General features: G+C 56.5%; 212 protein-coding genes, 6 pseudogenes and 1 riboswitch (1 of these 219 only partly in view). Of the genes and pseudogenes, 112 read left to right on the top strand and 106 right to left on the bottom strand.

The features are described 5' to 3' along the window. The first annotated feature begins 233 nt into the window (after window positions 1-233). From GOW93_RS10395 to GOW93_RS10405, 3 genes are all read left to right on the top strand, one after another. Window positions 234-1,388, top strand: a complete 1,155-nt coding sequence (locus tag GOW93_RS10395) for a phosphoserine transaminase (protein ID WP_170383819.1) — start codon at window positions 234-236, stop codon at window positions 1,386-1,388. A 57-nt stretch (window positions 1,389-1,445) separates the two neighbouring features. Continuing rightward, complete coding sequence (gene serA / locus GOW93_RS10400; protein ID WP_170383821.1) at window positions 1,446-3,041, top strand: phosphoglycerate dehydrogenase; 1,596 nt, start codon at window positions 1,446-1,448, stop codon at window positions 3,039-3,041. Between the two features lie 117 nt (window positions 3,042-3,158). Then, entirely contained in the window at window positions 3,159-3,896 is a 738-nt protein-coding gene (locus GOW93_RS10405; protein ID WP_170383823.1) for a metallophosphoesterase family protein, read from the top strand. Here GOW93_RS10405 and GOW93_RS10410 read toward each other — a convergent pair. Further along, complete coding sequence (locus tag GOW93_RS10410; RefSeq protein WP_170383825.1) at window positions 3,883-5,400, bottom strand: malonate--CoA ligase; 1,518 nt, start codon at window positions 5,398-5,400, stop codon at window positions 3,883-3,885. The two genes, GOW93_RS10405 and GOW93_RS10410, sit on opposite strands and share 14 nt — an antisense overlap. A 363-nt stretch (window positions 5,401-5,763) precedes the next feature. Here GOW93_RS10410 and serB point away from each other — a divergent pair, with 363 nt between their 5' ends. The 4 genes from serB to GOW93_RS10430 are packed head-to-tail and all read left to right on the top strand — an operon-like array spanning window position 5,764 to window position 7,775. Then, the gene (gene serB / locus GOW93_RS10415) at window positions 5,764-6,642 is read left to right on the top strand and encodes a phosphoserine phosphatase SerB (protein ID WP_170383827.1); all 879 of its coding nucleotides are present in this window, start codon (window positions 5,764-5,766) and stop codon (window positions 6,640-6,642) included. Window positions 6,643-6,687: 45 nt separating this feature from the next. Beyond that, window positions 6,688-7,017, top strand: coding sequence for an ArsR/SmtB family transcription factor (locus GOW93_RS10420; RefSeq protein WP_170383829.1), 330 nt, complete (start codon window positions 6,688-6,690; stop codon window positions 7,015-7,017). Next, window positions 7,005-7,430 (top strand): SRPBCC family protein, encoded by a 426-nt coding sequence (locus GOW93_RS10425; RefSeq protein WP_170383830.1) that lies wholly within the window; start codon window positions 7,005-7,007, stop codon window positions 7,428-7,430. The genes GOW93_RS10420 and GOW93_RS10425 overlap by 13 nt, the downstream gene beginning before the upstream one ends. A gap of 24 nt (window positions 7,431-7,454) precedes the next feature. Next, window positions 7,455-7,775 carry a YciI family protein gene (locus tag GOW93_RS10430; protein WP_170383832.1) on the top strand — a complete coding sequence of 107 codons (321 nt, stop codon included), beginning with the start codon at window positions 7,455-7,457 and terminating at the stop codon, window positions 7,773-7,775. 3 nt (window positions 7,776-7,778) lie between these two features. Here GOW93_RS10430 and GOW93_RS10435 read toward each other — a convergent pair whose 3' ends face one another. Then, window positions 7,779-8,777: an asparaginase gene (locus GOW93_RS10435; RefSeq protein WP_170383833.1), complete on the bottom strand. Its 999-nt coding sequence runs from the start codon at window positions 8,775-8,777 to the stop codon at window positions 7,779-7,781. Between the two features lie 177 nt (window positions 8,778-8,954). Here GOW93_RS10435 and GOW93_RS10440 point away from each other — a divergent pair, with 177 nt between their 5' ends. From GOW93_RS10440 to GOW93_RS10460, 5 genes are all read left to right on the top strand, one after another. Further along, window positions 8,955-9,488 carry an invasion associated locus B family protein gene (locus GOW93_RS10440; protein WP_170383834.1) on the top strand — a complete coding sequence of 178 codons (534 nt, stop codon included), beginning with the start codon at window positions 8,955-8,957 and terminating at the stop codon, window positions 9,486-9,488. Between the two features lie 164 nt (window positions 9,489-9,652). Further along, window positions 9,653-9,820: a hypothetical protein gene (locus GOW93_RS10445; RefSeq protein ID WP_170383835.1), complete on the top strand. Its 168-nt coding sequence runs from the start codon at window positions 9,653-9,655 to the stop codon at window positions 9,818-9,820. 129 nt (window positions 9,821-9,949) lie between these two features. After that, entirely contained in the window at window positions 9,950-10,327 is a 378-nt protein-coding gene (locus tag GOW93_RS10450; protein ID WP_170383836.1) for a lysozyme inhibitor LprI family protein, read from the top strand. 93 nt (window positions 10,328-10,420) lie between these two features. Continuing rightward, complete coding sequence (gene rlmN, locus GOW93_RS10455; RefSeq protein ID WP_170383837.1) at window positions 10,421-11,608, top strand: 23S rRNA (adenine(2503)-C(2))-methyltransferase RlmN; 1,188 nt, start codon at window positions 10,421-10,423, stop codon at window positions 11,606-11,608. Window positions 11,609-11,843: 235 nt separating this feature from the next. Further along, window positions 11,844-12,470 carry a cytochrome P460 family protein gene (locus GOW93_RS10460; RefSeq protein WP_170383838.1) on the top strand — a complete coding sequence of 209 codons (627 nt, stop codon included), beginning with the start codon at window positions 11,844-11,846 and terminating at the stop codon, window positions 12,468-12,470. A 3-nt stretch (window positions 12,471-12,473) separates the two neighbouring features. Here the strand turns inward: GOW93_RS10460 and GOW93_RS10465 are convergent, their stop codons facing one another. From GOW93_RS10465 to GOW93_RS10475, 3 genes are all read right to left on the bottom strand, one after another. Then, the gene (locus GOW93_RS10465; RefSeq protein ID WP_170383839.1) at window positions 12,474-14,132 is read right to left on the bottom strand and encodes a U32 family peptidase; all 1,659 of its coding nucleotides are present in this window, start codon (window positions 14,130-14,132) and stop codon (window positions 12,474-12,476) included. A 63-nt stretch (window positions 14,133-14,195) separates the two neighbouring features. Continuing rightward, the gene (locus GOW93_RS10470; RefSeq protein WP_170383840.1) at window positions 14,196-14,540 is read right to left on the bottom strand and encodes a hypothetical protein; all 345 of its coding nucleotides are present in this window, start codon (window positions 14,538-14,540) and stop codon (window positions 14,196-14,198) included. Beyond that, entirely contained in the window at window positions 14,537-15,454 is a 918-nt protein-coding gene (locus GOW93_RS10475) for a DnaJ C-terminal domain-containing protein (protein ID WP_170383842.1), read from the bottom strand. Before GOW93_RS10475 ends, GOW93_RS10470 begins: the two co-directional genes overlap by 4 nt. Window positions 15,455-15,601: 147 nt before the next feature. Here GOW93_RS10475 and GOW93_RS10480 point away from each other — a divergent pair, with 147 nt between their 5' ends. Beyond that, a complete protein-coding gene (locus tag GOW93_RS10480; RefSeq protein ID WP_170383844.1) occupies window positions 15,602-15,985 on the top strand; it encodes a hypothetical protein in 384 nt (127 codons plus the stop codon). Here the strand turns inward: GOW93_RS10480 and GOW93_RS10485 are convergent, their stop codons facing one another. Next, a complete protein-coding gene (locus tag GOW93_RS10485; RefSeq protein WP_170383846.1) occupies window positions 15,986-17,083 on the bottom strand; it encodes a cystathionine gamma-lyase in 1,098 nt (365 codons plus the stop codon). Window positions 17,084-17,086: 3 nt separating this feature from the next. Continuing rightward, a complete protein-coding gene (locus tag GOW93_RS10490) occupies window positions 17,087-17,929 on the bottom strand; it encodes an LOG family protein (protein WP_170383847.1) in 843 nt (280 codons plus the stop codon). A gap of 79 nt (window positions 17,930-18,008) precedes the next feature. On the opposite strand from GOW93_RS10490, the gene GOW93_RS10495 reads away from it, so the two are divergent. Further along, window positions 18,009-18,926, top strand: coding sequence for a threonine/serine dehydratase (locus GOW93_RS10495; protein WP_170383850.1), 918 nt, complete (start codon window positions 18,009-18,011; stop codon window positions 18,924-18,926). 107 nt (window positions 18,927-19,033) lie between these two features. Then, entirely contained in the window at window positions 19,034-19,861 is an 828-nt protein-coding gene (dapD, locus tag GOW93_RS10500) for a 2,3,4,5-tetrahydropyridine-2,6-dicarboxylate N-succinyltransferase (protein ID WP_170383852.1), read from the top strand. Window positions 19,862-19,918: 57 nt separating this feature from the next. Here the strand turns inward: dapD and GOW93_RS10505 are convergent, their stop codons facing one another. Next, entirely contained in the window at window positions 19,919-20,254 is a 336-nt protein-coding gene (locus GOW93_RS10505) for a cupin domain-containing protein (protein WP_170383854.1), read from the bottom strand. A 106-nt stretch (window positions 20,255-20,360) separates the two neighbouring features. Here GOW93_RS10505 and GOW93_RS10510 point away from each other — a divergent pair, with 106 nt between their 5' ends. Further along, complete coding sequence (locus GOW93_RS10510) at window positions 20,361-20,705, top strand: hypothetical protein (protein ID WP_170383855.1); 345 nt, start codon at window positions 20,361-20,363, stop codon at window positions 20,703-20,705. On the opposite strand, the gene GOW93_RS10515 is transcribed toward GOW93_RS10510, so the two are convergent. Then, a complete protein-coding gene (locus GOW93_RS10515) occupies window positions 20,702-21,760 on the bottom strand; it encodes a transporter substrate-binding domain-containing protein (protein WP_170383857.1) in 1,059 nt (352 codons plus the stop codon). The genes GOW93_RS10510 and GOW93_RS10515 overlap by 4 nt on opposite strands. Window positions 21,761-21,969: 209 nt before the next feature. Between GOW93_RS10515 and dapE the strand changes: the two genes are divergently transcribed. The 5 genes from dapE to GOW93_RS10540 all read left to right on the top strand — a co-directional run bounded on the left by dapE (window position 21,970) and on the right by GOW93_RS10540 (window position 28,119). Next, a complete protein-coding gene (gene dapE / locus GOW93_RS10520; RefSeq protein WP_170383859.1) occupies window positions 21,970-23,109 on the top strand; it encodes a succinyl-diaminopimelate desuccinylase in 1,140 nt (379 codons plus the stop codon). 3 nt (window positions 23,110-23,112) lie between these two features. Beyond that, window positions 23,113-23,688, top strand: a complete 576-nt coding sequence (locus GOW93_RS10525; RefSeq protein ID WP_170383861.1) for a TIGR04282 family arsenosugar biosynthesis glycosyltransferase — start codon at window positions 23,113-23,115, stop codon at window positions 23,686-23,688. 47 nt (window positions 23,689-23,735) lie between these two features. Further along, window positions 23,736-25,994 (top strand): ribonuclease R, encoded by a 2,259-nt coding sequence (gene rnr, locus GOW93_RS10530; protein ID WP_170383863.1) that lies wholly within the window; start codon window positions 23,736-23,738, stop codon window positions 25,992-25,994. 108 nt (window positions 25,995-26,102) lie between these two features. After that, window positions 26,103-27,401 carry a lytic murein transglycosylase gene (locus GOW93_RS10535; RefSeq protein WP_170383865.1) on the top strand — a complete coding sequence of 433 codons (1,299 nt, stop codon included), beginning with the start codon at window positions 26,103-26,105 and terminating at the stop codon, window positions 27,399-27,401. A gap of 148 nt (window positions 27,402-27,549) precedes the next feature. Then, entirely contained in the window at window positions 27,550-28,119 is a 570-nt protein-coding gene (locus GOW93_RS10540; RefSeq protein ID WP_170383867.1) for a carboxymuconolactone decarboxylase family protein, read from the top strand. A 108-nt stretch (window positions 28,120-28,227) separates the two neighbouring features. Here GOW93_RS10540 and GOW93_RS10545 read toward each other — a convergent pair whose 3' ends face one another. Further along, on the bottom strand, window positions 28,228-29,625 hold the full coding sequence (locus tag GOW93_RS10545; RefSeq protein WP_170383869.1) for an aspartate aminotransferase family protein: 1,398 nt from the start codon (window positions 29,623-29,625) through the stop codon (window positions 28,228-28,230). Window positions 29,626-29,700: 75 nt separating this feature from the next. After that, a complete protein-coding gene (locus GOW93_RS10550; RefSeq protein ID WP_170383871.1) occupies window positions 29,701-30,384 on the bottom strand; it encodes a GntR family transcriptional regulator in 684 nt (227 codons plus the stop codon). A gap of 141 nt (window positions 30,385-30,525) precedes the next feature. Here GOW93_RS10550 and GOW93_RS10555 point away from each other — a divergent pair, with 141 nt between their 5' ends. The 5 genes from GOW93_RS10555 to GOW93_RS10575 all read left to right on the top strand — a co-directional run bounded on the left by GOW93_RS10555 (window position 30,526) and on the right by GOW93_RS10575 (window position 35,811). After that, window positions 30,526-31,611 (top strand): polyamine ABC transporter substrate-binding protein, encoded by a 1,086-nt coding sequence (locus GOW93_RS10555; RefSeq protein ID WP_170383873.1) that lies wholly within the window; start codon window positions 30,526-30,528, stop codon window positions 31,609-31,611. A 69-nt stretch (window positions 31,612-31,680) separates the two neighbouring features. Then, window positions 31,681-32,808, top strand: a complete 1,128-nt coding sequence (locus tag GOW93_RS10560) for an ABC transporter ATP-binding protein (RefSeq protein ID WP_170383875.1) — start codon at window positions 31,681-31,683, stop codon at window positions 32,806-32,808. Then, a complete protein-coding gene (locus GOW93_RS10565) occupies window positions 32,808-33,698 on the top strand; it encodes an ABC transporter permease subunit (protein WP_170384277.1) in 891 nt (296 codons plus the stop codon). The genes GOW93_RS10560 and GOW93_RS10565 overlap by 1 nt, the downstream gene beginning before the upstream one ends. Then, entirely contained in the window at window positions 33,695-34,513 is an 819-nt protein-coding gene (locus tag GOW93_RS10570; RefSeq protein WP_170383877.1) for an ABC transporter permease, read from the top strand. Before GOW93_RS10565 ends, GOW93_RS10570 begins: the two co-directional genes overlap by 4 nt. Further along, window positions 34,510-35,811: an NAD(P)/FAD-dependent oxidoreductase gene (locus GOW93_RS10575; protein WP_170383879.1), complete on the top strand. Its 1,302-nt coding sequence runs from the start codon at window positions 34,510-34,512 to the stop codon at window positions 35,809-35,811. Before GOW93_RS10570 ends, GOW93_RS10575 begins: the two co-directional genes overlap by 4 nt. A 3-nt stretch (window positions 35,812-35,814) precedes the next feature. Here the strand turns inward: GOW93_RS10575 and GOW93_RS10580 are convergent, their stop codons facing one another. The 3 genes from GOW93_RS10580 to GOW93_RS10590 are packed head-to-tail and all read right to left on the bottom strand — an operon-like array spanning window position 35,815 to window position 38,634. After that, window positions 35,815-36,681, bottom strand: a complete 867-nt coding sequence (locus GOW93_RS10580) for a phosphotransferase family protein (protein ID WP_368039661.1) — start codon at window positions 36,679-36,681, stop codon at window positions 35,815-35,817. 55 nt (window positions 36,682-36,736) lie between these two features. After that, entirely contained in the window at window positions 36,737-37,402 is a 666-nt protein-coding gene (locus GOW93_RS10585) for a flagellar hook capping FlgD N-terminal domain-containing protein (RefSeq protein WP_170383880.1), read from the bottom strand. 2 nt (window positions 37,403-37,404) lie between these two features. Then, window positions 37,405-38,634, bottom strand: coding sequence for a flagellar hook-length control protein FliK (locus GOW93_RS10590; protein ID WP_170383882.1), 1,230 nt, complete (start codon window positions 38,632-38,634; stop codon window positions 37,405-37,407). A 111-nt stretch (window positions 38,635-38,745) separates the two neighbouring features. On the opposite strand from GOW93_RS10590, the gene GOW93_RS10595 reads away from it, so the two are divergent. The 6 genes from GOW93_RS10595 (at window position 38,746) to GOW93_RS10620 (ending at window position 42,462) form a co-directional block, all read left to right on the top strand. Continuing rightward, entirely contained in the window at window positions 38,746-39,027 is a 282-nt protein-coding gene (locus tag GOW93_RS10595) for a rod-binding protein (protein ID WP_170383884.1), read from the top strand. Further along, window positions 39,011-39,370 (top strand): flagellar export chaperone FlgN, encoded by a 360-nt coding sequence (locus tag GOW93_RS10600; RefSeq protein WP_170383886.1) that lies wholly within the window; start codon window positions 39,011-39,013, stop codon window positions 39,368-39,370. Before GOW93_RS10595 ends, GOW93_RS10600 begins: the two co-directional genes overlap by 17 nt. Window positions 39,371-39,579: 209 nt before the next feature. Continuing rightward, window positions 39,580-40,821 (top strand): flagellin, encoded by a 1,242-nt coding sequence (locus GOW93_RS10605; protein ID WP_170383888.1) that lies wholly within the window; start codon window positions 39,580-39,582, stop codon window positions 40,819-40,821. A gap of 77 nt (window positions 40,822-40,898) precedes the next feature. Next, entirely contained in the window at window positions 40,899-41,273 is a 375-nt protein-coding gene (flaF, locus tag GOW93_RS10610; RefSeq protein WP_170383890.1) for a flagellar biosynthesis regulator FlaF, read from the top strand. Next, on the top strand, window positions 41,273-41,674 hold the full coding sequence (gene flbT / locus GOW93_RS10615) for a flagellar biosynthesis repressor FlbT (protein WP_170383891.1): 402 nt from the start codon (window positions 41,273-41,275) through the stop codon (window positions 41,672-41,674). The genes flaF and flbT overlap by 1 nt, the downstream gene beginning before the upstream one ends. Next, window positions 41,671-42,462 (top strand): DUF1217 domain-containing protein, encoded by a 792-nt coding sequence (locus GOW93_RS10620; protein ID WP_170383894.1) that lies wholly within the window; start codon window positions 41,671-41,673, stop codon window positions 42,460-42,462. The genes flbT and GOW93_RS10620 overlap by 4 nt, the downstream gene beginning before the upstream one ends. A 32-nt stretch (window positions 42,463-42,494) precedes the next feature. On the opposite strand, the gene GOW93_RS10625 is transcribed toward GOW93_RS10620, so the two are convergent. The 3 genes from GOW93_RS10625 to GOW93_RS10635 all read right to left on the bottom strand — a co-directional run bounded on the left by GOW93_RS10625 (window position 42,495) and on the right by GOW93_RS10635 (window position 45,131). Then, complete coding sequence (locus GOW93_RS10625; RefSeq protein WP_170383896.1) at window positions 42,495-44,066, bottom strand: DUF427 domain-containing protein; 1,572 nt, start codon at window positions 44,064-44,066, stop codon at window positions 42,495-42,497. Between the two features lie 104 nt (window positions 44,067-44,170). Beyond that, a complete protein-coding gene (locus GOW93_RS10630) occupies window positions 44,171-44,872 on the bottom strand; it encodes a winged helix-turn-helix domain-containing protein (protein WP_170383898.1) in 702 nt (233 codons plus the stop codon). Then, window positions 44,844-45,131, bottom strand: a complete 288-nt coding sequence (locus tag GOW93_RS10635; RefSeq protein ID WP_170383900.1) for a hypothetical protein — start codon at window positions 45,129-45,131, stop codon at window positions 44,844-44,846. The genes GOW93_RS10630 and GOW93_RS10635 overlap by 29 nt, the downstream gene beginning before the upstream one ends. Window positions 45,132-45,307: 176 nt before the next feature. Between GOW93_RS10635 and GOW93_RS10640 the strand changes: the two genes are divergently transcribed. The 4 genes from GOW93_RS10640 (at window position 45,308) to GOW93_RS10655 (ending at window position 49,265) form a co-directional block, all read left to right on the top strand. Then, window positions 45,308-45,796: a hypothetical protein gene (locus GOW93_RS10640; protein WP_170383902.1), complete on the top strand. Its 489-nt coding sequence runs from the start codon at window positions 45,308-45,310 to the stop codon at window positions 45,794-45,796. 110 nt (window positions 45,797-45,906) lie between these two features. Next, window positions 45,907-46,524, top strand: coding sequence for a ribonuclease HII (locus GOW93_RS10645; RefSeq protein ID WP_170383903.1), 618 nt, complete (start codon window positions 45,907-45,909; stop codon window positions 46,522-46,524). A 107-nt stretch (window positions 46,525-46,631) separates the two neighbouring features. Continuing rightward, entirely contained in the window at window positions 46,632-47,732 is a 1,101-nt protein-coding gene (locus GOW93_RS10650; RefSeq protein ID WP_170383905.1) for a site-specific DNA-methyltransferase, read from the top strand. Window positions 47,733-47,876: 144 nt separating this feature from the next. Then, the gene (locus GOW93_RS10655; RefSeq protein WP_170383907.1) at window positions 47,877-49,265 is read left to right on the top strand and encodes an adenylate/guanylate cyclase domain-containing protein; all 1,389 of its coding nucleotides are present in this window, start codon (window positions 47,877-47,879) and stop codon (window positions 49,263-49,265) included. A 69-nt stretch (window positions 49,266-49,334) separates the two neighbouring features. Here GOW93_RS10655 and GOW93_RS10660 read toward each other — a convergent pair whose 3' ends face one another. Both GOW93_RS10660 and mutY read right to left on the bottom strand, forming a co-directional pair. Continuing rightward, window positions 49,335-50,471, bottom strand: coding sequence for an alkane 1-monooxygenase (locus GOW93_RS10660; protein ID WP_170383909.1), 1,137 nt, complete (start codon window positions 50,469-50,471; stop codon window positions 49,335-49,337). A 69-nt stretch (window positions 50,472-50,540) separates the two neighbouring features. Beyond that, window positions 50,541-51,596 (bottom strand): A/G-specific adenine glycosylase, encoded by a 1,056-nt coding sequence (mutY, locus tag GOW93_RS10665; protein WP_170383911.1) that lies wholly within the window; start codon window positions 51,594-51,596, stop codon window positions 50,541-50,543. A gap of 81 nt (window positions 51,597-51,677) precedes the next feature. On the opposite strand from mutY, the gene GOW93_RS10670 reads away from it, so the two are divergent. Together GOW93_RS10670 and GOW93_RS10675 are read left to right on the top strand one after the other, a co-directional pair. After that, window positions 51,678-52,184, top strand: coding sequence for a DUF721 domain-containing protein (locus GOW93_RS10670; RefSeq protein ID WP_170383913.1), 507 nt, complete (start codon window positions 51,678-51,680; stop codon window positions 52,182-52,184). 14 nt (window positions 52,185-52,198) lie between these two features. Continuing rightward, window positions 52,199-52,861, top strand: a complete 663-nt coding sequence (locus GOW93_RS10675) for a DsbA family protein (protein ID WP_170383915.1) — start codon at window positions 52,199-52,201, stop codon at window positions 52,859-52,861. A 38-nt stretch (window positions 52,862-52,899) separates the two neighbouring features. Here GOW93_RS10675 and lpxK read toward each other — a convergent pair whose 3' ends face one another. The 5 genes from lpxK to GOW93_RS10700 all read right to left on the bottom strand — a co-directional run bounded on the left by lpxK (window position 52,900) and on the right by GOW93_RS10700 (window position 58,984). Beyond that, on the bottom strand, window positions 52,900-53,898 hold the full coding sequence (gene lpxK / locus GOW93_RS10680) for a tetraacyldisaccharide 4'-kinase (protein ID WP_170383917.1): 999 nt from the start codon (window positions 53,896-53,898) through the stop codon (window positions 52,900-52,902). Continuing rightward, complete coding sequence (locus GOW93_RS10685; RefSeq protein ID WP_170383919.1) at window positions 53,898-55,121, bottom strand: 3-deoxy-D-manno-octulosonic acid transferase; 1,224 nt, start codon at window positions 55,119-55,121, stop codon at window positions 53,898-53,900. The genes lpxK and GOW93_RS10685 overlap by 1 nt, the downstream gene beginning before the upstream one ends. Next, complete coding sequence (locus tag GOW93_RS10690; protein WP_170383921.1) at window positions 55,118-55,918, bottom strand: inositol monophosphatase family protein; 801 nt, start codon at window positions 55,916-55,918, stop codon at window positions 55,118-55,120. The genes GOW93_RS10685 and GOW93_RS10690 overlap by 4 nt, the downstream gene beginning before the upstream one ends. After that, the gene (locus GOW93_RS10695) at window positions 55,905-57,251 is read right to left on the bottom strand and encodes a TldD/PmbA family protein (protein ID WP_170383923.1); all 1,347 of its coding nucleotides are present in this window, start codon (window positions 57,249-57,251) and stop codon (window positions 55,905-55,907) included. The genes GOW93_RS10690 and GOW93_RS10695 overlap by 14 nt, the downstream gene beginning before the upstream one ends. Before the next feature lie 209 nt (window positions 57,252-57,460). Next, window positions 57,461-58,984 carry a DUF2125 domain-containing protein gene (locus GOW93_RS10700; RefSeq protein WP_170383925.1) on the bottom strand — a complete coding sequence of 508 codons (1,524 nt, stop codon included), beginning with the start codon at window positions 58,982-58,984 and terminating at the stop codon, window positions 57,461-57,463. 139 nt (window positions 58,985-59,123) lie between these two features. Between GOW93_RS10700 and GOW93_RS10705 the strand changes: the two genes are divergently transcribed. Genes GOW93_RS10705 through GOW93_RS10715 form a run of 3 tightly spaced genes read left to right on the top strand, consistent with a single transcriptional unit; the run spans window position 59,124 to window position 61,206 of the window. Then, complete coding sequence (locus tag GOW93_RS10705) at window positions 59,124-59,867, top strand: SDR family oxidoreductase (RefSeq protein ID WP_170384281.1); 744 nt, start codon at window positions 59,124-59,126, stop codon at window positions 59,865-59,867. Next, complete coding sequence (locus GOW93_RS10710; protein ID WP_170383927.1) at window positions 59,864-60,472, top strand: enoyl-CoA hydratase/isomerase family protein; 609 nt, start codon at window positions 59,864-59,866, stop codon at window positions 60,470-60,472. The genes GOW93_RS10705 and GOW93_RS10710 overlap by 4 nt, the downstream gene beginning before the upstream one ends. Continuing rightward, a complete protein-coding gene (locus GOW93_RS10715) occupies window positions 60,469-61,206 on the top strand; it encodes a VOC family protein (RefSeq protein ID WP_170383929.1) in 738 nt (245 codons plus the stop codon). The genes GOW93_RS10710 and GOW93_RS10715 overlap by 4 nt, the downstream gene beginning before the upstream one ends. Here GOW93_RS10715 and GOW93_RS10720 read toward each other — a convergent pair whose 3' ends face one another. Continuing rightward, entirely contained in the window at window positions 61,207-61,503 is a 297-nt protein-coding gene (locus GOW93_RS10720; RefSeq protein ID WP_170383931.1) for an HNH endonuclease, read from the bottom strand. A gap of 48 nt (window positions 61,504-61,551) precedes the next feature. Between GOW93_RS10720 and GOW93_RS10725 the strand changes: the two genes are divergently transcribed. Then, a complete protein-coding gene (locus GOW93_RS10725; protein WP_170383933.1) occupies window positions 61,552-62,733 on the top strand; it encodes a TIGR03862 family flavoprotein in 1,182 nt (393 codons plus the stop codon). On the opposite strand, the gene holA is transcribed toward GOW93_RS10725, so the two are convergent. The 4 genes from holA to GOW93_RS10745 all read right to left on the bottom strand — a co-directional run bounded on the left by holA (window position 62,730) and on the right by GOW93_RS10745 (window position 67,325). Further along, a complete protein-coding gene (gene holA / locus GOW93_RS10730; RefSeq protein ID WP_170383935.1) occupies window positions 62,730-63,758 on the bottom strand; it encodes a DNA polymerase III subunit delta in 1,029 nt (342 codons plus the stop codon). The genes GOW93_RS10725 and holA overlap by 4 nt on opposite strands. Then, the gene (gene lptE, locus GOW93_RS10735; protein WP_170383937.1) at window positions 63,755-64,246 is read right to left on the bottom strand and encodes an LPS assembly lipoprotein LptE; all 492 of its coding nucleotides are present in this window, start codon (window positions 64,244-64,246) and stop codon (window positions 63,755-63,757) included. Before lptE ends, holA begins: the two co-directional genes overlap by 4 nt. Then, window positions 64,233-66,767, bottom strand: a complete 2,535-nt coding sequence (leuS, locus tag GOW93_RS10740) for a leucine--tRNA ligase (RefSeq protein ID WP_170383939.1) — start codon at window positions 66,765-66,767, stop codon at window positions 64,233-64,235. The genes lptE and leuS overlap by 14 nt, the downstream gene beginning before the upstream one ends. A gap of 72 nt (window positions 66,768-66,839) precedes the next feature. Further along, complete coding sequence (locus tag GOW93_RS10745; RefSeq protein WP_170383941.1) at window positions 66,840-67,325, bottom strand: DUF3576 domain-containing protein; 486 nt, start codon at window positions 67,323-67,325, stop codon at window positions 66,840-66,842. A 282-nt stretch (window positions 67,326-67,607) separates the two neighbouring features. On the opposite strand from GOW93_RS10745, the gene GOW93_RS10750 reads away from it, so the two are divergent. Both GOW93_RS10750 and GOW93_RS10755 read left to right on the top strand, forming a co-directional pair. Beyond that, entirely contained in the window at window positions 67,608-68,627 is a 1,020-nt protein-coding gene (locus tag GOW93_RS10750) for a porin (RefSeq protein ID WP_170383942.1), read from the top strand. Between the two features lie 103 nt (window positions 68,628-68,730). Continuing rightward, on the top strand, window positions 68,731-69,390 hold the full coding sequence (locus GOW93_RS10755) for a YggS family pyridoxal phosphate-dependent enzyme (protein ID WP_170383944.1): 660 nt from the start codon (window positions 68,731-68,733) through the stop codon (window positions 69,388-69,390). On the opposite strand, the gene GOW93_RS10760 is transcribed toward GOW93_RS10755, so the two are convergent. Together GOW93_RS10760 and ribA are read right to left on the bottom strand one after the other, a co-directional pair. After that, window positions 69,374-69,874, bottom strand: coding sequence for a L,D-transpeptidase family protein (locus GOW93_RS10760; protein WP_170383946.1), 501 nt, complete (start codon window positions 69,872-69,874; stop codon window positions 69,374-69,376). The two genes, GOW93_RS10755 and GOW93_RS10760, sit on opposite strands and share 17 nt — an antisense overlap. Then, a complete protein-coding gene (gene ribA, locus GOW93_RS10765) occupies window positions 69,871-70,965 on the bottom strand; it encodes a GTP cyclohydrolase II (RefSeq protein WP_170383948.1) in 1,095 nt (364 codons plus the stop codon). The genes GOW93_RS10760 and ribA overlap by 4 nt, the downstream gene beginning before the upstream one ends. Window positions 70,966-71,126: 161 nt before the next feature. Between ribA and GOW93_RS10770 the strand changes: the two genes are divergently transcribed. The 6 genes from GOW93_RS10770 to GOW93_RS10795 all read left to right on the top strand — a co-directional run bounded on the left by GOW93_RS10770 (window position 71,127) and on the right by GOW93_RS10795 (window position 75,311). Further along, entirely contained in the window at window positions 71,127-71,813 is a 687-nt protein-coding gene (locus GOW93_RS10770; RefSeq protein ID WP_058283107.1) for a response regulator transcription factor, read from the top strand. A 262-nt stretch (window positions 71,814-72,075) separates the two neighbouring features. Next, the gene (locus tag GOW93_RS10775; protein ID WP_170383950.1) at window positions 72,076-72,414 is read left to right on the top strand and encodes a c-type cytochrome; all 339 of its coding nucleotides are present in this window, start codon (window positions 72,076-72,078) and stop codon (window positions 72,412-72,414) included. Window positions 72,415-72,677: 263 nt separating this feature from the next. Beyond that, window positions 72,678-73,466, top strand: a complete 789-nt coding sequence (locus GOW93_RS10780; RefSeq protein ID WP_170383952.1) for an exodeoxyribonuclease III — start codon at window positions 72,678-72,680, stop codon at window positions 73,464-73,466. A gap of 76 nt (window positions 73,467-73,542) precedes the next feature. Then, window positions 73,543-74,460: a thioredoxin family protein gene (locus tag GOW93_RS10785; RefSeq protein ID WP_170383954.1), complete on the top strand. Its 918-nt coding sequence runs from the start codon at window positions 73,543-73,545 to the stop codon at window positions 74,458-74,460. A gap of 27 nt (window positions 74,461-74,487) precedes the next feature. Further along, entirely contained in the window at window positions 74,488-75,129 is a 642-nt protein-coding gene (locus GOW93_RS10790; protein WP_170383956.1) for an LON peptidase substrate-binding domain-containing protein, read from the top strand. Continuing rightward, the gene (locus GOW93_RS10795; RefSeq protein ID WP_170383957.1) at window positions 75,126-75,311 is read left to right on the top strand and encodes a Trm112 family protein; all 186 of its coding nucleotides are present in this window, start codon (window positions 75,126-75,128) and stop codon (window positions 75,309-75,311) included. The genes GOW93_RS10790 and GOW93_RS10795 overlap by 4 nt, the downstream gene beginning before the upstream one ends. On the opposite strand, the gene GOW93_RS10800 is transcribed toward GOW93_RS10795, so the two are convergent. Beyond that, entirely contained in the window at window positions 75,308-76,570 is a 1,263-nt protein-coding gene (locus GOW93_RS10800; protein WP_254443513.1) for an FAD-dependent monooxygenase, read from the bottom strand. The two genes, GOW93_RS10795 and GOW93_RS10800, sit on opposite strands and share 4 nt — an antisense overlap. A 53-nt stretch (window positions 76,571-76,623) precedes the next feature. On the opposite strand from GOW93_RS10800, the gene GOW93_RS10805 reads away from it, so the two are divergent. From GOW93_RS10805 to GOW93_RS10820, 4 genes are all read left to right on the top strand, one after another. After that, a complete protein-coding gene (locus tag GOW93_RS10805) occupies window positions 76,624-77,952 on the top strand; it encodes an amidase (RefSeq protein WP_170383959.1) in 1,329 nt (442 codons plus the stop codon). Window positions 77,953-78,061: 109 nt separating this feature from the next. Beyond that, on the top strand, window positions 78,062-79,243 hold the full coding sequence (locus GOW93_RS10810; protein WP_170383961.1) for an aminotransferase class I/II-fold pyridoxal phosphate-dependent enzyme: 1,182 nt from the start codon (window positions 78,062-78,064) through the stop codon (window positions 79,241-79,243). A gap of 14 nt (window positions 79,244-79,257) precedes the next feature. After that, window positions 79,258-82,161 (top strand): DNA translocase FtsK, encoded by a 2,904-nt coding sequence (locus GOW93_RS10815; RefSeq protein ID WP_170383963.1) that lies wholly within the window; start codon window positions 79,258-79,260, stop codon window positions 82,159-82,161. A 39-nt stretch (window positions 82,162-82,200) separates the two neighbouring features. Beyond that, entirely contained in the window at window positions 82,201-82,797 is a 597-nt protein-coding gene (locus tag GOW93_RS10820; protein WP_170383965.1) for a LolA family protein, read from the top strand. A gap of 12 nt (window positions 82,798-82,809) precedes the next feature. On the opposite strand, the gene GOW93_RS10825 is transcribed toward GOW93_RS10820, so the two are convergent. Next, window positions 82,810-83,391, bottom strand: a complete 582-nt coding sequence (locus GOW93_RS10825; RefSeq protein WP_170383967.1) for a lytic transglycosylase — start codon at window positions 83,389-83,391, stop codon at window positions 82,810-82,812. Window positions 83,392-83,451: 60 nt separating this feature from the next. After that, window positions 83,452-84,333: an AEC family transporter gene (locus GOW93_RS10830; protein ID WP_170383969.1), complete on the bottom strand. Its 882-nt coding sequence runs from the start codon at window positions 84,331-84,333 to the stop codon at window positions 83,452-83,454. An 80-nt stretch (window positions 84,334-84,413) separates the two neighbouring features. Here GOW93_RS10830 and hspQ point away from each other — a divergent pair, with 80 nt between their 5' ends. After that, complete coding sequence (gene hspQ, locus GOW93_RS10835; protein WP_170383971.1) at window positions 84,414-84,740, top strand: heat shock protein HspQ; 327 nt, start codon at window positions 84,414-84,416, stop codon at window positions 84,738-84,740. A 23-nt stretch (window positions 84,741-84,763) separates the two neighbouring features. On the opposite strand, the gene ggt is transcribed toward hspQ, so the two are convergent. The 3 genes from ggt to GOW93_RS10850 all read right to left on the bottom strand — a co-directional run bounded on the left by ggt (window position 84,764) and on the right by GOW93_RS10850 (window position 87,364). After that, window positions 84,764-86,341: a gamma-glutamyltransferase gene (ggt, locus tag GOW93_RS10840; protein ID WP_170383973.1), complete on the bottom strand. Its 1,578-nt coding sequence runs from the start codon at window positions 86,339-86,341 to the stop codon at window positions 84,764-84,766. A 211-nt stretch (window positions 86,342-86,552) separates the two neighbouring features. Further along, on the bottom strand, window positions 86,553-86,993 hold the full coding sequence (locus GOW93_RS10845; protein ID WP_254443514.1) for an ATP-binding protein: 441 nt from the start codon (window positions 86,991-86,993) through the stop codon (window positions 86,553-86,555). A gap of 32 nt (window positions 86,994-87,025) precedes the next feature. Next, window positions 87,026-87,364: an STAS domain-containing protein gene (locus tag GOW93_RS10850; RefSeq protein ID WP_170383977.1), complete on the bottom strand. Its 339-nt coding sequence runs from the start codon at window positions 87,362-87,364 to the stop codon at window positions 87,026-87,028. 101 nt (window positions 87,365-87,465) lie between these two features. Between GOW93_RS10850 and GOW93_RS10855 the strand changes: the two genes are divergently transcribed. From GOW93_RS10855 to rarD, 13 genes are all read left to right on the top strand, one after another. Further along, window positions 87,466-88,638 carry a thiolase family protein gene (locus GOW93_RS10855; protein WP_170383979.1) on the top strand — a complete coding sequence of 391 codons (1,173 nt, stop codon included), beginning with the start codon at window positions 87,466-87,468 and terminating at the stop codon, window positions 88,636-88,638. A 54-nt stretch (window positions 88,639-88,692) separates the two neighbouring features. Beyond that, window positions 88,693-89,148, top strand: coding sequence for a GAF domain-containing protein (locus GOW93_RS10860; RefSeq protein ID WP_170383981.1), 456 nt, complete (start codon window positions 88,693-88,695; stop codon window positions 89,146-89,148). A 55-nt stretch (window positions 89,149-89,203) separates the two neighbouring features. Further along, entirely contained in the window at window positions 89,204-89,941 is a 738-nt protein-coding gene (locus GOW93_RS10865) for a hypothetical protein (protein ID WP_170383982.1), read from the top strand. 175 nt (window positions 89,942-90,116) lie between these two features. Continuing rightward, the gene (locus GOW93_RS10870; RefSeq protein ID WP_170383984.1) at window positions 90,117-90,686 is read left to right on the top strand and encodes a helix-turn-helix domain-containing protein; all 570 of its coding nucleotides are present in this window, start codon (window positions 90,117-90,119) and stop codon (window positions 90,684-90,686) included. Then, window positions 90,686-91,309 (top strand): LysE family translocator, encoded by a 624-nt coding sequence (locus GOW93_RS10875; RefSeq protein WP_170383986.1) that lies wholly within the window; start codon window positions 90,686-90,688, stop codon window positions 91,307-91,309. Before GOW93_RS10870 ends, GOW93_RS10875 begins: the two co-directional genes overlap by 1 nt. A 4-nt stretch (window positions 91,310-91,313) precedes the next feature. Next, window positions 91,314-91,694, top strand: a complete 381-nt coding sequence (locus tag GOW93_RS10880) for a GFA family protein (RefSeq protein WP_170383988.1) — start codon at window positions 91,314-91,316, stop codon at window positions 91,692-91,694. 15 nt (window positions 91,695-91,709) lie between these two features. After that, entirely contained in the window at window positions 91,710-94,160 is a 2,451-nt protein-coding gene (locus GOW93_RS10885) for a GcvT family protein (RefSeq protein ID WP_170383990.1), read from the top strand. A 17-nt stretch (window positions 94,161-94,177) separates the two neighbouring features. Further along, the gene (locus tag GOW93_RS10890) at window positions 94,178-94,654 is read left to right on the top strand and encodes a cupin domain-containing protein (RefSeq protein WP_170383992.1); all 477 of its coding nucleotides are present in this window, start codon (window positions 94,178-94,180) and stop codon (window positions 94,652-94,654) included. Window positions 94,655-94,666: 12 nt separating this feature from the next. Then, complete coding sequence (locus GOW93_RS10895) at window positions 94,667-95,719, top strand: alcohol dehydrogenase catalytic domain-containing protein (RefSeq protein WP_174819081.1); 1,053 nt, start codon at window positions 94,667-94,669, stop codon at window positions 95,717-95,719. Between the two features lie 12 nt (window positions 95,720-95,731). Further along, entirely contained in the window at window positions 95,732-96,625 is an 894-nt protein-coding gene (locus GOW93_RS10900; protein ID WP_170383994.1) for a homocysteine S-methyltransferase family protein, read from the top strand. Between the two features lie 10 nt (window positions 96,626-96,635). Further along, entirely contained in the window at window positions 96,636-97,607 is a 972-nt protein-coding gene (locus GOW93_RS10905; protein WP_170383996.1) for a GlxA family transcriptional regulator, read from the top strand. A gap of 89 nt (window positions 97,608-97,696) precedes the next feature. Then, window positions 97,697-100,150, top strand: a complete 2,454-nt coding sequence (locus tag GOW93_RS10910; RefSeq protein ID WP_170383998.1) for a GcvT family protein — start codon at window positions 97,697-97,699, stop codon at window positions 100,148-100,150. A 269-nt stretch (window positions 100,151-100,419) separates the two neighbouring features. Further along, window positions 100,420-101,295, top strand: coding sequence for an EamA family transporter RarD (gene rarD / locus GOW93_RS10915; protein WP_170384287.1), 876 nt, complete (start codon window positions 100,420-100,422; stop codon window positions 101,293-101,295). Here the strand turns inward: rarD and GOW93_RS10920 are convergent. Continuing rightward, on the bottom strand, window positions 101,286-101,990 hold the full coding sequence (locus GOW93_RS10920) for an SGNH/GDSL hydrolase family protein (protein WP_254443515.1): 705 nt from the start codon (window positions 101,988-101,990) through the stop codon (window positions 101,286-101,288). The genes rarD and GOW93_RS10920 overlap by 10 nt on opposite strands. A 2-nt stretch (window positions 101,991-101,992) precedes the next feature. Further along, a complete protein-coding gene (locus tag GOW93_RS10925; protein ID WP_170383999.1) occupies window positions 101,993-102,403 on the bottom strand; it encodes a nuclear transport factor 2 family protein in 411 nt (136 codons plus the stop codon). A gap of 98 nt (window positions 102,404-102,501) precedes the next feature. Here GOW93_RS10925 and GOW93_RS10930 point away from each other — a divergent pair, with 98 nt between their 5' ends. Further along, window positions 102,502-103,149: an RluA family pseudouridine synthase gene (locus GOW93_RS10930; RefSeq protein WP_170384001.1), complete on the top strand. Its 648-nt coding sequence runs from the start codon at window positions 102,502-102,504 to the stop codon at window positions 103,147-103,149. A gap of 2 nt (window positions 103,150-103,151) precedes the next feature. On the opposite strand, the gene GOW93_RS10935 is transcribed toward GOW93_RS10930, so the two are convergent. Continuing rightward, window positions 103,152-103,337, bottom strand: coding sequence for a hypothetical protein (locus GOW93_RS10935; RefSeq protein WP_170384003.1), 186 nt, complete (start codon window positions 103,335-103,337; stop codon window positions 103,152-103,154). Between the two features lie 102 nt (window positions 103,338-103,439). Between GOW93_RS10935 and GOW93_RS10940 the strand changes: the two genes are divergently transcribed. From GOW93_RS10940 to GOW93_RS10950, 3 genes are all read left to right on the top strand, one after another. Continuing rightward, window positions 103,440-104,132, top strand: coding sequence for a helix-turn-helix transcriptional regulator (locus GOW93_RS10940; protein WP_170384005.1), 693 nt, complete (start codon window positions 103,440-103,442; stop codon window positions 104,130-104,132). Between the two features lie 118 nt (window positions 104,133-104,250). Next, entirely contained in the window at window positions 104,251-104,922 is a 672-nt protein-coding gene (locus GOW93_RS10945) for an OmpA family protein (RefSeq protein ID WP_170384007.1), read from the top strand. 116 nt (window positions 104,923-105,038) lie between these two features. Beyond that, on the top strand, window positions 105,039-105,581 hold the full coding sequence (locus GOW93_RS10950; RefSeq protein ID WP_170384009.1) for an NADPH-dependent FMN reductase: 543 nt from the start codon (window positions 105,039-105,041) through the stop codon (window positions 105,579-105,581). 147 nt (window positions 105,582-105,728) lie between these two features. Here the strand turns inward: GOW93_RS10950 and GOW93_RS10955 are convergent, their stop codons facing one another. After that, entirely contained in the window at window positions 105,729-106,769 is a 1,041-nt protein-coding gene (locus GOW93_RS10955; protein WP_170384011.1) for an NAD(P)/FAD-dependent oxidoreductase, read from the bottom strand. A gap of 49 nt (window positions 106,770-106,818) precedes the next feature. Here GOW93_RS10955 and mnmD point away from each other — a divergent pair, with 49 nt between their 5' ends. Continuing rightward, window positions 106,819-107,484: a tRNA (5-methylaminomethyl-2-thiouridine)(34)-methyltransferase MnmD gene (mnmD, locus tag GOW93_RS10960; RefSeq protein WP_170384013.1), complete on the top strand. Its 666-nt coding sequence runs from the start codon at window positions 106,819-106,821 to the stop codon at window positions 107,482-107,484. Continuing rightward, on the top strand, window positions 107,481-108,350 hold the full coding sequence (locus GOW93_RS10965; protein ID WP_170384014.1) for a DMT family transporter: 870 nt from the start codon (window positions 107,481-107,483) through the stop codon (window positions 108,348-108,350). The genes mnmD and GOW93_RS10965 overlap by 4 nt, the downstream gene beginning before the upstream one ends. Here the strand turns inward: GOW93_RS10965 and GOW93_RS10970 are convergent. Then, window positions 108,324-110,288, bottom strand: a complete 1,965-nt coding sequence (locus tag GOW93_RS10970) for a lytic transglycosylase domain-containing protein (protein ID WP_170384016.1) — start codon at window positions 110,286-110,288, stop codon at window positions 108,324-108,326. The genes GOW93_RS10965 and GOW93_RS10970 overlap by 27 nt on opposite strands. Before the next feature lie 134 nt (window positions 110,289-110,422). Between GOW93_RS10970 and dapA the strand changes: the two genes are divergently transcribed. Then, the gene (dapA, locus tag GOW93_RS10975) at window positions 110,423-111,295 is read left to right on the top strand and encodes a 4-hydroxy-tetrahydrodipicolinate synthase (protein WP_170384018.1); all 873 of its coding nucleotides are present in this window, start codon (window positions 110,423-110,425) and stop codon (window positions 111,293-111,295) included. Between the two features lie 99 nt (window positions 111,296-111,394). On the opposite strand, the gene GOW93_RS10980 is transcribed toward dapA, so the two are convergent. From GOW93_RS10980 to GOW93_RS11020, 9 genes are all read right to left on the bottom strand, one after another. Then, complete coding sequence (locus GOW93_RS10980; RefSeq protein ID WP_170384020.1) at window positions 111,395-112,282, bottom strand: dimethyl sulfoxide reductase anchor subunit family protein; 888 nt, start codon at window positions 112,280-112,282, stop codon at window positions 111,395-111,397. Then, a complete protein-coding gene (locus GOW93_RS10985) occupies window positions 112,282-113,031 on the bottom strand; it encodes a 4Fe-4S dicluster domain-containing protein (RefSeq protein ID WP_170384022.1) in 750 nt (249 codons plus the stop codon). Before GOW93_RS10985 ends, GOW93_RS10980 begins: the two co-directional genes overlap by 1 nt. Window positions 113,032-113,122: 91 nt before the next feature. After that, window positions 113,123-115,942: a molybdopterin oxidoreductase family protein gene (locus GOW93_RS10990; RefSeq protein WP_170384024.1), complete on the bottom strand. Its 2,820-nt coding sequence runs from the start codon at window positions 115,940-115,942 to the stop codon at window positions 113,123-113,125. Between the two features lie 90 nt (window positions 115,943-116,032). Then, a complete protein-coding gene (gene pta / locus GOW93_RS10995; protein WP_170384026.1) occupies window positions 116,033-117,040 on the bottom strand; it encodes a phosphate acetyltransferase in 1,008 nt (335 codons plus the stop codon). A gap of 22 nt (window positions 117,041-117,062) precedes the next feature. After that, window positions 117,063-118,838 carry a sulfoacetaldehyde acetyltransferase gene (gene xsc, locus GOW93_RS11000; protein WP_170384028.1) on the bottom strand — a complete coding sequence of 592 codons (1,776 nt, stop codon included), beginning with the start codon at window positions 118,836-118,838 and terminating at the stop codon, window positions 117,063-117,065. Window positions 118,839-118,966: 128 nt separating this feature from the next. Further along, window positions 118,967-119,461 (bottom strand): universal stress protein, encoded by a 495-nt coding sequence (locus GOW93_RS11005; protein WP_170384030.1) that lies wholly within the window; start codon window positions 119,459-119,461, stop codon window positions 118,967-118,969. Between the two features lie 18 nt (window positions 119,462-119,479). Beyond that, complete coding sequence (locus tag GOW93_RS11010; RefSeq protein WP_170384032.1) at window positions 119,480-120,820, bottom strand: TRAP transporter large permease; 1,341 nt, start codon at window positions 120,818-120,820, stop codon at window positions 119,480-119,482. A gap of 18 nt (window positions 120,821-120,838) precedes the next feature. Next, the gene (locus GOW93_RS11015) at window positions 120,839-121,375 is read right to left on the bottom strand and encodes a TRAP transporter small permease (RefSeq protein ID WP_170384034.1); all 537 of its coding nucleotides are present in this window, start codon (window positions 121,373-121,375) and stop codon (window positions 120,839-120,841) included. Window positions 121,376-121,442: 67 nt separating this feature from the next. Then, entirely contained in the window at window positions 121,443-122,459 is a 1,017-nt protein-coding gene (locus GOW93_RS11020) for a TRAP transporter substrate-binding protein (RefSeq protein ID WP_170384036.1), read from the bottom strand. A 160-nt stretch (window positions 122,460-122,619) separates the two neighbouring features. On the opposite strand from GOW93_RS11020, the gene GOW93_RS11025 reads away from it, so the two are divergent. Further along, window positions 122,620-123,573, top strand: coding sequence for a LysR family transcriptional regulator (locus GOW93_RS11025; RefSeq protein ID WP_170384037.1), 954 nt, complete (start codon window positions 122,620-122,622; stop codon window positions 123,571-123,573). A 42-nt stretch (window positions 123,574-123,615) separates the two neighbouring features. Here GOW93_RS11025 and GOW93_RS11030 read toward each other — a convergent pair whose 3' ends face one another. Then, window positions 123,616-123,831, bottom strand: a complete 216-nt coding sequence (locus GOW93_RS11030) for a hypothetical protein (RefSeq protein WP_254443516.1) — start codon at window positions 123,829-123,831, stop codon at window positions 123,616-123,618. A gap of 172 nt (window positions 123,832-124,003) precedes the next feature. Between GOW93_RS11030 and GOW93_RS11035 the strand changes: the two genes are divergently transcribed. After that, complete coding sequence (locus tag GOW93_RS11035) at window positions 124,004-125,053, top strand: NAD-dependent epimerase/dehydratase family protein (protein ID WP_170384039.1); 1,050 nt, start codon at window positions 124,004-124,006, stop codon at window positions 125,051-125,053. 75 nt (window positions 125,054-125,128) lie between these two features. Here GOW93_RS11035 and GOW93_RS11040 read toward each other — a convergent pair whose 3' ends face one another. From GOW93_RS11040 to GOW93_RS11050, 3 genes are all read right to left on the bottom strand, one after another. After that, on the bottom strand, window positions 125,129-126,187 hold the full coding sequence (locus tag GOW93_RS11040) for a sigma 54-interacting transcriptional regulator (protein ID WP_170384290.1): 1,059 nt from the start codon (window positions 126,185-126,187) through the stop codon (window positions 125,129-125,131). A 202-nt stretch (window positions 126,188-126,389) separates the two neighbouring features. Next, a complete protein-coding gene (locus tag GOW93_RS11045) occupies window positions 126,390-126,659 on the bottom strand; it encodes a spike base protein, RCAP_Rcc01079 family (protein ID WP_170384041.1) in 270 nt (89 codons plus the stop codon). 198 nt (window positions 126,660-126,857) lie between these two features. After that, entirely contained in the window at window positions 126,858-127,382 is a 525-nt protein-coding gene (locus GOW93_RS11050; protein ID WP_170384043.1) for a ferritin, read from the bottom strand. A gap of 404 nt (window positions 127,383-127,786) precedes the next feature. On the opposite strand from GOW93_RS11050, the gene GOW93_RS11055 reads away from it, so the two are divergent. Genes GOW93_RS11055 through GOW93_RS11070 form a run of 4 tightly spaced genes read left to right on the top strand, consistent with a single transcriptional unit; the run spans window position 127,787 to window position 133,336 of the window. After that, complete coding sequence (locus GOW93_RS11055) at window positions 127,787-129,883, top strand: hydantoinase/oxoprolinase family protein (protein ID WP_170384045.1); 2,097 nt, start codon at window positions 127,787-127,789, stop codon at window positions 129,881-129,883. Then, window positions 129,883-131,535, top strand: a complete 1,653-nt coding sequence (locus GOW93_RS11060) for a hydantoinase B/oxoprolinase family protein (RefSeq protein ID WP_170384047.1) — start codon at window positions 129,883-129,885, stop codon at window positions 131,533-131,535. The genes GOW93_RS11055 and GOW93_RS11060 overlap by 1 nt, the downstream gene beginning before the upstream one ends. After that, the gene (locus GOW93_RS11065; RefSeq protein ID WP_170384049.1) at window positions 131,532-132,599 is read left to right on the top strand and encodes a pyridoxal phosphate-dependent aminotransferase; all 1,068 of its coding nucleotides are present in this window, start codon (window positions 131,532-131,534) and stop codon (window positions 132,597-132,599) included. The genes GOW93_RS11060 and GOW93_RS11065 overlap by 4 nt, the downstream gene beginning before the upstream one ends. Continuing rightward, on the top strand, window positions 132,596-133,336 hold the full coding sequence (locus tag GOW93_RS11070; protein ID WP_170384051.1) for a maleate cis-trans isomerase family protein: 741 nt from the start codon (window positions 132,596-132,598) through the stop codon (window positions 133,334-133,336). The genes GOW93_RS11065 and GOW93_RS11070 overlap by 4 nt, the downstream gene beginning before the upstream one ends. Before the next feature lie 79 nt (window positions 133,337-133,415). On the opposite strand, the gene GOW93_RS11075 is transcribed toward GOW93_RS11070, so the two are convergent. The 5 genes from GOW93_RS11075 to GOW93_RS11095 all read right to left on the bottom strand — a co-directional run bounded on the left by GOW93_RS11075 (window position 133,416) and on the right by GOW93_RS11095 (window position 139,404). Next, window positions 133,416-135,860, bottom strand: a complete 2,445-nt coding sequence (locus GOW93_RS11075; protein ID WP_170384053.1) for a GcvT family protein — start codon at window positions 135,858-135,860, stop codon at window positions 133,416-133,418. 423 nt (window positions 135,861-136,283) lie between these two features. Continuing rightward, the gene (locus GOW93_RS11080; RefSeq protein WP_170384055.1) at window positions 136,284-137,300 is read right to left on the bottom strand and encodes a FecCD family ABC transporter permease; all 1,017 of its coding nucleotides are present in this window, start codon (window positions 137,298-137,300) and stop codon (window positions 136,284-136,286) included. 1 nt (window position 137,301) lies between these two features. After that, window positions 137,302-138,249, bottom strand: a complete 948-nt coding sequence (locus tag GOW93_RS11085) for an ABC transporter substrate-binding protein (RefSeq protein WP_170384056.1) — start codon at window positions 138,247-138,249, stop codon at window positions 137,302-137,304. A gap of 19 nt (window positions 138,250-138,268) precedes the next feature. Continuing rightward, window positions 138,269-139,054, bottom strand: coding sequence for an ABC transporter ATP-binding protein (locus GOW93_RS11090; protein WP_170384058.1), 786 nt, complete (start codon window positions 139,052-139,054; stop codon window positions 138,269-138,271). Then, entirely contained in the window at window positions 139,051-139,404 is a 354-nt protein-coding gene (locus tag GOW93_RS11095) for a DUF1636 family protein (protein WP_170384060.1), read from the bottom strand. Before GOW93_RS11095 ends, GOW93_RS11090 begins: the two co-directional genes overlap by 4 nt. A gap of 106 nt (window positions 139,405-139,510) precedes the next feature. Next, window positions 139,511-139,718, bottom strand: a riboswitch (cobalamin riboswitch). Between the two features lie 197 nt (window positions 139,719-139,915). Between GOW93_RS11095 and GOW93_RS11100 the strand changes: the two genes are divergently transcribed. Beyond that, window positions 139,916-141,823 carry a DEAD/DEAH box helicase gene (locus tag GOW93_RS11100; RefSeq protein WP_170384062.1) on the top strand — a complete coding sequence of 636 codons (1,908 nt, stop codon included), beginning with the start codon at window positions 139,916-139,918 and terminating at the stop codon, window positions 141,821-141,823. 151 nt (window positions 141,824-141,974) lie between these two features. Here the strand turns inward: GOW93_RS11100 and GOW93_RS11105 are convergent, their stop codons facing one another. From GOW93_RS11105 to GOW93_RS20910, 3 genes and pseudogenes are all read right to left on the bottom strand, one after another. Then, complete coding sequence (locus tag GOW93_RS11105) at window positions 141,975-142,847, bottom strand: glycosyltransferase family 2 protein (protein WP_170384064.1); 873 nt, start codon at window positions 142,845-142,847, stop codon at window positions 141,975-141,977. A gap of 112 nt (window positions 142,848-142,959) precedes the next feature. Continuing rightward, on the bottom strand, window positions 142,960-144,741 hold the full coding sequence (locus GOW93_RS11110; protein ID WP_217354787.1) for an ABC transporter ATP-binding protein: 1,782 nt from the start codon (window positions 144,739-144,741) through the stop codon (window positions 142,960-142,962). 555 nt (window positions 144,742-145,296) lie between these two features. Beyond that, window positions 145,297-145,429: pseudogene (locus GOW93_RS20910) on the bottom strand (IS5/IS1182 family transposase); the annotation flags it as partial. Between the two features lie 24 nt (window positions 145,430-145,453). Between GOW93_RS20910 and GOW93_RS11120 the strand changes: the two are divergent. Further along, window positions 145,454-146,575 (top strand): glycosyltransferase, encoded by a 1,122-nt coding sequence (locus GOW93_RS11120; protein ID WP_254443517.1) that lies wholly within the window; start codon window positions 145,454-145,456, stop codon window positions 146,573-146,575. A gap of 426 nt (window positions 146,576-147,001) precedes the next feature. Beyond that, complete coding sequence (locus tag GOW93_RS11125) at window positions 147,002-149,338, top strand: alginate lyase family protein (RefSeq protein ID WP_170384066.1); 2,337 nt, start codon at window positions 147,002-147,004, stop codon at window positions 149,336-149,338. Between the two features lie 197 nt (window positions 149,339-149,535). On the opposite strand, the gene GOW93_RS11130 is transcribed toward GOW93_RS11125, so the two are convergent. Further along, a complete protein-coding gene (locus GOW93_RS11130; protein WP_170384068.1) occupies window positions 149,536-150,504 on the bottom strand; it encodes a LysR family transcriptional regulator in 969 nt (322 codons plus the stop codon). Window positions 150,505-150,632: 128 nt separating this feature from the next. Between GOW93_RS11130 and GOW93_RS11135 the strand changes: the two genes are divergently transcribed. The 7 genes from GOW93_RS11135 to GOW93_RS11165 all read left to right on the top strand — a co-directional run bounded on the left by GOW93_RS11135 (window position 150,633) and on the right by GOW93_RS11165 (window position 158,210). After that, complete coding sequence (locus GOW93_RS11135; RefSeq protein ID WP_170384070.1) at window positions 150,633-151,640, top strand: TAXI family TRAP transporter solute-binding subunit; 1,008 nt, start codon at window positions 150,633-150,635, stop codon at window positions 151,638-151,640. Between the two features lie 80 nt (window positions 151,641-151,720). Continuing rightward, window positions 151,721-153,934, top strand: coding sequence for a TRAP transporter permease (locus GOW93_RS11140; RefSeq protein ID WP_170384072.1), 2,214 nt, complete (start codon window positions 151,721-151,723; stop codon window positions 153,932-153,934). Between the two features lie 4 nt (window positions 153,935-153,938). Then, window positions 153,939-155,177, top strand: a complete 1,239-nt coding sequence (locus GOW93_RS11145; RefSeq protein ID WP_170384074.1) for an NAD(P)/FAD-dependent oxidoreductase — start codon at window positions 153,939-153,941, stop codon at window positions 155,175-155,177. 27 nt (window positions 155,178-155,204) lie between these two features. Further along, a complete protein-coding gene (locus tag GOW93_RS11150; RefSeq protein WP_170384076.1) occupies window positions 155,205-155,945 on the top strand; it encodes an aspartate/glutamate racemase family protein in 741 nt (246 codons plus the stop codon). A 110-nt stretch (window positions 155,946-156,055) separates the two neighbouring features. After that, entirely contained in the window at window positions 156,056-156,784 is a 729-nt protein-coding gene (locus tag GOW93_RS11155) for a TSUP family transporter (RefSeq protein WP_170384078.1), read from the top strand. 16 nt (window positions 156,785-156,800) lie between these two features. Further along, window positions 156,801-157,817 (top strand): D-cysteine desulfhydrase family protein, encoded by a 1,017-nt coding sequence (locus GOW93_RS11160; RefSeq protein WP_170384080.1) that lies wholly within the window; start codon window positions 156,801-156,803, stop codon window positions 157,815-157,817. A 48-nt stretch (window positions 157,818-157,865) separates the two neighbouring features. Then, entirely contained in the window at window positions 157,866-158,210 is a 345-nt protein-coding gene (locus tag GOW93_RS11165) for a RidA family protein (protein ID WP_170384082.1), read from the top strand. A gap of 186 nt (window positions 158,211-158,396) precedes the next feature. Here the strand turns inward: GOW93_RS11165 and GOW93_RS11170 are convergent, their stop codons facing one another. The 5 genes from GOW93_RS11170 to GOW93_RS11190 are packed head-to-tail and all read right to left on the bottom strand — an operon-like array spanning window position 158,397 to window position 164,157. Next, window positions 158,397-159,407 carry an Ldh family oxidoreductase gene (locus tag GOW93_RS11170; protein WP_170384084.1) on the bottom strand — a complete coding sequence of 337 codons (1,011 nt, stop codon included), beginning with the start codon at window positions 159,405-159,407 and terminating at the stop codon, window positions 158,397-158,399. Between the two features lie 11 nt (window positions 159,408-159,418). After that, window positions 159,419-160,048, bottom strand: coding sequence for a DUF3726 domain-containing protein (locus GOW93_RS11175; RefSeq protein WP_170384085.1), 630 nt, complete (start codon window positions 160,046-160,048; stop codon window positions 159,419-159,421). Then, window positions 160,045-161,733 (bottom strand): hypothetical protein, encoded by a 1,689-nt coding sequence (locus tag GOW93_RS11180; protein ID WP_170384087.1) that lies wholly within the window; start codon window positions 161,731-161,733, stop codon window positions 160,045-160,047. The genes GOW93_RS11175 and GOW93_RS11180 overlap by 4 nt, the downstream gene beginning before the upstream one ends. 4 nt (window positions 161,734-161,737) lie before the next feature. Beyond that, window positions 161,738-162,712, bottom strand: coding sequence for a membrane dipeptidase (locus GOW93_RS11185; RefSeq protein WP_170384089.1), 975 nt, complete (start codon window positions 162,710-162,712; stop codon window positions 161,738-161,740). Next, window positions 162,712-164,157: an aldehyde dehydrogenase family protein gene (locus GOW93_RS11190; RefSeq protein WP_170384091.1), complete on the bottom strand. Its 1,446-nt coding sequence runs from the start codon at window positions 164,155-164,157 to the stop codon at window positions 162,712-162,714. Before GOW93_RS11190 ends, GOW93_RS11185 begins: the two co-directional genes overlap by 1 nt. A 99-nt stretch (window positions 164,158-164,256) precedes the next feature. On the opposite strand from GOW93_RS11190, the gene GOW93_RS11195 reads away from it, so the two are divergent. Continuing rightward, a complete protein-coding gene (locus GOW93_RS11195; protein WP_170384093.1) occupies window positions 164,257-165,129 on the top strand; it encodes a LysR family transcriptional regulator in 873 nt (290 codons plus the stop codon). 83 nt (window positions 165,130-165,212) lie between these two features. Here GOW93_RS11195 and GOW93_RS11200 read toward each other — a convergent pair whose 3' ends face one another. Both GOW93_RS11200 and GOW93_RS11205 read right to left on the bottom strand, forming a co-directional pair. Next, window positions 165,213-165,917: a GntR family transcriptional regulator gene (locus GOW93_RS11200; protein ID WP_170384095.1), complete on the bottom strand. Its 705-nt coding sequence runs from the start codon at window positions 165,915-165,917 to the stop codon at window positions 165,213-165,215. A gap of 145 nt (window positions 165,918-166,062) precedes the next feature. Beyond that, window positions 166,063-167,424 (bottom strand): formimidoylglutamate deiminase, encoded by a 1,362-nt coding sequence (locus tag GOW93_RS11205; protein WP_170384097.1) that lies wholly within the window; start codon window positions 167,422-167,424, stop codon window positions 166,063-166,065. 79 nt (window positions 167,425-167,503) lie between these two features. Between GOW93_RS11205 and hutI the strand changes: the two genes are divergently transcribed. The 6 genes and pseudogenes from hutI to GOW93_RS11235 all read left to right on the top strand — a co-directional run bounded on the left by hutI (window position 167,504) and on the right by GOW93_RS11235 (window position 174,602). After that, window positions 167,504-168,712, top strand: a complete 1,209-nt coding sequence (gene hutI / locus GOW93_RS11210) for an imidazolonepropionase (protein WP_170384098.1) — start codon at window positions 167,504-167,506, stop codon at window positions 168,710-168,712. Then, window positions 168,709-170,244, top strand: coding sequence for a histidine ammonia-lyase (hutH, locus tag GOW93_RS11215; protein ID WP_170384100.1), 1,536 nt, complete (start codon window positions 168,709-168,711; stop codon window positions 170,242-170,244). Before hutI ends, hutH begins: the two co-directional genes overlap by 4 nt. Further along, window positions 170,244-171,059, top strand: coding sequence for an N-formylglutamate deformylase (gene hutG, locus GOW93_RS11220; protein ID WP_170384102.1), 816 nt, complete (start codon window positions 170,244-170,246; stop codon window positions 171,057-171,059). Before hutH ends, hutG begins: the two co-directional genes overlap by 1 nt. Next, entirely contained in the window at window positions 171,056-172,726 is a 1,671-nt protein-coding gene (gene hutU / locus GOW93_RS11225; protein WP_170384104.1) for a urocanate hydratase, read from the top strand. Before hutG ends, hutU begins: the two co-directional genes overlap by 4 nt. Window positions 172,727-172,980: 254 nt before the next feature. Beyond that, complete coding sequence (locus GOW93_RS11230; protein ID WP_170384105.1) at window positions 172,981-173,847, top strand: carbon-nitrogen hydrolase family protein; 867 nt, start codon at window positions 172,981-172,983, stop codon at window positions 173,845-173,847. An 81-nt stretch (window positions 173,848-173,928) separates the two neighbouring features. Continuing rightward, window positions 173,929-174,602: pseudogene (locus GOW93_RS11235) on the top strand (IS6 family transposase). Window positions 174,603-175,526: 924 nt separating this feature from the next. Here GOW93_RS11235 and GOW93_RS11240 read toward each other — a convergent pair. Both GOW93_RS11240 and GOW93_RS11245 read right to left on the bottom strand, forming a co-directional pair. Next, the gene (locus tag GOW93_RS11240; protein ID WP_170384107.1) at window positions 175,527-176,633 is read right to left on the bottom strand and encodes a ParB/RepB/Spo0J family partition protein; all 1,107 of its coding nucleotides are present in this window, start codon (window positions 176,631-176,633) and stop codon (window positions 175,527-175,529) included. Continuing rightward, window positions 176,630-177,937 (bottom strand): AAA family ATPase, encoded by a 1,308-nt coding sequence (locus GOW93_RS11245; RefSeq protein WP_170384109.1) that lies wholly within the window; start codon window positions 177,935-177,937, stop codon window positions 176,630-176,632. Before GOW93_RS11245 ends, GOW93_RS11240 begins: the two co-directional genes overlap by 4 nt. 469 nt (window positions 177,938-178,406) lie before the next feature. On the opposite strand from GOW93_RS11245, the gene GOW93_RS11250 reads away from it, so the two are divergent. Beyond that, window positions 178,407-179,090, top strand: coding sequence for a DnaA N-terminal domain-containing protein (locus GOW93_RS11250; protein WP_170384110.1), 684 nt, complete (start codon window positions 178,407-178,409; stop codon window positions 179,088-179,090). Between the two features lie 526 nt (window positions 179,091-179,616). Here the strand turns inward: GOW93_RS11250 and GOW93_RS11255 are convergent. After that, window positions 179,617-180,132 (bottom strand): annotated as a pseudogene (locus GOW93_RS11255) (DDE-type integrase/transposase/recombinase). Between the two features lie 551 nt (window positions 180,133-180,683). On the opposite strand from GOW93_RS11255, the gene GOW93_RS11260 reads away from it, so the two are divergent. Then, window positions 180,684-181,952, top strand: a complete 1,269-nt coding sequence (locus GOW93_RS11260; RefSeq protein ID WP_170384112.1) for a phosphatidylserine decarboxylase family protein — start codon at window positions 180,684-180,686, stop codon at window positions 181,950-181,952. A 1-nt stretch (window position 181,953) separates the two neighbouring features. Here the strand turns inward: GOW93_RS11260 and GOW93_RS11265 are convergent, their stop codons facing one another. Next, window positions 181,954-183,471: a basic amino acid/polyamine antiporter gene (locus tag GOW93_RS11265; protein WP_170384114.1), complete on the bottom strand. Its 1,518-nt coding sequence runs from the start codon at window positions 183,469-183,471 to the stop codon at window positions 181,954-181,956. A gap of 473 nt (window positions 183,472-183,944) precedes the next feature. Beyond that, window positions 183,945-184,333, bottom strand: a pseudogene (locus GOW93_RS11270) (DDE-type integrase/transposase/recombinase); the annotation flags it as partial. Between the two features lie 124 nt (window positions 184,334-184,457). Here GOW93_RS11270 and GOW93_RS11275 point away from each other — a divergent pair. Continuing rightward, a complete protein-coding gene (locus GOW93_RS11275) occupies window positions 184,458-186,518 on the top strand; it encodes an adenylate/guanylate cyclase domain-containing protein (RefSeq protein ID WP_170384116.1) in 2,061 nt (686 codons plus the stop codon). A gap of 210 nt (window positions 186,519-186,728) precedes the next feature. Here GOW93_RS11275 and GOW93_RS11280 read toward each other — a convergent pair whose 3' ends face one another. From GOW93_RS11280 to GOW93_RS11310, 7 genes are all read right to left on the bottom strand, one after another. After that, entirely contained in the window at window positions 186,729-188,516 is a 1,788-nt protein-coding gene (locus GOW93_RS11280) for an adenylate/guanylate cyclase domain-containing protein (RefSeq protein ID WP_170384118.1), read from the bottom strand. A 533-nt stretch (window positions 188,517-189,049) separates the two neighbouring features. Beyond that, the gene (locus GOW93_RS11285) at window positions 189,050-189,730 is read right to left on the bottom strand and encodes an IS6 family transposase (RefSeq protein WP_170384120.1); all 681 of its coding nucleotides are present in this window, start codon (window positions 189,728-189,730) and stop codon (window positions 189,050-189,052) included. Between the two features lie 515 nt (window positions 189,731-190,245). After that, entirely contained in the window at window positions 190,246-190,689 is a 444-nt protein-coding gene (locus GOW93_RS11290) for a MaoC family dehydratase (RefSeq protein ID WP_170384122.1), read from the bottom strand. 10 nt (window positions 190,690-190,699) lie between these two features. Next, entirely contained in the window at window positions 190,700-191,854 is a 1,155-nt protein-coding gene (locus GOW93_RS11295) for an NAD(P)/FAD-dependent oxidoreductase (RefSeq protein ID WP_170384124.1), read from the bottom strand. Window positions 191,855-191,866: 12 nt separating this feature from the next. Further along, window positions 191,867-193,102: an NAD(P)-binding domain-containing protein gene (locus GOW93_RS11300; RefSeq protein WP_170384126.1), complete on the bottom strand. Its 1,236-nt coding sequence runs from the start codon at window positions 193,100-193,102 to the stop codon at window positions 191,867-191,869. 61 nt (window positions 193,103-193,163) lie between these two features. Continuing rightward, window positions 193,164-193,355, bottom strand: a complete 192-nt coding sequence (locus GOW93_RS11305; RefSeq protein ID WP_170384128.1) for a hypothetical protein — start codon at window positions 193,353-193,355, stop codon at window positions 193,164-193,166. Between the two features lie 36 nt (window positions 193,356-193,391). Next, on the bottom strand, window positions 193,392-193,958 hold the full coding sequence (locus tag GOW93_RS11310; protein ID WP_217354788.1) for an OsmC family protein: 567 nt from the start codon (window positions 193,956-193,958) through the stop codon (window positions 193,392-193,394). A 182-nt stretch (window positions 193,959-194,140) separates the two neighbouring features. Here GOW93_RS11310 and GOW93_RS11315 point away from each other — a divergent pair, with 182 nt between their 5' ends. The 7 genes from GOW93_RS11315 to GOW93_RS11345 all read left to right on the top strand — a co-directional run bounded on the left by GOW93_RS11315 (window position 194,141) and on the right by GOW93_RS11345 (window position 200,670). After that, window positions 194,141-195,322 carry an alpha/beta fold hydrolase gene (locus GOW93_RS11315; protein WP_170384130.1) on the top strand — a complete coding sequence of 394 codons (1,182 nt, stop codon included), beginning with the start codon at window positions 194,141-194,143 and terminating at the stop codon, window positions 195,320-195,322. Window positions 195,323-195,384: 62 nt separating this feature from the next. Then, window positions 195,385-196,575 (top strand): alpha/beta fold hydrolase, encoded by a 1,191-nt coding sequence (locus GOW93_RS11320; RefSeq protein WP_170384132.1) that lies wholly within the window; start codon window positions 195,385-195,387, stop codon window positions 196,573-196,575. 384 nt (window positions 196,576-196,959) lie between these two features. Continuing rightward, window positions 196,960-197,433: a DUF4178 domain-containing protein gene (locus tag GOW93_RS11325; protein ID WP_254443519.1), complete on the top strand. Its 474-nt coding sequence runs from the start codon at window positions 196,960-196,962 to the stop codon at window positions 197,431-197,433. Beyond that, the gene (locus tag GOW93_RS11330; RefSeq protein ID WP_170384136.1) at window positions 197,430-198,731 is read left to right on the top strand and encodes a DUF4178 domain-containing protein; all 1,302 of its coding nucleotides are present in this window, start codon (window positions 197,430-197,432) and stop codon (window positions 198,729-198,731) included. The genes GOW93_RS11325 and GOW93_RS11330 overlap by 4 nt, the downstream gene beginning before the upstream one ends. A gap of 1 nt (window position 198,732) precedes the next feature. After that, complete coding sequence (locus GOW93_RS11335; RefSeq protein ID WP_170384138.1) at window positions 198,733-198,897, top strand: hypothetical protein; 165 nt, start codon at window positions 198,733-198,735, stop codon at window positions 198,895-198,897. Window positions 198,898-198,907: 10 nt separating this feature from the next. Continuing rightward, on the top strand, window positions 198,908-199,132 hold the full coding sequence (locus GOW93_RS11340) for a DUF350 domain-containing protein (protein WP_170384140.1): 225 nt from the start codon (window positions 198,908-198,910) through the stop codon (window positions 199,130-199,132). Then, window positions 199,129-200,670, top strand: a complete 1,542-nt coding sequence (locus GOW93_RS11345) for a polyamine aminopropyltransferase (RefSeq protein ID WP_170384142.1) — start codon at window positions 199,129-199,131, stop codon at window positions 200,668-200,670. The genes GOW93_RS11340 and GOW93_RS11345 overlap by 4 nt, the downstream gene beginning before the upstream one ends. Here the strand turns inward: GOW93_RS11345 and speD are convergent. After that, a complete protein-coding gene (gene speD, locus GOW93_RS11350) occupies window positions 200,641-201,015 on the bottom strand; it encodes an adenosylmethionine decarboxylase (RefSeq protein WP_170384144.1) in 375 nt (124 codons plus the stop codon). The two genes, GOW93_RS11345 and speD, sit on opposite strands and share 30 nt — an antisense overlap. A gap of 131 nt (window positions 201,016-201,146) precedes the next feature. On the opposite strand from speD, the pseudogene GOW93_RS11355 reads away from it, so the two are divergent. Beyond that, window positions 201,147-201,670, top strand: a pseudogene (locus GOW93_RS11355) (IS6 family transposase); the annotation flags it as partial. Between the two features lie 123 nt (window positions 201,671-201,793). Here the strand turns inward: GOW93_RS11355 and GOW93_RS11360 are convergent. The 7 genes from GOW93_RS11360 to GOW93_RS11390 all read right to left on the bottom strand — a co-directional run bounded on the left by GOW93_RS11360 (window position 201,794) and on the right by GOW93_RS11390 (window position 207,850). Continuing rightward, window positions 201,794-202,138, bottom strand: coding sequence for a RidA family protein (locus GOW93_RS11360; protein ID WP_170384148.1), 345 nt, complete (start codon window positions 202,136-202,138; stop codon window positions 201,794-201,796). Window positions 202,139-202,152: 14 nt separating this feature from the next. After that, on the bottom strand, window positions 202,153-203,268 hold the full coding sequence (locus tag GOW93_RS11365; RefSeq protein ID WP_170384150.1) for an NAD(P)/FAD-dependent oxidoreductase: 1,116 nt from the start codon (window positions 203,266-203,268) through the stop codon (window positions 202,153-202,155). After that, entirely contained in the window at window positions 203,265-204,662 is a 1,398-nt protein-coding gene (locus GOW93_RS11370; RefSeq protein ID WP_170384152.1) for an NAD(P)/FAD-dependent oxidoreductase, read from the bottom strand. The genes GOW93_RS11365 and GOW93_RS11370 overlap by 4 nt, the downstream gene beginning before the upstream one ends. After that, window positions 204,649-204,960: a (2Fe-2S)-binding protein gene (locus GOW93_RS11375; RefSeq protein ID WP_170384154.1), complete on the bottom strand. Its 312-nt coding sequence runs from the start codon at window positions 204,958-204,960 to the stop codon at window positions 204,649-204,651. The genes GOW93_RS11370 and GOW93_RS11375 overlap by 14 nt, the downstream gene beginning before the upstream one ends. Window positions 204,961-205,034: 74 nt before the next feature. Continuing rightward, a complete protein-coding gene (gene dctP / locus GOW93_RS11380; protein ID WP_170384156.1) occupies window positions 205,035-206,027 on the bottom strand; it encodes a TRAP transporter substrate-binding protein DctP in 993 nt (330 codons plus the stop codon). A gap of 36 nt (window positions 206,028-206,063) precedes the next feature. Next, window positions 206,064-207,362, bottom strand: coding sequence for a TRAP transporter large permease (locus GOW93_RS11385; RefSeq protein WP_170384157.1), 1,299 nt, complete (start codon window positions 207,360-207,362; stop codon window positions 206,064-206,066). Next, entirely contained in the window at window positions 207,359-207,850 is a 492-nt protein-coding gene (locus GOW93_RS11390) for a TRAP transporter small permease (protein ID WP_170384159.1), read from the bottom strand. Before GOW93_RS11390 ends, GOW93_RS11385 begins: the two co-directional genes overlap by 4 nt. 144 nt (window positions 207,851-207,994) lie before the next feature. Here GOW93_RS11390 and GOW93_RS11395 point away from each other — a divergent pair, with 144 nt between their 5' ends. Next, complete coding sequence (locus GOW93_RS11395; protein ID WP_170384161.1) at window positions 207,995-208,909, top strand: LysR substrate-binding domain-containing protein; 915 nt, start codon at window positions 207,995-207,997, stop codon at window positions 208,907-208,909. Window positions 208,910-209,002: 93 nt separating this feature from the next. Here GOW93_RS11395 and GOW93_RS11400 read toward each other — a convergent pair. The 5 genes and pseudogenes from GOW93_RS11400 to GOW93_RS11420 all read right to left on the bottom strand — a co-directional run. Then, a pseudogene (locus GOW93_RS11400) lies at window positions 209,003-209,392 on the bottom strand (IS6 family transposase); the annotation flags it as partial. A gap of 193 nt (window positions 209,393-209,585) precedes the next feature. After that, window positions 209,586-210,551 (bottom strand): agmatinase, encoded by a 966-nt coding sequence (gene speB, locus GOW93_RS11405; protein ID WP_170384163.1) that lies wholly within the window; start codon window positions 210,549-210,551, stop codon window positions 209,586-209,588. 22 nt (window positions 210,552-210,573) lie between these two features. After that, on the bottom strand, window positions 210,574-211,854 hold the full coding sequence (locus tag GOW93_RS11410) for a TRAP transporter large permease (RefSeq protein ID WP_170384164.1): 1,281 nt from the start codon (window positions 211,852-211,854) through the stop codon (window positions 210,574-210,576). Further along, on the bottom strand, window positions 211,851-212,465 hold the full coding sequence (locus GOW93_RS11415; protein WP_170384166.1) for a TRAP transporter small permease: 615 nt from the start codon (window positions 212,463-212,465) through the stop codon (window positions 211,851-211,853). The genes GOW93_RS11410 and GOW93_RS11415 overlap by 4 nt, the downstream gene beginning before the upstream one ends. Window positions 212,466-212,532: 67 nt before the next feature. Continuing rightward, a complete protein-coding gene (locus GOW93_RS11420; RefSeq protein ID WP_368039662.1) occupies window positions 212,533-213,546 on the bottom strand; it encodes a TRAP transporter substrate-binding protein DctP in 1,014 nt (337 codons plus the stop codon). A gap of 140 nt (window positions 213,547-213,686) precedes the next feature. Between GOW93_RS11420 and GOW93_RS11425 the strand changes: the two genes are divergently transcribed. Continuing rightward, entirely contained in the window at window positions 213,687-214,580 is an 894-nt protein-coding gene (locus tag GOW93_RS11425; RefSeq protein ID WP_170384168.1) for a LysR family transcriptional regulator, read from the top strand. 430 nt (window positions 214,581-215,010) lie between these two features. Here the strand turns inward: GOW93_RS11425 and GOW93_RS11430 are convergent, their stop codons facing one another. From GOW93_RS11430 to GOW93_RS11465, 8 genes are all read right to left on the bottom strand, one after another. Further along, window positions 215,011-217,662, bottom strand: a complete 2,652-nt coding sequence (locus tag GOW93_RS11430; RefSeq protein ID WP_170384170.1) for a nitrate reductase — start codon at window positions 217,660-217,662, stop codon at window positions 215,011-215,013. Beyond that, window positions 217,662-217,994 carry a nitrite reductase small subunit NirD gene (gene nirD, locus GOW93_RS11435; protein ID WP_170384172.1) on the bottom strand — a complete coding sequence of 111 codons (333 nt, stop codon included), beginning with the start codon at window positions 217,992-217,994 and terminating at the stop codon, window positions 217,662-217,664. The genes GOW93_RS11430 and nirD overlap by 1 nt, the downstream gene beginning before the upstream one ends. Beyond that, window positions 217,991-220,426, bottom strand: a complete 2,436-nt coding sequence (gene nirB / locus GOW93_RS11440; protein ID WP_170384174.1) for a nitrite reductase large subunit NirB — start codon at window positions 220,424-220,426, stop codon at window positions 217,991-217,993. Before nirB ends, nirD begins: the two co-directional genes overlap by 4 nt. Window positions 220,427-220,430: 4 nt before the next feature. After that, on the bottom strand, window positions 220,431-222,110 hold the full coding sequence (locus tag GOW93_RS11445; RefSeq protein ID WP_170384176.1) for an ABC transporter ATP-binding protein: 1,680 nt from the start codon (window positions 222,108-222,110) through the stop codon (window positions 220,431-220,433). Between the two features lie 5 nt (window positions 222,111-222,115). After that, window positions 222,116-223,198, bottom strand: coding sequence for an ABC transporter permease (locus GOW93_RS11450; RefSeq protein ID WP_170384178.1), 1,083 nt, complete (start codon window positions 223,196-223,198; stop codon window positions 222,116-222,118). Between the two features lie 73 nt (window positions 223,199-223,271). Continuing rightward, entirely contained in the window at window positions 223,272-224,636 is a 1,365-nt protein-coding gene (locus GOW93_RS11455) for a CmpA/NrtA family ABC transporter substrate-binding protein (protein ID WP_170384180.1), read from the bottom strand. Window positions 224,637-224,906: 270 nt separating this feature from the next. Then, window positions 224,907-226,076 carry an ABC transporter substrate-binding protein gene (locus tag GOW93_RS11460; protein WP_170384182.1) on the bottom strand — a complete coding sequence of 390 codons (1,170 nt, stop codon included), beginning with the start codon at window positions 226,074-226,076 and terminating at the stop codon, window positions 224,907-224,909. Then, entirely contained in the window at window positions 226,073-226,657 is a 585-nt protein-coding gene (locus GOW93_RS11465; protein ID WP_170384184.1) for an ANTAR domain-containing response regulator, read from the bottom strand. The genes GOW93_RS11460 and GOW93_RS11465 overlap by 4 nt, the downstream gene beginning before the upstream one ends. Window positions 226,658-227,796: 1,139 nt before the next feature. On the opposite strand from GOW93_RS11465, the gene GOW93_RS20915 reads away from it, so the two are divergent. Next, window positions 227,797-228,075, top strand: a complete 279-nt coding sequence (locus tag GOW93_RS20915; RefSeq protein WP_368039663.1) for a TniB family NTP-binding protein — start codon at window positions 227,797-227,799, stop codon at window positions 228,073-228,075. Window positions 228,076-228,166: 91 nt separating this feature from the next. Here GOW93_RS20915 and GOW93_RS11475 read toward each other — a convergent pair whose 3' ends face one another. Together GOW93_RS11475 and GOW93_RS11480 are read right to left on the bottom strand one after the other, a co-directional pair. Next, window positions 228,167-228,397 carry a transposase gene (locus GOW93_RS11475; RefSeq protein WP_170384188.1) on the bottom strand — a complete coding sequence of 77 codons (231 nt, stop codon included), beginning with the start codon at window positions 228,395-228,397 and terminating at the stop codon, window positions 228,167-228,169. Window positions 228,398-228,709: 312 nt separating this feature from the next. Then, window positions 228,710-229,275: the 3' portion of a 6-hydroxymethylpterin diphosphokinase MptE-like protein gene (locus tag GOW93_RS11480; protein WP_170384189.1), read on the bottom strand. 337 nt of this gene lie beyond the right edge of the window; 566 of the gene's 903 nt are visible here — the last part of the coding sequence; its start codon lies off the right edge, out of view — the gene reads right to left on this strand; it ends in the stop codon at window positions 228,710-228,712.

The following is a 229,275-nucleotide window of genomic DNA, read 5'->3' on the forward strand; positions in this document are numbered from 1 at the left end:
CCCCAATGGACGCATACCAAGACGCCGCAGAATAAAAAAATAAAACCCCGCCAAACATATCGGCGGGGTTTTTTCGCCAATCGGAAACCTCTGTTCTAATTTGCACCCTCTCCGGATGTCGTTTTCTGGATTCAAAGCGTCTTTTATGCTTGCTGATGCTGCATGTGCATCATAGCTCTGTCCGCGGGACACCCCTCCCCAACGAGGGGCGTGTATCTGGAAGGGTAATACACATGAGTATCGAACAACCGGCAGCGCGGCCGGCCAATCCGCGTTTTTCCTCGGGCCCCTGCGCCAAACCCCCTACATTCGAGCTGAGCAAGCTGGCCGATGCTGCGCTGGGGCGGTCGCACCGTGCCGCTGTTGGCAAGGATAAGCTGAAAGCGGCTATCGAGGGCACGCGCGAAGTGCTGGGTATTCCGGCAGATTACAAGATCGGCATCGTTCCCGCCTCGGATACCGGCGCGGTCGAAATGGCCCTGTGGTCCCTGTTGGGCGAACGCAAGGTTGAGATGCTGGCGTGGGAAAGCTTCGGCTCCGGTTGGGTCACCGATGTGGTCAAGCAACTGAAGATCGACGCCGAAGTGAAGGCCGCCGAATATGGTCAGATCGTTGATCTCGCGTCTGTCGATTTCGCCAATGATGTTGTGTTTACATGGAATGGCACCACGTCGGGCGTGCGGGTTCCCAATGGCGACTGGATCGCGGATGACCGTCAGGGCCTGACGATCTGTGACGCAACCAGCGCAGCTTTTGCGATGGACCTGCCCTGGGACAAGCTGGATGTCACCACCTTCAGCTGGCAGAAGGTGCTGGGCGGTGAAGCGGCCCATGGGATGCTGATCCTGTCGCCCCGTGCAGTGGAGCGGTTGGAGAGCTATACACCTGTATGGCCGCTGCCGAAGATTTTCCGCCTGACCAAAAGGGGCAAGCTGATCGACGGTATCTTTACCGGCGCTACGATCAACACGCCTTCGATGCTGGCAGTTGAGGATTACCTGTTCGCGCTGGATTGGGCGCGCTCGGTTGGTGGTCTGCAGGGTTTGATCGCCCGAGCTGATGCCAATGCCGGTGCGGTGCATGCATTCTGTGACCAGAACGACTGGATTGCCAATCTAGCCGAGGATGCCGCGACGGAGTCGAACACTTCGGTTTGCTTGAAGTTCACCGATGACCGCATTCAAGATGGTGCTGTCTTTGCCAAGGCTGTAGCGAAACGGCTGGAGGCCGAGAACATCGCGCTGGACATCGGTGCCTATCGTGACGCGCCTGCGGGCCTGCGCATCTGGTGTGGTGGCACGGTTGAGACTTCGGATATCGAGGCGATGTTGCCTTGGCTGGCATGGGCCTTTGAGGCTGAGATCGCGGCGCAAACCGAAGCTGCCTGAAATTTTCACCGGGCCGCCAAAGGCCCGGACCTCCCATAAAATTCAAGGACCAGAGATATGGCCCCCAAAGTACTCGTATCTGACAAGCTCAGCGAAACCGCCGTGCAGATCTTCCGCGATCGCGGCATCGACGTGGATTTTATGCCCGATCTGGGCAAGGACAAAGACAAGCTGGCCGAGGTGATCGGTCAGTATGACGGCCTTGCCATCCGCTCGGCCACCAAAGTCACGCCTTCCATTCTGGAAAAAGCTGACAAGTTGAAAGTCATCGGTCGCGCCGGGATCGGCACAGACAATGTCGACAAAGAAGCGGCGTCGAAAAAAGGTGTGATCGTGATGAACACACCTTTTGGCAACATGATCACTACGGCCGAGCACGCGATTGCGATGATGTTCGCTGTGGCGCGTCAAATTCCCGAGGCCAGCACATCGACCCATGCGGGCAAGTGGGAAAAGTCCAAGTTCATGGGGATCGAGCTGACCAACAAGACGCTCGGTGTGATCGGTGCCGGTAATATCGGTGGCATCGTCTGCGAACGCGCACTTGGCCTGAAAATGAAGGTTGTCGCCTATGATCCGTATCTGGGCGAAGAGAAAGCGGCCAAGATGGGTGTGGAGAAGGTCGAGTTGGACGAGCTGCTGGCTCGCGCCGATTTCATCACCCTGCACGTGCCGTTGACCGATCAGACCCGCAACATCCTAAGTCGCGAGAACCTTGCCAAGACTAAGAAAGGCGTGCGCATCGTGAACTGTGCCCGCGGCGGTCTGGTCGACGAAGAGGCACTGGCTGAGGCGCTGCAATCGGGTCAGGTCGCGGGTGCAGCCTTTGATGTGTTCAGCGAGGAACCGGCCAAGGAAAACGCGTTGTTCAACCTGCCCAACGTGGTCTGCACGCCTCACCTTGGTGCGGCCACGACTGAAGCGCAGGAAAACGTCGCTCTGCAGGTGGCTGAGCAAATCTCGAACTACCTGCTGACCGGCGCGGTGGAAAACGCGCTGAACATGCCCAGCGTCACCGCCGAAGAGGCCAAGGTCATGGGGCCGTGGATCAAACTGGCCGGTCATCTCGGCAGCTTCATCGGCCAGATGACGGATGAACCGATCAAGGCGATCAACATCCTGTATGACGGTGTGGCGTCCGAGATGAACCTGGCCGCGCTGAATTGCTCGGTGATCGCGGGGATCATGAAGAAGTTTAACCCCGAGGTGAACATGGTCTCGGCTCCGGTTGTGGCCAAAGAGCGTGGGATTCAGATTTCTACGACCAATCAGGACAAGTCCGGGGCGTTCGAAGGCTATATCAAGGTGACTGTGGTGACTGAAAAGCGCGAGCGCTCGATCGGGGGGACTGTGTTCAGTGATGGCAAGCCGCGTTTCATCCAGATCAAGGGTATCAACATCGATGCTGAGATTGGTGCGCATATGCTTTATACGACCAACGAAGACGTTCCGGGTATTATCGGCACGCTGGGTCAGACCATGGGTGAGGCCAACGTCAACATCGCGAACTTTACCCTGGGTCGCGCCGAAGCGGGTGGTGAAGCCATTGCATTGCTTTATGTGGACGAGCCGGTGCCAGCCGAGGCGCGCGCCAAGCTGGCTGAGACAGGTCTGTTCACACAGGTCAAGCCGCTGGAATTCGATGTCGCCTAAGTGGTGTTGAATTTCCGAGACTATTTCGTACCCGCGCCACCGAGGCGCGGGTATTTTCTTTTCCCGCCCTCCAATTCGCGCCACAAGCAAGGTGTTCATTAGACCCGAGGGTTTTTTATGCCATCCCCCATATACGCCGTCGGTGACATTCACGGTCAGCTCGAGATGCTGGTAAAAGCGTTACACCTGATTGAACGGGACGGCGGGACTGATGCGCGGATTGTTTTCCTGGGCGACTACGTGGATCGCGGACCAGACAGCCGCGGAGTTCTGGACCATTTGATCGCAGGGCAGAAAGCAGGGCGAAACTGGATCTTTCTGCTGGGAAATCACGACAGGATGTTCGCCAGATTCATGCGGGACGGGTCCACGTCCGAAGCTAAGCTGCGGGTAGGTGAGCACTGGTTGCACGACCGATTGGGCGGGGCGGAAACTTTGGCCTCTTACGGGGTCGATTTCCTGCCTGATGAGCGAATTTACCGGATTCTCGACCGCTTGCGGGCCAAAGTGCCGCCAGAACATGTCGAATTTCTGAATGGTTTGCTGACACACCATCTGGCAGGCGACGTGTTGTTCGCTCACGCTGGCATCCGCCCCGGTGTGCCCTTGTCTGATCAGACTGAGGAAGACCTGATCTGGATACGGCATGAGTTTCTGGATGATCCTCGCCGGCATCCGTGGCTGGTTGTTCACGGGCACACGCCCGCGCCGCAGGCCGAGCATCTTGGAAACCGTATCAATCTGGATGGAGGCGCCGGGATGGGGCGCCCCTTGGTTCCGGCTGTCTTTGAAGGGCGGGACTGTTGGCTGCTGACCGAAAATGGCCGTGTTCCGTTGACCCCTAGTCTTTTGTGAACAGGCCTTTGTAGTCCTCGCGCAGCGCGTTTTTCTGTACCTTGCCCATCGTGTTTCGGGGCAGCTCGTCCAGAATGATCAGCTTGCGAGGATGCTTGAACCGGGCCAGCGCCTCTTGCACTTTGGCAAGGATGGCGTCGAGGTCTGGCGTTTGACCCGGTTCCGGTACCAGAATGCCCACAGGGGTCTCGCCAAAATCCGGGTGAGGTACACCGATCACCGCACTTTCCAGCACGCCGGGTTGGTCGTCCAGTATCAGCTCAATTTCTTTGGGATAGATGTTGTAACCGCCCGAGATGATCAGGTCTTTGCCGCGCCCAACGATGTGGACATAACCGTCCTCATCCACGCACCCCAGATCGCCGGTGATAAAGAAACCGTCCTGGCGCAACTCGGCGGCGGTTTTCTCGGGCATCTGCCAATAGCCTTGAAACACATTTGGGCCACGCACTTCGATCATGCCAATTTCCCCTTCGGGCAACGCCTCACCGCTTTCGGGATTGGTCACCTTCAACTCAACGCCGGGTAGGGGGAGGCCGACCGTTCCCGCGCGGCGCTCACCATCATAGGGATTGGACGTGTTCATATTTGTCTCGGTCATACCGTAGCGTTCCAGAATGCGGTGGCCGGTGCGGACCTCGAACCGCTCGTGGGATTCCGCAAGCAACGGGGCTGATCCTGAAATGAACAGCCGCATGTGCCGCGTCAGATCGCCGGTGAAACGATCATCCCCCAGCAGGCGGGTGTAGAATGTCGGAACTCCCATCATCGACGTGGCCTGTGGCATCAAGCGCAGCATGTCGTCCAGATCGAATTTAGGCAGAAAGATCATCGCCCCGCCCGAGGCGAGGATCACATTCGTGGCCACGAACAGTCCATGAGTGTGAAAGATCGGCAGCGCATGCAGCAACACATCATCGCGGGTGAACCGCCATTGCTGCACCAACATTTCCGCATTCGACAGCAGATTGGCCTGAGTCAGCATCGCCCCTTTTGATCTTCCTGTGGTGCCGGACGTATACAGAAACGCGGCCAGGTCATCCTCGGATCGTCGAACGGGTTCGAACGCGGGCAGCATTCCCATGGCCCGCCGCGTCAGGCTGCCCGTCCCATCGGCGTTCAGTGTCTCCAGCCGGGCGTTCTGGGCGGCGGCGATAGGGGCAAGACCTTGGGCTTTCGCATCGTCACAAACGACCAGCTTCGCACCGCTGTTTTCGATGAAATATTGCAGCTCGGCCGAGGTATAGCCGGTGTTCAGCGGTAAAAAGATCAATCCGGTTTGCGTGCAGGCGGCATAGAGCGCCAGCGCTTCGGGTGATTTCTCGACCTGCACGGCCACCCGTTCGCCGGGTTCCAGTTCGAACCCGGACAGGGCGTTTGCGATCTGCGCGGCCATGTCCAGAAAAGTGGCGTGGGTCAGGGTCCGACCGTCGTGCAGATGCAGAAAGGGGGTGTCCTTGCCCGCATGAATGCCAAACAGTCTGTCATAAAGCGGGTTGCCCATATTGTTCTGCCCTTTACGCCTGCTCTATCCCGGCTGAATCTGTATCGGAATAAACGGGGGGTAAAGCAGAAATTCAGGAAAGAACCGGAATTGCGGGGCCGTGCATCATCCGGTGGCGAATGACGCCTTGGCAAGAGTCAAAGGCGTGCCTTTCAGAGCGTGCCCAAGCTTGTCTGTTGGTCTGGATTAAGTGACCGTCACCGTGCCTGTGACGGAATGTGGATGCGGGCTATGACATTGTAAAAGCCTGCGCGCGTGAACATGGCTGCGTTTGCCCAGAATACTGGGCTGACCGCATCAAACTGTCACTGGCTAAAATGCTGCACCTGCGATATGCGCAGGTTATCTTGCCGGAGACTGAAGATGTACGTAGCCACACTGTTGACCAACCCGAACACGCCAAAGCTTGAGTACGCTCTGGTCGAGTCGTTGCGCAATGCGTGGGGTGGTGGCGAAGTGGTCTGGCTCAGCCCGAATGAGGCGGCAGAGTTCACCTTTGCCGACCTGCCTGACAACCAGTGGGAAGCCTGGACTGAGCTACAGCTATTGGAGGTCGACCTGATCGTGCAGCCGGTCGAAAAACGCCGCAAGCAGATGTTGTTGGCCGATATGGATAGCACCATGATCCAGCAGGAATGCATCGACGAATTAGCCGATGAGGCAGGCGTAGGCGACCGGGTCAAAGACATCACCGCGCGAGCGATGAATGGTGAGCTGGATTTCGAAGGCGCGCTGATCGAACGGGTGGGTCTGCTGAAAAATCTGGACGAGGCTGTGATTGACAAGGTGCTTGCGGAACGCATCACGCTGATGCCCGGCGGCAGGGAACTGATTGCAACCATGCGGACGAACGGCGGCTATGCAGCGCTGGTCTCGGGCGGGTTTACGGCGTTTACCGCGAAAGTGGCAAGTGAATTGGGTTTCGACGAAAACCGCGCCAATACGCTGTTGGCCGAGAATGGCAAACTTACCGGCGACGTGCAACGCCCGATTTTGGGTAAGCAGGCCAAGGTGAACGCGCTGGAGCAGATCACCAGTCGTCTCGGCCTGTCCGAAGAAGATGTCATTGCCGTTGGCGATGGCGCTAATGATCTGGGTATGCTGGGGCGGGCTGGAACCGGTGTGGCGTTGCACGCCAAACCCTCGGTCGCAGAGCAATGTAACATTCGGATCAACTATGGGGATCTGACGGCGCTGCTGTACCTTCAGGGATATGCCCGCGCGGACTTTGCGGACGTGTGACAGCAGGGGCTTCCCTTTATTTAACAAAAATGTTAAACAGTGGTCATGAATACGCTTCTGACCACATTCTCGGCCTTGTCCGATGCCACCCGATTCTCAATCGTCGAGCAACTGATGCAAGACGGAGAGCTTCCCGCCGGTGATCTGATCGAAGGGCGCGGCATGTCCGGCGCTGCGATCTCGCGCCACCTGAAGGTGCTGCGCGAAGCTGGCTTGGTGCTGCAACGGGTTCAGGGCAGCCAACGGATGTATTCCATCCAGCCCGAGGGGCTGCGGGCGATTGCCGAGTGGACCATCTCGAAACGACAGTTCTGGGAGAGCAGCCTCGACCGTTTGAACGACTTGATTGAAAGGGAGAATTCATGGCCGACCTGAAACTGGAACGTGAGTTCCCGACCGCACCGGAAAACCTGTTTGCCTGGATCAGCGATGGCGCGAAGCTGTTGCAGTGGTGGGGGCCGGAAGGAATGCACGTGCCTGAGCATGATCTGGATTTCTCGCGCCTTGGGCCGTGGTATTCGGTCATGCAGAACGCCGAGGGCCAGCAATACAAGGTCTCGGGGCAGGTCACCCATGTCGATCCGCCCAACTCGGTGGGATTCACATGGGGCTGGCATGACGATCAGGATCAGCGCGGTGCGGAAAGCCATGTAACGCTGACCGTCGAAGCGGCTGGCGAGGGCGCGCGCCTGATCCTGGATCACCGCGATCTGGGCGATGATGAGATTGCAGCGAACCACAACCAAGGCTGGACCTCGTCGCTACGCAAATTGGAAGCTCAGTTTTAAGAAATGCATCAGGGAGGAAGAGAAATGCCCCAATTTCTGTTTGTCTATCACGGCGGTCATACCCCAACCGATCCTGCCGAAATCGAAGCGACCATGGCCGCCTGGGGCGCGTGGTTCCAGAACATGGGCGACGCGCTGGACATCCCCGGCAATCCGGTGGGTCAGTCCTATACGGTCAGTTCCGGTGGCGTTGTCGACAATGGCGGGGCAAACCCGGCGTCAGGTTTCACCGTCATCAAAGCCGACAGCATCGACGCCGCCACTGAGATGGCCAAGGGCTGCCCCATGGTTGTGAGCGGAACAGGCTCGGTCGAAGTGGCCGAGGTGCATCCGATCGAGATGTGACCCTTAGCCGGGAAATCCCGGCGCGGGCCTGATTAGGCCGCATTCTATCCCGCGGCGGCTGTATTGAATGGCGTTCATGAATTTGCGGGTGGCCGGGTGTTCGGCCTCCAGCACGCCCAGATGCACCAGAATGGCCGCGATGGCGCATTCGCTGGCGCGGGTGGTGCCATCAGTGATCTTCAGCGCCACACCCATGCGTTTTTCCGGAATGATGGCAACGAAAACGGCTTCGGCCCCGGTCTTGATCGCGGCGCGGCCATCCATGGCGCGCATAAGCTCGGTGCAGGCCCGGTTCTCGCCCGCCACAAGTTCCGGGTGCTTGATCATCGCAGCGGTCAGCTGCTGCGCCGCATCGCTGGCCCTGTCTGATCGGTCAGCGGCCGAGGCAAACCATGCCATCGAGCGGGCCAGCCCCACCAGCGAAGTGGCAAAGTTCGGGGCCGAGCAGCCATCGATGCCATAGGCTGGGCTGGTCTCGCCGGTCGTTTCTTCAAGAGCCGATAGGCAGGCCTGTTGCACGTCATGATCGATCTCAAGATATTCCGGCCCGGCCCCCATATGCTGCGCCACGGTCAGGAAACCGCAATGCTTGCCCGAACAGTTGTTGTGAATTTGGCAGGGTGTATCGTCGGCCAGAATTAGCCCGTCCCGAGCCGCCATGTCTTGCGGTTCCTGCGGACCGCAACGCAGATCATGCTCGGTCAGGCCCAAATGGTCCAACCAGGCCGACACCCGATCCGTATGTATATGCGCGCCGCTGTGAGAGGCGCAGGCCAGTGCCAGATGTTCGCTGTTCAGACCGTATTTCGCGGCGGCGCCAGACGTAATCAGCGGCAGTCCCTGAATCATCTTGGCCGAGGACCGGGGATAGATCACCGCATTCGGATCGCCCCAGCTTTGCACGATCTGACCGCTGTCATCACAGATCACCGCGTGACCCAGATGCAAGCTTTCCAGCAAGGGGCCTCGCCACAGTTCTGTCATTGGTACCGGCTGCGTCATCTGGCCCCTCCGTAATATGCGCAAAATTCTGCCAATCGCCCTTTCGCCTGTGGCGAAACCTGCGTTAGTGTGTGTATGTCGGCAATCATCGGAATACGCAACTTACAGACGACCCGGCAAGGTGCGCAGGCGTTTCCGATGGGTATGAGGTTTAGGTCGAGCTAGGAGGCTGGACAGATGGGATCGAAACTCGTCCGTGTGATCGCGGGCCTGTGCGTGGCAGGGATGGCCACAACTGTAGCCGCTCAGCAGGCGACAAGCACCAACCGCGTGGCAGCAAAAACGGACTGGAGCGTTTTCGTCGAAGACGATCCCACCGAATGCTGGAGCGTGTCTGCCCCCAAGGAAACCGTCAACACGCGTGGCGGTCGGGTGGTTTCAGTTCGCCGCAGCGATATTCTTTTGTTCGTGTTCTATCGCCCTAACGCGGATGTCAAAGGACAGGTGACCTTTACCGGCGGCTATCCCTTTGCTCCGGGATCGACCGTGAATGTTGAAATCGACGGTTCAGAGTTCGAGTTCATCACCGAAGGCGAATGGGCGTGGCCTGCAACTGCAGGTGAAGACTTGAAAGTTGTTGCAGCAATGAAACGCGGTTCCGAGGCTGTGCTGACCGCTCGTTCCGAGCGTGGCACGCAGACCAAGGACACTTTCTCGCTTCTGGGCTTTACCGCAGCGATCGAAGACGCCGAGACGCGCTGCACCAACTGATCCGCATCTGTTGACACACGAAACCCCGTCATTTGGCGGAGTTTTCTTTTGTCCGAGCCACGTATCGATCTTACGTACCGTCAATCTAGGAATTTGATCCGCATCAAGGCGGGCCGCCAGATTTTCTGAACTACTCAGTTTAGAAAATCAGAAGGAGCCATCGAATGCTGAACAAATTCCTCGTCGCGTTTATGATGACGGCTGCCGTATTGTTGAGCGCATGTGAAAAAGACACGGAAACCTACCCCGTGACTGGTGAGCAGTGCGGCCCGGAAGATCCCGTGAAAACGCTGGACGCCGCAGACTGCGATATTCTGCCTGCGGGCATCTAACAGGTTTTCTGAACCTGCAGACATCAATTGTGGCCGCATTGGCATTGCCAGTGCGGCCAAGCCGTTTTTGGGGCCTTTGTTGATGCGTGCTATCGTTGCTTTTTGCGAAGCATCTGATGGGAATGGAACATGCGTTACTTGTTGCTCATACTGCTTTTTTCACCTGCGGCACTCGCAGATCCTTCGTTGGAGTGTTCTGACGCAAGCTCGCAGGTGGAAATCGGTGAATGCGTTGGTGAAATGGAAAACCGGGTCAACCAGGCGGTGGAAGCGAGTTTCAGAATCGCGCAGCAGGCCGCCACTGAACTGGACGAGGTCACTGGCCGTGTGGTCGCGCAACCGGCGCTGGAGGCGGCACAGAAAGTCTGGGTCATTTACCGGGATACCCAATGCGAGGCCGTCGGCGCATCCTATGGCGGAGGCTCTGGTACCGGCATCGCCATCACATCTTGCCGGGTTGAGCTGGGCCGGGCGCGTGTGGAAGAATTGCTAGCCTTTGCGAATTAGGCCGGACGAATTCTTTTGATCTTTGCGCTCGATCCTATATAGAGGCGCATCCCAAGCCAGAATCCTTCGAGATACGCCCCAGTAGGTACCCCAATGTCGCCCAAAGCGCCGATCACTCAAGACGTCATGACCATCCCCCGCAAATTGCCCGAGGGGAAGATTAACCTTGTCGGCCTGACCCGCGACCAGTTGCGCGAGGTGCTGATCGAAAATGGCACGCCGGAAAAACAGGCCAAGATGCGCACCGGGCAGATATGGCAGTGGATCTATCAATGGGGCGTGCGAGACTTTGCCGAGATGACAAATCTGGCCAAAGCCTATCGTGCGCAGTTGGCCGAGACTTTCGTGATCGAAATCCCCGAGGTCGTGACGCGCCAGGTGTCCGAGGACGGCACCCGAAAGTATTTGTGCCGCATCGCGGGGGGGCACGAGGTCGAGGTGGTTTATATCCCTGAAGAAGATCGCGGCACGCTGTGTATCTCGTCTCAGGTCGGGTGCACGCTGACTTGTTCGTTCTGTCATACGGGTACGCAGAAACTGGTACGCAACCTGACGGCGGCCGAAATTGTCGGGCAAGTGATGATGGCCCGCGATGATCTTGAGGAATGGCCGGTTCCCGGTGCGCCCAAGGATGAAACGCGGCTGCTGTCGAACATCGTTCTGATGGGTATGGGCGAGCCGCTTTATAACTTCGACAACGTCCGCGACGCGATGAAGATCGCCATGGACCCCGAAGGAATTTCTCTGTCGCGCCGCCGGATCACCCTGTCGACCTCGGGCGTGGTGCCCGAAATTGCGCGCACGGCAGAAGAGATTGGTTGCTTGCTGGCGATTTCCTTCCACGCAACCACCGATGAAACCCGCGACGTGCTGGTTCCAATCAACAAGCGTTGGAATATCGAGGAGTTGCTGCAGGCGCTAGCCAGCTATCCCAAAGCTTCGAATTCCGAGCGGATCACCTTTGAATATGTGATGCTGGATGGCGTCAATGACAGTGACGAGGATGCGCACCGTCTGATCGACCATATCAAGCGTCATAACATCCCGGCCAAGATCAACCTGATCCCGTTCAACGAATGGCCCGGCGCGCCCTACAAGCGCAGCTCGAACAACCGCATCCGGGCGTTTGCGAATATCATTTATCAGGCTGGTTATGCCTCTCCGATCCGCAAGACACGGGGCGAGGACATCATGGCGGCCTGTGGCCAATTGAAATCAGCCACCGAACGTGCCCGCAAGTCACGCAAGCAGATTGAGGCCGAGGCTGGGCTGCAAAGTTAAGCTTTTTCGATCGGCTCTTGGCGGTCTGCGCTAATTTATTGCGCGGATCGCTGTTTTTTGTATGCGTAATTTGGTATGTTTCCCAAGTCAGCATCGGCTCAACGCTTCACTCTTGTGCACGAAGGAGTGAAAGATGTGTTCAGGTGCTAGCGCTTTTGTTCAGGGCCGTTATCCTTTTTGCAAGTAAAACGAGCGGCGTTCAGGCGAACCTTTTGAATTCAGGTGGGCCATCCTAATGATCTTAAGATTAACACGATTGATTTCGATCTATTTGGCTGCGCTGGCATTTTCGGGTGCGTTAGCTCCTTATGCTGCTGCGCAATCAACCGACGAAGATGCACATATCGCCATTGAGAATCCTGCCGATCTCTCAAAAGAAGAGGCGTCGCGTATTTACAAATCGTTGCAGAAGCGCATGGCGCGGGGATACGACGCCGCGCAGTTGGATTTGCTTATGAATTATCAGAACTGGCCGTTGTTCAATGATGCGCCCTATATCTCGGCAACTCATGGGCAGCGTTACGTGAACAGCTATGCCAATCGTATGGCGCACAATTACGGGACCTTGCAAGAGGGCGAAAAGCTGCCCGTTGGCTCGGTCTTGGCCAAGGATAGTGTGACGGTCACGGACGAGGGCAACATTCACCCGGGCGCTTTGTTCGTGATGGAGAAACTGCCCGAAGGCACCAGTCCGGACACGGCCGACTGGCGTTACATCATGGTGCTGCCGGATGGGTCGATGTTTGGCGACACGACGGGCTTTCGTGCGTCGGCGGTTGCCTATTGCCACGACTGTCACGAGGCGGTCGCGGATAGGGATTACACGTTCTTTGTTCCCGAAGACTATATCGCTGGGAACTGATCGTCAGACGGCCTCGTTAGGCAGCTTCAGAGCCGTGGCTTCGCGGCGGCTGAGTTGTTCGCCCTGTTTGCGTTTCGACAGCACCTCGCGGGCCAGCGCGTATTTCTCGTCTTGCCAGAAGATCAGACAGCCGTTGCAGCCTTTGCCGCAACAGCCCTCGGTGCCGATGCGGTTGGTCTTGAACCGGCGCTCGTTGCCATCCTCGCCGATCTTTTCCACCAGCTCGTCGCGGCGGCGTTCATAGGCCTTTGGATTGTCACGGCCCGAGGTTTCCAGCCCCTGTACCAGCTTGTCAAAGCGGATGCGGCTCCAGTGTTCGTCGGTCAGGGCGCGTTCTTTGCGCAGGACGGAATAGACCGGGAAACGGGCACGCAGGTCGTCGATGTTTTCGTGATCGAACAGGGTGAAGGGCAGGCGGATGACGGTTTTCGTGCTGCCATGCACCACGTCCAGCCGCGCGCCGTCATGGGCGCGCTCGAAATCATAGACCCGCAGCAGAACCGTGTCGCGCGAGATGGGCGAGACAAAATCCAGCACATCGCCTGGTTCCAGCTTGTTCTTCACCTCGACCAGAAACGCGTCCTCGGTCACCTCGGTGACGATCCCGGCATATTCCCATTGGGCGATGGATGCCGTGTGCTCGTAGTCGTGGGAATAGTTGGTCAGCCGCCCTTCGTGGAAGGCAAGCGTATAGCCGCGGTTCCCGACAGTTTCGAGTTCGCGCATATAGGGCTTCGGGTCCCAGTTCTCGGGGTCCGCATGATAGTCATCAATGGCCATGCGATAGGCACGGGCGACGATGGCGGCATAATATTCCGACTTGCCGCGCCCTTCGACCTTGAGGCTGTCGACGCCGATCTTCAGGTACTCATCCAGTTTCGGCATGATGCACAGATCGCGCGAGTTCAGGATATACGAGCCACGATCATCCTCTTCGATGGGCATCAGATCACCGGGGCGGCAGCCCTCTTCCAGCAGAAACTCGAACAGATCGGCGTTTTCCTCGGTGATGCGCAATTCCTGATGTGTGCCGTCCTTGAGGCGCAGCTTCAGGCCATAGTTCCAGCGGCAGGAATTGGCACAGTTGCCCTGGTTCGCCCCACGCTCGGCCATGAAATTCGACAGCAGGCAGCGGCCCGAATAGGTCATGCACATCGCGCCGTGAACAAAGGCCTCAAGCTTGATATCGGGGCATTTCTCGCGGATCTCGACCAGTTCGGGGTACGAGACTTCACGCGCCAGAACCACCAGTTCGGCCCCCTGATCCTGCCAGAACTTCACCGACAGCCAGGAACAGATATTGGCCTGGGTCGAGATATGCAGCGGCAGCTCGGGGGCCCGTTCGCGGACATATTGGAACACGCCGGGGTCGGCGATGATCAGCCCGTCGGGCTTCACCTTGCGGACCGTGTCGATATATTCGTCCAGCTTCGGGATGTCTTTGTTGTGCGAAAACAGGTTCAACGTCAGGTAGGCGCGTCGCCCGTGCTGGTGGCAGAACTCGACTCCTTCGATCACCTCTTCCAGCGAGAACTCGGATTTTGTGCGCAGCGACATATCCGGCGTACCCAGATACACCGCATCCGCCCCGTAAAGGATGGCGAGTTTCAACTTGCGCAGATTGCCCGCAGGCATCAGCAGTTCGGATCTGGACTGGGTCATGGGTATACCGGGTTTTGGATCAAGGGGGCCTTTTACGGTAATCGCCCCGAGTCCAAAAGCCCGTTATCTGCGACGGAACCGCGCTGTACCGATGACCTCGATCAGTTGCTTGCGGACGGGGTCGGGCTGCGCTTCGACCGCGTTCAGAACTTCGCGCAGTTCGGCGCGCAACCCGTGCATCTGGTCGATCAGGGAAATCATCATCGACAGAGCATCCGGTTCCATCTCGTACTGGTCATGCAACTCGCAGGCCAGTTCCAGCCGCGCAACGTCGAGGCTGTGGTAGATCAGGCCCTGTTCCGTTTGTTCAGGGATCACGATCTCTGCGGCCAGATATTCGGTCAACCGGGTCGAGGTCAAGCGCGTGACGGTTTCGATCAGCTGCTCTTCGGTCAGGGTGCGGGTCATGACGGCATTCCTTTGCGCGGATCATAGCGGTGGTTCTCGCGCCATGTCTCCATGAAGTGCTTCAGGTCTTCGTCGATCTTGTCCGGCATCGCGACAGTCAGTTCGATCAGTTGATCGCCGCGTTCGGATGAGCCACGCTTCTTCACCCCCTTGCCGCGCAGGCGCAGGGTCTTTCCGCCGCTGGTGCCCGCCGGCACATTGACATTGACGCCGCCGTCGATGGTGGGGGCGGGCACCTTGCCACCCAGAATGGCCTCGTCAATCGTGATCGGCAGGGTGATGTGAATGTCGTCGCCCTGACGATCAAAGATGGGGTGTTTCGCAACCGTGACGGTCACCAAAGCATCACCGGGCGGTCCCTCACCAAAGCCTGGATCACCCTTGCCGCGTAGTCGGATAGTCTGGCCATCGGTGATACCCGCGGGGATTTTGACCTCGATCCGGTCGCCATCGGGCAGGGTCAGTTTTTGGCTGGCCCCGAACACCGCATCCAGAAAGCTGATCTGCAGGCTGTAGCTGCGATTGTGCCCCGGCGCGTGAAATTCATGAGTGCGCTGGCCGTAGCCGCCACGGCCCCGCATGAATTCGGCAAAGATGTCCGACATGTCGTCGGGGTCTGCCGCCCGTCCGCGATATGGGTTCCCGGCGGCCTCGGCATAGTCACGATAGTATTGCTGCTGCGGGCGCTCCTGACCCGAGGCGTCAATCTCACCACGGTCATATTGCGCTCGCTTTTCCGGGTCTTTCAGCAGATCATAGGCGGCGGCTGCAGCCTTGAACTTGGCTTCGGCCTCGGCGTCGCCGGGTTTCAGGTCGGGGTGGCATTCCTTGGCGATGCGCCGATAGGCTTTCTTAATCTCGGTGTCGCTGGCGTCTTTGGCGACGCCAAGGACGGAATAGGGATCGTCGCTCATCTCACCTCTCGCAGGTCAGTCAGAACAGGATGGTTTGATCATGCGTTTTCACAGGGCCAAAAGGAAGAGGCTTTTGAAACCGCTCGCAAATTCCCGCGAGCCTGTTAACATATGCATGTTTTTAATTATTTTCTGACGGAGACCACCATGACGCGCAGACTCAAGTCCATTCTGGCCCTGCTGGCCGGCAATGCCATCGGGTTGCTGCTTGCCGCGCTATTGTTACCGGAATTTGCGATCCGGCCGATCTCGTTCATTGTGGTGGTGATCGTCTTTACACTGGTGCAGTGGATTGCCGAGCCCGTGATTCTGAAGCTGGGCCAGAAAAGAGCACCCGCGATCAAGGGCGGTATCGCACTGATCGTGACTTTCGTGGGTCTGCTGGTGACCGATCTGATCACCAACGGGCTGACCATTGGTGGCATCTCCAACCTGCTGGCGGCGACGCTGCTGGTCTGGCTGGGCGCGCTGATCGGCAGCATCGTGTTGCCGATCTATGTGTTTACCGAATTGCGCGAGCCCAAGAAGTAATTACAGCGCGTTCAGGCTGGCCTCGATCGCTTGCCACAACTCTTCCACCGGTTCGCATCCGATCGACAGGCGGATAAAGGCGGGGTCGACATCGTCACCCCACCGCGCACGACGCTCGGCAGAACTGTGGACGCCGCCAAAGGATGTCGCAGGGCGCAGCATCGGACAGGCGTTGATGAAGGTCTCGGCTTTGGTTTCGGACTCCAACGTGATTGAAAGCAGAAAACCGAACCGCGCGGTCTGAGCCTTTGCCAGCGCGTGGGACGGATCGCCGGGCAAACCGGGATAGCGGATGTTCTTGACAGCCGAATGTTCGGCCAACCGCTCGGCCAATACCTGTGCCGAAGAACACATGCGATCAAACCGCACGTCCAGCGTCTCCAACCCGCGATGCAGAAGCCACGCCTCATGAGGGCCGGGGATTGCGCCCGAGACTTTCCGCCACTCCTCGACCCGTTCCATGATCTGCGCATTGCGGCTGGCCACGTGACCCATCAATAGGTCGGAATGCCCGCCCATGGCCTTGGTGTCCGAGGCCACAACGACGTCGATTCCCATGTCCAACGGACGCTGTCCCAGAGGCGTCATGGTTGTGTTGTCGGCAATGGTGATCCCACCCGCAGCACGCACTGCAGCAGCTATGGCCGGCAGGTCCATCAAATCCAGGCCGGGGTTTGAGGGGCTTTCGAGGAACACCACATCAAAGCCTTCGAAACCGCCCTCGAAGAATGCGGTTGTCGGGCGTTCGGTGACGGAAACTCCCAGCCCCGACAGGAACCGGTCGGCCAGTAGCCGTGTGACGTAATACCCATCTGATGGGATCAGCAGACGCGACCTGGCCTTAAGGATCGCAAACAACGCAGCCGAAATCGCCCCCATGCCTGACGGAAAGGTCAGGCAGGGCGCGTCTTCCAGATGGGACAGAACGTGCTCCAGATGCTGCCACGTTGGGTTGTCGACCCGGCCATAGGTGGGCAGACCATCCGGTGCGCCGGGCAGGTGGTACATGCTGCTTTGGGTCAGCGGCAGCGCCACCGGATCGCCCGCGTTCAATTCATTGCCGCGCAGGTGCAGCATCTCTCCGATTTTCGAGGCCATGACTCAGCGACCCGGAATTTCGTCGCGGGGCGGGGCGGGTTCCCAGTTCTCGATGATGTCGACCGCCTCCTGCGCTGTGTCGACGAACCGGAACAGGTCAAGATCTTCGTCCGAGATGGTGCCCGCGTCGGCCAGAGCTTCCCAGTTGATGACCTTTTCCCAGAATTCGCGGCCAAACAACAGGAAGGGCACGCGGTCCATGCGGCCGGTCTGGATCAGCGTCAGGGATTCGAACAGCTCATCCATCGTGCCGAACCCGCCGGGAAAGATCGTGATGGCACGGGCGCGCATCAGGAAATGCATCTTGCGGATTGCAAAATAGTGGAAATTGAAGCTGAGTTCGGGGGTCACAAAGAGGTTCGGCGCCTGTTCATGTGGCAGCACGATATTCAACCCGATAGAACAGCCACCCGCATCCTGAGCGCCACGGTTTCCGGCCTCCATAACGCCGGGGCCGCCACCGGTGACGATCACGTTTTCACGGCAGCCGGTTTGGTTCGATTTCTCGGTCATCAGCCGGGCGAATTCGCGCGCCTCGTCATAGTATTCCGACAGATTGGCGAGCGTCTCGGTCCGGGCGGTGTGCTTCTGCGACGGCTCGGGAATACGGGCACCGCCGAACATGACGATGGTCGAGGTGATCTCACGTTCGGTCATGATCATCTCGGGCTTTAGCAGTTCCAATTGCAGGCGCACCGGGCGTAGTTCATCCCGGCAGAGGAAATCGTCATCCGCAAAGGCCAGGCGATACGCGGGTGAGCGCGTTTGCGGCGTGTCCGGTACCTCGCTCGCGGTTGAGCGGTCGGTTTGTGCGTCGCGGAAGGGGCTGAGGCGGTCTTCTCTCATGGGTGATGGTTCCCTGCTTGCGTGTTCTTCAAACAGCTATAGGGTTCGCGGGCAGAGCGCCAGTCACGGAAGAACAACAATGAATTGGAAGTGCGAAATTTCAGCAGCCGCTGCGCGGATTGTCGGACATGCGCAGGTCACGCCGGTTATGGAAAGTACGGCCTTGGGGTTGGATTACCCGGTCGAGATGAAGCTGGAGCATTTGCAACATACCGGTAGCTTCAAGGCGCGCGGGGCGTTCAACACGTTGCTGAGTTCAGACGTGCCCGAGGCAGGGGTTGTGGCCGCGTCAGGCGGTAACCACGGTGCAGCCGCGGCTTACGCGGCGCGTGCGCTGGGCTACCCGGCCAAGATCTTTGTGCCTGAAATCGCGGGGCCTTCCAAGATTGCCTTGATTAAGCAGACCGGCGCTGACCTGAGCGTTGTGTCCGGCGAATACGCTAACGCGCTGACTGGGGCGCAAGAACACGAGGAGGCAACCGGCGCGATGCAAATCCACGCCTATGATGCGCCTTCCACCGTGGCCGGGCAGGGAACCTGCTTTTCCGAATGGGAGGCGCAAGGGCTTCAGGCAGACACGGTCTTGGTTGCTGTAGGTGGCGGGGGTCTGATTGCGGGTGCTCTGGCATGGTTTGATGGTACGCGCAAAATCGTAGCGGTTGAGCCTGCGACTTCCTGCGCGCTGAACGCGGCCCTGCAAGCGGGTGAAATGGTTGATGTCACCGTTTCGGGCATCGCCGCCAACGCGCTGGGCGCACGGCGGATTGGCTCAATTTGTTTTGGTCTGGCGCAGGGGATGACTTCGGTTCTGGTGACGGATGAAGCCATCGCCGAGGCACAGCAACGTCTGTGGCGCGCCCATCGCATACTGGTGGAACCAGCGGGCGCGACAGCTCTGGCCGCTCTGATTTCGGGGGCGTATCAGCCAACGCCAGGAGAGCGTGTGGCGGTGCTGATCTGCGGTGGAAATATTTCTCCCGACCCGCTGAATGGCTGAAACCGCAGCAATCAGCCGCAAAGTGCGCGTTCTGCGTCGCATTGCGGCCAGTCCCTTGCTTGCGTATAGGCAACACCAACGTGAACAGATTCAGCAGGGAGTACCCCATGTCCAACGCGCAACTGGAAGTCGCCATCGAAGCCGCCTGGGAGGCACGCGATACCATCACCCCCGCCACCACTGGCGAACAGCGTGAGGCTATCGAAGAGACTCTGAACGCGCTGGACAGCGGTTCGCTGCGAGTTGCCGAGAAGCTGGAGAGCGGCGAATGGCACGTGAACCAATGGGCCAAGAAAGCGGTTTTGCTAGGTTTCCGTATCAAGGACATGGAAATTCAGCACGGAGGCCCGCAGGCCGGTGGATGGTGGGACAAGGTGGACAGCAAGTTCGCCGGTTGGGATGAAAGCCAGTGGCAGGCTGCCGGTTTCCGCGCCGTGCCGAATTGCGTAGTCCGCAAATCGGCTTACATCGCGCCGGGCGCCGTTCTGATGCCGTCTTTCGTAAATCTGGGCGCCTATGTGGGCGAAGGCACCATGGTCGATACTTGGGCTACCGTCGGGTCGTGCGCCCAGATCGGTAAGAACGTGCACCTGTCCGGCGGCGTCGGCATCGGTGGTGTATTGGAGCCAATGCAAGCTGGCCCGACGATCATTGAAGATAACTGCTTTATCGGTGCCCGTTCCGAGGTGGTTGAGGGCTGTATCGTTCGCGAAGGCTCGGTTTTGGGCATGGGTGTGTTCATCGGCAAGTCGACCAAGATCGTCGACCGCGAAACAGGTGAGGTCACATATGGCGAAGTACCGCCGTACTCGGTGGTTGTTGCCGGTTCGATGCCGACCAAGAACAACATCAGCCTGTATTGCGCAGTGATCGTGAAGCGGGTGGATGAAAAGACCCGCTCGAAAACCGGGATCAACGAATTGCTGCGCGACTAAATCCGGGCACAGAATTCAAAGAGGGCTGCAGCATTGCTGCGGCCCTTTTTTGTTGCGTTATGCTTTGACCGGGTAGCGGTCGGGCTCTTCAAACACATCAATGACCCGCGTCCCCGCTTTAATCGTCCCGCCATGTTCGACGCCCGAGGGGATCGAATAGCTGTCTCCGGGGCGATAGGTTCTGGTGTCATCCCCGATGGTCAGTTCAATTTCGCCCTCGACTACAGTACCCCATTGCGCCTTGTGCGAATGCAGGGGCAGTTCGAAGTCTTTGAGAAAGGTGAAGAATGCGACCAGACCTGCATCGGATCGGATAACCGCGCTTTGCACCACGTCTTCGGGGAACGGCACATCAAGGCTTGGAAAGTCGGTAATGAAATCAGGGTAGGTCATGAAAACGTCCTTTGCGGTCTGTGTTCCAGTACTATGGCGGTGAAGCCGCGGTCTCGCAATTCCCGACCGCTTGACCGGGGGCAGGCACGCCGTTATGGCCCCCTGCATGGAAAAGCAAAAGAAACCCTCTCGTCAGCAAGTCTATACACTGCTTGTTCAGATCGGTCGTAAGGATGGCGACGGCTTGCCCGAAGGTGCGACCGGGGCGGCGCTGATGTGTTTCGCCAGCGGCGTGGATGAGGCCGAGGCCGTGCGCGAAACCGTGGCGATTCTGAAACAGGCCGACACCGCGCCTTTGGATGTCACCGGTTATGGCACTCTGGCCGAACGTGAGGCGCAGGGCCATGAGATTGACCCGGATGAGCGTGCGCTGATGCAGCGGGCTTTGGATGAAAACGCGGTTATTGTCGCGCAGATGACGCCGTTTTTCGGGGATGAGGAACCGGCCTAGTTCCGTACCCCGAACCATTTGCGATAAATCTCGTCATAGGTGCCGTCTTCACGCAGGGCGAGCAAAGCCTGATTGACGTCTTCCACCAGTGGCGAGCCCGTGGGGAAAGTAATCCCGTAGTTTTCACGCATGAAAACGCCGCCGGTCATGGTGGCAATCCGACGCCCTTCATGTGAGGCGTAATAAGACAGGATCGGCGCATCAAAGACCACGGCATCCACGCTCTTGTTTTCAAACGCGGTCAGCATTTCTTCGAGGCCAGAGTATCCGGTAAATTCAATCTCGCGCCGGTTCAGGAAATTGGCGGCGGTCGAGCCTGAAATTGTGCCGACCTGCTTGCCATACAGATCGTTGACCGAGTTCACGTTGCCACTGATCGCGTCCACTGTCATGACCGAAGTGATCCGCGCGGTGAAGACCGAGACGATGAACAGAGATGAAATAACCAATATCACGCCCAGCAAACGGCCAAAGGGCGTACGCGGCATGCGTTCTTCGAAGCCGCCATTCACCACCAGATTGAGCGCCCACCAGAACGAGGGAAACCACGCCTCTTTCAGTTTACGGTCGAAATAGGGTTGCGAGCGGCGCTCGAAACTCCACATCAACATGCCGCCACCCAGAAGCAGGGCAAAGGCCAGCCCGATGGCAATGAACAATTCACGTGACAGTAGCGCATTTAAAAGCGACGGTTGGCGCGCGGCCTCGGACGGGACCATGATTTGCAAACCGGATTCAAAAATCGGCTGGCTGAAATCCATCTGTGTCTCACGCGATGCGGTGATCGAGATATTGGCAATAGCCAGATCAGCTGAACCATCCTGCACCGCGCCCAGCATGTCAGCGAACCCCTCGACACGGTTGACGGAGTAGTCCCAATTCAGCGATTGCGCGAGTGCCTGAAGCAAGTCCATGGAAAACCCGGTCTGAGCTCCGTCTTCAACATAGGAAAACGGAGGGCGGGTCACCGTAGTGACAGTCAGTGTCTGCGACTGGCTTTGCTGTGCAAAAACCGTGAAAGTCAGACAGATCAGTGCGAAAAGCGCGCGTATCATTGTCAATGTACCTGTTTCGCGCGGCTCTAACGCACTTTCGAACGGCGCGGCAAGGTGGTCGCAGGGTAAATCCTCATGTTTTATTGGGGTGTCAGGTCGACACAAAAGGTAATAAGCCCGCAAATTCTGGCGCGCAGGGGTTGGCAATCGGTGCAATTCGTTGAATCTGTGCGCGAACCTTCGTGCAAATGAACCAGAAAGGCCGAACAATGACAGATCCGGTGAAATTGACAGCAGATCTGATCCGTTGCCCATCGGTCACACCCGAGGAAGGGGGGGCGCTGGTATTGTTGGAGGAACTCCTTTCCAGTGCTGGGTTCGATTGCACCCGCGTCGACCGGGGCGGCGTCAGCAACCTGTTCGCGCGTTGGGGTCAGAAAGGCCACGCGCGCAGTTTCGGCTTTAATGGACACACCGATGTTGTGCCTGTTGGGGATGAGGCGGCCTGGACCAAGCCACCTTTTGGTGCGGAAATCGACGATGGGGTGATGTTTGGACGCGGAACGACCGATATGAAATCCGGCGTGGCGGCCTTTACGGCGGCAGCAGTGGATTTTGTCCGCGACACGCCGCCCGATGGTGCTGTGATCCTGACCATCACCGGTGATGAAGAGGGCGACGCCGTGGACGGTACTACGGCGCTGCTGGATTACATGGACAGTACGGATGAGCGCATGACTGTCTGTTTGGTGGGTGAGCCGACCTGCCCCAATACGATGGGCGAGATGATGAAGATCGGCCGCCGAGGCTCGATGACGGCGTGGTTCACGGTGACAGGCGTACAGGGGCATTCGGCTTATCCACATCGGGCTAAGAATCCTCTGCCTGCGATGGCGCGTCTGATGGACAGGTTGGCAAGTCATGAACTGGACCGGGGTACGGACCATTTCGATGCCTCAACGCTGGCGGTTGTTAGTATCGACACCGGAAATACCGCGACCAACGTGATCCCGGCGCAATGCAGCGGGGCGGTAAATATCCGTTTCAACGATCTGCATACGGGCGCAAGTCTCAGCGAGTGGTTGCAGGCCGAAGCTGCAACTGTGGCCGAGGCATGTGGTGTTGAAGTTGATATCAAGATCAAAATCTCAGGGGAAAGCTTTCTGACCCCTCCTGGCCCGCTGTCTGATCTGGTGGCGCAAGCGGTAGAGGCAGAAACCGGCACCCGCCCTGAGATGTCCACCACAGGAGGCACCTCGGATGCGCGATTTGTGAAAAACCATTGCCCGGTCGTGGAATTTGGCCTTGTCGGGCGGACGATGCATCAGGTGGATGAATGTGTCGAGGTAGCGCAGATTGCCCAGCTCAAGACGATCTACACTCGGATTCTGCGGGACTATTTCGCCTGATCCATGCAGCGCACTCTGGTCATAATGGTGAAAGAGCCACGTCCGGGCCGTGTGAAAACGCGTTTGGGACGCGACATTGGTATGGTTGGCGCGGCGTGGTGGTTCCGGCACCAGACCCGGTCGCTGATCCGTCGGTTGCGCGATCCGCGCTGGCAGATCGTGCTTGCGGTTTCGCCAGATCGAGAGGGGCTGACCAGCCGTATTTGGCCGGTTGATCTGCCCCGCGCGGCGCAAGGGCATGGTGACCTGGGCGACCGGATGGGTCGGATGCTGCGTGGAATGCCAAAAGGTCCGGTCTGTCTGATCGGTGCGGATATTCCCGGCATCACCAGAGGGCACATCGCGCAGGCGTTTGGGGTACTGGGACAGGCGCAGATGGTATTTGGCCCCGCGCCAGACGGTGGATATTGGCTGGTTGGCGCCCAGCGTTACAGCGCTCTGCCGTCCAATCTGTTCAGTGATGTGCGCTGGTCGACGGAACATGCATTGACGGATACGCTGACCTCGATCCCTGATTGCCGGGTGGCGCTGTTGGACCAACTGCGCGATGTGGATACGGTTGCCGATCTGAAACCCTGATCTTTTTTAGCCATGACGCCGTCGCACCGCCGTGCTAGGCCGGAATCATGACTCGCATTCCCACCAAGCAGGAGGTCCTTGACTGGATCTCGGCGAACCCCACCCTGACTTCGAAACGCGACATCGCCAAAGCCTTTGGTATCAAGGGCGCGGACCGGATCGACCTGAAGCGTATCCTCAAAGAACTTGAGGCCGAAGGCCATCTGGAAAAGCGCAAGCGCAGCTATCGCGATCCGGATCGTTTGCCACCCGTCAGCGTGCTGCAGGTGAAGGCCCCGAACGAGGATGGCGACCTGTTCGCGCGACCTCTAGAGTGGCATGGCGAGGGAGTTGAACCGATCGTGCTGATCGTTGCCCGCGCCAGTGATCCTGCGCTGGGTGAGGGTGACCGCATTCTGGCCCGCCTGACCGTGGTGCATGAAGAGGACCACAACTACGAAGCCCGCCTGATCCGCCGCATCGGGACCAACCCGCGCAAGATTGTTGGCATCTTCCGCAAAGGGGCCGAGGGCGGGCGGATCGTTCCCATCGACAAAACAGGTCAGACTGAATGGCTGGTCCACGATGGCGCGGTGCTGGGCGCCAAGGATGGTGAATTGGTCGAGGCCGAACAGGCTGGACCCAAGAACCGCATGGGCCTGCCCCGTGCGCGTATCGTGGAACGTCTGGGCGACCCCTCGGCGCCCAAGGCTGTCTCGCTGATCGCGATCCATCAGCATGGAATTCCCGACGATTTCCCCGATAAGGTAATCGCCGAGGCGGATAAGGCCAAACCCGTCGGTCTGAAAGGGCGCGAAGACCTACGGGACATGCCGCTGCTGACCATCGACCCCTCGGACGCGCGGGATCATGACGACGCTTGTTACGCGCATGCGGATGACGACCCGAAAAATCCCGGTGGCCATGTGATCTGGGTCGCCATTGCCGACGTCGCCGCCTATGTGCAACCGGGCACGGCACTGGATCGTGAGGCGCGTAAACGGGGCAACTCCAGCTATTTCCCTGACCGTGTTGTGCCGATGTTGCCCGACCGTCTGTCGGGCGATTTGTGTTCTCTGCACGAGGGCGTCCCACGCGCCTGTATCGCTGTGCGGATGCAAATCGACGCGGATGGCAACAAGGTTGGTCACCGCTTTGTGCGGGGCCTGATGCGGTCTGCTGCGTCTTTGCACTATGCTGAGGTACAGGAAGCCGTCGACGGCAATCCCAACGACCGCACCGGACCTTTGTTGGAGCCGGTGCTGAAACCGCTTTACGCCGCTTACGCCGCGCTGAAACAGGCCCGTGCCGCGCGGCAGCCTTTGGAACTGGACCTGCCAGAACGCAAGATTGTCCTAAGCGACGCGGGCGAGGTGACCAGCGTGGCCTTCCGTGACCGGTTGGATGCGCACAAGCTGATCGAGGAATTCATGATCCTCGCCAATGTCGCTGCCGCCGAAACCCTGATCGCCAAGCGCCGCCCGCTGCTTTTCCGCGTGCATGAAGAACCCGCACCCGAGAAACTGGAAAGCTTGCGGGAAACTGCTCAGGCCGCGGGGCTGAACCTTGCCAAAGGGCAGGTGCTGCAAACCCGTCACCTAAACGCGCTACTGAACGCCGCTGCTGGAACTGAAGATGCGGAGCTGATCAACCTCACCACATTGCGGTCGATGGCGCAGGCCTATTACAACCCCGAGAATTTCGGGCATTTCGGACTGGCGCTGCGCAACTATGCGCATTTCACTTCACCCATCCGCCGCTATGCCGACCTGATCGTGCACCGGGCGCTGATCTCGGCGCATGGTTGGGGCAAGGATGGGTTGACCGAGGATGAGATCGCGCGGCTCGATGAAACCGCCACCCATATTTCGGACACCGAGCGCCGCTCGATGATGGCCGAGCGTGACACAACCGACCGCTATTTGGCCGCGTATCTGAGCGAGCGGGTAGGCAATGAATTCTCAGGTCGCATCAGCGGCATTGCTCGGTTCGGCGCCTTTGTGAAGATGGACGAAACTGGCGCGGATGGGTTAGTACCCGTGCGCTCGCTGGGACGCGAGTTCTTTCATTTCGACCGCGAGGCCGGAACGCTGATGGGCTCGGACACGGGCCTGATCATCGCCATCGGCCAGCGTGTCACCGTGCGCCTGACCGAGGCAACACCGGTAACTGGCGGGTTGGAATTGGAGCTGCTGTCAATTGATGATCAGGCCCTGCCGCGGGGGCGTGGATCAAGGGGACGGCCCACACGGCGCAAGGCGGTCAGCACCAGGCGCAAAAAGGACACGATCAAGCGCAAGGTCGAACGCAAGCGCCGCCAGAGATAGCGGCGAAACGCCGATCTGTTCGCAATTGCGTGGGATCACGGTTTAGATGCTTTGAGAATTTCCGATTATGCGCTACCCTGAGGGCGAGCAGTCATCAGGAATATCGGAATGCGTAAATGCGCAAGTGGCATCATAGCCGCTGCATTATGGGCATCCATTGTGCAGGCGGAATCCCTCAATTCAGCAGATGGGTCGCAGACCTTTCAGCTGGCTTCGGCCGATGTAATGGTATCGATCCGACCGGTTTTGCGGCCTCCAGTTAAGGAGTATCGGGTGTCAACCGAAGGAAATGCGCGTTTTCAGGCGTGGCTGGGGGCGTTTCGTAAGCGCGCGATGCAGCGGGGTATTTCACCTGCGACTCTGGATCGGGCGCTGGCCGGCCTGACCTATGACAAGAAGATCATCGAGCGTGACCGTAATCAGGCCGAGTTCTCAAAGCCGATCTGGGAGTATCTGGATTCTGCCGTCTCGGACACGCGGATATCGAACGGTCGCGCGGGACTTGAGCGCCACCACGCAACCCTGACCCGGATCGAAGCGCAATATGGCGTCGAAAAAGAGGTTGTCGCGGCAATTTGGGGGCTCGAGACTGCCTTCGGGACGTTCCGTGGCAGCGATCATACCATTCGATCTTTGGCCACATTGGCCTTTGACGCACGGCGGGCAAAGTTCTTTGAAACCCAGCTGATCGCCGCGCTGCAGATCGTTCAGGTCGGAGATGTCAGCCCCGGCGACATGATTGGCAGCTGGGCGGGCGCAATGGGCCACACGCAGTTCATGCCGACCTCGTATCTGGATCACGCGGTGGACTTCGACGGCGACGGGCGACGCGATATCTGGTCTGATGATCCGAGCGATGCGCTGGCCTCGGCTGCCGCCTACCTGGCGCGTCACGGCTGGATCAAGGGGCAACCCTGGGGGGTCGAGGTGCGCCTACCTGAAGGGTTCGACTATGCCACTGCCAAACGCGAATTCACTTTGATGCCTTCAGATTGGGCCGCGCGTGGCGTGGTCGGACGTGACGGTAAGCCGGTGTCAGACCATGGGCAGGCCGCCATTCTGTTGCCTGCCGGAGGGCAGGGTGTAGCGCTGATGGTCTTCGACAATTTTGGCGTGATCGAGAAATACAACGGCGCCGATGCTTATGTGATTGGCATCGGCCACCTGTCCGACCGATTGGCCGGGCGTGCCCCGTTTCAGGCCAGTTGGCCGCGCGGTGACCGTGTGCTGAGTTTCACTGAGAAAAAGGAACTGCAAACCCGCCTGACAGAGGCCGGGTTTGATACACAAGGCATCGACGGTCGTACCGGGCCAAATACAACCAACGCGGTAAGGGCGTATCAGCTAGCGCGGGGATTGCTGCCGGATGGCTATGCCAGTTTGAAGCTGTTGGAGCGGTTGCGATAAGATACTTGCGCGGTGATGAATTCCCCGGGGGCCGTAACGCGTAACGCACTGGTCGTTCCCATAATTGAGGAATATTGGTACACTATTCCCATTCAACAGTGACGATGATCGTGAAGATTGTTGTCACATCAAGGTGTTGCGGTGCAAAATGAAGCGGCTGTTCCCATCTCTTTCTAAGGGCGCGACACTTGGCAGCGTATTCCGTTTGTTTCCAGACAAGCTCGCTCCATGGTGTGAATATGAAAGCCTCGTGATGCGGGGCCCAAGTGACCTTTCCTTTTCTGAGCGCGAGTTGATCGCCGCCTATGTTTCGGGGCTTAACGCCTGCTCCTATTGTCACGGTGCCCACGCTGTATTCGCCCGCGCCTATGGCATTGATCCTAAATTGATCGAAGCGCTCATGCAGGACCTTCATTCAGCACCTGTCGATCAACGGTTCAAGCCCATCCTATCTTATGTCGCTAAGCTCACAGAAACACCTTCCCAATTAACCGAGGAAGACGCAAAAGCCGTTTATGGCGCAGGATGGTCAGAAAGCGCACTCTTCGATGCGATACAGGTCTGCGGCGTTTTCAATTTGGTGAATCGCCTCGTAGAGGGGACGGGAATTACCCGAGTTGGCAGTGCTTCTTCCGAACTTGACGAAGAAAAGCTTGCAGAGTTTCGCAGTGAGTCATTTTACACGGATTTCGGTCGTGCAAACGGCTTAGACGTCTAAAACTCAGTGACGCATTGGTCATTTAACGGTTCAACAAAGTGACGTTTCAACAGTAGGGCGGCCATCTTGAGCTGCCCTATTGCCTTATGATGGTTTGGTGTGCCGGCCTTATGAGGCCGCCTTCATCAACCCTTGCGCAATGATCTCAGCCTGTGCTTCGTCCAGCGACTTGTAAATCCGCACGAACATCTCGTCGATATCCGCTGGCGTCAAGATCAGTGGCGGTGAGATGATCATCCGGTCACCCACGTGGCGCATGATCAGGTTGTTGGCAAAGCAGCGGTCGCGGCAGATATAACCGATGGTGCCAGGCTCGGACGCGAATTTGGCGCGGCTGGTTTTATCCGGCGTCAGCGCGATCGAGGCCATCATGCCGACAATCTTGGCCTCACCAACCAGCGGGTGGTCGGCCAAAGCCTCCCACTTCTGTTTCAGGTAGGGTCCGGCCACGTCCCGGACGTGCTCGACGATCTTCTCCTCTTCGAGGATGCGCAGATTTTCCAGTGCCACGGCGGCGGCGACCGGGTGGCCTGAATAGGTGTAGCCGTGGTTGAACTCGGTCCCGCCGATGACTTCGGCAATCTCATCATTCACTATTGAGGCGCCAATGGGCGCGTAGCCCGAACTAAGCCCTTTGGCGATGGTCATGATATCCGGCTTGATGCCAACGGTTTCCGAACCAAACCAGTTACCGGTACGGCCAAAGCCGCAAATCACCTCGTCCGCGATCAGCAGGATATCGTACTTGTCGCAGATGCGCTGAACCTCGGGCCAGTAGGTGTCCGGCGCGACGATCACGCCACCGGCCCCCTGAACTGGTTCTGCGATAAAGGCCGCAACGCGGTCTTCGCCCAGTTCCAGAATGGCCTCTTCCAGTTCGCGTGCGCGGGCCAGGCCGAAATCCTCGGGCGTTGTATCGCCGCCCTCGGCCCACCAGTTTGGCTGGTTGATGTGGTGGATATTCGGGATCGGAATGCCGCCTTGCGCATGCATCCCGGCCATACCACCCAGCGAAGCCGAACCCACAGACGAGCCGTGATAAGCATTGTGGCGGCTGATGATGATATTCTTGTCGGGTTGGCCTTTTTCGGCCCAATAGGTGCGCACCAGGCGGATATTGGTGTCGTTCGCCTCGGACCCGCTTCCGGCGAAGAAGACGTGGTTCAGATCGCCCGGCGCAAGTTCAGCAATCTTGGCGGCCAGAGCGATCGCAGGCACGTGGGTGGTTTTGAAGAAGGTGTTGTAATAGGGCAGTTCACGCATCTGGCGGGCGGCAACCTCGGACAGCTCATCCCGGCCATAGCCGATGTTAACGCACCAAAGACCTGCCATGGCGTCCAGAATCTCTTCGCCCTCGCTATCGGTCAGGTAAACGCCGTTGGCGCGGGTGATGACGCGCGCACCTTCCTCACCCAGTGAGCCATTGGCCGAGAACGGGTGAATGTGATGGGCGGCATCCAGCGCCTGCAATTCGGCGGTGGGCATGTGATTTGTGATGGTGGACATCCGAAAATCTCCTGAAAGAGCGATTGGGACTCACAATATGATCAAATTTTTTTCTGTCAATCGAATCGATCGAACTCAGTCGTCAGTCAACGCACCGGCCATCAGTTCCATACCTTGTTCGATGTCCTGAGCCGTGGCTTTTGCAGCCCCATCGGCGTCCTGCGCGCGCAGCGCGACGATGATATCCTTATGACGGTCCGGTAGGCTCTGAGTTCCAAATCGGCCACAAACCACGCGTAAAGACGGGCCGAATCTCAGCCAAAGCCGCTCGGCCAAATCGCTTAGGATCGGAGCGCCTGCGTGGGAATACAGCGTTTCGTGGAACGTGTGGTTCAGATGCAGGTATCCGCTGACGTCCCCGTCGGCGATGGTGCGGTCCAACCGCTGGTCGATACGTTCCAGATGGTCGATATCCGAGTGGTTCATATTTGTTGTTGCACGTCTGGAAAGTTCTGATTCTATTGATAATCTGGCGAAGATCATCTGCTCGACGTCACCTGATGACAAAAGGGGCACGCTGACCCTGCGGTTGCCTTGAAATACCAGTGCCCCGTCCGAGATCAGGCGGCGAATCGCTTCTCGTACGGGGGTCATGCCAACCCCCAGCGAATCAGTCAGACCCTGTATCGTGACGGGCTGTCCGGGTACCAGATCACCAAACATGATCTGTGCTTTTAGGGTCTGGTACACCTGCTCATGTGCAGGTTTTTTTTCGGTCTCTGATTTCGAGTCGGATGCAATATTTTTGATCAAATCCAATTGATTTGCCCTGTTTCCACTGATGTTGACTTGTCAGGTTTCTGACGTCGTGGAACCATACGCCAGATCGAGGGAAAACGCAAAACTTGATCAAATCCAAAAAAACGGGAAAATACCCGTACAGTTGCAGGGAGAAGAAAAATGAAACTGAAAACGCTGACGCTGACGGCGATCATCGCATTGGGGACTTCGGCGGCCTTCGCCGAAGAGGTGCGCGTGTACAACTGGTCCGACTACATTGATGAGGACCTGCTTGCCAAATTCGAAGAGGAAACCGGCCTGACGCTGATCTATGACGTGTTCGACAGCAACGAGGTTCTGGAGACAAAACTGCTCGCAGGCGGATCGGGCTATGATGTGGTGGTGCCCACGGGCAGCTTCATGAAACGCCAGATCGAAGCCGGGGTTTATCAGGAACTGGATTCTTCGCAATTGTCCAACATCGGTAACGCGTGGGACGTGATCGCTGAGCGTGTTGCCCAATTCGACGCGGGCAACAAGCATTCAGTGAATTACATGTGGGGCACCACAGGTCTGGGCGTGAATGTTGCCAAGGTCACGGAAATTCTTGGTGAAGACGCGCCAATCGACTCGATGGAGTTGATTTTCAATCCAGTAAATATGGAGAAGTTGGCAGCGTGTGGTGTCCACTTCCTTGATGCACCTGACGAAATGGTGCCTGCTGCAATGGTGTATGCAGGTTTAGACCCCAACTCTGATGACAAGGATGAAATTGCCAAAGCTGAGGATGTCTTTGCCGCGGTACGCCCGTATGTCGCAAAGTTTCACAGCTCGGAATACATTAACGCACTGGCGAACGGCGACATTTGCGTTGCGGTAGGTTTCTCGGGTGACGTCTTGCAGGCACGAGACCGCGCGGCTGAGGCCGATAACGGGATTGAAATCGCCTATAACGCGTTCAAAGAAGGCTCGCAGATGTGGTTCGATCAACTGGCCATCCCGGCGGATGCGCCGAACCCCGAGGGCGCACACAAGTTCATCAACTTCATGCTGGAACCGCAAAATATGGCTGCGGCGTCCAACTATGTTTACTATGCAAATGGGAACAAGGCCGCACAAGAGTTCCTGGCTGAGGACGTGATCGGCGATCCGGCAATCTACCCGTCAGAGGACGCGATGAACAATACCTACGTCAAAGGGCCCTACCCGCAGAAGACTCAGCGCGTTGTGACGCGTATGTGGACCAAGATCAAGTCGGGCACCTGATACTATCTGTCTGCGCAAGGCGGTTCGTCCGCCTTGCTCCTTTTTCCAGATTGTCGAACGGGGGCCGTTTTGAACTCTGACGTCTTTGCGCCGTGGGATGACCCGCAGGCGAAACCTTTGATCCAGTTCCAGAATGTCACCAAGCGATTTGGTGCCTTCACGGCCATCGACAACCTGTCTCTGGATATCTTCGAAAAAGAATTCTTTGCCTTGCTGGGGCCGTCTGGCTGCGGCAAAACCACCATGATGCGGATGCTGGCCGGGTTCGAGACCCCGACTGAAGGACACATCATCTTGGGCGGTCAGGACATCGACCCGATCCCGCCAAACAAGCGGGCGGTGAACATGATGTTCCAATCCTACGCGTTGTTCCCTCACCTAAGCATTTGGGACAATATCGCTTTCGGCCTGCGTCGAGACAACATGGCCAAGCACGATCTTGAAAACCGTGTTGAAGAGATGTTGCGCCTGACCCGGCTCGAGCAATTCGCCCGACGCAAGCCGCATCAGATCTCAGGCGGTCAGAGGCAACGCGTGGCGCTGGCGCGGTCTTTGGCTAAGGCGCCGAAGCTGCTGCTGCTGGACGAACCCCTGGGTGCGCTGGACAAGAAACTGCGACAGGACACGCAGTTTGAACTGATGGACATTCAGGAGAAGACCGGCACCACTTTCGTAATCGTCACACACGATCAGGAAGAGGCAATGACTGTCGCCAGCCGCGTGGCTGTGATGGATCAAGGCAAGTTGATGCAGGTGTCGACACCAGATCGAATCTATGAAAATCCGAACTCGGTCTATGTTGCGGACTTCATTGGCGACGTGAACATAATCGAGGGCCGGGCTTCGGCCAATGGGGAGGAAACCTATCAGATCGACTGGGCCGAAGGACAGGCGCCGTTGACGGCAACCTCGGCCAACGGGTTTTCAAATGGTCAGTCCTGTCATCTGGCCATCCGGCCCGAGAAAGTGACGATCTCGGCAGATCGTCCGGCGGACGCGATCAACGCGGTGCAGGGCAAGGTGCATGACATCGCCTATCTGGGCAACATGTCCACCTATCACGTCGAGCTACCAAACGGCACGATCATCAAGGCGCAAACGGCCAATACGCGTCGAATCTCGCGCCGATCATTCACATGGGAAGACCCGGTCTGGCTGTCGTGGACAGCGACGGCAGCGGTCCTGCTGGCAAACTGATGCGTCGCGCTGTTCTAATCGCCGTTCCCTATGTCTGGCTGCTGGCGCTGTTTCTGGTGCCGTTTTTCATTGTTCTGAAAATCTCTTTGTCGGATACCGAGCTGTCGATCCCGCCTTACACACCGACGCTAGATTTCTCGCAGGGATGGGCGGGGATCAAGGAATTCTTCAGCCAGCTCGATTTCGAAAATTACGTCTGGCTGACCGAGGATGACTTGTATTGGAAGGCCTACCTCTCCAGCGTCAAAATTGCTGTGATTTCAACATTTCTGACGCTGCTTGTGGGCTATCCCATTGCCTATGGCATGGCGCGCGCCCCGACCGAATGGCGACCGACGCTGATGATGTTGGTAATCCTGCCGTTCTGGACCTCATTCCTGATCCGTGTCTATGCATGGATGGGTATTCTGTCGAACGAAGGTTATTTGAACCAGTTCCTGCTGTGGACGGGTATCATCTCGACCCCGCTGACTATTCTGAACACAAATACAGCGGTCTATATCGGCATCGTCTATACCTATCTACCTTTCATGATCCTGCCGATTTATTCCGCGCTCGAACGAATGGATGACTCGCTCATCGAAGCAGCCGAAGATCTGGGTTGTTCGCGTTTTCAGGCGTTTTGGCTTGTGACTATCCCACTGTCACGCCCAGGCATCATTGCGGGTTGTTTCCTTGTCATGATCCCAGTGATCGGAGAGTTTGTGATCCCCTCGCTGTTGGGCGGCTCGGGCACGCTGATGATCGGTAAGGTTTTGTGGGAAGAGTTCTTCTCAAACCGTGACTGGCCTGTGGCCAGTGCTGTAGCGGTGGTTCTGCTGCTGATCCTGGTGATCCCGATTGTGCTGTTCCAGCGCAACCAGCAGAAGCAGGCGGAGGCTGAGCAATGAACAGGATGAGCTGGTTCAACGCTGTCTCGCTGACGCTAGGGTTTGCGTTCCTTTACATTCCGATGATCATTCTGGTGATCTTCAGCTTTAACGAAAGCAAGCTTGTCACGGTTTGGGCCGGGTTTTCGACCAAGTGGTATGGCGAAGTGGTCCAGAACGAAGCCTTTCTGGATGCAGCTTGGGTGACCGTGCGGGTTGCAGTGTTTTCCTCGACGCTGGCAACGATCTTGGGCACCGCAGCGGCCTATGTGCTGGTACGCGGCAAGCGGTTTTTTGGCCGTACGCTGTTTTCCGGCATGATTTACGCGCCGCTGGTGATGCCCGAGGTGATCACCGGATTGTCGCTGCTGCTGTTGTTCATCGGTATCGGGTTGGACAGGGGTATTCTGACCATCGTTCTGGCGCATACGACCTTTTCGATGTGCTTTGTCTCGGTTGTCGTATCCTCACGCCTAGTGACTTTTGACCAGTCATTGGAAGAGGCCGCACTGGATCTGGGCTGTTCACCTGCGCAGGCGTTCCGGCTAGTGACCCTGCCGATTATTGCGCCCGCTGTGATATCGGGCTGGTTGCTGGCCTTCACCCTGTCGCTGGATGATCTGGTGATCGCCTCCTTTACCTCGGGTCCGTCTGCCACCACCTTGCCGATCAAAATTTTCTCGGCCGTGCGTCTGGGCGTCAGCCCCGAGATCAATGCACTGTCCACAATCATGATCGCGATTGTGACCGTGGGAGTCATCACTGCCTCGTTGGTCACAAAACGCGCGATGGTGCGGCAAAAGCAAGATGAATTGGCCGCTGCGCAGACCGAATGAAGCGGCTTTTCCCAGATTACACCTATGGCTCCGGTCCAAGGGCCAACTGCTGGTGGGATGAGACGATCGCCAGCCCGGACTGGCAGGTGCTGCAAGGGGATCTGAGCGTTGACGTTGCAATTGTCGGCGGTGGGTTTACCGGGGTTTCGGCTGCTCTGCATTTGATTAAGGCCAGGGTTTCGGTTGCGGTGCTTGAGGCAGAGACACCAGGTTGGGGCGCTTCGGGGCGCAATGGCGGCTTTTGCTGTCTGGGCGGGTCAAAGCTGAGTCACTCTGCGATGGTTAGGCAATTCGGAGTGGCCGGAGCGCAAGATTATGAGCGGGCTGAAAAAGATGCGGTCCTTCTTGTTGCAGACCTGCTGAAATCCCATGGCATAGATGCGGATGTGCATTCGAAGGGTGAAACCCAACTGGCCCACACCCGGCGCGCTATGGAAAAGCTGCGTCGCAATGCTGATGCATTGGGAGAGCTTCATGAGCCCGGTGACCTGCCAGCGCTGGGGTTGGGGGGCGCGTTTCATGGTGGATATTCAAATCCCGTCGGATTCGCGTTGAACCCCAGAAAATACTTGTTCGGCATCGCCCAAGCCGCCCAATCATCCGGTGCTGAGCTGTTCCAGCAAAGCGCCGTTCAAAGCATCAGTAAATCGCATTCCGGGTTCGATGTTCATACCAACGCTGGTCGGGTCAAAGCGGCGAATGTGCTGATCTGCACAAACGGTTACTCCAGCGAGGATATTCCGAACTGGATGGCCGGTCGATACATGCCAGCCCAATCCACGGTTCTGGTCACGCGCCCATTGTCTGAACAGGAACTTCAAGCACAGGGCTGGACCTCGGAGCAGATGTGCTACGATACCCGCCACCTATTGCATTATTTCCGCCTTATGCCCGATCGGAGATTCTTATTCGGGATGCGCGGCGGATTACGTTCTTCACCACGGGCTGAGGCCGCCATTCGGCGCAAGGCCATGATAGATTTCCGGCGGATGTTTCCAGAATGGGCGGCAGTCGATGTCACTCATATATGGTCCGGAATGGTCTGTCTTTCGCGGGGTTTGACGCCTTACGTTGGCCCTGTAGCGGATCAGCCGGGGCTGTTCGCCGGGTTTGCCTATCACGGCAACGGGGTGGCGATGGGTACCTATTGCGGACAGGCGTTGGCCCGGATGGTATTGGGACAGGTGGCCGGTATTCCAGAACCAATCGCAAGTCAGCCCAGGCGATTCCCGCTTGGTCGCTGGCGCCGCGCGTTGCTGCCGCCAGCCTATGCGGCGATGGTGCTTATGGATATGTAACGGCTACAAAGTCGCCAGTTCCAACTCAAACCCCGCTGCATAGTCCGGGGTTCCGTTTTCGGCACGCCACAGGCAATAAGCTGCCATCCTCCAAGCATACCAACGCCGCAACGAGTGAAAACGATCTACCGTGGCTGTATGATCGTAGGCCGACAGGAACTGATCCTCTTCCATGGTGGTCAGGGCTGCGCCCCGATAAATCTGCTGCATGGCAGGTGACAGGAACAGGGCAAGATCCTCGCACGGGTCCCCCAGCGCTGGGCATTGCCAGTCAATCAGGGTTAATCCCGATGGAGCGACAAGAATATTCCCGGCGACTGGATCACCGTGAATCAGGCATGTCTGATTGGTTGGCGGCACCTTTTCGTTGGGCTTCAGGCGTTCCAGCAAATGCCGATCTGGGGATGAGCAGCCGTTCAGGATGTTTTGTCCGTGCCGGGCCAGATCCGTGCTGCCGTTGCATCCTTGGGGCGCGGGCACTGACACCGCCAGCCCGTGTAACTTGCGCAACAGCTGCGCCACCGCATCTACCCCCTCGCGCCACGGTGCGCCCGGAGCATGGTCGTAAAATACCCATCGGCCGGATTCGTGCCGCCCGGCTGCGCGCAGGCGCGGGGCAAAACCAGCGGGTTCCAATATCGACAGGCATTGTGCCTCTAGTTCGGCGTCATTACGAAATAGCGGATTGCGCAAAGCGGCGCGGTAGAGTTTCAAAACCTTTCCGCCGTTTTCCCCAAGTACTTTCCATACATGGTTGGTGCGCCCGCCATATAGGGTCTGAAATTGCACGTCCGCTGTAATTAGGCCCTGACGGCGCAGGTCGTCGACAAGATCCAATGGGGGGCAGGTTGGGTCAGTCAGAGGGGTCACCGGTACAGTAAGCGAGTCGCAGGTTGCACAGGTGTGGCCTGTCCTGCCCAACAGATCAAGTTCCGGTTCGGACCGCTGTCACCGCTCCTGCTGGAACAACCTCGCCACTTTCCAAAGTGAGCAGGACCGTATCCTCCCCAACCTGAGCTTCGACTACCTGATTGAATGCTGCGACCGGCTGGGCCGATAGTAATTCCTCGCTGTCATAGCTCTCCAAAGTGGCTGAGTAACTGCCCGTTGGCAAAGGGCTACCGTCGCTGGCTGTTCCGGCCCAGGAAAACTCGGTCTGCGTCACCGGGACTGAAACTCGTTCCACCTCGGTGCCGGTACTGTTCCGGATCACCATTACGGCGTTATCCGCTGCTGCCGCTGCCTGCGCAGACAGCGCCACCGGCTCTCCGTCAAAATGGAAGGCAGCGGTCGTCTGGACATCCATGCCAATCCAATTGGCGAGCTCCTCCAGCTTTATTCCACCCAGTGATAGCGCCAGTTCTGATAGTAGCTCATTGGCCTGCACCTGTTGCTCAACCATCGAGAACTGGGCCAGTTGCGAGGCATATTCCGTGGAATCCATCGGCTCTAGGGGGTCCTGATTTCGCGCTTGCGTGGTCATCAACAGCAAGAACGTGTCGAAATCCGATGCGATGGAAGATGCCTGTGATGGCGCGACCCCCTGCGATTGGGAAATTGTCTGGGTCGTGGGTTGTGTCGGAGTGATCATGGTCAGAGCCTTATGTCGATCCGGCCATCCGGGCCGAGTTTCGGAATGGACGGGCCAGCCGCCGGGGCAGGCTCGGGCTGTGAATCCGATAAATTGCGGGATTCGCCCGTCTCAGAGTCGTCATGCTGTGCGTCGGAAGACGTGCCCAGATCAATGGACAGATCACCAAGTCCAAAGTTCTGGAACTCGGTCTCCAGAACCGAAAGGTGGCGGCGCATCATATCCAGCGTCTCTGGCCGCTCGGCCAAAATCGTCATGTGCAGGCCATCCTCGCGGCCGTTCAGGACAATTGAAACACGCCCCAGTTCTTCGGGGTTTAGCGCGACTTCGATGGTGCCGGGCTGTCCACGGGCAGAGACAAGTGTCGCTATTTGGTTGGCCACAGCGCGCGCCGTTTCAGTGCGCGCTGTGGCTGTTGTTACTTGGGGTGCAGGTGCCGCATCTCGTGTGGTCGACGTCGATAGGGACTCTCTGACGGACGAGGCTCCTTCCAATATGGAGTCAGTGAGAGCTTCTGTTTGCGTGTCGCTTTGCTTCGACGCCAAAAGTTGCATCTGCACGAGTGTTGACACGCGATCGGGCGTCATGGGGTTTGCGTTTTGCACGGGTGGTACGGCAGAGGTATTACGCATATCTCGTTCTGGTCGAAATACGGGCGAGAGTTCGGGAACCTCACTTGAACGCGAACTTGGAATTGCCGTTCCATTCGGGGAACTTTGGAACGCAGTCATCGTGTCCGGAGATTTTTGAAGTGGCACCGACCTGACTACAAGGGTCTGAACGGCTGGAAGTTCCGTGTGTTCAGCGGGGCTTTCTAGTGCGTACACTGCTGTGTTTTTCGTGGCATCTGGTTGTGCCTCAGCGGCCTTTTCGATGCCCGTTTGCATATTCGGGTGTGGTGGAAATGGTTTTTCGAGCGGCGTTTGCGCGATTTGCTTCTGAACCGGTTCCGGCAATACAGGGCGTAATTCAGCAAGTGGCTGATCATCCGGCACGTCAGGAGTATTCAGGGTTTCACCTTCCACACCGACCAATTCCAGTTCTGATTCTGCATCGGGCTGCTGAACCTCTAGATCCGTGGTCTCCGACTCAGCGGATTGCGGGTCGGTTTCCTGGTCCATGATATTTTGAAAAGATGCGGAGCTAATGGCGTCATGCGCGCCATGCCGGGCTGCATCAGGTTTCGCGGTGTTGCCTGGCGAAGGCATCAAGACTGAAAGTGGATTGGGCATTTTGCTCCGACTCCGATTGTGTGACCGGAAATCTGCCCGCAGGAAGTTACGTTTATTTTAACTGCTTTCCTCTTTGATCGAGAAAGTTCGATGTAAATTTCGGAGAAAGCGATGAAGATTTATGCGCCCCCTCCTGCCGTACAGGCCCCCACGACCACTGAGAAACTGCAGGCCGCCGCCGTCGAGTTGGAGTCGGCGTTTTTGGCAGAAATGCTGAAATCCTCGGGATTGGGCGAAACAAGTGAATCCTTCGGCGGTGGCGCAGGTGAGGATCAGTTCTCGTCATTTCTTGTGCAGCATCAGGCCCGTGCATTGGCCCAGTCTGGCGGTGTTGGCCTGTCCGAAATTCTGTTTCAATCCATGATGGAGAAAACGAATGCCGACCAAACCTGACACCGACTTGTTTAGATCCCTTGAAGAAGTGCTGGATCTCGAACGCTTAGCACTTGTTGACGGTGATCTGGATCGTCTGAACCACATGGTGCCGGAAAAAGAGAAGTTAATTGGTGCCATCAACGAGCTTCAGGTCTTTGAAAGCACCGAGTTGGTGCGTCTGCAGAAAAAGGTCGAGCGGAACCAGGCCTTGCTGAACAGCGCGGCCGAAGGAATTCGCGCCGTGGCCAGCCGCATGGCCGAATTGCGTCGTGTCCGACAGGAATTCAGCACTTATGGGGCAGACGGGCAGCGCAGCGGGTTTGCTGTGCGCCGCAATGCAAAGCTGGAAAAGCGGGCATAGCTGCTGGTTTGATTCAAATCCGAATTTTCTGGCTGGGACGTTTTAGCACTCCGTTAGGGATCAAAAGCCAAGGTGGGCGAGCACCTGAAACAGCAGGTGGCGCGAACAAGCCTGACGGCGGATCGCATTGATCAGAAAGACGTCAAAGCCCGCCTGTGGTGCGGGGTAAGCATGGGCGCAAAGGGCCCGAACGGAAAAGGAAGAAAGCTATGTCCAGCATTCTGACAAACAATGGCGCAATGGTGGCGCTGCAAACCCTGAAATCGGTCAACAAGAATCTGGAAATGACCCAGAACGCGATTTCGACCGGTAAGGACGTTGCGACCGCCAAGGACAATTCGGCGGTCTGGGCGATCTCCAAGGTCATGGAATCTGACGTTAAGGGCTTTAACGCGATCAAAGATAGCCTCGCCTTGGGTGAATCGACTGTGGCCGTGGCGCGCAACGCGTCGGAAACCGTGACCGACCTGCTGACTCAGATGAAGGAGAAAATCGTCGCTGCGCAGGAAGACAACGTTGATCGCGGCAAGATCAACGACGATGTGAGCGCTCTGCGTGATCAAATTGAATCGGTTGTTGGTGCGGCTCAGTTCAACGGCCTGAATCTTGTGGATGGTACAGCGGGAACGGCATCTATCTTGTCCTCGCTTGACCGTGACAACACAGGCGCTGTGACTTCTTCGTCGATTTCGGTTGCAAGCCAGAACCTGTCCACTGGTGGTTACGCCAGCAAGGCCGTTCTTGCCGGTTCTGACAATACGGCAACTGACAACGATGCAGCTGGTTTCACCATGGACAAGGACAGTGGCACCGGAACAATTGTGATCGACAGTTCGACTGACAACTTTGCCGTAGGCGACAAAATCTCAATTACTGTGGGTGATCAATCTGTCTCCTACACTGTGCAGGATTCTGATCTCGACCCATCTGGTACCTATGACGCGGCGAATACCGACGCCAATGTTGCCATTGGCCTGAAGAATCAAATCGACGCTTTGGGTGTTCATGGGTTGTCTATCGATTATGATCCAAGCGCAGAGGGAACTTTGTCGTTTGTGACCGGCACGGGTGTTGATGCTGCAGATCGGGATGTGTCCGTATCAGCGCAATTTACCAATGCAGGTGCAGGTGGTCTTGGCGCATTGAGCTCGATCGACGTTTCCACCGCTGGTGGGGCATCGGCTGCATTGGGCACTATCGAAACCCTGATCGACACGTCGATTGACGCGGCGGCGGCATTTGGTTCGGCGCAGGGTCGTATCGAAACGCAGCAGGATTTTGTTTCCAAGCTGACGGATTCGTTCAAGTCCGGCATCGGTTCGATGGTTGACGCCGACATGGAAGAAACCTCGGCCCGTCTGCAGGCCCTGCAAGTGCAGCAGCAGTTGGCCACCCAGTCGTTGTCGATCGCCAATCAGGCGCCGCAGTCGATCCTGTCGCTGTTCCGCTAATTCTCGGAACCTGGCCGGGGCGCGAAAACGCGCCCCGACCCTGACTGCCACAAGACGGCCCATTGGAAGGATTTCAAGTGACACCGCAAACTCTTGCACAACGTGCCTATGCGCAGACCGCCGCCCCGACACGCACGCCGCGCGATACCGAATACGAGGCGATTTCAAAGATCACGCATCGGCTCAAGGCAGCGGCCGCGCGGCGCAAAACCGACTTTGGGGGATTCGTTCAGGCGCTGCACGAAAATCGACGTTTGTGGACCGTTCTGGCAACTGGCGTATCGGATTCCGACAACGCCCTGCCCAGTGAACTGCGGGCGAGGATCTTTTATCTGGCAGAATTTACCGAGCAGCACAGCAGTCAGGTGTTGAGCAATAAGGCAACCGTGGAGCCTCTGCTTGAGATCAACATGGCGGTTCTTCGGGGTCTGCGGCAGATGGGTGCAACCTGATGGGGGGGCTGGTTCTGAAGCTGGCACCGAAAGAGAGGGTGCTGATCAACGGCGTCGTTGTTGAGAATGGGGACCGTCGTGGCCGGTTTTCGATCATGACGCCGGACGCCAATGTCCTCCGCCTGCGCGACGCCATTCACCCGGATGAAGTGAACACGCCCGTGCGGCGGGTGTGCTACGCCGTTCAGCTTGTCTTGTCGGGTGATATGGAGCCAGAGCACGCGCGGCAACAGCTTCTTCGACGAGTTGAAGAATTAAGCCAGGTCTTCACTGATGCAGACAGCCGCCGAGTCTTGTCCGAAGCCACCGAAGCTTTGCTTGCTGAACATTATTACAAGTGCCTTAAGTCATTGCGAGCTTTGCTGCCGCGTGAAGAACGGTTGATGGCGTATCAGCAATGACATTTCAGCCTGTCATCCCTACAGGCGGCATCGTCGGCTGGCGATTTTTGCAGCGCACCTATGATGCGCAGTTGGAGAGTTTTTCATCCTCAGCCGTCAATGAAAGAGAGGCAAAGTACTTTCTGGACAATATCGGCAAGGTACAAACCGCCGAGGATTTGGTCTCGGACCGGCGTTTATTGCAGGTGGCGTTGGGAGCCTTCGGGTTGGAGGACGACATCGACAACCGCTATTTCATTCAGAAAATACTGTCCGATGGCACAAGCGCAGATGACGCGCTGTCCAACCGGCTTGCCGACAAGCGGTATCGAGAGTTTTCCAAAGCTTTTGGTCTGGGGCCCGGAGACGTGCGGAAAACGGGTCTGAAATCCAATATGGAAGCGATTGCGCAGGACAATGTGGTGTCCCGTTTCGAAGTCGCAGTGGGTAAGTCGAATGAAACCATGCGGATTTCGCTTTATGCTCGGCACACGTTGTCGGACCTGGCCGCGCAGGATAGCGGCGCGGATACAAAGTGGTTCTATCTTATGGGGCAGCCTCCTCTGCGCAGCATGATGGAAACGGCGCTTGGCCTGCCGTCGAGTTTTTCGCAGCTGGACATAGATAAGCAGCTTGAGGTTTTCAAAGACAGGCTGTCCAAGTTAACCGGATCTGATGATCTGGCGCAATTCGCCGATGAGGCAGCGGTGGGCAAGCTGACGGATCAGTATCTTGCCCGCAGTCAGATTGCCCAACTGCAAAGCACCATTTCACCCGCCCAAACCGCGCTAATTCTGCTGGGTGCATAATCGTTGCTACCAGCCCTGCGAAAAAAAGGGCATCACGCGTTCAGCACTGTATCCGCCGACGTTCTGAGCGCATAGGACGTTACCGGCTGCGACACGTTGTGCAGCTTGATTTCGCCCAGGGGCAATGCACTGGCGCAAGCGGGTTGAATGTCGGCTGAGACAACAATCCGGTGCCCCACATTTTTCCCGTATTCCCCCAGGCGGGCGGCGATATTTGCGGCTTGCCCGATGACAGTGAAATCCAATCGCTCGCGCGATCCGACATTGCCGTAGGTGACCCGCCCATAGGCCACTCCGATGGAGCAATCACAATGGGTGTCGTCGCCGGAAACGCGCAGCTCACCCAGTTTCCCGACAATTTCGATGGCAGAGCGTTGTGCGCTCCCTCGTGCTGCGATCGAATCTTCACCCTCGGGAAAGACGGCCAACACAGCGTCGCCGATGAATTTCAATACCTCGCCACCATTGTCATGCACGATACCTGAAACGGTTTCGAAAAAATCGTTCAGCAGGCTGATATAAGCTGTACGGCCAAGCTTCTCTTCCAAACTGGTTGAATTACGCAAATCGCAAAACATGATGGCGGCGTCGATTTCATCTCCATCGCCGCGTCGAATCTCACCGCCCAGCACGCGCGCGCCAGAGCGTTTGCCCACATATGTTTCCAGCAATACCTGCGCGTTCTCGCGCTGCATGAATACCTCATAGAACCGGGCAATGACGGATGAGCATTCGAACACCAGCCCGAGGTTTTCTGTAGTGAACCCGTCCGGGTGGTCACAGGTCAGGGTCAGCACATTGGTCCTGCCATCCGAGAACGGAAGTGGCATGGCAACATAGTCGGTCGCGCCCTTGGCTCGCAAATCCTCCATGATCGGAAAGCTGTTCTGGGGGTTTTCGTCGTTTAGCCGCTGACGTACGCCGCCCAACCCGTTCGAGACATGTCGCAGGGGACTGTTGATATAGGCGGGATGATCGTGGATTTCATAGGTCGGCACATTGGTCGAAATTTCTGCCTCACCCTTCTCCCAGATATAATGTTTGCCTGCGATCAGCGGATGTAGAGACCAGGTCAGGATACTCAGGCGCTGAATGGCAATGCCATGTTCCAGCATTTTTTCGGCAAGCGCTTTGGTAAAGGCTTCGGGAGTGCCATTTTCGGATGCGCCACGCATCAGCCAATCAATCAAGGGGCCGCTAATGTTTCCGTCATCGGGTTCTCGCAGGGTGTTTTCGCCTAGATCGACATGTGTGTAGGCGCCGGGCATGAAGCCGACACATCCCTGAATAGCGATACTTTCTGGCAGCGCTTCTTCATAGGCCCAGACGGAATTGGCCAACCGCTGACCGTCCAGAATAACGTCGTGATAGGTCGCGGTCCCTTTGAATGGACAAAAGGTCTGCAGGTCGGTTTCCTCACCCAGATCAACGCAGACATCCGCACGCGGGATGTAGAGCGTGGCGGGCAGCCGCGTTTCATACATGACTTTGGCATTGGAGCTTTTGGCCAGCAGAATGTCATCTCGGTAAATCGCGATCTGGCCGGTCAGCGGCTCGACCGAGATTCCATAGCCTTTGGTTTTGGGTGTGGTATGGACGTTCATCATCAGACTCCCTGACGTGAGTCCTTATAGGATGGGCTTTTGGAATGAGTATTCCAAGGGTTTCATCGCTAATTTATCACGCAGCCCCTTTGGGTGCGCCCGGATCAGACCATCTGAATCACGTCTTTTTCGATCGATAACATGTAGCCCTTTTTGGCGATGTTCTTGACCAACAACTCACTGACCATCTGATTGCCCAAAGCATCGCGCAGCCGTTTGATCCGGGTGGCTCCTGCTGCCTCATCACAATCGGCGGCGTCTTTGCCGGAAATCATCGCCTCGATCTGTACGCCCGACAGAACCTCGTCATCCAGACGGGATTCAGCCAGCACTGACAGGGTTTCCATCGCCGCCGGGGTCAGTTTGAAATCCATGTTGTTGAGGTAAACGGTATTTTCCTCGCGACTGATCAGCAGCGAAGTCACCTGAATGCCTGTGCGTTCGATCTGTGCCATTCGGCGATTTAACAGCACGAGCATCACCAGGAACACCAGCGCCGTGACCAGCATTGCGCTGGCAAAGACCAGCAGGACAAAAATGACCATTCGGTAACTGGACAGCGTATCAGCAAAGGCGGTGCCCGATTGCGCCAGAATTTCAAGCAGGCGGATTTCTGTCTGCGAGGTTAGATCGCTTTCTACAAACAAACGTTCGACCCGCGCGTTGAAAGCGTTGGCATCTGGTAGGGTCCAGAACAAAAAAATCGCTGCCGTGACCAGAATCAACACGATCGCCGCTATGCCTGCGCCGACCAGTCTGACACCGGATCGACGGGCTTCAGTAACGGAGATAGAATTTTCCGGCATTGGCCTTCCTTTTATCCAACCCTTCTGGTCCGAATACGGACATGACGTTCAGCAAGGTCCACCCCGACCCTTTCAGGCGCTGGGCGACCTCTTTCTTGGCCTTTCCCTTACCGCAGGAGTTCACCTGCATAACGCCATAATGCAGGCGCAGCGGATTGTCCTGCTTGGCCTTGTAGTCGGCATAACAATCCGCCGCCGACGCAGTAGTTCCAAGCGTTATCAGGGCCAAAACGGCCAGAGAAGAGAGGATCTGTTTCATAGGCCGCATCCTGCGCACGGGTCGGCCTGATATTCAATAACCTAAAGGGTTTCCGGGGCCTGATATCGAATAACACCGGCCCGTTATTGCTTGTCGGAGTGGGGTGCAACCAGTGTCGGGATATCGAGCAAATGGCCCAGCACCGGGCGCATTAGGACTATTAAAGGACAAGCACCATGCACAAGAGATTTATCGCTTTGATCGTGGCGTCTGCGGTTGCCATTACAGGTATCTCGGCTTCGCAGGCGCGGGCGGCTGATGCCGAAGACATTATTGGCGGGTTGGCGGCCATCGCGCTGCTTGGCGTTGCCGTGAAGCATTTCAGCGACGAAAACAAAAAGAACACCGTGACGCATAACTATAATCACATATATAAGGCGCCCAAGAAACATGTGCGCAAGCAGCCAAAACACAGGCCGCATCACGTGCGCCCGCTGCCAAAGCGTGTTGCACGCTACAACTTGCCACAACGATGCTTGCATACGTTCGAAGGGTATTCCCCGAAGCGCCCGCTGCTGGGGACTCAGTGCCTTAACAAGCACTACAAATACAGCGATAGCCTGCCGCAACAGTGCAAGGTCGGGTTCTGGAACGGCAAAAAGGTCAAGCGGGCTTACGAACCTGCCTGCCTGCGCCAGAAAGGATACCGCGTGAGTTACAAGTGACAGATTTCGAGCAGGAGTGGCGCCACAGAAGCGCCACGCGGGAGAGGGTGGCGCAGGCCGCCCTCTCTTTTTTTCTTGCGGTACGCTGTGAAACGCGGTTTTCCGGTGGCATGACGACACCTGACTTTGAACTTGAAAAGGCGCTGTTGGCGCGCGGTTGCCTGAGGATCGCTGGCGTGGATGAGGTTGGGCGCGGGCCATTGGCTGGGCCTGTGGTCGCAGCCGCTGTTATCCTGAACCCCGACGATATTCCGGACGGGTTGAACGATTCCAAAAAGTTGACGGCAAAACGCCGCGAGGCTCTGGACGGCGCCTTGCGGGAACGGGCCGATTTCGCGGTGGCCGAAGCCTCGGTGGCCGAGATTGACGAGATCAACATTCTGCGGGCCTCTCACCTGGCGATGGCGCGGGCTATAGCGGCGTTGGATCCGGCCCCCGATTTTCTGCTGATTGATGGCAATATGATACCTAGTGGGCTGAAAATCCCGTCACAGGCAGTGATCAAGGGCGATGCCCGTTCCGTCTCAATCGCGGCCGCTTCGATCATCGCTAAAAACTGGCGCGATCAACTGATGGTGGATTTAGCGCAACAACATCCCGGCTATGGCTGGGAGACAAACGCCGGTTATCCGTCGAAACAACACAAACAAGCGCTGCAAAATCTTGGTGTAACCCCACACCATAGACGTTCGTTCAAGCCGGTACACAATATCTTGTATCAAGAGTAAATTGTAAGTTGCTGATTCAAAAAAGAAATTGACGCCGAATCGTCTTTGACTCATCCTTGTCTCAACCAAATGAGCGCAAAAGCGCCGTGGATACTTGAGGCAGTAAAATGACAACAACCACCAAAAAGGGCGCAAAAGCGCTCCCTTTAAACACGATTCTATCCGGGGACTGCATCGATGTGATGAACAGTCTGCCCGAGGCGTCGGTGGACCTTATCTTTGCAGATCCGCCCTATAACCTGCAGCTGAAAGGCCAGTTGCATCGCCCCGATAACAGCCAGGTGGATGCGGTCGACGATCACTGGGATCAGTTTTCCAGCTTTGGTGCTTATGACCAGTTCACACGCGACTGGTTAAAAGCGGCGCATCGCCTGTTGAAACCAAATGGCGCGATCTGGGTGATTGGTTCCTATCACAATATCTTCCGTGTGGGTTCGGCCCTGCAGGACGCGGGATACTGGATTCTGAACGACGTTGTGTGGCGCAAATCCAACCCGATGCCAAATTTCCGCGGTAAACGCTTCACCAATGCTCATGAGACGATGATCTGGGCGTCCAAACGCGAAGGTGCGAAATATACCTTCAACTACGAGGCGTTGAAGGCCCTGAATGAAGGCGTACAGATGCGTAGCGACTGGGTGCTGCCGATCTGCACCGGGCATGAGCGCCTGAAAGACGAAAACGGCGACAAGGCGCATCCAACGCAGAAACCAGAATCGCTGTTGCACCGCGTGCTGATCGGTTCGACCAATCCGGGCGATGTTATTCTGGACCCGTTCTTTGGCACCGGGACAACAGGCGCCGTTGCCAAGATGCTGGGGCGTGAGTTCATCGGCATCGAGCGCGAGGAAAACTATCGCAAAGTGGCCGAAAAGCGCATCGCCAAGGTTCGCAAGTTCGACCGCGAGGCGCTGGAGGTCAGCGCCAGCAAACGTGCCGAACCGCGTGTGCCTTTTGGCCAGTTGGTGGAACGCGGCATGCTTCGTCCGGGTGAGGAGCTGTATTCCATGAACCAGCGCCACAAGGCCAAGGTCCGCGCCGATGGCACGCTGGTGGGCGACAACGTCAAAGGCTCGATCCATCAGGTTGGGGCGCATCTGGAAAACGCGCCGTCTTGCAACGGCTGGACATACTGGTGCTTCAAGCGCGATGGCAAGACGGTGCCGATCGACGTGCTGCGCCAGCAGATCCGGGCCGAGATGAACTGATTTCACCAATACCGCCGGTGCCTGTGGCCTGACACAAGGCACTAAGCCTTGCCCCGCCGATCTCGGCGGGGTCTTTTGTTTTCCGAATGTCTGGTCTCGAATTCTGCCTTCTGTATTCTGCGGTGCAGTGAAGGAGCCTTAGCGATGACGGATACTACAGCCAGCCCATCCCGCCTTGACCGGCTCTCGGTGACGCGTCCGGACAGTTTCGATCTGGACAACAAATATACCGAGGCGGCACTGGAACGGCATAAACGCGAAGGGTTGGAGCTTGCCGTCCGCGCCCGGTGGATCGCTATGGGACTGACTGCGGTTCTGCTGGTTTTCCTCAACCCGCAATGGGAAGTGCTTTGGTATCACTTCATCCTGCTGCTGATCTGCGCCAATGGCTGGTTTATTCGGCGAGCAGGCCGGGTGGGGCAATCACGGGCCGAGTTGCTGCTGATATTTGTGGATCTACTGATCATGACCCTGGGCATGATTATTCCGAACCCGTTCAGCGATGATGTCAGACCGTTGGCGATGCAGTATCGGTTCGACAATTTCCAGTACTTCTTCATCATTCTGGCAGCCGGCACGTTGGCTTATTCATGGCGCACGGTTATTGCGATCGGGTCCTGGACGGCGGGCATCTGGACTGCGGGATGGATCATTGCCTGGTGGGTTGCGACGCCGATGCCCGGTTTAAGCGAACGCGTGGCCGAGGCATTGGTCGGATACCCAGATGTCGCTGAATGGCTGAAACCAAACAGCTTTATGCCTGAGCTGCGCATTCAGCAGGTCATTGTGTTCATGATGGTTGCTGTGACGCTTGGCATTTCAATGCGCCGACTCAATCGGTTGTTGATGATGAATGCAGGTTTGGAGAGGGAGCGAGCAAACCTGTCACGATATTTTTCACCCAACGTGGTGGACGAATTGAGCCAGAATGACGAGCCGCTAAAGCAGGTGCGCAAAGAGAACATCGCGGTTCTGTTCATCGATATCGTCGGATTCACCAAATATGCCGCCGGGCGCGATCCTTATGAGGTGATCGAGGTATTGCGTGGGTTCCACGCCCGGATGGAGGCGGAGGTCTTCCGCCATCACGGCACATTGGACAAATATCTGGGTGACGGGTTGATGGCGACTTTTGGAACTCCGGTTCCCACGCCGCTGGACGCCAGCAATGCGGTGGCTTGTGCCCGTGCAATGGTGGATGTGATCACGCGATGGAACGTTGAGCGTCGGCGGGCGGGCGAGCCTGAGATCAATATTGGGGTCGGGGTGCATTTTGGTTCGGTGGTTTTAGGCGACATAGGTGCCAACCGCCTGGAATTCGCGGTGATCGGGGATGCAGTGAACGTGGCCGCCAAGCTTGAGGCGATGACCCGTGAGCTTCAAGCGCGTGTGGTCATAAGCGAAGCCGTTCGGGCGCAGCTAGGGGCGGAGGGTAACAGCAGTTCCGAATTGATGGTTGGGTTCGAGAAACAAGAAAACCGTGCCATCCGTGGGGTAGAGACCCTTATGGATGTGTGGGTGATGAGGGAGTGAAGGCCCCCCACAGATCTGCCCTGCATCAGGGATGCAAGCCATATCGTTGGGCCGGGCAGCGTGCTGTTGTCAGGCCCTTGGGTTGGGGTTCAGGGACTTGTTGTAAGGCGTCCAGTCTGCGACTTCGGGGTAGTATGTGCGGCGCCATGCGCGGACACGGGGGTTCATGACGCGTCGCCAGAGTGGAGGGATCATGGCAGCGACCGTCATAACCGGATAGCCGTAGGGCAGTTGCGGGGCGGTGTCTTCAGAGTGATGTTGCAGTAGCGGAAAGCGTCGGTTGGGTTTGTAGTGGTGGTCAGAGTGGCGCTGCAGGTTAATCAGTAGCCAGTTTGATGCTTTTTGCGATGCATTCCACGAATGGCGTGGTTTGACATGTTCATACTTCCCCTCGCCCAGGTATTTGCGGGTCAGGCCGTAATGTTCAACGTAATTGACCAGTTCGAGCTGCCAGATGGCGACACCGGCCTGCAGCAGAAACAAGGCGAGGCCCGAGAAGCCTCCGATAAGGAATGCCAGCGCCAGCATGACGCCTTGCAGCGCCCAGTAGCGCCAGAATGGGTTGGCGGGATCGGTCCAGGGCCGATCCTTGCGGGCCAGCTTGTCCCGCTCGGCGCTAAAAGCAGAGATCAGGCATTGTTTCAGTACGCGCGGGTAGAAACGGTGAAAGCCCTCGTTATAGCGCGCAGTGACCGGGTCGCGCGGGGTGCCGACATAGCGGTGGTGGACCAGCAGATGTTCGGACCGGAAATGCGAATACAGCACCATGGCCAGCAGGATATCGCCCAGCCAGCGTTCGAACCGGCCTTTCTGGTGCATCAATTCATGGCTGTAGTTGATCCCGATCGTGCCCGAGATCACCCCCATGCCAAAGAACAACCCGATCTTGGCCAGTGTCGACAGGTGGTCAGTATGTGTGGCGTACCAGATCAACCCATATAGGGTTAAAAACTGCACCGGCACCCACACATTAGTCAGCAGGATGTACCAGCGCAGTACCGTATCATCGGCGTTCGGATCCGCGTTGCCAAGCTCTTGCCCGGTTAACTGGTCCAGCACGGCAAATGCCCACCAGGTCGATAGCGGGACCAGCAGCACCCACCAGCCACCTTCAAAAGCGGTGAACCAAATCAGCGGGATCAGCAGGAACGAAACCCAGAAAGGAAGGGCCGATTGCCAGCGAGACAAGGTAGCAGTTGCGATCATTCTGGGGCTCCGAGCAGCTGCGGCAAGATTAGTCCTAGTCCGATATTGTGCACAATGGGTTACCGGGGGTTACCGGTTGCGCCAAAGGTCATGGGCCTTGCGCATCACGGTGGGCAAGTCGCTCGGGCGAAAGGCGTGTTTTTCCATCACTATAAGGTCTTCGGGCGCGTAGGCAGGGGGCAAGGTAGCTGTCCAAATGCGCAGGATCAGGTGGAAATGGGTGAAAGTGTGGCGTACTTCGCCCGCCATTATCTGCCAGTCAGCCGCAAACGGAGGGGCTTCGATCGGAGCATCGGACCAATCCGATCCCGGCCACCCCAGCATCCCGCCCAGAAGCCCTTTGTCAGGGCGGCGTTCCAGCAGAAGGGCACCGTCATCGCTTTGGGCGATATAGACATGGCCATAGCGCGTGGGTTTGGGTTTTTTCGGTGTCTTGCGTGGCAATTCATTCTGGGTTCCGGCTGCACGGGCCAGACAGGGTTCGCGTAGGGGGCAGATGCCACAGGCCGGAGATTTCGGGGTGCAGATCGTTGCACCCAGATCCATTACTGCCTGCGCATAGTCTCCGGGTCGGATGTCGGGTGTTAGCGCGGCGGCTTTCTCTTTCAACAGCGGTTTTGAAGCGGGCAGGGGATCGTGAATGTCGTAGAGCCGCGCCATAACCCGTTCGACATTGCCGTCCAGCACCGTTTCGGTCTGGTCGAAGGCGATCGCCGAGATTGCGGCTGCGGTATAGGGGCCGATGCCGGGCAGCTTCAACAGGGTGTCGTAGGTGTCGGGGAAGGTGCCGCTGTGATCTTCGCTTACCACTCGGGCGCATTTCAGCAGGTTGCGGGCGCGGGCGTAATACCCCAGACCGGCCCATTCCCCCATGACCTGATCATCTGGGGCAGCGGCCAGCGCATCGACGGTAGGCCAGCGGGCGGTGAACCGCAGGAAATAATCGCGGACGGCAGCAACGGTAGTTTGCTGCAGCATCACCTCGGACAACCAGACACGATAAGGGTCAGGTAACACGCCAGCTGCCCGATCCGATGGGCCAACCCGCCAAGGCATCTGACGCGCGTGACGGTCATACCAGCCAAGCAAGGCAGCGCTCAGGTCATGTTGAATGGTGTCACGCAACTTTTATGTATCTCCCTGTCGGGTTTCGCTGGCGTCCGGTGCTACGCCCTTTACAATAGCGGCGCAGGAGTTGGAAACCAGATGCAGCGCAGACGTTCTTCGACCCGCGGGTTCAAACGCACCGCGACATTGCTGAACGGCCAGATCAGGCGCGCCGGTGAAAGCCGGGGCTTTGCCGTATCGCGCCTGTTGACCCATTGGGTCGAGATCGTGGGCCAGGACATGGCAGCCATCGCAAGGCCGGTAAACGTGGGCTATGGCAAAGGCGGGATCGGCGCGACGCTGACTGTTTTGACTACCGGCCCGCAGGCTCCGATGCTGGAGATGCAGAAGGAACAGCTGCGCAACAAGGTGAACGCGGTTTATGGCTATAACGCCATCAGCCGGGTGCGCATCACCCAGACCGCTCCGACAGGATTTGCCGAGGGGCAAGCCAGTTTCGACCACAAACCGAAATCGGCGAAACCCAAGATTGACCCAGAGATTGAGGCCGAGGCAGACCGAACCGCACGCGACGTTCACGATGGTGAACTGCGCGCGGCTCTTGAACGTCTGGGGAGAAACGTTTTATCCAAGCAAAAACGCTGAGAAAGGGCTGAGAAATGAGCCGTATTGCAACTGGAATATGCGCGGCTGTCGCCATAGCCGCAGGCGGCTATTGGCTGTCACTGTCGAATTCCTCTCCGACATATCCGCTGATCAGCAGCGCCGAGGCGCAAGAAGCCGATCTGGACACTTCGACCATTGTTGAGATGGTGCAGGGGGCCGAGGGTGCGCCTGTCGAGATCATCGAATATGCGTCTTACACCTGCCCACATTGCGCGAATTTCCACACCGGCGCCTATAAGCAGCTGAAGAAAGACTTCATTGATACCGGCAAGGTGAAATTCATCTATCGCGAGGTATATTTCGACCGCTATGGCCTGTGGGCTTCGATGGTTGCCCGTTGTGGTGGACCCGAGAAGTTCTTTGGCATTTCCGACCTGATCTATGAGGGCCAGTCCGAATGGACCAAGGCCGGAGGCCCGGCTGAGATCGTGGATGAACTGCGCAAGATCGGCCGTCTGGCAGGCATCGACAATGACCAGCTCGAAGCCTGTCTGCAGGACGGCACCCGCGCTCAGACGCTGGTGGCCTGGTATCAGGAAAACGCTGAACGTGACGGTGTTCAGTCGACCCCGTCTTTCATCGTGAACGGTAAGAAGGTCGACAACCAGTCTTATGGCGATTTCAAGAAGCTGATCGAAGACGAGTTGGGCAGCTAACTGCCTTTGCGACCGGCCTGTTCCGGGCCGGTCGCCTGTTAAGGCGACGGGGCAATCTCTAGCAGCATCTGCCGAACTTCGTCAGCGTTTTCCACTTTTAGACGTACGGGCAGAGTGACGACTTTGCTGCGAAACGCGGCTGGCAGACGCACCGCGTCTTTTTCCGTGGTTACCATCTGAGCCCCCAGCAGGCGGGCCTCGTTTTCCAACCGAGTCATCAGCGCCGGGGTCAGCGGCTGGTGATCATCCAGTGCTTCGGCTCGTAACAGGGTCGCGCCTTGCTGGCGCAGGGTAGCAAAGAATTTTTCGGGGTGGCCGATACCTGCAAAGGCCAGAACGGGCGTATCGCGCCAGTCCATGCCGGTTTGCAGGGGTTCAACAGCGCCTCTGGCGTGTGGTTTACTCAGTTTTTGGCCCCAACGGTCCGCGAACTGGGTTTGTGCCTCTGCATCACCTAAAGACAGCACCAGATCAGCGCGCTTCAGCCCAACGTCAACGGGTTCACGCAACGGACCGGCTGGCAGGCACAGTCCATTTCCGAATCCGCGTGCCGCATCTACCACGATGACCGAGAAGTCCTTTGCGACCGAGGGGTTTTGAAACCCGTCATCCAGCAAAATCACCGTTGCCCCAGCTTCGGACGCTGCGCGCGCACCGGCGGCGCGGTCCTTGGCAACCCAAACCTCGGCAAAGGCGGCGAGCAAGAGCGGCTCGTCCCCGACCTGCGCGGCCGTGTGTTTGCTGGGATCAACCCGTACCGGCCCTTCCAATGAACCGCCATGGCCACGTGTGACCACATGCGTTTCGTGCCAAGCGTCGCGCAACTGTTCGATCATCCAGATAACGGTCGGGGTTTTGCCGGTGCCACCCGCGTTCAGGTTGCCGACGCAGATTACCGGGATGCCCAGTATGACACCTGTACCTGATGCAACCCGCCGCGCCGTCGCGGCTGCATAAATGCGTCCCAGTGGTGCCAGAAGTCGTGCGCGCAGATCCAATCGGTCAGGAGCGGTGTTCCAAAAATCAGGTGCTCGCATCAGTCCGCACTCCGTTGGTCCAAGCAATCCTGCACCATGTCAATCAGTCGATCCGCCTGTGGCGCGCCCTCGGACACGATTTCCCATCCGGCCAGCGCCATATCCGCAGCCCGGTCCGGGGATAACAGCTCAACGACTGCGTCGCCCAGTTCAGTTGCACTTCTAACTGTACGCGCGGCCCCGGCTTGGTCCAACTGATCGAAAATTTGTTGATGCTGATGCACATACGGGCCGTGGATCAAAGCCGAGCCCAGAGCCACGGCAGCCAGTGGATCATGACCCCCTGCGCCGCGTTCCAGCGAGCTGCCTATGAATGTAACCGGCGACACCCGATGCCACAGGCCCAGATCTTCTGGCGTAGATGTCAAAACGACCTGCGTCGTGTCTTCGATCCGCCCAACATCATCCCAACTGGTGCAGCGCAGGTCCATCGCTTCCAGCCGCCGGTGCAAGGGTTCGGCTTCGGCTATGTCGGCTACATGCAGCACCAGCGTCAACCGCGGCAGCATCCGCAAAGCCTGGCGATGGGCGCTAAGGACCGAGATAAACTCTTTGTCCAGCACATACGCTGCCAGCCACACCGGGCGTCCTGCCAAAGCGTGGTTGGTTTCGATCAGTTCATCCTCGGGCCAGGGCCTTGGATTTGCGCTGACCTGCAAGGGCGGCGCTTCAGCAACCTTTCCCGAAGTAACACCAAGGCGGCGGATTGTCCGGACAGTTAAGGATGTTGTTGCCAAAATCGACTTAAAACAGTCGAAGGTAACGCGGGTGATATCGGGTAGCCACTTGGCTCCGCGCGCGACGTTGATGTTGATCTCGGCTTCGATCAGGATCAGTGGAATGCCGCGCTCCTCTGCTCGAGTGATCACGTTGGGCATCAGGCCGCCACCGACCCATAGGCCAATGTCAGGATGCCAGTAATCCAGAAACGCACGGGCTGCGCCGCTTTGTTCTTGGGGTAGATTGATCAGGGGATAGTCTACCTGTTCCCAACGCTGCAGATCTTCCCCCGGAGGGGCTGTCAGCAGTACGTTCAGCGTGGGGTGAGCCTGCTGCAGCCTGCGGCAGAAATCGACCACTGCGCGCTGGCGGTTCTGTGCGTTGATATGAACCCATATCAGCTCGCCTTCGGGGCGCGGGATTTGCGGTTGATTGGCCGAGCCGGACACGCCCCAGGACAGAACCCGATACGCGGCCATGCTGAGGGAACGCGGTTTGCTCATGGGCGAATACCGGCACTGTTCGGGTCAAGTTTCGCGTGCAATGCATGATGTATGAATGCCCCCGCCGCGATTACTCCATTCAGGCGCGGATGCGGGTTGTTAAAGCGCAATGGATTACCCAGCCGGTTCGAGCATCTGCCACCCGCTTCGCGGATGATCAGGTCACCTGCGGCGATATCCCATTCCCAGCTGGGGCGCAGCGTCAGCATCCCGTCAAATCGCCCCTGTCCCACAAGGGCCATGCGATAGGCTAGAGAAGGGCGATAGACCCGTTTAAACTCGGGCGCTCGGTTTTGCTGCCAATGGTGCGGGTTCAAATTGGGCTTTGCGGCCAATATCTCGGCTGATCCCAGATCTGAGGATTCAGATACCTGAATTGCGGCACCGTTCAGCGTTGCGCCTTGTCCTTTCGCAGCTGCGTAAAGCAGATCGCGCAGCGGCAGGTAAATGACAGCGGCTGTGACTTCGCCTTGCTCGGCGATGGCCAGAGAATGCGCCCATGTGCGAGAACCTTCGGCAAAGCTGCGCGTGCCGTCGATCGGGTCGATGATGAATACCCGGTCCCGTGTCAGGCGGTCATCGGAATCCTCGGTTTCCTCGCTTAGCCAGCCATAGCTCGGGCGGGCAGCTGGCAGGCGTTGCTCCAGCATTTCGTTGACGGCCAGATCGGCTTCGGTCACGGGGCCCGCGCCGTCGGGTTTATCCCAGCGCTGCGCCGTTTCACCCGAATAGCGGGTGGCGATCTTTCCGGCCTCGAGTGCGGCGTCGATCAAAAGGTGCAGGTCAGCTGCCGGCAAGTGTCATTCCTTCGATCAGCACCGACGGGACCACTCGCGACAAGTAAGGGCGCGCGTCGTTGGCAGGGATGATCCGCTTCAGCATATCACGCAGGTTACCCGCGACGGTACATTCGTTGACCGGGCGGGTTATTTCTCCGTTTTCGACCCAGAAGCCCGAGGCCCCGCGCGAGTAATCGCCGGTATTGGGGTTTATGGTCGAGCCAATCATCGACGTCACCAGCAACCCGGTACCCATGTCGCGCAGCAGGTCGTCACGGCTTTGATCACCCTGTGTAAGGCTCAGGTTCCAGTTGCTGGGCGACGGTGGCCCTGATACACCGCGCGCCGCGTTACCGGTCGAACTCATGCCCAGCTTGCGCGCGTTTGACAGGTCCAGCGTCCAGCCCGTCAGAATGCCGTTTTCGACAATCGCGCGGCGCTGTGTGGCCAGTCCTTCGGCATCAAATGGGCGCGAACCCGCAATGCGGGGGCGATGCGGGTCTTCGATCAGCGACAAGTGTTCCGGCAGCACCTGCTCGCCCAGACAGTCTTTCAGCCAGGATGCTCCGCGCGCAATCGCGGCGCCGTTGCTGGCCGCCAGGAGGTGCCCGATCAACGAGGATGAAATGCGTTCGTCAAAAAGCACTGGAAACGTTCCCGTAGCCGGCTTTTGTGCGCCAACCAGCGCCACGGCGCGTTCGCCAGCGGTACGGCCGATCTCTTCGGGGTTGCGCAGGTCAGTTTGGAAGGTGCGGCTGTCGCCGTCATAGTCACGCTCCATGCCCGTGCCTTCGCCCGAGATCGCTACGCAGGAAATCGAGCGGCTGCTGCGGGCATAGCCGCCGGAAAAGCCGTTGGTCGCTGACAGATGTATCCGGTGAGTACCGTAAGCTGCCGCCGCGTCAGACACTTGCGAAACGCCCCGAACCGCCAGTGCAGCAGCCTCGGCGGCCAGCGCGTCCTTTAACAAATCCTCTGCCGCAGGTTCCGGGGATGGATCGAACAGCTCCAGTGCAGGCAGATCCCAGTCCTTGGCCAATTGATCCGCGTCGGCTAGGCCGGTGAAGGGATCCTCGGGTGCTTCGCGGGCCATTGCAACGGCGCGTTCGGCCATCGCTGTCAGGGTTTCCGGGCGGCTGTCCGAACTGGATACGATGGCCTGCCGTTTTCCCAAAAATACCCGCAGGCCAAGGTCGGTGCCCTCGGATCGCTCGGCATGTTCCAGCGCCGCCCCACGCACTTCGACCGAAACCGAAGAGCCGTCGATGACAATAGCGTCCGCCGCGTCGGCCCCTGCCTTGCGGGCCGCGTCCAGCAGGGATTGGCTGATTTCTTCAGGTGTACGGGTCATGCGGCCTCCGGTTGTATTGCAATTGACCTAACCTTGGGCCGCCCACCCCGCAAGACCTCAGGGCAGATAGATCAAACGTCAGGCCCTGAATTTTTGGACAATTTCATACCGTATGGGCAAAAGGTTTTTAAACTTCCATAGTCTGAGAGTTAGACCTGAAGCGGGCCGCGGGCGAAGCTCTGGTTTATATGAGCTTCGCCCGGCCGCCATCACTTGATGCGCTGACCATTGGCCAGAATTTGTCCGTCCTCGGTAAACTCAATTTTTGAGTTCAGCGTGTCGGGCTCGTCGCCGGGAACCGCCATCATGCCCATCATCATACGTGCGCCGATGGCTTGATTTTCTTGCACCAGGCCCATGCTGATCAGAGTGTCGATCAATGCATTGGCTCCCACCAGCTGTAGGTTCGCAACGCCTGCTGGAGTCGGCAGGCTGCCAAGCTCGGTTGCGCCTGAATTATCGAAGGTGAAATCGCCGTTACCGGTAAGCTTGGCACCGACCAGAGACACCAGAAGCTCGTTGATTTTCAGCGAATGCAGCTCTCCCGGAGCTTCGCCCGAGGTCTCCAGCGCCTCGACAGAAGCCGGGTCGAAGAAGTCCGTTAGAATCTTGGCGGTGCCGGTGGTGTCCAACGCGATGGTTGCAGGATCACGCGGCAGGGCACCCGCAGGGTCAAAGATGCTCCAAAGAACGTCTGACATGGTGAAATTCGTCAGGTTGATCGCAAAGCCAAAGGGTTGGACTTCTTCAGACTGTTGTACGGGGAATTCCAATTTCAGCCCGGCATTGGCCATGGCAATCTCAATCGGGAAAGGCAGGTCGGCTGTGGTCACTGCCAGTTTCGCGTCGTTTTGCTCGATATCATAGGCCAGGCGCTGTTCGTCGATGCTGACGCCGAACCGTCCGCCGTCGGATTCACTGCCCATCGAGAACGCCTGCCCTTCGCTGGAACCCTCAATCGCAGTTTGGCCCGAGGCATAGGTGAACAGGCCCGAGAATGAGAAGCCACCTTGGAAGAACGTTTGCGGATCGGTGCCGTCGAAATCCGCCGGGATTACGCTGGTGCCTTCGAATGCCAGTTGGTTCAGTTTTCCGTTTATCTTGCCGTCATCCGCCCCTTCGGGATCGTTGAATGCCAGATCATAGGTCAGCCCGGCGGCAGTCATGTTCTGATCGATCGAGCGGGTTTCGCCAATTTTCATCCGCGAGCTGCCTGTCAGGTCAGTCATCGCCAGATCCATGGCCATAATGTCATCAGGCACGGTCTCGTTATCGACCTGTAGCCCGCCCAGTTTCATGCCAAGCGTGGGCGCGGAATAGTTATAGATCATGTCGTCGGGGTCGCCCGAGACAATCATCTCCAACCCGGAGTGGTAGTATTCGATGTCGACAGAGAACGCCTCGCCTTCAGCCTCGCCGGACAGAGCCATCGGGAAACTTTCGGGCAGGTCGATGCTGACAGTCCCGTCACCGTTTTCTGTCAGGGTCATTTGCGGCATGGTCATCGTGAACGACCCGTCCGTGTCTGGCGCGGATGCGACCGCAGTCATGTCGGTGATTGTCGTCACGTTGCCCGAAGTCGCCTGGTTTGCCGAAATCGTGTAGCCCATCTGGGACAAATAGGACTGCCAGTCGTCCCAGACCTGCTGTGCGGTGACATCTGCAAACGCACCTTGTGTGATAATGGCGTAAGCCAGAACTGCGCCACTGCTGCGGCGAAGGAAAACGGACATTATAGAACCCTTCTTGATCAATTTTGCGCGCATCGTCGTGCCTGCAGCGGCGGGCGTCAAGGGGCAAGGGCTGGACGCTTTCCCCGTTTGCGCGGTAGAGATTCACACAATCTCAAAACAACGGAGGTACACGGTCCGTATGCAGGGAAAAACCGTACTGATAACAGGGGCCAGCCGCGGTATCGGAGCTGAAGCAGGGCGCGTATTTGCCGCAGCCGGGGCGAATGTCGCGCTGGTGGCCCGCAGCCGTGATCAGATCGGGGCGCTGGCGGATGCGCTGGGCGGCAATGCCATCGCGCTGCAATGCGACGTCAGCGATTTCGCGCAGGTCGAGCAGGCTGTTGCCGATTGTGTCGACCGCTTTGGCGGGCTGGATGTTCTGATCGGCAACGCAGGCGTAATTGATCCGATCTTTCACTTGTCGAACGCCGACGTCACGGCGTGGAGCGCGGCGATAGACATCAACCTCAAGGGCGTGTTCTACGGCATGCGTGCGGCGCTGCCCGTCATGCGCGCTGCGGGCGGGGGCACGGTGATCACGGTGTCGTCGGGCGCGGCATCCAACCCGATTGAGGCATGGAGCCATTATTGCGCGTCAAAGGCAGGCGCAAAGATGCTGACCGAATGCCTGCATCTTGAGGAATCCATTCACGGTATCCGCGCCATGGGCTTGTCACCGGGTACTGTGGCGACCGACATGCAGCGGGTGATCAAGTCCAGCGGCATCAATGCCGTCAGCCAGCTGGATTGGAGCGATCATATCCCCGCCGACTGGCCCGCACGGGCGCTTCTGTGGATGTGCAGCGCTGACGCCGATGAGTTTTTGGGCACAGAAATATCGTTGCGGCGCGAAGATATCCGCCAAAGGGTTGGTTTGACGTGATCGAATTGACCAAGGCAGATGGGTTATGGACGGTCACGCTTAACAACCCGCAAAAGGCAAATGCGCTGACTGGGGCCATGCTGACCGAACTCTGCGAGATTGCCGAAGCGGCAACCGAGGCACGGGCCTTGATCCTGACCGGCGCTGGCAAGGTGTTCAGCGCCGGGGCCGATCTGGACGAGGCGCGGGCTGGACTTGCAACCTCGGACCTGTGGGAGCGGTTGTCGGGCGCTATCGCCGCCCTGCCGTGCCTGACAGTTGCCGCTCTGAACGGAACGCTTGCGGGAGGGGCCAACGGAATGGTTCTGGCCTGCGACATTCGGATCGCGGTGCCGCAGGCCAAGATTTTTTACCCTGTCATGAAGCTGGGTTTTCTGCCGCAACCGTCGGACCCGGTGCGCATGGCAGTGCTGATCGGACCGTCGCGCACCAAGATGATTCTTATGGCCGGGCAAAAGATCACTGCTCAAGAAGCGTATGGTTTTGGCCTGGTCGACCGCGTGGTCGAGCCCGACCAGCTGATGCAGACGGCGCATGAGCTTGTGGCCGACAGTCTGGCTGCCGATCCCCAAATTGCTGCCGGAATTGCAAGGATGTGCCGATGAGATTGTCGGCCGTGCTATTGCGGGTCGCTGACCCAGAAAGATTGGCGGCATTCTATGCGGATATCCTGGACATGACCCTGCATGTGCAGGGCCGGAACCGCCGCCTTGGCTATAAGGGGCAGGATGCCGACCTGCTGCTAATGCCGGGCGGAGGCGGGTACAAGCATGACGGCGGGCAACGATACTGGAAAATCGGGATCACCCTACCGGATGTTGATCTTGCTGCGGCGTATCTGCGCCGGAAAGGGGTCGATGTTTCGACCCCTAAACAGTTTCTCGACATCGGTTATATGTGCCACCTGAAAGACCCCGCAGGTTTCGTGATCGAGCTGCTGCAGCATGATTTTCAGGGAAACCGGCCGGAAAATGCCGCCGATCCTGCTGCGCCTTTCGCTGGGGCCTGTATTGGCCAGATCACGTTACGTACAGGTGACATTGCTGCCGAGGATGCCTTCTGGCGTGCACAAGGAATGCGGCTGTTATCGGTGCAGGATGTGGCCCAATACGGATTCGACCTGCATTTCTATGCTTTCACTGATGAGAAGCCGCCGAATGCGGATCTCTGGTCGGTTGAAAACCGCGAATGGTTGTGGAAGCGTCCCTATACCACTTTGGAATTCCAACATCTTGCGGGGGCTCAGTTTGCTCCAGCACCGGATTATCGGGGATTGGAGATTCAGGGGCTGACAGGGTCGCTCCGCGACGCTTTTGGCGATCCGCTTCGGCCGGGGTGATCATCGGCTCCGTCTCTTACCCGGCACTTTCGAGCGGAAGCCGGGCGGGCGTTTTCTCACCCAAGTCAGGAATTTTTCCAGCCGGGGATGGGCGCGCAATGCCTCGACCGTGTTGAACTCACGGGCCAGTTCGGCCTCGGTCAGAGTGGCGTGCACCTCTTTGTGGCAGATGATGTGCAACAATACCGTGGGGCCGCCCTTGCCTCCTTTGAGTTTTGGGATCAGATGGTGCAGGCTGCCGCCGCCATCCGGGATGGGGCGGTCACATAGCGGGCAGATCGGGTCGCTGTTTGGCATGACATTCACAAATTTGCGCCGGATGGCGCGGAAGGCAAGAGGACGGAAATGGCGCAGGCAGTGGTAATCGGGGCCGGACCCGCAGGCTTGATGGCGGCCGAGGAACTGGCTGCCGCAGGTCATGATGTCCTTGTGGCTGAGGCCAAGCCGTCAGTTGCGCGCAAATTTCTAATGGCGGGAAAATCGGGTCTGAATCTGACCAAGGATGAACCGCTTGAGACATTGATGCTTGCCTATGGCGAGGCTTCTGACTGGCTGCGTCCGATGATTTCCGAATTTGACGCTGACGGGGTGCAGGACTGGGCGCGGGAGTTGGGGCAAGAGCTGTTTACCGGATCGACTGGTCGAGTTTTCCCAACGGTAATGAAAGCCTCGCCGCTGTTACGGGCCTGGTTGGGGCGGCTCGAGACGGCGAAGGTGCAAATAAAAACCCGCTGGCGTTGGCTGGGCTGGGACTGTGATGCCTTATTGTTTGATACGCCGGATGGGAAGTGTCCGTTGACGCCTGATGTGACCGTTTTGGCGCTGGGCGGAGCCAGTTGGGCGCGGTTGGGGTCAGATGGCAAATGGGCGGGCACTTTGCAACAGAATGGCGTTGCGCTTGCCCCTTTCGCCCCGGCGAATTCGGCATTGTCCGTTGATTGGAGCCCCCACATGCAGTCGCATTTCGGCGCTGCGTTGAAATCTGTGCGCTGGATGGCCGGAGACACAGACAGCCGGAGCGAGGCCACGATATCAGCAACCGGGCTTGAGGGTGGTGGGCTGTACTCTCTGACCCCGGCCCTGCGTGCGGGGGCGCCGCTTTATGTTGATCTGGTACCCGATCTTGACCAAGCGGCGCTGCAATCGCGGTTGGCTGCTAAGAAATCCAAAACCACGTTGTCGCAATGGTTGAAAAAATCCCTTCGCCTGCCGCCTCAGAAAGTTGCGTTGTTTCATGAGATGGTCAAAAGCAGCGCATTGCCACGGGACCAGTGGACCAGGGCGCTCAAGAATCTGCCAATCTGCCACGCGGGTCTGCGCCCGATGGACGAAGCCATTTCCACGGCGGGTGGGGTCAAACGTGTTGCGCTGACTGAGGGGCTGATGCTGACAGCGATGCCAGGCGTTTTCTGTGCCGGAGAGATGCTGGATTGGGAGGCCCCGACTGGTGGCTACCTGTTAACCGCTTGTCTGGCGACGGGGCGATGGGCTGGGCGATCAGCCGTAGATTGGTTGCGCGACGGTTAACGTGACCGGGCCAGCATCGCCAGACGTATCATTGCACGTTCGACCAAAGCCATCGCGGGTGCGGTCTGCCCGGCTGACCGCAAGGACAAGTCCGTATCGGTGAGAACGGTCAAAGCCGTTTGCAGCTTTGGTGCGCCCCAGCCCTGCGCCTGCCGTAGAATCCGATCGCGCCTTTTTCCGTAAACCGGTGGCCGTAGCTTGCCGATCCCTTGCACAGCCCCGCCGGGATCTGACGCGCAGGCGTACAGCGTTCGGAAATGTCGTGTTGCACCAATGCAAAGGCTGACCGCATTGGTGCCCTGCGATTGCAATCGCCGGATCAACGGGCCGATCTCTCCGGCGCGGCCTTCGGCGACGACATTCAGAACATCGTCCAACGCGGCCTCGGTTGAGCGAGGGGCGCAGGCTTCAATATCCTCTATAGAAAGCTCTGAGTTGTCTCCGCGTTTATAAAGGGAAATTTTTTCAATGGTTTGCTTGAGGTCTCCGGGGCTGATTCCCATGGCGAGTTCGGTAATCGCCGACATCGAGTCGCGCGGGATGTTCTGCACCCCGGCTTCAGACAGAAGCCGCTCAATCTCACCACGTGAGGGCGGATCGTCATAGATGCCAACTGCGTAGGCCGATGGGTGGGCTTCGAAGGCTTTGCGGACTTTTGAGCTGGGTTTCAGTTGTCCGGCAGTGATGATGATCTGCGCATCGCCCGGGGCCCATTCCTCGAATGCGGCAATGATAGCTGGTGCGGCGACATCCGTTGTATCTTCGACAAAAACAGCGCGTGGCCCTGGAAAGAAGCCAACTGCCTTGATTGCATCCAGCAACAGGGCGGGATCGCTGCGCAGATCGGCTCCGGGCATACGGGTCAGCCGCATTTCCTCTTCGGCATTGGCCCCCAAAAGTGCGGCAAGAACCTGTTGGCGTTTCAGCGCCACGCGCATCGTATCTGCACCGTAGATCAGCAGCCCGACCTTGTCGGCGTCTGGACGGGCGAAATACCCTTCAGCCTCGCGCGGGCTGAGCTTCATGTGCCAAGACCCGGCGCGGCGTACAGCTCGCTTATGATCTGATCCGACAGGATCACCATCAGCCGTTGCTTGGCATCCCGTTCATCTGCCAGTGTCGAAACCGTAGATCCGGCAGCGGAATATCCAACAAAATTCTCGACCGAGCCCGAGGCGACGATCTGACCGGTTTCGTTGGACTTGAGCGTATAGTTTGCCTTGCCATCAATGGAATAGCGGTTGGTTTCGTTTGTCGTCGTGATGGCTGCGGCGCGTGTTACGGTCGAAACGCCCACATCCAACGCGTAGGCACCACCCGAGCTTGCGCTGCGTCCCAGCCGTTGTTCAAGGTTCTGGACCAGCAAATAACTTTCGGTTGTGTTAGGGGCGGATAACTTGACCTGACCGTTTAATGCCGCGCCCGAACCGCCGGGCGCGTGAACAGGTTCAAAGCCACAGGCGGCCAGTGCCAGCGGCATCATCAACAGGGTTCTGCGATCAAACAACGACATTCACGATCCGGCCCGGGACAACAATCACCTTCTTCGGCGCATTGCCATCCAGCGCCTTTTGCACAGCTTCGGTGCTGAGGGCGATATTTTCAACCTCTGCCTTGTCCATATCCTTTGGCACGCTGATTTCCGCGCGGCGCTTGCCGTTGATCTGGATCGGCAGGGTGACGGTGTCGTCGATCAGCATCGCCTCATCCGCAACGGGCCACGGCGCGGTGGCAACCAGACCTTCACCGCCCAGCAACTGCCACAGCTCCTCGGACAGGTGCGGGGTCATTGGCGACATCAGCTGTGCCAGCGTCTTGGCTGCCTCACGTTTCGCAGCAGTGCCCGCCTTGGATTTCGCAAGTGTGTTGGTGAAAGCATAAAGTTTGGCGATCGAGGCGTTGAAGCCAAAGGATTCGACACCGCCTGTTACGTCATGGATTGCCTTGTGCATCTCACGTAGCAAGGTTTCGTCTTCGGAATTGGCCGGATTGTCCGATTCGGCAATTTCCGACGCGATCCGATGAACGCGGCTGAGGTGCTTGTAGGCGGCCTCAGCCCCGGAGGCGGTCCATTCTACATCCCGTTCAGGCGGTGAATCAGACAGTACGAACCAGCGTGCGGTATCGGCACCAAAGGCCGAGATGATGCTGACCGGATCGACCACGTTCTTCTTCGACTTCGACATCTTCGCCGAGGGGATGATCTCAACCTCGGTTCCATCAGCCAGTTTACCGTCGGTCACATCCTCTGGCAGGTGATAGACAGGGCGACCGTTGGCGTCGCGGGTCTGGTAGATCTCATGCGTGACCATGCCCTGCGTGAACAGCGCGTCAAAAGGCTCGATGGCCTTTTTCGGCAGGTGGCCGGTGATCTGCATCGCCCGTGCAAAGAAGCGGGAATAGAGCAGGTGCAGAATTGCGTGCTCGATGCCGCCGATATACTGGTCGACATTCATCCAGTATTCGGCCTCAGCCAGATCGGTCGGCGTTTCGGCGCGAGGGGCGGTGAAACGGGCGAAATACCATGACGAATCGACAAACGTGTCCATTGTGTCGGTTTCACGCTTGGCGGGCGCGCCGCAGTTCGGGCAGGAACAATCACGCCAGGTCGGGTGGCGGTCCAGCGGGTTGCCCGGTTTGTCAAATGTGACATCGTCGGGCAGGCGGACCGGCAGATTCTCTTTCTTCTCGGGCACCACGCCGCAGCTGTCGCAATGGACAACGGGAATCGGGCAGCCCCAATAGCGTTGGCGGCTGAGGCCCCAGTCTCGCAGGCGGTATTTGGTAACACCTTCGCCCCAACCGGCCTTTTCGGCGAAATCGACCGTGGCATTGATCGCCTCGTCGCCCGTCGCCTCGGTCAGGCCAGCGAAATGGTTCACCCAGCGGACTTTCTCGGTCTTTGGCGGAACAAAAGCGATCTTGTCGACCGGCTTGTCATCGTCCAAAGCAAAGAAGGTATCGACCACGGGCAGGCCGTATTTGCGGCAGAAATCCAAGTCGCGTTGGTCATGCGCCGGGCAAGCAAAGATCGCACCGGTGCCATAGTCCATCAGGATGAAGTTCGCGATCCAGACCGGCAGTTCCCAGTTCGGGTCCAGTGGGTGTTTGACCCGGATGCCGGTGTCATAGCCCAACTTCTCGGCGGTCTCGATGGCCTCTTCGGTGGTGCCGCCCTTGCGGCATTCGGCAACAAACTCAGCGACTTCGGGGCTTTCGGCCTCAAGCTGCTTGGCAATCGGGTGGTCGGGCGAAATGCCCACGAAAGACGCGCCCAGCAGCGTATCGGGGCGAGTCGTATAGACGGTGATCGGCTCTGCGTTATCGGTGCGTTCAAAGCCGAATTGCAGGCCACGCGACTTACCGATCCAGTTCTCCTGCATCAGGCGCACCTTGGCAGGCCAGTTTTCCAGAGTATCCAGCGCCTCGAGCAGGTCTTCGGAATAGTCCGAGATTTTGAAGAACCATTGCGTCAGTTCGCGGCGTTCCACCAGAGCACCGGAACGCCAGCCGCGCCCGTTTTCGACCTGTTCGTTGGCCAGAACGGTCATATCGACCGGGTCCCAATTGACCACGGCGTTTTTGCGGTAAACCAGCCCGGCTTCGAGCATATCCAAAAACAGCGCTTGCTGCTGACCATAGTATTCCGGGTCACAGGTGGCGAATTCACGGGACCAGTCGATCGATAAGCCCAGCGGTTTCATCTGCCCGCGCATGTCGGCGATATTGCCATAGGTCCAGTCTTTGGGATGACCGCCAATGGCCATTGCGGCGTTTTCTGCGGGCATCCCGAAGGCATCCCAGCCCATCGGGTGCAGCACGTTATGCCCGGTCGCCAGCTTGTGACGCGCAATCACGTCGCCCATCGTGTAGTTGCGTACATGTCCCATGTGGATTCGGCCAGATGGGTAGGGAAACATCTCAAGCACGTAATACTTTGGCTTGTCCGCGGTGCGGTCGGCAGTGAAAATTCCGGCCTTGCCCCAGGCCTCTTGCCATTTTGCTTCGATTTCGTTGGCCGAGTAGCGAGACATCGTGCGGTCCTTCGTGAATAAAAACGCCGGGCGTGAACCCGGCGTGGTAATATTGTGATTTTCGGCGAGTTGCTAGAGCTTGTTGTCCGCAATGCGCAACTGACGTGCGCGGGACAGGATCGCATCCTCGACCGCGCGGGTGGTGGCTGCGCTGACCGGAGCACCGCCGCTGGTCTGCAGAGAGACCGACAAAGACCGCGCTGCCAGGGCCGGATCGCTGATATGTACCGTCGCGCGATACTGCCGTCCGCCCCCCGGAGGTGTTCCATATCCCGTCACGATCACGCCGGTGAACGGATCAACCTCTTGAACAGGGAGGAAGTTCAGAACATCCAGCGACGCGGTCCACAGGTAACGGTTCACACTCGTGATCTGTTCCGCATCGGCGCCTTTGAATAAATCCCAGATTGTCGAGCGGTTTGGGTCGTCTAATTCCTGGTCGTCAGAATCGCCGCCGGTTGCGAGCACATTTGGGTTCGGCGCGGCACCCCGATTCTGTCCGCAGGCCGACACGGCCGCAGTCATTATGATCAAACCGAAAATCGTCAGCAGGCGCATTATCGACTGGTCCTGTTCACTTTGGTCTACGTTGTCAGGACTACTCCTAGACAAGGACCAGTTCAGCAACAACCCTCTTATTGTCACATAAGGGTGGGTGCGGGGTTGGTGAGGTCACGAAAACAGACTGTGGCATCCTTGCACCAATTTGTGGCCAATGCGCCCAATTCAATGACGCCAAGCTTGCGTGTTGGGGGCAAAAAGAGCGAAACGGTTCCCGTGCTGAGACACGTGCTTGCCATGTGTCGAGTAGAAAAACTTTTTGAAACCGAGGGAAACAAGATGAAAAAAGTTCTCTTCGCATCGACCGCTCTGATCGCAACCGCAGGTGTTGCAGCGGCCGACTCCGGCGTTAACTTCAGCGGTTACGGCCGTTTTGGTATTGGCTACCTGGAAGATCGTACCGGTACTGTGACCAACATCGTCACCACTGGTACTACCACCACCGTTGGTACTGCAGTTGTTGACACCGACGACGCAATCCTGGTCTCGCGCTTCCGTCTGAGCATCGACGGCTTCACCGAAACCGATGGTGGCGTTCGCTTTGAAGGCCGTGTTCGTTTGCAAGCTGACGAAAACTCGTCCACTGGCGAAGCCAACGAAGCTGGCCTGAACGGCGCGCGCTTCTCGGTTATCTACGGTGGTCTGCGTGTTGACGCCGGCAACGTTGCCGGTTCGTTCGACAACCTGGCAAACTACTACGGTAACGAAGTTGGTCTGGAACTGTTCGCAGGTCAGTACTCGGGCGTTGACTACAGCTTCCTGTCGTACACTTCGACCGGTGCGGGCGCAAACGCTGTGTTCTTCCAGTACGCAGTTGGCGACTTCGCGTTTGGCGCGTCGTATGACACAGCCACCTTTGCCATTAACGGTGACAAAGCTGACGGTGACCGTTGGGACATCAGCGCGACTTACACCTTCAACAACATCACTGCCGCTCTGGCCTATGGTCAGACCGACGTAGACGATCTGGGTGACGATCCGAGCCTGACCGTTCTGACCCTGGGTGGTGAATGGGGCGACTTCGGCGGTACTCTGTTTGTTGCAGACGATAACACCGAAGTTGACGCAACTGACGGCACCGCATGGGGTCTGTCGGCTTCCTACAACCTGGGCGCAGCAACTACCCTGCTGTTCACCTACGGTGACGGTAACGCTGACGCCGACACGCAGCAGGTTGCAATTGGTGCCATCTACGACCTGGGCGGCGGTGCATCGCTGCGCGGTGGTATCGGTGTCAACGACTGTGACGTTTGCGACTCGCGCACCCAAGCTGACTTCGGTGCACAGTTCAACTTCTAAGTTGATCTGAAACCGCAAGGTTTTAGGGCAGGTCTTCGGACCTGCCCTTTTCTTTTACGCCGACATGGTGTTTTTCTGCGCTGAAAGCAGATTGAGGATTCCTATGTCGCTGCAAGACATCACCGCCCGCATCGTCAAAGCCGAAACCGCCGCTGGGCGGGATGCAGGGTCTGTTAAACTGATCGCTGTTTCCAAGGTGCAACCGAATGAGCGTGTCCAGGCCGTTCTGGATCAGGGGCATCGGTGCTTTGGGGAAAACCGCGTTCAGGAGGCTGCTGGCAAATGGCCGGGCTTTAGGGACCAGTTCTCGGATATAGATCTTCATCTGATCGGTCCGCTGCAAACTAACAAAGCCCGGCAAGCAATCGAGTTGTTCAGCACTATCCATTCGGTCGACCGGCCAAAACTGGCCAAAACGCTGGCGCGGCTGGCGCAGGAGGTTGGCACTTGCCCGGCCCTGTTCATTCAGGTCAACACAGGCGAAGAAGAGCAGAAGGCCGGTATCCTGCCCGCTGATGCTGATGCCTTCATCGCAGATTGCCGGAACCTAGACCTGCCAATTCAGGGTTTGATGTGTATCCCGCCGGTCGATGAAGAACCCTCGCTGCATTTCGCCCTGCTGGCCAAAATTGCAGAGCGCAACGGTCTGACAGGCCTTTCCATGGGCATGAGCGGCGACTTCGAACAAGCCATCGCGCTTGGGGCCACCCACGTGCGCGTAGGCTCGGCCATATTTGGTGAGCGGGTCAAGCCTGCGGAATAATAAGACGCGTTCCCAAAAATACTCTTTCAGCGATCCATCTTAGGTGATCGCGGCGGAAGGCGATGCAGCCTTCGGTCGGATACCCTGGCCGCCGCCATTGGTGGATGAAAATCGCCGACCCGCAGCCGGGTACTGCATTGGGCCAGTTCCAATCGGTTATTAGCACCAGATCATACAGAGGATCAGCGCGGCGCAGTTTTTCGTGGCTGAACCCGTAAGGCGCGCTGACAAGGGTGTTATAGTGGCTGTCCCGGCCATCATCCGACCACAGATCGCGTGGACCGATGGGAATTGCCCACTCGGTTGGTTTTAAGATTCGGTCCGGCCGATACAGCATCCCGACGATATGATGTGCCCCGGTCGGAGTGGCCCCATCCCCTTCGCGCTTGGTGCTGCTCAGCCCACCTTTACCGATCGTGCAGGGAAAGACGCGCCCGGCAAATCGCACTCCGCGTGGGGTCAACACCAGATCGTCAGGGGTCACAGCAGATGCCCTGACTTGGCCGCCTTGGTGGCCAGGTACCCGCGGTTATGGGCCGTTTCACCGGCTTTCAACGGCACCCGTTCGGTCACGGCGATGCCGGTCTTTTCCATCATTGCAATTTTTGCCGGGTTGTTGGTCAGCAGCCTTACCGAGCTGAAACCAAGGGATTTCAGAATGTCAGATCCCAACCGGAAATCGCGCTCATCATCCTCGAACCCCAGACGATGATTGGCTTCGACCGTGTCAAAGCCCTGATCCTGCAGGAAATAGGCCCGCATCTTGTTTGCAAGCCCGATGCCTCGGCCCTCCTGATTGAGGTACAGCAGCACACCGGCTCCTTCGGACCCCATCTGCGCCAGCGCTCCGCGCAATTGGGGGCCACAGTCGCATTTCAAGCTGCCCATCAGGTCGCCGGTGAAGCAGGCGGAATGTAGACGCGCCAGAACCGGTTTGTCCCGGTCCGGGCGGCCAATTTCCACGGCATAGTGTTCCTCGCCACCATCTTCGGGGCGAAAGACGTGCAGGCGCCCAGCTTCGGAAACCTCCATGGGCAGGCGCGCGGCAACCACCGCGTGCAGCTCGCTTCGGTCGGCCAGATGCGGTGCGGCGCGTGTGTGGTCAATGCATGTCAGGCCGTGCTGAGCAGCAAAGGTACGCCCGCCCTCGATGGGTACGACTACCGCTGCAGGCAGCAGGCGCGCGGATTTGGTAAGCGCGATTGCAATGCGGTGCAGGTTGGCATTGCCCTGACGTTCAGTCATCAGGGGGCCTTTCATCGGCGCGTTCAGGTCGTCCGAGGGGTCGGCCACAGCCTGAACCCAAGCAATATCGGTATCCGCAGGAATAATGACGCGAGCAAGATCACCGTCATAGGCCCGCGCCTTTAGCGTTTCGGCCCGGCGCACGGTGACGGCGACGACCGGCTCGCCCCCAACGCCGCGTAAGTCTGCAAGCCGCTGCGCGCTCAGCGTTTCGGTCGCAACAGCCAGCACGCTGAAACCGCTGTCATCGGTCAGAGCGACGGGAACCCCCATACGCAGGTCAGCGCGGGCGCGCGCCAGCAATTCTGATATATCCGGGATCAGACTCATCTATGTTACCCTGTAACGTTCTGGCTTTCCTCTAGCCTGATACGACGGAAATGTGAAACATTTCCTCCGCGTCAGACACGAGGGCGTGAGACTGTTGCAGTAAACCTTGTTGATTGCATCTTTCGCGCGCAAGTGGTGGAAAAGGCTTAGGAGGACCGCACATGGCTCAGCTCAAGAAAATCCTGCTGGTGGATGACGATGAAGACCTGCGCGAGGCGCTCAGTGAGCAACTTGTGATGACCGAGGATTTCGATGTGTTCGAAGCCCATGATGGCCAATCCGCGATGGAGCGGGCGCGTGAGGCGATCTACGATCTGGTCATTCTGGACGTGGGTCTGCCCGACACCGACGGGCGCGAGCTGTGTCGCCTGATGCGCAAGCAAGGTGTCAAAAGCCCAATTCTGATGCTGACCGGCCATGACAGCGACGCTGACACCATTCTGGGTTTGGACGCCGGCGCCAACGATTATGTCTCTAAGCCGTTCAAATTTCCGGTCCTGCTGGCCCGTATCCGCGCACAACTGCGCCAGCATGAACAATCCGAAGATGCGGTTTTTGTTCTTGGCCCGTATACGTTCAAGCCCGCGATGAAGATGCTGATCACCGAAGAAGATCGCAAAATCCGCTTGACCGAGAAGGAAACCAACATCCTTAAGTTCCTCTATCGCTCGACCGACGGTGTGGTTGCCCGCGATGTGCTGCTGCATGAGGTCTGGGGTTATAACGCGGGCGTCACCACCCACACGTTGGAAACCCATATCTATCGCTTGCGCCAGAAAATTGAGCCCGATCCGTCGAATGCGCGCCTTTTGGTCACAGAATCTGGTGGATATCGTTTGGTCTCTTAACTTGCTGTGGATTGACGTGGATCAAAGTGATACTCTGGATGTGTAATTAGGTTACCTTCAACCCGCGCATGTCCGGGTCATGACATGCACCTCCCTGTTGGACTGCCGGGCCTTTGGCCCGGCTTTTTTTGTGGGGTGGTTTGGCGTTGGTTTCTGAATTGCCTCCAATAATGCCTATGTTTGGTAGCCATGACATTGCACAACATTTATTCGTGTTGATTGTGTTATAATGCAATGAAGTCCCACTTGACTTGGGGGTGATATGGCTAAAATTATCCCGGCGATAATAGCGACGGCTACTTTGCTCGCTACAAATCCTGCCTTTTCAGAGGGTGATCCCGAAAACGGGCGGAATCTTGTACGCACAAACTGTGCGCATTGTCACGGCGTCGATGGAAATGCTCGATCAACATCGTTCCAGCCGGTACCCATGTTGGCTGGTCAGCCCTCTGTTTACCTGGTTCAGGAGATGCGAAACTATGCGTCGGGTGCGCGCGAAGATAATAGCAAAAACGCTGCAATGGTTTCAAAGCTGAAAGAGTTGAGCGATCAGGAATTTCAGGACATTGCCGAATTCTTTGCCACGCAGAAACGGTATTGATCCAATGTACAAGTATTTTCGTCATCGCCCGTCGTGGCGGGCCAGCTACTGCCTACTTGCTGAAGGCAATCGTTAAGAGAAATTAGATCGAATTTTCAAATTCCGTTCATACCCGACCATTTTATTCGAAATTGCAGATAATCAACACACCAGCTTGGCGGTGCAGAGCCAAACAATGGCTCTAGAAAAAGTTAACCCTTTTGTCATGGCGCCTCCTCCCGCACCACGCTAACCTCCGCTCAATCGCGACAGAGGAATCCCCAATGCCCTTTACCCTTGCCACCTGGAACATCAACTCGGTCCGCCTGCGCGAGCCTATCGTGCTGAAATTGCTGCAAGAGGAAGCCCCTGATGTGTTGTGTTTGCAGGAGTGTAAGTCTCCGGTCGAAAAGATCCCGACCGAAGGGTTCGCCGAGCTGGGGTATACCCACATGGTTGCGCGCGGTCAGAAAGGCTACAACGGCGTTGCCATCCTTTCACGGCTGCCGATGGAAGAGGTGGGAGATAAGGATTTCGCCGATCTCGGCCATGCCCGTCACATCGCCGGGCGGTTGGAGAATGGCGTGACCATCCACAATTTTTATGTTCCTGCGGGCGGCGATATTCCGGATCGCGAAAAGAACGAGAAATTCGGGCAAAAGCTCGATTACCTCGCTGACATGCGTGACTGGTTCCATGCGGAAAAGCCGGAAAAATCCATTCTGGTCGGCGATCTGAACATCGCCCCGCGTGAGGATGACGTGTGGTCGCACAAGCAACTGCTCAAGGTCGTGTCGCACACCCCGATCGAGGTTGAGGCGCTGGCTGAAACGCAGGATGCGGGCAGTTGGGTCGATATCACCCGGCAGGACATTCCCGAAGGGCAGCTGTATAGCTGGTGGTCTTACCGCGCACGCGATTGGGATGCGGCAGACAAGGGGCGGCGGCTGGATCACGTCTGGGCCACGCCCGATATCTCGAACGCGGGCCATTCCAGCCGCGTTCTGCGCGACGCGCGCGGATGGGAAAAGCCTAGCGATCACGCGCCCGTTTTTGCCAGTTTCGACCTGTGATTTCGCAACTCTGCCCTTGGTTTCCGCAGCAAGCGGTTGCATATAGGGCGCAAGTTCGAACCGGAGAGTGAAAATCATGGACCTTCTGAACGCGGCAGCCGGCCCCGAGGCCACCGATCTGATCAAGGACGGGTCCGAGGCGACCTTTATGGCCGACGTGGTCGAGGCGTCTCAGGAAACGCCTATCATCGTGGATTTCTGGGCACCCTGGTGTGGCCCGTGCAAGACCCTCATTCCCTTGTTGGAAGAGGCCGTGACCGCCGCCAAGGGCGCGGTGAAGATGGTCAAGATCAACGTGGATGAGGCGCAGATGATCGCTTCGCAAATGCGTGTCCAGTCGGTTCCGACCGTTTATGCCTTTTTCAAAGGTCAGCCCGTGGATGGATTTCAGGGCGCGCTGCCGGGGTCCGAAATTAAGGCCTTTATCGACCGCGTGATCGAAGCCGCGGGCGGCGAAAGCCCCGGTGGTCAACTGGATGATGCCGTAGAAGCCGCGGAAGAGATGCTGGCCGATGGGGCCGCTGTGGATGCGGCCCAAACCTTTGCCGCCATTCTTGGCGAAGACCCGAACCACGCCGGTGCCTATGGCGGTCTGGTTCGTGCCCATATCGCTTCGGGTGAATTGGAGCAGGCCGAGGCGATCCTGAATGGCGCTCCCGCTGAGATCTCTACATCCGCCGAGGTGGAAGCCGCGCATGCGCAGTTGGAATTGGCCAAGCAGGCCGCAGACGCGGGTCCGGTGGCCGAACTGAGCGCTGCGGTAGAGGCTGAACCCGACAACCATCAGGCCCGTTTCGATCTGGCGCAGGCCCTGCATGCAAATGGTGAGGTTGAAGAGGCCGTTGCGCAACTGTTGGAGCTGTTCCGCCGGGACCGTGAGTGGAATGATGGGGCCGCCAAGACCCAGCTGTTCACCATTTTCGATGCGCTCAAACCCAATGACCCGATTGTTCTGAACGGGCGGCGCAAACTTAGCTCGATGATATTTGCCTAATTCGGGATCAGAGCTACACTCGGGTACATGATGCATCCCGCTGACCTGCCTGAAACGGTATCCGTCTTTCCATTGCCCGGGGCGCTGTTGCTGCCCCGTTCACGCCTGCCGCTGCATATTTTTGAGCCGCGTTACCTCCAGATGCTGGACGACGCTTTGAAAACGCAAGAGCGGCTTATTGGTATGGTACAACCTAACCCATGCCAGAGCGACGACAGCAAACTGCACCAGATCGGGTGCGCTGGACGCGTGACGCAATTCTCCGAGACAGAAGATGGCCGCTACCTGATCACTCTGACGGGAATTTCGCGTTTTCGTGTCCGGTCTGAGCTGGATGCCTTTACTCCTTATCGACGCTGTTCCGTGTCTTGGGATGGTTTTGACCGTGATCTTGGCAAGGTCGAGAAGGATGATGGGTTCAATCGTCCAAGATTTCTCGGTTTGCTCGAAAGGTTTTTTGCTTCGCGTCAGCTTTCAACCGACTGGGATACCTTGAAAGACGCCGATGATGAGTTACTGGTGAACTCATTGTCCATGTTGCTGGATTTCGAGCCCGAAGAGAAGCAGGCACTGCTAGAAGCCCCCAGCCTGCGCACCCGGCGTGAGACGTTGGTGACGCTGATAGAATTCGCCATGCGTGGCGGAACGAATGAGGAAAAACTACAATGACCGACCCCGAGCACCCGTTCGATCGCCGCATGCTTGAGGCACTGATCTGCCCGCAGAGTCATACCACTCTGCATTATGATGCCGAAAAGCAAGAGCTGGTGTCAAAGGCGGCTGGCTTGGCCTTTCCGATCCGGAACGGCATTCCAGTGATGTTGATAGATGAGGCGCGCGTGCTCGACTAAATCGGGCGGCCTTGCAGCAGTTTGGGTAGGTCTCCGGTCAATCCGGCAGCTTCGCGTACGAAGCCACGGCGCAGGCCAGGCATTGATCCGACGATCCCCATCCCGATATCGCGCCCGATCCGCAGCAACGGGTTGTCGTTGGAAAACAGCTTGTTGAACGCATCGGTCGCCATTGCCAGCGAGGCGGTGTCGAAACGGCGCCACTCCTGATAGCACTCCAGTACCAGAACCGAACCAATATCTTCACCCCGCCGTCCGGCCAATGTGAGTACTTCGGCCAGAGCCCCGACATCACGCAGGCCAGCGTTCAGGCCCTGTCCGGCGATGGGGTGCATGCCGTGCGCGGCGTCTCCGACCAACGCCATGCGCTCGCCGATGAATGAGTTGGCGATGGTCAGATTCAGGGGATAGGTAAAGCGGTCGCCCTGCAGCCGAATTTCGCCCAGAAAGTCGCCGAACCGGGGACGCAGAGCCTGCAGATAGTCCGCCTCGGGCAGGGAATTGATGTGCTTTGCCGTTTCAGTCCGCTCACTCCAGACGATTGAGCTGCGATTTCCGGTCAGGGGCAGGATCGCAAGGGGGCCGGGTGGCATGAAGAACTGATGTGCAATGCCGTGATGAGGCAAGTCATGCTCGATGGCGCAGACCAGTGCGGTCTGGCCGTAATCCCAACCGGTGCGCTTGATGCCTGCACGCGTTGCGGTGCCGCTGCGGCGACCATCGCAACCGACCAGCAAGCTGCCTGTCACGGTTTTTCCGTCGTTCAACGTCAGCATTACACCATTTGCTGTGACATCCTGAGCGATGACGGTTTTGCCGTTGATCTGGGTGATGCGCTTTTCTTCGGCCATCACGTCCATAAAGGCGCGGCGCAGATGACGGTCTTCGACCATGTAACCCATCGGACCTTCTTCGATCTCGGCATGGTCGAAATGCATGAAAAACGGTGATGGCCCCGCGCCCGCATGGCCATCCGTGACCTTGATCTCAAGCATCGGTTGGGCGTGGTCCGCTACCCGATCCCAGACCCCGATCGCATCCAGCAGGCGTTGCGAGGCCAGCGCCAAAGCATAGGCGCGGCCGTCGAATGCGGCGTTCTTGCGGACCTTTTCAGCCAGAGCGTCGATCACGGTGACGGAATGTCCCGTTTGCGCCATTGCTAATGCCAAAGCCGGGCCATTCAGGCCACCGCCAATGATCAAGATATCGGAGTTCTGTTCCATGCTGTGCAATATGCGCGCCCATTCGGGATTGTCCATGTGCAGTCCTGTCGCTACCGTCCCTTGCAACAGAATTTTTCAAGGGGGCAGGGATGCAGGACTGGCTGACCATGACGGCGTGTGATTTGGGTCGGGGCATCGGCATGGGCCGGATCGACCCGGTTGAACTGACCGAGACCTATCTGTCCGCTATCGATGCCCACCCCCACCGTGACCGGATCTATGCTCGCGTCACTCATGACCGCGCGCGGTCTGAGGCTCGGGCAGCGCAAACGCGCGCCAAGCTGGGGCAGCGTCTGTCATTGTTGGACGGAGTGCCGATCAGTTGGAAAGACTTGTTCGACACGGCCGGGATTGCCACCGAGGCCGGATCGGCGTTGTTGACGGGCCGGGTGCCAGACACCGACGCAGTCGTCGTGCGCAACACCACTGCGATGGGGGCTGTGTGTCTGGGTAAAACCCATATGAGCGAATTAGCCTTTTCGGGCCTTGGATTGAATCCGATCACCGGAACCCCGCCCTGTGTCGATGATGAAGATGCGGTTTCCGGTGGCTCCTCTTCTGGCGCGGCGGCGTCGGTAGCCTGGGGTTTGGCCGCAGGTGGAATGGGATCAGACACCGGTGGATCAGTGCGTATCCCTGCGGCCTGGAACAATCTTGTGGGGCTGAAAACCACTGCCGGACGGGTCAGTCTTGAAGGGGTCGTACCTTTGTGCCTGCGCTTCGATACCGCTGGTCCGCTGGCGCGGTCGGTTGAGGATGCGGCGCATTTGTTGGCTTTGCTTGAGGGCGGCAACCCGGCTGATCTGCGCGGGGCCAGCCTGAAAGGCCGTCGTTTTGCCGACCTGCAAAACGTGGCCAAGGACGACCTGCGCGATGCGCCGCGCAAAGCCTATGACGATGCTGTGGAGCGGTTGCGCGATGCAGGGGCGGAAATCGTGCCGCTTGAGGTGCCCGAATTAAACGAGGCGATGGGGCTTTCCGGTCTTCTCTATACTACCGAAGCTTATGGCCTGTGGCGCGATGTGATCGAGGCCAACCCGGATGCGATGTATCCTGAGATTCTTGAGCGCTTTCGCACCGGTAAAAAAGTGTCCGGTGCCGATTATGTTGCGGCCTGGTCCAAGTTAAAAGCATGTCGGGCCGCCTGGGATGCGGCCGCCGCCGGGTTTGATGCCGTTCTGGCACCCTCTGCGCCCATTCTACCGCCGAAACTGGAGCGGTTGATGAGCGATCATGACTACTATGTCACTGAAAACCTGTTGGCGCTGCGCAATACGCGAATTGGCAACCTGATGGGGCTGGCGGCGCTGACATTGCCCACGGGGACCCAAGGCTGTGGGCTGATGATGATGGGGTATCCGGGTTCGGAAGAGGCGCTTTTGCGGCTTGGTTCAGCGGCCGAGGCGGTATTGGCCTGAATGCCACAATCCCCTGATTCGCCACCTCTTTGTCTGGACGAAACGGGGAGCGATCTGTAATCTGCCAAAAAAGCGGGGCGTTAATGATCCCGATATTGAGGCAGTAGTTATGAATTTCCCCGAGCGGTTTTCGAACCTACCGGAATATGCATTCCCGCGTCTGCGCACCCTGTTGGATCATCACCAGCCGGGCGGAGATGTGATTCACATGACCATCGGCGCGCCTATGCATGACTTCCCGTCGTGGGTGACGGATGTGATCATGGAAAACGCCGCAGGGTTTCAAGGTTATCCGCCGAATGAAGGTTCGCCCGAACTGCGCGGCGCGATCACTGACTGGATCAGTCGCCGCTATGGCGTAACGATGGACCCTGAGACCAGCGTGATGGCCCTGAATGGCACCCGTGAGGGGTTGTACAATGCTGCCATGGCCCTGTGCCCCGAGCAGAAGAACGGTCAGAGACCGGTCGTCCTGTGTCCGAACCCGTTTTATCAGGTCTATATGGTCGCCTCGATCTCGGTTGGGGCTGAGCCGATCTTTGTGCCTGCAACTGCTGCAACGGGCCATCTGCCTGATTACGCGGGTCTGCCCGAGGACGTGTTAAACCGCACCGCTGTGGCCTATATTTGTTCGCCCGCGAACCCGCAGGGGGCCGTTGCCTCGCGGGATTACTGGGCCGAGTTGATCCGTCTGGCCGAAAAATACGATTTCCGCATTTTTGCGGATGAATGTTATTCCGAAATTTACCGCGACGAAGCCCCGACCGGCGTTTTGACCGTTGCGCAGGAACTGGGCGCAGACCCCGAGCGGATCACCTTGTTCAACTCTCTGTCGAAACGGTCCAATCTGGCCGGGTTGCGGTCTGGCCTGATTGCGGGCGGTCCTGAAACCATCAAGCGGGTCAAGCAGTTGCGCAACTATGCGGGTGCACCGTTGCCGCTGCCGTTGCAAGCCGCTGCGGCCAAGGTCTGGGCGGACGAAGAGCATGTCGCCGAGAACCGCACGCTCTATCAGGAAAAATATGCGATTGCGGATAAGGTGTTCGCGGGCCTGCAGGGCTATATGCCGCCCGAAGCCGGATTTTTCCTGTGGCTGCCGGTCGAAAACGGCGAAGAAACCGCATTGAAGCTGTGGCAGCAGACCGGTGTTCGGGTGCTGCCGGGCGCATATCTTTCTCAAGGTGATCCGGGGCAAAACCCGGGCGAGCAATTTATTCGGGTCGCCATGGTGGCCCCAAAAACAGAGTTGCAGCAAGGGCTGATCACGCTCCGCGACTGCATCTATTCGTGAGGTACGAGGGCAAAATGGCATCTTACAACGCGCGCAACCGCGATCCATTGCTGGACAGCACGACTCAGGCCGCGATTGAACGGCGCAGCAAGGAACTGATCGGAATCGTTCTGATCCTGCTGGGTTTGGCCGCTGCTGCGATGATCTGGTCCTACACGCCGGATGATCCAAATTGGATGGTCTCAACGGACGCGCCGGTGCAGAACTGGATGGGGCGGATTGGTGCCTCGATCGCGGCACCGCTGTTCATGATCGTGGGCTGGGGCAGCTGGAGCATCGCGCTGGTGCTGATTGGCTGGGGTGTGCGGTTTGCCGGGCATTTCGGTGAAGACCGCGCGGTTGCCCGTCTTATCTTTGCGCCGATCTGGATTGCCATTGTCTCGGTCTACGCTGCGACACTGGTGCCGGGGGAGGCTTGGCGCGCGACTCACAGCTTTGGTTTGGGCGGGTTGTTTGGTGACACCGTGATGGGTGCCTTGCTGACGCTGCTGCCGATTTCTTCGCATTTCATGGTCAAACTGATGTCGCTGGCTATGGCCGCAGGGATGTTGGCCTTGGGTGTTTTCGTGCTTGGTTTCACCAAAGAAGATGTACGCAAAGGTTTCCGCGCCTTTTTGCTGGGCCTTGTAATGTCTTACGACATGATGATGACCCTGTTGGGCCGAGGCGCAGCTGCGACAGCGCAGGCTGCCCGCGACCGCCGCGCGCAGTGGGAAGAGCGTAAAGCCACGCGCAGCGAAGCCGCCGAGGCCGTGTTTGAAGATGATCTGGCTTATGCGGATCCAGTATTCGAAGCGCCGGAATTTGAAGAGCCCGAGCCCGCCAAACCCGGCCTGCTGGCCCGCATGCCCAGCCTGATCCGGCGCCCCGAACCCATGCCGGAACCCGAATTAATTGATTACGAGCCGGTTGCAGATTTCGATGAGATGCCCGGTGAGGACCGAATCCGATCCAAGATTTCCGCTGCGGTGCGCAACCGCAAGGTGGCAGCAGGAGAGATGGCACCTGAACACGACCCAAACCTGCCTTTGACCAAGGGTCGAGGCCGTGGGCCTGACCCGCTTATCCTGAATTCTGGACCGGGCGCAGATTTGCCTCCTGAACCGCCGATGACCTCGGCAGGATTGCCGCCAGAACCGATGCCGACAGCGGACCCGGCACCGGAGTGGCAACAGGAGCCCTTGCATCATGACTTTGCGCCCGAGCCAGGATTTGAAGACGAGGCCGTGTTCGAAGACGCGCCCGATCCTGAACCCGTTCCGCAGCAACGTCCGGCAATGAAAATCCCAGTGGCCGAACCGCGCAAGCCGGTGGTGGCTCAGCCCGTCCGCCGTACCCCGCCGCCCTCACGCCGCGCGCAGGCCGAGGCGCAGCCAGCCCTGTCATTCGAGGAACGGCATTCCGATTTCGAACTGCCGCCGTTGGGCCTTCTGTCTAACCCGGCCAGCATTCAGCGTCATCACCTCAGCGATGAGGCGTTGGAAGAAAACGCGCGGATGCTGGAAAACGTACTGGATGATTATGGTGTCAAAGGTGAGATCGTCAGTGTCCGCCCAGGCCCGGTTGTGACCATGTACGAACTGGAACCTGCGCCGGGTCTGAAGGCCAGCCGTGTGATCGGTCTAGCAGACGATATCGCGCGGTCGATGTCGGCGCTGTCGGCACGTGTATCGACTCTGCCGGGCCGTTCGGTGATCGGTATCGAACTGCCCAATGAAAACCGTGAGATGGTGGTGCTGCGTGAAATTTTGGCCAGCCGTGATTTCGGTGACGGTAATCATGCGCTGCCTTTGGCGCTGGGCAAGGATATCGGTGGTGAGTCCGTTGTGGCGAACCTGGCGAAAATGCCTCACCTCCTGATCGCCGGTACGACCGGTTCCGGTAAGTCGGTGGCGATCAACACGATGATCCTGTCGTTGCTGTATAAGCTGACGCCGGATGAATGCCGTCTGATCATGATCGACCCCAAGATGCTGGAACTGTCGGTCTATGATGGCATTCCGCACCTGTTATCGCCCGTTGTGACCGACCCGAAAAAGGCGGTTGTGGCCCTGAAATGGGTCGTGGGCGAGATGGAAGATCGCTATCGGAAGATGTCCAAGATGGGCGTCCGCAATATCGCCGGCTACAACGGCCGCGTGAAGGACGCTCTGGCCAAGGGCGAATTGTTCAGCCGTACGGTTCAGACCGGGTTTGACGATGAAACCGGTGAGCCAGTGTTTGAGACAGAGGAGTTCGCACCCGAGGCAATGCCCTATATCGTCGTCATCGTCGATGAGATGGCCGACCTGATGATGGTTGCGGGCAAAGAGATCGAGGCTTGTATCCAGCGTCTGGCGCAGATGGCGCGGGCCTCGGGTATTCACCTGATCATGGCCACGCAGCGCCCCTCGGTGGACGTGATCACTGGTACGATCAAGGCGAACTTCCCGACCCGGATTTCGTTCCAGGTGACTTCGAAAGTCGACAGCCGCACAATTCTGGGAGAAATGGGCGCCGAGCAACTGCTGGGGCAGGGTGATATGTTGTATATGGCGGGTGGCGCCAAAATCACTCGCTGCCACGGCCCGTTTGTTTCGGACGAGGAGGTTGAGGAAATCGTCAACCACCTGAAACAGTTCGGTCCTCCGGATTACATGAGCGGTGTTGTCGATGGACCGGCAGAGGAGAAGGCTGACAACATCGACGCTGTTCTGGGCCTCAGCACAGGCGGCAATACGAACGGAGAAGATGCCCTTTACGATCAGGCGGTCGCTATTGTGATCAAGGACCGCAAATGTTCGACCTCGTATATCCAGCGGAAACTTGCCATTGGCTATAACAAAGCTGCGCGGCTTGTTGAGCAAATGGAAGATGAAGGCGTTGTTTCGTCGGCAAATCACGTCGGTAAGCGGGAAATCCTCGTCCCCGAGCAATAGGATATTTAATAACAAGGGCAGAGCGCATATCTGTGAGCCATGAAACAGATTGCCTTTGCCCTTGCCTTGATACTTGCCGCGCCTTCTGCCTGGGCGGCGGACAAGCTGCCGCTGTCGCAGATCTCCAATTACCTGAATGGTCTTAAAGCCGTCGAGACAACGTTTACGCAGGTGAACGATGATGGCTCGTTAAGCACCGGAAAGCTGTGGATGCAGCGACCGGGTAAGATGCGGTTTGAATATGATCCGCCCAATAGTGCCGTAGTTCTGGCAAATGCGGGCACAGTGCAAATCTTTGACCCCAAGTCGAACCAGCCGCCCGAGCAATACCCGTTGAAGCGGACACCATTGTCACTGGTCCTAGCGCGTAATGTGAATCTGGGGCAGGCGAATATGGTCGTGGGCCATGATTTCGACGGCACCGCAACCGTAGTTACTGCGCAAGACCCGAAAAACCCGGATACCGGGCGTATTGAGCTGATGTTCACAGACAACCCTATCGAGCTGCGTAAATGGGTGATTCACGACAATGCGGGCAGTCAGACAACTGTTTTGTTGGGGCAACTGGACACGGGTGCTAGTCTGAGCCGTGATCTGTTCTCGAACTCGAAAAGAAGCGGGTCAGCCAATCGCTGACCCGTAGACACGTCAGAGTCGGCAACCATCCAGTTGTGCCTGATACAATCTGGCGCGGGCGTCCACGTCATTGGCGACGTTCAATAGCCAAGGCTTGCCGTAGTGGCTGCCACGGGCATAGCCGGTATGGCCCTCGTGATAGGCAAGGTACTGGTTTCGGGTGTCACCGGGGTGAATGCCGTTCCGCTCATAGCTTTTGTTCATGTACCAGCCGATGAAATCTGACGCATCGCGGATACGGTCGCGCTTGGCCCGGCGCTTGCCGGTCTCGCGCTGGTATTGATCCCAGGTGCCATCCAGCGCCTGGCTGAACCCATAGGCGCTGCTTTGTCGGCCCATCGGGATTACACCCAGAACATATTTATGCGGTGTTCGCGCGTCATGGCGATAACGGCTTTCCTGATAGATCGTCGCCATTTGTACGTGAACAGGGACGCCCCATTTACGCTCGGTACTTTTGAAGGCCTTGATATAGTCAGGCCTTTCGCGCGCAATGCTGCACGCGTCATTTAGCTTGCTGGGTGGCTGTTTCGAACCACCCCCACAGGATGCCAAAAGCAGCACCCCAAGGAGTACAAAAAGAATTCTGCTCATGTGCCTCGTGCCTTTTTTCTTTATTCTAGCGCAGATTGAGCTTTGAGGAAATCACAATCGCTACAGAACAATAGCTAGAATTAGAGGCAACGCACCGACGGAAAGAATAGTTGAGATCATGACCATTCCAGCCACTGCGTCTGAATCTGCCTTGAAGCGTTCGGCCAATAAATAAGATGTAACGGCGACCGGTGTGCACATCTGCAGGACCATGATGCCAAACCCGACAGAATCCAGGCCGAACAAAACAGCCAGACCCCATCCAAGGACAAAGCACACGACGAGCTTGATCAGGGACAACCAGATGGCCTGGCCAATTTTCTGCGTTGTCAGGCGGGCGATGGCGACACCGACTGTGATCAGCATCATCGGCACGGCCATCTGGCCCAAAAGTTCCAGCGTATTGGTCAAAAAAAGCGGGGTCTGCCAGCCACGCCACAGGAACAACGCGCCCAGCAAAGTGGCCCAAACCATGGGTTCTCCGGCCGCTTTGCCAAATCCGCCTTTCCCTGCGACCAAATAGATGCCGTATGTGAAAGACAGCAGGGCAGTAACAGCCAGAAAGATGACTGCATAACCCAAACCGGCCTGACCAAAAGCAAAGATACACAAAGGCAATCCCAGATTGCCGGTATTCCCGAAAATCAAGGGTGACAGATAGGTTCTGCGATCCAAACCCCGCAGGCGCACAAAGACTTCAAAGACAATGGCAAGCCCGACATGCCCGGTGATCGCCGCCAGTGTAAAACGGGTCAAATCTCCGGCTGGGATATCAGTTTGCATCAATGCCACAAAGATCAGACTGGGCACTGCGAGGGTTACGCCAAGGCGGGTTACGAACTCCAACCGGTACTCGAATCCAAGCTTGACCCAGGCAAAACCGATCCCCGCCAAAATGAATACTGGGGCCACGATTTCGAACACTGTTAGCAATAGGTTCACAGACTGTTTCCCTTAATTTCAGATCAATGATTGGCAATTTGACGCGGAAAGAGGTAGTAAAAGCATTGGGGGCTGAGACAATGCTAAAGACACGCGCAAAGTACGGTCTGGGCCAAGTGGTCCGGCATAAAAAACATCCCTTCCGGGGGGTGATTTTCGATGTAGACCCCGAATTTTCAAACACGGAAGAGTGGTATCAGGCCATCCCCGAAGATAGCCGTCCAATAAAAGATCAGCCGTTTTACCATCTGCTGGCCGAGAACGACCAATCCTTCTATGTTGCTTATGTTTCAGAACAAAATCTGATTGAAGACCAATCGGGCGAGCCAGTTGAGCACCCTGATATCCCAGATATGTTCGGACCGTTCGAGAACGGCTCATACCCGCTTCATTTCCATCTAAACTAAGTGAAAAAGACCAGTCCTTACTGTTAGTATCCAATGGCGCAGCCGTCTTTTCGCGGGTCGCTTGCACCGATCATAACGCCATTATCAGAGATTCGGATCGCTTGCGCACCGCCTAGGGGAGTTTCCGGGGTCTCAACATTATGTCCTAAATCCTGTAATTGTTGCGCTACCTTAGGCGAAAAGCCGCGTTCCAGTTTCAAGACACCCTTGTCGGCAAAGGCGCGTGGCGCATCGATGCTGGCCTGCAAATCCAGCCCGTGATCAATCTGGTTTGATACGAACCGGGCGTGACCAGTGGGTTGATATGCGCCGCCCATCACCCCGAATGGCATCTGAATGCGGCCATTCTGCTTTAACATTCCGGGGATAATTGTGTGCATGGGCCGTTTGCGGCCACCCAACTCATTCGGATGACCGGCTTGCAAGGTAAAGCCCGCACCACGGTTTTGCAGCAGAATGCCATATTTTTCGGATGCGATCCCCGACCCGAAGCTGTGGAAGATCGAATAGATAAGCGAAACGGCCATTCGATCCCGATCCACTACTGTGATATAGACGGTATCTTTGTGAACGGATTCAGTCAGCGGGGCGGCGGCGAGCATCGCGCGTTGCGGGTCGATTAGGGCGGCCAGCTTGTCGGCCACAGCCTGATCCGTAAACCGCTCGGCATGTGTTGTGTGATCCGGATCGGCAATGAACCGGTTGCGGGCGTCATAGGCGAGCTTGGAGGCTTCTGCCTCGATATGGATGCGCTCGACCCCAAACGGGTCCATGTTTGCGAGGTCAAAATTCTTGAGGATGTTCAGTAGCAAAATGGCTGTGGCGCCCTGGCCGTTCGGCGGATGCTCGACCAGTTCCAACCCTTTGTAATCACCGCTGACGGGTTGTGTTTCCGTGTATCGGGTGGCCTCAAAGTCCTGGGCGGTGTGGACGCCGCCCAAGTCGGTAAGTGCGGCGATCATGTCGTCGGCGATGTCACCTGAATAAAACGCGTCGCGTCCGTTCCGGCCGATTTGGCGCAGAACCTCGGCTTGACCGGGAGAACGAAAAACCTGTCCGACCTCAGGTGCCTTATCATTGATCAGATAATGAGCCCGCGCCGCGCCTTGCAGGGTGGCGGCTCCGGATTTCCAGTCAAAGGCAACTCTGGATGCCACAGGCACGCCGGCGTCGGCGTAGTGAATGGCGGGCTGCAATATGGTGTCGAGCCCCAGCTTGCCCTCGGTCTCCGCCAGGTGGCAGAACGCGTCGACCGCGCCCGGAACGGTTACGGCGTCTGCCGTGTTCAATGGCACCGCAGTCAGTCCCCGCGCTCGTAGCATTTCCGCATTTGCTGCGGCTGGAGCGCGGCCCGATCCATTCAGGGCGCGGACCTGATCTTCGCCCGGCCGGTTGAACAGCACAAAACAGTCGCCGCCCAAACCGGTCATTTGAGGTTCGCAAATCCCCAGCAATACCGCTCCGGCGATGGCGGCGTCCATTGCGTTGCCACCTTGTGCAAGAATATCTACGGCCACTTTCGCAGCCAACGGATGAGACGTGGCGCACATTCCTTCGGTCGCCAAAACTTCGGACCGGCCCGGAGTGTGAAAATCCCGCATGGTGCAATTTCCCCATTAGAACGCGCCGAAGGTATCGCGCGGTCCGGAGTTGTCCAGTCAATTCAATGGGAAGTTCCTCGGCGTCGTTCACTGGGTGGGGGCTGTGACATGCGACGCCGAGGGAAGCTATCTGAGCTACAATACTAACTTTGCCCGAGGTTTGCGGCGCGACAATGGTTTGATCTGGGCCTTAATGTGGCGTTTCTTGTTTTCACGTGGTTTCTGGAAAATCAAAGCGCAGTGAAAGCCGGTTGCTTCCGCTGTCGCGCCTATAGCGGATATCGCTGGTCAGTTCGTGGATCAGAAACCAGCCAAATCCACCTTCGGGCAGGTCATCACGGGTTGCGCCCAGCGCAGCCGGAATGCCGTCTGGTACACGGAATCCGGGCAGCGGGTTGCCTGTGTCTGAAATCAGGATCTCAAGCCAGTTTTGATGCAGGCGGCATCTCACCTGAACCTGTGCTGGTGTGATGTCGGCATAGGCATGTTCGACCACGTTATTGATCGCTTCGGCCAGTGCGATTTTGACATCCCCTGCCTTATGTGCCGGAAGCCCCTGCGCTGCCAGACCCCGGCTGAGTTGCGCAATCCCCAAGCTGGCTTCCGCTTCGGTTGCGGCAAAGCTCAGGTCCAAATACTTGCCATTACTCATGGGCATCGCGCCTATTCAGATGATCAAGCGGGTCAATCTGAAGCCGGTGACAGGGCATCATCCAACGTCGGGTAGAGCTTGAATACAGTGTCCATGCGGGTCAGTCGAAATACCTTCTCGACAAAAGGGTGCAGGCCGGCCAAATCCAACCTGCGGTCATGTCCAAGTTGCTTCATCGAGGCGACGATCGCGCCAAGTCCGCTTGAGTCAATGAATTCGACGCTGGTTAAATCCAGGATCACTCTGGCGGAACCACCTTCTGCTTCGTTCCGCATGTCTTCTTTGAACTGAATGGCCATGGCCGCATCAATTCGGTCGGACTGCACCTTGATGACCTGGGTTGTGTCGGTCGTAATGCTGGTCAGAGCCATGCTTGACGGTCCTTTATTTGAATTTCACTGGTAGAAATACGCTAGACGGGAAATCTTACCATTCGGTATCCGTCGATAAGGGAGAATGGAGGAGTATAGCGATGAAGCAGGTGGTTATCGCAGGGGCGGCGCGCACACCCATGGGGGGATTCCAAGGAATGTTCGACGGCACCGCCGCGACTGAACTGGGCGGAGCGGCCATTCGCGCAGCGTTGCAGGGTGCTGGCACTGAAACAGTGGACGAGGTTTTAATGGGCTGTGTGTTGCCTGCCGGACAAGGTCAGGCCCCGGCTCGACAGGCTGGGTTTGCGGCTGGCTTGGGCGAAGACGTGCCTGCCACGACGCTGAATAAGATGTGCGGATCGGGGATGAAAGCGGCAATGATGGCCTTTGACCAGATCGCGCTGGGCCACGCGGACACGATGATCGCGGGCGGCATGGAGAGCATGACCAACGCGCCGTATCTGTTGCCCAAAATGCGCGGCGGTGCGCGGATCGGGCATGGCCAGGTGGTAGATCACATGTTTCTGGACGGCCTTGAGGACGCCTATGACAGAGGCCGCCTGATGGGAACCTTTGCCGAGGATTGCGCCGAAGCCTTCCAATTCACTCGTGAAGCTCAGGACGAATACGCGCTGCAATCCCTGTCTAACGCGTTGTCTGCGCAGGAAAACGGGGCCTTTGACACCGAAATTACACCGGTCGTGACCCGCACCCGCAAGGGTGAGGTTACCTTTACCCATGACGAACAGCCGAAATCGGCGCGTCCCGACAAAATCCCGACGCTGAAACCGGCCTTTCGCAAGGATGGGACGGTGACGGCGGCCAATTCCTCGTCCATCTCTGATGGTGCCGCTGCGTTGGTGCTCGCGTCCGTAGATGCGGCCGAGGCGCAGGGTCTGACAGTACGTGCCCGGATCGTCGGCCATGCCAGCCATGCGCAGGCGCCGGGTCTGTTCACGACGGCTCCGGTTCCAGCAGCCCAAAAATTGCTGTCAAACATCGGCTGGTCAAAAGACGACGTGGACTTGTGGGAAGTGAACGAGGCCTTCGCTGTCGTTCCAATGGCTTTCATGCATGAGATGGGGCTGCCGCGCGACGTGGTTAACGTGAATGGCGGTGCCTGCGCGCTGGGTCACCCCATCGGTGCATCGGGTGCGCGGATCATGGTCACCTTGCTCAACGCTCTGGAAAAGCGGAACCTGAAACGCGGCGTCGCAGCCATCTGCATCGGCGGCGGAGAAGGGACGGCCATCGCCATCGAACGCGTTTGACGCTTCGTCTTTTTCCAAATACTCCAGCGCATACCTCTACCAAAGAGCACGACCATGACTGCTGACTACAACACGCTAGCCAAAACCATTGCCGCCCTGACAGACGGTGAAACCGATCAGATCGCTTTGATGGCAACAATCGCTTGCGAGGTACACCACGCCGATGATCGATTCGACTGGACCGGGTTTTATCGCGTGACTGAGCCGGGGCTGATGAAGATCGGTCCCTATCAAGGTGGTCATGGCTGTCTGGTCATCCCTTTCGAGAGGGGCGTCTGCGGGGCTGCGGCGCGCACGGGTGAGGTGCAGTTGGTGCCCGACGTGGATGCCTTTCCGGGCCACATCGCCTGTGCGTCGTCCACCCGGTCCGAGTTGGTTTTGCCGGTGCGCGGCTCATCCGGTGAAGTAATTGCCGTGTTCGATATCGACAGCAACCAACGCGATGCCTTTACCCAAAGGGATGCTGAGGCTTTGCTGGGTATTTTGAATGATAGTTTTGCACGCGCGTGAGCTTGCATTACCCAGCCGCAGCTTAACCTGCGGCTGGATCAATTGAGGGACGGTTTTGCTGGGTACAGACGGACTTTTTGTCAATCGGGTATACGACCGCCCCATTCAGCGTTTTGCCGTGGTTGGTGAGCGGTCCTCTGGGACCAATATCAGCGAATTCATCATCAGGCGGGCTCTTGGTTTGAAGCCCAGCAATGAACTCGGATGGAAGCATGGATTTGTCCAAGGGGTGGGGATTTCCAAAGACGTTCTGGTCGTGGTCTGTGTGCGTGATCCCTATGATTGGCTCGCCAGTATGTATGACAAACCCTGGCACTGTGCCGCGTCGATGAGGAATTTGGGGTTCTCAGGCTTTATCCGGGCACCATGGGATTCAGAAATCGACCGACCCAAAGGCTATTTCAAGCTGCCGCCCAATCAGTACTCGAATATTCCGATACTTCAGGATCGTGATCCATTGACGGGCTTGCGCTTTGATAACCTGATCAGGATGCGCACCACCAAATTGCGGCACTGGACAGGTCTCGCCAACGGTCTGTGCAATCTGGTTGTCTGGCGGTTTGAGGCGTTCAAGGAAAACCCAGACGCATTTCTAGGCGTGGTTGCCCAAAATTTTGGCACCAGTCTAATACCGTTTGAATGGCCAGATCAGCCGATGGGCGTCATGCCGCCTAATATGAGGCAGGGCAAGGTCGGCCAGATTAGCTCGAAAGACGTGGACTTCATAAACTCACAGCTTGATGCCGATCTGGAGCAATCGCTCGGGTATTCATTTCGATCAGCCGAAGATTGATTGATCGTCGATTGAGTCGCGCGTCATCGTTTGCACTTTTATTTGTCTGAGCGCCGCTCATCGTCGGTCAATCTAACAGCCTGTAAGCGCTCGTGAAAAAAATCTTGGTTTTTTCATAGAATCGGGGCATCGTGAAATTACAGGGAGAAATTTCACGAACATCAAGGATTGATCGGTGAACACGCAAGCCACACACAGCGCGACACTCGGTGCGGATATCCGCGCCCTGCGCAAGGCGCGCGGGTTAACGCTGACCGAGATCTCCGTGCGTCTTAACCGTTCGGTCGGGTGGCTCAGTCAAGTTGAGCGAGACATGTCAGACCCCTCGATCTCGGACCTTCGCCAGATTGCGGAATGTTTGGACGTACCCATGTCCATGCTGTTCGCCCATTCCTCGGTGCCGGTCGATGAGCAGGGCTATGTCGTGCGCGCAGGAACGCGTCGGCCAATGGGGTCCGGTGAAGAGGGGCTGATCGAAGAATTACTCTCGCCCGATCTGACCGATGATTTCGAGATGGTGCATTCCACTTTCGAGCCCCGCTCCAAAATGCAAAAGCCCGCAGACCGGCCTACGCAGGAGGTCGGCTATGTGATTTCGGGCCGTCTGGACCTGACTATAGGTTCCCGGCAGTTCTCGGTCGGGCCGGGGGACAGTTTTCGAATCAAGCATGAACCCTATCAATGGGCAAACCCCTATGATGAGCCCGCCGTGGCCATCTGGGTGATCGCTCCGCCGGTGTATTGATGAGTTTTGAGGCCTGGACCATATTCGCGCTGTTTTGGGTGGTGTTCGTAACCACCCCAGGGCCGAATGCAGTCAATTGTATCTCAAACGGGATGAGCTTGCCGTTTCCCAAGGCGATGCTGGGGGTGTTGGCAATTCTGACGCAGGCCAGCTTGTTTCTGATCATGTCAGCGCTGGGTGTTACGGCATTGATCGCGGCGTCTCCGAATGGGTTTTTCGTGGCCAAGCTGGTGGGCGCGGGCTTCTTGATCTGGATTGGTATTCGCGGCTGGATAAACGCCACGCGGCCCGCCCCGGCGTCGGAAAGACCCGCCCGGCACATTTATCTGCATGCGCTGGCCGTGGCGACGATCAATCCCAAAAGCGTGGCCGGTTACCTTGCTGCCTTTTCGCAGTTTGTCCAACCCGATGTGCCGATCTGGCAGCAGATGGGGGTGATCATGCCCACCGCTCTGGTCATCACCACGCTCAGCTATACCGGGTTCACTCTATTGGGTGCACTGATGGGCAAGGCGGCGATAGGGGCGGTGTTCAACACTTGGGTTCGCCGCGTGATGGCAACCTGTTTCATCATTTACGGCGTGTTGCTGGGGGCCAGCACCACGCCCGCAGCAAGGGGGTAGGTACATGCACACTGGTTCATGCCTATGCGGCGCGGTCGCGTTCACAATTGACGGAGAGCTGTCGCCGCCGTCGGCCTGCCATTGCGGCCAGTGCCGCAAGCAATCAGGTCATGTCTGGGCCTCAACTTCTACTCATCAGGACAATCTCAGTTTCACTGCAAGCGATAGTCTCAGTTGGTTCCGCGCCTCGGATATTGCCCGACGCGGGTTCTGCAATGCTTGCGGCTCATTCCTCTTCTGGCAGCACAACCAAGAGGACACGATCTCAATTTCCATGGGGGCGCTTAGCGAACCCACGGGACTAAAGCTCGCCCGGCATATCTTTGTGGCCGACAAGGGCGATTACTACGACATCACAGACGATCTGCCTCAAGAGGCACAGTAACAGGGATCAAGATCAATGAGTGATTTTCCGACAAAAGCCCGCGTGGTTATCATCGGTGGCGGCGTGGTGGGGGCTTCCTCGCTGTATCATCTGGCCAAGAAGGGCTGGACCGACTGCGTTCTGCTGGAAAAGAACGAGCTGACTGCCGGTTCGACCTGGCACGCGGCGGGTAACGTGCCGACCTTTTCGACCTCATGGGCGATCATGAACATGCAGCGCTATTCAACCGAGCTGTATGCGCGTCTGGGTGAAGAAGTCGACTATCCGATGAACTACCATCAGTCTGGCTCGATCCGTCTGGCACACAGCAAGGAACGGATGCAGGAGTTCGAGCGCGCGATGTCGATGGGCCTGTATCAGGGCATCCCGATGGAAATGTGGACACCGGAAGAGGCCAAGGAACGCTATCCGTTCCTGGAAACCCACGATCTAGAGGGTGTTCTGTATGACCCGACCGATGGCGACATCGACCCGGCGCAGCTGACGCAGGCGCTGGCCAAGGGTGCCCGCGACATGGGTCAAAAGATCATCCGTTTCTGCCCGGCAACCGGCGTAACACAGCATGATGACGGCACCTGGACCGTACACACTGACAAGGGCGATATCGCCTGTGATTATGTGGTCAACGCAGCCGGGTATTACGCTCAGCGCGTGGGTGAGTGGTTCAAGCCTTTTGGCGGCCGCACCGTGCCTGCGATGGTCATGAGCCACCAGTACCTGCTGACCGACGAAATCCCTGAGGTCGAAGCGTGGTCCAAGGAAAACGGCGGTAAGAAACTGCCTCTGCTGCGCGACGTGGATATCTCGTACTACCTGCGGCAGGAGAAGCACGGCTTCAACCTTGGTCCCTATGAACCCAACTGCAAGGGCCACTGGATGACCGAGGATGACCCGATGCCCGAGGATTTCTCGTTCCAGTTGTGGAACGATGATCTGGACCGGATCGAGGATATCGTCACCGACGCGATGGAACGGGTGCCGTTGATGGCAACCTCGGGTGTCGGTCGCGTGATCAACGGCCCGATCCCCTATGCGCCGGATGGTCTGCCGCTGATCGGCCCGATGCCCGGCGTGAAAAATGCGTTCGAGGCACACACATTTACCTTCGGCATCGCGCAGGGCGGCGGCGCAGGCAAAGTGCTGGCCGAATGGATCGTGGATGGTCACACCGAATGGGATATGTGGGCCGTCGATCCGCGCCGCTACACCGATTACACCGATCAGGACTACTGCAACCAGAAAGGCATGGAGGTTTATGGCAACGAATACGCCATGCACTTCCCCCAACACGAATGGCCAGCAGCACGCGATAAAAAACTGTCGCCGGTGCATGACAAGGTCAAAGCGCTGGGCGGCGTGATGGGTGCCTATAACGGCTGGGAACGCGCCAACTGGTTCGCAAAGCCGGGCGATGACACATCGCTTGAGGCGACCCATACTTGGGGCCGCTCGGGCCCTTGGGAACAGCGGATCCAAGAAGAATGCGAGGCCGTGCGAGACCACTGTGGAGTGCTGGATCTGCCAGGCTTCTCGCGCTTCATGGTCAAGGGAGAGGGCGCCGCCGAGGCGCTGCGCGGCCTCGCAACCGGCGGGTTGCCCAAAGTCGGCCGGATGAACCTCATCTATATCTCCGATGACCGTGGCCGCATTCTGACCGAGATGTCCTGTATCCGCCTGGGTGAGGATGAGTTTGTCATGATCACCGCGGCAACAGCGCAGTGGCATGACCGCGACATCCTGATGAACGCGATGCCTGCCAGCGTTTCGATTGAGGACGTCACGACGACACGAGACACCCTGATCGTGACAGGCCCGAAATCGCGGGAAATTCTGTCAGGTCTGACAGATGCCGATCTGACCACAGGGTGGTTGACCCATCAGGCGGCCACAGTTGCAGGTCAGCCCGCATATTTGATCCGCGTTTCCTTTGCCGGTGAGTTGGGCTGGGAAGTACATGCTCTGAACGAACACATGCCCGCAATCTATGACGCGATCATTGATGCGGGGGCCAAGCCGTTCGGGATGTATGCCCTGAATTCGCTGCGGATTGAAAAGGGATATCGCGCTTGGAAAGGCGACCTGTCGACCGACTATTCGCTGCTGGAAGGCGGTTTGGAACGGTTCGTCAAGCTGGATAAGCCACAGGACTTCCCCGGCAAGGCCGCGATCCAGAATGAAAAACAGCAGGGCGTAAAGAAATCCTTTGTCACGCTGACTGTGGATGCCGGCGATTGTGACGCGCCTTACATGTCCTGTATCTGGTATGGCGATCAGATCGTGGGCGAAACCACCTCGGGCGCATGGGGATACCGTGTCGGCAAGTCCATTGCGCTGGGCATGATCAAGACCGAACTGGCCAATCCCGGCACCGAGCTTGAGGTGGAAATCTACGGCGAGAGGCGCCGCGCTGTGGTAGAAAAGGATCAGCCGCTCTGGGATCCTCAAAACGAACGGCTGCGTGCCTAACCCCCGACGGAGGAGCCATGAGCAAGCGATATTCCAAATTGGGGCCCGGTGAGGGCCCCAACTATGACTGGGAAAACGACCATACGTTCGTAAAGGTCTCGGCCCAAGATACGGATGGCGCCTATACGCTCATGGAAGACAACTTGAAGGCCAGCTTCGCGCTTGGTCTTCATCGCCACGACACCCATGCCGAGACCTTCTATTTTCTGGAAGGTGCGGTGGATTTCTACGTCGATGGAGACTGGCATCGGTGCGGGGCGGGTACCACGATGCACGTTCCGGCGGGGGTGCCGCATGCCTGCCGCGTGGCCGACACTGCGCCGGCGCGAATGCTGATGATTTTTCAGCCCGCGGGGTTTGATGGGTTCCTTGCGGAGCTTTCGACAATGACCGCAACCGATTTCGCAGATGAGGTAAAGATGGCTGAGCTGAACGCCCGTTATGACATCATTCCGATGGGGCCGGTCCCACCTCATCCCGACGATCCGGCATAAAGGTAACATCTGATGGCAATACCCCAAGTCATGTCCGGCGTTTACCTGACCCAACACGGCGGACCCGAGGCGTTGGAATGGCGCGATAACATACAGGTCCCTCAGACGGGTCCGGGGCAGGTGCTTGTTCGGGTGTTGGCCGCAGGGGTCAACAACACGGATATCAACACGAGGGTCGGCTGGTATTCCTCGGGTGTGACTGGTGCAACCGATGCCGTAGATCAGGACGTCGAGGCCGGAGGTTGGGGTGGTGCGCTGCAGTTCCCGCGCATTCAGGGTGGTGATCTGTGCGGTGTCGTCGAAGCGGTGGGTTCAGGGGTGACATTCCAACCGGGTCAGCGCGTGACGTGCCCCATCAACCTGCCCCGTCCCCGACCGGGCAACCCGACGGGGTTTATCGCGTTGGGTTCGGAAATGGATGGGGCCTTTGCGCAATACTGTCTGGTTGAGGCGGCAGACCTCTATGATGTCAGCGCTTCTCCACTGTCAGATGAAGAGATCGCTGCCATTCCATGCGCTTTTGGCACTGCCGAGAACCTGCTGACCCGTGCGCGTGTGACTTCGGGGCAAAAGGTGCTGGTTACCGGCGCTTCCGGCGGGGTGGGGCTGGCGGCCGTGCAACTGGCGGCGTTACGGGGGGCAACGGTTTGGGGCGTGACAAGTGCACCCAAGGCCGAGGTGGTCAAAAGCCAGGGCGCAGTGGGCACGTTCGACCGAGGCGCAGAACTGCCTGCCGATATGTTCGACGTGGTGATTGATGTGGTGGGTGGTCCGGCATGGGCGGGCCTGATCCTGGCGCTGAAGCCGGGCGGGCATTATGCGGTGTCCGGCGCAATTGCAGGCCCGATCGTGCAAGCCGACCTGCGTGATATCTATCTGCGCGACATCACCATTCACGGCTGCACCCATCAGGCGTTCGAGGTCTTTGGTCGGCTGGTCGAATTGATCAATGCCGGGCGGGTCAGGCCATTGATCTCAAAGACTTACCCATTAAGGGACATCGCAAAGGCGCAGGCGGATTTTCAATCCAAGGCGTTTCCGGGCAAACTCGTTCTAATTCCCTGAAAAGGCTGAGATATGGCGGATATCACTCTTCTGGACGGCTCTATTGGGCAGGAACTCGTCAAGCGCAGCGGCGACAGGGCGACGCCGCTATGGTCGACGCAGGTGATGATGGATCACCCGGATCTGGTGGGTGATGTCCATGCCGCGTATTTCCAATGCGGGGCAACTATTGCCACAACGAATACCTATGCGGTGCATCGGTCACGTCTTGTCAGAGTCGGGCTGGAGGATCAGATGCCCACCCTAATCGACGTCGCGCTGTCGCAGGCCGAACGCGCCAGAGCGGGCACCGGGGGGCGCATTGCTGGCGCGCTGGGACCGCTCTTGGCCTCGTACCGGCCAGACCTGAACCCTGACCCTACCGATGCGGCGGCTAAGTTTGCTGAGCTATGTGCTCTCATGGCGGATCGTGTCGATCTGTTCCTGATCGAAACCGTGTGCTCGGTGCAGGAAGCCGAGGGCGCCCTGCGCGGTGCGTCGCAGGCGGGCAAGCCGGTTTGGATTGCGCTGTCGGTGATGGATGATGACGGCACGCGGTTGCGCTCGGGCGAGCCATTATCCGATATCGCTCCAATGGTCGAACGTTTTGCGCCCGAGGCTGTGCTGATCAATTGTTCCCGTCCCGAAGCCATTCCTGCCGCGTTGAATATCATTGAGACATTGGGCCGGCCGTATGGTGCCTATGCCAATGGCTTCACCGCGATAACCGAAGGTTTTCTGCAAGACGCACCCACGGTAGATGCACTGGAACAGCGGCGGGACCTGGGACCCGACGCCTATGCCGATCACGCGATGGAGTGGGTTGGGCTAGGGGCGACCATCGTTGGCGGATGCTGCGAGGTTGGTCCGGATCATATCAAAACGCTGGCCGACCGCTTGCTCGCTGCCGGCCACCAGATTGTCTGAGGTCCAAACGATGCCAAAACCACCTGACACTTCAACACAAAGGCCACAGCATTTCGATATTCTCGTTGCACCCGGTTATGTGCTGCTGGAATTGGCGTCTCTGGTCGATGTGCTTCGGCTGGCTAACCGGGTATGCCCGACTCCCCCGTTCACCTACTCCTACCGGTCTCTGAAAGGCGGCCCGATATCCAGCAGCAGTGACGCGGTGGTTCAGACAGAAGCAGTTCCCGCGCAGCCCAATGCGGACTATCTGTTCGTAATCGGCAATTCTGACCCAGACCATCCTGCCCTGTCGCTAGGGCGTGTCGTGTCCGACTACACCTTTCGCGGTGCCAAGGTGTTTCTGCTGGCCGAAGCTGCAAGTCGCTATATTAACGAGCACGGCACCGACGATATGGCAACCCACTGGGAAAATGCCTCATTCCTGCGTGAACGCGGGGCTAGGTTTGAGGCCAAACTATCAATCGCAACCGAACAAGGCGCGGTGGTGACCTGCGCCGGGATGGAGGCGACAACTGACATCGCGCTTGCCGTGATTGGCCGCCATATCTCTGGCCCGGCGAAAATGACAGTGGCCGACATCATGCTGCACGAAAACATTCGCGATTTTTCGTCTATGCAGCCGTTTTCCGGGGCAAAGTTGACCTCGACAGGGGATGCCAAACTGGACCAGTGCATCAAGTTGATGCAGGCCAATATCGAGGATCCTCTGCCGATTCACCAGATCGTCGAATCCCTACACCTGTCGAATCGGTCGCTTGAGCGGAAGTTCAAAACATTCTTCGGCACCACGCCAAATGGATTCTACCGTGAAATGCGGTTGTCCAAGGCCAATAATCTGCTGTTGAACACCACGATGAGCGTCCGCGAAATCGGCCTTGCTTGCGGTTTTCCAAACGGATTTTCTTCGATTTACAAGAGCTTCTTCGGCGTTACACCGTTTGTCATAAGGCGGGAAAAGCGGGCGGCATCACAAAGGTGAAAATCAGCAACGCTGTGACGGTTTTCGTGCTTTTAATGTCGATCTTTCATGGCAATTTGACCCAAACCTGACATAGCGGAGATTTCAGGATGGTTGATCTTCCCAGCAAGGCCCGAGTGGTCATCATCGGCGGCGGCGTCATCGGATGCTCGGTCGCATATCATCTGACCAAGAAGGGCTGGAAGGATGTAGTTCTGCTTGAGCGTAAGCAACTGACCAGCGGAACAACATGGCATGCCGCCGGTCTGATTGCCCAGCTGCGGGCAACCGCAAATATGACCAAGTTGGCGAAATACAGTCAGGAGCTTTATGGCTCCTTGGAAGAAGAAACCGGTGTGGCCACCGGGTTCAAGCGTTGTGGGTCTATCACCGTGGCGCTAACCGAAGAGCGCAGGGAAGAGATCTATCGCCAGGCGGCCATGGCGCGGGCTTTTGGTGTCGAGGTCGAAGAGATTTCGAACGAGCGCGTGCAGGAGCTGTATCCGCATATCAATCTCGAGGGTGTCAAAGGTGCAGTGTACCTGCCGCTGGATGGGCAGGGCGATCCGGCGAATATCGCCCTTGCGCTGGCCAAGGGCGCGCGGCAACGCGGTGGCATCGTCAAGGAGCGAGTGAAAGTCGCCGAAATCGTCAAGCAGGGCCGCAAGGTCACGGGTGTCGACTGGGTTGCCGACGATGGCAGCGCATCTGGTCATATTGAATGCAAAATGGTGGTAAACTGCGCCGGTATGTGGGGCCACGAAGTTGGACGGATGGCGGGCGTGAACGTACCGCTACATGCGTGCGAACACTTCTACATCGTGACCGAGAACATCGAAGGCATGACCCAACTGCCTGTGCTGCGGGTTCCGGATGAATATGCCTATTACAAGGAAGACGCGGGTAAGATTCTGTTGGGTGCCTTTGAGCCGGAATCAAAGCCTTGGGCGATGGAAGGTATCCCCGAGTCGTTTGAGTTTGACCAGCTGCAGGAAGATTTCGACCATTTCGAGCCGATCCTCGAAAAAGCAGTCGAGCGTGTGCCTCTGCTGGCCGAAGCCGGAATTCATACTTTCTTCAACGGCCCGGAGTCTTTCACTCCGGACGACGCTTATCATCTGGGCCTGGCGCCCGAGATGGATAATGTCTGGGTTGCCGCAGGCTTTAACTCGATCGGTATTCAGTCTGCCGGTGGTGCAGGCATGGCATTGGCCGAATGGATGGACAGCGGAGAGAAGCCGTTTGATTTGGGAGATGTGGACATCAGCCGGATGCAGCCGTTTCAGGGTAATAAAAAATACCTGTTCGAGCGATCCAAGGAAACGCTGGGCCTGCTTTATGCGGATCACTTCCCCTATCGTCAGAAGGCCACGGCACGCGGCGTGCGCCGAACCCCGTTCCACCACCACCTGCTGGAACAGGGCGCTGTGATGGGTGAGCTGGCCGGCTGGGAACGCGCCAACTGGTTTGCCAATGAAGGGCAGGAGCGCGAGTATCAGTACAGCTGGAAGCGCCAGAACTGGTTTGAAAATTCCGCCGCCGAACACCGTGCCGTGCGCGAGAATGTAGGCATGTATGACATGTCCTCGTTCGGGAAAATCCGCGTTGAAGGCCCCGATGCCGAGAAATTCATGAATTATGTCGGTGGCGGTGACTACTCGGTGCCGAACGGCAAGATCGTCTATACTCAGTTCCTCAACCGCTCGGGCGGGATCGAGGCTGATGTGACTGTCACTCGCCTGTCTGAAACCGCCTATTTGGTTGTCACGCCCGCTGCGACCCGACTGGCCGACCAGACCTGGATGATGCGTCACGTGGGTGGTTTCAACGTGGTGATCACGGACGTGACCGCTGGCGAAGGCGTTCTGGCCGTGATGGGCCCGAATGCGCGGGCGCTGCTTGAAAAAGTCTCGCCTGCTGATTTCTCGAATGCGGCCAACCCGTTTGGTACTGCGCAAGAGGTCGAGCTTGGCTTGGGGCTGGCTCGCGTGCACCGCGTTACTTACGTAGGTGAGCTTGGTTGGGAGGTTTACGTCTCGTCGGACATGGCCGGGCATGTCTTTGAGACCTTGCACGAGGCCGGGCAGGACTTGGGCCTCAAACTCTGTGGGATGCACATGATGGATAGCTGTCGGATCGAAAAAGGGTTCCGCCATTTCGGCCACGATATCACCTGTGAAGATCACGTGGTTGATGCGGGCTTGGGCTTCGCCGTCAAGGTCGACAAGGGCAGCGATTTTATCGGGCGCGAGGCAGTGATTGCGCGCAAGGAAAGCGGGCCGAAAAACCGTCTGGTGCAATTTAAACTGACCGATCCAGAACCGCTTCTGTTCCATAATGAACCGATCGTTCGCGACGGCGAGTATGTCGGTTATCTGAGTTCTGGCAACTATGGCCACACGCTGGGTGGCGCTATCGGTCTGGGCTATGTTCCTTGTGAGGGGGAAAAGGCGGCGGATGTGCTGGCCTCGACCTATGAGATCGACGTTTGCGGTGTGAAGGTCAAGGCAGAGGCGTCGCTGAAACCGATGTACGACCCGAAATCCGAACGGGTTAAAGCCTGATTTGGTTCGAAAGGTTGGGGGCTCTGCCCCCGCCGCCCGTTCGGGCGGCTCCCGCGGGATATTTTTAGCCAGATGAACAGGGGATTCTTGGTCCATCTTGCCTAAGAAGTCTCTGGGAACGTGAAACGCCACTAGGCGCGACATATCAGAATTCTTGATGACCTGCTTCACAGTTTTAACAGTTCCCAACCAAGTCTGATTTGCCGTAGAGACGTAGGGTATCAGTCGGAGACCCCACCGTGGCAGACACCCCCGTACCGCCAAACACTATGGATACGCCCAAAGGGCTGGCGCTGGCCGTCACAGCTTATGTTTTGTGGGGTTTTCTGCCGCTGTATATGAAGGCCGTGGCTCATGTGGGTGCGTCCGAAGTTGTTGCGCATCGCGTCATCTGGTCTGTTCCCGTAGCTGGGTTGCTGTTGGTGATGTTAGGGCGGACGCGGGATCTGAAGGCGGCACTGGCAAACCCGAAAATGTTGGCGATGGCCTGTCTGACTGCTGCGCTCATATCCGTAAACTGGGCAATTTATGTCTGGGCAATTGCCAGTGGGAATGCGTTGGATGCGGCGCTGGGGTATTACATCAACCCGCTATTCAGCATCGCGCTGGGTGCGGTTTTACTGCGTGAACCGTTAACGAAAATCCAACTCGTGGCGGTGGCGATTGCAGCGCTGGGCGTTCTGGTTCTTATTGTCGAGGCTGGCAGCTTGCCTTGGGCTGCGCTTGGACTGATGGTCAGCTGGGGATTTTATGCCTTTTTCAAGCGGTCACTTCCTATCGGACCCAATCAGGGCTTTCTGCTTGAGGTTCTTATCCTGCTGATCCCGGCGCTGGCCTATGTTACGTGGCTGGGTGTGCAAGGCACCGGACATTTTGGCGTGGGCGTGACAGACACCATTCTGCTTGCCAGTGCGGGAGTAGTAACGGCTGTGCCTCTGCTGGTCTATGCCAATGGGGCCAAGCTGGTGCGGCTGTCCACGATGGGCATCCTTCAATATATTGCGCCAACCATGATTTTCATCACCGCCATCACCGTGTTTGGCGAACAGATTGACCGTGGACGTATGATTGCGTTTCCGCTGATCTGGACGGCTTTGATCGTCTATTCGATCCCGATGATCCGGCAAATGCGGGCTCAGGCCTGACGCAGAAGGCGGGCGGCTTCGGCGGCCCAGATGGCATAGGCTTTCGGGCTGGGATGATAGCCGTCTGGGGCCGCCAGGGTTGGGTCGTCGGGTAAATCCAATGCCAGATGCCGCGCCTGAGGAAAGTTGGCTGCAACCTGTTGCAGACCTCGATCCAGCCGTGCGGCCTGGCAGCCAAGAACCCAGGCCAGTGGTTGTGGTAAGGCGGGAAAGCGGTGCATCTGTGGTACGGCTGTAACGACCAGTCGCCGCACACCCAAAGTATCGGTTAATAATTGGAGAAGCTCGGTCTGTCGTTCGACAAAGCGCCTGCGGGTGGTTGCGCAGGTCACGTCATTTACACCCAACGCTGTGACGGCCATGTCGAACTGGCCGTTCAGCCCTTGCAGCCGTTCGATCGTATCCTGCGTGGTGTACCCGGTCGCGGCTTCCAATCGCCATTCCACCGCATAGTGTTTGGCCAGCGCGGCCACGAGATACCCGGACAGAGCCTGCGCCTGTGTTCCCGCGCCGACCCCGGCGGCTGAGCTGTCTCCGGCAATCAGAAGACGCAATCGGGGTCCTCGTCCTTCGCGCCCTTTGCGGGGGCCAATCGGCTCGGGCAGCAGTTGGGCTTTGCGTCGCACCGACAGGCCCTGGGCCGCCAGCACTGGCAGCAACGGCACGCGTAACAGTTGATCCGGGGCAACAGGCATGGTCAGCTTAGCGCCTTCTTGAATTCAAGGAACCGCGCGTCGGTCATTATGCGAGCCATCATTGCCTCGCGCAACGCGCCAATGGTTTTGTGGGGGCGCATGACAACCTCGATATCTTGGATCAGCCCGTCGTCGTTCAAGGTGATCAGGTCGACACCCACGGCGTCCAGATCCCCGACCTTGCATTGGAATTCCAGGGCCCAATCCTTGCCGTCGCCCATTACACGGCGATAGCGAAAGTCCGAGAACACCTGACCCACATGCCCCAGTACTGCCGCCACCGGTGCGCGGCCAGTCCAGGTGCTGTAGTAGGTCGGAGGGGAGAACCGCACTTCTTCGGCCAGCAACTCGTGGATCAGGCTCTCATCGCCCTTCGCGACGATCTCTTGCATGCGTTTGATCGTAGGGTGCATCGTCTCTCCTTCCGCCTCTGCGGTGAGAGTTGCCGAACCCGCCTGTTCCGGCAAGCGCGACGTTGCGGGAGGTCGCGCGCTGCGATAGGCAGGCGCGCATGAGCGAGACCTATGATCCCCCGAAAACCCCTCTGGACGTGCTGCATGAAGATGCGCAGCTGATTGTGGTGAATAAACCCTCGGGCCTATTGTCAGTGCCAGGGCGGGGCGAGCATCTGGCCGATTGCCTGCTGACACGGGTGCAGGCGGCGTTTCCGCAGGCGCTGTTGGTGCATCGGTTGGATCGGGACACGTCCGGTGTCATGGTCTTTGCCCATACGCCTCATGCGCAGCGACATCTGAGTATGCAGTTCGAGAGCCGCCAGACCCGAAAGACCTATGTGGCGCGAGTCTGGGGACGGGTTAAGGAAAAGACGGGCACTGTCGATCTGCCGCTGATCGTGGACTGGCCCAACCGTCCCCGCCAAATGGTGTGTCATGAGACAGGTAAGCAAGCCGTCACCGATTGGCGTGTGGTCAAGCATGAGGGTGAAACAACACGCCTGCGCCTTTTCCCCAAGACTGGCCGGTCGCACCAGCTGCGGGTGCACATGCAGGCGTTGGGCCACCCGATCTTGGGTGACCCTTTCTATGCCGAAGGTCCGGCACGCGAGTTCCCCCGCCTGATGCTGCATTCGGAGGAACTGCGTCTGAAGAACCCCGAAGGTGGGGTTTCCATGAAATTCCGCGCCAAGGCAGATTTCTGATCCTAGACCGTGCTGGTCCACAGCATTTTCAGATTGCCCAGAGAAAACCGTTTGGTCCGCTTACGTGGGGTGCAGGGCTGGCGGGCGGCCATGATCTCGCGTTCAATCTCAAAGGCACGCAGACTGTGATCCTGCGCCCAGCGATCCAGTTTCAGGGTCATCATCACGTGATTGTCGAGGCTCGGCATGGGATTTCTCCTTTTGTCTGATCCCATGTTTCGCCCATCACTCCTGACACCGCGTTGTCAGGGGGGTGTGCTAGAGTGTCAGCAGATCAACCGGAGACTTTCATGCGCCGATCAACTCGCCTGTTCGAAATCATCCAGATTCTGCGCGCGGCCAAAGCGCCCGTGACGGCCGAGGCGCTTGCCGAACAGCTCGAAGTGTCCGCACGCACGGTCTATCGTGATATTGCCGCATTGCAGGCCCAGCGCACCCCAATCGAAGGCGAGGCCGGAGTTGGTTACCTGATGCGCCGCGGCTATGATCTGCCGCCATTGAATTTCGATGCCGAAGAGGTCGAGGCGTTGTGGGTTGGGTTGTCGATGCTGACGCGGACCGGTGACAGCACTTTGCAACAGGCCGCCGAGCGGGTGTGCCGAAAGATTGAGGCACTGCGCGTTCCAACTGACTGGCTGCATGTGGCCCCTTGGGGTGCGCCCTTGGACGATCCGGAAAAAGGGTGCGTGCCCGTGGTGAATTATCGTGAAGCGATTCGTAACGAACGCAAAATCCGTATCACCTATGAGGATGCCGAAGGCGAGCGGACGGATCGGATCGTTCGCCCCGTGGCCCTGATCTATCATATTGAATGCACCATGCTGGCGGGCTGGTGCGAGTTGCGGAATGGATTCCGCCATTTCCGTACAGACCGTATTTGGGCTTGTGAACTGACCGCAGATCACTTTTGCGGGCAGGGGCAAGCGTTGCGCGAGATCTGGCAGGAACAGAACCGTTTGGATGCGCCAGCGCGGGTCTCCTAAGTGGCGGGTATTCGCCTATTTCACCGGATTGTTGCTTGAGCCCCTCTGCGGGCGCAGTGATATACTGCACCAAACAATATGCGCCCGGTGAACGGGTGCCGGAGCAGAAGGTAATATCATGATGATTTCCAAATATGTTTTGTCTGCGGGGCTGTGCTCGGGCTTGTTTCTGGCTGCTTGTACGGACCCGGCTACATTGAACCTGCCCGCGGACCCCAATCAAAACACCAAACAGGGCGCACTTCTGGGCGGTCTGGTCGGGGCCGGTGTGGGGGCAATTGCAAATGATTCCGACCCGCTTCTGGGTGCGTTGGCCGGTGGTGCCATCGGTGCGGCCGGGGGTGGCTTGATTGGCAACCAGTTGGACCAGCAGGCGGCAGAACTGCGTCAGCAATTGGCCAATGATGGTATTACCGTCACCAATGCGGGCGATCGCCTGATCGTCACTGTGCCAAACGATATCTCTTTTAACACCGACAGCGCGACTGTGCGCCCGGCTCTGCGGGCAGATTTGGTGCGCGTGGGTCAAAACCTGACGCGGTACCCCAACTCTAGCGTTCAGGTTATCGGTCACACCGATAGCGATGGTGAGGCGTCTTATAATCAGGCCCTGTCCGAGCGCCGCGCCCGGTCTGTTGCGGATATTCTGCAGGCTAATGGCGTAAATGGTGCCCGGATGTCGACGATTGGTCTGGGTGAGAACCGGCCTGCCGCCTCGAACCTGACGCCAGAGGGCAAGGCCCGGAACCGCCGGGTCGATATCGAGGTTATACCCAACAGTCGCACATAGTTTGTCGGGGGCGCCTTCGGGTGCCCCTTTTTCGCACAGTGACTGCGCGTCACTTGGCCTTTGGCACGCCTGCCGCTTGGGCTAGCTATTGGGAAACACCTTAGCGGAGTTACCCGATGTCCGAACCGATCTTGCTGAGCCTTTCAGGCTCTCTGCGCCAAAGCGCGACCAACCGCAAATTGTTGCGAGAGGCAGCGCGGCTGTTCAACCCCGGCACCCATATCGAGGCCGATCTGAATCTGCCGCTCTACGATGGTGATCTGGAGAATGGTGAGGGCATCCCCGCTTCCGTGCAGACTTTATCCGATCAGATCGCGCAGGCTCATGCGGTGATCATCTCGACGCCTGAATACAACAAAGGCCCGTCTGGTGTTCTGAAGAACGCTCTGGATTGGGTCAGCCGGACTGAAGGTCGCCCATGGGCTGACAAACCTGTGGCCGTGATGTCGGCAGCTGCAGGCCGTGCGGGGGGAGAACGCGCACAGATGGTATTGCGTAGCTATATGGTGCCGTTCCAACCGCGCATTCTGCAGGGGCCGGAAATTCACTTGGCCAACAGTTCGAACGAGTTCGACGAGCAGGGAAAACTGACCAGCGACCGCTATGAAAGCAGCTTGCGGACCCTAATGCAGAAATTGCGATCCGAGGCAGGCTTCTAGCGCTTATTCCTACAGGACTGGTTGTCGTGCCCACCATGGCAGAAGCAATTCAGACCGATGAAAGGGGCCCGGCGCGCTTCTGATGTATTTTGAAACGGCAATTCTGTGCCGGAACAGCCGCGTATGTTGGCAGATGCGGTCTTGCGATCAGAGTGACGCTTCGGGTCGGAAATCGTCGGGGATTGCGTCGCGCCCCTCCAGAACCAGATCAGCCATGACCTCGGCCACTTTGGGGGCCATACCAAAGCCGATCTTGAAACCTCCGTTGGCGATGAACTGCCCTTTGTGCAAAGGATGGCCCCCCAACATCGGGGCGCGGCTCTTGCTGCGGGGGCGTACACCGGCCCAACGCTCGATAACCTCGGCCCCATGCAGCAGCGGCACCGCCCTTGTGGCGCGGTCCAGCACATCGTCCAGCGCGGCGTCGGTGCTGGTTGGATCGTCATAGTCGCGTTCCGAAGTGGACCCGACCGCCAGCGTACCGTCCGCATGGGGCACGATGTGAACCGCATCCGCAAACAGCTGTGGCACCGCGCCCGCATCAAAGCGCAGCAACGCTGCCTGCCCTTTGACACCGTTGCCGACGGTTTTTCCGAATGCGGTGCTGAGTTCCTGTAGGCCGGCCAACCCCGTGGCGTGGACGACTTGCCCTTTGTCCGGCGCATTCGCCACCACTTCAACCCCCATCACCGCAAGCGCCGACACCAATGCAGCGCAGGCGCGGCGGGGGTGCATGCGGGCGCTCAGCGTATCATGGATCACGTAACCGGTGGGACTGGGGGGGCACCACGAACCAATCGCGCCGGTCTCGACCACCCGCCATTCGGCGCGGCCTTGCCACAGCTCTGCTGCAGTGATCGCGCGGGCATGGGCAAGCTCTAGCGTGCGGGCATCGGCGATAGGTTGCAACCGGCCCAACCGGGCGTATCCGGGGGACACACCGCCAGTGGCCTCGACCTGTGCCCAGAACGGTTCGGCCATGATCAGGCTGTCGAACTGAAAGGCCTTCTTTGCGTTCCAGTTCTCGGGCACATGCGGGGCCAGCGCGCCGACCAACCCACCGCTGGAGCCCGCACCAGGTCCGAAGGGATCGACCACCTGCACTTTTGCGCCGCGCCGGGCACAGGTCCATGCGATGGACAGGCCAAAAATGCCCGCGCCACGCACCGTTACATCGACCATTGCCATTCCTCTTTTCCTTGTTCAGTGTCGCGTCGCTTAGCTACAGGATTCCCCGATGGCAGACCAGCGCGCCGAATTGACATGGACCGAGGATCAGATCCCGGTCTCGGACCGTTTCGACGATCCCTATTACTCGTTGCAAAACGGGTTGGAGGAAACGCGCCACGTATTTCTTGCGGGCAATGATCTGCCCGCACGATTCGCGCCGGGGTTTCACATCGCCGAACTGGGCTTTGGCACCGGTCTGAACATGCTGACCGCCTGGTCCGAATGGGAAAAGGCAGGCCAGACCACGCCGTTGACCTTTACCAGTTTCGAGGCTTTCCCGATGGAACCCGGCGATATGGCCCGCGCGCTTGCAGCCTTCCCCGAGCTTGCGTCTTGGAGTGGTCGTTTCCTTGACCAGTGGCAGGGTGGCCGCTGCGATCTTGGCACCTTGCATCTTGAGGTGGTCGAGGGCGATGCGCGCCAGACTTTGCCTGTGTGGAAGGCTGAGGCTGATGCGTGGTTTCTGGACGGGTTTTCTCCGGCCAAGAACCCCGAGCTGTGGGGTGCGGATCTGATGCAGCAGGTGGCCGACCATACGGCCCACGGTGGCAGCGCGGCGACTTATACGGCTGCTGGGTTCGTACGCCGCGGGCTGGAAGACGCGGGCTTTACGGTGACGCGCACCCCCGGCTACGGTCGCAAGCGTCATATGACCCGGGCGGTCCGGAAATGACGCAGCAGAACAATTCACGCGCGGGTATCGCGCTGATGATCGCGGCGACGGTCGTGTTTGCCTTGCAGGACGGTATTTCGCGCCATCTGGCCGGGACCTATAACACCTACATGGTCGTGATGATCCGCTATTGGTTCTTTGCGGCCTTTGTCATCGCGTTAGCCGCGCGCGCGCCGGGCGGATTGAAGGCTGCAACACACACAAGCCAGCTGGGGTTGCAGGTGTTTCGCGGCGTCCTACTGGCGGCTGAGATCTGTGTCGCTGTCTTCGGCTTTACGGTTCTCGGCCTAATCGACAGTATGGCCGTCTTCATCTGCTATCCTTTGTTGGTCGCTGCGCTCAGCGGGCCAGTGTTGGGTGAAAAGGTCGGGTGGCGGCGTTGGGCAGCGATTGGCGTTGGCTGCATCGGGGTTCTGATTATCCTGCAACCGGGTGTGGGCGTGTTTAATCCGTGGGCGGTCATCCCACTGATTTCTGCGCTGATGTTCGCGGTCTACGGGTTGCTGACCCGGTATGTGGCACGCGAGGATAGCGCCGCTACCAGCTTCTTCTGGACCGGGATCGCCGGGGCGGTGGCGATGACGGTGGTGGGTATGTGGTTTTGGGAACCTATGGCGCAAGGCGATTGGTTGTGGATGGCACTGCTGTGTGTCAGTGGCGTGAGCGGCCATTGGCTGCTGATCAAATGCTATGAAATGGCCGAAGCAAGTGCTGTGCAGCCCTTTGCTTATTTCCACTTGGTCTGGGCCGCCATCCTCGGCATCACGGTCTTTGGCGAGGCACTGCGCCCCGAGGTCGTTCTGGGCGCAGCTTTGGTTGTCAGCGCAGGACTGTTCACCCTATGGCGCGAAAGACGCCAGGGTTGAGCCAACCAGTTCCTGCGAGAACGGAATCGGTAGCGCAGTCTGCCCTAGGCGTGCACGATAGACTGGCAGGCTTTCAGCAACCCGCATTACATAGTTGCGGGTCTCGCTGAAGGGGATCATCTCGATCCAGTCGACCACGTCAATCTCACCGGCGCGCGGGTCACCATAGCGTTCCATCCATGAAATTGGACGGCGGGGCCCGGCGTTATAGCCCGCTGCCATCATCACCACATTGCCGTTGAAATCAGCAGAAAGCCCAGACAGGTAATTCGCGCCCAGCTTGGCGTTATATTTCCAGTCCGACGTCAGATTGACTGTCTTGTGCCCACTGAGAATGCCAAGCTCTTTCGCCACCAGTTGCGCGGTGGCTGGCATCACCTGCATCAACCCGCGCGCGCCCGCGCCGCTGATGACCACCGGGTCAAACTCACTTTCGCGACGGGCGATGGCCAGCGTCATTTCCTTGGCCATCGGAAGGCCAATATCGGCCACAGGATGCACCGGGTAATAAGCAGCGGGCAAAACGATTCCGGTTTTGGCGGCCCGTTTGGCGATCATCACGGCCAGATGCGGCTCTTTCAGTTCGATCACCAAGTCGCCCAGTTGTGTGGCCTGAACCTGATCCAAGTCTTCAACCAGATGGGTCAGAAAGCGTTCGGACAGGTTGTCTTCCCCTGCACGCAGCAGCAACAAACCGGCCTCCAACACGCTGGAATCCGCAAATTCGGCCTGTTTCCAATGCGGCGCTCGACGGGGGTTGGCCAGTTCATTGTCAAAGGGTCTCCCGATTCGTTCGGCCGCCAGCAAACCATAGAACGAGGTCTGATGATCAGCACCCATCGCGTAAGCCGCATAGGCTTTGTCAGCGTCCCCCTGCGCCGCGTAAGCTCGACCCAGCCAATATCCGGCGCGACCTTTCGAGATCGGTGATTGCACTGCATCCGAGAAATTCTGGAAATGCCGAACCGCCGTTGTCGGGTCATTCAGTTTCCGTAAGGCGAGAAATCCGGCCAGCCACTCAAGATCCGCGTAGGCATAACCCATATCGGGCGTCATATAGTGGTTCGCCGCGATCTTATAAGCCCGGTTTGCACTACCATTGCGCATCTCAAGACGCGCCAGTCGACGGCGGCCCTCGGCCCATTTGTCGGGCTCACCCAAGGCGTCAGGACCGGTCGAGCGCGCCAGCATCAGGTCAATTGCGCTGTCGTCCAGTTCTTTCTTGTCGCGCCAGACAAATCGGTCAAAGGCCAGCCCCGGTGAGTCGGCTACCGATTTCGGAACCGCAGCGACTTTACTATCCACACCGGGTTGGCGTTTTTGCAAGGCGATCCGCGCCTCGGCCAGCTTGCGCTGATCCGAGCTGACCAGCGGCAGCATCTGCCCGGCGCTGACCAAGTGGTTGTCCCACAGCATCCGGTCCAGCCGGGCTGCGTGGTGCGGTTTCAGCAGCCTGCCGAAATTCTCAAGGTAGTCCTTTTGCAGGCCCTTCCCCATCGGCATGGTGCGCCAAGCGGCCACAATATCGGCTTCGGCATCGCCCTGGCGGCCTTTTGCCTTTAACGCAACGGCATAGTTCAAAGCGCCTTCTGCTGTTTGCGGAGGATTGTCGGCATAGAATTTCAGCACCCGGTCAGGATCGGCCCCGGTAAAGGCTGGCTCACTCTTGCGCCGCAGCCAGGCCAACCCTGGCCAATCCGGGCGGCGATCCAGAAACACCAGCACATCGCCCGAGCTGCCAAAGCCCTCGCGCAACCAGTGCCAGACGATGATATCGCGGGATGCTGATCCGCGTGCGCCCGACACCTGCAGGGCTGCATTCCAGTCACCCTTGCGCATCTCGTTCATCCCGGCGCGCAGATCACCGACCGAGTCGGCCCGTGCCTGCCCGATTGACCCAAGAATCATTGCTATCAAAAGCGTCAGAACGCGTGTCATGCCTTGCATTTCCCAACCAACCAAGGATAGAGCCATTTAGGATAAACCTTGCGCCCACGGTATCAACTCACAACGCCATGATTGTGACGATCCTTGGGCACAAAAAACACAAACTGCACTCTAAGGAGCGTGTCATGTTCAAAGGCTCAATGCCAGCCCTCGTCACCCCGTTCAGCAACGGCGAGTTGGACCTGAAGACGCTCAAACACTTGGTGGAATGGCAGATTCAGGAAGGCTCGACCGGGCTGGTTCCCGTCGGCACCACCGGCGAAAGCCCGACGCTCAGCCATGAAGAGCATGAAACCGTCGTGGAAGAGGTGGTCAAAGCAGCTGCCGGCCGTGTTCCGGTTATCGCCGGGGCGGGTTCGAACAACACGGTTGAGGCGATCCGCTTTGTGCGATTCGCAGAACGAATTGGCGCGGACGCGGCGCTGGTGGTGACACCTTACTACAACAAACCAACTCAAAAAGGTTTGATCACGCATTTTCGCGCCCTGCATGACTGCGCGGATATCCCGATTGTCATCTACAATATTCCTGGTCGTTCGGTTGTCGACATGACTCCCGAAACCATGGGTGAACTGGCGCAGTTGCCTCGCATCATTGGCGTCAAGGATGCCACTGGCGATTTGGCTCGCGTCAGCCAGCAACGTGCCTCTTGCGGGCCCGATTTTTGCCAACTGTCTGGTGAGGATGCCACCGCGCTGGGCTTTAATGCGCATGGTGGTGTTGGGTGTATCTCGGTTACTGCAAACGTGGCACCGAAGCTCTGCGCTGAATTCCAGCAGGCGACGCTGGCGGGTGACTATGCCAAAGCGTTGGAATATCAGGACCGCCTTATGCCCCTGCACGAAGCGATCTTCATCGAACCGGGATTGGTCGGTGCAAAATACGCGCTCAGCAAATTGGGTCTGTGCAGCGAAGAGGTACGTTCGCCCCTGACGCTGCTGGAAGACAGCACCAAGGCTGCCATCGACGCTGCAATGGTGCATGCTGGCCTGCTTTAACCCAATTTTGTTTTTGGCCGGATCCGCATTTCATCTGGCCAAAAATATCTCGGGGGAGGAATTGGTCTGAAAGGCCAAGGAGGGGGCTGGCCCCCTCTCTCAACGTTTGCCGTAATACAGTCCGACCACGTGTTCCGCCTGCGCGAAGAATAGCCAGCGTGAAACCACGACGCCGGTCAGATGCGAAAGCACGGCCAGCAGTGCAAAGATATGTTTGATCACAACCCCGGAAACCGGGATCAGGATCAGCAGCAAGGGCAGTACAAACGCCAGGCCAAATGAGATTACCCGCAATTTCTGCGCGTGCTTGCGACCAACGATATGGACGAATTCACGCAGCAGATAGTTGGTTCCTGTATGCGGCGGTTCAAAAGCGCGGACGGTGCCTCGTCCGCCCAGCCCGGTTGCGGTGCCGAGATTGGTGCCAGATCGGGCCAAAGCGCCGTCGCTTTTAGCCCAATAAGCAAGCTGAATCCCACCGGCGATAGCCAGCAGCCACGGGGCCAGAGCTTCGGCTCCGGACAAAAGCGCCCCACCTGCCAGGCTGAACGACAGGAACATTGCTGGTGTCAGGTTCATGTTCCAGCGCGGAATGGTCTTGAGCTGGGTGTAGATCATCGAGGTGGTGAACACTGTGGCAAGGCTAAGAAGAGCGCCCATCCACCCCAGGACCGTCCAATATGTGCCCAAAAACACGGTGCCAAGTGCATAAAGCCCCATGAGGACCAGCGCAGCGACGGCACAGACCCCTTCGCGGCTAAGCCAGCTGGATTTCCATTGGCTGAATGCTTTCCACGCACGTTCAGGGTGACCCAGGTGAAAGGTTGAGGCCAGCAGACCACCCACTGCCAGCGCAAAGGCGATGAGGTAGAAAACAAACGCGACGAATCCCGTTACCGCAGGTTGGCCGAGGCCAAGGAAAAACAACAACCCAAATCCCAGGCCAGAAAAGGTCGTGAAGATGATGACAGAAGGGGCGGGGTGCATCAGAGCTTCTCCAGAGTTTTGTCGAGCCAGCTGAGGAAACCTTTGGGCTCTTCGGCGACCGGGGCCAGCAGGGGGGCCAGAATGTCGATTTGGTCTTCGATTTGATCCTTGGGCCGCGGCGGCAGGTATTTGTTGACGGGTTTGGTGCCCATTTCGGGCATCAGGTCCATGCCTTCGCGTTCGGCGACCAGTCTACTGACATCGCTGTCGGGGTCGCCGAGGTCTCCGAAATGACGCGCACCGGCGGGACAGGTTCGTACGCAAGAAGGGACGCGATCAACCTCGGGCAGGTTTTCATTATAGATACGGTCGACGCAGAGGGTGCATTTTTTCATTGCGCCCTCGGCAGCATCCAGTTCCCGCGCGCCATAGGGGCAGGACCAGGCGCACAGGCCGCATCCGATGCAGTCGCTTTCGTTGACCAGAACAATCCCGTCCTCGGCCCGCTTGTAGCTAGCTCCGGTGGGGCAGACGGTAACGCAGGGCGCATCCTCGCAGTGCAGGCAGGATTTGGGAAAGTGGATCAGCTGGGCGTGCCCTTCGGCTGGTTGCACTTCGTAGGAATGAACGCGGTTCAGGAAAGTTCCCGAAGGGTTAGCACCATAGGCATCCTGATCGGACAGAGGCGCGCCGTAGTTTTCTGTGTTCCAGCCCTTGCAGGAAATCACGCAGGCGTGGCAGCCAACACAGGTATCGAGGTCTATAACCAGACCCATTTTGCGGTCGGTGGATTGGGGGAGCTGGGTCATAACTGCCTTGCCTCCGCGTTATTGGCGAGGATAGGCTGGGGCGCTGCCCCAGACCCCGGGATATTTTGGGCCAGATGAAGAATGGATCCGGTCATTTTCCAACCTTCCATGCGATGTCCGTGGGGCCGGTACCAACGGGTGACTTGATGGGTTTGAATTCAGGCTGGCTTTCCGCACCATTCGGGGCTTCGGTCTTCTCGATTTTCACTTTCAGGTCGAACCAGGCTGCCTGACCGGTAATGGGATCGGAATTGGCCCATCGCATTCCATCGCCTTTGGGCGGTAGCAGTTCGTGGATTAGGTGGTTCAGCAGGAAGCCCTTGGTTGCTTCCGGAGCATCCTCTTGCAACGCCCAGGCGCCTTTGCGTTTGCCGATGGCGTTCCAGGTCCAGACGGTGTTTTCGTTCAACGCGGCCATCTCCATGACCGGCACGGTGATCGACCCGTGTGGAGAGCTGACCTTGGCCCAGTCGCCGTCTTTCAGCCCATGTTCGCGCATTAACTTGGTTGGAACATAGAGCGGGTTGCGCCCGTGTAGTTGGCGTAGCCAGGCGTTCTGGGTGCCCCAACTGTGATACATCGCCATCGGTCGTTGGGTTAGGGCGTTGACGGTGAAGCCCTCGTTGCCCTGCTGGTCGGTTTCGTACCAGATCGGCAGCGGGTCCATCGTGTCTTTAATCCGCTGGCGCAAATGCTCGGGCGGTTGTCGGTCACCGTGGCCTTCGGCCGCCAGTTGGAATTTGCGCATCGGTTCCGAGTAGAGCTGGAACAGGTAGGGCTGCGGGCTGTCATAGATACCCATCGCCACGGCCCAGTCCTGATAAGCGGTATTCCACGGTTTGTAGTAGTCCGCTCCCTCGGGGATATGCGCCACGTAGAAGCCGCCATTTTCGATGTAGCGGTTGAGCTGGTCGGGGTTAACCTCTCCGCGACCTTCTTTTTCGCCATTTTCACCACGGAACCCGGCCAGCGGGCCGATACCCGGCTTGCGCTGGTGGTTGACGATGTAGTCGGCGTAATCCTTCCACTTGGGCGTGCCATCTTCATTGGTGAAGCCCGGCAGGCTCATGCGGTTGGCGAGTTCGATCAGCACTGACTGGAATCCGCGTACGTCGCGGTCGGGTTCGACCACCGGCCAACGGATGGCGTCGGCGGCGGCGTCGGCCTCACAGATCGGACGGTCGAGCAGCGAGATACAGTCGTGCCGTTCCAGATAAGTGGTGTCGGGCAGGATCAGGTCGGCATAGGCAACCATTTCTGAGGAATAAGCATCCGAGTAGATGATCTTGGGGATGACGTATTTGCCGTCGGCATTCTTGGCCGTCAGCATCTCCATCACGCCCTTGGTGTTCATGGATGAGTTCCACGACATATTCGCCATGTACATGAACAGCGTGTCGATCTTGTAGGGATCGCCCGCAGCGGCGTTCGAAATCACCATATGCATCAGCCCGTGGGATGACATCGGGTTTTCCCAGGTGAAGGCTTTGTCGATACGCTGCGCTGTGCCGCAATCATCCAGTAGCAGGTCTTCAGGTCCGCGTGGGAATCCCAGATGCGGGCCTTCCAGCGGGCGACCGGGGCGGCGGTCTCCATGCGGTGTAGGATGCGCTTCTACTGGTTTGGGGTAGGGTGGTTTGAAGCGGAAGCCGCCGGGAACCTCAACCGTGCCCAGTAGGATTTGCAGCACATGCAGCGCGCGGCAGGTCTGGAAACCGTTGGCATGGGCGGAAATCCCGCGCATGGCATGGAAGCTGACGGGGCGGCCGATCATCTTGGAGTGAGTCTCACCCCGGAAGTCGGTCCATTCGTGGTCCAACTCGATGGCCTCGTCAAAGGCGACGCGGGCGATCTCGGCGGCGATGGCGCGGATGCGTTTGGCAGGAATGCCACAGCGTTCGGCCACTGCCTCGGGGGCGTGCTCATCTGACAAGTATTTTTCCGCCATCAGGTGGAAAACGGGCCGGTGTGTAACGCCGTCTTTTTCGTAAGTGGCCGACAAGTCTGGGCGAACGTCGGGTTTGTCAAAGGCCGTGGGCTCGCCTGTAGCCCGGTCGATTACCAGCGGTTTGCCATCTGTATCGCGCAGGAACAGGCCCTTTTCCGGGCCTTCGGTGGCGTTCACCAGAACCGGCGCGTTAGTATAGCGGCTGAGGTAATCGAGGTCGATCTTGCCCGCCTTCATCAGCACATGAATCAGCGACAGGATGAACAGCCCATCGGTGCCGGGCGTGATCCCGACCCAGTCATCCGCGACAGCGTTATAGCCAGAGCGGATCGGGTTCACTCCAATCACCCGCGCACCGCGCTTTTTGATCTTGCCGATGCCCATCTTGATTGGATTGCTGTCGTGGTCCTCAGCGACGCCAAACAGCATGAACAGCTTGGTATGCTCCCAATCCGGCTGGCCGAACTCCCAGAACGCGCCGCCCATGGTATAGATGCCGCCTGCTGCCATGTTGACCGAGCAGAACCCGCCATGCGCCGCATAGTTTGGCGTACCGAAATTCTGCGCCCAGAACGAAGTGAAGCTCTGGCTCTGATCACGGCCGGTGAAAAAGGCCAGCTTCTGGGGGGCGGTTTCGTGCAGCTCGTTCAGCCAGCCAACGGCCGTGCTGATGGCCTCATCCCATTCGATCTCGCGGAACTCACCGGACCCGCGAGGACCCACACGGCGCAGCGGTTTGCGCAGCCGCGAGGGGGCGTTGACCTGCATGATACCGGCTGAGCCCTTGGCGCAAAGAACGCCCTTGTTCACAGGGTGATCTCGGTTGCCTTCGATATACGCAACCTTGCCGTCTTTCATATGGACGTTGATGCCACAGCGGCAGGCGCACATGTAGCAGGTGGTCTTGCGGATCTCGTCCGAGACTTTCGGTGACGTGTCGAGGATCGGCTGCTGATGGGTCATTGGCGGGTCCTGTCGGTTATCTACGGAGGACTTTGTCACTTTCCTCTTGATTTGAGAACATCGTTCTTGCGCCGATGCTTACTTTGAGTTTTACGTTCCGTTTGGTTGTAGCGCGGTCACGGCGATCATCTGTGTTACATCCTCGGCGCTGCAGCCACGGGACAGGTCATTGGCGGGTTGCGCCAGCCCTTGTAGGACAGGGCCGATGGCGGAATAACCGCCCAGCCGTTGCGTGATCTTGTAACCGATATTGCCCGCGTCGAGATTGGGGAAGATCATCACGTTGGCCTGTCCGGCCACCGAAGATCCGGGGGATTTGCGATCCCCGACCGACGGCACAAATGCGGCATCGAATTGCAGTTCGCCATCGACCTGCAGCTCAGGTGCGCCCTGACGCAACGCTTCAGTGGCCTCAATCACCTTGTCCACATCCGGGTGCTTGGCGCTGCCCTTGGTTGAAAAGCTGAGCATCGCAATTTTCGGATCGACTTGCAGCAGCGCTCGGGCCGACGCGGCCGAGGCGGTCGCGATCTTGCTCAACTCAGTTGCGGTGGGATTGATGATCAATCCGCAATCGGAATACAGCATCGCGCGTGCGCCGGGCTGGGCGTTTTCAGGCGGATACATCAGGAAAAAGGACGATACCATTCCCGCATCGGGAGCCATGCCGATCACCTGGATGGCAGCGCGGACAATGTCGCCGGTTGTGTAAACCGCGCCGCCAACTGTGCCGGTAGCACGTCCACTGCGAACAAGCATAGCCGCGTAGACAGGCGGGGTTTCAACGGCAGCTCGCGCTTTGTCTTGATCAACGCCCTTGTGCTGGCGCAGCTCGAAAAAGGTCTGGGCAAATTCCTCGGTCAGGTCCGAGGTTGCGGGGTCATGGACCGCAACGCCTTTGGATGGAGCCGCCCCGTGATTGCTCAGGGCGGCTTCAACATCGGCTTGAGGTCCGATCAGAATAATGTCGGCCAGATCGGCTTTGTGGGCGGCTAGCGCCCCCGCGACAACGCGGGGATCACTGCCTTCGCTTAGTGAAATTACAGGTCGGATGGCCGGGGCGCTTTTGCGCAACAGCTCAATCGGTGTCAGGGTCATACGCTCCGGCCTTATCCTGAGATCACACGGCCTGCGGTTTCATATCGTCTTCTGAGACGCCTGCGACGGCGACGGGTTTTTTCATTGCGTCGCGGCGGAAGGGCTCACCGAGTTCCTGGTTGATCAGGGCCTCAATCAGGGTGGTGATGCCGTTCTTCTGGTCCTCGATCGCCTGGTTCAGCGCCGCGGTCAGTTCGTCCTGGGTGCGGGCGACCACACCTTTTAGGCCACATGCGGTTGCGATACCGGCATACGACACTTTGGTGTCCAGCTCGGTGCCGACGAAGTTGTCGTCGAACCACAGGGTCGAGTTCCGCTTCTCCGCACCCCACTGGTAGTTGCGGAAGACGATCTGGGTCACAGCGGGCCATTCCTCGCGGCCGATCGCGGTCAGTTCGTTCACCGCGATACCGAAGGCACCGTCACCGGCAAAGCCGACAACCGGAACATCGGGCTGGCCGATCTTGGCGCCAACGATGGCGGGCAGACCGTAACCGCAGGGGCCGAACAGGCCGGGGGCCAGATACTTGCGGCCTTCTTCGAACGCCGGATAGGCGTTGCCGATGGCGCAGTTGTTGCCGATGTCGGAGGAGATGATCGCCTCTTTCGGCAGGGCGGCCTGAATGGCGCGCCACGCCATGCGCGGGCTCATCCAGTCAGGCTTGGCTGCACGGGCACGCTGGTTCCAGCTGGTGCCCGGATCGTCGTCCTCGTGGGTCATCGAGGTCAGTTCCTGCGCCCAGGCGGATTTCTTCTGGGCGATGCGCTCTTTACGCTCTTTTCGGCCCTCGTCACCGGCGGTGTCGCTCAGCTGGTTCAGGATGCCATTGGCCACTTTGGCCGCGTCGCCGACGATGCCGACCGAGACGGTTTTGGTCAGGCCGATGCGGTCGGGGTTGATGTCGACCTGAATGATTTTCGCATTCGCGGGCCAGTAGTTGATGCCATAGCCCGGCAGGGTCGAGAACGGGTTCAGGCGGGTGCCCAGGCACAGAACCACGTCGGCCTCGCTGATCAGCTCCATCCCGGCTTTCGAACCGTTATAGCCCAGCGGACCAGCAAACAGCGGGTGCGAGCCGGGGAAGGCGTCGTTGTGCTGATAGCCAACGCAGACCGGGGCATCCAGACGCTCGGCCAGTGCTTTCGAAGCGTCGATGCCGCCTTCGGCCAGAACCACACCGGCGCCGTTCAGGATGACCGGGTTCTTGGCGTTCGACAGCAGCTCGGCCGCCTGTGCCACGGCGCTTTCGCCGCCCGAGGGGCGTTCGAATTCAACAACCGCGGGCAGGTCGACATCGATCACCTGGGTCCACATATCGCGCGGGATGTTCAGCTGAGCCGGGGCGCTGGCGCGTTTGGCCTGCATGATCACGCGGTTCAGAACCTCGCAAACGCGGGACGGGTCGCGGACCTCTTCCTGATAGGCGACCATGTCCTCGAACAGTTTCATCTGCTCAACTTCCTGGAAACCGCCCTGACCGATGGTCTTGTTCGCCGCCTGCGGGGTGACCAGCAGCAGCGGGGTGTGGTTCCAGTAGGCGGTCTTAACGGCGGTCACGAAGTTGGTGATGCCGGGGCCGTTCTGCGCGATCATCATCGACATCTTGCCGGTGGCGCGGGTGTAGCCATCGGCCATCATGCCGGCGCTGCCCTCATGGGCACAGTCCCAGAACATGATGCCCGCCTTCGGGAACAGATCCGAAATCGGCATCATCGCAGACCCGATAATCCCAAACGCATGTTCGATACCATGCATCTGCAGAACCTTAACAAAAGCCTCTTCCGTCGTCATCTTCATTGGTGTGTTTCCTTACTTACAGGCAGCAAAACCGCTGCTGAGTGGTTTTTGATCTCATAGAAAGTGGCCGCCAATTTCCCAGCGGTCACAGGCTTGTGCTTTCAGCGGCGCCCAGAAAATTGGGACGCTCAGGTATCGTCCGGGTTTGGCACAATCAGCGTCGGTATTCTGGACCTGCGCAGAACGCGTTTGGCGACAGTTCCCAGAAATGTGTGCGAGAATCCGTGATCATGCGCCCCCAGGACGATCAGGTCACAGTTCAGTTCGACCGAGCGGCGCAGAATAACTTCGGCTGGGTGGCCGTCGGTAACCTCGACCGAAGTAACCTGCTCTCGGATCTTTGCATCATCTCCTTCGAAACGCGCCCAGAAGTTGGCCTGCCGTTCGGCCAGTACCTTACGCACCATCTCGTGACGGCGCGCGAAAGCGGTCTTGCGGGTTTCTTCGTTCAGGATGAACATCTCCATCGTGATTTTGGCATCATCCGATAAAGGTTCATTGACGTGGAGCACGTGAATTTGCGCCCCGGTGCCCTGCGCAATGCTGGCGGCATAGCGCAGAGCATGAGGTGAATTCGCTGACAAGTCTGTTGCAAACAGGATGTTGGTGACCAGTTGTTTCATGTCGTCATCCTTTCCAGATCAGTAGCCCAGCAGCCGTGGAAGCCACAGCGACAATTCAGGGAAAAAGGCGATGATGAATATCGCGATCGTGTTGGCAGCCGCAAAAGGCAGCGCGCGCAGCGAGATCTGTTCAATCGTGATGTTCGAAATCCCCGAAGCAATGAACAGGTTTTCACCCAATGGCGGCGTCTGGAAACCGATGCCCAGCGTACAGACCATCACCACGCCAAAGTGGATCGGGTCGATACCCACCGAATAAGCCACCGGCAGCATCACCGGAACCAGGATCAGGATGGTGGCCAACGTCTCCATGAACATGCCGACAAACAGCAGGAAGAAGATGATCAGTGCCCAGATCACATAGAGGTTGTCCGTAAAGCTGAGCATCGAGTCCGCGATGATCGCCGGGATTTGGTTTTCCACCAACAGGCGGCCAAACACGGTTGCGGTGAACAGGATCAACAACACCCGCCCGGTTAACCAAGTTGTGGCCTCTAGCGACTGAAACAGCGATTGCCATGTTAGTTCGCGATAGATCACGACGCCTACAACCAGCGTATAGAAGATGGCAACGATTGCAGCCTCGGTCGGGGTGAAGAAGCCAGTGTAGATACCACCCAGGATCACAAGTGGCGCCATCAGCGACCAGAACCCGCGATACATCTCGCAACCGACGTGACGGATCGACCAGCCTTCGGCAACGCCTTTGTAACCACGCTTTTTCGACATGAAAAAGTTCAGGATCAGCAAGCTGGTGGCAATCAGGAAGGCCGGTACAAATCCCGCGATGAACAGTTTCGAGATTGAAACCGACTGGAAGGTGCCGAACTTTTCGACGGCTTCCGGCGGAGGTGCCATACCGAGCGCGGCAATGCCGAAGATCACCATCGGGATCGAGGGAGGAATAATAATCCCGAGGCCGCCTGACGACGCAGTGATCGCCGAGGCATAGCCGCGCTCATATCCGCGGTCGATCATTGCGGGGATCATCAGCATCCCCACCGCCGCGGTTGTTGCCGGGCCCGAGCCCGAAATGGCTCCGAAGAACAGACAGGCCATGACCGTTGCCGCCGAGATGCCGCCAGTAAATGGCCCGGCGAGGCTTTCGGCAACATTGATCAGGCGTTTTGATATACCGGCTGCCTCCATCAAGGCACCGGCCAGGATAAAGGCGGGCAGCGCCATCAGTGGGAAGGCCCCGACCGAGGTAAAGGCGATCTGCACGAATTTGATGGGGTTTTCATCCAGGTACAAGAATGAAAACAGCGAAGCCACACCCAGCGCCACAGTGATCGGTGCGCCGATCAGCAGCAAAAGCAGGAATGAGCCAAACAGAATTGTGACGATTTCGGATTCCATGTTGTGTCCTCCCTGCCCTTAATCTTTCTTGGCCGCTTCGGTGGCGGCTTTGATTTCGTCGAGATCGATCTGATCGGGATCGTGGATATCCTCGCCCTTGATCAGGCGGCGATAGTTCACTTGGATGATGCGGAAGGTCATCAGTGCGAAGGCCAAAGGCAGCACCATGTAGATGTACTTCATCTCAACGCCCAAGGTCTGCGATTTCCAGAACTTGTTCATCTTGTTGAAAACGAAATCCGTGGCCAAATACAGGAAATAGACATTGAAGAAGAGCCAGAAGAGATCGGCGAAGGCTTCGATGTATTTGATGTAACCGCTGGGCAGAAACTTGAACTGGAACGTCACCCGATTATGGGCACCCTTTAAGGCCGCGTAGCTGGCACCAAAGTAAACGAACCAAACAAACATGTAGACCGAGAGTTCCTCGATCCAGCTGATCGAAAACCCAAAAACTTCGCGCGCGACGATCTGCACGAACAGCAGGCAAACGAAGCCCGATAACAATACTCGGCAGATGACACTTTCTATATTGTCCAGAAATTTCCAGAACATATGGTTTCCCTCCTCCCTGAGTTGGAAAGAGCGCCGTAGCGCTCTTTCCAGTATCGCTCTGCGGCGATTATTGTTGGACCGGCTCGCGACCGATGGCTTCGAGAACTGTGTTCAGTTTCTCGACGCCGCCGATGGATTCGTAGAACTGCGGCCATACTGCACCAGTTGCCAGTTCGATGAACTCGGCCTCATCGTTCTCAGGATCGATGATTTCCATGCCTTTAGCGGTCAGTTCTTCCTTGATCGCCGCTTCTGAGTCGCGCAGGAACTGCGCTGACGCCAGAGTTGCTTCCTGACCGGCTTCCAGAATCATCTGCTGTTCTTCTGCGGACAGGTCTTGGAACACAGCCTCGGAAATGATCAACGGTTCGATCGAGAAGATGTAACGCAGGTTGGTGACGTGGTCCTGAACCTCGTAGAACTTCATTGCGTTAATGGTCAGATATGGATTGTCCTGTCCGTCGACCACTTTGGTTTGCAGACCAGTAAAGGTTTCCGACCAAGCCATCGGAGTCGGGTTGATACCCCATGCCTTATAGGTTTCGATCATGATCTCGTTCTTGGGAACGCGAATGATCAAATCTTGCAGATCGGCAACCGAGCTGACCGGTTTCTTCGAGTTGGTCAGGCGACGGAACCCTGTATAGGTCCAGCCGATGATACGCACGCCAGCATCGCGAATGGTGTTTTCGACCAGCTCTTGTCCGATCGGGCCCTGTGTCAGCTTTTCAGCGTCTTCCAGGCTGAGGATAACGTAAGGCAGGGTGAATACCCCAACCGACGGCGAAAACGGCGTGATGTTGTTGATGGCCAGCAGCGACATGTCCAGCGTGCCAATGGCCGCTTCGTTCACGGTGTCCTGTTCCGAACCCAGCTGACCGTTCAGAAACAGAGTCGCTGTATGTTCACCGCCCGATTTTTCTTCGAGCGCTTTGACGAATGCGATGCCCAGGGCTTCTTGTGCGCTGCCGGCGCTGTCGCCTACCGCGATCTTAAAGTTCTTTGCATCTGCCGCGCCTGCGACCATCAGCGCTGCCACGGAAACGGCGGCGGTGAAGGTGCCAAGCTTGTTGATAAATGACATGGATGTCCTCCCAGTTGTCGGATTTTTCGAGGTGCGCGCCAGCTTGGGGAGAGAGTAAGCCAGTCCGATTCTGCCTCGGCGAGAAGAACCTAGCTTGCACAAAGTGTTTCTTCGTTGTTAAAGTTTGCGCGATAGGTTTCACATATATCGAACTTGTAAGATGAATCATAATTCGCTCGCCACACGAATAGGGGATACCGACATCCGCCTGCTGCGGATTTTCAAGTCAGTCGTCGAATGCGGTGGTCTTTCGGCTGCCGAGGCAGAATTGAATATCGGCAAGTCCACCATCTCGAAGCATTTATCAGACTTGGAACTGCGACTTGGCTTGAAGCTGTGCAATCGCGGGCCATCAGGGTTTTCCTTGACCGATGACGGCGACAAAGTTCTCCGCGCGGCCGAAGAACTGCTCATCTCGGTGTCGCAATTCAGAACCGAGGTGAACGAGATTAAAGAGCAGTTGGTTGGTACCGTTCGAGTAGCCCTGTTCGATCAATGCGCTTCAAACCCGGAATCCCACCTTGCCCGCGCTATCCACAATTTCAATGAAGCTGCTCCTGCCGTGCAGATCGAGCTGTCTCTGGAACCGCCAAATGTGATTGAAACCATGGTCATCGGGGGGCAGCTGGATATTGGGATCATTGCATTGCATCGCCCGTCAAGCAGCCTGCAATACTCGCCGCTTTATGGTGAGAATATGTACCTCTATTGCGGCAAAAACCACCCGTTGTTTAATGCTTCGGACACCGATTTAGGACCGGCGGATATTAACCAGTTCAGCTATGCAGGGCTAAATGTGAACTCTCCCAACCTAATCGTTGGGCAGCAACTAGGGTTCAGACGAGCAGCCAAGGTTCAGAATGAACAAGCCCTGGCGATCCTGATTTTATCTGGCCGTTACTTAGCCTTCCTGCCGGATCATTTGGCGCAGAAATTTGTCGAAAGGCAAACTATGAAGCGAATTCTGCCTAACCAAATCCGTTATCGAACCAGATTTGCTGCTGCCACGCGAAAACAACCGGGGATGTCGCGCGTCGCCAAATTGTTTCTGGATGTTCTGATCCAGGAACATGTCCAGAATGTTGAAGGCATACTTACCGAGGCCAGTATTTGAACATACTACCCTCCGCCCGTGCAGGGCAGAGGGGCAGGCATTCTATTTCCGGCCTTTTTTTCGGCTCTTCCAGAACGGCGGGACATCTCCGGCCATGATGCAGCCGTAAGGGTCGATGTAGTCCTCAATCTCGGCCAGATCATAGGACTTAATCTGCTCCACAACGCTGTCCGCACTCTTGTAGCTGGATGGCAGTTCAGACGCATCGACGCCACCCGCATGGAACCGGATATCGAGACCCTCGGTTGGTGTTGTCACGTTAACACCTGACTGAGACAACGGGTTGGCCCCGTAGGTTCCGTCACATCTCTGCCGAACTCTGTTTTTGAACTATGGATGTGGTATCCATACCGTGACCTTTTGGGTTGAAAATCACAATTATCGGGCTCAACAAAGATTAATTGATTTCGATTTAGGCAGAGGCAGCAATATGCAGAGCGTTCTCGTAACCGGATCGGCCGGTTTCATCGGCTTTCACTTAAGTAAACTGCTGTTACAGCATGGCTACCGCGTGGTGGGGCTGGACGCGCTAAACGACTATTATGATGTGACACTGAAAGAGACCCGCCATGATATGCTGGCGGGTCAACCCAATGGAGAGAATTTCACACCTGTGATCGGAAAGGTCGAGGCCCCCGATCTGGTGATGAACCTGTTTCGCGAGCACGAATTCGATTTTGTCGTGCACCTCGCGGCTCAGGCTGGTGTGCGCTACTCGATCGATAACCCGCGCTCGTATTTGGAAAGCAATCTGAACGGGACATTCGAAATTCTGGAAGCCGCCCGTGCGTATCCTCCGAAACACATGCTTCTGGCGTCTACATCTTCTGCCTTCGGGGCCAATACCGAGATGCCTTACAAGGAAACTCAGCGCGCTGATCACCAATTGTCCTTCTATGCGGCCACCAAAAAAGCGACTGAGAACATGGCGCATTCTTATGCACACCTTTTCGACTTGCCGGTCACCATGTTCCGCTTTTTCACTGTTTACGGCCCTTGGGGACGGCCGGATATGGCCCTGTTCAAATTCACCAAGGCCATCCTCGAAGGCAATCCGATCGACGTTTATAACCATGGCGATATGAAGCGCGATTTTACCTACGTCGAGGATTTGGTGGAGGCTATCCGCCTTTTGATGGATGCGATACCAGTTCGGCCTATGGACGGGCAAGTGCCCGAGGGTGACAGTCTGTCACCCGTTGCTCCTCATCGGGTGGTAAACATCGGCAACAATGACTCTGTGCATTTAACCGCGTTTATCGAGGCGATTGAAAGGGCCACTGGCATCAAGGCGGAAAAGAACATGATGCCAATGCAGGCCGGAGACGTGCCCGCAACCTGGGCCGATGCTTCATTGTTGAATGACCTGACCGGATATCAACCCAAGACCTCGGTTGAGGATGGGGTTGCCGAGTTTGTGAAGTGGTATCGTGGATTTTATCGCCCCAATGCCGCTGGAGTTGACGCAAGCAAAAACTAACGGGTGTCCCTTGCCGTGAAGATAGCGCACATCAAATGTGATTAATGGGAGGGAAGAGTGCGATAGGACAGACCATCAGTCTTGACCCCCTCTGCTGCTCGTCACGGTTTCCCAATCCAACCCAAATTTCTGCAGATATTTTCGCAACCGATCCGCATCGTTCTGAGTTTTGCGCTTTTGCCGAGACATTGCAAAAAGCTCACGGCCCGCCGCACTTAGATTGGGAGTGTTCTGACAGGTGTGTATAACCCGGGTCAACTGCACAATGTCAAATGGATCAATATCTAATGCAGCGTCACCAAGCACGTGGTGTACCGAGGTAAAGTCCGTATCTGACGTGGCAGCCGCCCAACTGGAACGCAGATTTGCAACTTCTTCCTCAACCATGGTCCGCGTGATCCGACCTCGGGGTGCGAGGGTGTACAGGCGTTTGATCGAGCCGCTGAAATCCCTGAAGTTGCCGGGCCACTGCGTGGCGGGATTGGTGGCAAACTTTAGATAAGCCTCATGTGCGTCTGCGTTGAAGCCCACTTGAGTGCCCAGTGCACGCTCAGATCGGGAAAGTTCGAACTTGAGGTTAGCCTCAATATCTTCCCTACGTGAACGCAACGCGGGCAGAGTAAAACGCCACATGTTTAAGCGTGCCAGTAGATCAGGACGGAACTGTCCGGCGGCGGCCAAGGTGTGCAGGTCACGGTTCGCCCCAGCGATGATCTGAAAGCGGCAGGTTATTTCGTGGTCGGACCCCAGGGGATAAAACCGGCCAGTTTCGATCGCATGCAACAGGACCGATTGTTCATTCCAGCCCAGTTCATCAATTTCATCCAGAAACAGCACACCACCATCGGCTTCACGCAGCAAACCAGTGCGCTCGGTCCCGGCCTGACCCAGATAACTGCGCCGCTGGCCAAACAATGTGGCCAGCGCATCCGGCCCATTAAGCGTGGCGCAGTTGACATGAACTAAACGCCCTTTGACCCGCCGTCGATCAAGTTTGAGCGTATAGATCCGCTCTGCCAATTGTGTCTTGCCGGTCCCGGATTCACCAAGCAGTAGGATTGGCTCGTCCGAGTTGCTAGCGATCAGCTCGATCCGGTCGATCAGTGCGTTATATTGAGGATTGCGCGTTTCGATTCCGTTTTTAAGCTGATCGCCATATTCATTCTCGCTACGGTTTTGTCATGTTCATAGCGCCCTGAAATTTGGGATTACTGCGGCGGGACAGAGCGGCCCAACCCACGAAAACTAAAACCCTGTCGCTCGCAAGTGAACGACAGGACAAGGCATCAATCATTCTATTCTAGGATGCTTTGGTTGGCATGCCCTCAGATCATTTTCATTCCAGAACCATTGCGTGTATCCCAGACGCCGTGGTGCCAGTGGAATGCACGCGAATGACGCCCACAGGTAGGATTGAAAAATCCGCCACCTGAACGGTTCGGGTCTCACCCTGCACTGTGGTCAAGACAACCGATCCGCCTGTTTCAACGTACAGACCGATTGCTGCATCCGCCATATCCATCGTGTCAGAAAGTATGGCAGGTACGATATCACGCGCTGGACCGGACAGGCTGGAAACGCGGTTGGTGAATGGGTTCGAATTCATGGAGCAGGTCTCGCTGTCAGTGTTAACCGGCAGCACGTTAGGTAAAACCGATTAACGACCTGAAATCTTAGCGAACGTTGCGGCCCCTGCATGTATCAGGATTTGGCGACCATCTGTTTTTTTTTGCTCAACAGTATGTCGACAGCGCCTTTTCAAACACGCGCTGATAATCCAATGCCTGACGACCTACAGCCAAGTTCACGCCGTTGGAACGCCCCCGCCAGACGCCATGTTTGCAGAGATTTCTGCAACTTCCTTGTCGATATAGTAGAGCGAGTGCGGCCCGTCACCTATGAGTTTTATCCGATCTATAATGCCTTGAAACGTCTTGATTTCCTCGCGCTGTTCCATCACGAACCACTGCAAAAACTCAAATGTGCTGTGGTCATCCAAGGCTTGCGCTTCTTTCACAGCCGCGTTGATCCCATCGGTCACTTTCTTTTCGTGATCAAGGATCATCTGGAACAATCCTTGGACCGTGTCAGTTTCGACCTTTGGCTCTGGCAGAGCCTGAAAACGGATCGGCCATTCGCAGTCCACAAGATAATTGAGCATCTTCTTCATGTGCGTCAGCTCTTCATCCGCATGAGTCAGCAGCAGTTCCGAGCAGCCATTCAGGTTGCGTTCCGCACACCACGCACCTGCCTGCCAATACAGATGTGCGGCCCTAAGCTCATGGTTCATCAGATCGTTCATAGTGGTTGCGGACGAAGGTTGCGACATAGCTTTGATCCTTGAATGGATTGGGTTAATTTTGGACGTTGGCTGGATAGTTCCAGATCAACCTGTACAAGTGGCATTTAAACTTTCTGAAATCCTTTGGGCTGTCAGCATAGCCTATTATAGAGGATTGGAACCATGCCTCCTTTCTTTGAGTTAATGCACTAAACAACCGTTAAACATCGTTTGATATCCGACCACCGTAAAACTTGTCGCTTGTGGACCTGTGTGTCGCAATCTCGCTAGCAGCGGCGTGTATTACCCCCCACAGTTTGAAAATGATGAAGACTTGCATTCCAAATCCGATGGAACGCCGCGCTACCGGCTGTGATCTGGTGCCTTCAGCCTGATTGCCGGGCATTTTGCCAATTGCTTGCTCTGCAACCACGGTAACTTCGGAAGATTTCATGACAATACAGACATTGCGCCTAGCCATAGATATAGGCGGCACTTTCACCGATACAGTATTGGTTTCCGATGAAGACACGATCCTTGCCTCGACCAAAACACTGACCACTCACGGAAACCCGGCCGAAGGCGCGATGGAAGGCGCCCGGCGGGTCATGCAGCAATCCGACCGAACACTGGCCGAGGTTACCGGCTTCATCCATGGAACGACACTGGCGACAAACGCGCTGATTGAACGACGCGGCGCGGTTGTGGCAACCATCTGCACCGAAGGATTTCGGGACATCCTCGAAATCGGGTATGAGCGGCGATATTCCCAATACGACATCAACCTGGAAAAACCAGATCTGCTGGTCCCGCGCGAACGATCCCTGACCATTAGCGAACGTATGTCCGCAGAAGGTGATGTGCTGATCCCGTTGGATGAAACCCAAATCGATGCACTTCTGGCTGATATCGACGCAAGCGGGGCCGAAGCGATAGCGATCTGTCTGATGCACGCCTATGCCAACCCGACCCACGAACAGCGGCTGCGCACAATTCTGACTGAACGTCGTCCCGATCTGACGGTTTCGATCTCATCTGATGTCAGCCCCGAAGCGCGCGAGTTCGACCGGCTCTGCACCACCGTTGCGAACGCTTATATTCAGCCGCTGATGGAACACTATCTGTCCCGGTTTGTCGACCAGTTCGAGGCCGCAGGTGTTACCTGTTCAATTCTGATGATGACCGCAGGTGGCGGTATGTGCACCGTGGAAACTGCCGCCCGGTTCCCGATCCGTCTGGTCGAATCCGGCCCTGCAGGCGGGGCAATTCTGGCGGCGCGCATCGCGGCACGCTCTGGGCTGGACAAGGTCCTTTCCTTTGACGTGGGTGGCACCACGGCCAAACTCTGCCTGATCGACAAGGCCCGCCCGCAAACCTCGCGTGCATTCGAAATCGCGCGCGCTGCCCGGTTTATCAAGGGTTCGGGCATGCCGGTTCGCATTCCGGTGATCGAGATGATCGAGATCGGCGCAGGCGGCGGCTCGATTGCGGGTGTGGACCGTCTGGGTCGCCTGACTGTCGGCCCAAAATCCGCCGGGTCCGAACCCGGACCGGTGGCGTTTATGCGCGGCGGAACTGATCCTACGGTGACCGACAGTGACATCACCTTGGGTTACATCGTGCCGGACACCTTTGCCGAAGGGCATATCAGGCTTGATCCCGAAGCGTCCAAGGCCGCCCTGACCCGCACGATAGGCGACAGGTTGAACTTGGACCCGATCGGCTCGGCCGATGGAGTCAGCCGCATCGTGGATGAAAGCATGGCAAGCGCCGGAAGGATGCATGCGGTAGAGAGCGGCAAGGATCTAGGCCCACGTACAATGATCGCTTTTGGCGGCAATGGCCCGCTTCACGCCAGCCGGGTGGCACGTTCAGCCGGGGTGTCCTGCATCGTGATCCCACCCAATCCGGGCGTTGGGTCCGCAATCGGATTTCTATTCGCTCCAATCTCTTTCGAAATTGTCCGTTCACGCTATTCACTGCTTGAAAGTCTGGGCTTGGACGGGGTGAACGACCTGTTCGACACAATGATAGCCGAGGCAAAAGAGGTCGTGGGCCAAGGTGCTGGCAACGCTCCGACGGAAACCCAGCGGACCGCTTTCATGCGATATAGCGGACAGGGGCACGAGATCGAGATTACCTTGCCGGATCGCCCCCTGACTGCCGAGGATATTACCCCCCTAACCGCCGCGTTCGAAAAGGAATACCGCAAGCAGTTCTCGCGTCCGGTGCCAGGGATGGAGATCGAAATCCTGAACTGGGCCGTGCGGGTGGCAACCCCGGACCCTGCCTTACTGCCGGTGCCAGAGACACCAGAATGCACCGCGTTCAATGTTACCGAAACGCGCCAGATCACCTGTGATGTGGATGGCTCAACCAAGGATGCCGCCTTTGTGGCCCGTGCCGACCTGAAGCCCGGCAACCACGTATCGGGCCCGGCACTTATCCATGAGCCGCAGACCACCACGCTCGTATCCGCGGATTTCTCTGCGCATGTGGATTCAATTGGCAACCTTGTCCTGATCCAACACCAGAAAGGAGGCGCATGATGACCGCTGAACTTTCCCCCGCCCGCCTGCAAGTGATGTGGAACCGTCTGCTGGCGGTGGTCGAGGAACAGGGTCAGACCCTGATCCGCGCAGCCTTTTCACCCATCGTAAGGGAATGCGGTGACATCTCGGCAGGCATCTTCGACGTGAATGGTCGGATGTTGGCCCAGGCGGTGACCGGCACTCCGGGTCATATCAACACCATGGCCGAGGCCGTGTTGCATCTGCGAGGGCGATTCTGCCTGCAGGACATGAAGCCCGGCGACATCTATATGACCAATGATCCTTGGCTGGCCTCGGGGCATTTGAATGACTTCCTGCTGATGATGCCCGCATTCAAGGATGGCAAGGTGGTGGGCTTTACGTCCTGCACCTCGCATCTGGTTGATCTGGGTGGTTTGGGCATGGGGCCAGAAGGCTCAGATATCTATGACGAAGGGCTTTTGATCCCGCCCTGCAAACTGGTCGAGGCCGGAACCCCCAACGCACTTCTGATGGACATCATCCGCGCCAATTCGCGCGAGCCGATCGCCAATGAAGGCGACATCTACGCACTGATCGCCTGTTGCGAGGCTGGGGTAAAACGTCTGATCTCGATGATGGACGAGTTCGGGATCGGCGACCTGGACACTCTAGGCAGCTACATCATCGACACCTCTCGCAAAGGCGCGCTGGAGGCTATCGCCGAAGTGCCCGAAGGCGTTTACAAAAACGTGCTGCGCATGGATGGCTATGAGAATGAGCTGGAACTGCACGCGACCCTGACCGTCGCCAAGGACGGGATGCATGTGGATTTCACCGGCACTGCGGGCTGCTCGAAAAAAGGCATCAACGTGCCGCTGAACTATGCGACGGCCTATACCGTTTTTGCCCTGCGCTGTATCGTCGGGCCTGACATTCCGAACAATGCCGGTTCGCTGGAACCGTTTACGGTGGATGGACCAAAGGGCTGTATCCTGAACGCGCAGCGCCCCGTGCCGGTGGCTATGCGCCACACGCTGGGTCAAGTGACTCCTGATCTGGTATTGGGTTGCCTGCATCAGGCACTGCCAGATCAGGTTCCCGCCGAGGGTGCCTCATGCATGTTCGATCTGCCCATGCGTCACGCACCCGAAGTCGCGGCGAATGGGGGACGTGAGTTTGCCATCGAACCCGTGCACAACGGAGGCACGGGCGCGCGACCCCATGCGGATGGGTTATCCGCCACGGCTTACCCGTCCGGCGTGTTCGGATCGCAAGTTGAGATCACCGAAAGTATGGCTCCAGTTATCATGTGGCGACGCGAGCTGCTGCCGGATTCCGGCGGTGCGGGCAAATATCGTGGCGGACTGGGGCAGAGGATCGAGATGACGTCATCCAACAACGCACCATTTATCGTGTTCCTATCAGTCGAGCGGCTGAAATTTCCGGCTTTGGGGCGCATGGGCGGTCAACCCGGTGCTCTGGGGCGTATCAGGTTCCGCGACGGAGACAGCGATATTCCGGGCAAAGGAGAACTGCGGGTCGAAGGAGATGACTACCTGATCTTCGACACCCCCGGCGGAGGCGGTTTTGGAAACCCGGCTGAACGGGACCCGGCGGCCCTGGCGTTGGATCTGAAACGCGGACTTGTCACGGAAGAAGGCGCGAAAGCCTACGGGGGTGTGTCATGATCCGGGCCGTAGACCCCATCCGGCAGATGGCCCCCTATGCGTTGGCCGATCTGGGCGGACCGGACACTGTTTCTCTGGCCCAGAACGAAAGCGCATTTCCGGCCAGCCCCGCCGCCGTGGCAGCGGGGCAAGCGGCGCTGGCTGACCTTACATTGTATCCCGATCCTGATTGGCCCGAGATGCGGGCCGCGATTGCTGATGTGCACGGGCTGGACCCGGCGCGGGTGCTGTGCGGGGCCGGGTCAATGGAGCTGATCGGTTGCCTGATCCGTGCCTTTGCAGGACCCGGCGATCAAGTGCTGGGCACGCAATACGGCTATGCATTTGTGGCTTCGGCCACCGCACAGGCGCAGGCCCAATACGTCGCTGCGCCCGAGGACGACCTAACCGTCTCAGTCGATGCGATTTTGGCCACTGTCACGCCAAAGACCCGCATCGTGTTCGTCTGCAATCCGGGCAATCCAACCGGTACACTGATCCCAAATGGCGAGATCTTGCGTCTGCGCGCAGCCCTGCCCGCCGATTTACTGCTGGTGGTCGATCAAGCCTATGCCGAGTTTGCCGACAATGACAATGATCCGGCTGAGATCTTTGCACTGGCAGACCGAGGGGATACGGTGATCACGCGCACCTTCTCAAAAGCATACGGATTGGCTGGCGCACGCGCCGGATGGGGCTATTTCCCCGCTGGTATCGCGGAAGAGCTGCGCAAACTGCTAAACCCTAACAATATCTCAACTGCCTCGCAGGCGGCGGCCACGGCGGCGATGCACGATCAGGAGCATATGCGCGACGTGGTTACCCGCACAGCGACCATTCGGGACCGGTTCGCCCAAGACTGCCGCGATCTTGGACTGAGCGTGCCCGAAAGCCACACCAATTTCGTGCTGGTCCGTTTTGCCGATGCTGAAATGGCGCGAAAAGCAGACGCCGCTTTGCGCGCCCACGACCTTATGATGCGCGGAATGGGGGGCTATAGCCTAAGCGAGTGCCTGCGCGCCACGGTCTGTGAAAAGACGGTGATGGACCGCTGCCTCGCAGTCTTAAAAGAGGTGACGTCATGACCCATGAGACTCGCACGCGGGCCAAGATCGGCGTGTTGGTGCCCTTCACAAACACCAATCTCGAAGCGGATATGATGTTGATGCGCTGCCGGGATACGACCCTGCACTTTCAGCGAATGGGGGGATATGACGTGGATGAAATCCCAGGATCGGATCAGATGGCCGGTCTTGGGGCTTCGGATATCAGCCATGACCTGAGGATGATCTCGGGCGTGCGGCCCGATGTGGTGCTCTATGGCTGCACGTCGGCTACACTGACCCATGGCCCATCCTTCGACAAGCAACTGGCGCTGGACATCAAGGCCGGGTCAGGTGCGCTGTCCATTACTGCCGCCGGGGCGTTAGTGAGCGCGATCAAGACATTGGGCGTTACCAAGGTCGGGTTCTCATCGCCCTATCTGGGCGAGATCAACAGACAGGCCGTGGACTTTCTGGCGCAAAACCAGATCACAACGGTCAAATGCGCCGGTATCGGCCGTAATCTAGGCAATTACGGACAGGGCGAATTGACCCCGGATGAGGTGTTCGATCTGGCCTGTCAGGCCGACCACCCCGATGCCGAAGCCATTGTGCTCAGTTGCACCGACATGCGTGCGGTCGAGGCTATAGACCGGATCGAAGCCGCCCTTGGTAAGCCTGTTGTGACTTCCAACCAAGCGTTAATGTTCGCGCTGATGCGTGCGCTTGGCTTGCCCCGTCAAGGGAATACCCCCGGCCAGCTATTCGATCTGCTTTGAGAGCACCCTGTATGCTGACGTAAGCTTTTTATGTCTCCACGAGAATCCTGTCTGACTGGCTTATTTAAGTGCTTGCCTGTCAAACGACCCCATCCAAGGCTGGTTTGACATCACGTAGACGATGCCCTTTTGGATCAAATGGGGCTTCTGCCAGAACTGTCGCCTTGTGTGGTTTGCCCAAGATATGGACCTTAACCGTATCCCCAGGCTGGGCCACCTTCGGGTCCAAGTAACCCAGAGCCAGAGATTTCCCGACCGAATAACCGTAAGCACCCGAGGTCACGCGACCTGCGGGTCTACCGTCGATGGCAAAGATGGGCTCCCCGCCTGTGGCATCGGCATTCTCGGTGACACCAACCTCGAAGATCGAAAGCACTTCGCGCGGCGCAGTATCCTTGATGGTCAGATAGGCTTCTTTGTGCAGGAAATCCTTGTCCAACTTAATCAGGTCCGCCAACCCGACCTCTTGCGGGTAATATTCCTGCGAATACTCGCGCCCCCACGAGCCGTAGCCCTTTTCAATCCGCAGCGACCCCAGCGCACGACCGCCCACCGGGCCGCCGTCGCAATCCTTAGCCGCCTCAAGCAGTGCAGAATAAAGCCTGATCTGATCCTCTTCGGCGCAGTGCAACTCCCACCCCAGATCACCAGTAAAGCTGACGCGGATCGCCAAGCAGGTCACACCCGCGACCTCGATCGTTGCCGAGCGCATAAAGCGGAAGGCCTCGTTCGACAGGTCCGCATTGGTTAGCCGCTGCAGCAGATCACGTGATTTGGGTCCCGCGACATTGAATCCCGCGATCCGGTTTGTCGCCACCTCGAAGGTGGTGCCTTCGGGCATGTCGATCATGTTGAAGAACCGCTGATGATAGCGTTCGGCCATGCCCGAGCCGATCATCATGTACTCGTCATCTGCCACCTTTGTAATGGTGAAGTCACCCGCCACCCCACCGCGGACCGAGATCAGCGGCGTCAGGCAGGAGCGCCCCACCTCGGTCGGCACCCGGTTGGCAACCAGCTTGTCCAGCCAGTCATTTGCACCCGGACCCTTGATAACGTAGTTGGCGAAGTTCGAGATGTCGATAACGCCCACATTTTCGCGTAGCATCTTCACCTCGCGGCCTACCGGTTCGAACCAGTTCTGGCGGGTAAAGCCGTTGGTCTCTTCGGTGCCCGGCTGGTCGGCGAACCACAGCGGATGTTCCCACCCACAGTTCAGGCCAAAGACGCAGCCCATGTCCCGTTGCATCTCATAGGCCGGACGTACACGGGCCGGACGGCCGGCGCTGCGTTCCTCGTTCGGGAAGTGGATGGCGAAACGGTGGGTATAGGCGTCTTCGACCCGTGCTTTGGTGAAGGCCTTGTCCGCCCATTCGCCAAAACGGGCCACGTCCCAGGCGAACATGTCGTATTTCGGCTCACCCTCGATCATCCATTGCGCGGCCAGCAAACCCAAGCCGCCCGATTGTGAGAAGCCCGGGATCAAGCCGCCACAGATGAAATAGTTCTTTAGTTCGGGCACTGGACCCCACAGCATGTTGGCATCGGGCGACCAGATCATCGGCCCGTTGATCACCCGTTTTACCCCGGCGGTGGCCGCAACCGGCACCCGTTCGGTGGCGCGGATTACGTTCTCCATGATCCGGTCCAGATCGTCGGGGAACAAGTCATGGGCAAAATCCAGCGGAGTACCTTCTTCGGCCCAGAACTTCATGTCCTTCTCATAGGCACCGATCAGCAGACCATTGCCTTCCTGACGGAAGTAATACTCACCATCCCGGTCCGCGATCGACGGCAGACGGCGGCCCAGATTGGCAACTTCGTCTATGGACTCGGTCACGAAATACTGATGCTCGGTTGGTTGCAGCGGCAGGGTCAGGCCCGCCAGCGCGGCAACTTCCCGCCCCCAAAGCCCGGCGGCATTGACCACCCACTGCGTGCGAATATCACCCTTGGGCGTGCGGACGATCCAACTGCCGTCAGCCTGTTGCTCGGTTCCCGTGACTGGACAAAACCGCTCAATCGTAGCTCCCATCGCCCGCGCACCCGCAGCGTAGGCATGCGGCACACCAGACGGGTCCACATTGCCGCCATCGGGTTCATACATGATGCAGCGGATGTCATCGAACTGCGCTAGCGGATGCAGTTCCTTGGCCTCTTCGCGACTGACTTCGTGGAAGTTCAGCCCATAGAACCGGGCCTTGGCTTCTTGCAGGCGCAATTGGTGTTCACGCTCTTCGGTTTGTGCCAGATACAGCGAGCCGGGCTGGAACACACCGCAACTTTGACCAGTTTCCTGCTCCAGTTCTTTATACAGATTCATCGTATAATGCTGGATGCGGGTGATGTTGTTGTTGTCATGCAGCCCGTGAATATTAGCTGCCGCATGCCAGGTTGAGCCACTGGTCAGCTCGTCCCGTTCCAACAGAATGACATCCGTCCAACCCAGCTTGGCCAAGTGATACAGGATTGAACATCCCGCCAGCCCGCCACCGATTACGACTGCTTGTGCATGAGTTTTCATAGGTTATCCATCCTGTAAAAATCGCTGGAGGAGTTTGTTTTCGTTGTGTCGCGCAGCCCACATTGCAAACCGCAGTGGACTTTAAGGCATCGATCGTGGCTTTGCTCGGAGTTTCGAGCGGCAGTTGCTGGCATCTGGAACCATCCAGGCAAGGGCATCATTCCGAAAAGATATATGAGGCAGTCGCCCAAAACTCTCACAAAAAAAACGGGGGCAAAGCCCACGTGCTATTTGAGCGAAGGAAGCCGGAGCGCTTCTGTCCATACACGGCTTTCAAGATAAACCGGTTGGGGTTGACCTAATCAAATCCAGACCACGCCGCATCAAGTTAGCTGCCTTCGAACAATAAATGATTTGTCTGAAAATTCGCGACTGGCGCCTGAACCACCGGACGTTCCTGACCCAACAAAGGCGCTGAGGGCTTCACTTTCTTTGATATTTTGCAGTCCGAAACAGCAGTATAAACACAAAAACAGATCCTATTGAGGTTGTAACGATCCCAACTGGAAGTTCTTGCGGGGCTAACAAAAGTCTACTGAGAATATCCGAACCGGTCAGCAGCGCTGCACCCACCAATGCAGCCGTTGGCAACAGGCGATTATGCAAAGGACCAGCAATCCCACGGGCGATATGGGGAACCATCAAACCGACAAAGCCAATAACACCTGCAACCGAAACGAAAACCGCAGTGGCCAATGCCGCCACAAAAAACATGCTGAACCGCAGACCCTGCACTGGCACACCCAATGTCGAAGCCGTCAAGTCCCCCGTCAGAAGGGCATCAAGCCAACGGCTGCGATACAGCGCATAGGTCAGGATCAGCAACAAACCTGCGCAGACAAGCGGAAAGGTTTCCCAACGTGCCAGCCCTAGCCCACCCAGCATCCAAAAGATGACTGAATGCGCGGCACGGCTGTCGCCTGCAAAGATCAGGTAATTTGTTATGGCCGAGAACAGGAACGACACCGCCAGACCCGCAAGGATCAGCTTTTCCGGTGCACTCGTACGTAATCCGCGGACCAGCGCCAGCACAATTCCTGACGCCACTAACCCACCGCAAAAGGCAGCCAGCGGCAGGGTCCAGAAACCCAGAAGATCCCCTGTAACCGTAATGACAAACACCGCTCCGGCAGCCGCCCCCGAGGACAAGCCAAACAGGAACGGATCGGCCAGATCATTGCGTGTCGTGGTTTGTAGAACAACGCCAACAATGCCCAATCCGGCACCAATCACCGCAGCAAACAGAGCACGCGGCAAGCGCAGATCAAAGACGATCCGATGCGCGGGGGCCATTTCTCCGTCGACCAGACCAGTGCCCAAAAGGACAGCGTCGAATGCATCCACGGCAGGAATTGGAGTTGTACCGTACACGGTTGAAATCAGCAAAAGGGCGGCCAGACCGACCGCCCCAAAAATAAGTAAGAGGCCAAATCGGCCCATATCAGTTGACGCCCGGATGCATGGCCTTAGCCATTTTCGAGATCGCTTCGATATTGGCCGGCCCCGGTGTCAGCTCTTCGTAGCGCAAACCGATCCAGCGCTCGTTCTTCACGGCGTCGGTCAGGGACATAACCGGGTGTTCCTGAAGGAACTTGAAGGTATCGGCCGCCCCATTGCCGGTCTGATAGTCCAAAAGCACCAGGAACTCCGGGTTCGATGCAGCCACGGATTCCCAGGACGTACGGCCCCAGCTGGTTTCCATGTCATGAGTTACGTTTTCACCGCCAGCCGCTGTAATCATCGCGTCGGGAATAGCGAACTTACCAGCGGTGAAGGGCGCATCTGCGGGACCATCCAGCAAGAAGACACGTGGTTTCGGCAATTCCGCGGTTTGGGCCTCAATGGCTGCCAGTTCGTCTTTCCAGCCGCTCACCAATTCCTCGGCCTTGTCTTCGACATGCATCACCTTGCCCAGACGCAGAACGTCATCGAACAGCAGGTCCATACTGGCCTCGGGGCGGTCCTTATCCAGATGCACGCAGCTTTCCGTCAGGATCATGGTTTTGATACCGAAGGGCTCCAGCGTGTCCGGGGTCACGTCACCACCCGGCTTCATGCCATAATACCAACCGGCGAAAAACAAGTCTGGCGCAACCGCGACAAGGTTTTCAACCGTCGGGTATTTTGGCGCAAGCTCGGGGATGTCACCGCGAAGCGTATCAAACTCTGGACTGGTCTTGTACCAACCTGTAATGCCGGTCAGACCGACAATCTTGTCCTGCAAGCCCAGAGCAAAAGCCATATCGGTCATGTTCATGTCATGCACAACCAGACGCTCGGGCTGGGTTTCGAACACCAGCGGCTCGCCGCAATTATCGACTGTTAATTCATGCGCAGATGCGCCGCCTGCAATGGCAGTGGCAAGTGCCACGGACCAGATGTGCTTCATTTTGAGGAGGTTCCTTTGTCTAGTTTGAAACAGTTGTTTTTCGGATATCCAGCGCCGGGATAACACGGCCTTCGTGGTGAAAGCTCAGGTAGTCGACACCGAATGTCTCACGTACATGTTCGGGCGTCAGAACCTCGTCCACAGGGCCAAAACTGGTAAGCCTCGATGACTTCATCAACGCCACATGAGTAGCGAATTCGGGGATCATGACCAAATCGTGGACGATCATCACCACGGTGATCCCCAACTCGGCAACCAGAGACAGCATCCGCCCCTTGGCATCCGGGTCCAGATGGTTGGTCGGTTCGTCCAAAAACAGCAATGAGGGGTTCTGCGCCAAGGCACGCGCAATATGCGCCCGCTGACGCTCACCCCCAGACAGGACAGCCATTTTTTTATCCGCAAGAGCGCCCAGACCAGTCAGCCGCAAAATTCTCGACAATTCCGTAGCATGTTCATCGGTCGAGCGATCGGATCGAATCGGAATTTGACCAAGAGCAACGTAGTCCCGCAATGCCAACCTTCCGTCCGGGTATTCCTGCTGGCTGACGACTGCGATTTTTCGTGCGCGTTCAACTGCCGACATCTGCCGAAGACTGCGCCCTTTGACCAGAACATCCCCCAGCGCCAAATCCACTGCGCCGCACAAAAGGTTCAAAAGCGTGGTCTTTCCAGCACCGTTTGGCCCGGCGATGGCCAGAATGGCCCCCTCATCTAACTCAAAAGATGCCTGCTGCAGCAAGGTGTCACCATTGAGTGCATGGTACGCAAGATCCCGGGCAACCAAGAAGGATGAGGAATTCATCGACACTCCCCTAACTCAAGCCGCGGCAGCCGAGACAACGTCTTTTCGAACAACTGAGGCGGCCTGTCTGTTGCGCTGGTCCACCCATCTTCGCTGAGGCGAAATTGCCCGGCGAATTCCACCAAAGCTTTGATGTCCTTTTCCGTTTCAATATCACCGAACAGATATTGCGCCTTTCCTGATGCCTGAAACCCAACCGTGGTCGGGTGTGCGCAACCCGCCATGCAAGCGATTTTGCGCAGTGCAAAACCCGAAGGCAGCTTCGCGGCCAGTGCCTGGCACAATGCGTCTGCGTTGTCTTCGCCTTTGCAGGTCGAACAAATCAGCAAGAAATGATCAGGTGTAACCAACGTTTCCCACTCCACTTGTTGCCAAGCGCAAGCAGAAGGTGCCAATCATGTAAACACGCATGATACGTGCCATCAAAGCCTCCTTCCAGGACGCCCCGCCCCGGGTTGGTTAAAACACTTGATGGCAGGTCTCCTGACTTGCGGGTCGATGCTTGGCCGTCCTTCCCGACCTACTGGGTCAGTGGGTATTTGGCGTCGCTCACCGCTTACAGTTGCGGGGGCAGTCACGGACTTGGCGCCAGTCGGCCAACCTCACCGTATTCCCTTTTCACCCCGCTTTAGCATCCGCGGGGACCATCTGGGGAACGAGTGCCCGAGAACTGGAGTTGGGTCAAATGGTTTTTCCGGGCTACAAACAGTTTCTGTGCCGGTTAAACGCAATGGTCGTTCTCACGTCCCACAATCATCAACACTATACATCCGGTTCTTCTCTCAGTATGGACAGCGCTTCGACGTTGATCCGTCTGTTGGACGCTCTGAGGGTGGCCGCAGCACCCAAAAGAGCCGAACCATGAAACAGACAATTTCAGATGCCCTTTCGCGCAAAGGGTATACCACACTGACTCCGGTCCAAGAGGCCGTATCCGCCCCAGAACTTAAGGGCCGGGACTTGCTGGTCTCGGCGCAGACCGGATCAGGCAAGACTATAGGTTTCGGCCTGGCCATCGCATCCACTATTTTGGGCGAGGCAGAAGTATTTGACACCAGCGGGGCGCCCTTGGCGCTGGTTATCGCCCCAACACGCGAGCTTGCTATGCAGGTCAAGCGAGAGCTTGGTTGGCTTTACGCAGATGCAGGTGCCTTCATTACTTCCTGTGTCGGCGGCATGGATATGCGCGATGAACGCCGTGCACTGGCCCGTGGTGCGCATATCGTTGTGGCGACACCGGGGCGCCTGCGCGATCACATCATGCGCGGCTCGATCGACCTGACAGTGGTGCGTGCGGTGGTGCTGGACGAGGCCGACGAAATGCTCGACCTTGGGTTCCGTGAGGATCTGGAGTTCATCCTCGACGAAACACCGACGGACCGGCAGACCCTGCTGTTTTCAGCCACAGTCCCACGCGCCATTGCAAATCTTGCCACCCGGTACCAGCAGAATGCTGAACGTGTCAGCACCGTCAGTGAACGGACCCAGCACGCCGACATCGAATACCGAGCGTTGAAAGTGGCCTCTCGTGATGGGGAAAACGCGATCATCAATGTCTTGCGGTATTACGAGGCGCCAAACGCCATCGTGTTTTGCAACACCCGCGCCATGGTGGGTCGCTTGACGGCCCGGTTGTCAAACCGTGGGTTTTCGGTTGTAGCCCTCTCAGGAGAGCTGACGCAGAGCGAGCGTTCGAATGCCCTGCAAGCGATGCGCGACGGGCGCGCCCGTGTCTGTGTCGCAACAGATGTCGCGGCGCGAGGGATTGATCTGCCGAATTTGGATCTTGTGATCCACGCCGAGTTGCCCAACAGCCATGAAACCCTTCTGCACCGATCTGGTCGAACCGGACGTGCCGGGCGCAAAGGTGTCAGCACTCTGATCGTTGCTCCGAGTTCGGTCAAAAAAGCCGAACGGCTTTTGAAATTCGCCAGACTTACCGCCCAATGGGGTGCGGCACCGTCGGCTGACGAAGTCAACGCACAGGATTTGGCGCGGATGTTCGGTTCTGATGACTGGGAGGCAGACATTGCCGACAGCGAGCGCGCGTCGGTGGATGAACTGGTGGCGAAGTTCACGCCAGAGCAACTTGCTACCGCATATGTCCGGCAATACAAAGGCCAGCATTCCGCGCCCGAAGAGTTGAGCGACGTGGCTACAGCTGCGCCAAGGCCACAAGCAGATTTTGGACCGAGCGTGTGGTTCTCATTGTCTGAGGGGCGCAATCAAAACGCGTCTCCACGTTACCTGCTACCCATGGTGTGTAAGGCCGGGAATATCACCAAGGCCGATATTGGTGCGATCCGCATTTCAGAGGATGTGACGTACATAGAAATTCGTGAAAGCAGCGTACCCGGTTTCTTGAAGGCCATCGGGCCAGATATGAAGGTCGAGCGCACGAAAGACATCGTGAGATTGGAGACAGCACCCGACCTGTCAAAATCTGGTAAGTCGAGCACGAAGCGCAGCACAAAAGGCAAAAGAAGCCCGGCAAAAGCCGAGGGCAAACCGCCTCGCCTTGTTGAGCCGCAACCTGCCAAACCGCGACAGAAGAAAGCTGTAGCGCGGCCCGAAAAAACGGAAAAAAATGCCAAGCCTAACCGTGACGACACCAATCACACTGGACAGGCCAAGAAACCAAATCGAAAAAACGCCAGCGACCGCCCAAAAGGTCCACCACCAAAAGGCAAGCCAAATAGCAAGAAAAATCGCGCTCGTGCGGCGATGTCGAAAAAAGGTGGCAATGCAGTGCCATTGCGCAAGAAGTAAGCTTAAATCTTTGAGAGCCCGGAGCCAGCGGGTTGGCTTCACTTCGACAGAATCGCTCTGTTAGTGTCGGGTTCATCTTGCCGGGATCGGACCCTTCAAGACACTTACTCAAAAGCAATTAGGGAAGACGCGCGTCTGACGCGCGTCAAACCTACTTCCTGACATCCGACTGCTTAAACCAAAGCAGCCGAACCGTTTCAGAGATCATCACCAGCCGCAATATATACTGGACCTGCCAAACCCCCAAAGCTTGGCGGAAATTTAGGTCAGGATCCTTCCGCATCTTCGTGAAGATCCGAAACGAAGGGATCAATTTCTGAATTGGAGGAACATAGTTTAATGCTCCGCGTCGGGCATTGCGGCGAATTCTTGCGCCCTCGATGCGGCGCACTTTTGTAGCAAATTCCCGCAGACTAGCCCGGGCAGGATGTCGAACAATCGCGTCGGCGGCGAAAACTATCGGCTCGCCAGCAGCTGTCGCGCGGTCATTCCATTCCATATCGCCACCGGATAACACTTCACCATTGAACAATCCAATCCGATCAAACATGTAACGACGTGCAATAAGATTGGCCGTGACTGCACGGCCACGTTCTACCCATTTCTTTTGCGCAAGGCCGAAATGATAGTCGTACAATTCAACCGATGTCCATTCGGGGCCATTGGGTACAAGTACGACATCGCCTCCAAAACGGCCGATATCTGGGTGATCCTGTGCGATGCGCAGGCCGCTTTCCACGTATTCCGGTACAGGAAGACAATCTGAATCTGTGAAAAACAACAACTCGGCCTGCGCCGCGGCGATCCCCCTATTTCGAGCGGCATAAGAGCCTGGCTTATCTTCTGTAAGTACCTGAGCGTTTGAAGGAAGTCGAAAGTCTTCAGGCGTGGGATCCAAGGGCGCATTGTTCACAACAATGATCTCAAAGCGCTCCGCCCCAACAGTTTGAGACGCGAGGCAGTCCAGACAGGACTGCAACTTGTCCCAGCTATAGTAGGTCGGAATAATAATTGATGCGTCCATATCCGTTCCTGCAATCAAGGGTCCGCAGAGGAGATCTTTTATTGTGACAAGATGGCGTCGCCGTCGATTGTGACTCTAAAGGCGGCTGCGCATTTTCTCGATCGAAAAGCGTTCACTCAGAATGAACCGCATTGGAATACTGGTGATCGTACAAGGCACGAAATGCACCGTCATTTTCAAGCAGTTCCTTGGCGCTTCCTTTTTCGACAACCTCTCCAGCCTCAATCACCACGATCTGGTCAGCATGGAGGATTGTGGATAGACGATGCGCAACAATAATCGTCGTCCGCCCGGCAGTCAGCCTCTGGAAGGCCTCTTGCACAAGGTGTTCAGACTTGGAATCAAGTGCGCTTGTCGGCTCGTCCAGCAACAAAATAGGACTGTCACGCAACAAAGCGCGGGCAATTGCCAGCCGTTGCTTTTGCCCACCAGACAAGAATGCTCCGTTTTCACCCACGAGCGTATCAAAACCGTTTTCCAGGTTTGTGATGAAATCATAAGCGTTGGCAGCTTTTGCCGCCTCGATGACTTCCTCTCGCGACGCCCCTTCTCTGCCGAGCCGAATGTTGTCGGCAATAGATGCTGAGAACAGAAACGTTTCCTGGCCAACAAACGACGTGTTCGCGCGCAAGCTTTTAAACGAAGCATACTTAACGTCCTGGCCGTCAATTGTAACCTGTCCGCTTTGCGGATCGTATAGCCGAAGCGCAAGGTTTAGAATGGTTGATTTCCCGCCCCCGGACAAACCAACTAACGCAGTTGTTTTCCCGGCTTCAAAAGTCAACGAGAGGTCTTTGATTATGGGCTCGCTGCTACGGTATCCAAAGGTGACATTGTCAAACTTAATCTCCCTCGGACCGGAAGGCAGACTTTGCGGATTTTCCCCTTCAGCCAAGGTTTCGGGGTGGTCCAGCAGCTTGAACAACATTTTAACGCGCCGCAAACCGATCTCAAGTTTGACGCGAACGCGTGACAGTCTTTTCGCAGGCTCATAAGCCATCATCAATGCGGTCACGAAGGACATCAATTCACCCGGCGTCGAGCCGCCGGATCCAAATATATTGGCCGCACTCAATCCAATGACTGACGCAATGGCAAAGCCCGCAAGAATATCCATCAATGGGCTGGTGGCGGCCTGAAGGCGTGCAAGCTTATTTCGGCGTTTCTCGACTTTCTTGACCGAGTCGTGCATGCGATTTGCCATCCGCTCTTCCAAGCCGAACGACTTGATGACCCGGATACCCCCAGAGGTTTCCTGAATCACTTGCATAATCCCCCCAAGGGATTGCATTTCCATGTCGGCAATCTCTCGCACTTTTCGCAACAGAGTCCTGACCCCCCAGATTGCAAGAGGACCAATAACCAAAGTGAAGAGTGACAACAAAGGCTGCTGGTAGAACATGACCGCCAGCAATCCGACCAAACTCAAAGTGTCGCGAACGGCCGTGGTCACAATAACTTCGATCACCTGGCGCGCTGCCTGAGCGGATTGTGTTACCCTCATGAGTAGGTTGGAGCTTTCTGTCAGATTGAAAAAAGACACACCCTGACGCAGCAATTTATCATAGAGCTTTATCTGTTGACTCGAAACAATTCGGTTACCAGCGCGCGTCAAAGCCACAACCTGAACATAGGTTGCAACCCCTTTGACTAGAAAGATCACAAATACCGCGATGGAAACGCTCATGACCTGGGACGCATTATCCGTTTCGAACAGTGAATCGACAACATCTCTCATGATCCAGGCGACTGCGGCGGTCGTACCTGCGACCAGTACCATTGCAATGGTAGCAACGATGTAGAGAGGCATCTGAGATCTTAGATTTTCCCTCAACAGCCGCCATAAGATCGAATTATTCAGCGTCGCCGCGATTTTCAGTTTTGTTTTTTGCAAAGCAAAATTCCAACCTGTCTGAAGTACTGTATACCTGATTGAATTCAGGCTGCGATGCAACCCGGTTTACTTTCGCATGCCCTTGGCCGGACGACGCACAAAGTTCCTTCTCATTATCTGTAACCTGATTTGGCTATTCAGGTGCTCACCGCAACTTTATCGGCCATGAGACTATCTGCCAGATCCGTGGCTATTTGGGGTTCGGATGTACAGTTTCAACAGCCGCACAGCTTTTTGCTAGTCGAAGGCGCCGAGCACGATAGATAAATCGGGTCAGATCCGCCCTTTCAGAACAGCTTGGGCAATATCTGATCACCCAACGCAGGCGCTGTTAAAGCAACAGGGCTAAGCCGAATGCGTCGTTTGGGGCCAAAGCTTTAAGAAGCGGTATTTCTCAAAAGCTTCTTCTACATTTGCGGAACTGATTACGCGACCTGAGTATCGGAGCAGCCTCAACCTACGGGATCTGTTTTACACGTCTTCAATTGTACCGGCACCAGATACTACGAACGCGCAAGTGACATTGGTCACATTTAGGGAATGGCATTGAATTATGCGCATTGCGATTGATGAAAATAATCCCGCTCAGAACACGTCGACCGTCAAACCTCGGCTTGCCATGGCTGTTTGGAAAGTAAGGCTGGAGACGCTCCATCCGTTCATCAGTCAGCCAGAATAGATTGCTAATGATACACCTCTGAAACTCAGGGGCTTGAATCATGCAACCGAGATAGCGGCGACAAAATTAACGGGTCCAGAACCTAGAATTCTTCTCAAACGCCGGTATTTTGGCGGATGCCACAAAACACCGGCGCAGCCGTTTCAAAACGAGAGGTTTTTAACAATCCCTATGGATCGTCGTTCATCTCATTTAAAGGTCACAGTCGCGGTCCTGACAAGGCAGCGTCCGGACATGCTGTCGAGCTTACTAAAAAGCTGGGGCGAAATGGTTCTTCCAGAGAACTGTTCCGTCCAATGCCTTGTTGTCGAAAATGACTCGGCACCGAATAGCGAAGCAGCGGTTCGTGCATATGGAGATACCCTGCCGAATGGCGCGCCTCTTTCCTATGCGCTGGAAACAGAACCCGGCATCCCATATGGCCGAAATTGTGCCGCCCGCATAGCGATCGCTCAAGAGTCTGATCTGCTCTGCTTTATCGATGATGACGAAACCGTGGCTTCGGATTGGCTGGACCGCTTGATAGCGGGATACAGGGCCAGTTCAGCTGTTCTTCTGGGCGCGCCATTGCGGGCCGCACCGCCTTCGGGAAAAGAAACTGCACTGCAGCGGTTGATGCTTAGCAACATCAATCATCGGTATCTGACAAAAGAGAAGGCAGCTTCCAAGCGGGCCACGCTGGAAGATACTGGTGGAGTGACAATCGTTACCAACAACTGGCTGGGGGAAACTCGGCTGTTCACCGATCACGACATCTGGTTCGACGAAACGATGCGGATGACAGGTGGAACTGATGCCAAGTTTTACGCCGAAACAGTCGCCGCAGGACTAGCGACCGGTTGGGTAAACGACGCGTTTGTTTATGAATATATACCAGCCGAACGACTGTCTTTCTGGTATCAGGCAGCGCGCGGCAGAGATCAGGCCAATACTCATATGCGCAGAAAGATGGAACAGCGACCGGTCAAGGCGTTGATACATATCGCCACTGCGCCATTACGAATAATCGTATTGGCAGCCTTGGTCATTTTGCTTCCCCTCCAGCCACAGAAAAGATTGATCGAGATCGCAAGAACCGCAGGATGGCTTGTCGGTGTCCTTGGCATCCCCTTCGGCTATAAGTCATCTCTCTACAAGAAAATAAGTGGCCACTGATAGGTTCCCAAGCAGCCGACTAACTTCAACCAGAGTTACAGTCAGTAGCGACGAGTACTTTTTGGGATTAAGGAATTAAACTTCAGGAGCCAAGGATTTTGAGTTTTCCCGACGTCTCTGAACAGCAGAGGTCATTTTACATTTAGGACTAGCCTCACAGTGCTAGAAATGCTGCGCGCAGTTCATCAGGCACATCTGTCTAACAAAGTTTCTACCAGAAGTAGATTTTCGATGCACCTTGCTAGGCTGCGTCGCAAACTTACTAACCTCCGACTACTGGTATCCTGAAATTTAGCTGGAGCACTTCGGTAGTGACGGTTCAAAGTTGCCAATGGTGTGTGTAAGTGAGTACTAAGACATGTTTTGAGAGCCAGTATTGAACAGCGCTCTTGCGTCGCGTCTCAACACTAAAGGCAAGTTTAGTCTATGACCATCAACCGACGAAAAGAAAAACCCATCAGGTCTTTTGAGGAGCGGATTCGACGCAAGAGACGTCGCAATCTCATACTAATCCTTCTTTCGCCAGTGTTGATCATTTTTTCTCCGGTGTTGCTGCCAATCTACTTTGTTCACCGCAAACGGAAGAAAAATAAATCGCGCTTACTAGGCTCAAGATCCCGTATGGGCGAAATCTCCGGGTCGCTTGGGACGGTCGCGTCGGCGGTGCGAAATGAACAAGAAGAAAAACGGATCGACTCGCTTCAGGACACATTTTCACTTTGCCGCATCATTGGCAACGATTTGGTCCCTCGCCACCGTGCGGGCCAGTCTTTGGAAAACCTTAAGTTCATTCTGGAGAACGAACCAGCGCTCGAAGACTGCACCAAGCTTTGGATACTCAATCGGATCTTTGATCCCGAGAACGAAGCCAAATTAATTGAGCTTCTGAAAAAGCACAATCAGGTTTATGAGAGAATCCCATTCGACGCCAAAGAGTTTCAGGCCACGGGGTTTGATTTTGAAACCTTCGAGGAGCCCCAATTTTTCTTCAATGGCACGTTGGACGCAGTAGAAGATTCCCTCCGGGACCAAATGACAACTCAGTCTTACCGAGCCAAAAATAACTATGTCATGAATAATAATGGTGCTCGCAATGCGGCACTCGAATTGTGCTTTCGAAATTCAAAATGGGCTCTGCCCTTCGATGGAAATTGTTACTTTACCCGAAAAGCATGGGATGCTTTCCGTAGCGGTGTTTTGGCCGAAAGGGACAAACGTTACTTCACCGTACCGATGGCTCGGATGCTGGATAACGCAGACCTTTTGCAAGAAGGCTTCGAAACCGAGGCAACAGAGGAACCGCAGATAGCATTCCGGTGCGATGCTCCCCTTCGGTTCGACGAGCGTAACCCTTATGGCCGCAGGCCAAAAGTCGAGCTTTTTGTTCACCTGGGCATTCAGGGCCCTTGGCAGGATTGGCCTGTCCAATTCTTTGATATGTCGCCCCGTAGAATCAGCCCGGAAGGTCACCGAGTTGGACAAGCCGGATGGGTTGCGCGGATGTTTTCCGGGCAAGCTTACTTGGAGAAGCAAGGTGCGAATGTGATCGTAAATCGCGGTTTGGCGAGAAGTGATGCAATCCGCGCGACTTTGGACATGTTGGAGACGCGAAAACCGGCTAAGAAACTGGATGAAGGTGGCCCGTTCTTCTATAATCCGGCCCGACTTGAGGCGTTAGCGGCCAACTCAGAAGACCCAGACTGCATCGTGCTTTGTTCAACAGCTGAAGAGGCCATGACACGTGGTCCTTTCTCGGTAACGGACAAGCCGGAATCAGCGCCAAGTGGCGATCCGAATGACTATTACCACCCTGCGCCCTATTGGTGGCCCAACCCAAAGGCGAAAGACGGCTTGCCGTATATTCGTCGGGACGGCAGGCGGGTGCCTGGCACCAAGATGTATGAAGCGGACAGTGACCGCTATGACAGAACACGCCTGCAACGGCTGTTCGATGACACAACAACGCTCGTGCTTGCAGCGCGAGTAACCGGTGAAAAAAGATATTCGGAAAAGGCCGAAAGCTTGATCCAGGCATGGTTCATCAATCCTGAAACACGAATGAATCCTAACCTGAATTATGCACAGGTACGTTGGGGACACAGCGACAACAAAGGATTGGCACACGGGCTGATTGAGACTAAGGACCTATACTACTTCCTTGATGCTGTACGGATACTAGGCAACGCATCTCTGAACGAAGGGATGAAAGATTGGTGTTCTAAGTTTTTGAACTGGCTGAACACCAGTAACCAAGGTGTGAGTGAATGCCGGGCGGCAAATAACCACGGCACCTGTTTTGACCTTCAAACAGCCTCCATTGCCATATTTTTGAATGACCTACAGAGCCTGCAGAAAATCAACCTGAGGGCCCAAGCCAGATTGCTTGGCACGATCACTCCTGAAGGCGAGCAACAGCATGAGTTGGAGCGCACGCTGACTCAGCACTATTGCGCATTCAATCTGCAAAGCTGGATAAACCTTTTCAATCTGCTCGAAAATGTCGGGTTTCGCCCTTGGGACAGTGCTGCAGGCGAGCGATTGCGCTCTGCAATGCTTCGTTTTCTGTCAGAATCCGAACAAGGGTGGCGGCACACACAGATTGAACCGTTTCATACTGAGCGCCTGATTCCAATTGGCTGTGCTTTACGCAAACAGACCGGGCAAGGCGAATGGAGAGCCGAAGACGCTCCGCCGTGCTTTTTTCCACATGATGGGGTGGCGCCTTTCTGGCGTTTGGCCATTGGAAACAGCGCCGCACCGTAGTTGAATACAAATATCCTTTGATGACCTTACATAAGTGCCTTGAAAACTGAGGTGACTATTGCCCGGACTCCCATCCGCTCAATCCTCCTCGTTAGTTTCAATCCACGAACGCCTTACTAGAATGGGCATAAAACATAACCCTTCCTCGAGAATGAAGATTGCTCACCGACTCAGAATTCCTAAGCCACCTCTGGCACCTAACTTTGCTTGCCTTCAGCCTCAGCAAAATTTTTAGCACGCGGATTGGCCTTCACGCCCTCCAGCATCTTCAACACTTCGGCCTTCCAGCCCGCCTTGATCTTCAGCGCCAACTGAGACGGCGGTCGGTGATCGGGTTCGAGAAGCGCATATTCATATCTGAGTGGTTCTTTGAAGGGTACAAACGCAACCTTTCCGTTGGACAGATTCATTTCGTGTTCGGTTGCCACAGTTAGAGGATCTACAATCGAACAGCACTGACCAGAGCTTACAAATGGAATAAGCGGGAGAAAGTACTGACAGGTTACCGTAGGGTTGTAGTCAGCGCATGCATCCTGAAACTCTCGCCGAATTTTTTTTTGGAATGGATGCGTTGCATGCAATCCCCCCATTGGCACCCCGTCCAAGTCGGAAATTGTCAAGCTTGTGCAAGAGGCAAGCGGGCTTTCGCGGTCCACAGCACAAAAACAGTCTGCCCGGATCAATTCGGCTGAATACTGCGGCTCTCTTCCTACCGAGTACTCAAAATCTGCAAAACCGAAATCGATATTCTGCGTCCCTGCAAGCTCCATGATTTGAGGTGAGCTGCGCGTGGACAGCGTAATGCGAATCTCGGGGTTTTCACCGACCGATTGGCTAATAAAACGTGGGAATAAAAAGGCGGACGGTCCGGGCATTGTTGCGATGTTAAGACTGCCGGAATGACCCTTGATCAACCCCTCCATCGTGTTGGAAATCGTCGAGAGACGATCCAGTATACCTGTGGTTTCGGCCAAAAGGTAATGCGCTTCGGGAACGGGGACCAGCCGGCGCCCTTTACGCTCGAAAAGCGTGAGGCCCAAAGACTTTTCCAGGTTTTTCAATGCCAAACTGATCGCCGGTTGCGTGCGGTTCAATTTCCTTGCTGTTTGAGAAATGGAGCCTGTCTCCATCACCTCGCGAAAAACGGTAAGTTGAGTAAGGTTCATGATCTCTACATAAACTATACTTTAGTTTAGTTAAATATAACAAATTTGTATTTATGCAAATTACCACTAGGCTTGCATGATCTAAATTCGGCCAAACCGAATCTGACGATCCAACAAGGGAGACGATGATGAATTTTGTGAAATGCTTGACTGGCCTGGCATTGGCAAGCGTGCTTGCAGCGCCTGCATTGGCGCAGGACCCGACCTTTTTCCGCATCGGAACAGGCGGCGCCGGCGGCACCTACTTCCCCATTGGCGGGACCATTGCAAACGGTATTTCCGCCCCTCCGGGCTCGCGCCCTTGTGAAGAAGGTGGCCAGTGCGGCGTTCCGGGTCTGATTGCGATTGCACAATCCACCACCGCATCGGTTTTCAACAACGCCGCTGTGCAAAACGGAGAGCTTGAGGCCGGACTGGCCGCTGCCGACGTTACCCGCTCGATGTATCTGGGCGAAGGCAAGTTTGAGGGTAAACCGCACCCGAAACTGCGTATCGTGGCAAACCTGTTCCCCGAAGACCTACACCTTGTTCTGCCTGCCGACGCTACGATCAATGATCTGGGTGATCTGGAAGGCAAGCGCGTAGGCATCGCGCAAGCGGGGTCGGGCACACAAGTTGCCGTGCTGCAAATGCTGGATGCCTGGGGCGTCAACCGTGACAACATGGACGAAGCCGAACTGAACAATAGCCAAAGCGCCGAGCGCCTGGCTGACGGTCAGTTGGATGCCTATTTCTATGCCGCAGGCTGGCCGGTTGCCGCGATGGTGCAGCTGTCCTCGACCAAGGGCATGAACTTGCATTCCTTCAGCGACGAAGATCTGGCCAAGATCAACGAGATCATTCCGGCGTATATCCCGTCGGTCATTCCGGGCGGTGTCTATGAAGGCATTGACGGCGAAACCAAGACACCTGCGGTCAGCGCGATGCTGGTTGTCTCTTCGGACCTGTCGGATGATCTGGTCTATCAGTTGACCAAAGCCCTGTGGAACGACAACACCCGCAAGCTGCTGGATAACGGCCACGCTAAAGGCAAGCAAATCACGGCCGACACGGCCCTGAACGGCGTCGAAGCGCTGGGTGTTCCGCTGCATCCGGGCGCCGAGAAGTTCTACAAAGAAGCTGGTCTTCTGCAGTAATCGTATCTCACCGTAACTTATCGTCCGGTGCCCCTATTGGGGCACCGCACACTTGAACTTTGCGAAATCAGGGGGCCATCATGTCCGAGACCCAGAAACTTGATGACCACGAACTGACGGCCGAAGAACTTGCGGCCATCGAAGAACAGTTCGACGAAGGTGCCGCTGTCCGGCAGGTCACACCAACCACCGGCAAGGTTCTGCGCGTTGTCGCCCTGATCTTTGCATTCTATGAGTTCTTTACTGCCGGATTTGGCCTGCCTGCCGACCACTGGCACATGGGCATCTACCTGGCCCTGCTGTTCATTCTGGTATACGCCACCATCCCTATCATAGGCTCCAAAAGCCTTTATGCTCTCAAGGTCAGCCGGTTCCGGATCGGCAATATCCCTCTCTACGATCTGGTGTTCATGGCGCTTGGCATCATTGCTGCCTTGTATGTCGGCGTCGCCTGGCGGGGCATCCCGTTTCTGGGGATTGAGGAACAAACGTTCCGCATGGGCAACCCCAATGGCTATGACGTCTTTCTAGGCGTGATCATCATCCTTCTGGTGCTGGACATCGCGCGCCGAACACTGGGCTGGGTGCTACCGCTGATCATCTGTGTGTTTATTTCCTATGCGCTGCTGGGGCCGTATTTCCCGGGCTTGCTGCAACATCCGGGCGTGAACTTCAAAACCTTCGTGTCGTCGATGTATTTCCCGCAGGAAGGCATCTATGGCGTCACGCTCTGGGTTGTTTCCACCATCGTCTTTCATTTCGTCCTGTTCGGCGTCATCGCGCAACGCACCGGACTGGGGCAACTGTTCATCGACAACGCAACGATTTTGGCGGGGCGCTATACTGGCGGTCCGGCAAAAGTGTCGGTGGTATCCTCGGCCTTCTTCGGCACGATCTCGGGCTCATCGGTTGCCAACACCGTATCGACCGGCGCGCTGACCATTCCCAACATGAAGCGCCTAGGATACCCCGGCCATTTTGCGGGCGGCGTCGAGGCCGCGTCTTCGGCTGGTGGCCAAATCACACCGCCTATCATGGGGGCAGCAGCCTTCATCATGGCAGAGTTCCTCGAGGTGCCCTACACCACCATCGTGATTGCGGCGATTTTCCCCGCAATCCTGCACTATGTCGGCGTCTTCGCCGTGGTGCACCTGATGGCGCGCAAGCTGAACCTGAAAGGTCTGGCGAAAGAGCAACTGCCGCAACTCAAGGCCGTTTGGGCCGAAGGCTGGGCCAATATCGTGCCGCTGATCGGGCTACTGGTAGTGCTTTTCACGGGCTACACCCCATTCATGTCAGCATTCTGCGGCATTTCTCTGGCGGTGATCGCGGGCATGTCGCGCATCAAGCAACCTCCGACCCTCATCTACGCGGGTGCATTTCTAGCTTTCGTGTTGTGGAAATTTTCGGATGGCGGGTTCGACCTGACAATGACAGCGATCCTGTGCGGTCTGTCGGTCATCGCTACACTTAACCCGCAGAAGCGGATCGAAGTGCCCGAGATGTTGCAAGCGGTCGAACTGGGTGTGAAATACTCGCTGGCCGTTGGTGCCGCAGCTGCTGCAGTGGGCATCGTTGTCGGCGTGATCAACACCACCGGCATCGGCTTCCGCATCGGATTCATGGTGACGCAGGGCGCAGGTAATCTGGCATCGGATCTTTACAACATGATCTCGTTCGGCAGCTTCCAGCTGTTTGCGATGGAAGATCTGCAGCTGTTCATCTCGCTGGTCTTCATTGCCATCGTCTGCATCCTGATGGGCGCGGGCATTCCGACAACCGCACTTTACATCATGCTGGTCTCAGTGGCGCAGCCCGCGCTGGCGCAACTGGGTGTTCCGCCGATCGCAAGCCACCTGTTCGTGCTCTACTATGGTGTGGTGTCCGAGATTACGCCACCAGTCTGTACCTCGGCCTATGCTGCGGCGGCGATTGCCAACTCGAACCCGTTCCGAACCGGATTGTCGGCCTTTACACTGGGCTTGGGCAAGGTGATCGCACCGATGGCCTTTGTCTATGCGCCGGTCCTGCTATTCGTGTCGTCCACCGGGTTCAATCTGTGGGAGTTCACATATACCGCAACCAGCTGCATCGCAGGGGTTATCGCACTATCCGCCGCAGTGGTCGGATATTGGCTGAAGCCACTGAACATTGTGTCCCGCATCCTGATGGCTGTCGCAGGCATAATCTTTGTGGCGCCAAGCCTGACGGCCGATCTGATCGCGCTGGCAGTGGCCTCACCGGTTATTGTAACCCAGTTGATCGCCCGCAATCGCAGCCACTCCCCGGCCTGACAGGATGACCGAGCAAGTTACCATCATCGGCGCAGGGATCGTCGGCATCTGTTGCGCGCTGTCCCTGCAAGAGCGAGGCATCCCGGTCCGACTAGTGGACCGGGGTGAGCCAGGGCAGGAAACATCGTTCGGGAATGCAGGGGTGGTGTCACCCTGGTCAATCATTCCGCAGGCGGTTCCAGGCATTTGGAAGAAACTTCCACAAATGTTATTGGACCCCAAAAGCGCGCTTTCTGTCCGGGCGTCATTCTGGCCCAAAATGATCCCTTGGGGGCTGCGATTTTTGGGCAAGTCCGGCGAAAAGACTGTTCGCGAAGTTTCAGATGCGATGGAACTTTTGTGTCGCCCATCCATCGACCTGTACCGTCGGCATCTGCAAGGTACTGAACACGAAAACCTGATAACTGACAGCTACTATATCCACGCGTTCCGCAATCCGGAACATGCCGATCTAGACGAGCTTGGTTATCTGATTCGTCGGGAAAAGGGCGGCGAGCTGGAGCGTATTGACAGCGCTGAGTTACGGCGTCTTGAGCCGGCACTGTCGAAAGACTTTAAGGCCGCGATTGTGATCAAAGGTCAGGCAAGGGCTACCTCACCGGGGCGATTGGGTGCCGTTCTGGCCGAAAAAGTACGCGTGCAAGGGGCCGAAGTCGTTCGGACTGAAGTCACCAAGCTGACCCGCGCTGAAGATGGTGGATGGCAGATTGGAACGTCGCAAGAGACGCTGCATGCGCACCATGTCGTGCTTGCCGCCGGGGTGTGGTCCGCTGACTTGCTTAAACCGCTTGGACTGCCCGTGCCGCTTGTGGCCGAGCGTGGTTATCATGTTGAATTCCCGACCCCCTCGGCCGTGCTGAACAACTCAATCATGGATGTGGACGCTAAGGTTGTTGCAAGTTCGATGCAGGGTGGCTTGAGGGTGGCTGGCACGGCAGAATTTGGTGGCATCGACGCGCCACCTGATCCGCGCAAGGAAAGGATGCTGACGGATCAAGCCAAATCGCTGGTGCCCGACCTTGATACAGACGGAGTTCAGTTCTGGATGGGAAGGCGCCCTTCATTTCCCGACAGTTTGCCCGCAATCGGACCAGTTAGTGGCCAAGACGGGCTTTTCACGGCTTTCGGGCATTCTCATTACGGGTTGATGATGGCTCCGAAAACTGGCGAGCTTGTCGCTGATATTGTGTCCGATCGCAGACCAAACATCGATCTGGCCCCGTTTTCACTGGCTCGGTTTTGAACCTCCAACCCGAAAGGACCTGACACAATGCCGGTTTACAATGGCGGCCAAAATATCTGCGGAGCTTCGATCGGGGTATTGTGCCTTGAAAGTTATTTCCCGAAACCTCCGGGGCACATCAAGAACCCGTCCAGCCTGCCGTTTCCGGTGCTTTACGAGATGATCGACGGCGTCACCATCCCTAAGCTTTTGAACAATCCCACGCCTGAATTGCTGGCCCCATTTATCAAAGGCGCGCAGCGGCTTGAGGCTGAGGGTGTGCGCGCCATTACCGGAAGCTGCGGTTTTCTAGCCCTGTTTCAAAAGGAATTGTCGGCGGCGGTTTCTGTCCCGGTCTTCGCATCCAGCCTGATCCAGGTTCCCCTCGCCTTCCATATGACTGGCGCCAATGCTCCGGTGGGTATCCTGACCGCTAATGCTTCGGCACTAACGCCAAAACATTTCGAAGGTGTCGGAGCGGCCGGTATACCCGTCGCGGTGCAAGGATTGGAGGACACCAGTGAGTTCGCTGAGGTAATCTTGCGAAACACTCGGACCCGCATGGACACCGATTTGATCGAAGCCGAAGTTCTGGAGGCCGCGCGCCAACTAAAACACAAGGCACCGGACATTCGCTCTCTGGTGCTGGAATGCACCGATTTGCCACCATATGCCGGGCGACTTCAGGAAGAATTGCAACTCCCAATCTTTGACCTGACGACGCTGGCGCAGATGGCGCATTCCGTTGCAACGCGTAAGGCTTATGACGGAATTATGCCCTGGGCCTAAAAAGGACAGAGCGGGACAAGTTATTCAGTGTCGAATTTGCATGGACGCCAACCTGAAACTCGAAATACTGATAACCTTGCAATAGGGAACTGCGGCCATGGGGGATAGAAGTGTCCGTTGACCTTTCCATCCTGATGGTTGCCATCGGCCTCGGCGCAACGCTGCAAGTCGGCGTTGGCATAGGGTTCAGTATTATCGCCGGGCCACCGATGATGATCCTGCTTGGCACCTCGACCGCAGTTCCCGTGTTGCTTTTGTTGAACACCCTTGTTTCAGCAGTCGCGACCGACCGGCAGGTATTGAAAACAGACAGTCAGACAATACGCACCGCGATCATTGGATGCCTTGTCGGCGTGATTGCGGGCCTCGCCGTCTATCCTTTGTTGAGCGAGGCGTTTGTCCTTATGCTGACGGCTAGCCTGCTGATGATCGGTGTGATTACGACCTTACTGCCTTTGCACCGCTCAATTGGAACGGTGGGGTTTTCAACTGTTTCGGGATTGTCCGGACTGGCAACCGTTTGGGCGGCGACACCCGGCCCCCTGATGGTATTTGGGCTGATTGCGAAGGGCCGCTCGGTCAAGGACGTGGCAAAACTGGTTCAACCCATTGCCCTGGTGGCCTACGGTATCGCATTTTTGTTGCACAGCCTGTCAGAGGCGCAGGCTTTCTCATATGGTCCGCAACTATGGGTCTTCGCCGCGCTCACACTGATTGGCAGCTTCTTCGGCCGCGCCATAGGCCCCTACCTGCCTCAGTCACTCGTCAAAACAGCCATCCGCGTGGTGTCTTTGATCGCCTGCTTCGTTCTCTTTCACCGCGCATTTACGATGGCATAACCTCGAAGGTCACAAGATGGCACGAAAAGACAATTTGGACAGATTTCCACGTGCCCAACTCATGTCGGGCCCAACTCCATTGGAGAGACTGGACAGGCTGTCTGCAGAGTTGGGTATAGATCTCTGGCTGAAACGCGACGATCTCACCGGGCTTGGGTTTGGTGGGAACAAAACACGGCAGCTTGAGTTCTACCTCGGGGACGCGCTTCAGCAGGGTGCAGACACCATACTGATCACTGGCGCAGTCCAGTCCAATTTTGTTCGTTCTGCCGCTGCCGCTGCGGCCAAACTGGGAATGCAATCCGTGTTGCAACTGGAAGAGCGCGTGCCGGATATGGGCGAGGCGTATTACAGTTCCGGCAACGTATTGTTGGCAAAAATCCTTGGCGCCGAGCACATGAGCTATCCCGAGGGCGAGGACGAAACCGGCGCAGATGCCGCGTTGCACGCGCGCGCCGAGGAACTGAAATCTCAAGGACGTACGCCCTACGTCATTCACCTGGGATTAGACCACCCCCCATTGGGTGCCTTGGGCTATGTCGTCGCCGGACAAGAACTGTGCCATCAAATGTCGGATTTCGATGCGGTCATCGTCCCTTCGGGTAGTGGCGCCACACATGGAGGGTTATTGACCGGGGTAGCACTGGAAGAAAGTGACTCGTCTGTTTTTGGAGTCTGTGTGCGCCGCGATCGTGAACAGCAAACGGCCCGCATGACCACCGTTCTGCAGAAACTGGCGGATTTACTGGGCATCGACGCTGAACCCTTGCTGAACAGGATCAACGTTTTGGACAAGGCACTGCCCCCCGGATATGGCAAACTCAGTGAAATGACCCGCGCTGCTTTGGAAAAGATGGCCCGCACCGAAGGAATATTCCTTGATCCCGTCTATTCCGCAAAAACGTTCGCGGGGTTGTTGCATCTGGTAAACACAGGAGAAATCCAACCTGGGCAAAAAGTTGTAATGCTGCATACAGGTGGGTTGCCTGCACTTTTCGGGTACCAAAACGAATTGGCAAGCGACCTACCATAAAACCACCCAAAACCACCGTAATATCTACTAACAGAAAAGACTCGAAACATGACTATCACCCGTATCGAAACTGGCCAACGCATGAGCCGGATCGTCAAGCACAACGGCGTTGCCTACCTCTGCGGTCAGACATCGGATGCACCTACAGTAGCAGAACAAACAAGCGATATCCTTGCCAAGGTAGAAGATCTGCTGACCAAAGCAGGAAGCGACAAGACACGTATTTTGAAATGTGAAATCTGGCTGGCCGATATGGCAGACTTTGCCGAGATGAACGCCGTTTGGGACGCCTGGGTGCCCGAAGGCCACGCACCTGCCCGCGCCTGCGGAGAATCCAAGCTCGCCCGTGACGTTTTGAAGGTCGAAATGATCGTGACGGCCGCCTACGACTAACCAACTCTGACCACAATTGGCGCAGCCCCTCGGCCTTCGCATTCTCTACTGTTTATAGTGATTTCCGAGGGGCAAGTACGTTAAATTCTTCTCATAACCTCTGCACGACAAGTGGTCAGCACAGGCAAATGATCACCTCCTTTTGGAAGTGGCTACCTGTGAACGACATTGTGCTAGTCCCTGGCGCTACGAAACCATTGCCTCGATTCTGGTGAGAGTAGCCGTACTCACAGCGACACCTTCTGTACGGGCTCTCACTCGCTTGGCGCGACGCCCGTCACCAGGCAAATGAGCGCCTTCCTGCGCTCGGATCGCATCTACCAGACCAGAGACCCCTGCCTCAAACGCATTGGGCGCGGTTGCACCGGGATCAATCGCGATAAAAAACTGGCCGGTTTTCGGCGGCCCCCCTGCAGTTCCGGAAAATGGCGAGGCATTGATACCCAACGTGGCACCGGTCAGGGCCGCGGCCAGAAGCTCGACCAACACCGCGACGCCGACACCCTTGTATCCGCCAGATGGCGCCATTGAGCCCTTAAGGCCAACCTCTGGATCAGTGGTTGGATTGCCGTCGGCATCCAGTGCCCAGCCAACAGGGATCGGTTTGCCTTCGCGCGCATGCTTCATAACTTCGCTTTTGGCGATGGTGCTGGCACTCTGGTCGATCAGCAGAGCAGGTTCACCATCAACGCCCGGAGCGGCGATCGAAAACGGGTTGGTGCCAACGACAGGTTTTGACCCCCCGGACGGCGCGATCGAGGCGGGCGCATTGGTAAATCCCAGACCAACCAATCCGGCCTGAGCCAGCCGGTAAGTATGATAACCCAGAACGCCGCAATTATAGCTGTTCCGGATCGCCAGAACCGCCACACCCTGTTCGCGGGCTGCGGGGATCAAGGCGTCGAAACCTTTATCAATGGCAGAATGCGCAAATCCGGTTGCCGCATCCACAGCAACAACGCCTGGTTTTGGACGTAACAGAATGGGCTCTGCCAGACCATCAACCTTGCCGCACTGCACGTGTTCACAATAGATCGGAATATAGGCGAGCCCGTGGCTGGCAACACCGTCTGCCTCGGTTGCCGCCGTAGCCTGAGCCAGCGGACGCGCGTTGGCTTCGGATGTGCCAGCCGCCACCAGCGCGCGGAAGGACAGATCTTCGATTTCAGCGAGGGTCAGGTTTCGTGTGTCAGTCACTTGAATGTCTCTCAGTCATTGTCGGAAAGCCCTGCCCCTGCACCCAGCAGGCGGGATTCCTCGGTTGCGGGGGCATAGGTGCGGTGGGCGAAATGGTTCAGCACATCCCAATCTTCAGGCGCGGGATACGCGCGCGTGTGCCGCATGCGCGACCCTTCCGGCGAGGCGCTTCGTGATACGACGACCCTTTGGGCTGTATCTGGCAAAGTGTCGGGGGCCATCAGGCGATCGCCATCCGTCACTACCTGTACGCCGTCGATTTCAACCGTCAGTGCCTCTTGCAATAAGCGCGCCGCATTGGACACAAACGGCAACAATAGCGCGGGCATTGTGACGTTCTGCATCTCGATCGGATTTGTCTTCAGTAAGTGAACGCTGTCGGACAACAACGATCCTGCGGACAAGGGGCACAAATCATCCTCGGCATTCCACGGACATTCGATTTGCGAGGGACGATGAGCGGCTAGGTTCAACGTCAAACCACGCTCTAATAAGCGAGCCAGAGTCCCGGCACCATCCAAGCCTTGCATACACAGCCAGCGCGTCGCTTTTGACGCCTCTTCGGCCTGCCCCCAGGAATAGCCCGCGCCGCGGGTGGCCCGCTTGGCGGTTGCTTCCATTTCATTCAGTGAAAAACTCATACCGGAACCTGCGGATAGACCCAGAAATCAGCATTTTCAGAGGTCAGTTCTTCGGGATAGGGCGCACCGGAATACATGCAGATCCGCACCCAGCGATCCGAACGCGGATCGAAATGGGTCGCGCCAAAGAAGGACAGCTTTGCCCGTAACATGTCGATCGGCAACACCGCAGACCCAATCGTGTTGTCACGGATTTCACCATAAGGCGCATTGCGGCTCATTTGCACGCGGCGGAGGGTGTGGCGATGTTCAGGACAAAGTAACAGGAATTCGGCCACGGTCTGGGACTCGTCCCACTCACCCATCAGGGTATAGGCTGCGATTGCATCCCGTGCGGGGGCCAAAGGCTGTTCATATTCAGCAATGGGTTCTTCGAACCGCTCACCCATTCGGGGTTCAAGCTTTTCCTCGGATACATACCAGGCCCGGGCGCAGTTTTCACGGGCCTCCCAGTCCAAGTCCAGTGCCCAACCATGTGTATCCCGGATCAGTTCACGCGCTTGTCCGATCGACATCGTCCCGTCGATCACAAATGCCTGCGCTTGGCTGTCCGCCATACATGTCGCCAACCCGTCGACGAGCTCTCCGTAGGGTTCCAGTATCAGTGAGGCCAGAAATTCCTGCCCCTCCGTGCTGAGTGCGGTTTCCGACCAGGTCATCAACCGGTTCCACGGAAAGGCATCAGTCAGGGCATGTGTGTCCAGGTAGTCTGAAAGCGTGTCCAAGTCAGCCGTCAGCGCCGCCAGTTTTTCGACCTGTATGGGATGTTGAGATCGCCACCATGAAATCGACAATTGGCTGCGTTGGAATAGCTCTCGGAACTGGTCAACCTCGGATTCGCTGGCGGATTCCAATGACCTGACACGCGCTATCGCTTTTTCCCGCGCCATAATCCAGTTGTTGAACAGAATGGGGTGGTTGACGATGAATGGCGCCATACCAAGACCTGTGGAATTGCCGATCCCAAGCCAGCGGGCAATATCAGGGTCCAGTTTCACGGCCCTGCTCCCGCCTTTGGCGTCGGCCATATGCTGAACCAAATCTCGCACAAAGGTTCGGGTCAGAAAGACCGACAGCATTTCAACCTGAAAAGGTGCATACACCTCCGGACGGTCCGCGACTTTCTCGCGATCTGCCGCGCCGAACTTGCCCGAGCCATAGACTGCCGTTGTGCGCATCAGGTAGCCGACTTGATAAATCTGCTCCAAATCCGGCTGCTGCCCCGCTGCCAGTGCATCCACGACATGAGACCAAAGCCGCACAGAGCGATTTGCGCGCGACAAAGACAGCTCGCTTTCGCTGACGCGCCCCGCCTCCTGCAGCGGCACATTTTTCGAAAGACGCTCGATATCGGCCTCAGACGGGATGCCATCGAACAAGGCGAAGGTGGCGTCCCATGCATCTGCGATCACCCGATCCGAACGCTTCTCCGGTGGCAAATCATGCGCAAAAGCCACAAGCGAATAGGCCCGTTCCGGCCCATGGGCTGTGTAGACCGCGCAACCGACTCCCTTGGCATCGATGTCAAACTTGGGACGTGAGAACGCCCAGTTTTCATGGGCCATCCGACGCGTCAACTGTCGCATGAAACTAAGCCGACACTGGTGCAATGACCCCAACCGAGAAAGCCGCATTACAGTGGCTGGGTCTCGCCTTTCGATCTGTGTCTGCGCCTTTAAGTCCATTTGGCTACCCTTGAGCAACGAAGTTTTCGTCAAAGAACCTGTACCAGTTTCCACCCATGATGCCGGCAACTTCGTCATCGCTGAGGCCGGTTGCACGTAATCCCGTTTCGATATTTCCAAAGTCCCGGTTGTCCCGAAACCAGGCTGGCATCGGGGGGAAGCCTGGGTTGCTGGCCGAACCCTCGCCATAGTCAATTTCCTTGGTCCAGCGTCCGACCCGCATCCATTCGACAACGCTGTCAGGCTGATCCTGGCACAAATCGGTGCCGATCCCGAGATGTTCCACGCCGTATTTCTCGGCCGCTCGGGCGATCATCTCGCAAAAGCTGGCCAGCGTGCAGTCCGACTTGTCCTTTAAGTGATGAGGATAGACCGAAAATCCCAGCATCCCACCGTTTTCAGTCACTGCCTGAATCACCGCTTCGCGCTTGTTACGCAAGGCAGGGGACCACTCGTGCGGGTTTGCGTGCGTGATTGCGATCGGGCGTTCGGACAATTCAGCCGCTTCGATGGTGGATCGGTCTGCCGAGTGGCTCATATCAACAACAAGCCCAACACGGTTCATCTCTTTGATCACTTGCCGACCCATACGAGTAATGCCGGTGTCTTCGGATTCATAGCAGCCCGTGGCCAGCAGGGACTGATTGTTGTAGGTCAGCTGCATGAACCGCGCACCCAGCGAGTGCACGATTTCGACCAACCCGATGTCGTCCTCGATAGGCGACGGGTTCTGAAAACCAAAGAACACCGCCGTGCGTCCGGTTTCCCGCGCCTTGTCGATGTCGCTGGCCCATTGGCCCTTCATGATCAGATCCGGGTATTGCTCGAACCACCTGTTCCACTTTTCAAAGTTCAGGACGGTTTCGCGGAAATTCTCATGATAGGAAATGGTGACATGGATTGCGTCCACGCCACCTTCCCGCAACTGCCGAAAGATCTTCTCGGACCAATTGGCGTATTGCAGCCCGTCGATCCGCATCAGATCGGCTTTCCTGCACTAATATAAGCGGTTTTCACTGTCGTGTAGAACTCGGCTGCAGCTTTGCCCTGTTCACGTGGACCGTAAGAGCTGTCACCACGACCTCCAAACGGGACATGATAATCTGTGCCAGCGGTGGGCAGGTTCACGGTCACAACCCCGGTGCGCGCGTTACGGCGGAAATGCGTGGCGCGGGCCAGGCATTGCGTGGCGATACCCGAAGTCAGGCCGAAATTGGTGTCGTTGACGACGGCCAAAGCCTCATCATAGCTGCCCACTTTGATGACCGAAGTCAGAGGCGCAAACATCTCTTCGCGGTTGATGCGCATGTCGTTGGTGGTGTTCAGGAACACGCCGGGGCTCATGTAATAGCCGTCTTGGGGCATATCCAAACGCTGTCCGCCGCAAGCCAGCTCTGCGCCCTCGGACTTGCCCAGATCCACATATGCAAGGTTCTCGGCCAGTTGCTGAGCGCTGACAACGGGGCCCATCTGAGTCCCCTCCCCCAGCGCATGGCCCACTTTCATCGCCTGCGCACCGGCCACCAGTTTTTCCACGAATGCATCATGAACAGCTTCATGAACCACGAGCCGGGAAGATGCGGTGCATTTCTGACCGGTACCTCCGAAGGCACCACCAAGTGCAAGTGAGACCGCAAGATCGAGATCGGCATCGTCCATAACAGCCAGAGCATTTTTCGATCCCATCTCCATCTGCACTTTTGTCAGGTTCTGAATAGCAGCAGCGGCGATACCCTTGCCAACCGGAACCGACCCAGTAAATGAGATGGCGTTGACCTTGGGGCTTTCCACCAATCGCTGTCCGATGGAACGGCCTGACCCCATGACAAGGCTGAATAAGCCCTTGGGAATGTCTTGACGGTTGATAATTTCTGTCAGGGCCACGGCCGAAGCCGGAGTGATATTGGCAGGCTTCCAAACCACCGCGTTGCCATAGCATAGCGCTGGGGCAATCTTCCAAGAGGCGGTGGCGGTCGGAAAATTCCACGGGCTGATCACGGCGACAACGCCAACAGCCTCACGCCGTACATCAATTTCAATATCTGGGCGTACCGAATCGGCGTTCTCACCGATCTGGCGGAGACACTCGGCGGCGTAATATGTGAAGAACTGTCCGGCGCGGAAGACCTCGCCTTTACCTTCCGCCAGCGGCTTGCCCTCTTCGCGGCTGAGCAAGGTACCCAGTTCCTCGGCGCGGGCCATCAGTTCATTGCCGATATTCATCAGCACCGCCTGCTTGCGCTCTAGCCCATACGCTGCCCATTCGGCCTGCGCCACACGTGCCTGATCCAGCGTCGCCTCAAGCTGGTCCGCACTGGCCTGCGCAAAGTTGCCGATCAGGTCGCTCAGATCTGAAGGATTGCGGTTTTCAATTTCGCTTTCGCCAGCCAGCCATTCGCCGGCGATCAGGTTCAGGTTGGTCACGATAAGCCCCAGTTCAAAGAAAGTTGGGGGCAGAATGGACTTTGCAACCAATATCAGTCAAACTCAAACAACTTAACTTTACTTCAGAAAAATTGAAATATGGCTATCAAGATCGAAATGCTGCGCTGCTTTTGCGCTGTTGCACAAACGGGAAATCTGTCTGAGGCGGCTGACCGTTTGGGACGCACTCAATCAGCGGTGTCAATGACCCTAAAACAGTTCGAGAGCCAATTGGGGAAAAAGCTGTTTGTAGGAGAACGCAAGAACCATCTGTCCGCCTTGGGAGAGCAAGTATTTGAAATGGCCTTGAAACAGGTGCGTCAGTTTGATCAGACTGTGCAATCCATCGAAACGGCTGCCGATGCTTCCAATGGCCAAATCCGAATTGCATCAGTTCCTTCAGTAGCTGCGTTGATTTTTCCTTCGGTTCTCGAGCACATGACCCAGCGATTTCCCGGGCTCAAGGTCGAGCTACGGGACACGGATTCCCAACAGGTGCTGGATGCCCTTGCCGAGGGAAAGGCCGACATTGGAATCGCCTCAGGGCTTCACCCGATGAAAGGCATCAATGCAATCCCATTGTTCGAAGATCGGTTCGGACTCGTATGCGCATCCGATCATCCGCTCATAACAAGTGCCGAGCCACCGACCGTAAAGGATGTGATCGCGTCCTCATTTGTCCGAAATGCACTTTGTGATCTAATCCAGACACCCAATTTCGTGCAAGCCGTTGAAGATGCCGATGTCACTATTCACAACACGCATTCTCTCGTGACCATGGTCAGAACCGGAAAGTGGGTTACAATCCTTCCCCAAACGGTCGCACGCTTCATCCCCGAAAGCACTGCGTTTCGAGAGCTGGCGGATCTGCCCGACAAACGCCAGGTTTTTTTGTACGTCAAAGACAGATCACGATTCAAAGACCTGACAGATGCGTGCAGCAACTTTATCTTGAATAGCAAGTTGGTCTGAATATCCGGGCATACAGTTACGGGCTTCCGCTTTATTGACCATCTCAGCGCGCCAAGATCCAACAACTCTGATGGTAAATCCGATCAGAGATGCGTCGTCATGCGATATCCCGGGGCAAAAAAAAGCTTGGCATATGTAACCGGCGCGCCGCGCAGCCATGTTATGCGTTCAGCGGTAAAAATCGGGTCCCCTAATGGAGCATCCAAAAACTCGGCAATTTCACCGTTCGCTTTGGTCGCCAAAAAACTCAGCTCCAGATTGGTAAAAGGCACTTTCTTGACCAACCAGTCATTGGGTCCCGATTGCTCGAAGGACTCATCCAAAACTTCTGGCACCACATCTGTGACGATCCATCTAACTTCGAACTGAAAAGGAGCGTTGTCTGCGTAATGCATACAGCGCAGGTGCAGAACGTCTTGACCTCGTTTCAAATCCAGACGGGCGGCAAGCCAGGAAGGCGCCGCGTGCACTTGTTTATCCACCAGGGAATATCGATAGGCTGCACCGGTCGCCGCAATCTCATCCCTGACCAAGGGGATTGAAAACTGAGCCTTTCTGATCGGCGATTTCAGTACTCTTGTTCCCGCCTTGCGCTTTCTTTCAAGGTAACCTTCCTCGGCAAGCTCCCTCAATGCTCTGTTGACGGTTGTGCGCGTGCTCGAGAACTCAGTCGCCAGATCTGTCTCACTTGGCAAAATCGAGTCCGGGGACCATACGCCGGTTTGAATTCTGTCCAGAACCACCTGCTTGATGTCCCGGTAGCTCATGTTTTCATGAGTTCTTCCCATGGCGTGTCCCGATGTATTAAATTGGAATTAACAAGCTTAAATATACACATAAACTTGCATCGGCGAAACCAACTACATCATCCCTGGCCTGCGCACCGAAAAAAATACGCGGTGCGCAACTGTTTCATCGGCGTACCGCAAAGCGTCACGCAGCCTCAAGCAGCTCTGAAATCGCTGATTTGTAGCGCGTCACAATTGCATCGTGGTCCTTATGGCGCCCGCCCTGCACTACATGGCGACCCGCCGACCACGTGTCAGTTACAACATCGTCCGGAGCGACAAAACACAGCCCATCAAGTAGTTGGGCATCCTTTAAAGCGCAAAGGGCGGGGTGGTTGCGATCAATGGCGACGAGATCGGCGAATTTGCCAACTTCAATTGTGCCCGCATCGCGACCAAGCGCCTGCGCCCCACCCAAGGCCGCACCAGCATAGAGCGTTTGCCCGGTAGAGCCCTCTCCCGCCACCAGAACATTGCGCCCCATGTCACGTAGACGCTGGGAATACTCCAAGGTGCGCAATTCTTCGGTCAGAGAGATACGGACATTCGAGTCCGATCCCAATCCAAAGGCTCCGTTATGTTTCAGATAGGTCGGCCCGTTGAATGGACCATCGCCCAGATTGGCTTCGGTGATCGGGCATAGCCCTGCGATTGCACCGCTTTTAGCCATGGCAATAGTTTCAGCCTCGGTCATGTGTGTCGCGTGGATCAGACACCAGCGCGAGTCTACGTCCACATTGTCCAACAACCAAGCCACTGGGCGCTGACCAAGCTTGGCTTCGACATCGGCCACTTCCTTGAGCTGCTCTGAGATGTGGATATGAACCGGCCCTTGTGGTGCTGCCTGCAACACCTGTGCCAAGTCATCCGGAGAGGTGCCACGCAGTGAATGCGGGGCTATACCGACCTGCGCATCGTCAGGCAGGTAAGGCAGATTGGTTTTACACGCCTCCATCAATGACAGGAAACGATCCACGTCATTGGAAAACCGAAGTTGGCCACCCATCAACGGCTCCTGATTCACGCCTCCATAGGTGTAAAGAACAGGCAGATGGGTCAGGCCGATGCCAGTTTGGCGCGCGGCTGCGAAAACACGATCGCTTAACTCGGACAGTTTGGCATAGGGGCTGCCGCCCGGTTGATGGTGGACATAGTGAAACTCGCCTACCGAGGCGTATCCGGCTTCCTGCATTTCCATGAAAACCATTGCGGCGATGGCTTCAAAATGCTCCGGCGTCAGGTGATCCAGAAACCGATACATCAGTTCGCGCCAGGTCCAGAAGCTTTCTTTTCCTGCCTTCCGAAATTCAGTCATTCCAGCCATGGCCCGCTGAAAACTATGGCTGTGCAGGTTTGCAAGGGACGGCAGCAGAACATCAACGGAATAGTCAGCCGAATCTTGGGTAACACCCTCTTCGATTTTGACAATCTTGCCATCGACAGACGTAACACGGCAATTTTTCAGCCAGGTTTGCCCCGAGAACGCGTGTTTAGCGTGAATTTTCATTTCCATCTCTTTATGTGTAGACTTTTCATCTTAAAGGGTATACTAGATTTCAAAAAATGCAACTTCGGAAAAGGACCTCATGACAGGGAAAACGATTCTTTGCGGCGCGAGGATTGCGACCCAGGCGGACGAACAAACACCTTATGGGTTGATTGATGATGGCACCCTTGTGATGTCAGGCGAGCGGATTGAATGGGTCGGGTCAAAGAACGACCTTCCCGACGAGTATTCGGCAATCGACGCAGAAGATCTGGACGGCCGCCTTGTGACACCGGGTTTGATCGACTGCCATACGCATGTCATTTTTGGCGGGGATCGGGCCCAGGAATTCGAAATGCGCCTGAATGGGGCAGGATATGAGGAAATTGCCCGCGCCGGAGGAGGCATCAATTCAACAGTCCGGGCCACGCGGGATGCCAGCCTGGAACAATTGATCGAAAGTGCCATGCCTCGTGTTGACGCACTAATAGCCGAGGGTTTGACGACAATCGAAATCAAATCCGGTTATGGGCTAGAGCGGGAAACCGAGCTGAACATGCTGCGCGCCGCACGAGAGATCGGCAAGCAGCGGCCGATTACAGTTCTCACCACCTATCTTGGTGCCCATGCAACGCCGCCGGAATACAAAGATCGCGATGACGCCTATATTGAAGAAGTGGTCATTCCGACCTTGCATGCCGCCCATTCCGAAGGCTTGGTGGATGCAGTCGACGGGTTTTGCGAGGGCATCGCCTTTCAATCCAAGCAGATCGCACGGGTCTTTGACGCCGCAAAGGCGCTGAACCTACCGGTAAAACTACATGCCGAGCAGCTCTCAAATCTGGGTGGCGCCAAGCTGGCAGCGTCCTACGATGCACTGTCTGCGGATCACATCGAATATCTTGACGAAGATGGCGTAGTCGCGATGGCTCTGGCTGGCACTACAGGCGTGATCCTGCCGGGCGCCTTCTACACATTACGCGAAACGCAACAACCGCCGGTGGATCTTTTGCGCAATCATCAGGTACCGATGGCGTTGGCGACCGATTGCAATCCGGGTTCGTCACCACTGACGTCTCTTCTTTTGACCATGAATATGGGCTGCACCCTATTTCGTATGACCCCCGAAGAAACGCTTGCGGGTGTCACCCGCAATGCCGCCCGCGCGCTTGGTCTGAAAGACCGTGGTGTCATCGCCGCGGGTCAGCGGGCTGATTTGGCAATCTGGGATGTCAAACATCCTGCTGAGCTTTCTTACCGGATCGGGTTCAACCCCCTTCACAAACGCATTTTTGGAGGTCAAGCGTGACCACTCTCACATTGGTTCCCGGGCAGACCACTCTGCCGCAGCTTGAAAATATCTACTGGAATGAAGCCTCAGCAAAGCTCGATGCGTCTTGCCGCCCAGCGGTTGAAATGGCGGCAGACCGTATTGCGGCTGCCGCTGCCGGTAACGTGCCTGTTTATGGTGTGAATACCGGGTTCGGCAAACTGGCCAGCCTGAAGATCGAGGCAGAAGATACTGCCACCCTGCAACGGAATCTGATCCTGAGCCATTGCTGTGGTGTCGGCGAAGCGATGCCGCGCCAGCTGGTCCGATTGATGATGTCCCTGAAGCTTCTGAGCTTTGGCCGTGGCGCGTCGGGCGTACGCTGGGAGCTTGTCGAGCTAATGCAGGGCATGCTGGAAAAAGGGGTCACTCCCGTTGTTCCCGCCCAAGGGTCGGTTGGCGCGTCAGGCGATCTGGCACCGTTGTCACATATGACTGCGGTCGTGATCGGCGAAGGCGAGGCAGAATACAAGGGCAAGATTTTACCGGGGTCCGAAGCGCTGTCTAAGGCGGGGCTGTTTCCAATCGAATTGGGTCCCAAAGAAGGATTGGCCTTTATAAACGGCACGCAGTTTTCGACGGCCTATGCGCTTGCTGGCTTGTTTGAGGTATGGCGTTCAGCGCAAAACGCGCTGGTGATCTCGGCATTGTCGACAGACGCCATCATGGGATCTACCGCTCCGTTGCAGCCCGAAATCCATACGCTGCGCGGACACCGCGGACAGATTGAGGCAGCAAATGCGATGCGCGCAATCCTGGCCCAATCCGAGATCCGCGAAAGTCACCGCGAAGGGGATACGCGCGTTCAGGATCCCTATTGTATCCGGTGCCAACCACAAGTGACCGGCGCGGCGATGGATGTGCTGCGTCAGGCCGCCGCAACGCTGCTGACCGAAGCCAACGCGGCCACGGACAATCCGCTGGTTCTGACCGAGACGGGCATGATTGTTTCTGGTGGCAACTTCCATGCAGAGCCAGTCGGCTTTGCCGCTGATATGATTGCTTTAGCACTGTCCGAAATTGGCGCTATCTCTCAGCGGCGTATCGCACTGATGGTCGACCCAACGCTCAGCTTCGACCTGCCTCCGTTCCTGACGCCCAATCCGGGTTTGAACTCCGGGCTGATGATCGCCGAGGTCACAACCGCCGCGCTGATGAGTGAAAACAAACATCTGGCCAACCCTTGCGTAACAGACAGCACACCCACTTCGGCCAATCAGGAAGACCACGTTTCGATGGCGGCCCATGGCGCGCGGCGCCTGACCCGTATGGTTGAGAACCTGAATAACATCCTTGGCGTTGAACTTCTCTGCTCGGCGCGCGGCGTTGAATTCAGGGCTCCGCTGAAAACCAGTCCGCTCCTGCAAAAGGCCATTGCGCGTCTTCGCGAGGATGTCTCAAGCCTGCAGGAAGACCGGTATATGGCTCCTGACCTGAAGGCCGCGAAAGAGCTGGTCGCATCGGGTGCTTTGCTGGAGGCGTTGAGCGCCTCACTGCCGGAACTCGCGTAATGCAAGTTTTTAGCGTTATACAAGGTGATAGCCCCATCGTTCTGGGCCAGCCGCATGGCGGAACCCATGTACCCGACGCCATTGCCGCACGGTTCAATGTTACGGGTGGCGGTCTGGCTGACACGGACTGGCATATCACCCGGCTTTATGATGGCCTGCTACCGGGTGCCACAGTAGTGGCGTCCAACGTGCATCGCTATGTGATTGATGCCAATCGCGATCCGGCTGGTGTGTCGTTGTACCCGGGTCAGAATACCACGACGCTGGTTCCCCTGACGGATTTCGATGGGCAGGCGATCTGGACCAAGGGGCAGGAACCTTCTGTAGACGAAATCGAGGCACGTCGCGTCGCATACCACGCGCCCTACCACAATGCGCTGCAGGCCGAGCTAGAGCGGGTTCGGGCCAAACATGGGGTGGCGATCCTGTTTGATTGCCACTCAATCCGGTCAAACATCCCGTTCCTGTTCGAAGGTGAACTGCCGATTTTCAACACCGGCACAAACCAGGGCACCACCTGCGCACCCGAAATTGAGACCGCAGTGGATACAATTGCACAGTCATCTGGCATGGGCGCTGTTCTAAACGGACGCTTCAAGGGGGGGTGGACAACGCGCCACTATGGCCAACCCGATTCCGGCATTCACGCCATCCAGATGGAAATCTCGCAACGGGCTTACATGCACGAAACGCCTCCGTGGGCGTGGGATGACGCCCGAGCCGCAGTATCCCGACCGCATCTGCAAAAGATGCTTGAGACCCTCAACAACCTCGCCCTCTCGGGCGTCATTTTTCCCGAAGGGAGTAAACAATGAGCGATCCTCGAAAGAATAGCCGCGACGTGTACCCGCCGACCGGGACGGAACTGAATGCTAAAAGCTGGTTAACCGAAGCTCCTATGCGGATGCTGATGAACAACCTGCATCCGGACGTGGCCGAGAACCCGCACGAGTTGGTGGTCTATGGCGGTATTGGCCGTGCGGCGCGGACCTGGAAGGACTTCGACCTGATCGTCGACAGCCTCAAGGAGCTGGAGGAGGACGAAACGCTGGTGGTACAATCGGGAAAGCCGGTTGCCATCGTTAAGACCCACAAGGATGCGCCTCGCGTTCTGATCGCCAACTCAAATTTGGTGCCGCACTGGGCCAACTGGGATCATTTCAACGAGTTGGATAAGAAAGGCCTGGCCATGTATGGCCAGATGACTGCCGGGTCTTGGATTTATATCGGCAGCCAGGGCATCGTTCAGGGCACGTATGAAACCTTCATGGAGGCCGGTCGCCAGCACTATGGCGGTAACCTGAAAGGGCGTTGGATTCTGACTGGCGGCCTGGGTGGCATGGGCGGTGCGCAGCCTCTGGCCGCCGTGATGGCTGGTGCTTGCTGTCTGGCCGTCGAGTGTGATGAGAAAAGCGCCGACTTCCGCCTGCGCACCCGTTATGTTGACGAGAAAACTCATAGCCTGGACGAAGCGCTAGAGATGATCGACCGCTGGACCAAAGCGGGCGAAGCCAAGTCCGTGGCACTAATCGGCAACGCCGCCGACATCTTCCCGGAAATATACAAGCGCGGCATTAAGCCAGATATCGTGACCGACCAGACCTCGGCCCACGACCCTGTTAACGGATATTTGCCGCAAGGCTGGACGGTAGCCGAGTGGCGTTCCAAGGCTGAAACCGCCCCGAAAGAAGTGGAACGCGCCGCGCGCGCTTCGATGAAAGTACAGGTCGAAGCAATGGTTGCATTCCACAATGATGGCGTGCCCACCGTCGACTATGGCAACAACATTCGCCAGATGGCGCTAGAAGAAGGTCTGGAAGACGCGTTTGCCTTTCCCGGATTTGTTCCAGCCTACATCCGCCCGCTGTTCTGCCGTGGTATCGGGCCGTTCCGCTGGGCAGCACTGTCAGGTGATCCGGAAGACATCTACAAGACAGACCAGAAGGTCAAAGAACTGCTGCCGGACAACAAACACCTGCACAATTGGCTGGACATGGCGCGCGAACGTATCGAATTCCAGGGGCTGCCCGCACGTATCTGCTGGGTCGGTTTGGGTGATCGTCATCGCCTGGGTCTTGCCTTCAACGAAATGGTCAAAAATGGTGAGTTGAACGCGCCTGTCGTAATTGGGCGGGACCATCTGGATTCAGGGTCTGTCGCCTCACCCAACCGCGAAACCGAAGCCATGATGGACGGTTCGGACGCCGTTTCCGACTGGCCCCTGTTGAATGCCTTGGTAAACACCGCCTCGGGTGCCACCTGGGTATCGCTGCACCACGGCGGCGGGGTCGGTATGGGATTCTCACAGCACGCAGGCGTGGTGATCTGCGCAGATGGCACTGACGATGCGGCCAAACGCCTGGAACGCGTTCTGTGGAACGACCCCGCTTCGGGCGTCTGGCGCCATGCCGATGCGGGTTACGAAAGCGCCAAGGACTGCGCCCGCGAGCATGGTCTACGCCTTCCTGGCATTCTCGGCTGATCAAGCCAAATCTGCAAAACTGCATCATTGAAGGCCGAGACCTCATTGAGCATCTAAAACACTGTGCTAAATAACTTCGGTTGTGGCGGGAATGACGCGGGGCAAACCCCGGTGGTTCAGGCTTCTGACGATGTTTTGGCCGACCACACATTTTAGGCGCGGAGGCAGGCTCTGCTTTTCTTTGGCTCAATTGTCGGTATGACGGTGTGGGATGAATCGTTGGGCGAATACCGGAACCACAAGGAAATCTGGCAATGTCGAATAATGAAACACTGACAATTCTCGCATGTCAGATTCAAATTCCGCAAACAAACTCGGCACAGGAACGGGACGAACATCTGTCGCAGTCCACGAAATGGGTAAGCGACGAACTTGTGGCCCGGCCTGCAGACCTTGTGGTGCTGCCAGAATTGTCGAGTATCGATTATTCCCGCGAGGCGTTTTCACGCCTGGACGAAATTGCCGAACCTCTGGACGGTGCGTCATTCCAGGCGTGGCGAAGTGTGGCACAAGAATTCCGCGTTTATGTATCGTACAGCTTTGCGCGTCGAGGAGCAGGCGGCAACTACATCTCTGTTGCCGTTGTAGGACCGGACGGCAATCTTGTCGGGCATTACGACAAGCTTCATCTAGCCCAATATGGCGCTTCGATGGAAAAAGAGTATTTTGAACGCGGAACGCATCTGCTGACATATGAAGTCCGCGGGTTCAAAATCGCCCCGATCATTTGCTATGATATCCGCATTCCCGAGCTTTGCCGTACTTTGGCTGTTGAAAAGGGTGTTGATCTCATCACTCATTGCGGCGCCTACTACCGAGACGAATCCTTCCACACGTGGCACTCATTCGCGACCACAAGAGCGCTTGAGAACCAAGTATTCCTGCTATCTCTCAACCGTGCCGGGGAACAGTATGGCAATTCCCTGTTCTGCTGGCCCTGGATGGACGAAAACAAAGGTCCCGTTACCTTTCCCCAGCATGAAGAAGCTTTTAAATACATTACGTTAGATCGTGATGACTTGAATCAAGCCCGCTCAAACTATTCCTTCCTAAAAGATCGGCTAGAAGACTATAATGGTCTTCCATTTCTGGCAGGGTCGCGCTCTCTGAGCGCAAGTTGACGAAAATTCCCGTTTAAGTGCTTATGGCTGGCACAACAACAATGAGCAGGCAATATCTCGTTGAAAGGCGCATGCTTCTCAATGGAAGCATCCTGTATGCCGTGTACTTTTTCTTCGGTACACGGTGTCATATAGTGACCTTAAAAAGCTGATGGCTGAACGCGGAGTATGAGTAAACCACGCCACGCTAAACAGGAGGGTTGTGACGTATTCGCCTCTGGCGGCGGCGCGTGCGCAGTCCAAGAAGCTAACGCTGAAATCCTGACGCATGAACAAGATATATTTGCTGGTGCGCGAGGTGGAAAAATCACTATCGAGAGGGCGACAACGCGGGGAACACCCTAGAATTCATAATGTCCAAGCAGAGAAATGGTCCAGACGCGACTAAATTCTTAGCCAAGGCGCTGTCTTAAAATGCGATCCTAGACAAAGTCGTTATCGGCAACAGCAGGGCCAATGCGACAGGTATTCACGGGATAAACAAGATTTTGAAACGGTTCGCTTGTCCGGCCAAAGTGCAGAAAATTGGGTCCAATTTGTTGAGTAACATCGTGGAACACGATCACAGGTTTATCAAACGGCGGGTCCGGCAAATGTGTGGTTTCAAATCATTCGGGTCAGCGCCAGCTACCTTGGACGGCATCGAGGTCGTCAATATGATCGATAAGGAGCAGTTTGCCAGCACAACAACATCGGCGTTTCGACTTTCTGCCGGCTTCGCAGGATATATGTATCTAAGCACAGGCTTTTCCTGACTCGTCCAAAAATTTGCGACACATTCATTGCGTGACCTCAAAACTGCTCTCGTAAATGGTTTTTGTAATAACTGAAGTGTTACTTTTCAGATTGGCTCCATTGCAATCGCTAAAACAGGTCACCGATCTCAAACGATTGCAACAGAACACCTGCCTACTCCGTCTACACCGCCCTGGAAGAAATTTGCAACAGAACCTAATTTTACTGATGTAGTCGTCCCCTACTCACTTTATACGCAATAATATCCTTTTTTGCGCACTACTATTCCAGCCGTGGGGTGCTACCGTTACATCTGATAAACTCCCTGTCTCGCGCCTTGTATGTTTTCAGAGAAAAGCGCTAGAACTCAGACCTCCATCCCTTACCTACCCCACTCGGAAAATCACCACTAGACAGGCCTTCCACCAGAAATAGACCCCTCCAGCCCGTTTGAGGCGTCGCTGGTGAAACAGACCAATGCCCGCCCTTAGTCATCGAAGACTGTTCCCGACCACCTGCGAAATATTTGAGGGACCGCTTGCCATCTGCGGGAACTTCCAGCCGCCTGCCCCAAGTCACCAGATCTGATGCGCTGAGTGTGTGCTGATCAAAGAATCTGGCAAGATTGGTCTTATCTAGAGCTCGCCTCTTGAGGTCAAAAGTACCACTTAGCCCCCTGCCCGCTTTCCTGAACTTTCTCGCAGCGCAGGCTTAGATTTGTTGGATCGAGGTCAGACAGACTAATATTTAGTCTTCTATGTCCAATCGCTCCAGTCGACCAGTTTCTGCCCCGCCTGCACTGATACCTTTCCGGAATTCAGGCAGAGAAAAGTCAAGGCGATGTGGATATATCCAAAAACCCTACCGTTGTTTTAGTGAGTTAAAACAAAAAACGTCGGGCCTACGACCCGACGTTCCGCCAAGAAAAACCCGACTTTAAAGTCTTACCCGTGGGTAAGATCGTCTTCCTCCTGCAATTCGTCGATCAGGGTTGCAATCGCTTGTTCAAGCTTGGCGCGATCAACCCGCGTGAAATCCAGATCGTAACGCAGCTCGATCCGACCGCTTGACGCAGAACACTTCGCAACCCCTGCCCTGCCGGAAACCTGGAACGTCGTTTTTGCACGGCGCGTTTTTCCTCCGCTTGCCAATACCGGTTTCTTTTGCGCCGGTGTTTCCGGCTCTGTAAAACTGCGAAGAATGGCCACCTCTCGCGGCCCATCGCGGTCCGGTTCACTCATTACGGCGTTGCTGACCTGACGCAAAAGTCCTGGGTTGGCATCCAGTTTCCGTTTTAGATCCACGCCAAGATTACGCGGAATTTCATTGGGGTGCAGCAGCACCTTGTCCAGCATCATCAGCAAACTGGCAAAGGCCCGGATGTAGCTTCGCTTGGTGTAGCTCGCAGATTTGAAAAGGATAGCAACCGCCTTGTCCACTTCCGGACAATCATTCGCCGGGTTTTCTGCGTAAGACCGAGCCAGCGCCCCCATCTCGGCGAATGAGATGTCTTTGCGGATCAGGTTTTCATCCACCATTCGGCGGTAGCTGTCATTCAGATCTGCGCCATCAGAAATCCCTGCCGGGATCTTGGCATAAAGATCATCGCCGGTTTCCTCATGGAGCGCACGGTATGCAGAAAGGCGACGCATGCCCTGGATCAGCTCGAACCGCCCGTCAGCCCTCCGTTCCAGCCGAATTGGGTTCGATAGACCGATGTCGCGGATCGACTCTTTCAATTCCTCCAGCTCGGGGTCGGGACCCGGCTTGCGGTCCCGAGTCAGTTTCTCGGTCACCACATCCGAAAGCGCCACACGTTCGGTCACCAAACCTTCGGAACGCAACCGCACCAACTCATGTGCCAGCCGGTCATTTTCAGCGCGGATCGTCTCTTCGGTTGACTGCTGATCGCGCAAGGCGTTGGCGTTTTCTGAGATCGCAGCGGCCATCGGGCCTCGCCGTTTTTCCAACACTTTGTCCGGTACCTTGCCGACCGGGATGTCATCCACGGCTGGCATGTCGATGTCGAACATTCTGCGTTTGCGGCTCATGCGTCATCCTCCAGCTTATCCCAGGCCGAAAGCATCACGCCCCGGAATTCCTCATACACGTTGTCAAAGGTTGAACGCGCGCGGCGCCAGGTCTCACGCGTCATCTCGCGATAGTCCATCTCGTACACCGAACTCAGAAACCGCCCGGACTGTTCGACCGCGCGCGTCATCTCAACCGGATGCTCTGCGACATGCTCGCCAAACACCTTTTTGAAGGCATCAAACATAGCGGTGTGTAACGCGTTACCCGGCTCATAACGTGTCAACAGAAAGCGCAATTCGCAGAAGGTTTTGGGCAACCCGATCTTACCCGTGGGTAAGGTCTTATCGAAACCATAGGCCAAATCTTCCAACGCCTCGGCCAGCTGCCCAATGAACGACGTGGTCGAATCATACTCCCAATAGCCGGGGCCTGAGGGGACATAGAGCATGTCCGCAGCAAAGACCGCATTCATCGACTGATATCCAATCGCAGGTGGGCAGTCGAAAAGGATCAGGTCATAGGCATCATCCGGGATTTGATCCAGATAGCGCGAAACCGCGGCAAAGAATGACCATTCCGGATTCAGATGCCGATACTGGGCCGAAGCAAACTCGACAAAGGCCGCATTGGCACAGGAAGGGATCACATCAATGGTCGACCAAGAACTCTGCTTGATGAAATCCGCAATGCGCAGATCGCCAAGACCCATGTCCGTGATCGAAGGCGGCAATTCGCGGCGGGGCAGGGCGGTCCCGGATTCCGCGGCGGCGGGCCGGTTATTCATCCGCTCGGTCTCTCGGATCAGGTCACGGGCCATGATACCCCACACCGTGAAATCCTCGGCGACATCCGTCAGGCCCATGGAATGGCTCAGCGTCGCCTGCGGATCGAAATCCACCACAAGGACGCGGTAACCATCCAGGGCAGCGGCGTGCGCCAAGTGCAGGGCGACAGTAGATTTCCCGGCCCCCCCCTTGAAGTTCGCCACCGCTGCGCGAATGGCCCGCTTTCCCGAAGGACGGGGCGGCATCAGGGATTTGCGGTTCACCTTAAGGCGGCGGCGCAGCTCATTTACCTCTTCAAGGCTGAACCAGCGCTGGCGGCCATCGGGCTCAACCTCGCCGCCTGGCAAGGACGGATCTGCCGCCAGCTTGCCCCGAAAGGTCGACTGATTTACGCGAAAGATTAGATCGGATACCTCCCAGCTTGAAAAGCGACGGAGGGTCTTCTCCATCTCTGGGCTGAAGGTTTGCTGGCGAATCCAGCCCTGCAATTTAAGGGACTGATTGCGCAATGCGTTCAGGTCTTCGTGCGTGTACATGCCTCAAGTCTCATAGTTTCGGACGCTATTTTATATAGTTTTTCTATTTACGCTTGATTTGCGCTTTACGCAAAAGAAATTATGATGAAAGTACAAACTTACCCACGGGTAAGAAAACAAAGGGTTTCGAAGCCAAGACCGATTCGGAGGGCCACTGATTCGAAAGCCCCGAAGAAACAACCTCCCACCTCAAGATTTAGGGGGACGGAAATTAACGAACAGCCCCATATAGGGGGACAAAACACGAGGTTAGGGGGACATTCTGCGTGTCCCCCATCACCAATACTTCACCTATTTTCTTTTTTGAAATTTGAATTGAGTTAGAGATCAAACCAGCCACAAGCCACTCTCTTCTTGACAGAATCGAAGGATTGGACGCTAATCAGGGCATCATGACAAAAAGCGTTGGCAAACAGCGCTGAACTGGCGGTATCATCCGTCCGAGGCAGACAGAGCGGTGAAGTCGGGAATGCAGATTGCAAAACCGGTCGGGCGAAATGCGCCCGCCATCAAATATGATATTCTCTCGGCGTTGACCGTGCACGCATTGTCACAAGACAAGCACCGGCAGCGTATTGTTCTTCGAGTCATTACCCTGATTACGACTCGGTACAATTGGCGCAGTAATGAACTGTCTATTGGTCGCGAGGAAATAGCCCGGCTATGGTCTGTGAATGAGCGCACCGTGAAACGCGAGATGGCCAAGTTACGGGCAATGGGTTGGGTCACGGTCAAACGACCGGCAGCACGCGGACGGGTTGCGGTTTATGAATTGGACCTGAAGCAGATAATGATCGATACGTCTGAAGTCTGGCCTGTCATCGGCTCTGATTTCCAGGCGCGCATGTCAGAAGGGCCCGCGCCTGATACCAATGTTGTACCTTTCAAGATCAAACCGCCATCCCCTGAGGATACTGACGACAATGTCTGGACACAGGTGCAATCCATCTTGCACGGTCGCGATCCAGAGCTTTGGGCCAGCTGGTTTCGGCATCTGACCGAGGCAGAAAGGGCAGGGGGGGTGGTTACTCTGATGGCGCCATCCCGGTTCATGGCGGACTATATCGCCCAGAAATGGACTGGGCGTTTGCTGGCTGCCTATGCTCGTGTTGATCCGGCAGTTCGCAGTCTACGTTTTGAGGCGGCGGATTAAATCGCTCAAATTGTGTGACCTTTTGCCCAGCGACTATGAGGACAGCTAAAGTTGTCGCCTGACGACTTCAGTGGGGCGTTGTCTTGAAGACAGGATATAGGGGTCTTGCTGGCGATCAGAGGTTTTATAGGACGCACCATTTTTAATCAGGATTCAGTCGAGCTTGGTCCAAAATCTATTCGAGTCTTTGGCCGTGGCCGCAATTCTAACGACCTCGGTCCTGATTAAACCGGGAGAATCGTCGGAGTACAAAAGTACAACTTACACAGTGATCGATGGGCTTAGATATGGTCTGATTGGCGTAAAGGTGCATTGGCTCTCATGATCCGATCGGATCTCAATTAGCTGTGCCTGCAGTAATAAATGTTTTCGGGCGCAGCTAAGTAATGCGCAAAAGAGGTCCTTTTTGCGGATCATAGTTTGATACGTGCTACGCTGCTTGGCATCGAAGGAAGACAAGACGAGTCGCAAAGCGTTCTGTTGCGAGGTTTCTTGCGGGCTGAAAAAACTGCGCGGTACTTTCGAATTAAGCAGCAAGTTCCGCAAATTGACGGAACGGACAGAGTCCGGGCGCGAATTGACCTTTGCGGATCACGTTGGCGACTTCGATTGCGTCCAGCGTCGCAGCTGCTTAAGCGAATGCTCTGAACCCCAGCATCGGTCGAATGCGCCGCTCTATGAAACGGTGATCTTGCTCGACGGTATTGTTCAAGTATTGGTGCTTCAACATTTTGTTGACAGCATTGATGCCAGCTGTGTTTGCATCGCTTTTGTTGATGACTATTTTCCTCGGTAATCCATGTTGTCTCCAACACCCTGGCGAAAACCTTGTAGCTGCCGTCTTATTTCGATGCCGCACTATTTCTGCGATTGCACCAGAATTTCGTGCCACCCATCGGTGCAGTGCAGTGTGGTCAACCGAAACGTCGCGTTCGCGCATGATCTCTTCAAGATCTCGGTAAGACACGCCGTACCGACCATAAAAGAACAATGCGAAAAGGATCACATCCTTCGGATATTGTGCGCCTCTAAAAGAGATCATGAGCAAGCTTTCAAAAGCTACTACCACTAGCCATGCACGCCCTAGCCGCGCGGACGCAATTGGTCATAACTTTGCAAAAGATCCTACCAGTCATTCACCTGGCAAGACGGTGCTGCCTAATGCCCGTGCGGCAAGTGCTGACGCGACATTCTTTTGCGCCAGCGCAACAATCGCTACAACGCGGTTGGAGTCCCCAGACCGGCCATGCAAAGCCAACTGGAGACACCCAATCCATGCTCCTTCTTGCTGAGACTAGATGAAACGATTGAGACGTGGGAAAAGATACCGTTCTTTTCGCCGGGGGCAATTAAGGCATGTAAGATCAATTTGAACGTTCAAATTGAGCGAAGAATTGAATCTACAACGGGATACAATCGCAGGTTTTGGGATTGCAAGTGGGTCAGCTCACTTACGGCTTGTAGCAAGGCATTATTAGGCGCATCTTGAAAGTTGCCTGCGACCGCTAGATGCTGGCCAATCCTGCGGTACTAAGATTTGGTATACTATTTCGTGTCGAGCTCGACTGCATGGTTGCAAAAAAGGTTATTGATATGACTTCAAACGATACTTCTGTGAATGTTCACTACAAAGTCGGCAAATGGCTACCGTCGGATCAGGCCGTTCTGGACGCTTGGTCCGCAAAGATTGCTGCGAAGGCCGAAAAAGATACCAGCCCGCTCCTGCCGGCCGTGCAAAGGCTCAAGACTTTGATCGAGACTGATGCCAAGGCTTATATGTTCTTTTCGCAGATGTTTCAGGAGGTTCCTGCCAGCAAAAAGACCTCACCCTCAGGTAAGCCACAGGTCAGAGACTATGACCACATGCTGCGGCTGTTCAACACGATCATGACCCATGCGCCCGAGTTCAATGAAAGCGGTCTGGTCGGGTTCCCGTTCAATGCAATCCTGGATTGGTCGATGGCGAATGTAGGCGGTTGGGCTGGGTTTCTGGATGACAAGATCGACGCGCATCTGCGGGGTATGTTGAATGAGTGGGCTGTTTTTCTGCAATCACCGGAGAGCACTTCGGTCCTGAATGACGACCCCAGAACCGGGTGGTTCGGTGCGGATGCGAAAAAGGCGATGCCGACATTTGTGGACGAGTTCATTTGTGATCCCACGCTGCCTCACTATGGGTTCAAATCCTGGGATGATTTTTTCACGCGCCGGTTTCGTGATGGCGCACGACCCATTGCGGCGCCACAGGACAATGCGGTTGTTGTGAACGCCTGTGAATCCGCACCCTATCGTGTCGCCCGGGATGTAAAGCTGCGTGACCAGTTCTGGATCAAAGCGCAGCCTTATGCGCTGCAGTTCATGCTGGACAACGATGCGTTTGCAGACCGGTTCGACGGGGCCACCGTCTATCAGGCATTTCTGAGCGCACTCAGTTATCACCGCTGGCACGCGCCTGTTTCAGGTCGGGTCGTCAAGACCCGGCGAGTTGAGGGAACATACTACTCAGAAATTCTGCCAGAAGGATTGGACCCGGCGGGACCCAATGCCTCACAAGGTTATATTGCCGAAGTTGCAACCCGGGCTTTGATCTTTATTGAAGCCGACAATCCGGACATCGGACTTATGTGCTTTGTGGCCATCGGGATGGCCGAGGTGTCGACCTGCGACGTCACGGTTTATGAAGGCCAGCACGTCAATAAGGGCGGCGAGATTGGCATGTTCCACTTTGGTGGTTCGACACATTGTTTGGTCTTTCAGCCGGATGTCAAAATAGACTTTGACTTGCACGGTCAGGAGCCAGGGCTAGACAGCACGAACATTCTGGTTAACCAACGGATCGCGACAGTTGGACCGCGCGGGTAACTCAACCCGAAAATACCTGAGGCAGGCGTCCGTCGATTAACATCCAGACCGCAACACCTGCCAGCATCAAAAGACCGGCCGCGACTAGACCCTCGATCCCGGAAAACGCAGAGCCTTTGTCCGATGCCGTCCGGCGCGCCCGGTAAAACACAGGCAATCCGGCGGCATAGATAATGGCGCCAGCCAGCATAAACTGGATGCCAGCCGCATAAACCAGCCACAGACCGAAACCTGTCGCAAGAAGGCTGGTGAGGAGAGCCTCGTTCCGACTAACCTTGGCAGTTTCGGGATAATTGCCCGACCAGATGACTTTCCAGAGAAAGACGGCGGACCCGATATAGGCTGGCAGTATCACGACGCCGGTGATGGACAACATCAGGTTCCACGCATTGTCGGCAAAAAAGACAAGCACGATGGCCGCTTGCATGATCACCGTCGAAATGATCAGCGAATTCGATGCAATACCTGCCTGATTGGTCTTGGCAAAGAATTTCGGAAAGGTTCCATCCTTCGCGCAAACCCACGGCAACTGCGCCACGAGCAACGTCCAGACCAGCCAGGAGCTGAGCAAAGCGATTATGACGCCGACATTGATAAAGACCTCTCCCCAATACCCGACGAGCGTCATCATTATGCCTGCTGTTGAGGGCGGTGCCAGTGTCGCAAGTTCTGCTTGGGACATGACGCCAAATGGCACGACCGAGATCAATACAAAGATGACCGTCACGATGAAGTAACCCAGAATCGTCGCCCGGCTGACTGTCTTGGCGTCAGACTGGTCAGACATGACCACGGCGCATTCGATGCCGATATACATCCACAGCGTCACCAGCATCGTGCTTTTGATCTGATCCAGAAGGCTGCCCAAATGCTTGTCCGGGTGCTGCTGGCCGGCGACGTTTCCCCAAACATCCGCGGTAAGAAGACCTTTGCCAAAGGAAAAATATACAACCACCGCCAGAAAAACCAACACAGGCAAGAATTTGGCCACAGTTCCGATGTTGTTCAGAAGCGAAGCACCCTTCACGCCACGCATCACAAGAAAACAGAGCCCCCATATGATAACGGACGACCCCAGCGTCGCCTGCCAAGTATTTCCGTCTTCGAAATAGGGGGGGAAGAAATAGTTCAGAGCGTCCATCAGCAGAACTGCATAACTCACGTTCCCGAATGCGACGGACAGCCAGTACCCCCAGGCAATCAGGAACCCGGCCAGCCTGCCAAACCCGGCGCGGGCGTACATGTAGATACCCGATGTCATTTCAGGATGGATATCCGCAAGAACCTGAAAACTGCGGGCGACAAAGAATATGCCCAGACCGCTGATCAGCCAGGCGATCAGAACCGCGCCAAGTGCTGCCTGTTCCGCCATGTTTTGAGGGATATTGAACACTCCGCCCCCGAACATGGCGCTCACGACCAGCAACGTCATCGCGAACAGCCCAAGTTTCTTGGGCGCCGATGTTTGCTGAATGTCGCTTGCCGACGTGGAGGAGCTTGTGACGGTATGTTTTGCCATGATTCAAAGTTTCTTGCTGGTTCAATGGGCTTGACCTAGCGCAGGTCAAACAATGGAAGAATAATGTTTGATTCAGTCTATGGCTTTTCGGTTAGCGGCGTAAACAATCGGATTTGAAGCCGAATTCAACACAAAAACTACAGTTCCGATGTACGATCCCGCAACTCCAGTGGCGGCAAGAAACTTGCAAAGCAACGAGCTCTTTTACGAAGTTTTTTGCGTACTCAAGGCAGGAGCAGTGACAGTTGCCGGGTTTGTAGGTGCTGCACGCGCCTTGTTTTCGGTCATCTGATAAGTCGCACGCATTCTTTGACTAGTAGAAGTAACGTCTATCGCTTTTTTGGATACAGGCTTTACCCAGCTTTTTTCAGAAACAACCGCATAGCCCCTGCATTGCCGAGTTTTGAGTTTCTGCTTTTTGGTGGAAATCCGGGTACATTTAGCATGCTCAACAGAACAACGTAGTGTGCACGTCAAGAGGGTTCGCACAGCTTGAACGCGTCGGAGCGGTAGGAGAGAGTGGAAATGCGATCGCGGAGGGGACGAAAGATCGCATTGATTTGGTCGTGGGCGAAGCGGATTCCTTGCGCTTGGCGCGGTGATTTGATCCGACCCACCATCTTTTCCCGCTTTCGCGTCGGCCGAAGAAACGCTTTGCGGCTTTGGCATTACGGCGAGGCTGGATCAGACTGTAGAGTACTTCTCCATTCCCATCGATTGCACGCCACAGCCAATGTTTCACGCCGTTGATCGTGACGACCACTTCGTCCATATGCTATTTGTCGTGCGGCCGGGGCTGGCCGCGTCGGATACAAACCGCAAACTGAGACTCGAAACGGTTCACCCAGAGACGAACCGCTTCACAAGCAGGTCTCTTGTCGAATCTAACAGTTGCGTGAGTTTTCAGCATTAAAGCGAAGTAAGCTTTGCTCTTCGAACTGTCGCAACTCAATACTAAAACACATGTCGCTACTTGCGGAGTTTTAATGCGAATTAGCGTAGGCATCGCTGTATCAATTCTGGTTGCCATATCCATCGGCGTGTCGACGGTTATTGTCCATTCCCTGTGGTGGAAGACTGCGCATGACAATAGCCGCATGCTCGCAGCCGAGATCAACAGTCAAATTGCAAACACCGTCCGCATAGAGGTGGGCGTTACGCTCAGGTCAGCCGAAGCCGCCTGGGCAGCCGTACGCACGATCTTTGTCCAGAACGTTATCGCGACGCGACAAGCCGACAAGAGAGAGTTTGTGTTTTTATCTCAACTACAAGCGCAACCGAATATTTCATGGATTTTCTTCGGTTGGCCGGATGGGAACTTTTTCGCGTCACATCGCTTAGGTGACCGCGGGCTTGAGATGATTGAAATCGACAAGGATATCCGTGACAGGATGTTGCGGAAGGACCGCTATATCTTCATTCCAGGAGACATCCAGTTCGAAGAGCGAACCTTTACCGAAACGTCCTACGATCCACGCGGACATGCCTGGTACGAAAACTTTATGGGTCTCGAGTCCACAGGGTGGATCGAAGCGCGTGACCTCCCGGGCGTTGACAAAACCGTCTACGCCTTTGCTGGCCCGATAGACGTTAACCGAACTCGGCAAGGTGTCCTGGCTGTGGCGATCGAAACGGATCGACTTTCGCGCTTTTTGGCAACCCTTGCACCCGGAGAATTTGGTGCGGCGTTTGTTCTGGATGCCGGTGGAAAAGTGATTGCGGTACCCGATGCAGGAGCGGATGAGGTTACCCCCGCGCGCATGGGTGAGGGGGAGCTTTATGAGGTCGCTAAGATCGCAGGGGAAGAGCTATTGGGTGACCCCACAACGAATGCCCCAGGCGCATTGACAAAACGCGTTGTCCTAGGAGGTGTGCCCTATGCTGTAGCTCTGACGCCTTTGGGGTTTTACGGCTGGCGCGTCGCCACGGTCATTCCTGAATCCGCCTTTCTTTCGGAAATAGACAAGACGTTGATAAACCTAATCTATATACTGATCGGTGTGGTTGTAATTGCCACCGGGTTGGCGATCTGGCTGGTTCGAAAAATAGTCGCGAACCCGTTGGCGTATATCGCCGAAGACCTGAGCAAAATAGAACGCTTTGACGTTGAAAGCATTTCGCGCAGGCCCTCCAGACTCTCTGAGCTTGCAAACCTCTCTGCTGCGACCGCCAGTATGGCTGCAGGTCTATCAGCATTCCGCAAGTACGTACCTACCGACTTGGTTCGCATGCTGGTTGCCGAGGGCATCAAGACTCAGCCAGGCGGAGACATAAAGCAGATTTCCGTGTTGTTTTGCGATGTCACGGGTTTCACAGGTCTGTCTGAGAAACTTGGCCCCAGAATCGTCCAAATGATGGAACCCTTCTTCAACGCGTCCTCTGCGGCCATCGCTCGTAATGGGGGAACCATCGACAAATTCATGGGTGATGCTGTGATGGCCTTCTGGGGCGCGCCGCGCAAGGATATTAATCACGCCGAAAACGCCTGCCGTGCAGCGCTGGATCTTGTTGCCGCTGTAGATGAAGCTGGAATTGAAGACGACGCTGGCAACCCGCTGCGCGTCAGGATCGGGCTAAACAGTGGCGAGGCTCTGGTCGGCAACATAGGGTCAGAGCAGCGTTTGAATTATACTGCAATTGGCGATGTGGTGAACGTTGCCAGCCGATTAGAGGGAGCCAACAAGGATTACGATACACTGATCCTGATTGGTCCAGAAACCCGACGCCAAGCGGCTGACAAAATCTTGGTGCGCGAACTGGACACGTTAACTGTATTTGGGCGCACAAAGGAGTTGGTGGTCCACGAACTGATTGCGATGGCAGATGAGATTGACGGATCGCTTGCGTGGATTGAGGCCTACGAACAAGGCCTCGCGTATTACCGAGCAGGGCAGTTTGAAAAAGCTGTTGCTGCCTTTAAGGCCGCTGATCAAGAACGAAACGGAGATCCCGCCTCGGTCGTCATGATGTCACGCGCCCAAGTTTTGTTGGAGAATCCGCCACCGGAAGATTGGAACGCAGTTACGAACACCAATAAGAAGCAGTAGTTTCCGGGACACGTAGACGCCAAATTGTCCGTTGAAGATTGGAACAGAGAGAGTTTTTGCAGCAACAAACAATTGCAAGGTACGCTTTGCTGCTGCGTCGCGTATGAGATCCGCAAAGAGCCCAAAGTGGACCATTCCAACTCATTTCGACCGGCTTCGGATTACCAGACCGCACCCGGTTTTGAGGTTTCAGTCTGGACAATCATTTATCTAATCCAGACCGGCTTCCCTCAGATTTCTGATTAATCTATCCAAACGGTGTTGCTCCTTATACGGTTGCTTCTGTGCGTATTCCCGCAATTTGAAATTCGGATGTAACCTACGCACTTTTTCAATGGCCCAAAGTGCATCTTCCTTGCACTTCAATGCACCGTTGCATGCAGCAAGCGCTAAATAAGGTTCAACGTTGCCACTGTCGAGGTTGATAGCGCTTTGGGCCGCTTCGATGGCCTCGTGATAACGTTCGCAACCATAGAGCGCATTTGCGAGGATCGCCGGGTACATGGGAGGGTGAACTGGGGTCAGTCGCAGCGCGAATTGAGCGAATTCTATAGATTCGTTGGAACGGCCCAGAAAGTTCAGAACAGCAGCTTTGAGGGAATAGGCAGCAGGGCAGCTTGGTCGGGCTAATACCGCTGAATTGGCATGCGTTTCTGCGTCATCGAATTCACGGTTGCTCAAATGAACTTGCGCTAGAACCAAGTGTGGATAACCAGTTACGTCATCGCGTCTAATGGCTTCCTGCGCTCGTGTGACTGCGAAGTCCAGTGTTTTCGACGGTGTTTCACATTGTCCAGACAAAGCCTCGAGCCAATAGGCTAAAGAGGCCGTGGCATATCCGGTGGCAGATTCAGGCTCAAGCTCAATGGACAATTCCAGTAGCCGTTGCGCCTCATTGAGTTCGGCATTGTTTTTCGAATCCCATAAGAGTGCTTCACCGTTGTAGTAACTCTGAAGGGCCATCGGATTTCGGAATGCGCCTCGCGCCAATCGGTCGGCTTCACCATGTATCAGCTGGATTTCCAAAGCCGTCACGATTTCTTCAATAATTGCATCCTGTATTTTGAACAGCCCAGAGATATCGCCAACCTCTCGGTCAAATTGTCCTGCCCATAAGTATCGACCATTTGACACTTCCACGAGTTCAGCATTCACGCGAAGCTGACCACCCAATTTTTGCAGATTTCCTTTGAGCACATACTGAACGCCAAAAGTCTGCCCAAACTCTTCAAGAGACATCTTTTTCGAACGTTGCATCGAAGGTGTCTCATCTCCGACAAGAATAAGATGTGGGACTCTGATCAACGCGACGATCAACCCACTACTGATACTGTCAGCGATACTGCCTTGATCCTCTTCGGCGCTGAGGTTTTCAAATGGCTTTACCGCCAGAAAGGGTTTTCCGTATCCCAACTCCTGGAAGAGGTCAGAGCGTTTTCTTACTGCGCCAGTTCCAGCACTTGGATGAGGCATATCGGTCAATCTGTAAACTTCCACCGGTTTCTCGATATTCTTGAGCCTTTGCTCACCGGTAAATTCGAACCGTTTGGGCAGCTTGTTTGCGATCGCCTGATGTACGGAACCCGAGATACATACGCTCCCTGGTTCTGCCAAAGTCTCCAATCTTGCTGCGATATTTACGCCGTCGCCAAAGATGTCATCTTCATCCAGAATGACGTCGTCCAGATTGATCCCAATTCTAAGTTCAAACCGCGTGTCCGAAGAGTTGTCGGCATTTCGAACTGCCATTTCATTTTGGATTTCAATGGAACATTGCACCGCGTCGACGGCACTGTTGAACTTCACCAGTATTCCATCGCCCATCATCTTGAAAATTCTGCCGTCGTGGCTGGTAATTCTTGGTTCAATCACTTCGGCAAGGCGCTCTTTCCATGCTGCGAGCGTACCCATTTCATTCGCGCCCATAAGCTGGCTGAAACCCACAACATCCGCTGCTAGTATCGCTGCCAGCCTTCGCTTTACGCTTTCCTCTGCCATTGTACGTTCCGATGAGACACGCGTCATAATTATATCGAAAAATCGAAAAGTTGCGACTCTCAAACCATTTCCGGCCCAACCTACAGCTATGCGCTGGATGCCTGTTTACCATAGTCGTCCATTTTGTCCGCAGAATGGACTAAGGCAAGAAGCAATACAGCGCAGGACTATCACAGATAGTGGTCAAGTTGCCGTGCTGCGCAGCGATGCCGCCCGGTTGCGACCAGTCGCCTTAAAGCAATTGTTTTGACATGTGCGACGTTCCGCAAATTTTAACCGTCGAAATTCCAGATGTCGCGCTGAACCTTCCAGCCGTTGTCACCTTTGCGGAAGTAGAGAATGTACTTCCCAGCGAGTTTTTGTCCGCCCATGAAACCAGTCAATGTTCCCATAGTAATGGCAAAGTCTCCGCTGACATGTGCCTCGGTAAGATTGGCAACAACGTCACTTAAGCCGCCATCAATTGCTGCCTGCCAATACGGTTCCGTTGCAAAGATTTGGGTAAATCAAATAGTAATACGATCACTTCAGGTTCAGATTGCCAACTCGGCGAATTGACGAAACGGAAAGATTCCAGGCGTCAATTTGCCATTGCGGATCATGTGTGCCACTTCGATTCCGTCGAGCGTTGCTGCCGCTGAAGCGAAGGCCTTGAACCCCAGCATTAGCCGAGAGCGCCTCTTAATGAAACGGTGATCCTGCTCAACAATGATATTTAGGTATTTCCGCCTGACCATTTCAATCGAGATCAGGCACCCAAAGCCCTTCAGCATTTTATTGATCACCTTGATACCAGCTGTGTTGGCACCGCTCTTGCCGATAACAATCTTCCGTAGCATACCATTGACCACAAGCATCCGAGCGAAGAAGTTCGTCGCGGCAGGCTTGTTTTGACGTGCTGATAGCATGAGATCAAGCGTCTTGCCGTATTTGTCGACGGCCCGATAGAGATATGCCCACGTACCCTTCACCTTGATGTAAGTCTCATCCATTCTCCAGGAGCGATCACATGGTTTTTTCCTGCGGCGCGCTACTTCAGCAATTGCGCCTGAGTATCGTGTCACCCAACGGTTCAATGTCGTATGATCAACCGATACATCGCGTTCTGCCATGATTTCTTCCAAATCACGGTACGACATGCCGTATCGAACATAGAATAACACTGCGAAAAGGATAACGCCCTTCGGATACTGCGCGCCTTTGAAAGAAATCATGAGCTGGCTTTCGACCTAATTCTATCGACAGCCATTCACTCGCTAACTCCCTAAGCGTCAATCGCAAAAGTTTGCAACAGATCCCCATCGGCATCTGAGCCGGATTGACCAAAAGGAGTTCGCGACTGATAGAAAACATGGAACGGAACAATTACGTCCCCAGAAACTGGCGGCCCAGACGTTCACTCAAGACCTTGCGGCCAATGAGATCAAGTTGCGTGCGTAACCCCAACAAGGCACGGCCTGCGTTTCGATCAACAGGCCGGATGCATATGGGCGACTGCCGAGAACATGCGAGAAAGCATTTGCGAACAGCAGCCGCTACATGCATTGGGGCCGTATTCGCTGAACCTTACAAACGACACAGCGTTTTTTATTGTTGCATTTGAGGCTAGCGCTGAGCCCTAACTATCTGTTTTCTACCGTGCACCTAAATTCCCGGTTCGCGCAAAAACCGACGCAGCTTTTCTGCTAAACTTCGTTGATCATGTAACCTCCTTTAGAAAAACAACAAATTACCTGCCTTCGCAAATTGGGAGAGTGTACGTTACTGCGGTGCCTTCAACACAAATGTCGCCCAGTGAATCCACTACACAGGTTTTCAACGTGCAAATCGGTTTGTCATCGCGTACTTCGATGACTTCGACCCGCGCCTCTATCGTTTCTCCCACGCGCACAGCCTTTTTGAACCGCCAGTTTGTTTCAAGGAACACCGTACCTGGGCCGGGAAGATTTTCTGCGACAACTGCATTGAGCAGCCCGGTGGTCACACCGCCCTGAACGACCAATCCACCAAGAACGGTCTTTGCAGCTATTTCGCTGTCATAGTGGATTGGGTTCTTGTCGCCGGTCACCTTAGTAAACGCTTCGACATCGCGCATAGAGGTTGTTCTTTCTCTGCTGGAACGTTGCCCCCGTTGGGGCTTACCATTCATGGTGCCTTTCCACCCGTTTTCCATGGTTTTCTCCTTAAGCTGCCTGAGCTGATGGTGTTAGAGAGCGTTGCACACAAGAAAACTCCGCTTTCATCTCGTCGTTCAAACGCATGTGCAGGCCCTTCAATTGCTCCAGCGTCCAGTCGAAGGACGCAATTTCCGAAGTAATCTGAAAAAGGTTAGCCGATAGTTGGTTGCGCGTGTGCTGGTAGTCGGACAGGTCGCCAAAACCTTTAGTCATGGCAGTTTCAACCAGGAAATGCGCATCCCGCAACGCATCGGTTATTCCGTGTGCGGTCAACGGGTCTTTGAAGTATCCAGCATCTCCGACCAGTGCCCAACCTGGGCCCGCGCAGTGCCGCATGTGTCCCGCCGCGCCCAGGTAGCGTTTGGGTTTCTCGACAAACGAACGGTGATCCAAATGTTCCGCCACTTCGGTGTCCCACCGCCGTAATTGGTCGCGAAGACCGGAGCAAACGTCAGAACCAAATCTGGTTTTGAAAGCTTGGGGAGGACAGGCAGCAAACAGGCAGTGCTGATCATTGGTTGTCGGGATCAATCCGGCGGCAGCATTCACGTCATAAAACCACCGGTAGCCGCAGTTGGGGATGCCATCCACATATGCATAGGCACAGGCTGAGTGGATATTCGAGCGGATGGTTTCCCTCGCCCTCACCAGTTTCGCGACGGTTGAGTTTCTGCCGTCGGCACCAACAATCAAGTCCGCATGGATCGGATGTCTGTTGCCGTCGCGGTCCATTAGAACGACACCGATCACACGATTATCAGGCCCCCGGAGAACGTCGCAGCAGACTGTGGCCGTCTTCAACTCCACACCCGCTTTTTGTGCCGCCTCGCCCAAAACCTTGTCCAGCAGCCAGCGACGGGGGGCGTAAAGCCCCTCGTATCCAGCATCCGATTTGAGCGAGATATCGAAGACGTCGTCGCCGTAGACGAATTGAGTTGCGTTGACCGCAGGGGTTGACACCTTGACTGCCTCCAACACACCCCAATGAGCAAGCAGATGGATCGCAGGACGCATCAATGCATGGGTTGAAAGCGTGTCTTGGATCTCGGTGTCCCGATCCACCAGCAGTACACGCGCTCCGCCCCGTGCCAGCAACATTGCAGTTGTGGCCCCTGCCACGCGGGCACCGACAACAATTGCATCATATTTCTGCGTTTGCATGACATCCTCCTCTCATGCGGCCAAAGGTTGATTGAGTTGAATGCAAATCTGTCGCGCCAGCGCCTTTGCGTCCCGTGTGGCGCCGTCGATATGTACGGAACGGCTGGTCCGCAGAAAGGGCAGCCCCATCACGTACAATCCGTGTTCGACGATGCCGCCTTGGTGTTGGATACGGCCCTTGTGATCAAAAACAGGAATCTGAACAAAGCGATGATCAGGGTTGAACCCGGTTGCCCAGATCACGGTGTCGATTTCGGTCAGATCGATGGCCAGCCTGGGATCAGCCGGCACAATGGTCGGTGCAAAACGCTGAGGTGGCGCGACCATATCGTCGAATCCCCGATCCGAAATCCAGGTATCAATCCTGTCTAAAAGGCGGTTCATTTTCAGTTCCGCGGAAGAGACGGAATTAAACAATCCACCGGAGAATTGCGCCTTGCTGTCTCGGATATCCATCATGCGCCCGACGAGTTCGACGCCCCGGGCCTGTAGGATATCCAGGTTCAGATCGTTGCGCTCCGGCGTTCCAATCAACGGCAGCGACGGTGTTCGCCGGACGCGTTCCAGATCGTCCACCTTGGTGAACGGCTCATCAAAAACACGAGCCAGATGCATCCACTGCAAAATATCCGCGTCGCGATAGGTGCGCGGTAAACGCCCGTGACTTCCGACGGCCAGAGTTACCTTGCGGCCGGACCACGCGAGTTCCTGCGCGATTTGAAGCCCAGATGCCGAGGCGCCAACCACCAAGACGCTGCCTGAACGCAACTCGAGCGGACTGCGATAGGTGATCGGCGAAAACTGTTCGATACGATGGGGGAGGGCGCTGGCAAAGGCAGGAACCTTGGCGCGCGCGCAGGCGCCGGTGGCAATAACCACAGACCGGCACCGAATTGCGCCCCGGTTGGTTTCGGCAATGTATCCCTCACCAAGTCTCGACAGCGAGTTCACCGAAGTATTCGTAAAAAGCGGCGGCGCATGTCGTGTGACCCAATTGTCAAATTCGGACGCGAACCGTCGGGCTGTGGCGAATCCGTCGGGGTCCTCGGGTCCGTGCGTTTGACCGGCCAGTGTATTCATCCAGTTGGGGGTCAAAAGGCGCAGCGAGTCCCAGCGACGGCTGTGCCAGCTTTCACCGGCGCGCCCAGCATCCAGAACAAGGTGGTCAATCGAGCGTTTGCTGAGTTCAAAGCTCATGGCAAGGCCGCACTGGCCCGCCCCGATGATCAGGGTGGTTGTCGAATACATTTGGGGCCTCACAATGAAGAGGGTTATGCGAACCCCAGGGCACAGGGTTCGCCTGCGTGGTTTACAGAGGGAAACGACCGCCGCGATGACTTAGCGCCTTTGTGGCCTCGCGCAGTTCGCGGAACTGTTGTTGCCCGATATCGTTCAGCATTCGGTCACACAGCACGTTTGCGGGGCTGTAGGCCATGGGCGAGCCGGACTGGGAGCCGCTGAAGGCAGCAAGGAAAGTTTTCAATGCGGCGATCATTTTCATTTTTAGGTTCCTTTTGAGTATGTGCGTGGACACATGTCAGGTCACAGAAACGCGCACGTTTCCTGGATTTGTGATGATGTCGAAAACGGCGGATCGCTTCTGGCTTTGAGCCACAACTGCAGCGATCTCATCCTTCGTTGCGTTTGCATCGATGTCGAAGGCCACGCGGATGCCCTTGAACCCGTTACGCACGTCAGGGTCTATGCCGAGAATGCCGTAAAGGCTCATGTCGCCTTCCACGTTCGCGACTACCGAGCGCAGCTGGATACCCCTGTTCTGGGCCACGGACGCCACACCCGCGCACAGGCAGCTTGCCAGGGCAGACAGGACGATTTCGACCGGGGTTGCGCCGTTGTCTTCGGCGGCAAAACAGGTCGGGTGGTCGGCGTCAAAGGTAAAGGTCTCGGCGTGTTCGTGTTCTTCACCAAGGCCAAAGAACCCTTTTACGGTCGAGCGGCTATGGACCCCGTGCAGCCATTCGCATTCGGCACGCCATGTGAACTCTGCCGCTGCGGGCATCTCTGTCAGCGCTTCGCGTGCGCTCATCAGTGCCTCGACGTTCACGCCGTTGTTGGCGGGGGGCATTTGTGTTGTCATGTTCATCTTGTTCTCCAATCTGGTTTGGGCCTCATCGCCCTGTAACCACAGGCTTACAGACGTGCCGGTTGCAAAGCTTGGGGGGGATCTTGGGATTTCTTGGGGATTTCTTGGAGAAACCGTCGAGGTAAAGGAAATGCGGGGTTTGACGGCCTGACAGACGCGGGTCTTCGCGGTACTGTGGCCCTATGAAACATGTGTTTGACCACTTCATCGCAGACACAGCGACACGGGAATTGTCCGCCGATGGCGAGGTAGTTCCGGTCGAGCCCAAGGTCTTTGACCTGCTGTCCTACCTGATTGCAAACAATGATCGGGTTGTTTCCAAAGACGAGTTGGTGGCCGAGATTTGGGACGGTCGGATTATCTCTGACGCAGCGGTGTCGAGCGCGCTTTCTGCGGCGCGTCGCGCGCTAGGAGACGACGGGCAGGAACAAAAATTCCTGAAAACCGTACGCGGGCACGGGTTTCGATTTGTCGCTCCTGTCACGCAGGTTCCGGGTGAGGCACGAGAACGCGAGGCTATACCGCCGCAAGAAATCAGGATGTGCCGCAGCAGCGATGGTACGCGCATTGCCTATGCCGAAGCCGGAGAAGGTTCGACATTGGTCAAAGCGTCGAATTGGTTGACGCATCTTGAGCACGATTGGGACAGCCCTGTCTGGCGCCATTTCTATACAGCTCTGACGCAGAACCGTCGTCTTGTTCGCTACGATTCCCGTGGCAATGGCTTGTCTGATCGCGATGTGGTTGACCATTCCTTCGACCGGCAGGTGGAAGACCTTGAGGCGGTCGCCGAAGCGGCAGGCGGCGATCGTTTCTCACTGATCGGGCTATGTCAGGGGTGCACATCTGCCGTAGCCTTTGCCGCCAAAAATCCGGACAAAGTGGATCGGCTGATCCTGATTGGCGGTTACGTCAAAGGTTGGCGCGCGCGTGGCGATACAGAAGGCTTTGTTCTGCGCAAGTCGGCACATGAGGCTCTGCCGCTATGGTGGGGCAAGGACACCACCGCCCTGAGGGACCTTTTCACGGGTATCTACATGCCCGACGCCCCGTGGGAGAGCCAACGGTGGTTTTCGGATCTTCAACGCAAAACCGCATCGGCGGAGAGTGCCGCCGCGATGATGTTTTCTGATTGTGACGACGATATCTCAGGCTTACTGGAACGGGTTAAGGCGCCGACTTTGGTTATCCACGCAATGGGCGATCTTGCCGCGCCATATGAGCAGGGTCAGGAACTGGCGGCCGGCATAACGGGAGCGCGATTTGTGTCTCTGGACACTGCCAATCATATCCTTCCTGAAACGGACAGTGAATGGCCGCGTGCGGCACAGCTTATTGATGACTTTCTGAGTAACCGAACCTGAGTGCCCCGATTCAAAATCTCGGACCAGATGACAAAAAAGACCGATGAAGCTAGGGTTTCTGCATGAACTACAGCTTCGGAGAATTCACGCTTGATACCGCCGGGCTTGAATTGCGGGTCCGCGGCACGCCGGTATCCATAGAGCCCAAGGTTCTGGAAATCCTAATCTATCTTGTTGAAAACCGTGATCGTGTTGTTACGCGGGATGAGCTTGTTGCCCAAGTCTGGAACGGGCGCATTGTGTCGGATGCAGCGATATCCAGCGGTATCAGTTCTGCGCGTCGGGCCCTGGGAGACAATGGCAACGAGCAACGGTTTATTCGCACCTTGCACGGGCGCGGTTTTCGTTTTGCCTATAACGAAGTGTGCGAAACTACCGGTGAGACGATCACTCGGAACGAACAATCCGGCACGTGGACAAGTCAAAAAATTCAATTTTGTCACAGTTCCGACGGTACACGCATCGCGTATGCTACAGCGGGATCCGGTCCACCGCTGATTAAGGCAGCCAACTGGCTGAGTCACCTGGAATTTGATTGGGATAGCCCAATCTGGCGACACTTGTTCCAGTTGCTATCACGCGGCAGTACATTTGTCAGATATGATGCGCGCGGCAATGGACTTTCTGATTGGAATGTAAGCGATCACTCGCTTGAGAGGCAATTGGAGGACTTCGAAGCCGTTGTCGATGCGGCAAAATTCGACAAGTTTTCGCTGATTGGCTTATCTCAGGGTTCCATTCGAAGCGTCGCCTATGCAGCACGATACCCTGATCGCGTGGATAAACTGATCCTGATTGGTGGATATACTCAAGGATGGAAACTACGCGACGATCCTGGCGGCCTCGCCTACAGGCATGCGGCACTTGAAATGATTAAACACTGGTGGGACAGGGAAAATATTGCAATCCGTCAGATGTTTACGAACATGTATATACCTGACGCCTCTCCGGATCTGCAGCAATTGTTCTCGGAAATGCAGCGACGAATTATTTCCAAGGAAAACGCTGAAATCATGATGAAAGCGATGGCGGATGAAGATATCCGCCCACTTCTTCCGAAAGTTACGGCACCCACTCTGGTAATTCATGCCCGCAATGACGCAGCCGCCCCCTACAGTCAGGGTTTGGAGCTGGCTGCCGGTATTAGAGGGGCAGAATTTGTTACTTTGGAAACCGCGAACCATCACCTATTGGCCAGTGACCCCGTTTGGAAAAGATGTGAAACTCTAATCAGGGATTTCCTCGATGCATGAATGGCTCGAGACCGGTTGGTGTGGCTCTAAAGTAAAGTTTTCAACGGGACGGTATTTTTCAGCGATTGCATCGTGCTTATGCCGCCAGTTCCGCGAATTGACGAAAGCGACTGAGTGCATCCATTGCATTCGGATGGCTTTGCTGAACGGTTTGAACAGTGCGGCGGCGTAAGTTGAAAGCGGTCCACACATCCTAGGCCAATCACGGCTTGCACTTTCTCAACCATTGCGCGACTTGAAGGCATGGAACATTTAAACTGTCCGAATTGCGGGACCGAGAACACGATTTTGCTAAAGCGGGTCAGGGTCGCAACCTGCCCATCTTGCGGTACCACTTTGGTGCTCAATGACGCACAGGTTCGATCGGCAGGAGTACAAGGCGAGATGCACGAAGCGCCGTTGTTGTTTGGAATTGGCGATCACGTTCGATTGGGTCGCACATCCACGCTGATCCTCGGCCACGCGCGCTATTCCTACGGGCGCGGATTCTGGGATGAGTTCTGTGGGGTCGACGATGATGGGGCATCGTGTTGGATTTCGGTCGACGAAGGGGACGTTGTTCGGCAATCAAGGCTGCAGGGTCAGGACGTGCCGAAATCCGAACCTCCCTTCAAACCGGGTGAAACCCTGGATTTCGAGGCGACGACGTTCACGGTCACTGAAGTTGAAACCGCTGAATGCGTTGCTCTGCGCGGCCAGTTCGATGAGTTGCTACAGGTGGGTGAGAAACACAGCTTCGCCAATGCGTCGGCCGGGGATGACGCGTTGCTGTCTTGCGAGTATTGGGAGGCGAAAAGGATGTGGTTTTACGGTCGCTGGTACGACCCGTTCGATGTAAGGGTTGATCGCCGGACATGACCAGAAATCCCAAACTGTTGTCGGTCAATTGTACCAGTTGTGGCGCCGGTCTGGATGTGCTGGGCGGGGGCAGGGTGGTCGTGCAGATTTGCCCATATTGCGGCACCGAACTGGACGCGCAGGACAATTACAGGATTTTGCGCCAGTTCAATGATATGAAACGGCCACAGACACCGTTTTCGATTGGCATGACCGGCACTCTGTTCGGGGTAGAATTCACCATCATCGGTCTGATCGAAAATTCCGAACGCTGGGGCGGGCGGCTCTATACATGGGTTGATCATCAACTGTTTTCCCCAACCCACGGAAACGCCTGGCTGACGCTGGATGCCGGGCATCTGACCTTCACCCGGCGTTATCGCGGACCGGGCTGGATGTCAGAGCGATGGGTCGAGACGGCGGAAACACCACCAACCGTGAACACCGAGCACGGGCGGTTTCGGTACTATGAGACCACTACCAGTTCGATCACCTATGTCGAAGGTGAATTCACCTGGCGCCCGAAGGTCGGTGAAAAGACGACGACGATTTCGGCAATGTCCGACACCGCGATGTTGGGCTTTTCGACCACGGGGTCTGAACGTGAAACCTATCGCTCAGTCTATGTTCTCAAAGAAGAGGCGGAAGCCGCTTTTGGAACTGCGCTGGATCTTAGATCTTATCGTGTGCATCCGTTGCAGCCTTTTATCGCCGGGCCGAACTATCACTTTATACGCAATGCTGCTCTTGTGTTCACGGTGATCTGCCTGCTGATGGCGATGTTCTTCCATACGCGCACAGGGCAGGTGGTGCTGCGCGATTTTTTGATCGACCGAAAGCAGCTACCGGTCGAAATCACGATGCCCTTGGAGGCTGATAACCAACTCACGCGGATTTCTTTGTCAGGGGATGTCAGGAACAGTTGGGCGTATCTGGACCTCGGATTGCTGGACCCGGAGGGAGAGCCCGTGTTCGAAGCCGGGCGTACAATTGAGTATTATACGGGGCGGGATTCGGATGGGTCATGGAGTGAAGGTTCACAATTCGCCAGCGTGACATTTCGTCCCGAGCATACCGGTGATTACACATTGGTGGTGGACGTACCCGATCAGGGGCTTTGGAACCATGTGACAGCAGATCGTGTGCCAAATCGACCGTTCTACAAGCTAAAGGTCAATGTCCGATCCGGTCTGCCCAGCGGTCTGTGGGCCTTTGCTCTGGCCGGGGTATTCGGGCTGTTGTTCCTGTTCCAGTTCGCGCGTAAACACCTGCACCAACGCGCAAGATGGTCCGGGACGGACTGGGTGGACGAGGACTGACATGACTGTCTTCAGGATCATTTTCATCACCCTTTCAACCACGGCAGTGGCGGCCACAGGCTATGTCGCCTGGCACGGATACGGCGCGGAAAGCCGGGATCTGGATACATCAGTTCGGGTCGGCAGTGGCGGCGGCGGGTACTATCGGTCAAATCGGATAAAATAACGAGGTATCAATGGATTATCTGGCAGCAATTCAAATTGCAGAGATCATCAGCACGATTTTTTATACGCTTCTGGGTGTTACGCTTATGTGGTGCGTGTGGAAAGTTATCGACTGGATGACACCATTCTCGGTCGTGCATGAGATCGAAAAGGATCAGAACATTGCGCTGGCCATCCTGATTGGGCTGTTGTTTGTGGCGGTGTCCATCATCATCGCGGCTGTCATCCTGTCATGAAAACACCCCGCGCGGTTAAGGCACGCGCCGCGTGGCTTCTGGTTGCGACGTTTCTGGTGGCCGTCGCTGGGTTGATCTATGAGCTGATCGCCGCCACGCTCTCCAGCTATCTGCTGGGGGACTCCGTGCGGCAGTTTTCGCTGGTGATCGGGGTTTTTCTGTCAGCGATGGGGGTAGGGGCCTGGCTATCGCGGTTCGTGACGGATGCTTTCTCGGGCTTTGTCTGGGCGCAGATATTGCTGGGTATCGTCGGCGGTTTCATGGCGCCGGGGCTGTTTCTGAACTACGCGTGGATGGGGCAAGTAGCCTTGCCGCTGTATGCTGCGCTGATTTCAATTGGCATTCTGTCAGGGATGGAGATCCCTCTGATCGCTCGCGTGCTGGAGCAGATCGGCGCATTGAAGTTCCGGTTCGAAAATGTGCTGAGTGTGGACTACATCGGTGCTCTGGTCGCCTCGTTGGCCTTTCCGCTGCTGGTGATCCCGCATCTGGGGCTGATGTCCGCCAGTCTGACCTTTGGCGCGTTAAACCTTGCCGTGGCGGGTCTGTCGCTGCTGGCGTTCCGCGATTGGGCCACGCGGGGGCAGGTGGCTGTATGGGTGCTGGCGTTCACTGCGACGTTGGGGGCGTTGTGGCAATCCGAAAGGCTGGTGTCGATCACCGAAGCCGAGCTGTTCGAAGACGACATCGTTCTATCCGAGGCCACGCCGTATCAGCAGATCACCGTGACCCGGTACCGCGACCGGGTGCGCCTGTTTTTAAATCATTCCATTCAGTTCGATTCGCTGGACGAGCACCGCTATCACGAACCGCTTGTGCATCCGGCCATGGCACTGGCTCCGCGCCGAGGTAACGTTCTGATCCTGGGGGGCGGGGACGGCATGGCCGCCCGCGAGGTGCTGCGCTACGGCGACGTCCAGGCCGTGACGCTGGTGGACCTTGACCCGCGCGTGACCGAGCTGTTCCGGGATCACCCTGAGCTTTCTAGTTTGAACGACACCGCTCTGCGCGATCCGCGTGTAACGATTGTCAACGACGACGCGTGGAAATTTCTGGAACGCGACACGCGACTTTACGATGTCATCATCATTGATCTGCCGGACCCAAAGTCGATAGCGCTGTCGCGGCTCTATACACGGCAATTCTATGGGCTGCTTGCCGAACGGCTGAGCGGGCAGGGCGTCTTTGCCACGCAGGCCGGATCACCGTTCTTTGCCCGGCAGGCCTTTTGGTCGGTGGTCGAAACGCTCGAGGCCAGCCGCAACCCACAACGGCCGGGACAGGGGATGTATGCGGTGCCATATCACAGCTACGTGCCCAGCTTTGGTGAATGGGGCTTCGTGCTGGCCGGGATCGAACCGTTCCGGGATCGGCGGATCACGATGCCTGAGGGGCTGAGTTACCTTGACGATGACGTCTGGCAAGCTGCGCAAGTGTTCGGCGCTGATACAGATCGGATCGAAGCGGAGCCAAACACGCTGCAATCGCACGCCTTGATCGGTTACTACCTAGACGGTTGGGACTACTGGTTCCGTTGATCCGCGCTGAATGCGGGTGATGGTAGACCGGGCAGGGCGCAGTTGGTCTTCAAGATACGCAACCGCTTTGTCCGGGCGCGCATCGCCGCACATGAAGATGTCGATGGCGGCATAGCCTTGTTCGGGCCAGGTGTGGATTGAGATATGTGACTCGGCCAACAGCATTACCCCGGTTACACCGCCATGCCCGCCGAATTTGTGAAAACTGCCGGACAAAACGGTGGCTCCGGCGGCTATTGCTGCACCGGTCAGGGCGCCCTCAATCCGGGCGGCGTCGGTAAGCGCTTGACCCCCATAATAGTCAACCAAAATATGAATGCCCGAGGTGGCGATCTTTAAAGTCATGCCCGGCGTTTACGCGGAAACCTAGCGGTTTGAAAGGCGGGTGTCACTGTGTCCTTAATTTTGGGCACATCTACATTCCCGGACGATATTGCCAAATTGTTCTCACCCTTTCTCTGCGATAGCCGGAAGCAATGACCACACCGACTTTTATGCCGCGCCTAAGAGGCTTCCGTTTCCCGCTTGAAATCATTGCCTATGCGGTGTGGGTATATCATCGGTTTGCTCTCAGCATGCCGGATATCGCGGATCTCCTGGCGGAACGTGCGTCATCGTCAGTCGGGATGCGGATTCGTCTCTGGGTGAACCGTTTCGGGTCCCAGTTTGCGGCTTGTATCCGACGCGGTCGGCCCTGGCCGCACGACAATTGGCATAAGGACGAAGTGGCCGTCCCGATAAACGGCGTGAAACATTGGCTGCGGCGGGCAATCGATGGCAATAGAGATGTACCCGACAGTCTGATCCAGCCTCGCCGTAATGCCAAAGCCGCAAAGCGTTTCTTCGGCCGACTGGTTGCTGCCAATGGCGAACGGCCTTTCGTGATCAAAGACAAGTTGCACAGCTATACCAAGCTGATCAAGCCCATCGCGCCGGGCGCCGACCATCGGCGCACAAGGGACTCAACAATCGGACTGAAGCGTCACATCGGTCGACGCGTTCAAGCTGTGGGAAGGTTATGCTGCCGAACTATCGGCCTGATTGCGCGGGTTCGCGCTTATTCCAATCCACGTCAGATAACTTGGCAATGCCATTTCATCCGGTCAAAGTGGGCTACTCTCGATCAATCACATGATGCGGTGACAATCATTTCGACCTTGAGCACATCACGGGCCAGTTTGGCTTCACCACAGGCGCGGGCCGGGGCGTGACCTTCTGGTACCCAAGCGTCCCAAACAGTGTTCATTTCGGCAAAGTCCGCCATGTCTGCCAGCCAGATCACACATTGCAGAATGCGGGTTTTGTCGCTGCCCGCCTTATCCAGCAGATCCTCGACCTTGGACAGGATTTCGCGGGTCTGCTCTGCAATTGTTGCGGCGCCCGAGGTTTGGCCGCACAGATACGCAACGCCATTATGCTTGACGATCTTGCTCATGCGTTGGCCAGTTTCGATACGGGTGATTGTCATCTCGGATATCTCCTTTACAGAACCTTGCGGTCAAATCGGTCGATGCGGAAGGGCGATAGATTGAACTGGCATTGCCCACCCATCACCAAATCCGCCAGAATCTGCCCCACGACAGGCCCCATCTGAAATCCATGCGCAGAGAAGCCAAACGCGTGGAAGGCACGTGGCGCGTTAACGGCAGTGCCGATGACGGGGAGGTTGTCGGGCAGGTACGCCTCCAGCCCGGCCCACATCCGATTGATGCTGGCCTTGCGCATGATCGGAAAAAACTCTGCCGTGGTGCGGCAGGCTGCGGCCAGCTTGGCATAATCCAGCCGTGTGCGATTGTTGGCGCGATCAGCAAATCCCTTGGCACCACCGCCGATCAACACCGTGCCATTCTCGAACTGCTTGAAACTCAATTGTCGGCTGATCGCACCAACGACCGGCTTGGCAAAATGCGGCATCCGGGCGGTGATCATCAACATCGGAGCGGCATGGCTGAGGGGAACGTTGTCACCGATCATTAGCGCGATTTTATCCGCCCAGGCCCCGGCGCAATTGACGACGGTTTCGGCCTCGTACCTGTGCCGGGCGCCCTGCGCCAACCACGCATCGCCCACGCGGCGGAGCCCCATAACCTCTTCGCCTTCGATCACCTGAGCGCCATAGTTTTCGGCCGCAAGGCGAAATGCAGACGTCGCCTTGAAAGGGATCGCGTACCCGTCTAGCTCCGAGATCATCCCACCAACGCAATTGGGATTCACATGAGGCAATCGTTCCCTGAGTTCGACCTGATCGATGATCCGTTCATGTGTAAATCCGGCGTCATGCATCTTGGCCTCGCGGGCCTGTACGGTCGCCAGGTCCATCTCATCCACTGCGATGTTGACCAGCGTCTGACGGCGAAACCCGGTGTCATGACCCAGTTCTTCATCCAGTGTCTGCCACATTGCCATCGATGCTTTTGACAAAGGAACCTCGGCCATGTCACGCCCCAACAGCCGAACCCCACCTGCGTTGACGCCCGAGGCATGCCGTCCGGAGTAGTCTTTTTCGACCACAATCACCGATGCGCCTTTGCGCGCCAGATGGTAAGCCGTTGCGCAGCCTTGAATGCCACCGCCAATGATCAGAACATCCGCTTTCATTCCGCTGCCTCCGCCTGAACCGTGTCGTACCGGCCCAACTCATCCAAGGTCAGCAGGCGCTGAGGGCTGCGCAGCCGGTAGTACCCGACCTCTTCAGGGCTTTCCGCACGCCACTGCGCCAACAACCCGGCCACGACATGGCCGCATTGCCGGCCCTGACATGGACCCATTCCACACCGTGTCAGGGATTTCAGGGCGTTCGGGTCTCGCGCGCCTTGCTCGAACCCCTTGCGCAAGTCGCCCAATGACTGCTCTTCGCAACGGCAAACCAGAGTTTCTGCATCACGCGGCAAACGCAACGCTTCGGTCGGGCGATACAGGCAGTCGATGAACCGGCGAAACGGTTTCAAGGCCGACAAGTCGTTCAGATCGGCGCGTACCCTTTGATCCCTGTCGGCCTGTGAAATCCGGCCAAGGCGAAACAGGATATTCTGCGCGGCCACACGCCCGGCCGCACGCGCGCCATCTGCACCAATAATTCCAGCGCCATCGCCGGCAACCGAAACATGCGGAACCGAGCTTTGGCCAAACGCATCAACCGAAACCTGCCAGCACATCTGTGCGCTGTTCCAATGATGCGCCAACCCCATCGCCCGGGACATGTTCAGGTTGGGCTGGACGCCATGATGTAGAAATACAGTATTGGCCGAAACCTCGTGCTGCCGGCCCGATGCCGCAAACCGAAGCCCCGCGGCCCTGTTATCACCTATCACCTTTAAGTTCTTGGCGTATCGGAAGGTGGGAATGCCTGAAGCGCGGATTTCCCGCAACAAAGACAAACCCTTGCGTAGATTCCCAACCTGCTGCAGGGCGCGCGGCATAAGGGGTGCTGCGTCGAGATAATGCTGACGCGGGGTCGTATCGACAAGCGCGGCAACCTGTACGCCCAATCGCAGGTATTGTGCCACTATCAGGTACAGCAATGGGCCGGACCCGGCAAAGACAGCTCCGTCCGCAACAACCGCGTCCGACTTGAGCATCACTTGCGCCGCACCAGCTGTCATGACGCCGGGCAAGGTCCAGCCAGGTATTGGCATGGGTCGCTCCATGGCGCCGAGGCACAACAGCATCTCACGGCAATGCAATTCTCGGGTTTCACTCTGATAAGAGAACAGAATGCGACCATCATCCCCCAGATGCCAAACATCTGCTCCGGCAAGATATGTCGCGCCCGATTGCTCGAAGCGAGTGATCAGATCAGCACCTGCCGTATAATCCGGTCCGAGGCTTGCTACATCCGGCAGAGCGCTGTCTGCCGCAGAGCGATAGATCTGCCCCCCTGCCCGATCGGCCCGGTCCAGAACAACAACATTCGTTCCAGCCTGTGCCAATTCAATGGCGGCCGACATACCAGCAGGGCCAGCCCCAATGATCGCGCAATCAAAGGCCTTCATCAATTTCCTCGGAGTCTTCGGTAATGTCCTGTGTCGCGACACTCATGCCATTCGCCACGCGGCGCAAACAGGCTTGTTGGTTGGGGAGGCCATCGATTTCGACCATGCATTCGAAACAGACGCCCATGGCGCAATAAGCGCTTCGCTCTTCACCCGACAAGGCTGCCTTGCGGGTCACGACCTGACCTGCCACGGCCATCGCAGACCAAACCGACTGGCCTTTGCGCGCATTGACCGGTCGACCATTAACGCTCAGCGTCACCAGGTCGTGGTCATCGTCTTGCAAGGATCTGAACATGGCTGATCTCCGTGGACTGGCGGGGGCAAGGCGCGGGGAGGAGCGCGCCTTGCCCATTCGTGGGGCCTGATCGATTAATTGCCGATCTTGTCGAGGATGGACTGGCCCCAATCCTGACCCACGTCCTCGAGGACCTGCGGCCAGACTTGAGCACGCACATGGGCAGCGGTGGCGGCAAGCTCTTCGTTCGTCAGTGACACAATGGTTGCACCATTTTCAGCCAGCTTTTGCTCGAACGCGCCCTGATCGGCCTCGGCGGTGTCCCAGCGCTTGGATTCGAACGCCAGTGCCGCGCTTTCCAACGCGGCGCGATCTTCATCGCTCAGCTCGGCCAGAGTGCCCGAGTTGATGATCATGTACCAAACTTCGAAATGCGTGTTCACGGGCACGTAAGACGTGGTCACATCCCGGAACGAGGCATAGTAGCCCTCGGCACCCGAGCCGACGACACCGTCAACAACACCAGTTTGTACGGCAGTGAACGCCTCGGAGAACGGAATGGGCGACGAGATGTACCCCAGAGCATCCGCGGTCAGCTGAAAGCTCTTGATGCCCGGTACGCGAACCTTGATACCTTTTGCGGTTGTCGGATCGCCCGGGTTCACCGCGTCGGTATTCAGGGCAACGCCGCCGAAATACACCGGATAGGCTGCCAGCATGGTGATATCCTGCTTGGCATAAAGATCCTTCATGGCCGTGTGGATCGCGCCACCGGGACCGTAGATCTTTTTCGCTTCGTCCCAGTTTGCCGCAACATAGGGGAATGCCGAGATTTGCATACGGCGATCAACCGCTGTGGCGGCGGGCTGCACAGCCATGTCGATGGCACCAACCGAAATCCGTTCTTGAACCGAAGTGTAGTCACCCAAGGCGGATGCCGGGAACAGGTTCAGCTCCAGCGAGCCGTTGGTGGCAGCCTTCAACTCATCAGCAAAAGCACTCAGTTCATTGTCGATGGTCGCACCCTGAGGGCGAATATGGCTGATCTTCAGCGTGTCGGCGGCGGCGATGCCCGCAGTTGCGACAACTGCTGCAGCCAGACAGGTGGATTTCAGAAAGTTCATCATGGATAAGTCTCCTCCGTGAATGATGAAAGGGGTGGCTTAGTAGCCAAAGAAACGGGGCAGCCACATCGACAGATCCGGCCAAAAGCTGGTCAGGAAGACGACAGGCAGATATCCCAGCAGGATCAGGGTCATGGCCGGGCGGATCACCTTGGTGACCGGCACCCGACCGATGCGCGCGCCCAGATACAGGATCGAAGCGTAAGGCGGGGTGACGCCGCCCATGGCAGTATTCACACCCATGATCGCGGCAAACTGGATCGGGCTGACCCCGATGGCCTGCATCAGCGGCAACAACAGCGGAGCGATCAAGATGATGGCGGTGACGTCATTCACAACCATTCCGACCAGAAAAAGCAGGATGTTGATCAGCACCAACAGCAGGGCTTTGTTTTCGGTTACAGAAAAGATGGCCTGCACGATGGCCTGCGGCACGCTTTCCAACACGAACATCTGGCTGAGGATCATCGAGAACAGGATCATCAGCATAATTGCACCGACCGACGTGGCGGCCTCTTTGCCCGCACCAAAGAAAGTTTTGATGTCCAATCCCTTATAGATCAGGAAACCCACCGGGATCGCATAGATCACAGCCACGGCGGCGGCCTCGGTCGGTGTCATGATACCACCATAGATACCGCCCAGAATGATCACCGGCATCAACAACGCGGGCGTCGCCTTGAAACCGCGCGAGGATGCCTCGGACACAAAAGCCTGCCCTTTCAGCGGCTCGTTCAATTGCAGGGGAAATTTTCGGGCCATGCGAATATTGACGGCCGAAAAACTTGCCATGATCAGCAGGCCGGGGCCCAGAGTGGCAAGGAAGCAGGCCAGAATGGACGTGTCAGTCACCCAACCATAGACGATCATCGTCACCGAAGGCGGGATCAGCAGACCCAGCAGCGAAGCGTTGGCAATCAGCGCCGTTGCGTATTCGCGAGGATAGCCCTGTTTCTCCATCTCGGGGATTAGCAAGGGACCAATCGCGGCAACGCCGGTTAGCCCTGAACCCGAGATGGCACCAATCAGCGCACAAGAGACGGTGGCGACCACACCCAGACCGCCCCGCAGGTGGCCGATGAAGATATTGACGAAGTTCAGCAGGCTCGCAGCGATGCCCGAGACGGACATGATCGTCCCGGCCAGAACAAACAGCGGAATGGCCAGCAGCACCGGATTGCCAAGCTGCTGAAAGCCCCACAGCATGTTGCCCTTCATGACAACGTCACCGGCGAAATACATCACCATCAGCCCGGCCCCGAAACAGTAGGGCAGCGGCACGCCCAACGTCAGAAGGATGACCAGAACCAGGACGGCGAACAGCGCGATCTCGATCATTGCGCGTCTCCTTCAAGGGTAATAGCGACCGGAGCGAACAGCGCTCGTAGATGCGTCAGCAGGTGCCAGGCGGTGAAGATCATCATCAGCACCATGCCGACAAACAACGCGACATCGACATAGAAGGTCGGAAGGTACAGGGTTGGACTCTCGCGCCAAACACGTATCGAGTATTTGGTGAAATCCCAGGCCCAGGTGGTCAGCCAGAGGCCGACGATCAGGCTGATAACCTCTCCGATTACCGCAAGCACCTGATGCTGCCGTTCGGTGGAGAGAAAGATCTCAAGCACGTTTGCACGGATATGAGTGTTCTCGCGCGAGGCATTGACGGCACCCATCATGTACAGCCACAGCGTGGGATAAAGCAGGCTTTCCTCCAGCCCCATAACGGGGATTTCAAGCACGTACCGCGTGATCACCTGCACGAATTGCCCAATGGCAACCAGGCAGATCAGGACTGTTAGCAGGACACTTGCAAAGCGTGTCATTTTCCCCTCCGTCGGACCGAATGCAGGTGGTGCATTCGTGGCGGGAAAAATTGCTAGCACAGCGCATTAAGTCAAAACGATTAAATTGATTATAAGATAAAGTTACTTTATGCTATGCCGAAAAACTTAAGGTTATCAAAGACAATGAATCTCAGCTTTCGCCAATTACAGGCCTTTCGTGAGGTCATGCGGACAGGTTCAGTGTCCGAGGCTGCCCGAATCCTAGGTCGCACCCAACCGGCCGTCAGCGCGCTGATCGCGAACCTCGAAGCAGAATTGGGGATCGCCCTGTTCCGTCGGCAGCGCAACAAAATGGCCCCTACCCCAGAGGCTCGGTACTTCGTCACTGAGGCTGAGGCGATTCTGGATCGTCTGTCGCTTTCAACCCGGACGATGCGCGAGATTGGTGCACTGACTAAAGGGCGCTTGAACATAGCGTGCATGCCAGCAGCCAGCAGCCTTTTGATGCCACAGCTTCTGGGTGAGTTTTTGTTGGATAAACCAGATGTAAAAGCTTCACTGATGATGCGCGCATCTCCAGTGATCGAAGAGTGGATTGCTTCCCAACAGTACGACATCGGATTGGGTGAAACTCCGAAACCCACCGCAGCAATTGATACCATAGACTTCGACATGAAATGCGTATGTGCGATCCCAGCGGGAGATCCACTGGCCGAACATGATACAGTCCAGGCGCATCACCTGTCGGGCCGTCCTATGGCAGGATTGCAGGAGGGGCACCCGAACCTGATTGCGACCCAGAGGGCATTCGCCAACCAAAAAGCCAGTTTTGCACAACGGTTCGAACTAAGGACCTTTCACCCAGCATTAACTTTGGTGGAAAAAGGACTTTGCTACTGTATCTGCGATCCGATTACCGCAGCCGGATACGCCAATATGCAACCCGAACCGAGACCTATCGTTTTTCGGGCGTTTCATCCCCAAGTCGTTTTAAAGGTCTCGATCATGCAACCTGCACATCGTCCTCCATCTGCGTTGGCAAATGAATTTGTTTTGCAATTGAAGGCAGCTCTCGAACAGATCAACAATCAGCTTTGAGAGCATTGCCAAGTTATCTGACATGGATTGGAATAAGCGTGAGCCCGCGCAATCAGGCCGATAGTTCGGCAGCATAACCTTCCCACAGCTTGAACGCGTCGGTCGATGTGACGCTTCAGTCCGATTGTTGAGTCCCTTGTGCGCCCGATGGTCGGCGCCCGGCGCGATGGCCTTGATCAGCTTGGTATAGCTGCGCAGCTTGTCTGTGATCACGACAGGCGGTTCGCCATTGACAGCAACCAGTCGGCCGAAGAAACGCGTTGCGGCTTTGGCATTACGGCGAGGCTGGATCAGACTGTCGAGTACATCTCCATTGCCATCGATTGCACGCCACAGCCAATGTTTTACGCCGTTGATCGGGGCGATCACTTAGTCCATATGCCATTTGTCGTGCGGCCGGGGCCGGCCGCGTCGGATACAAACCGCAAACTGAGACCCGAAACGGTTCACCCAGTGATAAACCGCATCCCGACTGACGATGACGCGATCAACTGGGCAATGCCGAAGCATCTTCTAATTTCTAGACCTAGCTAGGCTCAGGACCCATTGAATTCCGTAGAGTTTGCCCAGAGCGGCATTCGTTGGTGTAACAGTGAGTGACCCCGACACGCGATATTAAAAGGTCGCATGTCGGGAGACCAGAGCATCCTAGATGAAGAACGCTTTGGGAGGGAACCTATTTTTTGTTGTGGAAGATAAACCCGATGAAGTTCAGCAAAAGCTGCGCTGCAAGGATCTGTGTGCTTTCGGCGGGATCGTAGGCGGGGGCAACCTCGACCAGATCGATGCCAACAACGTCTCCACGTTTGCTTAGTCCCTGAAGAATCTCTAAGACATCATAGTACTGGAACCCGCCGTGGCTGGGTGTGCCGGTACCCGGCGCGATCGACGGACAGAAGGCGTCGATATCGATGGTGACGTAATAGCGGCTGCCCTCAGGAATGCGATCCAGAACGCCCTGCGTCCCAAGCTTGCGGACCTGTCGTACTGACAAGATGTCCGAACCGCGCGCACGAGCATCGTCATAACCTTCTTTCGCGGTCGAGGATACGTTGCGGATGCCCAACTGGGTCATGCCCGAAACATAGTCTTTCTCGATAGCCCGGCGCATCGGGTTTCCATGGCCTTCCGTCACACCGTGGCGTTCATCGACAAAATCAAGGTGAGCGTCGATCTGGATCACATGGATCGGGCCATTTTTAGCGCAATCCTCTTCGTAGGCTCGTATGCATGGGATGTTCACCGAATGATCGCCACCGATGGTGACCGGTATGGCGCCTGCATCCAGGATTTTCTTGACCCCGTATTCGATGTTGGCGTGGCTTTCCTCGGTCTTGGTGTGGATGATATCCGCATCACCCAGATCGACGATGCGCACGTCGCTGCCCAAGTAGGTGGCATCGTCTTCGTGATCATAAGCACCTGCGTGGCCAAAGCTGAACAATGTCGATGCCTCGCGCACCGCGCGCGGGCCAAACCGCGCTCCGGAACGGAACTGACATCCGAAATCGTACGGCGCACCAAGGATTGCCACATCGGCATCGATCTCGTCCCAGTTCTCCACGTAAGGTTTCTTGCCAAAGGTCGAGATGCCGACAAAAGGCAAGTTCAGACGACCAGCTTCATAACCATGTCCTGACATGATTTCTCCGTTTCATTATTGGTTAACGATAAGCCAGTTCCGGCAGGAACAGGGCGATTTGAGGGAAGGCGACCAGCAGCCCGGTCACAATTAGCAGTATGATCAGGAACGGCGGTACGCCGCGCACAACTTCGACAAAGGGTCGGCGGAAAACTGCGATTGCTGTGAACAAGTTGCAGCCGAACGGGGGTGTTGCCGCTCCGATGGCGACCTGCAGGGTGATCAGCACACCAACCAGCACCGAATCAAGCCCGGCTGCTTTGATCATGGGGGCAAAGATTGGCACCAGGATCAGGATGACCACGATCGAATCCACGAACATACAGCCAACAAAGAACGCAATGTTGACGGCCAGCAGGGTCATCAGTGGCCCAGCCTCGGACAGTCCCAGCGATGCAATGATCTGTTGCGGCACCTGGGCAAAGCTGAGCGTCCAGCTAAATGCCGCTCCGGCTGCGATCAGGATGAAGACAACAGAGGTGATCGCACCTGTAGACAGGGCGATATCCCATAGATCGGACAGTTTAACCGAACGGAAAATCACCAGTTCCAGCACCACAGCGTAGAGCACGCAAATTGCTGCCGCCTCGGTGGGTGAGAATATTCCGCCGTAAATACCGCCAACGATGATTGCGGGAAAGCCCATCGGCCACAAGGCCCGACGCATGGCAGTAAAGCGCTTTCCCCAGTCTTCACGGGGAAGGACTGGAATGTCGTAGCGATAGGCATAGACCATGCAATAGACCGAGAACAGCACCACGATCAGGAGGCCGGGAACGATGCCCGCTATGAACAGTTGCGAGATAGAAGTGCCCGAAACCACACCATAGATGATCATGCCGATGGATGGGGGGATCAGGTAGGCCAGATCGGCCGCATTCACGATCAGTCCGATGGAAAAGCTGTCGGAATAACCCGATTTCAGCATGCGCGGACGCATGGCGCCACCAATGGCAACAACGGTTGCCTGTGTCGATCCGCAGACCGCTCCGAACAGGGCGCAGGCCGACGTGACCGAAATTGCCAGCCCGCCCTTGATATGCCCCATAAAGCTCATGACCACGTCAATCAGGCGGTTGGCCGAATGGCCGCGGGTTATGATGTCAGCAGCCAGAATGAACATCGGGACCGCAATCAACGCTGCGGGTTTAACCCCGCCAATCATTTGTTGGATCAGGATTTGCATGTTCATGTCCGGGAAATATATCAAAAACCCAAGCACCGCCGCCGAGATCAGCGGCATTTTCATCGGAAACCCCGCCAGTAGAAGCAATACCATCACTGCCAACATCAACTCGGTCATAGCTTCGCCTCCTCTGAATTTTCTGATTCCTCATGTCGGCGAATTGCCGCGGCAGTCTCGGGGTCCTCGTAGCTGTCTATTTCCAGATACGAGACATAGACCTCTTCTTCTGCAAAGTTCAAATTTCGGATCGCGGTCAGAAGATATTGGAAGGATGTCAGGGCCAAGCCGATCACCACCCAGACATATGTCAGATAAAGCGGTAATTGCAGCGCGGGAGTGATGCGGCCGCGCGATGCGACTTTCTGAACATATTCAAGCGCGTACCAGGCCAGGACGGCCATCACCAGCGACGTGGTTGCCGCGATGATTACCATCAACCCCTTGCGCGCTTTGATTGGCAGAGCATCATAGATTGCCGACATCCGGATGTGGATACCTTTGCGGGTGGCATATCCGAGCCCCATGAAAGTCACGATCACAATCAGGAATTCGTTGAGTTCTTCAGAGAAATAGATGGACTGGTTGAACACGTAACGCCCAAAGACATTGGCGATCGTATTCGCGGCCATCAGGATTATCCCCCAGCTCAGGATCCAGACCTCGACCCGTCCGATGACGGCATCAATCTTACCCAAAAAGCCGAAAGGAGTGGCAGTACCGCTTTGCATGGTGTCCCTCCCTTTTGAAAATCCTCACGCGTCGTGCGCGTGAGGACGTTTTGTGAGTGGTATGGGATCAGTTGCCCAGTTCGGTCTGAAGCGCGTCCAGCAATTCCTGGCCGCGGGCACCTACGATTTCGACATAGGCAGCCGAGGTATCCGTGCTTTGGGCGCGGAAGACATCACGCTCTTCTTCGGTCAGAACAACCAGTCCGATATCGGGCTTGGCTTCCTTGATGATGTCGAGACGCTTTTGGTTGAAGTCGGATACAACACCATCGATGAAACCGGTCATGTCGGCCATGGTATTGCGCACAAGCTGCTGGCGGTCTGGGCTGAGCGTTTCAAACCAGTCAGACCCTGCCACGACTGTAGTGACCAGTTCCTGTTCACCGGCCCAGATCAGGTGGCTGGTGACTTCGTAGAACTTCATTTCTTCAATGGTCGGAATCGGATTTACCTGACCGTCGACAGCCCCCAGCTGCAGCGCTCCAAAAACCTCGCCGAATGGCAACGGGGTCGGGCTGGCCCCCATGTTTTTGTAGGTTTCCAGCAGGATCGGAGACACCATCACGCGCATCTTGAAGTTCTCAAAATCCTCAGGTGTACGGATTTCGCGGTTGGTGGTCCAAACCTGCGGGCCTTCCGAATACATTGTCAGAACTTCCAGGCCGCGCTGGCGGAAGTCTTCGTTCAAAGGCCCGTAGATGGTTTCCGAGCTGCTAAGGATATTCGATGTCGCAGCCGGGTCGGACGGCAACAAGTAAGGCAGCAGGAAGACCTGGCTTTCAGGTACGATGGTGCCAAGGTTGCCAATCGATACGTTGGTGAACTGGATGATGCCGTCGGCCGCCTGCTCAACAGTTTCGGTGGGTGTTCCCAGAGTGCCCATCGGGTAGACGGTTACGGTCACTTCGCCATCGGTCGCCGCTTCGATGCGCGATTTGAACTCCTGCGCATAGGCATCCATGATCGAGCCCGGGATTTCTTCGATGGCAAACTTCCAGTCTTCTGCGAGAGCGCAGATTGGTGCCAGGCTGAACAGTGCTGCCGCAACTGTCATTTTGGATTTGTTAAAAGAGAAACTCACGCGAATGTCCTCCCATTTCGCTTTGCTAACCAAGGATGGATGAGGACAAAAACAGCACGGTTTATTTCATGAAAAAATACTATCTTGATTATCTTTACATAAAAGATTCTCATGTAACTAAAGTCTGAACGGACATACAATTGAAACTGCTCAGAAATACACTTCTCGAAACTTTTGTTGCCGTCGTGGATTGTGGCGGTTTTACCGATGCTCAGTTCACTTTGGGCATCACGCAATCTGCCATCAGCATTCGAATACGCGATCTGGAAACGGCACTTGGTTACAGGGTGTGCGAACGTGGGCGCGGAGGATTCCGTCTTACAGAACGGGGTGAGATTGCCTATCAAAAGGCAAGAGATATCCTACGCAGTGCACGTGATTTCGATGCGGAGCTACTGGAACTACGGGATGTTACGACCGGTGATTTGAGGATCGGCGTCGTAGATGCTGTCAACACTCTCGCCGATTTGAACTTTGGAAAGTCGCTAAAACGATTCCTGGATCGACCAAACGATGTTCGCCTGGAAATCGTCGTCGCCTCGCCCACAGAACTTACACAACAGTTGATTACTGGTGAATTGCATGTTGCGATAGCACCTTTCCGTAATCAAGTTTCCGAACTTACCTATACCAAGCTATGCGAGGAAGAGCACAGGCTCTATTGCGGCCGCGACCACCCTTTGTTCGAATTGCCAAATGACCAGATCGATCTCAACGTCATCTCGGGCTATCAGATTTGTCAAAGGTCCTACAGCATGCTGGTATCTCCCGAGCTTCAATCCACTGACCCGAAGGCAATCGTGGCGAATATGGAGGCAATGGCGACACTCATTGAAACCGGACACTTCCTTGGGCCATTGCCTGTCCACTTTGTGGAAAGCAGAGCGCAGAACGTGATGCTCCGCGAACTGGCGCCGAACAGGCTGCATTGGACCTCTACCTTCTACTTGGCAACACGATCCACAAGCCTCCTCCGGCGGTCAGTCGAACTTTTCGTTGAAGATGTGGTTCAGTCTTGTGGGGGGAACACCTAGCTACAAAAATGTCGGAGTAAAATCTGACCAGCCGATGTCGCTTACCAAAGGCTGCTTTGAGGCGTCTATCAACCATTAGATGAGCCTGCAGAAACGGTCGAGTTGGGCTCAGAGCCACCATTGGATCAATCGCAACATCTATTCGACTGCCCTACCTCACTCAGGTTTGGAACGGCTTTTGGCTGCTATTGGTCGGCCAGTATGTTCTCAGCGGTGCACGCCTTTGGAAAAGACATTCGCTGCACGCGCGAAAACAGTTACTGGCGAATTCAAAGGCTGTGTGACTAAGCCACCGTATGGCAGCACAGCTTGGGCTGTTTCATACGACCTAAATGGGTATGAAATATTAAGCGAATGGAGACCGCATTCGCTTTGAAATGCCAACCAAAGCAGACTATATTCCTGCAGAAAAAAAATGAGACCACCCGATTTATTCTTGTGGGCAATGTTTTGTTTTTTTGTGAATCAATTTCGAATGCTTAATGACCAAATCAGTCAATTCTGGTCGGCATGACCCGCAGTTCGTTCCAGCCTGAAGGGTATCCCCGATTTCGTCCACACTCATCAAATGTTTGTCGTGAATAGCACGGATGATAGTTCTTAGTCCGACATCGAAACACGAACAGACGATTGGTCCGCAATCTTCCGAAGATGCGGATGAACGACCAGACAAAATTTGCTGGGGCGCAACCTCTGGCAAAGCTGCCAAGTAATCTCGCATCAGTGTGATAGGTTCGCGGGATACGAAGAGCACCGCTAAAATACGCTGCCCTTTAGACAGCGCAATTCTGAACGTGCCACGCTTTGCATCTTCTATAGAAGTGGCCACGGCATCGGGTAACCCAAACCAGTCCCGGGCAGTGCTTTCCCAATCTTTGATGATTTGTTTTCCTGCGATTTCCATCCTGTAGCCGCTGGTCGTTTTGGCGATTGCCCAATACTCTGCTTCAGGCGAGGCGGCATCGACTGAAACAGCAAAACCATACCAAGCAGCATTCATACGTCGTATAGAAACTACTGTTGCCTTACTCTCCGGTTGCCCGGAAACCGGATCGGTCACACTCGGAACAAGCGCATTTACGCGAGCAGCAGGGGCCGTTTCGCCCGTCCAGTGAATAGGCGCGAACACTTGACCGGGTGCGATAGCTTCCGTGACACGAAGCCGAAAGATACCGCTTCCAATGGAACTGCTAATTTCGACCAAATCGGCTGTACTGAGACCCAACCGACCAACGTCCTTCGGGTTAACTTCCACATATGGCTCGGCAAGATGGGCTGATAGACGAGGCGACAATCCAGAACGGGTCATAGTGTGCCACTGATCCCGATTTCGCCCTGTGTTCAATTTGTACGGGTATTGTTCTGACGTTTCCGCCTTGGGCGGCCTGTAGGTTACGGCTACGAAACGCGCTTTCTTATCAGGATGAAAAAACTGCCCGTCACCGAAAAACCGACCATCCGCAGGGTGCGATCTTGTCGGCCAACGTGTCGGGCTAAGCGCCTCATATTCCTCATCTTCAATGTTGGAAAGTTTTGCAACGTCGAGATCCTTGCCAAATGACACGGCAAGAGAAGTCATATCTGCATATTCACGAAAAATCTGCGCCGGAGACTCATAGCAGAAAGCTTTAGTCCACCCCATTCGGCGACCCACCTCAGCCAAGATCTCCCAATCGAAACGCGCTTGACCCGGAGGCTCTAAGACGGCGCGTTGTCTGCTGATCGTGCGGTCGGAATTAGTTACTGTACCGCTTTTTTCGCCCCAACCGGCCGCCGGCAGCAACACATCTGCGATACGCGCGGTGTCTGTTTCGGCAGTCAGGTCGCTTACAACCGTGAAGGGGCAATTTTCGATAGCTGCCCCCACTCTGTCTGCGTCTGGCATCGTGGCCGCTGGGTTGGTGTGGATGATCCAAAGCGCCTTGATCTGCCCGTCCTCGATAGACTGGAACAGATCGACCGCTTTCAATCCCTGCTTTTGGGGGACTTTTGGCGAATTCCAGAAATGTTGGACCGCCCGGCGATGGTCGTCATTTTCAATATCCAGATGGCAAGCGAGCATGTTGGCCAAACCACCCACCTCTCGACCACCCATCGCGTTGGGTTGGCCGGTGACAGAAAACGGACCCATACCTTCGCGTCCGATCCGGCCGGTGGCGAGATGGCAATTCAGAATGGCATTCACCTTATCCGTCCCACTGGAGGATTGGTTGACGCCTTGACTGAAAACAGTCACCACACGCTCTGTTTTGATCCAGAGATCGCAAAATGCCTTGATGTTGCGGGGGTCCAAACCCGTGACCGCCGGATCATCATTCAGGGCAGCATTTACGGCATCAGCAAACCCGACGGTTCGACTTAAAAACGGTGTATCAAACTTCCCGTCCGCGTGAATTCTGGTCAATAGATAATTGAACAGGGCCACATCGCTGCCGGATTTGAGCGCTAGGTGTAGGTCCGCTTGATCGCAACTTGCGGTGCGACGCGGGTCTATGACGACTATCTTTGTACCTCGTGACTGTCGCGCCACCAGAATTCGCTGATAAAGAACCGGGTGACACCACGCGAGATTGGACCCTACCAGAACAACAAGATCCGCCTGGTCCAAATCCTCGTAGGTGCCAGGTACCGTGTCCGTCCCAAACGCACGTTTGTGCCCTGCCACAGTCGATGCCATGCAAAGCCGAGAGTTGGTGTCAATGTTGGCCGAACCGATGAACCCCTTCATTAGCTTATTTGCGACGTAGTAGTCCTCTGTCAGCAATTGGCCAGAGACATAGAAGGCGACGCTATCGGGGCCGTAAGCTTCAATTGTTGAGGAGAAGCGATCTGCCACCAATTGCAGCGCTTCATCCCAAGAGGCGTCCTTCCCATAAGCACGCGGGGCGAGCAGGCGGTGATCCTGTCCGACGGTTTCACCCAACGCCATGCCTTTTGAACACAAACGACCATAATTCGCTGGGTGATCCGGATCGCCACGAACAGCCAACCCTCCAGCGCCGTCCGGGCGTAGAAGAACGCCGCATCCGACACCGCAATAAGCGCAGGTCGAACGAACCTCGGGAAAGCCACTGCCGTCCATCAGGCTGCACTCCTCCGGGTTACCGCACTATCATCCAACAAGATTCGACCGCCTTCGAGGCGCACCGGATAAGTGTCGATCCTGCCACTATCGGTCCCCTGAGCTTCTCCTGAATTCAAGTCGAAGACCCAGTTGTGCAGAGGGCAGGTGACCGATTGCCCATGCACGATGCCCTCGGACAGCGGCCCGCCCTTGTGAGGACAACTGTTGGTGGCGGCGAAGACCTCGGCCTCGGCGGTGCGAAAGACAGCAATGCAGCCAAAATGTGTTTTCACGAGCCGCGCTCCGCGCAGGGGAACCTCGTCGATATGTCCAATGTCGATCCAGCTCATTCGGCGGCCTCCAGTGTGAAATCTGCAATCGGCGCATAGCTCTGCGCTTTTTCATTAACGTGTTCAGCCCACGGGTCTTTGCGGTAGATGCTTTGCGACAGTTCAAACCGGGCGACCAACGCGGCGCGGTTTTCAAGGTTGTCTACGACCTGAGCCTTGGCCCAGTCTATGCCCACTTTGCCCAGCCATTTGTAAAGCCTATCCAGGTACTTGCCGCCTTCGCGATAGGCCTGCGTGACGGCCATTACGACCTCAATCGCTTCGTCTTCGGTGGGGACCTGGCACAGCAGTTCGGTCTCTTTTACGTCCATACCTGCGGCTCCGCCGATGCTGATCTGATAACCCGAGTCTACACAAACAACGCCGATGTCCTTGCACGTCGCCTCAGCGCAGTTTCGAGGGCAACCGGACACGGCAAGCTTCAACTTATGGGGCGTCCAAGATCCCCACAGGATTTTCTCGAGCTTGATACCAAGGCCGGTGCTGTCCTGCGTTCCAAACCGGCAATGATCTGTCCCGACACAGGTTTTGACCGTACGCAGACCTTTGGAATAAGCGTGACCCGAGACCAGACCCGCTTTGTTCAGATCCGACCAAATCGCTGGCAGGTCCTCACCCTTCACGCCCAGCAGGTCGATGCGCTGACCACCGGTGACTTTCACTGTGGGCACATCATACCTGTCTGCAGCATCCGCAATCGCGCGCAGTTCTTCAGGGGTGGTGATTCCGCCCCACATGCGCGGAACGACGCTGAAGGTGCCATCCTTCTGGATGTTGGCGTGTTTGCGTTCGTTGACGAACCGGCTTTGTGGATCGTCCTGATATTCCAGTGGCCAGTCCGCCAGTAGGTAGTAGTTGATCGCCGGGCGGCAGACATGGCAGCCGTTTGGTGTGGTCCAACCGAGTTCCTGCCAGACAGCGGCCTGACTTTTTAGCTCCTGCCCTTTGATCAGACGGCGTACATCTTCATGTGTTAGATCGGTGCAACCACAGATCGGTTGCGCCGCTGGCATCTGGAAGTCATCGCCCAGAGTGACTTGCAAGACTTGCTCAACCAGCCCCGTACAGGTCCCGCAGGAAGCGCTGGCCTTGGTGCATGCACGCACCGCGCCCAGATCGCTGGCCCCTGCATTGATCGCCTCAACAATCTCGCCTTTGCATACGCCGTTGCAGCCGCAAATCTCCGCCTCAGGCGGCAATGCTGCAACGGCTGAGAGAGGGTCCGCAGTGTCGCCTCCCTGATAGGCCGGGCCAAAAATCAGCGTCTCACGCATGTCTTCGATGCAGGTGCCATCCTTGATCAGGCCAAAGAACCAGCTGCCATCGGCGGTATCGCCATACATGACAGCACCCACCAGCCGATCCTCTTCGACCACAAGGCGTTTGTAGACGCCGCGCGAGGGGTCGCGGAATACGATATCCTCTCGTCCTGGCCGGTCCGCGAAATCCCCCGCGCTGAACAGATCGCAGCCGGTCACTTTCAGCTTGGTCGAGAGCGTTTTCTGTACGAACGCAGCCTCTTCCACAAGCAACGATTGCGCTGCGACCTTGGCTTGATCGTAAAGCGGCGCAACAAGACCGAAGATTTCTCCGTCATGCTCGACGCACTCACCCACTGCGTAGACGTCCGGGTCCGAAGTCAGCATCTGGTCGTCCACATGGATACCGCGCCCTGTGGCCAGACCAGCCTCTTGCGCCAGTGTGGTGTTGGGTCTGATACCCACTGCCATGACCAACAGGTCACAGGGCAGTTCGGTTCCGTCTTCCAGCAATAGCGCGCGGACCTTTCCATTCCGGCCGAGGATTTCTTTGGAGTTCGCCTGCAGGCAAATCTTGATGCCTTTGTCTTCCAGTGATTTCTTCAGCAGGTAGCCTGCGGCTTCGTCCAACTGGCGCTCCATGAGGTGGCCCATGATGTGCACCACGGTGACATCAACGCCATGTGCTGCCATACCGGCCGCGGCCTCAAGACCCAGTAACCCGCCGCCAATGACGACCACCTTATTGTCAGGGCCCATGCCCATCATCCGCTGGGTGTCTTCCAGATCGCGATAGGCGATCACTCCCTCCAGATCGTGGCCGGGCAGAGGGATGATGAACGGGTTCGACCCGGTCGCGATCACCAGTTTATCGTAGGGCACATGTCCGTTGACGCCCTCGACCACCTTCATCTCACGGTCGATCTTGGCCACCTGTTCGCCAAAGCGGCAGGAGATACCGCGCTCGGCATACCAGGCGTCGTCATGGGTGATGATCTCTTCAAAGGTTTTCTCACCCGACAGAACCGGGCTGAGCATGATGCGGTTGTAGTTGCCGCGTGGCTCTGCGTTGAAAAGGGTGATGTCGAACGCATCTGGTGCGGCGTCGGTCAGGTGTTCCAGCATCCGGCCTGATGCCATTCCGGCACCTATGACAACAAGTCTTTGTTTCATGGGTTCACTCCGCTGCAATCGCCTTGGGGGCGGGTGTTTTTGGCTTGGCGCCATTTTCATATTCTTCAAGGAAGTCGAGGACTTCCTGCCGGTAAGCATAGTAATCCGGGTGCTCCAGCAGGGCTTTGCGCGTGCGCGGACGCGGCAGGTCGACCTTGGTGATCTTGCCGATCGTTGCCTGCGGTCCGTTGGTCATCATCACGACGCGATCGGCCAGAAGGATCGCCTCATCCACGTCATGGGTCACACAGATCGCGGTGACTTTAGTGCGTGACCAGACCTCCATCAGGACTTCCTGCAATTCCCAGCGTGTGAGGCTGTCGAGCATCCCAAATGGCTCGTCCAGCAACAGCAGCTTGGGGGACAGAGCAAAGGCGCGGGCGATGCCGACGCGTTGCTTCATACCGTTCGAGAGATCCGAGGCAGATTTGTCCATCGCGTCAGCCAGGCCGACGCGTTCCAGATAGTATTCAACAACATCCTGCCGCTCGGCCATGCTGGCCTTGGGATAGACCTTGTCGACGCCAATCGCGACGTTCTCCTTGGCGGTCAGCCATGGGAACAGGTTCGGCGATTGGAACACTACAGCGCGCTCAGGATCGGCCCCTTCGACGTGACGGCCATCCAACTTGATCGCGCCTTTCGAGATGTCGTTCAGCCCTGCCGCCATGGTCAAAACCGTGGACTTGCCGCAGCCGGAATGGCCGATCAGCGAGATGAACTCACCCTTGTTGATCTTCAGGTCAAAATCCTCGACCACAGTCAACGGACCTTTGGGCGTCGGGTAAACCTTGTGCAGTTGCGAGAAGTCGAGGAAACGGCTCTCGATCATCCCCTTTTGCGCCTCGGCCACCGCCGTTGGAACCCCGTGTATTGGAGTGACATCCGGAAGAATACGAGAGCCTTCGACCTTGGCCTCGATCCCAACATCCATCAGGTACTTGGTGACGTCCGCGCGCAGGCTCTTGAAGGTCTCATCGTTGTTCATTGCGCCCCGATCACGGGGGCGGGGGATCGAAACGTGGAATTCTTGCCCCAACGTGCCATCGGGGTTCAGGGCGATGATGCGATCTGCCAGAATGATCGCCTCGTCCACGTCATTGGTGATCAGAACGCAGGTTTTCTTGTCGGCTTGCCAGATATGTTCGATTTCGTCGGCCAGATTGGCGCGGGTGAGGGCGTCAAGCGCCGACAGAGGCTCGTCCAGCAATAATACCTCAGGGTTCATAGCCAGTGCGCGCGCGACGTTGACCCGTTGACGCATCCCACCAGACAGCTCGGCTGGGCGGCGCGTGGCAGCATGGTTGAGACCTACCATTTTGACAAAATGCGCCACTTTTTCCGCTTTCTCGGCCTTGGTGTGGCCGGGAAAGACCGTATCCACTGCCAAGCCAACGTTGCCACTAACGGTCAACCATGGCATCAGCGAATAGTTCTGGAAGATCACGCCACGCTCAGGACCCGGTCCTTTGATCGGGGCGCCTTTGAACGTGACCTCCCCGCCGGTGGGCGTATCCAGCCCAGCCATCAAGTTGATCAGCGTGGTTTTGCCGGTACCCGAAAAGCCGAGGATCACCAGAAACTCACCCTCTTGCACGTCAAGGTCTATGCCTTTCAACACATCCGTGCGCGCGGTGCCTTCACCAAAGGATTTCGAGGCGTTCTTGAAGCTCAGAATGCTCATCTCGATCACCGATTATTCGTGAAGGTAAACAGGGATTGCAGCGCGTACATCACCCGGTCCAGTAGGAAGCCGATGATGCCGATTGTGAAAACCGCAACCATGATCTTGGCGAGCGAGCTGGACGAGCCGTTCTGGAACTCATCCCAGACAAACTTGCCCAGGCCGGGGTTCTGCGCCAGCATTTCAGCCGCGATCAAGACCATCCAGCCAACACCAAGCGACAGGCGCAGACCGGTAAAGATCAACGGCAGGGCCGAAGGCAGCACCAGCTTGGTGATCTTGGTATAGGTGGTCATTTTCAGGACCTTGGAGACGTTAACTAGGTCCTTGTCGATAGAGGCTACACCCAGTGAAGTGTTGATCAGCGTTGGCCACAGCGAGCACAGGGTCACGGTGATGGCCGAGATCAGGAAGGACTTGGCAAACCACCCGTCATTGGTGACATAAACTGCCGAGACGATCATGGTAACGATCGGCAGCCATGCCAGTGGAGACACGGGTTTGAATATCTGGATCAGCGGGTTCAGCGCAGCGTTTGCTGTTGGCGACAGACCCGCCGCAATGCCAAGCGGGACGGCCACCACCGTTGCGATCAGAAACCCGAAGAACACGGTTTTGATCGAGGTCCAGATCTGCAGGTAGTAGGATGGCGCGCCCGTGTAAGCGACCTGCTTGACCTCTTCCGCGCGGCCCGCGTCGATCAGCTTTTGGTTTCGCTTCTCGACCATCGCCTCGAACTTGGCGCGCTTGGCGGCCTTGGCCTGTGCGTCTTCGTTCAGGCTGACCATCTCGCTCCAGACTTGCGCAGGTCCGGGGACCGCACCAAGTGAAGTCTGCACCTTGGGGGCCAGTGTGGCCCAGAGAAGCAGGAAGGCACAGATCGACAGCAGGGGAACGATCAACAACCGCCAAATCTCGGTCATCTGGGCGCGTGGGTTGTCGCCAGCGGCGGCCTTCAGGACTGGCGTGGCCCAGCTGAGACCCAGAACCTGGAACCATTTGTCGGCGGCATTGATGCGGGTAAAAAGGCGGGCATGACGTTCCTCTCGGGCGGCGTCTGCGTTGAATTCGGGGTCGACCGTTGTCATCTCATGTATCCTTGCGCTGGCAGGGCACTGTTGGGGTCACGCCCGACTGTTGTCGGGCGTGAAGTTTGCTGGATTATCCTTGAACGTCTGAACCGACGATTTTCTGATCGCCCTTCAGTCCGATGGACAGGCTTTCGAGATAGGCATTGGGTGTGCGGCCGTCGTAGGCGATACCATCAATGATATCTTCGGCCGGGGTAGGTGCTTTGTAGCCGTCGCTGTCCCAAGGGAAGTCAGCCTCATTTGCCAGCCCTTCATCCACCAGCAGGCGCGCGGCTTCCAGGTAGATCTCGGGCTTGTAGACCGACTTGGCCACTTCGTCGTACCAGCTGTCCGGCTTCGCATCCGCGATCTGACCCCAGCGGCGCATCTGGGTCAGATACCAAATAGCGTCCGAGTAGAACGGATAGGTTGCATTGTAGCGGAAGAACACGTTGAAATCGGGAACGTCTCGCTTGTCGCCTTTCTCATATTCAAATGTGCCGGTCATAGAGTTGGCGATGACGTCATAATCAGCGCCCACATATTCCGGGCGGCTGAGGATTTCGACTGCCTCGGGACGGTTGGCATTGTCGTTCTCGTCCAGCCACATTGCGGCGCGGATCAGCGCCTTGGTCACGGCCAGGGTGGTGTTTGGGTATTCCTCGGCGAATTCGGCGTTGATGCCAAAGACCTTCTCGGGGTTGTTCTTCCACAGCTCATAATCAGTGATGACCGGAACACCAATGCCTTTGAACACGGCCTGCTGGTTCCAAGGCTCACCCACGCAATAGCCATAGATCGTACCGGCCTCGAGCGTCGCGGGCATCTGCGGCGGCGGGGTCACGGACAGGAACACGTCCGCACCAATCTGGCCGGTCACGTTGTCAGGGCTGTAGTAGCCGGGATGCAGGCCACCTGCCGCCAGCCAGTAGCGCAGTTCGTAATTATGGGTCGATACAGGGAAAACCATGCCCATGTTGAAGGGCTTGCCCTCGGATTTGTATTTCTCGACCACCGGGGCCAATGCTTCGGCGCTGATCGGGTGCTGCGGGCGGCCATCTTCCATGACCGGGATGTTCGGCTTCATCTCTTCCCAGATTTCGTTGGACACGGTGATACCGTTACCGTTCAGATCCATTGAAAACGGAGTTACGATATGCGCCTCTGTCCCATAGCCAATTGTCGCTGCCAAAGGTTGGCCAGCCAGCATGTGCGCACCGTCCAGCTGTCCGTCGATTACGCCATCCAGAAGAACCTTCCAGTTGGCCTGGGCCTCGAGCGTCACGAACAGACCTTCGTCCAGAAAATAACCCTGTTCATAGGCGACGGCCAAAGGTGCCATATCGGTCAGTTTGATAAAGCCAAAGGTCAGTTCGTCTTTTTCAAGCTCCAGCTCGGCAATGGCCGGAGACACAAGTGCTGTCGCTGCAGCCAAGCTCAGAAGTAGCTTTTTCATTTCGATCCCTTTCGGTTCAGCCCAACCCCTTGGGCAAACAAAAAAGCCGCCGACACAAACCGCCGGGAGGAGATGGCGGTTGGTCGAGCGGCTTTGCTCTTGTGAGTTGCCCTAGATTTTGGGCGAATTCTGTCGGTGAGCGTCGTTGCCTTCCGATGGGCTCATTAAGACAGTCACGCATCGAGGCGTCATCAGTTTTCGCGAGTTCAGCGCGGAAAATTCTGCGATGCAGCGCAAATCAATGCTGCAGTGCAAAAAAAATGTGCAGACTTATCCGACCGGCTCGAAAATGCGCCGGTCGAAAAACACGTTTCGTGGTAGAATCAGACTGCCATTGGTCGAAGCGACAGCGGTTGACTCGGGCAACGCACCTTCCAGTTTCTCTGATGCACCCGGTGTTTCGACCCCCAAACTGTGCAACTCACGACGATACAGATCGCTACGAAATACCTTTGCTGCCTGACGCTCTGCAGTACTAGCGTCCAGTCCGTTTCGAATCGCGAGTTGATGCGCAACCCATTTCGCCTGACTACGCCAGGGGAAAGTGGCGGCACCATCGAAGAACTCTACAAACCCTTCCACCTGACGCTGCTCTCCGCTCGGTAAAATCGTAAATTCTCCGGTAAGAGCTCTATCGATCAACTCGGGTGAGACATTCAGGTAAGCCTTGCGCGATAGCATCTCAGACGCGGTAGTCCGACTTTCTGGGTTGGAAAGCCAACGCGCCGCATGCCAAACGGCCCGCATGAGACTGCCCAATAGGCGGGGTTCGCTTTCGGCCCAATCGTTTCTAACCGCCAAAACTTTTTCCGGTGCGCAAGTCCAAATCGCATGACCCGGCAGTAGCAAAGCCCCAACATTGTCATCAACGGCGAAAGACCCCCAAGGCTCTCCTACGCAAAACGCATCGATTTCTCCGCTCGCAAGGGCCTGAGCCATCAAAGGCGGTGGGACTGTCCGAATTTCAACTTTTTTCGAGGCAAGCTCGGTTCCTGCAACCCAATAACGGACCAATTCAACATGCATGGAAAATGGGAAAGGTACCCCGAAGACAAGTATATTATCGGCAGCTTTGGCTAAGACTGCTGCCGCTAATTCGGCATTCATGAAATCGAAGTCATACCCCAGATCGGCTAGCCGTCTCGCCAATTTAGTACCAACGCCAATCACGTTGCCATTCAGGGACAGGACGGAAACGGCGGACAGCGGAGTCGAGATGCCACCCAAACCCAATGCCATCGCCACAGGGATCGCGGAAAGCAAATGCGCCGCATCGACGTGGCCAAAGGCTAGCATATCGCGCAGTGATGACCACGAGGGAGCCGGCTGCAGGTCTAATGAGATGCCTTCAGCATGATCAAACCCCATCTCACGCGCCACGATCAATGGCGCTGCATCGACCAAAGGCATATAGGCTACGGGCAAAGTTATTGTTCTCACGACAGCAACCCAGACGCGGTTACTAAGGCTTCGGCGACATCGGCTACGCGCCGGTTCTGGTTCATCGCGGTTTTGCGCAGCAGGGCATAGGCTTCATCCTCCTGGAGACCCTTTGCCCTCATGATCAATCCCTTGGCTCGATCGATCAACTTACGCTCTTCAAGTGCGCGTCGCGTTTCCTCCAATTCCACGCGCATCTGACGCAGCACCTGAAACCGTGCGATAGCGATATCCATGACGGGTTTAATTCGATCGGCTTGAAGGCCATCTACAACATATGCGGACATGCCAGCTTCAACTGCCGCCTTCGCCAATCCACCTGCCGCTCCGGACACAAACATTGCCACGGGGCGTTCCATTGGACCCGAAGCAACGGTCAACTCTTCCAGCATATCGCGTGATGGATTGTCTATATCGATCAGAACAATGTCCGGGCTATGCGTCGCAATTTGACGTGCCAGCCCTGAAACATTACCGATTACAAAGACATCTACATCCCCGGACTCTTTTAAGGCATCCACAATTGCGAATGCGCGTTCTTGGTTCTGCTCGACTACAACGACTGTAAGGTGTTGTTTCATGGAGACCCAATTGAACTGAAGCTTTTTTGACCACAATTCGAAAGCTACCAAAGTCTTTGGCAGACAGTTTGTTCGCCCAATATATCAGCGTTTTTAAACGTATGGTGGAGTGACTGCACAATTTTTCTGCGTGCCATTAAGTCAAATCCCCTTGAGCGCCGTCTTCGTGTATTGAGCCTAGACTATTGCTCTTATCGCAGGCCTTTACATCAAGCGGCGTACGTTCACTACCATTCGCATTGATGAGGCAGAATGTCGTTTCGCGTGATGTGCCTGCAGACGTTGCAGAGTTGAGCTACACAAGCCCTGGATTTGGTCAATTTTGTAAGTTAGCTCCGGCAACTCGACTTAAATATTCCCGCAATCGCGGCAAATGAGCGCTTTCCACCCCTCTGTGCAAAAGTCGCACTGTTTTGCCGCCTCCATATACAAGAAGATGACGTTCGCTGCATAATGTGGCTGTGTAATGCTCAACCTAGTAGTTCACCCAAAAAACTGTAGAGCGCCCACCAACCTTAGACCGCTTTAATGCGTCCAGATTTCCATTGAAAGCAAATCTCTGGACGCGGTTACCGGTGAGGTACCGCTAATCTTCCAGAATGCAATACAACTGATACCCAGATCAACACGCGCAGAGCTTTGTTCGAACTACGTGCGCAGAACATGTTCCTGCCACGCGCTAAGCTGCGACCTTAATCGCAGAAGGAACCAAATTGTGGAGCGCCCCTTAGAAGGTGACCAAATAGATTACACCTTGGCTGACATCATTCTTGTCGATCAATTCGAACGTAGACCTTTGGGGCGACCTTGGTTGACTCTCGCAATCGATTTCGCGACCCGCGTTGTTCTGGGCGTACATGTGATTTTTGACACGCCGTCCGCCTTGTCCATCGGTTTGTGTCAGCACCATTGCGTGCGAACGAAGTCGATCCGCGCGCCAGAGATACTGGATGAGTTGTATTGGCCCGCTGCTGGGATTCCGCAAACTGTTCATGTTGGCAACGGGCGGGGTTTCCGCAGCGACGCCTTCCAGTCGGCCTGCGCAGATTGGGGAATTTCAGTCGGGTACAGGCCACCGGATCGGGCGCATTATGGCCGCCATATCGAATGTCTTATAAGGTCAATCATGGGCGCAGTTCATGTGCTTCCGGGAACAACGCAATCATCCCCCAAGGACAGGGGGGATGCGGGGTCTCATGGTTTACGGCAGTTCAGGGATAGGAAAGACCAAGATCGCGAAGCGTATAGAAAGCCTGTACTCAACCCAATACGTGGCAGATATCGGCTTCGCCCGAACACCGATTATATTATTGCAGGCGTCTCCAGCGCCCGATGAGAGGCTTTTTTATCAGCACATTCTGGTGTCGATCGGCGCGCCTAACCAACTGCTCTTGCCCCCCGCTATCATCCTGGATTAACACAGTGAATCCCTCGACGCTTTCGTGCAATAAAGCCCTTCCCCGCTATAATAATACCAATTGTTTACGCGATTAACTGTCGAAGTTGAGTTTACCGCGCCGCGTCAAGGTCGAGAAGCCCCGGCACCACAAGGTCTATGCCCTTGAGCTTGATAGCCGATCGCACGAAGCTCTGAGTTTGCCTGAGCGCAAGTCGAAACACGACCCGCAGCGTGAGGCAGATCTCGATTGCCAAATCAGAGTACCGCGACTGACCACCGCGTGTTTTTCGGCTTGGTGACGCCCAGTTCTGCGCTAGGTCATCAGAAACCCAGATTGTCATGTCACCTCGACGAGCATCATTGAATTTATTTGGCAACTACCGGCGCTCATGTCAGAAGAGATGCCTAAAATACCGCGACACATCGGTTTATTCAACAAGGCTGGGATTTACCTTATTACAACCTAATTCGGTGCACTAAAGAGTCCACCTTGCAACAATTCACTGTCGGCCAAGTCGCCGCTGTACCAAAACTCCATTCCGATGGGATTATTGCGTCAGATGTTTATCGGGGCAAGTTTAACGGAAAAAGGTTCCGGATTCAGCATGTTGAACATCAACGAGCCCTGCGCCAAAATTAACGGCAGAAACTGTTCAACTTGTTTTGGAAAGAGCATGCCTTAAGCCCACACGCTCAATGCAATCTAGCGAACCGGCCTTGCTCAGGTTGTAGAGTTTGATGCCTCGCTCTTGCAAGATCTTGTTTGCTCGCTCAAAGCCCAAATACATTTTTTCGGCATTTTTCTTGCTCCTCGACTCAGAGTCGCTAATTTCTCTTCGGTTTGAAGCATAAAAATGCGGGTTCTTACCGCCAAAACTAAGATCAACGCCCGCGATATTTATCGATGTAAAACCCATGTATACGGCAATCTGAATTGCTACATGCATAACCGTATGAGAGGAAAAAACAGGTTGGGTCAGGTCGAACTGAAAGGCACCCTCATGCATCTTCGGTTGCTTGTACGAATCGAATATAAAGGCTTCCTTTAGATGCACCGGATTGGTGATGTTAGCTGTTGAGTTGATGAAAGTATGATCGATCCTTGATATGTCAATTTCATGATTATAGTCGCGGTAGAAAACCGGATCAGCCACGACATAGCCACAGATATTGTCCAACTGATTACCTAGTAGGTTGAGACCACCATTCACAGTGATAA

This window comes from Ruegeria atlantica (genome assembly GCF_013032455.1).
In the GTDB taxonomy this organism is placed as follows: domain Bacteria; phylum Pseudomonadota; class Alphaproteobacteria; order Rhodobacterales; family Rhodobacteraceae; genus Ruegeria; species Ruegeria atlantica_B.

Coding starts and splice junctions, on each gene's coding strand:
- GOW93_RS10395 (WP_170383819.1), top strand. CDS start 234: ATGAGTATCGAACAACCGGCAGCGCGGCCGGCCAATCCGCGTTTTTCC.
- serA (WP_170383821.1), top strand. CDS start 1,446: ATGGCCCCCAAAGTACTCGTATCTGACAAGCTCAGCGAAACCGCCGTG.
- GOW93_RS10405 (WP_170383823.1), top strand. CDS start 3,159: ATGCCATCCCCCATATACGCCGTCGGTGACATTCACGGTCAGCTCGAG.
- GOW93_RS10410 (WP_170383825.1), bottom strand. CDS start 5,400: ATGGGCAACCCGCTTTATGACAGACTGTTTGGCATTCATGCGGGCAAG.
- serB (WP_170383827.1), top strand. CDS start 5,764: ATGTACGTAGCCACACTGTTGACCAACCCGAACACGCCAAAGCTTGAG.
- GOW93_RS10420 (WP_170383829.1), top strand. CDS start 6,688: ATGAATACGCTTCTGACCACATTCTCGGCCTTGTCCGATGCCACCCGA.
- GOW93_RS10425 (WP_170383830.1), top strand. CDS start 7,005: ATGGCCGACCTGAAACTGGAACGTGAGTTCCCGACCGCACCGGAAAAC.
- GOW93_RS10430 (WP_170383832.1), top strand. CDS start 7,455: ATGCCCCAATTTCTGTTTGTCTATCACGGCGGTCATACCCCAACCGAT.
- GOW93_RS10435 (WP_170383833.1), bottom strand. CDS start 8,777: ATGACGCAGCCGGTACCAATGACAGAACTGTGGCGAGGCCCCTTGCTG.
- GOW93_RS10440 (WP_170383834.1), top strand. CDS start 8,955: ATGGGATCGAAACTCGTCCGTGTGATCGCGGGCCTGTGCGTGGCAGGG.
- GOW93_RS10445 (WP_170383835.1), top strand. CDS start 9,653: ATGCTGAACAAATTCCTCGTCGCGTTTATGATGACGGCTGCCGTATTG.
- GOW93_RS10450 (WP_170383836.1), top strand. CDS start 9,950: ATGCGTTACTTGTTGCTCATACTGCTTTTTTCACCTGCGGCACTCGCA.
- rlmN (WP_170383837.1), top strand. CDS start 10,421: ATGTCGCCCAAAGCGCCGATCACTCAAGACGTCATGACCATCCCCCGC.
- GOW93_RS10460 (WP_170383838.1), top strand. CDS start 11,844: ATGATCTTAAGATTAACACGATTGATTTCGATCTATTTGGCTGCGCTG.
- GOW93_RS10465 (WP_170383839.1), bottom strand. CDS start 14,132: ATGACCCAGTCCAGATCCGAACTGCTGATGCCTGCGGGCAATCTGCGC.
- GOW93_RS10470 (WP_170383840.1), bottom strand. CDS start 14,540: ATGACCCGCACCCTGACCGAAGAGCAGCTGATCGAAACCGTCACGCGC.
- GOW93_RS10475 (WP_170383842.1), bottom strand. CDS start 15,454: ATGAGCGACGATCCCTATTCCGTCCTTGGCGTCGCCAAAGACGCCAGC.
- GOW93_RS10480 (WP_170383844.1), top strand. CDS start 15,602: ATGACGCGCAGACTCAAGTCCATTCTGGCCCTGCTGGCCGGCAATGCC.
- GOW93_RS10485 (WP_170383846.1), bottom strand. CDS start 17,083: ATGGCCTCGAAAATCGGAGAGATGCTGCACCTGCGCGGCAATGAATTG.
- GOW93_RS10490 (WP_170383847.1), bottom strand. CDS start 17,929: ATGAGAGAAGACCGCCTCAGCCCCTTCCGCGACGCACAAACCGACCGC.
- GOW93_RS10495 (WP_170383850.1), top strand. CDS start 18,009: ATGAATTGGAAGTGCGAAATTTCAGCAGCCGCTGCGCGGATTGTCGGA.
- dapD (WP_170383852.1), top strand. CDS start 19,034: ATGTCCAACGCGCAACTGGAAGTCGCCATCGAAGCCGCCTGGGAGGCA.
- GOW93_RS10505 (WP_170383854.1), bottom strand. CDS start 20,254: ATGACCTACCCTGATTTCATTACCGACTTTCCAAGCCTTGATGTGCCG.
- GOW93_RS10510 (WP_170383855.1), top strand. CDS start 20,361: ATGGAAAAGCAAAAGAAACCCTCTCGTCAGCAAGTCTATACACTGCTT.
- GOW93_RS10515 (WP_170383857.1), bottom strand. CDS start 21,760: ATGATACGCGCGCTTTTCGCACTGATCTGTCTGACTTTCACGGTTTTT.
- dapE (WP_170383859.1), top strand. CDS start 21,970: ATGACAGATCCGGTGAAATTGACAGCAGATCTGATCCGTTGCCCATCG.
- GOW93_RS10525 (WP_170383861.1), top strand. CDS start 23,113: ATGCAGCGCACTCTGGTCATAATGGTGAAAGAGCCACGTCCGGGCCGT.
- rnr (WP_170383863.1), top strand. CDS start 23,736: ATGACTCGCATTCCCACCAAGCAGGAGGTCCTTGACTGGATCTCGGCG.
- GOW93_RS10535 (WP_170383865.1), top strand. CDS start 26,103: ATGCGTAAATGCGCAAGTGGCATCATAGCCGCTGCATTATGGGCATCC.
- GOW93_RS10540 (WP_170383867.1), top strand. CDS start 27,550: ATGAAGCGGCTGTTCCCATCTCTTTCTAAGGGCGCGACACTTGGCAGC.
- GOW93_RS10545 (WP_170383869.1), bottom strand. CDS start 29,625: ATGTCCACCATCACAAATCACATGCCCACCGCCGAATTGCAGGCGCTG.
- GOW93_RS10555 (WP_170383873.1), top strand. CDS start 30,526: ATGAAACTGAAAACGCTGACGCTGACGGCGATCATCGCATTGGGGACT.
- GOW93_RS10565 (WP_170384277.1), top strand. CDS start 32,808: ATGCGTCGCGCTGTTCTAATCGCCGTTCCCTATGTCTGGCTGCTGGCG.
- GOW93_RS10570 (WP_170383877.1), top strand. CDS start 33,695: ATGAACAGGATGAGCTGGTTCAACGCTGTCTCGCTGACGCTAGGGTTT.
- GOW93_RS10575 (WP_170383879.1), top strand. CDS start 34,510: ATGAAGCGGCTTTTCCCAGATTACACCTATGGCTCCGGTCCAAGGGCC.
- GOW93_RS10585 (WP_170383880.1), bottom strand. CDS start 37,402: ATGATCACTCCGACACAACCCACGACCCAGACAATTTCCCAATCGCAG.
- GOW93_RS10590 (WP_170383882.1), bottom strand. CDS start 38,634: ATGCCCAATCCACTTTCAGTCTTGATGCCTTCGCCAGGCAACACCGCG.
- GOW93_RS10595 (WP_170383884.1), top strand. CDS start 38,746: ATGAAGATTTATGCGCCCCCTCCTGCCGTACAGGCCCCCACGACCACT.
- GOW93_RS10600 (WP_170383886.1), top strand. CDS start 39,011: ATGCCGACCAAACCTGACACCGACTTGTTTAGATCCCTTGAAGAAGTG.
- GOW93_RS10605 (WP_170383888.1), top strand. CDS start 39,580: ATGTCCAGCATTCTGACAAACAATGGCGCAATGGTGGCGCTGCAAACC.
- flbT (WP_170383891.1), top strand. CDS start 41,273: ATGGGGGGGCTGGTTCTGAAGCTGGCACCGAAAGAGAGGGTGCTGATC.
- GOW93_RS10620 (WP_170383894.1), top strand. CDS start 41,671: ATGACATTTCAGCCTGTCATCCCTACAGGCGGCATCGTCGGCTGGCGA.
- GOW93_RS10625 (WP_170383896.1), bottom strand. CDS start 44,066: ATGAACGTCCATACCACACCCAAAACCAAAGGCTATGGAATCTCGGTC.
- GOW93_RS10630 (WP_170383898.1), bottom strand. CDS start 44,872: ATGCCGGAAAATTCTATCTCCGTTACTGAAGCCCGTCGATCCGGTGTC.
- GOW93_RS10635 (WP_170383900.1), bottom strand. CDS start 45,131: ATGAAACAGATCCTCTCTTCTCTGGCCGTTTTGGCCCTGATAACGCTT.
- GOW93_RS10640 (WP_170383902.1), top strand. CDS start 45,308: ATGCACAAGAGATTTATCGCTTTGATCGTGGCGTCTGCGGTTGCCATT.
- GOW93_RS10645 (WP_170383903.1), top strand. CDS start 45,907: ATGACGACACCTGACTTTGAACTTGAAAAGGCGCTGTTGGCGCGCGGT.
- GOW93_RS10650 (WP_170383905.1), top strand. CDS start 46,632: ATGACAACAACCACCAAAAAGGGCGCAAAAGCGCTCCCTTTAAACACG.
- GOW93_RS10655 (WP_170383907.1), top strand. CDS start 47,877: ATGACGGATACTACAGCCAGCCCATCCCGCCTTGACCGGCTCTCGGTG.
- GOW93_RS10660 (WP_170383909.1), bottom strand. CDS start 50,471: ATGATCGCAACTGCTACCTTGTCTCGCTGGCAATCGGCCCTTCCTTTC.
- GOW93_RS10670 (WP_170383913.1), top strand. CDS start 51,678: ATGCAGCGCAGACGTTCTTCGACCCGCGGGTTCAAACGCACCGCGACA.
- GOW93_RS10675 (WP_170383915.1), top strand. CDS start 52,199: ATGAGCCGTATTGCAACTGGAATATGCGCGGCTGTCGCCATAGCCGCA.
- lpxK (WP_170383917.1), bottom strand. CDS start 53,898: ATGCGAGCACCTGATTTTTGGAACACCGCTCCTGACCGATTGGATCTG.
- GOW93_RS10685 (WP_170383919.1), bottom strand. CDS start 55,121: ATGAGCAAACCGCGTTCCCTCAGCATGGCCGCGTATCGGGTTCTGTCC.
- GOW93_RS10695 (WP_170383923.1), bottom strand. CDS start 57,251: ATGACCCGTACACCTGAAGAAATCAGCCAATCCCTGCTGGACGCGGCC.
- GOW93_RS10700 (WP_170383925.1), bottom strand. CDS start 58,984: ATGTCCGTTTTCCTTCGCCGCAGCAGTGGCGCAGTTCTGGCTTACGCC.
- GOW93_RS10705 (WP_170384281.1), top strand. CDS start 59,124: ATGCAGGGAAAAACCGTACTGATAACAGGGGCCAGCCGCGGTATCGGA.
- GOW93_RS10715 (WP_170383929.1), top strand. CDS start 60,469: ATGAGATTGTCGGCCGTGCTATTGCGGGTCGCTGACCCAGAAAGATTG.
- GOW93_RS10720 (WP_170383931.1), bottom strand. CDS start 61,503: ATGCCAAACAGCGACCCGATCTGCCCGCTATGTGACCGCCCCATCCCG.
- GOW93_RS10725 (WP_170383933.1), top strand. CDS start 61,552: ATGGCGCAGGCAGTGGTAATCGGGGCCGGACCCGCAGGCTTGATGGCG.
- holA (WP_170383935.1), bottom strand. CDS start 63,758: ATGAAGCTCAGCCCGCGCGAGGCTGAAGGGTATTTCGCCCGTCCAGAC.
- lptE (WP_170383937.1), bottom strand. CDS start 64,246: ATGTCGTTGTTTGATCGCAGAACCCTGTTGATGATGCCGCTGGCACTG.
- leuS (WP_170383939.1), bottom strand. CDS start 66,767: ATGTCTCGCTACTCGGCCAACGAAATCGAAGCAAAATGGCAAGAGGCC.
- GOW93_RS10745 (WP_170383941.1), bottom strand. CDS start 67,325: ATGCGCCTGCTGACGATTTTCGGTTTGATCATAATGACTGCGGCCGTG.
- GOW93_RS10750 (WP_170383942.1), top strand. CDS start 67,608: ATGAAAAAAGTTCTCTTCGCATCGACCGCTCTGATCGCAACCGCAGGT.
- GOW93_RS10755 (WP_170383944.1), top strand. CDS start 68,731: ATGTCGCTGCAAGACATCACCGCCCGCATCGTCAAAGCCGAAACCGCC.
- ribA (WP_170383948.1), bottom strand. CDS start 70,965: ATGAGTCTGATCCCGGATATATCAGAATTGCTGGCGCGCGCCCGCGCT.
- GOW93_RS10770 (WP_058283107.1), top strand. CDS start 71,127: ATGGCTCAGCTCAAGAAAATCCTGCTGGTGGATGACGATGAAGACCTG.
- GOW93_RS10775 (WP_170383950.1), top strand. CDS start 72,076: ATGGCTAAAATTATCCCGGCGATAATAGCGACGGCTACTTTGCTCGCT.
- GOW93_RS10780 (WP_170383952.1), top strand. CDS start 72,678: ATGCCCTTTACCCTTGCCACCTGGAACATCAACTCGGTCCGCCTGCGC.
- GOW93_RS10785 (WP_170383954.1), top strand. CDS start 73,543: ATGGACCTTCTGAACGCGGCAGCCGGCCCCGAGGCCACCGATCTGATC.
- GOW93_RS10790 (WP_170383956.1), top strand. CDS start 74,488: ATGATGCATCCCGCTGACCTGCCTGAAACGGTATCCGTCTTTCCATTG.
- GOW93_RS10795 (WP_170383957.1), top strand. CDS start 75,126: ATGACCGACCCCGAGCACCCGTTCGATCGCCGCATGCTTGAGGCACTG.
- GOW93_RS10800 (WP_254443513.1), bottom strand. CDS start 76,570: ATGGACAATCCCGAATGGGCGCGCATATTGCACAGCATGGAACAGAAC.
- GOW93_RS10805 (WP_170383959.1), top strand. CDS start 76,624: ATGCAGGACTGGCTGACCATGACGGCGTGTGATTTGGGTCGGGGCATC.
- GOW93_RS10810 (WP_170383961.1), top strand. CDS start 78,062: ATGAATTTCCCCGAGCGGTTTTCGAACCTACCGGAATATGCATTCCCG.
- GOW93_RS10815 (WP_170383963.1), top strand. CDS start 79,258: ATGGCATCTTACAACGCGCGCAACCGCGATCCATTGCTGGACAGCACG.
- GOW93_RS10820 (WP_170383965.1), top strand. CDS start 82,201: ATGAAACAGATTGCCTTTGCCCTTGCCTTGATACTTGCCGCGCCTTCT.
- GOW93_RS10825 (WP_170383967.1), bottom strand. CDS start 83,391: ATGAGCAGAATTCTTTTTGTACTCCTTGGGGTGCTGCTTTTGGCATCC.
- hspQ (WP_170383971.1), top strand. CDS start 84,414: ATGCTAAAGACACGCGCAAAGTACGGTCTGGGCCAAGTGGTCCGGCAT.
- ggt (WP_170383973.1), bottom strand. CDS start 86,341: ATGCGGGATTTTCACACTCCGGGCCGGTCCGAAGTTTTGGCGACCGAA.
- GOW93_RS10845 (WP_254443514.1), bottom strand. CDS start 86,993: ATGAGTAATGGCAAGTATTTGGACCTGAGCTTTGCCGCAACCGAAGCG.
- GOW93_RS10850 (WP_170383977.1), bottom strand. CDS start 87,364: ATGGCTCTGACCAGCATTACGACCGACACAACCCAGGTCATCAAGGTG.
- GOW93_RS10855 (WP_170383979.1), top strand. CDS start 87,466: ATGAAGCAGGTGGTTATCGCAGGGGCGGCGCGCACACCCATGGGGGGA.
- GOW93_RS10860 (WP_170383981.1), top strand. CDS start 88,693: ATGACTGCTGACTACAACACGCTAGCCAAAACCATTGCCGCCCTGACA.
- GOW93_RS10875 (WP_170383986.1), top strand. CDS start 90,686: ATGAGTTTTGAGGCCTGGACCATATTCGCGCTGTTTTGGGTGGTGTTC.
- GOW93_RS10880 (WP_170383988.1), top strand. CDS start 91,314: ATGCACACTGGTTCATGCCTATGCGGCGCGGTCGCGTTCACAATTGAC.
- GOW93_RS10885 (WP_170383990.1), top strand. CDS start 91,710: ATGAGTGATTTTCCGACAAAAGCCCGCGTGGTTATCATCGGTGGCGGC.
- GOW93_RS10890 (WP_170383992.1), top strand. CDS start 94,178: ATGAGCAAGCGATATTCCAAATTGGGGCCCGGTGAGGGCCCCAACTAT.
- GOW93_RS10895 (WP_174819081.1), top strand. CDS start 94,667: ATGGCAATACCCCAAGTCATGTCCGGCGTTTACCTGACCCAACACGGC.
- GOW93_RS10900 (WP_170383994.1), top strand. CDS start 95,732: ATGGCGGATATCACTCTTCTGGACGGCTCTATTGGGCAGGAACTCGTC.
- GOW93_RS10905 (WP_170383996.1), top strand. CDS start 96,636: ATGCCAAAACCACCTGACACTTCAACACAAAGGCCACAGCATTTCGAT.
- GOW93_RS10910 (WP_170383998.1), top strand. CDS start 97,697: ATGGTTGATCTTCCCAGCAAGGCCCGAGTGGTCATCATCGGCGGCGGC.
- rarD (WP_170384287.1), top strand. CDS start 100,420: ATGGATACGCCCAAAGGGCTGGCGCTGGCCGTCACAGCTTATGTTTTG.
- GOW93_RS10920 (WP_254443515.1), bottom strand. CDS start 101,990: ATGCCTGTTGCCCCGGATCAACTGTTACGCGTGCCGTTGCTGCCAGTG.
- GOW93_RS10925 (WP_170383999.1), bottom strand. CDS start 102,403: ATGCACCCTACGATCAAACGCATGCAAGAGATCGTCGCGAAGGGCGAT.
- GOW93_RS10930 (WP_170384001.1), top strand. CDS start 102,502: ATGAGCGAGACCTATGATCCCCCGAAAACCCCTCTGGACGTGCTGCAT.
- GOW93_RS10935 (WP_170384003.1), bottom strand. CDS start 103,337: ATGCCGAGCCTCGACAATCACGTGATGATGACCCTGAAACTGGATCGC.
- GOW93_RS10940 (WP_170384005.1), top strand. CDS start 103,440: ATGCGCCGATCAACTCGCCTGTTCGAAATCATCCAGATTCTGCGCGCG.
- GOW93_RS10945 (WP_170384007.1), top strand. CDS start 104,251: ATGATGATTTCCAAATATGTTTTGTCTGCGGGGCTGTGCTCGGGCTTG.
- GOW93_RS10950 (WP_170384009.1), top strand. CDS start 105,039: ATGTCCGAACCGATCTTGCTGAGCCTTTCAGGCTCTCTGCGCCAAAGC.
- GOW93_RS10955 (WP_170384011.1), bottom strand. CDS start 106,769: ATGGCAATGGTCGATGTAACGGTGCGTGGCGCGGGCATTTTTGGCCTG.
- mnmD (WP_170384013.1), top strand. CDS start 106,819: ATGGCAGACCAGCGCGCCGAATTGACATGGACCGAGGATCAGATCCCG.
- GOW93_RS10965 (WP_170384014.1), top strand. CDS start 107,481: ATGACGCAGCAGAACAATTCACGCGCGGGTATCGCGCTGATGATCGCG.
- GOW93_RS10970 (WP_170384016.1), bottom strand. CDS start 110,288: ATGACACGCGTTCTGACGCTTTTGATAGCAATGATTCTTGGGTCAATC.
- dapA (WP_170384018.1), top strand. CDS start 110,423: ATGTTCAAAGGCTCAATGCCAGCCCTCGTCACCCCGTTCAGCAACGGC.
- GOW93_RS10980 (WP_170384020.1), bottom strand. CDS start 112,282: ATGCACCCCGCCCCTTCTGTCATCATCTTCACGACCTTTTCTGGCCTG.
- GOW93_RS10985 (WP_170384022.1), bottom strand. CDS start 113,031: ATGACCCAGCTCCCCCAATCCACCGACCGCAAAATGGGTCTGGTTATA.
- GOW93_RS10990 (WP_170384024.1), bottom strand. CDS start 115,942: ATGACCCATCAGCAGCCGATCCTCGACACGTCACCGAAAGTCTCGGAC.
- pta (WP_170384026.1), bottom strand. CDS start 117,040: ATGACCCTGACACCGATTGAGCTGTTGCGCAAAAGCGCCCCGGCCATC.
- xsc (WP_170384028.1), bottom strand. CDS start 118,838: ATGAAGATGACGACGGAAGAGGCTTTTGTTAAGGTTCTGCAGATGCAT.
- GOW93_RS11005 (WP_170384030.1), bottom strand. CDS start 119,461: ATGAAACAACTGGTCACCAACATCCTGTTTGCAACAGACTTGTCAGCG.
- GOW93_RS11010 (WP_170384032.1), bottom strand. CDS start 120,820: ATGGAATCCGAAATCGTCACAATTCTGTTTGGCTCATTCCTGCTTTTG.
- GOW93_RS11015 (WP_170384034.1), bottom strand. CDS start 121,375: ATGTTCTGGAAATTTCTGGACAATATAGAAAGTGTCATCTGCCGAGTA.
- GOW93_RS11020 (WP_170384036.1), bottom strand. CDS start 122,459: ATGTCATTTATCAACAAGCTTGGCACCTTCACCGCCGCCGTTTCCGTG.
- GOW93_RS11025 (WP_170384037.1), top strand. CDS start 122,620: ATGAATCATAATTCGCTCGCCACACGAATAGGGGATACCGACATCCGC.
- GOW93_RS11035 (WP_170384039.1), top strand. CDS start 124,004: ATGCAGAGCGTTCTCGTAACCGGATCGGCCGGTTTCATCGGCTTTCAC.
- GOW93_RS11045 (WP_170384041.1), bottom strand. CDS start 126,659: ATGAATTCGAACCCATTCACCAACCGCGTTTCCAGCCTGTCCGGTCCA.
- GOW93_RS11050 (WP_170384043.1), bottom strand. CDS start 127,382: ATGTCGCAACCTTCGTCCGCAACCACTATGAACGATCTGATGAACCAT.
- GOW93_RS11055 (WP_170384045.1), top strand. CDS start 127,787: ATGACAATACAGACATTGCGCCTAGCCATAGATATAGGCGGCACTTTC.
- GOW93_RS11060 (WP_170384047.1), top strand. CDS start 129,883: ATGACCGCTGAACTTTCCCCCGCCCGCCTGCAAGTGATGTGGAACCGT.
- GOW93_RS11065 (WP_170384049.1), top strand. CDS start 131,532: ATGATCCGGGCCGTAGACCCCATCCGGCAGATGGCCCCCTATGCGTTG.
- GOW93_RS11070 (WP_170384051.1), top strand. CDS start 132,596: ATGACCCATGAGACTCGCACGCGGGCCAAGATCGGCGTGTTGGTGCCC.
- GOW93_RS11075 (WP_170384053.1), bottom strand. CDS start 135,860: ATGAAAACTCATGCACAAGCAGTCGTAATCGGTGGCGGGCTGGCGGGA.
- GOW93_RS11080 (WP_170384055.1), bottom strand. CDS start 137,300: ATGGGCCGATTTGGCCTCTTACTTATTTTTGGGGCGGTCGGTCTGGCC.
- GOW93_RS11085 (WP_170384056.1), bottom strand. CDS start 138,249: ATGAAGCACATCTGGTCCGTGGCACTTGCCACTGCCATTGCAGGCGGC.
- GOW93_RS11090 (WP_170384058.1), bottom strand. CDS start 139,054: ATGAATTCCTCATCCTTCTTGGTTGCCCGGGATCTTGCGTACCATGCA.
- GOW93_RS11100 (WP_170384062.1), top strand. CDS start 139,916: ATGAAACAGACAATTTCAGATGCCCTTTCGCGCAAAGGGTATACCACA.
- GOW93_RS11105 (WP_170384064.1), bottom strand. CDS start 142,847: ATGGACGCATCAATTATTATTCCGACCTACTATAGCTGGGACAAGTTG.
- GOW93_RS11125 (WP_170384066.1), top strand. CDS start 147,002: ATGACCATCAACCGACGAAAAGAAAAACCCATCAGGTCTTTTGAGGAG.
- GOW93_RS11130 (WP_170384068.1), bottom strand. CDS start 150,504: ATGAACCTTACTCAACTTACCGTTTTTCGCGAGGTGATGGAGACAGGC.
- GOW93_RS11135 (WP_170384070.1), top strand. CDS start 150,633: ATGAATTTTGTGAAATGCTTGACTGGCCTGGCATTGGCAAGCGTGCTT.
- GOW93_RS11140 (WP_170384072.1), top strand. CDS start 151,721: ATGTCCGAGACCCAGAAACTTGATGACCACGAACTGACGGCCGAAGAA.
- GOW93_RS11145 (WP_170384074.1), top strand. CDS start 153,939: ATGACCGAGCAAGTTACCATCATCGGCGCAGGGATCGTCGGCATCTGT.
- GOW93_RS11150 (WP_170384076.1), top strand. CDS start 155,205: ATGCCGGTTTACAATGGCGGCCAAAATATCTGCGGAGCTTCGATCGGG.
- GOW93_RS11160 (WP_170384080.1), top strand. CDS start 156,801: ATGGCACGAAAAGACAATTTGGACAGATTTCCACGTGCCCAACTCATG.
- GOW93_RS11165 (WP_170384082.1), top strand. CDS start 157,866: ATGACTATCACCCGTATCGAAACTGGCCAACGCATGAGCCGGATCGTC.
- GOW93_RS11175 (WP_170384085.1), bottom strand. CDS start 160,048: ATGAGTTTTTCACTGAATGAAATGGAAGCAACCGCCAAGCGGGCCACC.
- GOW93_RS11180 (WP_170384087.1), bottom strand. CDS start 161,733: ATGGACTTAAAGGCGCAGACACAGATCGAAAGGCGAGACCCAGCCACT.
- GOW93_RS11185 (WP_170384089.1), bottom strand. CDS start 162,712: ATGCGGATCGACGGGCTGCAATACGCCAATTGGTCCGAGAAGATCTTT.
- GOW93_RS11195 (WP_170384093.1), top strand. CDS start 164,257: ATGGCTATCAAGATCGAAATGCTGCGCTGCTTTTGCGCTGTTGCACAA.
- GOW93_RS11200 (WP_170384095.1), bottom strand. CDS start 165,917: ATGGGAAGAACTCATGAAAACATGAGCTACCGGGACATCAAGCAGGTG.
- GOW93_RS11205 (WP_170384097.1), bottom strand. CDS start 167,424: ATGAAAATTCACGCTAAACACGCGTTCTCGGGGCAAACCTGGCTGAAA.
- hutI (WP_170384098.1), top strand. CDS start 167,504: ATGACAGGGAAAACGATTCTTTGCGGCGCGAGGATTGCGACCCAGGCG.
- hutG (WP_170384102.1), top strand. CDS start 170,244: ATGCAAGTTTTTAGCGTTATACAAGGTGATAGCCCCATCGTTCTGGGC.
- hutU (WP_170384104.1), top strand. CDS start 171,056: ATGAGCGATCCTCGAAAGAATAGCCGCGACGTGTACCCGCCGACCGGG.
- GOW93_RS11230 (WP_170384105.1), top strand. CDS start 172,981: ATGTCGAATAATGAAACACTGACAATTCTCGCATGTCAGATTCAAATT.
- GOW93_RS11240 (WP_170384107.1), bottom strand. CDS start 176,633: ATGAGCCGCAAACGCAGAATGTTCGACATCGACATGCCAGCCGTGGAT.
- GOW93_RS11245 (WP_170384109.1), bottom strand. CDS start 177,937: ATGTACACGCACGAAGACCTGAACGCATTGCGCAATCAGTCCCTTAAA.
- GOW93_RS11250 (WP_170384110.1), top strand. CDS start 178,407: ATGCAGATTGCAAAACCGGTCGGGCGAAATGCGCCCGCCATCAAATAT.
- GOW93_RS11260 (WP_170384112.1), top strand. CDS start 180,684: ATGACTTCAAACGATACTTCTGTGAATGTTCACTACAAAGTCGGCAAA.
- GOW93_RS11265 (WP_170384114.1), bottom strand. CDS start 183,471: ATGGCAAAACATACCGTCACAAGCTCCTCCACGTCGGCAAGCGACATT.
- GOW93_RS11275 (WP_170384116.1), top strand. CDS start 184,458: ATGCGAATTAGCGTAGGCATCGCTGTATCAATTCTGGTTGCCATATCC.
- GOW93_RS11280 (WP_170384118.1), bottom strand. CDS start 188,516: ATGGCAGAGGAAAGCGTAAAGCGAAGGCTGGCAGCGATACTAGCAGCG.
- GOW93_RS11285 (WP_170384120.1), bottom strand. CDS start 189,730: ATGATTTCTTTCAAAGGCGCGCAGTATCCGAAGGGCGTTATCCTTTTC.
- GOW93_RS11290 (WP_170384122.1), bottom strand. CDS start 190,689: ATGGAAAACGGGTGGAAAGGCACCATGAATGGTAAGCCCCAACGGGGG.
- GOW93_RS11295 (WP_170384124.1), bottom strand. CDS start 191,854: ATGCAAACGCAGAAATATGATGCAATTGTTGTCGGTGCCCGCGTGGCA.
- GOW93_RS11300 (WP_170384126.1), bottom strand. CDS start 193,102: ATGTATTCGACAACCACCCTGATCATCGGGGCGGGCCAGTGCGGCCTT.
- GOW93_RS11305 (WP_170384128.1), bottom strand. CDS start 193,355: ATGAAAATGATCGCCGCATTGAAAACTTTCCTTGCTGCCTTCAGCGGC.
- GOW93_RS11310 (WP_217354788.1), bottom strand. CDS start 193,958: ATGAACATGACAACACAAATGCCCCCCGCCAACAACGGCGTGAACGTC.
- GOW93_RS11315 (WP_170384130.1), top strand. CDS start 194,141: ATGAAACATGTGTTTGACCACTTCATCGCAGACACAGCGACACGGGAA.
- GOW93_RS11320 (WP_170384132.1), top strand. CDS start 195,385: ATGAACTACAGCTTCGGAGAATTCACGCTTGATACCGCCGGGCTTGAA.
- GOW93_RS11325 (WP_254443519.1), top strand. CDS start 196,960: ATGCACGAAGCGCCGTTGTTGTTTGGAATTGGCGATCACGTTCGATTG.
- GOW93_RS11330 (WP_170384136.1), top strand. CDS start 197,430: ATGACCAGAAATCCCAAACTGTTGTCGGTCAATTGTACCAGTTGTGGC.
- GOW93_RS11335 (WP_170384138.1), top strand. CDS start 198,733: ATGACTGTCTTCAGGATCATTTTCATCACCCTTTCAACCACGGCAGTG.
- GOW93_RS11340 (WP_170384140.1), top strand. CDS start 198,908: ATGGATTATCTGGCAGCAATTCAAATTGCAGAGATCATCAGCACGATT.
- GOW93_RS11345 (WP_170384142.1), top strand. CDS start 199,129: ATGAAAACACCCCGCGCGGTTAAGGCACGCGCCGCGTGGCTTCTGGTT.
- speD (WP_170384144.1), bottom strand. CDS start 201,015: ATGACTTTAAAGATCGCCACCTCGGGCATTCATATTTTGGTTGACTAT.
- GOW93_RS11360 (WP_170384148.1), bottom strand. CDS start 202,138: ATGACAATCACCCGTATCGAAACTGGCCAACGCATGAGCAAGATCGTC.
- GOW93_RS11365 (WP_170384150.1), bottom strand. CDS start 203,268: ATGAAAGCGGATGTTCTGATCATTGGCGGTGGCATTCAAGGCTGCGCA.
- GOW93_RS11370 (WP_170384152.1), bottom strand. CDS start 204,662: ATGAAGGCCTTTGATTGCGCGATCATTGGGGCTGGCCCTGCTGGTATG.
- GOW93_RS11375 (WP_170384154.1), bottom strand. CDS start 204,960: ATGTTCAGATCCTTGCAAGACGATGACCACGACCTGGTGACGCTGAGC.
- dctP (WP_170384156.1), bottom strand. CDS start 206,027: ATGATGAACTTTCTGAAATCCACCTGTCTGGCTGCAGCAGTTGTCGCA.
- GOW93_RS11385 (WP_170384157.1), bottom strand. CDS start 207,362: ATGATCGAGATCGCGCTGTTCGCCGTCCTGGTTCTGGTCATCCTTCTG.
- GOW93_RS11390 (WP_170384159.1), bottom strand. CDS start 207,850: ATGACACGCTTTGCAAGTGTCCTGCTAACAGTCCTGATCTGCCTGGTT.
- GOW93_RS11395 (WP_170384161.1), top strand. CDS start 207,995: ATGAATCTCAGCTTTCGCCAATTACAGGCCTTTCGTGAGGTCATGCGG.
- speB (WP_170384163.1), bottom strand. CDS start 210,551: ATGTCAGGACATGGTTATGAAGCTGGTCGTCTGAACTTGCCTTTTGTC.
- GOW93_RS11410 (WP_170384164.1), bottom strand. CDS start 211,854: ATGACCGAGTTGATGTTGGCAGTGATGGTATTGCTTCTACTGGCGGGG.
- GOW93_RS11415 (WP_170384166.1), bottom strand. CDS start 212,465: ATGCAAAGCGGTACTGCCACTCCTTTCGGCTTTTTGGGTAAGATTGAT.
- GOW93_RS11430 (WP_170384170.1), bottom strand. CDS start 217,662: ATGGACGGCAGTGGCTTTCCCGAGGTTCGTTCGACCTGCGCTTATTGC.
- nirD (WP_170384172.1), bottom strand. CDS start 217,994: ATGAGCTGGATCGACATTGGACATATCGACGAGGTTCCCCTGCGCGGA.
- nirB (WP_170384174.1), bottom strand. CDS start 220,426: ATGAAACAAAGACTTGTTGTCATAGGTGCCGGAATGGCATCAGGCCGG.
- GOW93_RS11445 (WP_170384176.1), bottom strand. CDS start 222,110: ATGAGCATTCTGAGCTTCAAGAACGCCTCGAAATCCTTTGGTGAAGGC.
- GOW93_RS11450 (WP_170384178.1), bottom strand. CDS start 223,198: ATGACAACGGTCGACCCCGAATTCAACGCAGACGCCGCCCGAGAGGAA.
- GOW93_RS11455 (WP_170384180.1), bottom strand. CDS start 224,636: ATGAAAAAGCTACTTCTGAGCTTGGCTGCAGCGACAGCACTTGTGTCT.
- GOW93_RS11465 (WP_170384184.1), bottom strand. CDS start 226,657: ATGAAACAACACCTTACAGTCGTTGTAGTCGAGCAGAACCAAGAACGC.
- GOW93_RS20915 (WP_368039663.1), top strand. CDS start 227,797: ATGTGCTTCCGGGAACAACGCAATCATCCCCCAAGGACAGGGGGGATG.
- GOW93_RS11475 (WP_170384188.1), bottom strand. CDS start 228,397: ATGACAATCTGGGTTTCTGATGACCTAGCGCAGAACTGGGCGTCACCA.